The organism is Actinocorallia sp. API 0066, assembly GCF_020991275.1.
Classification (GTDB): Bacteria; Actinomycetota; Actinomycetes; order Streptosporangiales; family Streptosporangiaceae; genus Actinocorallia.
Genome location: NZ_JAJLQY010000001.1, coordinates 625,332 through 854,188 on the forward strand (window position 1 = coordinate 625,332; position 228,857 = coordinate 854,188).

The 228,857-nt window shown below is 70.9% G+C and carries 212 protein-coding genes, 3 tRNA genes, 3 pseudogenes and 1 riboswitch (2 of these 219 cut by a window edge); of the genes and pseudogenes, 120 read left to right on the forward strand and 98 right to left on the reverse strand.

Features of this window, described 5'->3' with window-relative positions:
• The 6 genes from LO762_RS02890 to LO762_RS02915 form a co-directional block, all read right to left on the reverse strand.
• Positions 1 to 748: the 5' portion of an HD-GYP domain-containing protein gene (locus tag LO762_RS02890; protein WP_230612096.1), read on the reverse strand. The gene continues 557 nt to the left of window position 1, outside the view; only the first 748 of its 1,305 coding nucleotides appear in the window; the start codon lies at positions 746 to 748; the stop codon falls past the left edge of the window.
• Complete coding sequence (locus LO762_RS02895) at positions 742 to 2,073, reverse strand: HD-GYP domain-containing protein (protein ID WP_230612097.1); 1,332 nt, start codon at positions 2,071 to 2,073, stop codon at positions 742 to 744. The genes LO762_RS02890 and LO762_RS02895 overlap by 7 nt, the downstream gene beginning before the upstream one ends.
• 41 nt (positions 2,074 to 2,114) lie before the next feature.
• Positions 2,115 to 2,267 carry a hypothetical protein gene (locus tag LO762_RS02900; protein WP_230612098.1) on the reverse strand — a complete coding sequence of 51 codons (153 nt, stop codon included), beginning with the start codon at positions 2,265 to 2,267 and terminating at the stop codon, positions 2,115 to 2,117.
• Positions 2,268 to 2,374: 107 nt separating this feature from the next.
• Positions 2,375 to 3,289 (reverse strand): NAD-dependent epimerase/dehydratase family protein, encoded by a 915-nt coding sequence (locus LO762_RS02905; RefSeq protein WP_230612099.1) that lies wholly within the window; start codon positions 3,287 to 3,289, stop codon positions 2,375 to 2,377.
• 56 nt (positions 3,290 to 3,345) lie between these two features.
• Positions 3,346 to 3,624, reverse strand: coding sequence for a mycothiol system anti-sigma-R factor (gene rsrA, locus LO762_RS02910; protein WP_230612100.1), 279 nt, complete (start codon positions 3,622 to 3,624; stop codon positions 3,346 to 3,348).
• A complete protein-coding gene (locus LO762_RS02915) occupies positions 3,621 to 4,238 on the reverse strand; it encodes a sigma-70 family RNA polymerase sigma factor (protein WP_230612101.1) in 618 nt (205 codons plus the stop codon). Before LO762_RS02915 ends, rsrA begins: the two co-directional genes overlap by 4 nt.
• 274 nt (positions 4,239 to 4,512) lie before the next feature.
• Here LO762_RS02915 and LO762_RS02920 point away from each other — a divergent pair, with 274 nt between their 5' ends.
• The 5 genes from LO762_RS02920 (at position 4,513) to bioB (ending at position 7,671) form a co-directional block, all read left to right on the forward strand.
• The gene (locus LO762_RS02920) at positions 4,513 to 5,262 is read left to right on the forward strand and encodes a class I SAM-dependent methyltransferase (protein WP_230612102.1); all 750 of its coding nucleotides are present in this window, start codon (positions 4,513 to 4,515) and stop codon (positions 5,260 to 5,262) included.
• Between the two features lie 177 nt (positions 5,263 to 5,439).
• Positions 5,440 to 5,652, forward strand: coding sequence for a biotin/lipoyl-binding carrier protein (locus LO762_RS02925; RefSeq protein ID WP_230612103.1), 213 nt, complete (start codon positions 5,440 to 5,442; stop codon positions 5,650 to 5,652).
• Between the two features lie 19 nt (positions 5,653 to 5,671).
• Positions 5,672 to 5,851 carry a hypothetical protein gene (locus tag LO762_RS02930; RefSeq protein ID WP_230612104.1) on the forward strand — a complete coding sequence of 60 codons (180 nt, stop codon included), beginning with the start codon at positions 5,672 to 5,674 and terminating at the stop codon, positions 5,849 to 5,851.
• A gap of 100 nt (positions 5,852 to 5,951) precedes the next feature.
• Positions 5,952 to 6,683 (forward strand): dethiobiotin synthase, encoded by a 732-nt coding sequence (gene bioD, locus LO762_RS02935; RefSeq protein WP_230612105.1) that lies wholly within the window; start codon positions 5,952 to 5,954, stop codon positions 6,681 to 6,683.
• Positions 6,676 to 7,671, forward strand: a complete 996-nt coding sequence (bioB, locus tag LO762_RS02940) for a biotin synthase BioB (protein ID WP_230612106.1) — start codon at positions 6,676 to 6,678, stop codon at positions 7,669 to 7,671. The genes bioD and bioB overlap by 8 nt, the downstream gene beginning before the upstream one ends.
• Before the next feature lie 107 nt (positions 7,672 to 7,778).
• Here bioB and LO762_RS02945 read toward each other — a convergent pair whose 3' ends face one another.
• The gene (locus LO762_RS02945; protein WP_230612107.1) at positions 7,779 to 8,588 is read right to left on the reverse strand and encodes a protein kinase; all 810 of its coding nucleotides are present in this window, start codon (positions 8,586 to 8,588) and stop codon (positions 7,779 to 7,781) included.
• A gap of 13 nt (positions 8,589 to 8,601) precedes the next feature.
• Complete coding sequence (locus tag LO762_RS02950) at positions 8,602 to 9,498, reverse strand: radical SAM/SPASM domain-containing protein (RefSeq protein WP_230612108.1); 897 nt, start codon at positions 9,496 to 9,498, stop codon at positions 8,602 to 8,604.
• Positions 9,499 to 9,733: 235 nt separating this feature from the next.
• Here LO762_RS02950 and LO762_RS02955 point away from each other — a divergent pair, with 235 nt between their 5' ends.
• From LO762_RS02955 to LO762_RS02965, 3 genes and pseudogenes are all read left to right on the forward strand, one after another.
• Positions 9,734 to 10,105, forward strand: a complete 372-nt coding sequence (locus LO762_RS02955; RefSeq protein WP_230612109.1) for a hypothetical protein — start codon at positions 9,734 to 9,736, stop codon at positions 10,103 to 10,105.
• Between the two features lie 72 nt (positions 10,106 to 10,177).
• Positions 10,178 to 10,622: pseudogene (locus tag LO762_RS02960) on the forward strand (DUF6879 family protein).
• Positions 10,600 to 11,298 carry a DUF5753 domain-containing protein gene (locus tag LO762_RS02965; protein WP_230612111.1) on the forward strand — a complete coding sequence of 233 codons (699 nt, stop codon included), beginning with the start codon at positions 10,600 to 10,602 and terminating at the stop codon, positions 11,296 to 11,298. Before LO762_RS02960 ends, LO762_RS02965 begins: the two are co-directional and overlap by 23 nt.
• A 128-nt stretch (positions 11,299 to 11,426) precedes the next feature.
• On the opposite strand, the gene LO762_RS02970 is transcribed toward LO762_RS02965, so the two are convergent.
• The gene (locus LO762_RS02970) at positions 11,427 to 11,546 is read right to left on the reverse strand and encodes a DUF397 domain-containing protein (RefSeq protein WP_230612112.1); all 120 of its coding nucleotides are present in this window, start codon (positions 11,544 to 11,546) and stop codon (positions 11,427 to 11,429) included.
• 152 nt (positions 11,547 to 11,698) lie between these two features.
• Here LO762_RS02970 and hemC point away from each other — a divergent pair, with 152 nt between their 5' ends.
• Entirely contained in the window at positions 11,699 to 12,685 is a 987-nt protein-coding gene (gene hemC / locus LO762_RS02975) for a hydroxymethylbilane synthase (protein ID WP_230612113.1), read from the forward strand.
• On the opposite strand, the gene LO762_RS02980 is transcribed toward hemC, so the two are convergent.
• Positions 12,682 to 13,419 carry a GntR family transcriptional regulator gene (locus LO762_RS02980; protein ID WP_230612826.1) on the reverse strand — a complete coding sequence of 246 codons (738 nt, stop codon included), beginning with the start codon at positions 13,417 to 13,419 and terminating at the stop codon, positions 12,682 to 12,684. The genes hemC and LO762_RS02980 overlap by 4 nt on opposite strands.
• 108 nt (positions 13,420 to 13,527) lie before the next feature.
• Positions 13,528 to 14,703 carry an 8-amino-7-oxononanoate synthase gene (locus LO762_RS02985; RefSeq protein WP_374201523.1) on the reverse strand — a complete coding sequence of 392 codons (1,176 nt, stop codon included), beginning with the start codon at positions 14,701 to 14,703 and terminating at the stop codon, positions 13,528 to 13,530.
• A gap of 33 nt (positions 14,704 to 14,736) precedes the next feature.
• Here LO762_RS02985 and LO762_RS02990 point away from each other — a divergent pair, with 33 nt between their 5' ends.
• The gene (locus LO762_RS02990) at positions 14,737 to 16,275 is read left to right on the forward strand and encodes a PAS domain-containing sensor histidine kinase (RefSeq protein ID WP_230612115.1); all 1,539 of its coding nucleotides are present in this window, start codon (positions 14,737 to 14,739) and stop codon (positions 16,273 to 16,275) included.
• A 6-nt stretch (positions 16,276 to 16,281) separates the two neighbouring features.
• Here LO762_RS02990 and LO762_RS02995 read toward each other — a convergent pair whose 3' ends face one another.
• The 3 genes from LO762_RS02995 to LO762_RS03005 all read right to left on the reverse strand — a co-directional run bounded on the left by LO762_RS02995 (position 16,282) and on the right by LO762_RS03005 (position 18,411).
• Positions 16,282 to 16,677, reverse strand: a complete 396-nt coding sequence (locus tag LO762_RS02995) for a DUF5640 domain-containing protein (protein WP_230612116.1) — start codon at positions 16,675 to 16,677, stop codon at positions 16,282 to 16,284.
• Between the two features lie 204 nt (positions 16,678 to 16,881).
• On the reverse strand, positions 16,882 to 17,145 hold the full coding sequence (locus tag LO762_RS03000) for a WhiB family transcriptional regulator (protein ID WP_230612117.1): 264 nt from the start codon (positions 17,143 to 17,145) through the stop codon (positions 16,882 to 16,884).
• Positions 17,146 to 17,478: 333 nt separating this feature from the next.
• Entirely contained in the window at positions 17,479 to 18,411 is a 933-nt protein-coding gene (locus LO762_RS03005; RefSeq protein WP_230612828.1) for a diacylglycerol kinase family protein, read from the reverse strand.
• 41 nt (positions 18,412 to 18,452) lie between these two features.
• On the opposite strand from LO762_RS03005, the gene LO762_RS03010 reads away from it, so the two are divergent.
• A complete protein-coding gene (locus LO762_RS03010; protein ID WP_230612118.1) occupies positions 18,453 to 18,869 on the forward strand; it encodes a hypothetical protein in 417 nt (138 codons plus the stop codon).
• A 33-nt stretch (positions 18,870 to 18,902) separates the two neighbouring features.
• Here the strand turns inward: LO762_RS03010 and LO762_RS03015 are convergent, their stop codons facing one another.
• The 4 genes from LO762_RS03015 to sodN form a co-directional block, all read right to left on the reverse strand.
• Positions 18,903 to 19,622, reverse strand: coding sequence for an RNA polymerase sigma factor SigF (locus LO762_RS03015; protein WP_230612830.1), 720 nt, complete (start codon positions 19,620 to 19,622; stop codon positions 18,903 to 18,905).
• Positions 19,623 to 19,747: 125 nt separating this feature from the next.
• The gene (locus LO762_RS03020) at positions 19,748 to 20,176 is read right to left on the reverse strand and encodes an anti-sigma factor (protein ID WP_230612119.1); all 429 of its coding nucleotides are present in this window, start codon (positions 20,174 to 20,176) and stop codon (positions 19,748 to 19,750) included.
• A gap of 72 nt (positions 20,177 to 20,248) precedes the next feature.
• Complete coding sequence (locus LO762_RS03025; protein ID WP_230612120.1) at positions 20,249 to 20,728, reverse strand: GNAT family N-acetyltransferase; 480 nt, start codon at positions 20,726 to 20,728, stop codon at positions 20,249 to 20,251.
• A 132-nt stretch (positions 20,729 to 20,860) separates the two neighbouring features.
• Positions 20,861 to 21,256 (reverse strand): superoxide dismutase, Ni, encoded by a 396-nt coding sequence (gene sodN / locus LO762_RS03030; protein ID WP_230612121.1) that lies wholly within the window; start codon positions 21,254 to 21,256, stop codon positions 20,861 to 20,863.
• Positions 21,257 to 21,349: 93 nt separating this feature from the next.
• On the opposite strand from sodN, the gene LO762_RS03035 reads away from it, so the two are divergent.
• Entirely contained in the window at positions 21,350 to 21,664 is a 315-nt protein-coding gene (locus LO762_RS03035; RefSeq protein ID WP_230612122.1) for a S24 family peptidase, read from the forward strand.
• Here the strand turns inward: LO762_RS03035 and LO762_RS03040 are convergent.
• Both LO762_RS03040 and LO762_RS03045 read right to left on the reverse strand, forming a co-directional pair.
• Positions 21,622 to 22,128 (reverse strand): ABATE domain-containing protein, encoded by a 507-nt coding sequence (locus LO762_RS03040; protein WP_230612123.1) that lies wholly within the window; start codon positions 22,126 to 22,128, stop codon positions 21,622 to 21,624. The two genes, LO762_RS03035 and LO762_RS03040, sit on opposite strands and share 43 nt — an antisense overlap.
• Before the next feature lie 115 nt (positions 22,129 to 22,243).
• Complete coding sequence (locus tag LO762_RS03045; protein ID WP_230612124.1) at positions 22,244 to 23,212, reverse strand: zinc-binding dehydrogenase; 969 nt, start codon at positions 23,210 to 23,212, stop codon at positions 22,244 to 22,246.
• A 230-nt stretch (positions 23,213 to 23,442) separates the two neighbouring features.
• Between LO762_RS03045 and LO762_RS03050 the strand changes: the two genes are divergently transcribed.
• The 5 genes from LO762_RS03050 to LO762_RS03070 all read left to right on the forward strand — a co-directional run bounded on the left by LO762_RS03050 (position 23,443) and on the right by LO762_RS03070 (position 28,208).
• Positions 23,443 to 24,354, forward strand: coding sequence for an ABC transporter ATP-binding protein (locus LO762_RS03050; RefSeq protein WP_230612125.1), 912 nt, complete (start codon positions 23,443 to 23,445; stop codon positions 24,352 to 24,354).
• Positions 24,351 to 26,000, forward strand: coding sequence for an ABC transporter permease (locus LO762_RS03055; RefSeq protein ID WP_230612126.1), 1,650 nt, complete (start codon positions 24,351 to 24,353; stop codon positions 25,998 to 26,000). The genes LO762_RS03050 and LO762_RS03055 overlap by 4 nt, the downstream gene beginning before the upstream one ends.
• A 276-nt stretch (positions 26,001 to 26,276) precedes the next feature.
• The gene (locus LO762_RS03060) at positions 26,277 to 27,176 is read left to right on the forward strand and encodes an RNA polymerase sigma-70 factor (protein WP_230612127.1); all 900 of its coding nucleotides are present in this window, start codon (positions 26,277 to 26,279) and stop codon (positions 27,174 to 27,176) included.
• 284 nt (positions 27,177 to 27,460) lie between these two features.
• On the forward strand, positions 27,461 to 27,985 hold the full coding sequence (locus tag LO762_RS03065; RefSeq protein WP_230612128.1) for a hypothetical protein: 525 nt from the start codon (positions 27,461 to 27,463) through the stop codon (positions 27,983 to 27,985).
• Between the two features lie 37 nt (positions 27,986 to 28,022).
• The gene (locus LO762_RS03070) at positions 28,023 to 28,208 is read left to right on the forward strand and encodes a helix-turn-helix domain-containing protein (RefSeq protein ID WP_230612129.1); all 186 of its coding nucleotides are present in this window, start codon (positions 28,023 to 28,025) and stop codon (positions 28,206 to 28,208) included.
• Positions 28,209 to 28,235: 27 nt separating this feature from the next.
• On the opposite strand, the gene LO762_RS03075 is transcribed toward LO762_RS03070, so the two are convergent.
• The 14 genes from LO762_RS03075 to LO762_RS03140 form a co-directional block, all read right to left on the reverse strand.
• The gene (locus LO762_RS03075; RefSeq protein ID WP_230612130.1) at positions 28,236 to 29,039 is read right to left on the reverse strand and encodes a DUF3050 domain-containing protein; all 804 of its coding nucleotides are present in this window, start codon (positions 29,037 to 29,039) and stop codon (positions 28,236 to 28,238) included.
• 58 nt (positions 29,040 to 29,097) lie between these two features.
• Positions 29,098 to 29,997 (reverse strand): aromatic prenyltransferase, encoded by a 900-nt coding sequence (locus LO762_RS03080; protein WP_230612131.1) that lies wholly within the window; start codon positions 29,995 to 29,997, stop codon positions 29,098 to 29,100.
• A gap of 45 nt (positions 29,998 to 30,042) precedes the next feature.
• On the reverse strand, positions 30,043 to 30,462 hold the full coding sequence (locus LO762_RS03085) for a hypothetical protein (protein ID WP_230612132.1): 420 nt from the start codon (positions 30,460 to 30,462) through the stop codon (positions 30,043 to 30,045).
• A gap of 3 nt (positions 30,463 to 30,465) precedes the next feature.
• Entirely contained in the window at positions 30,466 to 32,043 is a 1,578-nt protein-coding gene (locus LO762_RS03090) for a DUF6851 domain-containing protein (protein ID WP_230612133.1), read from the reverse strand.
• Positions 32,044 to 32,088: 45 nt separating this feature from the next.
• Positions 32,089 to 32,991 carry an aromatic prenyltransferase gene (locus tag LO762_RS03095; protein ID WP_230612134.1) on the reverse strand — a complete coding sequence of 301 codons (903 nt, stop codon included), beginning with the start codon at positions 32,989 to 32,991 and terminating at the stop codon, positions 32,089 to 32,091.
• A 45-nt stretch (positions 32,992 to 33,036) separates the two neighbouring features.
• Positions 33,037 to 33,684: an undecaprenyl diphosphate synthase family protein gene (locus LO762_RS03100; RefSeq protein WP_230612832.1), complete on the reverse strand. Its 648-nt coding sequence runs from the start codon at positions 33,682 to 33,684 to the stop codon at positions 33,037 to 33,039.
• A 26-nt stretch (positions 33,685 to 33,710) separates the two neighbouring features.
• Positions 33,711 to 34,814, reverse strand: a complete 1,104-nt coding sequence (locus LO762_RS03105; protein WP_308103221.1) for a type III polyketide synthase — start codon at positions 34,812 to 34,814, stop codon at positions 33,711 to 33,713.
• Positions 34,815 to 34,866: 52 nt separating this feature from the next.
• Entirely contained in the window at positions 34,867 to 35,937 is a 1,071-nt protein-coding gene (locus LO762_RS03110; protein WP_230612135.1) for a methyltransferase, read from the reverse strand.
• Entirely contained in the window at positions 35,934 to 37,532 is a 1,599-nt protein-coding gene (locus tag LO762_RS03115; RefSeq protein WP_230612136.1) for an AMP-binding protein, read from the reverse strand. Before LO762_RS03115 ends, LO762_RS03110 begins: the two co-directional genes overlap by 4 nt.
• 92 nt (positions 37,533 to 37,624) lie before the next feature.
• On the reverse strand, positions 37,625 to 38,743 hold the full coding sequence (locus LO762_RS03120; RefSeq protein WP_230612137.1) for a DegT/DnrJ/EryC1/StrS aminotransferase family protein: 1,119 nt from the start codon (positions 38,741 to 38,743) through the stop codon (positions 37,625 to 37,627).
• A gap of 14 nt (positions 38,744 to 38,757) precedes the next feature.
• Positions 38,758 to 39,309, reverse strand: a complete 552-nt coding sequence (locus LO762_RS03125) for a cupin domain-containing protein (protein WP_230612138.1) — start codon at positions 39,307 to 39,309, stop codon at positions 38,758 to 38,760.
• Between the two features lie 445 nt (positions 39,310 to 39,754).
• Positions 39,755 to 40,933: an NADP-dependent malic enzyme gene (locus tag LO762_RS03130; protein WP_230612139.1), complete on the reverse strand. Its 1,179-nt coding sequence runs from the start codon at positions 40,931 to 40,933 to the stop codon at positions 39,755 to 39,757.
• 339 nt (positions 40,934 to 41,272) lie between these two features.
• The gene (locus tag LO762_RS03135) at positions 41,273 to 41,461 is read right to left on the reverse strand and encodes a DUF6104 family protein (protein WP_230612140.1); all 189 of its coding nucleotides are present in this window, start codon (positions 41,459 to 41,461) and stop codon (positions 41,273 to 41,275) included.
• A 79-nt stretch (positions 41,462 to 41,540) separates the two neighbouring features.
• A complete protein-coding gene (locus LO762_RS03140) occupies positions 41,541 to 45,200 on the reverse strand; it encodes a multifunctional oxoglutarate decarboxylase/oxoglutarate dehydrogenase thiamine pyrophosphate-binding subunit/dihydrolipoyllysine-residue succinyltransferase subunit (protein WP_230612141.1) in 3,660 nt (1,219 codons plus the stop codon).
• Between the two features lie 257 nt (positions 45,201 to 45,457).
• Between LO762_RS03140 and LO762_RS03145 the strand changes: the two genes are divergently transcribed.
• Complete coding sequence (locus LO762_RS03145) at positions 45,458 to 46,357, forward strand: SDR family oxidoreductase (RefSeq protein ID WP_230612142.1); 900 nt, start codon at positions 45,458 to 45,460, stop codon at positions 46,355 to 46,357.
• 1 nt (position 46,358) lies between these two features.
• Positions 46,359 to 47,153 carry an enoyl-CoA hydratase/isomerase family protein gene (locus LO762_RS03150; RefSeq protein ID WP_230612143.1) on the forward strand — a complete coding sequence of 265 codons (795 nt, stop codon included), beginning with the start codon at positions 46,359 to 46,361 and terminating at the stop codon, positions 47,151 to 47,153.
• 61 nt (positions 47,154 to 47,214) lie between these two features.
• Here LO762_RS03150 and LO762_RS03155 read toward each other — a convergent pair whose 3' ends face one another.
• Positions 47,215 to 47,406: a ferredoxin gene (locus LO762_RS03155; RefSeq protein WP_230612145.1), complete on the reverse strand. Its 192-nt coding sequence runs from the start codon at positions 47,404 to 47,406 to the stop codon at positions 47,215 to 47,217.
• Positions 47,407 to 47,714: 308 nt separating this feature from the next.
• On the opposite strand from LO762_RS03155, the gene LO762_RS03160 reads away from it, so the two are divergent.
• Complete coding sequence (locus LO762_RS03160; RefSeq protein WP_230612147.1) at positions 47,715 to 48,380, forward strand: class I SAM-dependent methyltransferase; 666 nt, start codon at positions 47,715 to 47,717, stop codon at positions 48,378 to 48,380.
• Positions 48,381 to 48,533: 153 nt separating this feature from the next.
• Positions 48,534 to 49,709, forward strand: coding sequence for a Fic family protein (locus LO762_RS03165; protein WP_230612150.1), 1,176 nt, complete (start codon positions 48,534 to 48,536; stop codon positions 49,707 to 49,709).
• 39 nt (positions 49,710 to 49,748) lie between these two features.
• On the opposite strand, the gene LO762_RS03170 is transcribed toward LO762_RS03165, so the two are convergent.
• The 8 genes from LO762_RS03170 to LO762_RS03205 all read right to left on the reverse strand — a co-directional run bounded on the left by LO762_RS03170 (position 49,749) and on the right by LO762_RS03205 (position 58,772).
• Positions 49,749 to 50,834: a prenyltransferase gene (locus tag LO762_RS03170; protein ID WP_230612153.1), complete on the reverse strand. Its 1,086-nt coding sequence runs from the start codon at positions 50,832 to 50,834 to the stop codon at positions 49,749 to 49,751.
• Positions 50,824 to 51,546 (reverse strand): class I SAM-dependent methyltransferase, encoded by a 723-nt coding sequence (locus LO762_RS03175; RefSeq protein ID WP_255684777.1) that lies wholly within the window; start codon positions 51,544 to 51,546, stop codon positions 50,824 to 50,826. The genes LO762_RS03170 and LO762_RS03175 overlap by 11 nt, the downstream gene beginning before the upstream one ends.
• Positions 51,547 to 51,593: 47 nt before the next feature.
• The gene (locus LO762_RS03180) at positions 51,594 to 52,892 is read right to left on the reverse strand and encodes a glycosyltransferase family 4 protein (RefSeq protein WP_230612159.1); all 1,299 of its coding nucleotides are present in this window, start codon (positions 52,890 to 52,892) and stop codon (positions 51,594 to 51,596) included.
• A gap of 138 nt (positions 52,893 to 53,030) precedes the next feature.
• Positions 53,031 to 54,269, reverse strand: coding sequence for a cytochrome P450 (locus tag LO762_RS03185; RefSeq protein WP_230612162.1), 1,239 nt, complete (start codon positions 54,267 to 54,269; stop codon positions 53,031 to 53,033).
• A gap of 31 nt (positions 54,270 to 54,300) precedes the next feature.
• Positions 54,301 to 55,191: an SDR family NAD(P)-dependent oxidoreductase gene (locus LO762_RS03190; RefSeq protein ID WP_230612165.1), complete on the reverse strand. Its 891-nt coding sequence runs from the start codon at positions 55,189 to 55,191 to the stop codon at positions 54,301 to 54,303.
• Between the two features lie 135 nt (positions 55,192 to 55,326).
• Positions 55,327 to 56,307: an MBL fold metallo-hydrolase gene (locus LO762_RS03195; protein ID WP_230612168.1), complete on the reverse strand. Its 981-nt coding sequence runs from the start codon at positions 56,305 to 56,307 to the stop codon at positions 55,327 to 55,329.
• Positions 56,308 to 56,403: 96 nt separating this feature from the next.
• Positions 56,404 to 57,558, reverse strand: coding sequence for a steroid 3-ketoacyl-CoA thiolase (locus LO762_RS03200; RefSeq protein WP_230612170.1), 1,155 nt, complete (start codon positions 57,556 to 57,558; stop codon positions 56,404 to 56,406).
• 44 nt (positions 57,559 to 57,602) lie between these two features.
• Positions 57,603 to 58,772, reverse strand: a complete 1,170-nt coding sequence (locus LO762_RS03205) for a cytochrome P450 (protein WP_230612173.1) — start codon at positions 58,770 to 58,772, stop codon at positions 57,603 to 57,605.
• Between the two features lie 164 nt (positions 58,773 to 58,936).
• Between LO762_RS03205 and LO762_RS03210 the strand changes: the two genes are divergently transcribed.
• Genes LO762_RS03210 through LO762_RS03230 form a run of 5 tightly spaced genes read left to right on the forward strand, consistent with a single transcriptional unit; the run spans position 58,937 to position 64,319 of the window.
• Positions 58,937 to 59,917 carry a 3-oxoacyl-ACP synthase III family protein gene (locus tag LO762_RS03210; protein WP_230612176.1) on the forward strand — a complete coding sequence of 327 codons (981 nt, stop codon included), beginning with the start codon at positions 58,937 to 58,939 and terminating at the stop codon, positions 59,915 to 59,917.
• A 10-nt stretch (positions 59,918 to 59,927) separates the two neighbouring features.
• Entirely contained in the window at positions 59,928 to 60,662 is a 735-nt protein-coding gene (locus tag LO762_RS03215) for a glycosyltransferase family 2 protein (RefSeq protein ID WP_230612179.1), read from the forward strand.
• Positions 60,659 to 61,882: a cytochrome P450 gene (locus LO762_RS03220; protein ID WP_230612182.1), complete on the forward strand. Its 1,224-nt coding sequence runs from the start codon at positions 60,659 to 60,661 to the stop codon at positions 61,880 to 61,882. The genes LO762_RS03215 and LO762_RS03220 overlap by 4 nt, the downstream gene beginning before the upstream one ends.
• Positions 61,879 to 63,387, forward strand: a complete 1,509-nt coding sequence (locus LO762_RS03225) for a class I adenylate-forming enzyme family protein (RefSeq protein ID WP_230612185.1) — start codon at positions 61,879 to 61,881, stop codon at positions 63,385 to 63,387. The genes LO762_RS03220 and LO762_RS03225 overlap by 4 nt, the downstream gene beginning before the upstream one ends.
• Positions 63,387 to 64,319 (forward strand): NAD(P)-dependent oxidoreductase, encoded by a 933-nt coding sequence (locus tag LO762_RS03230; protein WP_230612191.1) that lies wholly within the window; start codon positions 63,387 to 63,389, stop codon positions 64,317 to 64,319. Before LO762_RS03225 ends, LO762_RS03230 begins: the two co-directional genes overlap by 1 nt.
• 42 nt (positions 64,320 to 64,361) lie before the next feature.
• Here the strand turns inward: LO762_RS03230 and LO762_RS03235 are convergent, their stop codons facing one another.
• Positions 64,362 to 64,661: a DUF397 domain-containing protein gene (locus tag LO762_RS03235; RefSeq protein WP_230612194.1), complete on the reverse strand. Its 300-nt coding sequence runs from the start codon at positions 64,659 to 64,661 to the stop codon at positions 64,362 to 64,364.
• Between the two features lie 61 nt (positions 64,662 to 64,722).
• On the reverse strand, positions 64,723 to 65,307 hold the full coding sequence (locus LO762_RS03240) for a TetR family transcriptional regulator (protein ID WP_230612197.1): 585 nt from the start codon (positions 65,305 to 65,307) through the stop codon (positions 64,723 to 64,725).
• 158 nt (positions 65,308 to 65,465) lie between these two features.
• Here LO762_RS03240 and LO762_RS03245 point away from each other — a divergent pair, with 158 nt between their 5' ends.
• From LO762_RS03245 to LO762_RS03280, 7 genes and pseudogenes are all read left to right on the forward strand, one after another.
• Positions 65,466 to 67,043, forward strand: a complete 1,578-nt coding sequence (locus LO762_RS03245; RefSeq protein WP_230612201.1) for an AMP-binding protein — start codon at positions 65,466 to 65,468, stop codon at positions 67,041 to 67,043.
• Positions 67,044 to 68,057 (forward strand): annotated as a pseudogene (locus tag LO762_RS03250) (acyl-CoA dehydrogenase family protein); the annotation flags it as partial.
• A 72-nt stretch (positions 68,058 to 68,129) separates the two neighbouring features.
• Complete coding sequence (locus tag LO762_RS03255; protein WP_374201530.1) at positions 68,130 to 69,272, forward strand: acyl-CoA dehydrogenase family protein; 1,143 nt, start codon at positions 68,130 to 68,132, stop codon at positions 69,270 to 69,272.
• A gap of 9 nt (positions 69,273 to 69,281) precedes the next feature.
• Complete coding sequence (locus LO762_RS33030; RefSeq protein WP_308103230.1) at positions 69,282 to 70,535, forward strand: OB-fold domain-containing protein; 1,254 nt, start codon at positions 69,282 to 69,284, stop codon at positions 70,533 to 70,535.
• Complete coding sequence (locus LO762_RS03270; protein ID WP_230612203.1) at positions 70,532 to 71,710, forward strand: lipid-transfer protein; 1,179 nt, start codon at positions 70,532 to 70,534, stop codon at positions 71,708 to 71,710. The genes LO762_RS33030 and LO762_RS03270 overlap by 4 nt, the downstream gene beginning before the upstream one ends.
• Before the next feature lie 108 nt (positions 71,711 to 71,818).
• A complete protein-coding gene (locus LO762_RS03275; RefSeq protein WP_230612204.1) occupies positions 71,819 to 72,148 on the forward strand; it encodes a PadR family transcriptional regulator in 330 nt (109 codons plus the stop codon).
• Positions 72,145 to 73,131 carry a hypothetical protein gene (locus LO762_RS03280; RefSeq protein WP_230612207.1) on the forward strand — a complete coding sequence of 329 codons (987 nt, stop codon included), beginning with the start codon at positions 72,145 to 72,147 and terminating at the stop codon, positions 73,129 to 73,131. Before LO762_RS03275 ends, LO762_RS03280 begins: the two co-directional genes overlap by 4 nt.
• Before the next feature lie 19 nt (positions 73,132 to 73,150).
• On the opposite strand, the gene LO762_RS03285 is transcribed toward LO762_RS03280, so the two are convergent.
• Positions 73,151 to 75,922, reverse strand: a complete 2,772-nt coding sequence (locus LO762_RS03285; RefSeq protein WP_230612211.1) for a BTAD domain-containing putative transcriptional regulator — start codon at positions 75,920 to 75,922, stop codon at positions 73,151 to 73,153.
• A gap of 108 nt (positions 75,923 to 76,030) precedes the next feature.
• Here LO762_RS03285 and LO762_RS03290 point away from each other — a divergent pair, with 108 nt between their 5' ends.
• From LO762_RS03290 to LO762_RS03390, 21 genes and pseudogenes are all read left to right on the forward strand, one after another.
• Positions 76,031 to 76,483 carry a PaaI family thioesterase gene (locus tag LO762_RS03290; RefSeq protein WP_230612214.1) on the forward strand — a complete coding sequence of 151 codons (453 nt, stop codon included), beginning with the start codon at positions 76,031 to 76,033 and terminating at the stop codon, positions 76,481 to 76,483.
• A 16-nt stretch (positions 76,484 to 76,499) separates the two neighbouring features.
• The gene (locus tag LO762_RS03295) at positions 76,500 to 77,441 is read left to right on the forward strand and encodes a crotonase/enoyl-CoA hydratase family protein (protein ID WP_230612217.1); all 942 of its coding nucleotides are present in this window, start codon (positions 76,500 to 76,502) and stop codon (positions 77,439 to 77,441) included.
• Positions 77,442 to 77,488: 47 nt separating this feature from the next.
• Positions 77,489 to 77,731 (forward strand): acyl carrier protein, encoded by a 243-nt coding sequence (locus LO762_RS03300; RefSeq protein WP_230612220.1) that lies wholly within the window; start codon positions 77,489 to 77,491, stop codon positions 77,729 to 77,731.
• Between the two features lie 33 nt (positions 77,732 to 77,764).
• A complete protein-coding gene (locus LO762_RS03305) occupies positions 77,765 to 78,754 on the forward strand; it encodes a fatty acid desaturase (RefSeq protein WP_230612223.1) in 990 nt (329 codons plus the stop codon).
• Positions 78,755 to 78,760: 6 nt separating this feature from the next.
• Positions 78,761 to 80,389: an AMP-binding protein gene (locus tag LO762_RS03310; protein ID WP_230612226.1), complete on the forward strand. Its 1,629-nt coding sequence runs from the start codon at positions 78,761 to 78,763 to the stop codon at positions 80,387 to 80,389.
• On the forward strand, positions 80,389 to 81,396 hold the full coding sequence (locus LO762_RS03315) for an SDR family oxidoreductase (RefSeq protein WP_230612229.1): 1,008 nt from the start codon (positions 80,389 to 80,391) through the stop codon (positions 81,394 to 81,396). Before LO762_RS03310 ends, LO762_RS03315 begins: the two co-directional genes overlap by 1 nt.
• Positions 81,397 to 81,403: 7 nt before the next feature.
• On the forward strand, positions 81,404 to 82,318 hold the full coding sequence (locus LO762_RS03320; protein ID WP_230612232.1) for an SDR family NAD(P)-dependent oxidoreductase: 915 nt from the start codon (positions 81,404 to 81,406) through the stop codon (positions 82,316 to 82,318).
• Positions 82,315 to 83,193 carry a cyclopropane-fatty-acyl-phospholipid synthase family protein gene (locus LO762_RS03325; RefSeq protein WP_230612235.1) on the forward strand — a complete coding sequence of 293 codons (879 nt, stop codon included), beginning with the start codon at positions 82,315 to 82,317 and terminating at the stop codon, positions 83,191 to 83,193. The genes LO762_RS03320 and LO762_RS03325 overlap by 4 nt, the downstream gene beginning before the upstream one ends.
• Positions 83,194 to 83,208: 15 nt before the next feature.
• Positions 83,209 to 84,552 carry an FAD-binding oxidoreductase gene (locus tag LO762_RS03330; protein ID WP_230612238.1) on the forward strand — a complete coding sequence of 448 codons (1,344 nt, stop codon included), beginning with the start codon at positions 83,209 to 83,211 and terminating at the stop codon, positions 84,550 to 84,552.
• Between the two features lie 36 nt (positions 84,553 to 84,588).
• Positions 84,589 to 85,635 carry a zinc-binding dehydrogenase gene (locus LO762_RS03335; RefSeq protein WP_230612241.1) on the forward strand — a complete coding sequence of 349 codons (1,047 nt, stop codon included), beginning with the start codon at positions 84,589 to 84,591 and terminating at the stop codon, positions 85,633 to 85,635.
• A complete protein-coding gene (locus LO762_RS03340) occupies positions 85,632 to 86,513 on the forward strand; it encodes an amidohydrolase family protein (RefSeq protein ID WP_308103237.1) in 882 nt (293 codons plus the stop codon). The genes LO762_RS03335 and LO762_RS03340 overlap by 4 nt, the downstream gene beginning before the upstream one ends.
• Positions 86,514 to 86,518: 5 nt before the next feature.
• Positions 86,519 to 87,232 (forward strand): 4'-phosphopantetheinyl transferase superfamily protein, encoded by a 714-nt coding sequence (locus LO762_RS33330; RefSeq protein ID WP_230612251.1) that lies wholly within the window; start codon positions 86,519 to 86,521, stop codon positions 87,230 to 87,232.
• Positions 87,233 to 87,428: 196 nt separating this feature from the next.
• Positions 87,429 to 88,565, forward strand: coding sequence for an ergothioneine biosynthesis glutamate--cysteine ligase EgtA (egtA, locus tag LO762_RS03350; protein ID WP_230612253.1), 1,137 nt, complete (start codon positions 87,429 to 87,431; stop codon positions 88,563 to 88,565).
• Entirely contained in the window at positions 88,553 to 89,812 is a 1,260-nt protein-coding gene (egtB, locus tag LO762_RS03355; protein WP_230612256.1) for an ergothioneine biosynthesis protein EgtB, read from the forward strand. The genes egtA and egtB overlap by 13 nt, the downstream gene beginning before the upstream one ends.
• Positions 89,813 to 89,814: 2 nt before the next feature.
• Positions 89,815 to 90,561: an ergothioneine biosynthesis protein EgtC gene (gene egtC / locus LO762_RS03360; RefSeq protein WP_374201524.1), complete on the forward strand. Its 747-nt coding sequence runs from the start codon at positions 89,815 to 89,817 to the stop codon at positions 90,559 to 90,561.
• A 9-nt stretch (positions 90,562 to 90,570) separates the two neighbouring features.
• Entirely contained in the window at positions 90,571 to 91,539 is a 969-nt protein-coding gene (egtD, locus tag LO762_RS03365) for an L-histidine N(alpha)-methyltransferase (RefSeq protein ID WP_230612260.1), read from the forward strand.
• 100 nt (positions 91,540 to 91,639) lie between these two features.
• Positions 91,640 to 92,761, forward strand: a complete 1,122-nt coding sequence (locus LO762_RS03370; protein WP_230612263.1) for a LacI family DNA-binding transcriptional regulator — start codon at positions 91,640 to 91,642, stop codon at positions 92,759 to 92,761.
• Positions 92,758 to 93,504: pseudogene (locus tag LO762_RS03375) on the forward strand (ABC transporter ATP-binding protein); the annotation flags it as partial. The gene LO762_RS03370 and the pseudogene LO762_RS03375, both read left to right, overlap by 4 nt.
• Positions 93,505 to 93,586: 82 nt before the next feature.
• Positions 93,587 to 94,237, forward strand: a complete 651-nt coding sequence (locus LO762_RS03380; protein WP_230612265.1) for an ABC transporter permease — start codon at positions 93,587 to 93,589, stop codon at positions 94,235 to 94,237.
• Positions 94,234 to 94,899, forward strand: coding sequence for an ABC transporter permease (locus tag LO762_RS03385; RefSeq protein WP_230612267.1), 666 nt, complete (start codon positions 94,234 to 94,236; stop codon positions 94,897 to 94,899). The genes LO762_RS03380 and LO762_RS03385 overlap by 4 nt, the downstream gene beginning before the upstream one ends.
• Positions 94,896 to 95,798, forward strand: coding sequence for an ABC transporter substrate-binding protein (locus tag LO762_RS03390; protein WP_230612269.1), 903 nt, complete (start codon positions 94,896 to 94,898; stop codon positions 95,796 to 95,798). The genes LO762_RS03385 and LO762_RS03390 overlap by 4 nt, the downstream gene beginning before the upstream one ends.
• Positions 95,799 to 96,115: 317 nt before the next feature.
• Here LO762_RS03390 and LO762_RS03395 read toward each other — a convergent pair whose 3' ends face one another.
• Both LO762_RS03395 and LO762_RS03400 read right to left on the reverse strand, forming a co-directional pair.
• Positions 96,116 to 96,922 (reverse strand): hypothetical protein, encoded by an 807-nt coding sequence (locus LO762_RS03395; RefSeq protein WP_230612271.1) that lies wholly within the window; start codon positions 96,920 to 96,922, stop codon positions 96,116 to 96,118.
• Positions 96,923 to 96,956: 34 nt separating this feature from the next.
• Positions 96,957 to 97,523, reverse strand: coding sequence for an RNA polymerase sigma factor (locus LO762_RS03400; RefSeq protein WP_230612273.1), 567 nt, complete (start codon positions 97,521 to 97,523; stop codon positions 96,957 to 96,959).
• A 131-nt stretch (positions 97,524 to 97,654) separates the two neighbouring features.
• Between LO762_RS03400 and hutH the strand changes: the two genes are divergently transcribed.
• The 4 genes from hutH to LO762_RS03420 are packed head-to-tail and all read left to right on the forward strand — an operon-like array spanning position 97,655 to position 103,546.
• Positions 97,655 to 99,214, forward strand: a complete 1,560-nt coding sequence (hutH, locus tag LO762_RS03405) for a histidine ammonia-lyase (RefSeq protein ID WP_230612275.1) — start codon at positions 97,655 to 97,657, stop codon at positions 99,212 to 99,214.
• An 8-nt stretch (positions 99,215 to 99,222) separates the two neighbouring features.
• Positions 99,223 to 101,004, forward strand: a complete 1,782-nt coding sequence (gene hutU / locus LO762_RS03410) for a urocanate hydratase (RefSeq protein ID WP_230612277.1) — start codon at positions 99,223 to 99,225, stop codon at positions 101,002 to 101,004.
• Positions 101,004 to 102,209 carry an allantoate amidohydrolase gene (locus LO762_RS03415; protein WP_230612279.1) on the forward strand — a complete coding sequence of 402 codons (1,206 nt, stop codon included), beginning with the start codon at positions 101,004 to 101,006 and terminating at the stop codon, positions 102,207 to 102,209. Before hutU ends, LO762_RS03415 begins: the two co-directional genes overlap by 1 nt.
• Entirely contained in the window at positions 102,209 to 103,546 is a 1,338-nt protein-coding gene (locus LO762_RS03420; RefSeq protein WP_230612281.1) for a formimidoylglutamate deiminase, read from the forward strand. The genes LO762_RS03415 and LO762_RS03420 overlap by 1 nt, the downstream gene beginning before the upstream one ends.
• Before the next feature lie 106 nt (positions 103,547 to 103,652).
• Here LO762_RS03420 and LO762_RS33335 read toward each other — a convergent pair whose 3' ends face one another.
• The 4 genes from LO762_RS33335 to LO762_RS03435 all read right to left on the reverse strand — a co-directional run bounded on the left by LO762_RS33335 (position 103,653) and on the right by LO762_RS03435 (position 107,010).
• Positions 103,653 to 103,850 carry a pentapeptide repeat-containing protein gene (locus LO762_RS33335; protein ID WP_308103328.1) on the reverse strand — a complete coding sequence of 66 codons (198 nt, stop codon included), beginning with the start codon at positions 103,848 to 103,850 and terminating at the stop codon, positions 103,653 to 103,655.
• A gap of 80 nt (positions 103,851 to 103,930) precedes the next feature.
• Entirely contained in the window at positions 103,931 to 105,172 is a 1,242-nt protein-coding gene (locus tag LO762_RS03425; RefSeq protein ID WP_230612283.1) for a cytochrome P450, read from the reverse strand.
• The gene (locus LO762_RS03430; protein WP_230612285.1) at positions 105,169 to 106,458 is read right to left on the reverse strand and encodes a xylan 1,4-beta-xylosidase; all 1,290 of its coding nucleotides are present in this window, start codon (positions 106,456 to 106,458) and stop codon (positions 105,169 to 105,171) included. The genes LO762_RS03425 and LO762_RS03430 overlap by 4 nt, the downstream gene beginning before the upstream one ends.
• 309 nt (positions 106,459 to 106,767) lie before the next feature.
• Entirely contained in the window at positions 106,768 to 107,010 is a 243-nt protein-coding gene (locus LO762_RS03435; RefSeq protein ID WP_230612287.1) for a hypothetical protein, read from the reverse strand.
• 131 nt (positions 107,011 to 107,141) lie between these two features.
• On the opposite strand from LO762_RS03435, the gene LO762_RS03440 reads away from it, so the two are divergent.
• Positions 107,142 to 107,897 (forward strand): GntR family transcriptional regulator, encoded by a 756-nt coding sequence (locus LO762_RS03440; protein WP_230612289.1) that lies wholly within the window; start codon positions 107,142 to 107,144, stop codon positions 107,895 to 107,897.
• On the opposite strand, the gene LO762_RS03445 is transcribed toward LO762_RS03440, so the two are convergent.
• Positions 107,898 to 108,281, reverse strand: a complete 384-nt coding sequence (locus LO762_RS03445; RefSeq protein WP_230612292.1) for an NYN domain-containing protein — start codon at positions 108,279 to 108,281, stop codon at positions 107,898 to 107,900.
• A gap of 107 nt (positions 108,282 to 108,388) precedes the next feature.
• Between LO762_RS03445 and LO762_RS03450 the strand changes: the two genes are divergently transcribed.
• The 3 genes from LO762_RS03450 to LO762_RS03460 are packed head-to-tail and all read left to right on the forward strand — an operon-like array spanning position 108,389 to position 112,092.
• Entirely contained in the window at positions 108,389 to 109,867 is a 1,479-nt protein-coding gene (locus LO762_RS03450; RefSeq protein ID WP_230612301.1) for a serine/threonine-protein kinase, read from the forward strand.
• A 42-nt stretch (positions 109,868 to 109,909) separates the two neighbouring features.
• The gene (locus tag LO762_RS03455; protein ID WP_230612303.1) at positions 109,910 to 111,619 is read left to right on the forward strand and encodes a S49 family peptidase; all 1,710 of its coding nucleotides are present in this window, start codon (positions 109,910 to 109,912) and stop codon (positions 111,617 to 111,619) included.
• Positions 111,616 to 112,092: a flavin reductase family protein gene (locus tag LO762_RS03460; protein WP_230612305.1), complete on the forward strand. Its 477-nt coding sequence runs from the start codon at positions 111,616 to 111,618 to the stop codon at positions 112,090 to 112,092. Before LO762_RS03455 ends, LO762_RS03460 begins: the two co-directional genes overlap by 4 nt.
• Here LO762_RS03460 and LO762_RS03465 read toward each other — a convergent pair.
• The 16 genes from LO762_RS03465 to LO762_RS03540 all read right to left on the reverse strand — a co-directional run bounded on the left by LO762_RS03465 (position 112,083) and on the right by LO762_RS03540 (position 130,152).
• On the reverse strand, positions 112,083 to 112,877 hold the full coding sequence (locus LO762_RS03465; RefSeq protein WP_230612306.1) for a methyltransferase domain-containing protein: 795 nt from the start codon (positions 112,875 to 112,877) through the stop codon (positions 112,083 to 112,085). The two genes, LO762_RS03460 and LO762_RS03465, sit on opposite strands and share 10 nt — an antisense overlap.
• Positions 112,878 to 113,156: 279 nt before the next feature.
• Positions 113,157 to 114,017 carry a methyltransferase domain-containing protein gene (locus LO762_RS03470; protein WP_308103244.1) on the reverse strand — a complete coding sequence of 287 codons (861 nt, stop codon included), beginning with the start codon at positions 114,015 to 114,017 and terminating at the stop codon, positions 113,157 to 113,159.
• Between the two features lie 244 nt (positions 114,018 to 114,261).
• Positions 114,262 to 115,416, reverse strand: coding sequence for an imidazolonepropionase (gene hutI, locus LO762_RS03475; protein ID WP_230612308.1), 1,155 nt, complete (start codon positions 115,414 to 115,416; stop codon positions 114,262 to 114,264).
• A 42-nt stretch (positions 115,417 to 115,458) separates the two neighbouring features.
• A complete protein-coding gene (locus LO762_RS03480; protein WP_230612309.1) occupies positions 115,459 to 115,905 on the reverse strand; it encodes an SRPBCC domain-containing protein in 447 nt (148 codons plus the stop codon).
• A complete protein-coding gene (locus LO762_RS03485; RefSeq protein ID WP_230612310.1) occupies positions 115,902 to 116,279 on the reverse strand; it encodes a helix-turn-helix transcriptional regulator in 378 nt (125 codons plus the stop codon). The genes LO762_RS03480 and LO762_RS03485 overlap by 4 nt, the downstream gene beginning before the upstream one ends.
• Positions 116,280 to 116,450: 171 nt before the next feature.
• On the reverse strand, positions 116,451 to 117,104 hold the full coding sequence (locus LO762_RS03490; protein WP_230612311.1) for a hypothetical protein: 654 nt from the start codon (positions 117,102 to 117,104) through the stop codon (positions 116,451 to 116,453).
• A gap of 75 nt (positions 117,105 to 117,179) precedes the next feature.
• Complete coding sequence (locus LO762_RS03495) at positions 117,180 to 117,482, reverse strand: hypothetical protein (protein ID WP_230612312.1); 303 nt, start codon at positions 117,480 to 117,482, stop codon at positions 117,180 to 117,182.
• Positions 117,479 to 118,405 (reverse strand): glycosyltransferase family A protein, encoded by a 927-nt coding sequence (locus LO762_RS03500; protein WP_230612313.1) that lies wholly within the window; start codon positions 118,403 to 118,405, stop codon positions 117,479 to 117,481. The genes LO762_RS03495 and LO762_RS03500 overlap by 4 nt, the downstream gene beginning before the upstream one ends.
• Positions 118,402 to 120,615, reverse strand: coding sequence for a hypothetical protein (locus LO762_RS03505; protein WP_230612314.1), 2,214 nt, complete (start codon positions 120,613 to 120,615; stop codon positions 118,402 to 118,404). Before LO762_RS03505 ends, LO762_RS03500 begins: the two co-directional genes overlap by 4 nt.
• Entirely contained in the window at positions 120,612 to 122,042 is a 1,431-nt protein-coding gene (locus LO762_RS03510) for a lipopolysaccharide biosynthesis protein (RefSeq protein ID WP_230612315.1), read from the reverse strand. The genes LO762_RS03505 and LO762_RS03510 overlap by 4 nt, the downstream gene beginning before the upstream one ends.
• On the reverse strand, positions 122,035 to 122,832 hold the full coding sequence (locus LO762_RS03515) for a polysaccharide deacetylase family protein (RefSeq protein ID WP_230612316.1): 798 nt from the start codon (positions 122,830 to 122,832) through the stop codon (positions 122,035 to 122,037). The genes LO762_RS03510 and LO762_RS03515 overlap by 8 nt, the downstream gene beginning before the upstream one ends.
• Positions 122,832 to 123,896: a glycosyltransferase family 2 protein gene (locus LO762_RS03520; RefSeq protein ID WP_230612318.1), complete on the reverse strand. Its 1,065-nt coding sequence runs from the start codon at positions 123,894 to 123,896 to the stop codon at positions 122,832 to 122,834. Before LO762_RS03520 ends, LO762_RS03515 begins: the two co-directional genes overlap by 1 nt.
• Entirely contained in the window at positions 123,893 to 124,963 is a 1,071-nt protein-coding gene (locus LO762_RS03525; protein ID WP_230612320.1) for a GNAT family N-acetyltransferase, read from the reverse strand. The genes LO762_RS03520 and LO762_RS03525 overlap by 4 nt, the downstream gene beginning before the upstream one ends.
• Positions 124,960 to 125,685 (reverse strand): glycosyltransferase family 2 protein, encoded by a 726-nt coding sequence (locus tag LO762_RS03530; RefSeq protein WP_230612322.1) that lies wholly within the window; start codon positions 125,683 to 125,685, stop codon positions 124,960 to 124,962. The genes LO762_RS03525 and LO762_RS03530 overlap by 4 nt, the downstream gene beginning before the upstream one ends.
• Before the next feature lie 484 nt (positions 125,686 to 126,169).
• Positions 126,170 to 126,937 carry a hypothetical protein gene (locus tag LO762_RS03535; protein WP_230612324.1) on the reverse strand — a complete coding sequence of 256 codons (768 nt, stop codon included), beginning with the start codon at positions 126,935 to 126,937 and terminating at the stop codon, positions 126,170 to 126,172.
• Positions 126,937 to 130,152 carry a DEAD/DEAH box helicase gene (locus LO762_RS03540; RefSeq protein WP_230612326.1) on the reverse strand — a complete coding sequence of 1,072 codons (3,216 nt, stop codon included), beginning with the start codon at positions 130,150 to 130,152 and terminating at the stop codon, positions 126,937 to 126,939. The genes LO762_RS03535 and LO762_RS03540 overlap by 1 nt, the downstream gene beginning before the upstream one ends.
• A 114-nt stretch (positions 130,153 to 130,266) precedes the next feature.
• Here LO762_RS03540 and LO762_RS03545 point away from each other — a divergent pair, with 114 nt between their 5' ends.
• From LO762_RS03545 to LO762_RS03565, 5 genes are all read left to right on the forward strand, one after another.
• Complete coding sequence (locus LO762_RS03545; protein WP_230612331.1) at positions 130,267 to 131,007, forward strand: SDR family oxidoreductase; 741 nt, start codon at positions 130,267 to 130,269, stop codon at positions 131,005 to 131,007.
• Positions 131,008 to 131,197: 190 nt separating this feature from the next.
• Positions 131,198 to 132,133 (forward strand): acyl-ACP desaturase, encoded by a 936-nt coding sequence (locus tag LO762_RS03550; RefSeq protein ID WP_230612333.1) that lies wholly within the window; start codon positions 131,198 to 131,200, stop codon positions 132,131 to 132,133.
• Positions 132,134 to 132,260: 127 nt separating this feature from the next.
• On the forward strand, positions 132,261 to 134,219 hold the full coding sequence (locus LO762_RS03555; RefSeq protein WP_230612338.1) for a serine/threonine-protein kinase: 1,959 nt from the start codon (positions 132,261 to 132,263) through the stop codon (positions 134,217 to 134,219).
• Positions 134,220 to 134,439: 220 nt separating this feature from the next.
• Entirely contained in the window at positions 134,440 to 135,219 is a 780-nt protein-coding gene (locus LO762_RS03560) for an electron transfer flavoprotein subunit beta/FixA family protein (RefSeq protein WP_230612340.1), read from the forward strand.
• Between the two features lie 14 nt (positions 135,220 to 135,233).
• Positions 135,234 to 136,181 (forward strand): electron transfer flavoprotein subunit alpha/FixB family protein, encoded by a 948-nt coding sequence (locus LO762_RS03565; RefSeq protein ID WP_230612342.1) that lies wholly within the window; start codon positions 135,234 to 135,236, stop codon positions 136,179 to 136,181.
• A gap of 74 nt (positions 136,182 to 136,255) precedes the next feature.
• Here the strand turns inward: LO762_RS03565 and LO762_RS03570 are convergent, their stop codons facing one another.
• Entirely contained in the window at positions 136,256 to 137,440 is a 1,185-nt protein-coding gene (locus LO762_RS03570; RefSeq protein WP_230612344.1) for an MFS transporter, read from the reverse strand.
• A gap of 117 nt (positions 137,441 to 137,557) precedes the next feature.
• Positions 137,558 to 138,079, reverse strand: coding sequence for a TetR/AcrR family transcriptional regulator (locus LO762_RS03575; RefSeq protein ID WP_230612346.1), 522 nt, complete (start codon positions 138,077 to 138,079; stop codon positions 137,558 to 137,560).
• Positions 138,080 to 138,172: 93 nt separating this feature from the next.
• Here LO762_RS03575 and LO762_RS03580 point away from each other — a divergent pair, with 93 nt between their 5' ends.
• Entirely contained in the window at positions 138,173 to 139,315 is a 1,143-nt protein-coding gene (locus tag LO762_RS03580) for a cysteine desulfurase family protein (protein WP_230612348.1), read from the forward strand.
• A 7-nt stretch (positions 139,316 to 139,322) separates the two neighbouring features.
• On the opposite strand, the gene LO762_RS03585 is transcribed toward LO762_RS03580, so the two are convergent.
• Complete coding sequence (locus LO762_RS03585; RefSeq protein WP_230612350.1) at positions 139,323 to 140,336, reverse strand: DUF695 domain-containing protein; 1,014 nt, start codon at positions 140,334 to 140,336, stop codon at positions 139,323 to 139,325.
• Between the two features lie 89 nt (positions 140,337 to 140,425).
• Here LO762_RS03585 and mnmA point away from each other — a divergent pair, with 89 nt between their 5' ends.
• Positions 140,426 to 141,505, forward strand: coding sequence for a tRNA 2-thiouridine(34) synthase MnmA (gene mnmA, locus LO762_RS03590; RefSeq protein WP_230612352.1), 1,080 nt, complete (start codon positions 140,426 to 140,428; stop codon positions 141,503 to 141,505).
• A gap of 428 nt (positions 141,506 to 141,933) precedes the next feature.
• On the opposite strand, the gene LO762_RS03595 is transcribed toward mnmA, so the two are convergent.
• Both LO762_RS03595 and LO762_RS03600 read right to left on the reverse strand, forming a co-directional pair.
• On the reverse strand, positions 141,934 to 142,335 hold the full coding sequence (locus tag LO762_RS03595) for a SemiSWEET family sugar transporter (RefSeq protein WP_230612354.1): 402 nt from the start codon (positions 142,333 to 142,335) through the stop codon (positions 141,934 to 141,936).
• 115 nt (positions 142,336 to 142,450) lie between these two features.
• Complete coding sequence (locus tag LO762_RS03600; protein ID WP_230612356.1) at positions 142,451 to 143,059, reverse strand: hypothetical protein; 609 nt, start codon at positions 143,057 to 143,059, stop codon at positions 142,451 to 142,453.
• 30 nt (positions 143,060 to 143,089) lie between these two features.
• On the opposite strand from LO762_RS03600, the gene LO762_RS03605 reads away from it, so the two are divergent.
• From LO762_RS03605 to LO762_RS03665, 13 genes are all read left to right on the forward strand, one after another.
• Entirely contained in the window at positions 143,090 to 144,106 is a 1,017-nt protein-coding gene (locus tag LO762_RS03605) for a methionine synthase (protein WP_374201525.1), read from the forward strand.
• A gap of 80 nt (positions 144,107 to 144,186) precedes the next feature.
• The gene (gene ligA / locus LO762_RS03610) at positions 144,187 to 146,355 is read left to right on the forward strand and encodes an NAD-dependent DNA ligase LigA (RefSeq protein ID WP_230612360.1); all 2,169 of its coding nucleotides are present in this window, start codon (positions 144,187 to 144,189) and stop codon (positions 146,353 to 146,355) included.
• Between the two features lie 179 nt (positions 146,356 to 146,534).
• Positions 146,535 to 148,604, forward strand: coding sequence for a bifunctional diguanylate cyclase/phosphodiesterase (locus LO762_RS03615; RefSeq protein ID WP_230612362.1), 2,070 nt, complete (start codon positions 146,535 to 146,537; stop codon positions 148,602 to 148,604).
• A 132-nt stretch (positions 148,605 to 148,736) separates the two neighbouring features.
• The gene (gene gatC, locus LO762_RS03620; protein WP_230612364.1) at positions 148,737 to 149,030 is read left to right on the forward strand and encodes an Asp-tRNA(Asn)/Glu-tRNA(Gln) amidotransferase subunit GatC; all 294 of its coding nucleotides are present in this window, start codon (positions 148,737 to 148,739) and stop codon (positions 149,028 to 149,030) included.
• Entirely contained in the window at positions 149,030 to 150,514 is a 1,485-nt protein-coding gene (gene gatA, locus LO762_RS03625) for an Asp-tRNA(Asn)/Glu-tRNA(Gln) amidotransferase subunit GatA (RefSeq protein WP_230612366.1), read from the forward strand. The genes gatC and gatA overlap by 1 nt, the downstream gene beginning before the upstream one ends.
• A 28-nt stretch (positions 150,515 to 150,542) precedes the next feature.
• The gene (locus tag LO762_RS03630; protein WP_230612368.1) at positions 150,543 to 151,805 is read left to right on the forward strand and encodes an AAA family ATPase; all 1,263 of its coding nucleotides are present in this window, start codon (positions 150,543 to 150,545) and stop codon (positions 151,803 to 151,805) included.
• Positions 151,802 to 152,389 carry a DUF4276 family protein gene (locus tag LO762_RS03635; RefSeq protein ID WP_230612370.1) on the forward strand — a complete coding sequence of 196 codons (588 nt, stop codon included), beginning with the start codon at positions 151,802 to 151,804 and terminating at the stop codon, positions 152,387 to 152,389. Before LO762_RS03630 ends, LO762_RS03635 begins: the two co-directional genes overlap by 4 nt.
• Positions 152,380 to 153,882, forward strand: coding sequence for an Asp-tRNA(Asn)/Glu-tRNA(Gln) amidotransferase subunit GatB (gene gatB / locus LO762_RS03640; RefSeq protein ID WP_230612839.1), 1,503 nt, complete (start codon positions 152,380 to 152,382; stop codon positions 153,880 to 153,882). The genes LO762_RS03635 and gatB overlap by 10 nt, the downstream gene beginning before the upstream one ends.
• Before the next feature lie 317 nt (positions 153,883 to 154,199).
• A complete protein-coding gene (locus tag LO762_RS03645; RefSeq protein ID WP_230612372.1) occupies positions 154,200 to 156,872 on the forward strand; it encodes a bifunctional diguanylate cyclase/phosphodiesterase in 2,673 nt (890 codons plus the stop codon).
• 231 nt (positions 156,873 to 157,103) lie between these two features.
• Positions 157,104 to 158,846 carry an acetolactate synthase large subunit gene (locus LO762_RS03650; RefSeq protein ID WP_230612374.1) on the forward strand — a complete coding sequence of 581 codons (1,743 nt, stop codon included), beginning with the start codon at positions 157,104 to 157,106 and terminating at the stop codon, positions 158,844 to 158,846.
• On the forward strand, positions 158,846 to 159,373 hold the full coding sequence (gene ilvN / locus LO762_RS03655) for an acetolactate synthase small subunit (protein ID WP_230612378.1): 528 nt from the start codon (positions 158,846 to 158,848) through the stop codon (positions 159,371 to 159,373). Before LO762_RS03650 ends, ilvN begins: the two co-directional genes overlap by 1 nt.
• A 35-nt stretch (positions 159,374 to 159,408) precedes the next feature.
• A complete protein-coding gene (ilvC, locus tag LO762_RS03660) occupies positions 159,409 to 160,392 on the forward strand; it encodes a ketol-acid reductoisomerase (protein WP_230612841.1) in 984 nt (327 codons plus the stop codon).
• A 108-nt stretch (positions 160,393 to 160,500) separates the two neighbouring features.
• Complete coding sequence (locus LO762_RS03665) at positions 160,501 to 161,448, forward strand: NADP-dependent oxidoreductase (protein WP_230612380.1); 948 nt, start codon at positions 160,501 to 160,503, stop codon at positions 161,446 to 161,448.
• A gap of 97 nt (positions 161,449 to 161,545) precedes the next feature.
• Here LO762_RS03665 and LO762_RS03670 read toward each other — a convergent pair whose 3' ends face one another.
• The 3 genes from LO762_RS03670 to LO762_RS03680 form a co-directional block, all read right to left on the reverse strand.
• Entirely contained in the window at positions 161,546 to 163,495 is a 1,950-nt protein-coding gene (locus tag LO762_RS03670; protein WP_230612382.1) for an FtsX-like permease family protein, read from the reverse strand.
• A gap of 112 nt (positions 163,496 to 163,607) precedes the next feature.
• Complete coding sequence (locus LO762_RS03675; RefSeq protein WP_230612384.1) at positions 163,608 to 164,315, reverse strand: ABC transporter ATP-binding protein; 708 nt, start codon at positions 164,313 to 164,315, stop codon at positions 163,608 to 163,610.
• A 33-nt stretch (positions 164,316 to 164,348) separates the two neighbouring features.
• Entirely contained in the window at positions 164,349 to 164,846 is a 498-nt protein-coding gene (locus tag LO762_RS03680; protein WP_230612386.1) for a PadR family transcriptional regulator, read from the reverse strand.
• Between the two features lie 207 nt (positions 164,847 to 165,053).
• On the opposite strand from LO762_RS03680, the gene LO762_RS03685 reads away from it, so the two are divergent.
• From LO762_RS03685 to LO762_RS03695, 4 genes are all read left to right on the forward strand, one after another.
• The gene (locus LO762_RS03685) at positions 165,054 to 165,803 is read left to right on the forward strand and encodes a hypothetical protein (RefSeq protein ID WP_230612388.1); all 750 of its coding nucleotides are present in this window, start codon (positions 165,054 to 165,056) and stop codon (positions 165,801 to 165,803) included.
• A 90-nt stretch (positions 165,804 to 165,893) separates the two neighbouring features.
• The gene (gene serA / locus LO762_RS03690) at positions 165,894 to 167,483 is read left to right on the forward strand and encodes a phosphoglycerate dehydrogenase (RefSeq protein ID WP_230612389.1); all 1,590 of its coding nucleotides are present in this window, start codon (positions 165,894 to 165,896) and stop codon (positions 167,481 to 167,483) included.
• Between the two features lie 301 nt (positions 167,484 to 167,784).
• Positions 167,785 to 167,871 carry a (2Fe-2S)-binding protein gene (locus LO762_RS33840; RefSeq protein ID WP_374201531.1) on the forward strand — a complete coding sequence of 29 codons (87 nt, stop codon included), beginning with the start codon at positions 167,785 to 167,787 and terminating at the stop codon, positions 167,869 to 167,871.
• A 177-nt stretch (positions 167,872 to 168,048) separates the two neighbouring features.
• A complete protein-coding gene (locus LO762_RS03695; protein WP_230612390.1) occupies positions 168,049 to 170,064 on the forward strand; it encodes a LuxR C-terminal-related transcriptional regulator in 2,016 nt (671 codons plus the stop codon).
• Between the two features lie 63 nt (positions 170,065 to 170,127).
• Here the strand turns inward: LO762_RS03695 and LO762_RS03700 are convergent, their stop codons facing one another.
• Together LO762_RS03700 and LO762_RS03705 are read right to left on the reverse strand one after the other, a co-directional pair.
• Complete coding sequence (locus LO762_RS03700; protein ID WP_230612391.1) at positions 170,128 to 170,895, reverse strand: CbtA family protein; 768 nt, start codon at positions 170,893 to 170,895, stop codon at positions 170,128 to 170,130.
• Positions 170,895 to 171,089: a CbtB domain-containing protein gene (locus LO762_RS03705; RefSeq protein ID WP_230612393.1), complete on the reverse strand. Its 195-nt coding sequence runs from the start codon at positions 171,087 to 171,089 to the stop codon at positions 170,895 to 170,897. Before LO762_RS03705 ends, LO762_RS03700 begins: the two co-directional genes overlap by 1 nt.
• 6 nt (positions 171,090 to 171,095) lie before the next feature.
• Positions 171,096 to 171,238, reverse strand: a riboswitch (adenosylcobalamin (AdoCbl) riboswitch).
• A gap of 138 nt (positions 171,239 to 171,376) precedes the next feature.
• On the opposite strand from LO762_RS03705, the gene LO762_RS03710 reads away from it, so the two are divergent.
• From LO762_RS03710 to LO762_RS03725, 4 genes are all read left to right on the forward strand, one after another.
• Complete coding sequence (locus LO762_RS03710) at positions 171,377 to 172,426, forward strand: 3-isopropylmalate dehydrogenase (RefSeq protein WP_230612395.1); 1,050 nt, start codon at positions 171,377 to 171,379, stop codon at positions 172,424 to 172,426.
• Between the two features lie 166 nt (positions 172,427 to 172,592).
• Positions 172,593 to 173,684, forward strand: coding sequence for a branched-chain amino acid aminotransferase (locus LO762_RS03715; RefSeq protein WP_230612397.1), 1,092 nt, complete (start codon positions 172,593 to 172,595; stop codon positions 173,682 to 173,684).
• A gap of 234 nt (positions 173,685 to 173,918) precedes the next feature.
• Entirely contained in the window at positions 173,919 to 175,493 is a 1,575-nt protein-coding gene (gene cimA, locus LO762_RS03720) for a citramalate synthase (RefSeq protein ID WP_230612399.1), read from the forward strand.
• Between the two features lie 18 nt (positions 175,494 to 175,511).
• Complete coding sequence (locus LO762_RS03725; protein ID WP_255684539.1) at positions 175,512 to 175,790, forward strand: GNAT family N-acetyltransferase; 279 nt, start codon at positions 175,512 to 175,514, stop codon at positions 175,788 to 175,790.
• Between the two features lie 3 nt (positions 175,791 to 175,793).
• On the opposite strand, the gene LO762_RS03730 is transcribed toward LO762_RS03725, so the two are convergent.
• Positions 175,794 to 176,150 carry an antibiotic biosynthesis monooxygenase gene (locus tag LO762_RS03730; RefSeq protein ID WP_230612401.1) on the reverse strand — a complete coding sequence of 119 codons (357 nt, stop codon included), beginning with the start codon at positions 176,148 to 176,150 and terminating at the stop codon, positions 175,794 to 175,796.
• A gap of 268 nt (positions 176,151 to 176,418) precedes the next feature.
• Here LO762_RS03730 and LO762_RS33340 point away from each other — a divergent pair, with 268 nt between their 5' ends.
• The 3 genes from LO762_RS33340 (at position 176,419) to LO762_RS03745 (ending at position 178,456) form a co-directional block, all read left to right on the forward strand.
• Complete coding sequence (locus tag LO762_RS33340) at positions 176,419 to 177,480, forward strand: cellulose binding domain-containing protein (RefSeq protein ID WP_230612403.1); 1,062 nt, start codon at positions 176,419 to 176,421, stop codon at positions 177,478 to 177,480.
• A gap of 26 nt (positions 177,481 to 177,506) precedes the next feature.
• Positions 177,507 to 178,274, forward strand: a complete 768-nt coding sequence (locus tag LO762_RS03740; protein WP_230612405.1) for a fumarylacetoacetate hydrolase family protein — start codon at positions 177,507 to 177,509, stop codon at positions 178,272 to 178,274.
• A 110-nt stretch (positions 178,275 to 178,384) separates the two neighbouring features.
• Positions 178,385 to 178,456: transfer RNA gene (locus tag LO762_RS03745), tRNA-Gln, on the forward strand.
• A 159-nt stretch (positions 178,457 to 178,615) separates the two neighbouring features.
• On the opposite strand, the gene LO762_RS33345 is transcribed toward LO762_RS03745, so the two are convergent.
• Entirely contained in the window at positions 178,616 to 179,530 is a 915-nt protein-coding gene (locus LO762_RS33345; protein ID WP_230612407.1) for a restriction endonuclease, read from the reverse strand.
• A gap of 36 nt (positions 179,531 to 179,566) precedes the next feature.
• Between LO762_RS33345 and LO762_RS03755 the strand changes: the two genes are divergently transcribed.
• The 7 genes from LO762_RS03755 (at position 179,567) to LO762_RS03780 (ending at position 185,706) form a co-directional block, all read left to right on the forward strand.
• Positions 179,567 to 180,193, forward strand: coding sequence for a hypothetical protein (locus LO762_RS03755; protein WP_230612409.1), 627 nt, complete (start codon positions 179,567 to 179,569; stop codon positions 180,191 to 180,193).
• Positions 180,194 to 180,710: 517 nt separating this feature from the next.
• Positions 180,711 to 181,229 carry a TIR domain-containing protein gene (locus LO762_RS03760; protein ID WP_230612411.1) on the forward strand — a complete coding sequence of 173 codons (519 nt, stop codon included), beginning with the start codon at positions 180,711 to 180,713 and terminating at the stop codon, positions 181,227 to 181,229.
• Positions 181,230 to 181,231: 2 nt separating this feature from the next.
• Positions 181,232 to 182,104 carry a macro domain-containing protein gene (locus LO762_RS03765; RefSeq protein ID WP_230612413.1) on the forward strand — a complete coding sequence of 291 codons (873 nt, stop codon included), beginning with the start codon at positions 181,232 to 181,234 and terminating at the stop codon, positions 182,102 to 182,104.
• Positions 182,105 to 182,294: 190 nt separating this feature from the next.
• A complete protein-coding gene (locus tag LO762_RS03770; protein WP_230612415.1) occupies positions 182,295 to 183,077 on the forward strand; it encodes a DUF1883 domain-containing protein in 783 nt (260 codons plus the stop codon).
• 744 nt (positions 183,078 to 183,821) lie between these two features.
• Positions 183,822 to 184,229 carry a MobC family plasmid mobilization relaxosome protein gene (locus LO762_RS03775; RefSeq protein ID WP_374201526.1) on the forward strand — a complete coding sequence of 136 codons (408 nt, stop codon included), beginning with the start codon at positions 183,822 to 183,824 and terminating at the stop codon, positions 184,227 to 184,229.
• Positions 184,230 to 184,438: 209 nt separating this feature from the next.
• Positions 184,439 to 185,449: a relaxase/mobilization nuclease domain-containing protein gene (locus tag LO762_RS33845; RefSeq protein WP_374201527.1), complete on the forward strand. Its 1,011-nt coding sequence runs from the start codon at positions 184,439 to 184,441 to the stop codon at positions 185,447 to 185,449.
• A 5-nt stretch (positions 185,450 to 185,454) separates the two neighbouring features.
• Positions 185,455 to 185,706, forward strand: a complete 252-nt coding sequence (locus LO762_RS03780; protein ID WP_230612419.1) for a hypothetical protein — start codon at positions 185,455 to 185,457, stop codon at positions 185,704 to 185,706.
• 342 nt (positions 185,707 to 186,048) lie between these two features.
• Here LO762_RS03780 and LO762_RS03785 read toward each other — a convergent pair whose 3' ends face one another.
• From LO762_RS03785 to fxlM, 9 genes are all read right to left on the reverse strand, one after another.
• Positions 186,049 to 186,573, reverse strand: a complete 525-nt coding sequence (locus LO762_RS03785) for an ATP-binding protein (protein ID WP_230612421.1) — start codon at positions 186,571 to 186,573, stop codon at positions 186,049 to 186,051.
• A 108-nt stretch (positions 186,574 to 186,681) separates the two neighbouring features.
• Entirely contained in the window at positions 186,682 to 187,038 is a 357-nt protein-coding gene (locus LO762_RS03790) for a hypothetical protein (protein WP_230612423.1), read from the reverse strand.
• 390 nt (positions 187,039 to 187,428) lie between these two features.
• Entirely contained in the window at positions 187,429 to 187,635 is a 207-nt protein-coding gene (locus tag LO762_RS03795; RefSeq protein WP_230612424.1) for a DUF397 domain-containing protein, read from the reverse strand.
• 11 nt (positions 187,636 to 187,646) lie between these two features.
• Entirely contained in the window at positions 187,647 to 188,519 is an 873-nt protein-coding gene (locus LO762_RS03800; protein ID WP_230612426.1) for a helix-turn-helix transcriptional regulator, read from the reverse strand.
• 353 nt (positions 188,520 to 188,872) lie between these two features.
• Complete coding sequence (locus LO762_RS03805; RefSeq protein WP_230612428.1) at positions 188,873 to 189,718, reverse strand: lanthionine synthetase LanC family protein; 846 nt, start codon at positions 189,716 to 189,718, stop codon at positions 188,873 to 188,875.
• Positions 189,610 to 190,134: a hypothetical protein gene (locus LO762_RS03810; protein ID WP_230612430.1), complete on the reverse strand. Its 525-nt coding sequence runs from the start codon at positions 190,132 to 190,134 to the stop codon at positions 189,610 to 189,612. The genes LO762_RS03805 and LO762_RS03810 overlap by 109 nt, the downstream gene beginning before the upstream one ends.
• 1 nt (position 190,135) lies before the next feature.
• The gene (locus LO762_RS03815) at positions 190,136 to 193,078 is read right to left on the reverse strand and encodes a lantibiotic dehydratase (protein WP_255684541.1); all 2,943 of its coding nucleotides are present in this window, start codon (positions 193,076 to 193,078) and stop codon (positions 190,136 to 190,138) included.
• Between the two features lie 200 nt (positions 193,079 to 193,278).
• Positions 193,279 to 193,416: a hypothetical protein gene (locus LO762_RS03820; protein ID WP_230612434.1), complete on the reverse strand. Its 138-nt coding sequence runs from the start codon at positions 193,414 to 193,416 to the stop codon at positions 193,279 to 193,281.
• A 67-nt stretch (positions 193,417 to 193,483) separates the two neighbouring features.
• On the reverse strand, positions 193,484 to 194,737 hold the full coding sequence (gene fxlM, locus LO762_RS03825; RefSeq protein WP_230612436.1) for a methyltransferase, FxLD system: 1,254 nt from the start codon (positions 194,735 to 194,737) through the stop codon (positions 193,484 to 193,486).
• 260 nt (positions 194,738 to 194,997) lie between these two features.
• On the opposite strand from fxlM, the gene LO762_RS03830 reads away from it, so the two are divergent.
• The 4 genes from LO762_RS03830 to LO762_RS03845 all read left to right on the forward strand — a co-directional run bounded on the left by LO762_RS03830 (position 194,998) and on the right by LO762_RS03845 (position 197,619).
• Positions 194,998 to 196,233, forward strand: a complete 1,236-nt coding sequence (locus tag LO762_RS03830; protein WP_230612438.1) for a YfjI family protein — start codon at positions 194,998 to 195,000, stop codon at positions 196,231 to 196,233.
• A gap of 337 nt (positions 196,234 to 196,570) precedes the next feature.
• Positions 196,571 to 196,801, forward strand: a complete 231-nt coding sequence (locus LO762_RS03835; protein ID WP_230612440.1) for an AlpA family transcriptional regulator — start codon at positions 196,571 to 196,573, stop codon at positions 196,799 to 196,801.
• Positions 196,801 to 197,052, forward strand: coding sequence for a hypothetical protein (locus LO762_RS03840; RefSeq protein WP_230612442.1), 252 nt, complete (start codon positions 196,801 to 196,803; stop codon positions 197,050 to 197,052). The genes LO762_RS03835 and LO762_RS03840 overlap by 1 nt, the downstream gene beginning before the upstream one ends.
• Before the next feature lie 75 nt (positions 197,053 to 197,127).
• Positions 197,128 to 197,619: a hypothetical protein gene (locus tag LO762_RS03845; RefSeq protein ID WP_230612443.1), complete on the forward strand. Its 492-nt coding sequence runs from the start codon at positions 197,128 to 197,130 to the stop codon at positions 197,617 to 197,619.
• Positions 197,620 to 198,344: 725 nt separating this feature from the next.
• Here the strand turns inward: LO762_RS03845 and LO762_RS03850 are convergent.
• Both LO762_RS03850 and LO762_RS03855 read right to left on the reverse strand, forming a co-directional pair.
• A complete protein-coding gene (locus tag LO762_RS03850) occupies positions 198,345 to 199,343 on the reverse strand; it encodes a hypothetical protein (protein WP_230612445.1) in 999 nt (332 codons plus the stop codon).
• Entirely contained in the window at positions 199,340 to 202,834 is a 3,495-nt protein-coding gene (locus LO762_RS03855) for a hypothetical protein (RefSeq protein ID WP_230612447.1), read from the reverse strand. The genes LO762_RS03850 and LO762_RS03855 overlap by 4 nt, the downstream gene beginning before the upstream one ends.
• A gap of 546 nt (positions 202,835 to 203,380) precedes the next feature.
• Here LO762_RS03855 and LO762_RS03860 point away from each other — a divergent pair.
• From LO762_RS03860 to LO762_RS03875, 4 genes are all read left to right on the forward strand, one after another.
• Entirely contained in the window at positions 203,381 to 203,947 is a 567-nt protein-coding gene (locus LO762_RS03860; RefSeq protein WP_230612449.1) for a hypothetical protein, read from the forward strand.
• A gap of 417 nt (positions 203,948 to 204,364) precedes the next feature.
• A tRNA-Glu gene (locus LO762_RS03865) sits at positions 204,365 to 204,437 on the forward strand.
• Between the two features lie 39 nt (positions 204,438 to 204,476).
• Positions 204,477 to 204,549: transfer RNA gene (locus LO762_RS03870), tRNA-Glu, on the forward strand.
• Between the two features lie 76 nt (positions 204,550 to 204,625).
• A complete protein-coding gene (locus tag LO762_RS03875; protein WP_308103267.1) occupies positions 204,626 to 206,884 on the forward strand; it encodes an AAA family ATPase in 2,259 nt (752 codons plus the stop codon).
• A 25-nt stretch (positions 206,885 to 206,909) separates the two neighbouring features.
• Here LO762_RS03875 and LO762_RS03880 read toward each other — a convergent pair whose 3' ends face one another.
• Positions 206,910 to 208,496 (reverse strand): serine/threonine-protein kinase, encoded by a 1,587-nt coding sequence (locus LO762_RS03880; protein ID WP_230612453.1) that lies wholly within the window; start codon positions 208,494 to 208,496, stop codon positions 206,910 to 206,912.
• Positions 208,497 to 208,542: 46 nt separating this feature from the next.
• Positions 208,543 to 208,914, reverse strand: a complete 372-nt coding sequence (locus tag LO762_RS03885; protein WP_230612455.1) for an ATP-binding protein — start codon at positions 208,912 to 208,914, stop codon at positions 208,543 to 208,545.
• Between the two features lie 284 nt (positions 208,915 to 209,198).
• Here LO762_RS03885 and LO762_RS03890 point away from each other — a divergent pair, with 284 nt between their 5' ends.
• Both LO762_RS03890 and LO762_RS03895 read left to right on the forward strand, forming a co-directional pair.
• Positions 209,199 to 209,882, forward strand: a complete 684-nt coding sequence (locus tag LO762_RS03890; protein WP_230612457.1) for a hypothetical protein — start codon at positions 209,199 to 209,201, stop codon at positions 209,880 to 209,882.
• 99 nt (positions 209,883 to 209,981) lie between these two features.
• Positions 209,982 to 210,590 (forward strand): DNA-binding response regulator, encoded by a 609-nt coding sequence (locus LO762_RS03895; protein ID WP_230612459.1) that lies wholly within the window; start codon positions 209,982 to 209,984, stop codon positions 210,588 to 210,590.
• Here LO762_RS03895 and LO762_RS03900 read toward each other — a convergent pair.
• A complete protein-coding gene (locus LO762_RS03900) occupies positions 210,510 to 212,246 on the reverse strand; it encodes a histidine kinase (protein ID WP_230612461.1) in 1,737 nt (578 codons plus the stop codon). The genes LO762_RS03895 and LO762_RS03900 overlap by 81 nt on opposite strands.
• Before the next feature lie 101 nt (positions 212,247 to 212,347).
• Between LO762_RS03900 and LO762_RS03905 the strand changes: the two genes are divergently transcribed.
• Entirely contained in the window at positions 212,348 to 214,285 is a 1,938-nt protein-coding gene (locus LO762_RS03905; RefSeq protein ID WP_230612463.1) for a serine hydrolase, read from the forward strand.
• 131 nt (positions 214,286 to 214,416) lie between these two features.
• On the opposite strand, the gene LO762_RS03910 is transcribed toward LO762_RS03905, so the two are convergent.
• Positions 214,417 to 217,644, reverse strand: coding sequence for a hypothetical protein (locus LO762_RS03910; protein ID WP_230612465.1), 3,228 nt, complete (start codon positions 217,642 to 217,644; stop codon positions 214,417 to 214,419).
• A 198-nt stretch (positions 217,645 to 217,842) separates the two neighbouring features.
• Positions 217,843 to 218,487, reverse strand: coding sequence for a pyridoxamine 5'-phosphate oxidase family protein (locus tag LO762_RS03915; protein ID WP_230612467.1), 645 nt, complete (start codon positions 218,485 to 218,487; stop codon positions 217,843 to 217,845).
• Positions 218,488 to 218,614: 127 nt separating this feature from the next.
• Between LO762_RS03915 and LO762_RS03920 the strand changes: the two genes are divergently transcribed.
• The 6 genes from LO762_RS03920 to LO762_RS03945 all read left to right on the forward strand — a co-directional run bounded on the left by LO762_RS03920 (position 218,615) and on the right by LO762_RS03945 (position 225,597).
• Positions 218,615 to 220,024, forward strand: coding sequence for a PLP-dependent aminotransferase family protein (locus tag LO762_RS03920; protein ID WP_230612476.1), 1,410 nt, complete (start codon positions 218,615 to 218,617; stop codon positions 220,022 to 220,024).
• Between the two features lie 135 nt (positions 220,025 to 220,159).
• On the forward strand, positions 220,160 to 220,597 hold the full coding sequence (locus LO762_RS03925; RefSeq protein ID WP_230612478.1) for a helix-turn-helix domain-containing protein: 438 nt from the start codon (positions 220,160 to 220,162) through the stop codon (positions 220,595 to 220,597).
• 48 nt (positions 220,598 to 220,645) lie between these two features.
• Complete coding sequence (locus LO762_RS03930; RefSeq protein WP_230612480.1) at positions 220,646 to 221,071, forward strand: VOC family protein; 426 nt, start codon at positions 220,646 to 220,648, stop codon at positions 221,069 to 221,071.
• 291 nt (positions 221,072 to 221,362) lie between these two features.
• A complete protein-coding gene (locus tag LO762_RS03935; RefSeq protein WP_230612482.1) occupies positions 221,363 to 222,967 on the forward strand; it encodes an AMP-binding protein in 1,605 nt (534 codons plus the stop codon).
• A 61-nt stretch (positions 222,968 to 223,028) separates the two neighbouring features.
• A complete protein-coding gene (locus LO762_RS03940; RefSeq protein ID WP_230612484.1) occupies positions 223,029 to 224,762 on the forward strand; it encodes a long-chain fatty acid--CoA ligase in 1,734 nt (577 codons plus the stop codon).
• A gap of 61 nt (positions 224,763 to 224,823) precedes the next feature.
• Positions 224,824 to 225,597 carry a class I SAM-dependent methyltransferase gene (locus tag LO762_RS03945; RefSeq protein WP_230612486.1) on the forward strand — a complete coding sequence of 258 codons (774 nt, stop codon included), beginning with the start codon at positions 224,824 to 224,826 and terminating at the stop codon, positions 225,595 to 225,597.
• 79 nt (positions 225,598 to 225,676) lie between these two features.
• Here the strand turns inward: LO762_RS03945 and LO762_RS03950 are convergent, their stop codons facing one another.
• The gene (locus tag LO762_RS03950) at positions 225,677 to 226,393 is read right to left on the reverse strand and encodes an IclR family transcriptional regulator (RefSeq protein WP_230612488.1); all 717 of its coding nucleotides are present in this window, start codon (positions 226,391 to 226,393) and stop codon (positions 225,677 to 225,679) included.
• An 89-nt stretch (positions 226,394 to 226,482) separates the two neighbouring features.
• On the opposite strand from LO762_RS03950, the gene leuC reads away from it, so the two are divergent.
• The 3 genes from leuC to LO762_RS03965 form a co-directional block, all read left to right on the forward strand.
• Positions 226,483 to 227,880, forward strand: a complete 1,398-nt coding sequence (gene leuC / locus LO762_RS03955) for a 3-isopropylmalate dehydratase large subunit (RefSeq protein ID WP_230612494.1) — start codon at positions 226,483 to 226,485, stop codon at positions 227,878 to 227,880.
• 26 nt (positions 227,881 to 227,906) lie between these two features.
• Positions 227,907 to 228,494 carry a 3-isopropylmalate dehydratase small subunit gene (gene leuD / locus LO762_RS03960; protein ID WP_230612496.1) on the forward strand — a complete coding sequence of 196 codons (588 nt, stop codon included), beginning with the start codon at positions 227,907 to 227,909 and terminating at the stop codon, positions 228,492 to 228,494.
• 223 nt (positions 228,495 to 228,717) lie between these two features.
• Positions 228,718 to 228,857, forward strand: the beginning of a protein-coding gene (locus LO762_RS03965; protein WP_230612498.1) for a hypothetical protein. Its footprint extends 178 nt past the window's final position; the window shows 140 of its 318 coding nt (coding positions 1–140); the start codon lies at positions 228,718 to 228,720; the stop codon falls past the right edge of the window.

Below are 228,857 nucleotides of genomic sequence, written 5' to 3' on the forward strand. Positions count from 1 at the left end.
AGCGGCGGAACGCGAACTGGGTGGTGAGGATCGGCGCGGTGAACAGCAGCAGCGCGGCGAGGTCCATCACCGAGGTGGCGACGGCGATGAGCATGCCGGTCGCCGACGACGCCGCGCACAGCAGCGCGCTCGCCCGGAACTCGTCGACGAACGCGATGCCGAACCGGGCCCGCACCGCCTCGGAGCGGATGAGCGCGGCGACGGTCATGTCGGCGAGCGCGGCCGCGAGCGAGATCGCCGTCATCAGGCCGAGCGCCGTCAGCCACTGCGGCTGGGTGAGCGGCTCGCCGGTGAACAGCACGTCGGTGAGCGGCCGGAACAGGATCGCGACGACGGCCGCCGCGACGAGCCGCCGCGCCATCGCGTCCAGCCGGGGCGACCGCCCGACGGCGACGTGCGGCAGCGTCCCGGCGACCATCCCGCACGCCGTCACCGCGATGACCTGCAACGGCGAATAGGAGACGGGGTCGCCTCCGACGCTCAGCAGCATGCCGTACCCGAGCGCCCCCGCCCGGCTGATGGGCGCCGCCTCCCGCCCGCCCGGCATGTTCATCCGGAACAGCTCGCCGAGCGCGATGAGCACGCCGAAGACGATCGCGGGCTGCGGGTCGTCCACGCCGCCGTTGGCCGCCAGCCACGCGAGCGCCGCGACGACGAGCGCCGCCGCCGCGCCCATGAGGACGAGCTGTGCCGTGTCGAGCTGCTGCCAGGCGGGCCGTTCCCGGGCCGCCTGGAGGCGCGTCACCATGCGCCCTCCCCGGAGACCCGGATCGGCGCGGCCGGGTCGTCGTGGTCCTGCCGCGAGGTCTGCGCCTTCGCGGGCGGCTCCGCCGTGTCGGGCGCGGGCCAACTGTCCTTGTCCAACGCGCGCAGGAACGCGTCCACCATCTGCGGGTCGAAGTCCTCGCCGCTGCATCTGCGCAGCTCCGCGACGCCCTCGGCGACCGACCGGGCGGGCCGGTAGGAGCGCGTGGACGTCATCGCGTCGAACGCGTCGGCGACGCCGATGATGCGGGCGAACTCGGGGATCTCGTCCCCGGCCAGGCCCTGCGGGTAGCCGCGCCCGTTGAGCTTCTCGTGGTGGTACATGATTCCGGTGAGCGCCTCGTCCAGGAACCCGATCTCGCGGATGATCTCCAGCCCGCGCATCGGGTGGAGCTGGATCGCCGCGAACTCCTCCTCGGTGAGCGGCCCCTCCTTCTGCAGCACCTTGGTGGGGACGCCGAGCTTGCCGACGTCGTGCAGCATCCCGGCGAACCTGATGGCTTCCACCCGCGCCCGGCTCATCCCGATCTCCTCGGCGATCATCACCGAGCCGCGCGACACCCGTTCGCTGTGCCCACGCGTGTAGTAGTCCTTGGTCTCGACGGCCTGGCAGAGCGTCGCGAGGGTCGCCTCGTGCGCGCGCTGCTGCGCGAGGGTCTGCGCGAACGCCCACCGCGCGACGAGCAGCGGCAGCATGACGAGCACCGGCGCGAACGCCCCGATCGCCTCGAACGTGCCCGCGATGAGCAGCCCGAACGAGCCGTACCCGAGCAGGCCGGGCGTGAGCTGGATCGTCTCGTCGCGCAGCTCGCACGGCGAGGCGGCCTTGCTGAGCAGCAGGATGCCGCCGACGAGCGCGAGGTTGCACATGACGTAGACGAGCAGCGCCACCGCGAACGGCAGGATCTGCCTGTCCACCCGGCTGACGTCCAGGGCCTCCGGCCGCAGCACGTCGTACACGAACCCGGCGACGAACCCGCACAGCGCGAACTGGGCGCCGTTGTACACCCGCTTGACCAGCGCGACCCGCTGCCACGTGAACAGCGCGCAGGCCCCGACGAGCCCCGCGCCGACCGGGCCGAGCAGCACCACCGACGCGAGCGACGCGGAGAAGCTGAGGGAGACCCGTGCCCGCTCCAGGCTGAGCAGGGCGGGCACGGAGTCGCAGGCCAGAAAGAGGACCGCCATCGCCGCCAGCGGCGCCCAGTCGACGTCCGCGTAGGACGCGGTGGCCACGAGGGTCGCGGCGAGCGCGACGACTCCGCCCACGTACGTCCAGGCAGCGAGGGGAAGACCTGCGACCGGCATTGCCGCCTCCGGTTGACGAGGTGACCGACGCCGCCGGGGTGTCAGACCCAGGAAACGCCCGCGGGATCGGTCAGCAGCACCATCGCGGCCGCCGCGCAGGGCGCGGCGACCATCACGTACCTGAGCATGGCGATGACTCCCCCCGAAGTGAGTCCGGGGAGGTTCCCCCGGACTCCGTCCTTGCTCCCGGCCACTGGCCAATGACAAGACTAGCCAACGTGATGATCGTCCTACAGGAACAAAGGAAATCGAGAGCAAAGCGTGAACTGTGCGTCACACTGTGTTCGCGGTGCGCGAGGGGTCAGCGGGACCGCGCCCACTCGACGGTGGCGGCCAGGCCGTCCGCCAGCGGCGTCGTGGGACGCCAGCCGAGCCCGGCCAGGGCCGGAGCAGGGTCGAGGGCCATCGCGGGCAGGTCGCCCAGTCTGAAGGGCGCGGAGCCGGGTGCGTCGGCGGCGCCCGCGGCGGCCGCGACGAGCCCGTGCAGTTCTCGGTCCGACGTCTGAACACCTGTGCCGATGTTGAACCGCCCGCCCGACCCCTCCGACAGCGCCCTGACGTACGCGTCCACGACGTCGTGGACGTACACGTAGTCGCGGGTGTTGCTGCCGTCCCCGAAGACGATGGTGGGCTCGCCCTTCAGGAGGGCGGCCGTGAAGATGGAGATGACGCCCGCCTCGCCTTCGGGCGTCTGGCGCGGCCCGTACACGTTGGCCAGGGCGAGCGTTGTGAAGTCCAGCCCGTGCAGCTCGTAGTACGCCTGCACGTATGTCTCGCCCGTCGCCTTGGAGACGGCGTAGGGGGAGCGGGGCCGCAGCGGCGCGTCCGCGCCCACGGGAAGCGCGTCGGGCACCCCGTAGACGGCGCAACTGGAGGTGAAGACGGTCTTGCGGGCCCCGGCGGCGCGCGCCGCCTCCAGCACGTTGATGGTGCCGAGCACGTTGCTCCTGGCGTCCAGCAGCGGGTCGGAGACGCTCACCCGGACGCTCACCTGGGCGGCGAGGTGGCAGACGACCTCGGGCTCGGTCTTGGCGGCCAGCGCCGCCAGCGCCGGATCGGCCACGTCGAGCGCGTGCAGCTCGACACCGTCGGCGAGGTTGCCGCGGCTGCCGGAGGCGAGGTTGTCGACGGCGACGACCTCGTGCCCGTCGGACAGGAGGCGGTCGACCAGATGGGACCCGATGAAGCCGGCGGCGCCGGTGACGAGGATGCGCACGCGCCCACCCTACCCAGGGCCGGGACGCCCCCGGCGAATCCCCACGGCGCGCGTGTTCAGCTGGGCGCCAGGTCCTCGTCGCCCGCGAGGACGCTCTCGATCCGCCCCAGGACCTTGGCCTTCAGGTCGGTCGGCACCGGGTCCTGGCCGCAGCACCTGCCGACGAGCTTCTTGACGGCCTCCTCAAGGCCGTACTCCCGCAGGCACGGCCCGCACTCGTCAAGGTGCTCGGCGACCTCGGCGCAGTTCGTGTCGGCGAGCTCGCCGTCGATGTAGGTGTAGACCCTGGCGAGCACCTCGTTGCACGGCGTGGCGTGCTCGTTGCCGCAGCTCATTTCGAACCCTCCCGCGTGAGGCCGCGCTCCGCCGCGTAGTCCTCCAGCATCGAACGCAGCTGCCTCCTGCCGCGGTGGAGCCTGGACATCACGGTGCCGATCGGCGTGTTCATGATGTCGGCGATCTCCTTGTAGGAGAAGCCCTCCACGTCGGCGAGATAGACGGCGATGCGGAAGTCCTCGGGGAGGTCCTGCAGGGCCTGCTTGACGTCGGAGTCGGGCAGGTGCTCCAGCGCCTCGGCCTCGGCGGACTTCAGCCCCGAGGACGTGTGCGACTCCGCGCGCGCGAGCTGCCAGTCCTCGATCTCCTCGGTTCCGGAGTTCTTCGGTTCCCGCTGCTTCTTGCGGTAGGAGTTGATGAAGGTGTTGGTGAGGATCCGGTACAGCCACGCCTTGAGGTTCGTGCCCTCCTTGAACTGGTGGAAGGAGGCGAACGCCTTCGCGAACGTCTCCTGCACGAGGTCCTCGGCGTCGGCGGGGTTGCGGGTCATCCGCAGCGCCGCCGGATACAGCTGGTCCAGGAACGGGAGCACATCGCGCTGGAACCGCTCACTGCGCTGCGCTCCGGTCTCCGCGGTGCCCGGTACGGTACCCACCCCCTGTGCAGGGATCATCGTCGAATGATCCAGACCTTGCTCCGGCCTGTACGACAATAGCGGTCCGCCCTTACCGAACGTGTCGGCAGCCCCGGTGAGTACCGGCATCCCCTTCGCCTCCTCCGGTGTCCGTGCTGTGGGCAACAGCGCGACGTGGTCCGGCATTCCCCGGAATTCCGGACGGACGAACCGGGACCAAAGCCCTCGGTTCGTTCACGGATCTCTCACGGAGGGTTACGTCTGGCCCGTGACGGGGGAAGATGTACCGGCACGCTGCTTAAGGAGTCCCGCTTTGCTGCCGCTGCCGGGCAGGCCCCACGCTCTGCGCACGCCCGCCGAAGACCCCCACACCGGTTACTGGAAGTTCTACCGGGCCGTGGCGCACGCCCAGCTCGCCCGCTGGCTGCCGCGCCGCTCCTCGGTGATCCTCGACGTCTCCGGCGGGCAGAGCCGGTCGGCCGAACAGGCCGCCGCCGCCGGACACCACGTCCTGGAGGTGGTCTCCCGCCCCCTGGGGCTCGCCGCCCACCCACGGGTGGTCGCCGATCCGTTCACGCTCGACTTCCTCGTCGACGGCGGCATGGACGCGGTGATCGCCGAGGACGGGGTGCTCTCGCGCAGCCTGGCCACCGAGCAGACCGTCCACGAGATCGCCAGGGTGCTGCGTCCGGGCGGCCGGGTCCTGCTGTGCGTGGACTCGCTGACGCTGGGCCTGGCCGTCCTCGCCGAACAGAACCTGTGGCCGCACCTGTCGGACGTGCCGCGCGCCGAGGTCGTCCTGGTGCCCTGGCCGGACGGCACGATCACCCGCTGCTTCTGGTCCGACCAGCTCCGCGAGTTCCTCGCCGACGCGGGCCTGGAGGTCGAGTGGATCAGGCCCCGCACGGTCGTGTCCCCCTCCACCGCCGAACACGTCCTCACCAAGGACCCGGACGCCCTGTCCCGCCTCGTCCGCACCGAACTCCAGACCCCCTACGACACCCGCGTCGAGGACGAGTCCGTAGGCATCCACCTCCTGGCCAGCGCCATCAAGACGTGGTGATCTCCGGGCCGGGCCGGGCGCTCGCGAGCCACCGCCTTGAGGGTGATCCCACCGGGCGTGACGCGCTCGGACGGGCCGCCGGGCGTTCGATCGTGATGTTCGCGCGTTGTTGTCGTGTGGCCGCGTTCGGTAGTCGGTAGGTTCGGGGGGTCAATCGGCGGGCGAAGGGGGTTTCCGGTGGCCGAGGTTCGGGCGGAACTGGTGTCCAACGTGTGGAAGGTGCTGGTCGGGGTGGGGGACACGGTGGCGGAGGGGGACCCGCTGGTGATCCTCGAGTCGATGAAGATGGAGATCCCGGTGCTGGCCGAGGCGGCCGGGACGGTCGCCAGCCTGGGCGTCACCGAAGGAGAGGTCATCCAGGAAGGGCACCTCATCGCCGTCATCGAGTAGTGGGCTAGATTTCCCGGGTATGGAAGCGTTCTGTGCGCACTGCGGTGAGGCCGCCGGAGATCACGCGGCATGCGCGGCTGCCCTGGTCATGGAGCCGCCCAGGTACTGCGCGCGCTGCCGCCGCCGGATGGTCGTCCAGGTGACGCCGGCGGGCTGGCGGGCCCGCTGCGCCGAACACGGCGAACTCACCTCCGCCTGACCCGGCGACGGGCGCAAAAGCGCGCGACAAATAAGCACGCCGGTTTTCTGTTGAATCCGCGAAGCGGCCGCGTCGGGGCGCGGGGCTAGGGTCGGGTCCTGTGAGTGTGCTCGTCGTCACCGGTACCGACACCGAGGTCGGAAAGACAGTTGTCACGGCCGCCCTCGCCGCGCTGGCCGCGGCGCGGGGCGCGAAGGTCGCCGTCGTGAAGCCCGCCCAGACGGGGGTGGGGCCCGACGATCCCGGCGACCTCGCCGTCGTCGGCCGGCTCGCGGGGATCACCGACCTGCACGAGGGCCGCCGGTTCCCCGACCCGCTGTCGCCCGCGGCGGCGGCGCGGCTGCGCGGGCTGCCGCCGCTGCAACTGCCGCAGTGCGTGCCGCTGATCAGGGAGCTCGCCGCGAGCCGCGACCTGGTGCTGGTGGAGGGCGCGGGCGGCCTCCTCGTCAGGTTCGACGAGGAGGGCAACACGATCGCGGACCTCGCGCGCTGGCTCGGCGCGCCCGTCGTCGTCACCGTGCGGCCGGATCTCGGCACCCTGAACCACACGGCTCTGACGCTGGAGGCGCTGGCCCACCGCGGCGTCCAGCTCGCCGGGATCGTCCTCGGGTCCTGGCCTGACGAGCCGGACCTCGCGATGCGCGCCAACCTGCGCGACCTGGAGACGCTGGCGGCCCGGCCGCTCGCGGGGGCGCTCCCCGCGGGGGCGGGGCGGATGGACGCCCCCGAGTTCCTTCTCGCCGCCCGGACGGGGCTCTCCCCGGTCTTCGGCGGGATCTTCGACGCTGGTACCTTCCGAGTCAACCACCAGAAAGGCGCTTACCGTGACTGACATCCTCACGACCGCCAGGCAGCAGGTGCTGGAAGAGGGCAGGGGCCTGGACGCCGCGCAGGCGCTGGAGTGCCTTTCCCTCCCGGATGAGCGGCTCGAGGAGCTGCTGGGGCTGGCGCACGAGGTGCGGATGCGGCACTGCGGGCCGGAGGTCGAGGTCGAGGGCATCGTCTCGGTGAAGACCGGCGGCTGCCCCGAGGACTGCCACTTCTGCTCCCAGTCCGGCCAGTTCGCCTCGCCGGTGCGGGCCGCGTGGCTGGACATCCCGTCGCTGGTGGAGGCGGCCCGGGAGACGGCCAAGACGGGCGCGACGGAGTTCTGCATCGTGGCCGCGGTACGCGGCCCGGACAAGCGGCTGATGTCGCAGGTGAAGGCCGGCATCGAGGCGATCAACGCGGCCGTCGACATCCAGATCGCCTGCTCCCTCGGCATGCTCACCCAGGAGCAGGTGGACGACCTGTCGTCGTGGGGTGTGCACCGCTACAACCACAACCTGGAGACGGCCCGCTCCCACTTCCCCAAGGTCGTCACCACCCACACCTGGGAAGAGCGCTGGGACACCCTCCAGATGGTCCGCGGCGCCGGCATGGAGGTCTGCTGCGGCGGCCTCATCGGCATGGGCGAGACCCTGGAACAACGCGCCGAGTTCGCCGCCCAACTGGCCGAACTGGACCCCCACGAAGTCCCCCTCAACTTCCTGAACCCCCGCCCCGGCACCCCCTTCGAAAGCTTCCCCCTGGTCGAAGGCACCGAGGCCCTCAAGACCATCGCCACCTTCCGCCTGGTCCTCCCCCGAACCATCCTCCGCTACGCCGGCGGCCGCGAACTCACCCTCGGCGACCTGGGCACCAAGGACGGCCTCCTAGGCGGCATCAACGCCATGATCGTAGGCAACTACTTGACAACCCTAGGCCGAGAAGCCACCCGAGACCTAGACCTCCTCACCGAACTCCAAATGCCCATAAAAGCCCTAAGCAAGACCCTCTAACACCCATTCCAAAACCGGTCTCGGCCCCCGAGCCGCCCACCGCTAGACCCGGGCGAACCGCCCGCAGTACCCCGGCGCATCGAGCGCCGGGGCTTTCTTCTTTCTTCCTACTTTCCTGACGGCCGAACACCTCGGTGCTCGGCCCACGTTTCGGTCGCGCTGAGCATGGCCTTGATCCAGGTCTCCTGCGGGTGGCGTTGGGCGATCTTGGTTTGCATACGGAGGGTCGCGGCGACAAAGACGTCGACGGCGCGCGGGTCGGCGTCCTTCCACGCCTTGCAGGTCGCGGCGAGTTCTTCGGCTTCGGCCGGGGTGTGTGTGCCGCTGACGAGTTGGAGGACGAGCAGGGCGGGGTCGATGAACGCGGCGCCGACGGTGGGCCAGGACCAGTCCACGACCCAGGTGTGGTCCGGTGCGATGAGGACGTTGTGGGCGTTGATGTCGGTGTGGAGAAGCGTGTCGCCGTGAAGGAGGGCGCGGTCGGCGTCGTTGTCGAGGAACCGGTTCCAGCGTGTCTCCTGCCAGCCATGCGCGACGTCCGGGCAGGGGAGGTCGCTGATCCGGTTGAGGACGGCGGCGACGTCGGTGAGATCCGCTGAGCCGGATGCGAGGTCGGCTGCCCGGATGTCATCCAGGACGTCGAACCCCAGGACAAGCCAGTCGCCTTCCTCGGCTTCCCATCGGACGGCGGGGGAGAACTCCCGCACGTAAGGGTTGACCGCTGCCTCACGCAGCAGGGAATCGCGGTGCCCTCCCTCGCCGCGCACCCCCTTGATGAAGAACCTTCCCTCGCTCCCCTCCACGACGCCGGTGACGTCGGAGGAGTACCCGCGAACAACAGGCGGACGAAAGGAACGCGACTCTCCTACATACGGGGCGATCGCCGAAGCCAGGCCGGACGGCATGTCGAGGTTCATGTGGTCCTTGGATCTAGTTCCTCGGTGGACAGATGCTGGGCGGGTAGCCCGGACGGCACTCGCGGAACGGCTCGGGGTCGTAGCCGTCGTCGTCATCGTCATCGTCATCGTCGGGCGGGCCGCCGCCGGAGACCGCGGCCCGGATGGCGGCGCGGGCGGCTGCCATCTTCTCGCCGCGCACTACTTCGGCGAGCCCGTCGGCGCGGGCGTCTCCGACGTTCATCCAGCTGGCGAAGACGCACGGCGTGACGGTGCCGTCGGGCGAGACCGCAGCCCTGCCCGTGCCGCACCCTGCGCAGAGCCCGGACGGGTCGTAGGAGCCGCCGTGCCCACCCCGTCCGTAGGGCCGTACGTGATCGACGTCGATCCTGGCCACCCCCAGGGCCTCCAGCTCAGCTCGCGCCTGCTCGATGCGCTGTCCGTCGAGGACCTTGACGATACCGACGCGCAGCGGGATGCCGAGGTCGATCGCCTTGATGATGTTGGCGCGGGTACGCGCGTGGGTCGGTCGTCGGGTGATCCGGGCATGCTCGTCGGCGTCGTCTGAGTAGTACGACGTGGCGATCTTGACGTCCGGGAGCCGGAACAGCTCCCACCACTGCTCGGGGACATGGACGAGGTTGGTGTAGATCTCGGTGGGAAGCCCGACCCGGACGGCGTGGGTGACGAGTTCGGCGGCGTCCGGGTGAAGGGTCGGTTCTCCGCCGAAGAACTGCACCATGCCGACGCCGAGTTCGGCGGCCTCGTCCAGGGCGCGCTTCCAGTCGTCGCGGGTCATGGTGCCGTGCGCCCTGTCGGGGCCGGAGTCGTTGAGGCAGTGGACACAGGCGAGTTGGCATGTGCGGGTGAGGTCCAGCCACAGCATCCTGAGTTTGCCGGAGGTGGACGGCCGGGTGTCGCTGAGGGTCACTCGGTTCTGCCTTCCGTGATACGGGGCTCTTGGCGGAGCTTCGCTGACAGATCTGCCGCAGGTCCACGAAGTTTCAGGTATTTGCGCGCTCATGAGCAGCATGAACTTCGCCGGCGCATCTCTTCAGCGGATGGAGGATCGTGCAACCTTGTGAAACTCTCTTGACCGGTCGTGCCCGGCAATCCGAGTCTCGTAGTGCCCAACAACATGCAACTCTTCGGACGGGAGTGTCACGATGCGCCTACTGTTCCTGGGCAAGGACTCCACGCCGGGTGAATCGCCCACCCTCTACCGGACCGACGCTGACAGCTACATCGTTCAGGGCTGGATCGTCTCGGACCCGGATGTGCTCGCCCTACTGACCCTGACCGACGACGAGACCGTGGTGGAGGTGACGCCGAAGCTCATGGACTTCCTCACCGAGGACGGACGTGGGCCGGTGCGGCACCTCGTCCCGCCTATCGTCCACGTCCTGGAGAACAGCAACTACATCGTCCGGGGAACGCGGGTGACCGATCCTGAGACGCTGGCCCAGATGAACATCCCCGACCATGAGACCTGTGTGCTCATCCCGGTCTCGACCATGCTCCTGCTGACCGGAGGCTGAATGGATCTCCTCTCGTTCGACGAACTCCACGCGCTGTTTCCGGCCTATCGCCGGGAAGCTCTGCACCTGGAGATGCGCGACAGTTATGGCACCGAAACCGAACTTCCGCATCTCGCCCGTTGGGCGGCGGGGGAACCGGACGATCTGGCCTGGCTCGATCCGTGGTGCGCCATGGTCCGGGAAGGCCGCGCGGCGGGCAAGACGCTGCGCCGGGCACGGGTCGTCTCCGAACCTCTGTCGACCTATCAACGATGGGCATTCGACGTCGCCCAGCCGATGGCCGACGCCGGAGAGGACATCCGGTGGATTCCGCGGCGGCGGGTGTCCACAGCCCTGTTCCCGGGAAACGACTTCTGGCTCTTCGACGACGAGTTGGTCGTCTTCCTCGTCTTCGCGGGCGAGGGACTGGTGCGGGCGCCAGGCCACCCGAGACCCCGACACCATCCGGAAATGCCGGGAACTCTTCGAAGCGGTCTGGGACTTCGGCGTCCCCCATGACGACTACCAGCCCGGCTAGATCCGGTGTCCGATCCGGTTCGAGCAGCCAGGGAGGCGTCGCCTCGCTGCGCGCGATCGAGACCATGTACCGGGAATGGCGCCGAGACCTGCAGACGGGCCTTCGCCGCCTCCAGGAATCGACGGTTCCGCTCTATGAGCGAACCCGCGTCTTCCGGGTCTACGACCACACGATCTTCCCCGGCCTCTTCCACACCGCCGACTACGCCGCGGCCCTGCTCAGGTTCTGGGTTCCGTTCCTCGGCATCCCCGACGACGTGGACGCGGCCGTCGCGGCGCGCGTGGAACGACAGCGCTTCCTCCACAGCGGAGACCACCGCTTCCTGTTCCTGCTCGCCGAACAGGTTCTCCGGACGAAGGTCGGGACGCCCGCCACGATGCTCGGCCAGCTCGATCATCTCCTGGCGGTCATGTCCCTGCCCCGCGTCTCCGTCGGCCTCATCCCCGTGGGCGCGAACCGCACCGCCTGGAGCCAAGTGCCTTTCTGGATCTACGACGACCGCCTGGTGAAGGTCGAATTGGTCTCAGCGGGTCTCGACATCACCCAACCCCGCGAAATCGCGCTCTATCTCACGATGTTCGAACACTTGAGGACTTCCGCGGTCTACGGACCCGAAGCTCGCGCACTCGTCACGACCGCGATGCAGGAGTTCGCGCAACAACCTGAAACTCCATAGACGCTGAGTCCCGGCCCTCTCTACCGTCAGTGACGTGCCCCGCCGATGCTTCCCGCCGGCGAGGTGCGAGCGTCTTCGTGACGCGGGCAGCCAAGGTCCCAGAGGGCTGGGACCTTGTTTCTTTCGTCCTACTGGTCGTTCGCCTTGATGGAGCGGATGAACGAGCGGAATCGCGGAGTGGTCACCGCCAGGTGGCCTAGGTCGACATGCTTGGAGTCGCGCAGCCCGACGGCCGTGATCGTGCTCATGGGTACCGGCGACGTCACCGACCTCGGTGAGTTCCTGGGGGCCGCGCCCGCGAAAGTGGGCGGGACTGAGTGTCACCCGTAGATAGCCTCGTGTCGAGTGGTGCATTGAAGATCATGTCCGTTTTCCCGGCGAGAGAATCAGGTCGCGAACCATGACGGAGATCGTCCCCGCGCGTCGACGTGGTGAGCTGGAAGGCTTTTCCTGGGAGACAGGGGAGGGCCGTCTGAAGCTCGGGACCCGCACGTCCCCGCTGGCCATGGCGCAGGCGCGGATGGTCGCCGGTATGGTGTCGCGGCTCGCCCGGGTCGATGTGGAGATCGTCGGGATCATGACGACCGGCGACAAGCACCAGGGCGACCTCTCCGAGTTGGGCGGCAAGGGCGCCTACCTGCGGGAGATCGACCGGGCCCTGCTCACCCGCGGCGTTGACTTCGCCGTCCACTGCCTCAAGGACGTCCCCGGCGACGTTCCCCTCCCGGACGGGTTGATCTTCCCCGCCTACCTGGAGCGTGACGACACCGGCGACGTCATGCTCTTCCCCATGGGCTCCGGCCACGAGTCCATGGCCGACCTGCCCTACGGCGCGCGCGTCGGCACTTCCGCCGTCCGCCGCCGAGCCCAGCTCGGCCGCATCCGCCCCGACCTGCGGGTGGAGTACCTGCGCGGAAACGTCAACTCACGCCTGGGCCGCCTGGACGCCGGGAACGAGTTCGACGCCATCGTCCTGGCCCGCGCCAGCCTCGATCGCCTCGACCTGGCACGCCCCCACGAAGTCCTCGACATGATCCCCGCCGTCGGCGCGGGCGTCCTGGCGGTTCAGTGCCGCGAGAGCGACAGGCACATCGCCGAACTCCTGCGGCTGCTCGACCACGAGCCGACCCGCACCTGCGTCCGGGCTGAGCGCACGATGCTCCACGGCCTCCAGGGCCACTGCAACTCACCCATCGCCGGGCGCGCCAGGTTCGAACGCGACGGACAGCTCTCCCTCGAAGGCATGGTCTTCACTCGGGACGGTAGCCAGTTCGTCCGCTCTCATGACTGGGCCGCCCCCCGCGAAGCGGCGGCCCTGGGGGCCTACATCGCCGGAGATCTCCTCCGCAAAGGCGGCCGAGACCTGATCGACGGCATCCCCCACTAGTTTTCGGGGCGGCGGAGGCGGGTGACGAATTTGTAGCGGTCGCCTCGGTAGAAGGATTGGGCCCATTCGACGGGCTCGCCGGTGGTGTCGAAGGACTGGCGGGAGATGAGCATCAGGGGGAGGCCGACGTCTACGCCCAGGATCTGGGCGTCGTAGGGGGTGGCTAGGACGGTCTCGATGGTTTCTTCGGCTTCGGCCAGGTGGACGTCGTAGGCGGCGGCGAGGGTCTCGTAGAGGGAGAGGTTGCGGGAGAGTTCCTTGCGCAGGCCGGGGAAGCGGCGGGCGGGCAGGTGGGTGTAGTCGATCGACATGGGGTCGCCGTCGGCGAGGCGGAGGCGGTGGATGCGCAGGACGCGGCCGCCGGGGCGGATGCCGAGCAGGTTGGCGAGGCGCTCGTCGGCGGTCAGGTAGGCGACGTCGAGCATGCGGGTCTCGGGGAGCAGGCCGTGGTGGCGCATGTCCTCGGTGTAGCCGACGAGCTGGAGCTGGTGCGGGACCTTCGGCTTGGCGACGAACGTGCCCTTGCCCTGGATCCGCTGGAGCCTGCCCTCGACCACGAGCTCCGCGAGCGCCTGCCGGACCGTCGTGCGGGACGTGCTGTACCGCTCGGCGAGGGTGCGTTCGGGCGGCAGCGGGCTGCCCGGCGGCAGCGACGTGATCAGCTCGACCAGCAGCTCCTTCAGCCGGTAGTACTTCGGCACGCGGGGGGAGCTCGCGAGCGGGCTGCCCGGCATCTGCGGCCTGCCGGGCGGGTTCGCGAGCCCGTAGTCGCCCAAAGCGTGTTCGGCTGCCAACGAAGCTCCTTGTTCACCGCCGGTTTGGCTCGATGTTACGCGAGCAGGTTACGGGGCCACAGCGCGGGCGACCTCCCCCAGCGCTCGCTCAAGACCTGTGAGTTCCGCCTCGTCCAGACTCGCCCGCGCCGTGATTCTGAGGCAGGCGCGGCCCTGCGGCACCGACGGTGGCCGGAAACAGCCAACCCGGAAACCGCTTTCCCGACAGATCTCCGCACCCCGCAGGGCCTTCCTGGGGTCGCCGAGCACCACCGGGACGACGGCCGCGTCGGGTGTTGTGGTCTCCATGCCGAGCCCTTCGGCGATCTTGGAGACGCGCCGGGCGATGGCCCTGGCCCGGCCGGGCAGCTCCGGTGAGGTCTCGATCACGTCGAGGGCGGCGAGGGCCGATCCGAGGGCGGCGGGGTTGAGTCCCGTGTCGAAGATCATGCTGCGCGCGGTGTCGATCAGCGTCTCGCGGACCTCGGGCGCGCCCAGCACGGCGCCGCCCTGGGACGCGAGCGACTTGGACAGGGTGAGGGTGAGGACGACGTCGGGTTCGCCCGCGATCCCGGCGGCCCACGCCGCGCCCCTGCCGTGCTCCCCGACGACGCCGAGCGCGTGCGCCTCGTCGACGACCAGCAGCGCCCCGTGCTCCCGGACGACCCGGTGCAGCTCCGCCAGGGGCGCCACGTCGCCGTCCACGGAGAACACGGCGTCCGTGACGACGACGGCGACCTCCTCGTCCCGTTCGGCGAGCACTGCCTCGACGGCGGCGACGTCACGGTGCGGGACGATCTTGACGCGGGCCCGCGAGAGCCGGCACGCGTCCACGATCGACGCGTGGTTCACCTGGTCGGACACCACGAGCGCGCCCGGCCCGGACAGCGCGGTGACGGCCCCCAGATTGGCCAGGTACCCGGACGAGAACGTCAGTCCGGACGCCGTCCCGCAGAACGCGGCGAGGCGGCGGTCGAGCTCGTCGTGCAGCCGGGTGGTGCCGGTGACGAGCCGGGAGCCCGTCGAGCCGGTCCCGTACTCGTGCAGCGCGCGCACGGCGCCGTCGATGAGGCGGGGGTCGCGGGACAGCCCGAGGTAGTCGTTGGAGGCGAGGTCGACGAGGCCGTCGAAGTCGCCGGTGCGGGGCCGCAGCAGGCGGCGCAGCCCGGCGGTCTCACGCCGCTCGGTGGCCTCGGACAGGCGGCGGATGGGGTCATGGCGGGTGCGGTCGCTCACCTGGCCCATCCTCCCAGGTGGCCGGGCTGGAATGATGGGCAGGTGCCTACCTTGCCCGACCTCGTCCGCAGGCAGACCGATCTGGATCAGCGCGACCTCGAATGGCTGCACGCGCTGGTGTCGGACTGGCAGCTCCTCGCCGACCTGTCCTTCGCCGACCTGGTGCTGTGGGTGCCGCAGCGCCGGGAGGAGGGCGAGGCCGAGGCCGAGTGGCCGCCGCGCACCGTCGACGGCTGGATCTGCGTGGCCCAGATGCGTCCGACGACGGGCCCGACCGCCTATCCCGACGACCTCGTCGGCCGCGCGGTGCGGACGGGCAAGCGCGGCCTCATCGACGTGGCGTGGCGGGAGCGGCGCATAGTGCGTGAGGGCGATCCGGAGTGGGGGAGCGGCATCCCCGTCCGGGAGGAGTCGATTCCGATCCTCGCCAGGTACGGCTCCAGCACGACCAAGATGCTCGGGGTGGTCCAGCGTTCCACAAACCTGAGTTCGGCGCGGACCCCGTCAAGGCTGGAGCTCACCTATCTGCAGAGCGCCAGCGATCTCGCCCAGATGATCTCCGAGGGGCGGTTCCCGGTGCCGGGCGCGGAGGCCAACCTCATCCGCTCCCCGCGCGTCGGTGACGGCCTGCTGCGGGTGGACCGTGCGGGCCGCGTCGTCTACGCGAGCCCCAACGCGCTGTCGGCGTACCGCAGGCTGGGCCTGGCCACGGACCTCGTCGGCGTCCACCTGGGCGAGACGACGGCGGTGCTGGCCGAGACGAACGCGCCGATCGACGAGTCGTTCATCGGCATGCTCAGCGGCAAGAACCACCGTGAGGTCGAGGTGGAGGCGCACGGCGCGTTCGTGCAGCTGCGGATGATCCCACTGATCGTCTCGGGCGAGCAGATCGGCTCGATCGCGCTGATCCGGGACGTCACCGAGCTGCGCTGGCGCGACCGCGAGCTGATGACGAAGGACGCCACCATCCGGGAGATCCACCACCGGGTGAAGAACAACCTGCAGACCGTCGCGGCGCTGCTGCGGCTCCAGGCGCGGCGGCTGCGCATCCCGGAGGGGCGGGCGGCGCTGGAGGAGGCGGTGCGCCGGGTCGGCTCGATCGCGATCGTGCACGAGACGCTGTCGCACACCCCGGACGAGCTGATCGACTTCGACGAGATCGCCGACCGCGTCATCGCGATGTCGGGCGAGGTGATGGCGTTGGAGACGCGGGTCCATCCCAAGCGGGCGGGCAGCTTTGGGGTGCTGCCCGCGGCGATCGCCAGCCCGATCGCGATGATCCTGACCGAGCTGCTGCAGAACGCGCTCCAGCACGGGCTCGCGGTGCGCGGCGGCACCCTTGAGGTGCTGGTCTCGCGGACGGAGGAGCGGCTGCACGTCGAGGTGCGCGACGACGGGGTGGGGCTGCCCCCGGACTTCGACCCGGAGAGCGCCGACAGCCTCGGCATCCAGATCGTCAGGGCGCTGACCGAGGGGGAGTTGGGCGGCAGCCTGGCGTTCGGCAACCGGGAGACGGGCGGCGCCAGCGTGGTGCTGGACCTGCCGCTGCTCGGGCCGCGCGCGCCGCAGCGCACGGGGTGAGGCGGGTCAGGTCTCGCTCGGCGGCCGGACGAAGACCTCCTGCTGCCCGTCGGGACGGATCAGGGTGAGGGTGGAGTCGGCGACCGACCACGCGTACTCGGGGACGCCGGGCGCGCAGGCGGGCTGGGTGGAGCTGATGATCTCCAGCTTCGTGCCCGAGATGGTGAAGCCGCCCTCGGCCCGGCAGCCGGGCACGGAGAACGTCCAGGAGCCGTGCGCGTCGAACTGCCAGGTGCCCTCGCCCTCGGCCACCTGCCAGGGGCCGACGAGTTCGGGCGGCACCGCAGTCGCGCGCGTCTTGGGCGCCGGGTCCTCGCCGCCGCAGGCCGTCAGCAGCAGCGCGGCGGCGCCCGCGACGAGAGCCGCGCGCGTCCACCGGCCGCCGATCACCGTCCGTGTCATGCCGCAGAACCTACACGGACGGAACGCCGCACGCCGCACCGACCGGGATCTCTCCGGACGTCACGGGCGGAACGCTCGGCGCGGACGGCATGGCTCAGGAACTCCGCGCGGTGTGTCCCAGGGTCCCGGACGATGCAGGCCCGCCTGACATACCGCTCGAACTTCCCGCGCACGGCGCGCGTCAGAACCGTCGGACAGAAACCGTCAGACGGTGACGGTGTTGGCGCGGGCCCGAGCACGGGCGGCGCGGCGCTTGAGGGCGCGACGCTCGTCCTCGCTCAGCCCGCCCCAGACGCCGGCGTCCTGGCCGGAGTCCAACGCCCAACGCAGACACGCCTCGTTGACGTTGCACTTGCGGCAGACCTGCTTGGCCTCTTCGATCTGGAGCAGGGCCGGGCCGGTGTTGCCGATGGGGAAGAACAGCTCGGGGTCCACGTCACGGCAGGCTGCGCGGTGGCGCCAGTCCATGCGTCCACTCCTTCTCGCCACTGAAACCCATGTGAATGGTTTCACGATGTCGGTCGCCCCGAGCCGGGGTGCGGCTTCGGGGAGGCGCGCCGCAGCATCCCAACGGTTGGGCCCCTCGCGGCGCACTTTGAGCGTGGCAGGGCGGCAATGGAGCGCGCAAGTACTTGGAGAAAGGTTTCGTCAGGTATGGCTGTTGGTTGTGTCACACCGTTGGAACATGGATGACACATTCCCTGGGCCCGTGCTTGTCCATAGACGAAACCCCAGCTCAGTGCAATGAGAGTTAGGTCTCAGCGCCTTTGTGGCACGGCTCTCCGGGGTCGCGGAAGCGTCTCAGATGACCACTCGTAGCGCCGCTGGCACACTGCGGAACTCCATGTGCTCCCGTTCTCCCACATATTCGCCGTCCACCTGCATTGCGATCGGCCGGAACGCGGTCAGGGAGAGTTTCTCCGCGCTGTGCAATTCCACGATGTGCCGGCCGCGCGGTCCGGCCGCCGCCGGCACGAACATCTGCGCCAGCGCGGCCAGCACCGGGACGGCCCGGAGCGTCCGGATCGCGAAGAGGTCGAGCCCCGCGCCCAGGCTGGCGCGCGGGCTCGGCAGGATCGGCCGCGGGCCCAGATAGGTGTACGGCGACGTGTTGGAGACGAACGCGAGGAAGAGGCCGCGCGCCACCCTGCCGTTCGCGCGGGCCTCCAACGCGGGCCGGGAACGGTTCGTCGCGGTGAAGAACTGGCGCAGCGCGCACCTGACATAAAGCGCGTTCGACGCCTTCCCCGAACCCTTGCTGCGCGCCTCCTCGACCGCCTTGACGACCTCCGCGTCCAGCCCGACACCCACGGTGAACGTGTAGTACCGCTCCTCCTGGGCCGTCGTGACGTGCCCGAGGCCGATGGTCCTGGTGTGGCCCGTCCGCAGCGCGCCCAGCACCGCGGCGAGCGACCGCATCGGGTCGTTCGGCAGGCCCAGGGCACGCCCGAACACGTTGGCGTTGCCGCCCGGCAGGATCGCCAGCGCGGGCCGCGTCTCGGCCGTCCCCGGCACCGCCATCAGCCCGTTGACGGCCTCGTTGACGGTGCCGTCGCCGCCGAGCGCGATGAGCACGTCGTAACCCTCGCGCGCGGCCCGCTCGGCCAGCTCGATCGCGTGGCCGCGGTGCCCGGTCTCGGCGAGGTCCACCTCGATGTGGCCGCCGAAGGCCCGGATCAACAGGTCGCGGACCTGCCGTGTGGTGGACGATGCCTTCGGATTGGCGATCAACATGGCGCGCACCGCGCCAGCGTATCCGGGGGTACCCTGACGGCGTGTCACCTCGTCCCCGCGCGCTGGCCGTCGCCGCCGCCCTCCAGTCCCTGACCGGTCTCGCCGCCCTGGGCTTCGGGCTGTCCATCGCCGTCGAGACGGTCCTCGGGCACTGGCAGAACCTCGCGACGGCGATCTCGGTGTCGGCGTTCACCGCGGGCGGCGGGCTGGTGATCCTGTACGTCGCGCGCGGCCTGTGGACGGCCCAGCAGTGGAGCCGCTCACCCGCGGTGCTCACCCAGCTCTTCGCGATCCCGGTGTCGGTCTCACTGATCCAGAGCGACCAGCTCTGGTGGGGGTACCCGCTGGTCGCGGTCGCGGCCGTCGCCCTGCTGGCGCTGCTGAGCAAGCCCGTCCTTGAGGCGCTGTACGCCGAGTCCGGCGAAGCGGACGAAGAGGGCGAGAAGAAGGCCGTCTAGGCGGCGCCCAGACGGCCTCGCGGAGCCGGTCGTTCAGTCCTCGGCGGTGAGGCCCTCGCGGAGCTGGGCGAGGGTACGGGCCAGCAGCCGGGACACGTGCATCTGGCTGATTCCCAGCTCGGTGGCGATCTGGGACTGGGTCATGTTGCCGAAGAAGCGCAGCAGGAGGATCTTCTTCTCGCGCGGCGGCAGTTTCTCCAGCAGCGGCTTCAGGGACTCCCGGTACTCCACGCCCTCCAGCGACTCGTCGATCATGCCGAGGCTGTCGGCGACGGCGGGGGCGTCCTCGTCCCCGGAGTCGGGGGCGTCCAGCGAGACCGTCGAGTAGGCGTTGGCGGACTCCAGGCCCTCCAGCACCTCCTCCTCGGTCATCTGGAGGTGGGCGGCGAGTTCCGCGACGGTGGGCGCGCGGCCCTCCTTCTGGGCCAGCTCGCTGATCGCCTTGGTGAGGCTCAGCTTGAGCTCCTGGAGCCGCCGCGGCACCCGCACGGCCCAGCCCTTGTCACGGAAGTGGCGCTTGATCTCGCCGACGATCGTCGGGGTGGCGTACGTGGAGAACTCCACGCCCCGCTCCAGGTCGAACCGGTCGATCGACTTGATCAGACCGATCGTGGCGACCTGGACCAGGTCGTCGAGCCACTCGCCGCGGTTGCGGAACCGGCGCGCCAGGTACTCCACGAGCGGCAGGTGCATCTCGACCAGCTGGTCTCTGATGCGCTGCCGCTCGGGGTCGTCCTCGGGCAGCGCCCGCATCGTGTGGAACAGCTCCTTGGCCCGGGTGCGGTCGGGGACCGCGCTGGACCGTGGAGGCTCCGGCACAACGACCTCGTCGGTCACCGTCTCCTCCTGCTCTTCCTCGGAAGTGCGCTCGGCCGGCGTCACGGAGCTCCACCCGCGCCGCGCCGCTTCTGCAGCGTGACGGTCACCCGGTCGTCGGGGCCGGTGGTGGCGTCCACCTCGCCGGCCAGCGACGACAGCACGGTCCAGGCGAAGGTGTCGCGGCTCGGGGTGCGGCCGTCGACCGTCAGCACCGAGACCGCGATCCGCATGGCGTCGCCGGTCAGTTCGAACTCGCACGTCAGGTCGGTGCCCGGTACGGCCTGGGCGAGCAGCATCGCGCACGCCTCGTCGACGGCGATGCGCAGGTCCTCGATCTCGTCGATGGTGAAGTCGAGCCGTACCGCGAGCCCGGCCGTAGCGGTGCGGAGCACCGACAGATAGGCACTCGCGGCAGGCAGCTTCACCGTGACCACGTCACGCAGGGTGAGCTTCGTGCCTGCCGTCATGGCAGCGGTTTCCTCAGTCACGTATCTCCCTCTTCGGGGTTGCTCCGCTCCCTTGAAACTACCGTGTGCCGGCCCGTCGGGCGTGGTGCCACGCTACCGCGCGACGGCGTGGAGTGCCTCCCCCGCGAGACGGTAACCCGTCCACTCGCTCATCGCCTTGGCGCCGAGGGACTCGTAGAAGCGGATGGACGGGGTGTTCCAGTCCAGGCAGGCCCACTCGTAGCGGGCGTAGCCGCGCGCCACGGCGACGCGGGCCAGCTCGGCCAGGAGCGCCCTGCCGTAGCCGCCGCCGCGGGCCTCAGGGGCGACGTAGAGGTCTTCGAGGTAGATGCCGTGCTTGCCGGTCCAGGTGGAGAAGTTGAGGAACCAGAGGGCGAAGCCGACCGGGGTGCCCGAGGCGTCCTGCGCGAGGTGCGCGAAGACCTTGGGTTCGGCGCCGAAGAGGGCGGCGCGCAGGTCCTCCTCGGTGGCCTCGACCTTGTCCAGTTCCTTCTCGTACTCCGCGAGGTCGCGGATGAACCCCAGGATGACGGGGACGTCCGCGGGCGTCGCGGCCCTGACCTTCGTGCTCATACCGCCAGACTAACGGCGTCCCGTCGTCCGGCGGCCGACGGCGGCGTGACACGACGACGCCCGGAAGCCGCGGCCGGTGCGGGCCGGGCGTCCGGGCGTCGTCGGTGGCCGCCAGGGGCCGGGGGCCGAGGGTCAGCCCTTCTTGGTCTCCCAGAAGATGGCGTCGATCTCCGCGATCTTGGCGAGGAGTTCGTCCGCGACCTTCACGTCGAGGCTGCCCTTGGTCCCGCCGGCGCCGGCCAGCTTGGTCGCCTCGTTGAACAGCGTGTTCAGCTGCGGGTACTTCTCGAAGTGCGGCGGCTTGAAGTAGTCCGTCCACAGCACCCACAGGTGGTGCTTGACGAGGTCGGACCGCTCCTCCTTGATGGCGATGGCGCGGACCTTGAACTGGTCGTCGTCGCTGGCGTGGTACTTCTCGATGGTCGCCTTGACGGACTCGGCCTCGATCCGGGCCTGCGCGGGGTCGTAGACGCCGCACGGCAGGTCGCAGTGCGCCGAGACGACGGTGGTGGGTCGGAGAACGCTCACGGGTCGTGATTCCCTTCGTGAGTCGATGCGGATCGGATCTTGCCGTTCAGACATTACTCCCGCGCGGGTGCGGCGTGATCGAGGAGGTTGGGGATGGGCTGGAAGCCCGTACGGGTCGAGGGGCGCTCGATGCTGCCCGCGCTCGCGCCCGGTGACCTGCTGGCCGTCCGGACGGGCGCCGTGGTCCGTCCCGGCGACGTGGTGGTGGCCCGGCACGCGGGGGCGCTCATCGTGAAACGTGCCACGTTCCGGCAGGACGGCGGATGGTGGCTGGAGAGCGACAACCAGAAGGCGCCGGGACGGCGCGACAGCTGGGATTTCGGCGCGGTCCCGGACACCGAGATCGTCGGCCGTGTGCTGTTCCGCTATTGGCCGCCGCTGCGTTTGCGGCAGGCCGGGGAGCAGTAGCGCCGCCTTTTCCCCGACCCGTCCGCGAGAAAGACGTTGTCGCAGTCGTCGGCGGCGCAGACGCCGAGCGCGCGGAATCCGCGGGCGCCGACCACGAGGCTGAGTCCCATCGCCGCGCCCGCCGCGTAACGGTCGGGCACCGAGCCGTCCTCGGAGAGGTGCAGGTGCCACTCCTGCCCGTCGTGGTTGGACAGCGCCGGGTGGATCGGGTGCCGGAGCAGGAGCTGGTTCACGCCGTCGGCGGCGCGGTCGACGGCGCCCGCGGCGGCCGCCTCGAAGACGCTGCGCAGGTCGTGCCGTAGCTGGCGCATGGCCTCCAGGTCGCGGGAGGTGACCCGGCCCATGAGGTGCGGGCGGATCAGCAGCAGGGAGCGGAGCGTGTCGAGATCGCGCAGCGCGTCCACCGCGGGTTCCCGCGTGTTGACGAGTTCGACCGCCAGGTCCGCGTAGGAGACGAGGTCCACGAGAGCACCTCACGCTGTTCCATAATGCCCGCTCCGGCCCCCGGAGTTCAGTATCGCACGAAAAGGCGAGGGCAGGATGGAATTCTCAACTCGGGGGCGGAGAATGGCGCGCGATTCACATGGTGAAAACAATCTTGCCGAAGTGCGCGCCGGAGGCCATCGCCGCGAACCCGTCCCTGGCCTGGGTCAACGGCAGCACCCTGTCGATCCGTGGCCGCACGCCCGAGGTGTCCAGGAGGCTCGCGAGCCGGGCCAACTGGTCGCGGGTGCCCATCGTGGAGCCGACGACCTGGAGCTGGAGGAAGAACACCCTGGTCAGCTCGGCCGGGGGCGCGTCGCCCGAGGTGGCGCCGGAGATCACGATCCGGCCGCCCGGCCGCAGCGACCTGACCGAGTGGCCCCAGGTCGCCGCGCCGACCGTCTCCAGCACCGCGTCCACCTTGCCGGGCAGCCGCGCGCCCGCCTCAAAAACCGCGTCCGCGCCCAGCTCCAGCGCCTGCTTGCGCTTGGCGTCGCTGCGGCTCGTCGCCCACACCCGGTAGCCGGTGGCCGCGCCCAGCGCGATCGCCGCCGTCGCGACGCCGCCGCCCGCGCCCTGCACCAGCACCGTGCCGCCCGGCTGCACCCCGGACTTCTCGAACAGCATCCGGTAGGCCGTCAGCCACGCCGTCGGCAGGCAGGCCGCCTCCTCGAACGACAGGGACGCGGGCTTCGGCACCAGGTTGCGCCGAGGCACCACCACCTTCTCCGCGAATGTGCCGTCGTGCACCTCCGACAGCAGTGAACGACGCGGATCAAGGGTCTCGTCACCCCCGCCCCGCGCCGGGTCGCCGATCACCGCGTGCACGATGACCTCGTTGCCGTCCTCGTCGATCCCGGCGGCGTCGCAGCCGAGCACGAGCGGCAGTTGTTCCGGGCGCACCCCGACGCCCCTCAGCGTCCACAGGTCGTGGTGGTTGAGGGCGGCCGCCCGGACGGTGACGGTCGTCCAGCCCTCGGGGGCGACGGGGTCGGGGCGCTCGCCCGTCTCCAGTCCGGTCAGCGGATTCTCCGCGTCGATACGCGCGGCGGTCACAGCGAACATGGCCCGCACCCTAACCGGACGGGTCGCGGCGGCCGTCGCGCGGGGTCGGACGACCGGGCCGGGGAATGTGATCCGCGCCACTGCCGGTCATGGAGCACCGTGCTGTCTCGTCCTTTTTGCGTGACAGCTAGGGACGGAGACCTCATGAACCCCATCGGCGGAGGGCCTGGCGCGATCCGTCGCGGGCCCCGGCGGAACACGACGGCGTGCGCGCGGGAAGAGGTGCGCGCGTGACCGCCGCGATCGCCACCTCCGGACTGGTGAAGTCCTTCGGCCGGATCCGCGCGCTGAACCGGCTCGACCTCACCGTGGAGTCCGGCGAGGTCCACGGGTTCCTCGGCCCGAACGGCGCGGGGAAATCCACCACTGTCCGGGTGTTGCTCGGGTTGCTGCGGGCCGACTCCGGCGGGGTGGAGGTGCTCGGCGGCGACCCGTGGCGCGACGCGGTCGCCCTGCACCGCCGGATGGCGTACGTGCCGGGGGACGTCGAGCTGTGGCCGAACCTCACCGGAGGGGAGACGATCGATCTCCTCGGACGGCTGAGGGGCGGCCTCGACCCGGTGGCCAGGGCGGAGCTGATCGAGAGGTTCGATCTCGATCCCACCAGGAAGGGCCGCACCTACTCCAAGGGGAACCGGCAGAAGGTGGCGATCGTGGCGGCGCTCGCCTCCGACGCGGAGCTGCTGCTGCTCGACGAGCCGACCTCCGGGCTCGACCCGCTGATGGAGGCGGTGTTCCAGGACGTCATCAAGAAGATGAAGGCGGAGGGACGCACGGTGCTGCTCTCCAGCCACATCCTGGCGCAGGTGGAGCAGCTCGCCGACAGGGTCAGCATCATCCGGCGGGGCGAGATCGCGCAGACCGGGACGCTCGCGGAGATGCGGCACCTGACCCGCACGACCATCGAGGCCGACCTCGACCGCCCGGCCGTGGGCCTGGACCAGGTGCCCGGCGTCCACGACCTGGTGGCCGAGGGCGGCCGGGTACGGTTCGCCGTCGACGGCGGCCACCTGGACGCGGCGGTGCGGGCGCTGACCGGGTTCGGGCTGCGCGGCCTGACCAGCCACCCGCCCACGCTGGAGGAGCTCATGCTGCGCCACTACGGCGACGAGCTCGCCGAGGCGGGCGGGGGGAACCGGTGACCGCGACCACCGTCCGGGAGCCGAGCCGGGCGCACACAGGCCGTCCGCCCGGCCACGTGCTGGCCGGGACCGGCACGCTGATCCGGCTCATCCTGCGGCGCGAGCGGATCAAACTGCCGTCCTGGCTCCTGGGCGTCACCCTGCTGCTCGCCTACTTCGACACCGTGGTGTCGGAGAGCACGAAGACGCCCGAGCAGCTCCAGGACGTCAAGCGGTTCACCGAGGGCACGATCGGTGCCGTCTTCGGCCCCGGCTACGGCCGGGACGCCATCACCACGGAGCGGTACGTCGTCGGCGTCTACGGGCTGTTCTTCTTTGTGCTGGCGGCGCTGATGACCCTGCTGCTGGTCTCCCGGCACACCCGGCTCGACGAGCAGCACGGCAGGGTCGAGCTGCTGCGCGCCACCGTGGTGGGCAGGTACGCGCAGCTCACCGCGGTGCTGGCGGTGGCCGTCGGCGCGAACGCCCTGCTGGCGCTGCTGCTCGGCGGCGTCCTGGCCGGGAAGGGCTACGACGCGGGCCAGGGGCTGCTGTTCGGCGCCGGTGTGGCCGCGGTGGGGCTGGTCTTCGCCGGGATCACCGCGTTCACCGTCCAGGTCACCCAGTACTCACGGGCCGCGACCGGGATCGCGGGCGCGCTGCTGGGGGCGGCCTGGGTCGTCCGGGCGGTGGGCGACATGATCCAGGACCACGGCAGCCCGCTGTCCTGGTTCTCGCCGCTGGCCTGGTCGAACCAGACACGGCCCTACGTCGACGGGCGATGGTGGCCGCTGCTGCTCTCGCTCGGCCTCGCCACGGCGGCCACGGCGGCCGGTTACGCGCTGTCGGCCCGCCGCGACGTCGGCGCGGGCCTGGTCGCCGCCCGCACCGGCGCGGCAACGGCGGCACCGTGGCTCGCCTCCCCGCTCGCCGCCGCGTTCCGGCTCCAGCGGTCCGCCCTGTTCTGGTGGACGGCGGCGCTCTCGGTCTTCGGCTTCGTCTTCGGCGGGGCCGCCGACCAGATCGCCGACGCGGACGGCATCAGCGCGGACCGCCTCGACATGTTCGGCGGCTCGGCGGACACCCTGGTCAGCGGTTATCTCGGGGTGATCACGCTGTTCACCGCGGTCTTCGCGGGCGTCATGGCGGTCCTGGGCCTGCAGGCGGTGCGCGCGGAGGAGGCGAGGGGACGTGCCGAACCGGTGCTGGCGACGGCGACCAGCCGCACGGCGTGGCTGGGCGGCTACGTGGCGGTGCTCTCGCTCGGCGTCGTCGGGCTGCTGCTGGCCGCCGGGTTCACGACCGGGCTCGGCGCCGCCCTGTCGGTGGGCGACGCCGCCCTCCTCTGGGACGTGACCGTGGCGCACCTGGCGCACGCGCCCGGGGTCCTGGTGCTGCTCGGCGTCGCGGTACTGCTGTTCGGGCTGCTTCCCCGGGCCATCGGCGCGACCTGGGCACTGATCGGCTACAGCCTGTTCGCCGGTGTTTTCGGGACACTGCTGGACCTGCCACAGGGCGTGCGCGACCTGCTGCCCATGGAACACACCGGCCGCCCCCCACTGGACGACGTCCCCTGGCCGGCACTGGCGATCCTCCTGGTGATCGCCGCCGCGCTGACGGCCGCCGGGATAGCCGGCTTCCGCCGCCGCGACCTGGAGACAAGGTGAACCACCGGTCGCGGGCCGCGCCCGCGACCGGCCCCCCGCGAAAAGGAACACCGGAGCAGGGGAGGAGGCGGCTGGCCGAATCGCGCCACCCGGCGGATTTTATGGCCGGCATTTAGGCTGACTGCATCTGGGTTTTGCTACCGTACGTGCCAAGGGAAGAAAGGCGGTTTTGCCGCCCTTTCCAGACGCCACGGCGACGGCGTCTCCATGGCACATTGAGGCTTGCGCTCGGTGAAAAGGCGTAGGTGCTTCACTGAGGAATGGGACCGACGCGGTATGTCCATCTCGAACCTGTACAGTGACCTGCGCCCACGGGCGTTCGTGATCGCCTACCAGATGCTCGGCAGCGTGAGCGAGGCCGAGGACGCCGTGCAGGAGGCGTTCCTGCGGATCCACCAGACCCTGCAGCGGGACGAACAGATCGAGTCGCCGCAGGCGTACCTCACCACCGTGGTCACCCGGATCGCCGTCGACCACCTGCGTTCGGCGCGGGCGCGGCGGGAGCACTATGTCGGTGAATGGCTGCCGGAGCCGTTGGCCACCGGGTCGCTGCCGGCCGAGCAGGCGGAGATGGCCGACTCGCTCTCCCTCGCCTTCCTGGTTCTGCTGGAGAGCCTGACCCCGCGGCAGCGCGCCGCGTTCCTGCTCCGTGAGGTCTTCGAGTACCCCTACGCGGAGGTCGCCAGGATCGTCGGCACGGACGTGGACAGCGCCCGCCACCTGGTCGCCCGCGCCCGGAACCAGGTGCGGCAGCGCCGGTCGCGCTACCACGCGTCCCGGCGGCGCCGGGACGAGCTCGCGCGGCGCTTCTTCGCCGCCGCCGAGCACGGCGACCTGCCCGCGCTGGAGAAACTGCTCGCGGACGAGGTGACGCTGTACGTCGACGGCGGCGGCAAGGCGCCCGCGCTGATGCGTCCGGTCAGCGGGCTGCTGCGGGTGGCCAGGTCCCTGGTGGGCGCGACGTCCGCGCTGGCCGCCCGGGGGATGCGGGTGGTCACCACCGACGTGAACGGGCAGCCGGGCGCCGTGACGGTCGACGCGGACGGCAGGCTGATCGGGGTCCTCGGGCTCGACGTGGCAGGGGACCGGATCCGCGCCATCCACTTCGTCGCCAACCCTGACAAGCTCCGCCACCTGGAACGTGCCGGTAGGGGTTTCCACGCGCCGTCCCCGTGATTCCACCGATTCCCCGGGACGGCTCGCAGATTGGTTTATCGGGTCTTCCGGAGATGTGCCGGGGCTATTGACGCGCCTGCCTATTTTGAGGATTATTGGTGGAGCACGGCGCTTTCTCCTTGTGGAAATCCAGAACCGGGGACGTCACCTCGGGGGAGTTTATGGCAGAAGTACTGTTGTGCACCGCGGAATCGTGTCGGCTGAGTTTTGACGGAGAATCGAGGGGCGGACCCCGCCGGGTCGGCCAAGGCTGGTTCGTGTGCACCGCGTGTCTGGATCTGTTGGTGGGCGGGCTGGCGAACCTGCCCGCCCTGTACGACGACTGCGTGCGCCGCGAGGAAACTGGAACGCTACAAGTCCGCCGCCGCGGCTCCCGGAAGAACAGATCCATCGATCCGATGAGCCCGGCCGCCGTCGACACCCGTGCCGCCATTCGCGTCGTCCTCGAACACTGGGCGGGCCTCGTCGCCAGTGAGCGCCGCGTCCAGCCTCCCGACCGGGACATCCGGGTGCTCACCGGCTTCCTCCGGCGGCACGCCGAATGGCTGGCCGCCCACCCGGCCGCGGCGGAGGCGGTGGACGAGATCAGGGATCTTGTGCTCTCGGCCCGGCGCGCCGCGTACCCGAAGGGCGGTGCGCGAAGCCGTGTCGGCTCCTGTCCGAACTGCAGCGGTGAACTCGTCGCCCTGATCCGCGCCGGGGACGACGCGCTGCCGTCCGAGATCGTGTGCACCAGCGTGCCCGAACACGCGTGGCCGGCCGCGCGCTGGGCCACGCTCGCCCGTGAGATGAGAAGAGGAACCCGGTGAAAGGCACGGATCCAGGCCGTAGAAAAGGAAGAACCAGATGAGCGCCGAGACCCAGAAGACGGGCCTGACCGCCGATGACGTCGCCGCGATCTGGCGGATTCCCAAAGGCACCATCTACCGGTACGCGCACGAGTCGAAATGGCGCCGCTACACCCACGACCGTCGGGTGTACTACCACCCCGACGACGTCATGGCCACGCTCGACCCCCCTGGACGGGGCTGACGGCCCCGGCGGGGCCGCCAGCCGCGTTCAGGAACGCGGGTGCGGGCAGTCGAGCCGCGCCTGGAGGATGCCGTTCCAGAACGTCGTACGCGCCCGCAGCGCCGCGTTGACGGTGCTCTCGCAGTCCGCCCACTTGCCGCCGTCGTCGCCGCACAGGTCGACCAGCATCTGCATGGCCATCGGGGTGTGCTCCTCGGCGTCCACCTGGATGTGCCGCCGCAGGTAGTCGACGAAGGTGGAGAGCCTGCCGAACTCGGCGTTCAGGGCCGCGACCTGGTCGAACATGTCCGGGATCAGGTCCTCGCGGCCGAAGGCGAACGCCGCCGCCTGGCAGTGCACCGGCGCGTTCTCGATGAGCTGCCACGTCGAGCGCACGAACTCCGCCGCCGGACGCGGCACGCCCGCCTCGGCAAGGGACGGGAGGACGGGGGCGCCCGCCCGCAGCAGGTCGATGAAGGAGTCGATCCGCGACGTGTCCGCGTTCGCCTGCCGCATGCCGGCCACGTAGAGCTCGAAGTGGCTGATGAAGCCCGTGCCGAGTTCGTCGCTCTCCTCGACCAGGACGATGTCGTTGATCAGGCGCCGGCTCCCGGTCGGACCGTCCGGGACCCACGGCACCCGGACGCAGGTCAGGCGCCGTTGCAGGCTCTTCAGCAGGGACATGAAGTCCCACACGGCGAACACGTGGTGTTCCATGAAGGTCACCACCGCGTCCACGGTGTTGAGCTCCCGGTAGATCGGATGGCCGACGACGTGCAGCCGGGCCGGTTCGGTGGCTTCCTTGAGCTTGGTGATGGCGGGAGCCTCGTCGCCCCATTCGTACCGTGACATGTGCTGCCCCATAGGTCGGTGCCGGGTCTCTTGCGCCGCGGTGGTGGTGCTCCGCTGGTCAGTCGCTTTCTGACACGCTCGTGTGCATGTGCTTCGTCAGGCGTGGCCGCCACTGGTAGTAGGACTGGATCTTGTAGTACTCGCCGTCCGCGGGCGACGTGGCCACATAGACGGCCTTGGGGTCGTCCACGCCGTAGGGGATCGTCCTCAGGAAATGCTCGATCTTCGGGTCGGCCGCGTCGAACAGCGACAGCGGGTCCTTGCTGATCGCGGAGTAGCAGAACCGCTGGATCCGCGACGACTCCCAGTTCAGCGTGGCGTAGAAGCCGAACGACCGCCGCGCGAAGTTCATCATCAGCTCGCTCGGCGCGGGCATCCCCATCTCCCGGAGCATCGTGCGGACCTTCTCCGGGGCGAGGCACGCGTCCACCTCGCCGAAGTACACGTTCATCGTCCGGTGCCCGTAGTCCATCCCGACCAGCGTCACGTTGTCGGCGAGGCCGTGGCGGGCGAAGAAGTCGAGGTTGTCGGCGAGGGCGCGCGGCATCGAGGGCACGTCGGCGAGTTCCGACAGTTTCTGCATGCTGTCGCCGGGAAAGCACGACCATGCCTTCTGGAAGCCGCCGACGACACCGAAGTCGATGCCGTAACCCTCGATCGGGAAACGTGCCTCGATGTCGGCGAGCAGGGCGTCGACGGGATGGCCCGTCGCCTCGACCAGGCCCTTCGACCGGGCGAGGGCATGGGGGTCGACGGGCGGGAGCATCATCAGGTGGCAGTTGAGCTCACCCGCGTGCCTTACGTCCGTCGCCACCCGGAAGAGGATGGCGGCCCGCGGAAGAGCCTCCTCGAACGCGGTGACCAGCGGCCAGACCCTGTCGCGCGCGCACGGCACGTCCAGCAGTCCGGTCGCTTTCTCGATGGCCGAGTAGAACTCTTCCGCGGCCTTCCTGGACATCTGACACCTCCACTTGTCGGGAAAACGGCGGTTGTGCGTCGTGGCTTACGCGTCCAGGTAGCGCTGGATGGTGGGGGCGAAGGTCGCGACGAGCTCGTCGGGCGACGCCGACGCCATCGGCTCCATCCGCATCACGTAGCGCAGCATGATCACGCCCACGACCTGCGTCACCACCGCGTTGAGGTCGAGCCGCGGCACGTCGACCACCGCGCCGAGGCGGTCGACCAGCAGGGCGGAGAAGTGGTCGCGGAGCAGCGCCGCGCCCTCCTCGCTGGTGGTGGCGGCACGGATCTTCCCCAGCAGCCGCGGTCGCAGCTCGGGGTTCTCCCAGGCGGTCAGGGACATGCGGAAGAGGCGCTCACCCAGCCGGTCGCGGGGACCGGCGAGCGCCTCCTCGAAGACCTTGTTCGCGTACGAGGCGAGGTCCGGTGGACCCGCGTCCTCGATGTCGGCTCCGCTGGACACGCGTCAGGCCCTGACCTCGCCCTTGATGTACTTCATGGCGAAGTCGTAGGCCCGGTCGCCGAACGGGGTGCCGTACTCGATCGACCTCGCGACCGTCGTCCCGAAGTGGACCCCCGCCCACACCCGGCTGGTGGCGCAGTCCTTCACGAACCCGGTCCAGGTGGGGTAGTAGAGCTCAAGGTCACGGGCGGGGACGAGGCCGGGCTCGGTCAGGGACGAGCCCTTGGGGATCGGGCGCCGCCATTCGAGCTTGTCGTCGCCGAGGAAGCGCCGCGCCGCCTGCGCCTCGGCGGCGCACAGCGTGGTGGACCCGGACGGGTACTCGGGGTGGTCCCCGACGGGGATGAAGCTGGTCCACTCGTTTCCGGGCATGTCGTGGACGGTGCCCTTGCCGACCCCGCCCCAGGAGCTCACCTTGCGGTCGCCGTACACCTTCCGGATCACGGTGAACGGGCGGGGCGCGTCCCACCTGCGCTTCTGGTGCCAGCAGGCGATGAGGTCGTCGAGCTGCGCGATCGCGCTCATGAAGTGGAGCTGGACCCATTTGTCCAGGTCAAGGTTGTGGGACAGCGCCGCCGCCTTCGTCGCCTGCCCGATGCCCAGGAACTTGTTGTCGAAGAACTCGGTCTTCACCTTCTGCAGGTCGGTGAGCGCGGCCGAGGCGGCGAGGATCTCGTCAGCCGACTTCTTGTACTTGGCGCGGTCGGTGTAGTCGGTGTGGTCCGGCCTGGCGATCTTGAAGGGGGACGGGTCCTTGTAGGTGTAGGGCTTGACCCTGCCGAAGTGCGGGGTGACGAACCGCTGGATGATGAAGATGCCCTTGTCGCCGGGGCCGCCGCCGACCCGCCGCCGGTGCGGGCCCATCGCCGGCTGCCAGCGGCCGGGCTCGGGCAGGTCGTACGCGGTGTTCCTCGGCTCGTACCCGGTGTAGTCCTCGAACTGCCTGCCGTGGTACTTGGGGCCCTCGTTGCCGAGGAAGTTCATGCCGTCGTTCTGCCGGGCCCTGACGACCGACTTCCCGGCGACGTTGCCGATGCCGACCGGGGTCGCCAGGTTCTCCGAGACGTCCTCGGGGTCGAGCCCGATGATCGTCATCACCGCCTTCACGGCGGCCAGCCGCTCCGGGTACACGGCCTTGATCACCTGGAGCGTGGCGTAGATGGCGGCGATGTTCCGGTTCCGGTTGGTCGCCGACTCGGCTCGGGGACGGCGCGGGATCCGGGAGTGGACGCCGACGGCGGTCCGGTGGTACGGGGCGAGCGCGTCGAACCACGCGGTGCACATGATGTGCTGGATCCAGATGATGAGGGAGGCGTCCATCGGGCCGAAGATCTGTTCGCCGCCGAAGGACTGGTCACCGGCCCTGTCGATCAGGTCGCTGTGGAAGTTGTCGTTGTCGAAGTCGAACTCCAGCCCCGGCGGGGGCGGTGCGGCCGGTCCGGGGGAGGGGGCCGCGGCGGCGGGCTCGGCGTGGCCCAGGGCGGCCAGCGCGGTGGCGGACGCGCCGCCGAGTCCGCCGAGCAGCAGCGATCTGCGGCGCATGGAGAGGTCGGAGTCGGCGGAGGAGCCGGCTGACGTCATGGGGTGCTTCCTTACTCTTGGGGGATGAGTGGGCGCCGGTCCGTGCTACCGGCCGTTCAGGAAGAGCTTCTGCTGGAGCACCGAGAGCTGGTAGTAGGAGCAGACCTCCAGGAACTCCCGCTCGGCGGTCCATTTGACGGCGAAGAGGTTGACCCGCTCGCCGGTGTACGTGCGCGGAGCGCTCGTCGCGAAACGTTCGATGTGCGGTTCCAGCCGTGTCGGCAGCGCTGAGACGCGCAGGCCGCGGCGGGGCGGCGGGGCGAGGGCGACGCGGGTGATCCGCGGCGAGTCCCAGCCCAGGGTGATGTTGGCCCGCAGGGACCGGTGCGCGAACTCCAGCAGCCGCTCGTCCGGTTCGGCGAGTCCGATCTCGTGGAGCAGGGCGCGGACGGTCGCCACGCTCGGATGGCCGTCCGCGCCGAACTGGAAGTACAGGCTGACCGCCTCGTCCCGGTAGTTGATCCCGACCATCGCGACGTGCTCGAGTCCGTGCCGGGCGAACAGGTCCGCGTTCTCGGTCACGGACTTCGGCATGGACGGGAGGGCGGCGATGTCCGAGAGGCTCCGCAGGTCGTGGGGGAAGTGCGCGTAGAGCTTGCGGAAGCCGCCGCGCACGCCGCAGTCGACGAAGTGCTCGGCGACCTCGCAGCGCGCCCGAACCTCGGCGAGCAGCGTGTGGGCGGGATGGTCCGCCGCGGTGACAAAACCCCGCGACAGGGCGTGGCCGTACGGATCGCCGATCTCCGACGGCACGGCGAAGGCGAAGTTGAGTTCCTTCACGTCGTCCTCGCCGACATGGACGCTGAAGGCGATGCCGCTGTCCGCGAAGGTGCGCCGGTAGGTTTCCAGGATCGGCCACACCCGTCGCCGGTGAAAGGGGACGCCGAGTATTCCGGCCGTCTCCGCGAGATCCGAGCAGAGCTTCTCGGCGGTCGTTTCTTCGGACACTGTGCTCCTGGCGTTCGAGGCGGGACGCGCCGAAACGGGCCCCGCTCAGGCGGTCGGGTAGAGGCCGAAGCGCCGTTCCCGGCCCTGGAGGTCGCTGAGCGCGACGTCGAAGTCGGCTCGCGTCATGTCGGGCATCAGGACGTCGCAGAAGAAGATCTCCGCGAACGGCGACATCAGCGGGAAGAAGGACGAGACGCGGGCGTGTCCGCCCGGCCGGATCATGTAGTCGACGGGCTCCCGGATGTAGGCGTTCTCGGCGAGCAGTTCCTCGGTCATCACCGGGACCTTGCCGTTGAACCTGTTGAAGATGTCGATCACCTCGCGGGTCAGGGACATCCCCAGCACGAAGTGAAGGGTGAAGCCGGCGTCCTTCGCCGACTTGTCGCGCAGCGTCCGGAGCTCGGTCACCCAGCGTTCGGGAACGACGGCGAGCGTCCCGGAGAACTCGAAGTTGAGCCGGTGGTGGCATCGGCGCACCACCTCGGTGAACGAGTCCATCGCGACGGCCACCGCGCGCGGCGACCTGTTGTAGTTCGCGATGGAGGAACAGGCGACGTAAAGCGTCGAGAAGCCCTCGTCCCGGGTCCAGTCCGCGAACTCCAGGATCTTGTCCGTCATGGCCGCGTAGCTTTCCTCAAGCGAGACGCCCTGCTTCTGCGACCAGCGGCGCATTCCGTCCGGCAGCAGCATCATGGTGGGCACAACGATCTCCTTTGCTCTCACCGAAGGCGGGGTGCCACCGCGTGGAGCCGGGCGCCGTCCGGGGAGGCCGCCGGGTCGACGGTCCAGCGGCCGAGCGCCATCTCCGCGGTGATGCCGGGGCCGAAACCGGCGATCACGCCGGTGGCGCCCGGTTCCGGGGGGTCCTCGTCGAAGAGCCGGCGCATCGCGTCGAGGACGACGGCGCTGGCGATGTTGCCGTATTCGGTCAGGGTCGCCCAGCTGTGCCGGAACATCTCGCGGTCGACGTCGAGGAACTTCGCGAGGTCGTCCAGGATCCGGGGGCCGCCGGCGTGCACGATGTAGAAGCCGAGCCCGCGGACGTCCCAGCCGAAGTCGGCGGCGAGCCCGCGCAGCACGGGGGCCAGCGGCTCCATCGTCCCGGGCACCCTGCGGTCCAGTTGGAAGTGGAAGCCGGTCGCGCGCACCGCGTAGGAGATCCACTCCTCGGTGCCGGGGATGAGATACGAGGCGTTGCGCTGCAGCGCCACCCCGGTGCCGCCCTCGCCGCGGACCACCGCCGCCGCGACCGCGTCGCCGAACAGCCCGTCGGACAGCAGCGCGCCGATCGAGTCGTCGTCGGGCTGGTAGCACAGCGAGCACAGTTCGCACGAGACGATCAGGACGTTGCTGCGCGGGTGGGCCAGGCAGAACTCCTGGGCCCGGTTGATCGCCGCGCCGCCGGCCGCGCACCCCAGTTGGGCGATGGGTATCTGGCGGGTGTCAAAACGGAACCCCATGGTGTTGATCAGCCATGCGGTGAGCGACGGCATGAGGAATCCGGTGCACGAGACGTAGATGATGGCGTCGATGTCCTCGGCCGTCACCGCCGCGTTGGCGAGGGCCTGTTCGATGACCTCGGGGCACCGTCTTTTGGACTCGATCTCGTAGACGCGGTTGCGTTCCTCGAATCCCGGGTGCCGGAGCGCCTGGTCGAGCGGCTGCACGATGTGCCGCTTCCGCACACCCGTGTTGCGGATCAGCCGCAGCGCCAGCGAGAGCTGCGGCTTTCCCGCGTGGATCTGTTCCGCGAAGTCGAGGGTCTCCTCCATGGTGACGACGTACTCCGGCACCATGACCGAGGGCTTGCACAGCGTTGGCACGTCCGGAATCTGCTTTCTTCAGAGCCTGCACGTCAGGTGTCTCTTCGGTGCGTCATGCCGACTTCGTCGCGCACAGCACGGCCGGCACCGGAATGACGTCCGGCGGGAGGTCGGCCGCGTCCCTGGTCACCGCCCGGGTCACCGTGAAGCCGCACTCCTCGAGCCAGCTCACGTAGGTCGACAGTTTCTGTGGACCGCCCTCGCCCATCGTGCAGCCGAGGAAGAACGCGGGAAAGAAGTCCACGTTGTAGTTGTCGGCGTCCTGGACGTTCTCCGGATACACCGGCACCAGAACGCAGACCTGGCCGCCCGGCTCCAGCGACCTGCCGACCTCCGCCAGGATCCGGACCACGTTGCGCTTGTCGAACATGTCGAGGAAGTGCTTGATCAGAACGGTGTCGAAACCCGTCGGGACGCCGTCGAAGACGTCGCCCCCGATGAACGAGCACTGCTGCTCCAGGCCGTGGTCCTTGAAGTTGCGCAGGCACTCGTCCTGTTTCTCCGGGAGGTCGAAGGTCGTCACCCGGAGGCCGGGGACGGGCTTCAGCCGGTGCGCGTCGATCGCCCCGAGCCCGGTGTTGCCCGCGAGGTCGAGCACGTTCGCGCCCGGCGGCAGGTCGATGTTCGCGAAGAACCAGGGGTCGATGTTGGCGGTGACGGCGTCCATCAGCGTGGCCCAGGAGTCACGCAGGTCAGGGTGGTCCGCGACCGCGCCGTAAAGGGTCCCTTCGGCCCCGTAGAGCTCCTTCAGGCCGACGAGTGTTCCGGTCCGCGCGCTCTCGGTGAGATGGAACAGCTGTCTGAGCGCGACGACCTTGATCATGTTCAGGTAGGTCAGCGCGCGTCTCAGGTCGCGCTCGGCGACGTGCGCGAGCGCGTCGAGCGTGTAGGTGCGAGAACCTTCGTCGTAGGCGACGAAGGTCTCCTTGACGAGCAGGAACAGCAGTTGTTCCACCGCGTCGGGCCTGACCCCGACCCTGGCGCCGAGGTCGGCGGCCGTCATGCCGGGCCGCTCGCGGAGCGCGTCGATGACGCCGAGCTCAAAACAGGACAGCAGCGTCATGAACCGGGTGGGCCCCACCATGTACTCGCGGAACCGCGCGAGCACCGCCTCGGGCGTCATCGGACCTGTCCCTCCCGGTCCGCCATCCGCTCGTTGATCCGCCGGGACAGCGCGATCCGCTGCACCTTCAACGTCGCGGTCCGCGGCAGCTCCGCGCGCGGGATCTGGATCGGGTCGGCGAGCTGGGGGAAACCGGCGGCCGCCGCGCGCCACCTGACCCGGTCCAGCGGCCTGTCGTCGGTGGTGCACAGCACGGGGATCGCCTCGGCGCGCGGCCCCTGCACCACGACGAGCTCACACAGCTCGTCCAGCTCGCCCAGCAGCAGGTCCTCGACCTCCAGCGAGCTGCGCACTCCGGGGATCATGTCGACCTCGCGGTCGAGCATGTGCAGGCAGCCGGCTCGGGTGCGGTAGCCGACGTCCCCGGTCCGCCACCAGTCGCCGAACCGGTTGGCGTCGTACCGTTCCGGCTCACCGAAGTAGGTCTTCGCCAGGCCGCGCCAGGCGACCTCGATGAAGCCGGGGTTCGTCTCCGACACCGGGCGCCCGTCCCTGCTGACCAGGCGGACCTTCGCGCAGCCGAACGGCATCGGCCACCCGACGCAGCGCCCGTTCACCTTGTGGGCGGAGCCGCGGAGGTAGGCGCGGCCGACCGCCGGGCCTACCTCGCTCTGCCCGTAGATCTGGAAGAACAGCGCGCCGCGCCGGGAGGACGACCGGAGCAGACGGCTCATGGTCCTCGGGTGGATCGCGTCGAACGTGCTGCTGAAGTACTTCACCGACGCGAAGGGACGGCGCGGGTCGTCGGCGAGTCCCTCCCACTCCATCAGCGAGTTGGGCAGCGCCTCGACGAAGTCGGGCCGGTGCGCGAGGAACGACTCGGCGACCCGGTCGGGCGCCGACTCGTTCAGGAGCAGCACCGGCATCTCCTTCAGGAGCGCCAGCGCCATCGCCGCGACCATGCGGGAGTGCACGAAGGAGATGTGGATCGCGACCGTCTGCCTGGCGCGCATCAGGGAGAGCAGCCGCCACTGCGGTCTGAGGCGCAGCCCCTGGGTGCGGGGGGTGTGGACGACGAGCTTGGGGATCCCGGTGGTGCCGGACGTGTGCGTGATCACCGCCGGCGCGTCGATCGGCCGGACCACCGGCCGTACCCGCGGCGCCCCGGCGAGCTCACCGAGCGACCGGGCGCCCGGCCGGTCTCCGGCCACGATGAGCACCCGTTCGGCGAGCTCAGCGAGCGGCAACTCGGCCAGCGCGTCGAGTTTGGGCGCGTCGGTGAGCAGGCTCGGCCTGCCCACCCGCCGCATCAGGGCGCCGACCGTCACGGCGTCGAGGCCGGGCGACAGCAGCACCGGGACCGCGCCGACCCGGGAGGTCGCGGCGGCGAGCACCCAGCCGTCGGCGTTGGCGCTCTTGTGGATCACGACGTACTCGTCGGGGCGGACCCCTGCCGCCCACAGGCGCGCGGCGAGGTCGTCCACGTGGTCGGCGAGCTGGGACACGGTGAGACGCCGACCCGCCTCCGGGAGGACGTCCAGGTCGTGGTCGAGGTCGATCGGTGTCGCGGGATTGACGGCGGCGGCCATCTCCGGCAGGAGGCCGATGTGGAGACCGCGTTTCTGTATCGATCGGTAGGCGGTGGAACCCTTCATCGGGACTGACTCCCTAGCGTTGGGCGGCTGGCTGTGGGTGAGACCGCGTGTTGACGGCGCGACGGGCTTGACGCCGGGCGGATCAGGGCGGATCAGGACGGGCGCGCGTGCGCGCGCAGCGCGGTCCGCAGGCCGTCGGCGACCCGTTCGACCTGCTGTTCGGTGAGTTCGGCGTGCATGGGGATGGCGAGGCCGCGCGCGAAGAGGTCCGCCGACACGGGGCAGGTCAGCGCCGTCTCGTAGGCGGGCTGGAGGTGGCTCGCCCACGTGCCGTGCCCGCACCCGATGCCGCCGGCGCGCAGGTCGGCGGCGACGCCCGCCCTGTCCACGCCCGGAGCGAGCATGACCAGGTAGGACTGCCAGGCGTGGGTACGGTCCAGCGGCACGTGCGGCAGGGTGAGGAGCTCTTCGTCCTTCAGGAGTTCGGAGTAGCGCGCCGCCACCGCGCGCCGACGGTCGAGCAACTCCTCGATCCGGCTCAGCTGCACCTGGAGGATTGCCGCCGCTATGTCGGAAAGCTTGTAGTTGTAGCCGGTCTCGTGGAAGACCGGGATGGGGAGGCCGACCACCCGCGCCTGGTCGACGATGCTGCCCAGACCGAAGGACGACCGCAGCCGCACGTCGGCGGCCAGCGCCCGGTCACCGGTGAGCAGGGCACCGCCCTCGCCGCTGGTGATGCCCTTGCGGCCGTGGAAGGACAGGCAGGCGACCGGTGCCAGCGCGCCGGCGGGCCGTCCCCGGTAGGTCGCGCCCACCGCGCACGCGGCGTCCTCGATGAGGAACAGGCCGTGGCGCTCCGCGATCGCGTTCAGCTCCGTGTAGTCGGCGGGAAGCCCGACGGTGTCGACCGCGATCACGCCGACCGTGCGCGGTCCGACGAGGTCCGCCACCGCCCGCGGGTCGACGGTGCCGGTGTCGGCCCGCGCGTCGGCGAAGACCGGGACCGCGCCGACGTACCGGACCGCGTGGGCCGGAGCCGGGAAGGTGTAGTCGGCGACGATCACCTCGTCGCCCGGCTCGACGCCGAGCGCCAGCAGGGCGAGGTGCAGCGCGGCGGCGCAACTGCTCAGCGCGACCGCCTCGCCGACCTCGAAGTGCTCGGCGAGTTCCCGTTCCAGGGCCTTGCCGCGCGGCCCCTGGCCGGCCGGCCACTCCGAGGCGAACACCTCCGCCACGGCCGCCAGTTCCCGTTCGCCCAAGCTGGCGTGCACCAGCGGAATCGTGTTCATCCTCGGCCGGGCCTCACGTTCTGCGGTGGGACGGGCGGTCCGTAGCGGAGTGGCGTGATCTGGTGGACGTCGTACCGTTCGCGGAGCTCCCGCACCGCGCCGGAGTCCACCGACCGGTCGGCCGAGAAGATCTCGACGATCTCCTCGAAGTACCGTTCGTGATCGGGCGCCGGATGGCTCTGGAACAGCATGCGGGCCGGTGCGTCGCCGGCGTTCCGGAACGCGTGCGGGCATCCCTCCGGAACGAACATGCAGCTTCCGGGGCCCGCGCGGACGGGGCGGTCGCCCTGTGCCGACTCCCAGTCCTGCCAGCCCTCGTCGGTGCGGACGGCGGGCGGGAACGCGAACAGTTCGAGTTCTCCTTCGAGCACGTAGAAGAACTCCTGCGAGCGTTGGTGTGTGTGCGCTCCCACGTCGAACCCGGGCGGGACCACGACCTCGAAGGACGACGCGACGGCCCCGTCCTTCCCCGTGACCTTGAAGGTGATCTCCTGGGCCTTCGTCACCAGCCTCCGCCCCTGACCGGGCGGCACGATGAGGCCACTCATGCGACTCACTCCTTTGGCGGCGCCACGCCGACGGCCTGTGCGGACCACCGGCGTGCACGAGACAGGCCCGGGCAGCCGGGATCCCGGCGCGGGGCGGTGAGCGCGTGCGCCTTACGGAGGGCCGAGCCCATCCTGCGCCGCAGAAACAAGAAGCCCGGAATCAACCGCCACATCAGGGGCGAGATCCGGGCAGACAAGCATACTTATAGGTTCTTCAGGCTCCGATTGTCAACCCTCACCCCTCACGCCTCCCCGCCCTCGGGCCGGGGGGGGGGGGGAGGAGGGAGCCTCGTGGCCATGCTCGGCCGTGGCCGCACCCGTGGCCGCTTCTGACGGCGGCGGCGACGGAGCCCGGCCCCCTGCGCCGTTTTAGGCGGGGGAGGGGTCGGGCCCGGCGGGGGGTCGGTCCGGGGCGACGGACCTGCCTCGGGCCGGGCCCGGGTCTTTAGATGCGGTTGACGCCTTCGGCGCGGGCCTGGGCGGCGACCGCGGCGATGACGGCGGGGGCGACGCGGTCGTCGAAGGGGCTGGGGATGATGAAGTCCTCGGTGAGTTCGGCGTCGGTGACGACGCCCGCGAGGGCCTCGGCGGCGGCGACCTTCATGCCCTCGGTGATCGAGTGCGCCCGGACGTCGAACGCGCCCTTGAAGATGCCGGGGAAGGCCAGCACGTTGTTGATCTGGTTCGGGAAGTCGCTGCGGCCGGTGGCGACGACGCGGGCGTGCGCGCGGGCCACGTCGGGGTGGACCTCGGGGGTCGGGTTCGACAGCGCGAACACGATCGCGTCCTCGGCCATGGTGGCGACGGCCGACTCCGAGACCGTCGAGCCGGACAGGCCGATGAAGAAGTCCGCGCCGCGCAGCGCCTCCTCGGTCGAGCCCTTCAGGCCCGCCTTGTTGGTGTCGGCGGCCAGCGCCTGCTTCACCGAGTTGAGGCCGTCACGGCCCTCGTAGATGAGGCCCTTGCTGTCGGACACCGCGATGTCGCCGACGCCCGCGTTGAGCAGGATGCGGCAGACCGCGACGCCGGAGGCGCCCGCGCCCGCGATGACGCCGCGCATCTCCGAGAGCGGCTTGCCGATGAGGCGCGAGGCGTTCTTCAGCGCGGCCAGCGAGACGATCGCGGTGCCGTGCTGGTCGTCGTGGAAGACCGGGATGTCGAGGGCGGCGCGCAGCCTGTCCTCGATCTCGAAGCAGCGCGGCGCGCTGATGTCCTCGAGGTTGATGCCGCCGAACGACGGGGCGAGGCGGATGACCGTCTCGACGATCTCGTCGACGTCGGTGGTGGCCAGCGCGATCGGGACCGAGTCGACCCCCGCGAACTCCTTGAACAGCAGGGACTTGCCCTCCATGACGGGCATGGAGGCGGCGGGCCCGATGTCGCCGAGGCCGAGGACGGCGGTGCCGTCGGTGACCACCGCGACCACCTTGGAGGTCCAGGTGTACTCGTAAGCCAGTTCCGGGTGGTCGGCGATGGCGGTGCAGACGCGCGCGACGCCGGGCGTGTAGGCGAGCGAGAGGTCGTCCTTGTCGCGGACCGGGATCGTGGAGCGGACCTCGAGCTTGCCGCCCACGTGGAGCGCGAAAGCCGGATCGTCGGAGTAATCGGGAAGGTCAGTAGCCACAGCGACCCCACTGAAGAAGAAGTTTCGGATTTCGGGCAGACGCCATAGGAGAACACCCAACCTTCTGGTGGGGGGGTGTCTGGGATGGTCGCCTCTCGATGAGGGAAAACACGGGGGTCACCCGTCCAGCGATTGTGACATACCCGCGCCGGAGGGGAAACCGTGGGTCCCCCGGGGAACGTTAGGTGGGAGATAGGTCACTCTTGTCCGTTTCGTCTGGATCGCTGGTGCCCGATGGCGCCCTACGGCATTATTTAGCCTCGAAGCAAAAGGCGCAATATTTCTCCTGAGATTGTCTTGCCTCTTGGCCGGAACTTGTGCATCGGTGTGGCGCGGGTCTCAGTCCAGGTCGTCGTCATCGTCGTCGTCCAGCCGGGCCAGCCACGTCGCCAGCCGCTCCACCGGCGTCTCGAACTCCGGGTTCAGGTCCACGAACTCCACAAGCCGCTCGGCCACCCACGCCAGCGAGACCTCCTCCTCGCCGCGCCGGGCGACGAGCTCCTCGATCCCGCGATCCGTGAAATACACGCACAGCCTCCTGCTCGCGTTGTGCCGTCTCAGGTACACCGAAGGCCCCGGTGCGGACACCGGGGCCTTCTGAAGGGCTCTAAGCGCCGGGGAAGAGGCGCTGGAGGATGGCCTCCTGCTCGGCCAGGTGGGTCTTGGCGGACCCGACGGCCGGAGACGAGGAGGCGGGCCGCGACACCAGGTTCAGCTTGGTGTCGAGGTAGGCGGGCAGCACCAGCGCGAAACTGGGCCAGGCGCCCATGTTCTTCGGCTCGTCCTGCACGTACGTGATCTCCACGCCCGCCGGGTACTTGGCGATCTCCGCCCTGATCTCGTCGATCGGGATCGGGTACAGCCGCTCGATCCGCACGACGGCGGTGTCGTTGGCGCCCGCCTTGTCACGCCGGGCCGCGACGTCGTAGTAGATCTTGCCCGTGGTGAGCAGCACCCGCCTGACGCCCGCCGGATCCACCTTGTGGTCGGGGATGACCGGCTGGAACGCGCCCGAGGTGAACTCCTCCGCCGCCGAGGTGGCGGACTTGGAGCGCAACAGCGACTTGGGCGTGAACACCACCAGCGGCTTGCGGCGGTTGGACAGGGTCTGCCAGCGCAGCATGTGGAAGTAGTTCGCCGGAGTCGTCGGGTAGACGACCGTCATGTTGTCCTGGGCGCACAGCTGCAGGTACCGCTCGATGCGGGCCGAGCTGTGGTCCGGGCCCTGGCCCTCGTAGCCGTGCGGCAGCAGCAGCGTCACCGACGAGTGCTGGCCCCACTTCTGCTCGCCCGAGGAGATGAACTCGTCGACGATCGACTGGGCGCCGTTGGCGAAGTCGCCGAACTGGGCCTCCCACATCACCAGCGCGTCGGGGCGCTGGAGCGAGTAGCCGTACTCGAAGCCCATCGCGGCGAACTCGCTCAGCAGCGAGTCGTGCACGTAGAACTTGTTGGTGCCCTGGAAGAACTGCGACAGCGGGGTGTGGTCCTCGCCGGTCTTGCGGTCCACCAGCACCGCGTGCCGCTGGCCGAAGGTGCCGCGCCGGGAGTCCTGGCCGACGAGGCGCACCGGGTGGCCGTCGATGAGCAGCGACCCGAAGGCCAGCAGCTCGCCGGTGGCCCAGTCGATCGCGTTGTCGTCCACGCTCTTGACGCGCCGGTCGAGCACCGGCTGGAGGCGTGGATGCACCGAGAAGCCCTGCGGCAGCGACGCCTGCGTCTCGATGATCCGCTTGACCGTCTCCTGGCTGATCGCCGACCCGGCCGCCGCGTGGTCGATCGGGATGCGGTCCTCGTCCGGCGGGCGCACCACCGCCCCGGGCGGGGTCGGGTGGTTGACCGCCTCGCGCACCTCGGTGAACGCCCGCTCAAGCTGCTGCTGGTAGTCCTGGAGGGCCTGCTCGGCCTCCTCGACGGTGATGTCGCCGCGCCCGATCAGGGCCTCGGTGTACAGCTTGCGGACCGAGCGCTTGGCGTCGATCAGGTCGTACATCAGCGGCTGGGTGAACGAGGGGTTGTCCGCCTCGTTGTGGCCCCGGCGCCGGTAGCAGACCATGTCGATGACGACGTCCTTCTTGAACGCCTGCCGGTACTCGAACGCCAGCCGCGCGACCCTGGCGCACGCCTCGGGATCGTCGCCGTTGACGTGGAAGATGGGCGCCTGGATCATCCGGGCGACGTCGGTGGAGTACACCGACGAGCGCGAGTACTCCGGCGCGGTGGTGAAGCCCACCTGGTTGTTGACCACGATGTGGACCGTGCCGCCGGTGCGGTAACCGCGCAGCTGCGACAGGTTCAGCGTCTCGGCCACCACACCCTGCCCGGCGAACGCCGCGTCGCCGTGGATGAGGATCGGGAGCACCGAGAAGCCGGACTCGCCGATGTCCATGACGTCCTGCTTGGCCCGGACGACGCCCTCAAGGACCGGGTTGACGGCCTCCAGGTGCGACGGGTTGGCCACCAGCGAGGTGTGGATCCTGTGGCCGTTCCACGCCTGGAACTCGCCCTCGGCGCCCAGGTGGTACTTGACGTCGCCGGAACCCTGCGCCGACCGCGGGTCCAGGTTGCCCTCGAACTCGCCGAAGATCTGCGAGTAGGACTTGCCGACGATGTTCGCGAGCACGTTGAGCCGGCCGCGGTGCGCCATGCCGACGACCGCCTCGTCCAGGTTCGCGGTGGCCGCCGCGGTGATCACCGAGTCGAGCAGCGGGATCAGGGACTCGCCGCCCTCCAGCGAGAACCGCTTCTGGCCGACGAACTTGGTCTGCAGGAACGTCTCGAACGCCTCCGCGGAGTTGAGCCGCCGCAGGATGTGCAGCTGCTCGTCCCGCGAGGGCTCCTCGAACGCCGGGTGCTCGACGTGCTCCTGGATCCAGGCCCGCTCCTCGGGGTCCTGGATGTGCATGTACTCGATGCCGACGGTGCGGCAGTACGACGCGCGCAGCACACCCAGGATCTCGCGCAGCCGCATGGTCGGCTTGCCGCCGAACCCGCCGGTGGCGAACTCCCGCTCCAGGTCCCACAGGGTGAGGCCGTGCTGGAGGATGTCGAGGTCCGGGTGACGGCGCTGCTTGTACTCCAGCGGGTCGGTGTCGGCCATCAGGTGGCCGCGCACGCGGTAGGCGTGGATCAGCTCGTGCACGCGGGCGATCTTGGCGATGTCGTTCTCGTGCGTCGCCGAGATGTCCTGGACCCAGCGGACCGGCTCGTACGGGATGCGCAGCGACTCGAAGATCTCGTCGTAGAAGCCCTGCTCGCCGAGCAGCAGCGCGTGCACGGTCCGCAGGAAGTCGCCCGACTGGGCGCCCTGGATGATGCGGTGGTCGTACGTCGAGGTGAGCGTCATGATCTTGGAGATCGCCATCCGGGCGAGCGTCTCCTCCGACGCCCCGGCGTACTGCGCCGGGTACTCCATCGCGCCGGCGCCGATGATCGCGCCCTGGCCCGGCATCAGGCGCGGCACCGAGTGCACGGTGCCGATGGTGCCGGGGTTGGTCAGGCTGATCGTCGCGCCCAGGTGGTCCTCAAGGGTGAGCTTGTTGGCGCGCGCCTTGCGCACCAGCTCCTCGTAGGCCGCCCAGAACTGGCGGAAGTCGAGCGTCTCGGCCGACTTGATCGACGGCACGACGAGCTGACGCTGGCCGTCCGCCTTCTTCAGGTCGATCGCCAGGCCGAAGTTGACGTGCTCGGGCCGCACCATGGTGGGCTTGCCGTCCACCTCGGTGTAGTAGGCGTTCATCTCCGGCATCGCCTTGAGCGCCTGCACGATGGCGTAGCCCAAGAGGTGGGTGAAGGAGACCTTGCCGCCACGACCCCGCTTCAGGTGATTGTTGATCACGATGCGGTTGTCGATGAGCAGCTTGGCCGGGATGGCGCGGACGCTCGTCGCCGTCGGCACCGCGAGGCTGTTCTCCATGTTGGCCACCGTCTTGGCGGCCACTCCACGCAGTTTCACCTCCTCGGCACCCGCGGCCACCGGCACCGCGGGCGCCTTGGGCGCGGCCTTGGCCGGGGCGGGGGCGGGCGCCTTCGGGGGCGCCGCGGCGGGCGCCTCGGGCGCCGCGCTGGTCGTCGGGGCCGCCGCGGACGCGGCGCCGTTCACAGGCTGAGTGGGCTTGGCGCCCGGCTGGTAGTCCGCGAAAAAGCTCCACCAGGCACGGTCGACCGTCTCGGGGTCTTCCAGGTACTTCTGGTAAAGCTCATCGACCAGCCACTCGTTGGCGCCGAAATCGCTCAGATCGGCAGGGGTGTGCGACTCGCTCGACACGGCGGAGATCGCCCTCTTCCGCAGCTCGCAGGTGGGTTCTAAACGTCCATAAGGCTACTCGCCCTGACGAGCGCGCGCTGCCGTGACCTCCGCCGTACCGTTCGGCCACCCCTGTCCGTGGGCGGCGGAAGGGTGCTGGTGCACACTAGAGCCCGATTCGGTTCGGTGCTACCAATGGGTACCGGCGGTGGTGGACGCCTTGGTCCACGGGTCGGTCGCACCGTCCGCCGCAACGTCAACGTCAGGGAGTGCGAACAATGTCTGAACTGCGGTACGACGGCAAGGTCGCGATCATCACCGGCGCCGGGCACGGCCTGGGCCGCCAGCACGCGCTGGAACTCGCCGCGCGCGGCGCCAAGGTCGTCGTGAACGACCTCGGCGGCGACCTGCACGGCGACGGCGCGTCGGTGGGCCCGGCTCAGGAGGTCGTCGCCGAGATCGTGAAGAACGGCGGCGAGGCCGTCGCCAACGGCGGCAACGTCGCCACCGAGGAGGGCGCCGCCTCCATCGTCCAGGCCGCCCTGGACGCGTTCGGCAGGATCGACATCGTCATCAACAACGCGGGCATCCTGCGCGACAAGTCCTTCAAGAACATCAGCACCGCCGAGTGGGACGCCGTCATCGCCGTCCACCTGCGCGGCGCGTTCCTCGTGACGAAGGCGGCGTGGCCGCACCTGCGCGAGGCGGGCGCGGGCCGGGTCGTCAACACCTCGTCCCCGGCGGGCCTGTTCGGCAACTTCGGCCAGGCCAACTACTCGACGGCGAAGATGGGCCTGGTCGGCTTCACCAAGACCCTCGCGGCCGAGGGCGCCAAGGCGGGCATCAAGGTCAACGCGATCGCGCCGGTGGCCTACACCCGGATGACGGCCGACCTCTTCCCCGCCGAGTTCGCCGACAAGCTGGGCGTCGAGCAGGTCACCCCGCTGGTGGCCTACCTCGCGCACGAGTCCGTGCCGGACAGCGGCCAGACCTACACCGTCGGCGGCGGCCGGATCGCGAAGATCTTCGTCGCGGAGGGCCCCGGCTTCACCAAGAAGGACGGCCTGAGCGTCGAGGACGTCGCGGCGAACTGGGAGCAGATCTCCGCGCAGGACCCGATCCAGGTGTTCGCCAACATCGGCGAGCAGACGCTGGCCACCTTCCAGGCGCTCTCCTAGCGTGGTCGCCTTCACCCGCCGGGACGGGGTGGCGACGATCACCCTGTCCCGGCCCGAACGGCTGAACGCGATCACCCCGGAGAACGTCGAGGAGCTCATCGCCATCCTGGGCGGGCTCAAGACGGACCGGGAGACGCGCGTGGTCATCCTGACCGGCGAGGGCCGTGGGTTCTGCGCCGGGATGGACATCCAGGGCGGAGGCGGCGAACGGGACACGTCCGAGGTGTCCGAGGGGAAGATCCAGCGGCTGTACCGGGGCATGGCCCGGGCCGGGGAGGTCGTCCTCGGGCTTCGGGAGATCCCTCAGCCCGTCGTGGCGGCGCTGCGCGGGCCCGTCGTGGGGATGGCGTTCTCCTTGGCGCTCGCGTGCGACCTGCGGGTGGCGGCGCCCAGCACGCGGTTCACCGCGCCGTTCCTGAACCTCGGGTTCTCGGCGGGCGACCTCGGGCTCACCTGGCTGCTGCCCCGGCTGATCGGCACCGCGCGGGCCGGGGAGATCTTCTACCGGGCCCAGAAGGTGGACGCGGAGCGCGCGCTCGACCTGGGGCTCGTCACGGAGATCGCCGAGGACGACGTCGCGGGAGCCGAGGCGCTGGCGCGGGAACTGCTCGACCGTTCCCCGTTCGGCCTGCGGCACACCAAGGAACTGCTCAACCTCAGCCTCGACGCGCCGGGGCTGCGCACCCATCTGGCGGTCGAGAACCGCACCCAGACGCTCGCGTTCCTCACCGAGGACCTGGCCGAGGGGATCACCGCCACGATGGAGAAGCGGCCGCCGCGCTTCCGCGACCGCTGACCGCACACGAAGGGCCCCTGGGACGTCTCGCCTCCGGGGGCCCTTCGCGGTCTCCTTGCTCCTACTCGCTGAGGGTGAGCGCCGCCTTGGGGCAGGAGCGGACGGCGTGGCGCACCTTGGCCTCCTGGGCGGGCGGGACGTCCTCGACGAGGACCGTGAGGTTGTCCTCGTCGTCGAGGTCGAAGACGTCGGGGGCGAGCCCGACGCAGACCCCGTTGGCCTCGCACACGAGATAGTCGACGGTGACCTTCATGTCCTGTTCCTCCTCAGCCGAAGCGCGCGGGCGGCCCACGGAAATCGCCCGGCCCCACTCTCCGAATCTCGTTCGGTTTTGTCAACGGGGTGCGCGCCGCCCGACAAAAGTAGAACACGTTCTAATAGACTGCGGCAACCGGCCTCCGGGCCCGGTCGGCGCGGCGCACTGTGGCCGAGCACACACGGCGGTCCTCTGGGCTGGCGGACGCGCATGCGGAAGGGTTTTGCATCCGTCCGGAAACCGGTGCGGCCCGCCCGCGCCACCCACCCCGCTCACCTGTGACCTGTGACGAAGGCAAGAACACGATGACGCAGACCCTGCCGGAGATGCCCGAAGACCTCCTGCGCGCCGCACTGAACGCCAAGGGCTTCATGCCGCCGGACGAGGGCGTCGCCCTCTACGAGACGGCTCTCCAGTACGGCCGCCTGGGCCCCCTCCTGGAGGTGGGCACCTACTGCGGCAAGTCCGCGATCTACTTCGGCGCCGCCGCCCGCGCCGCCGGAACCGTCCTGGTGACGGTCGACCACCACCACGGCAGCGAGGAGAACCAGGCGGGCTGGGAGCACCACGACCCGTCCCTCGTGGACCCGTCCACGGGCCGCATGGACACCCTCCCCGTCTTCCGCAGGACGATCGACCGAGCGGGCCTGGAAGACGTCGTCATCGCCGTCGTGGGCACCTCCAAGACCGTCTCCGCCCTCTGGTCCACCCCCCTGGCCCTCCTCTTCATCGACGGCGGCCACAGCGAACACTTCGCCCAGTCCGACTACGAGAACTGGTCCGCCAAACTCATGGTCGGCGGCTGCCTCGCCATCCACGACGTCTTTCCCAACCCCACCGAAGGCGGCCAAGCCCCCTACCACGTCTACCAACGAGCCCTGAATTCCGGCGCCTTCAAAGAAGTCCGAACCCAAGGCTCCCTCCGCCTCCTGGAACGCACCTCCCCCACCAACCCCCTCACCCCGTCCTGACCCCACCAACCTGCTTGACGCCCCGCCGAAAGCCCCGCGGAGCCGGCCGCGACTATAGATTCGCGGCACGGATATATAGCGGATGGCCTGTTCTGGGGCCTCGACTTTAAATTACAGCAGCGAAATTCAAGTCCCCTGGCCTAGCCTGACCCCATGGACCTGGAGGCGTTGGGCCGCTCACCCGTCGGACGGCTCGTGGACATCGCCGGAACCGATCATCGAACCGGGCGGTCGTTCGCGCACAAGGCGTTCCTCCCCGACCCGCTGCCGGACGAGGTCTCCCTGCGGTCGGGAACGGTGCTCGCGGTGATGGAGGCGTCGAGGGCGGTGGCCGAGCTTGACCGGATCGCGTCCGAGCTGCCCAATCCGCTTCTTGTGGTGCGGCCCGCGATCCGGCGTGAGGCGGTGAGCACCTCCGCCCTCGAAGGGACATACGCGGCGTTCACCGAGGTGCTGGAGGCGGAGTTCCTGGAGGAGGGCCAGCTGACGTCGTCGGTGGCCGAGGTGTTCAACTACGTGCGGGCCGCCGAGTACGCGTTCGCCTGGGCGGGTTCCGGCCGACCGTTGACCGTCGGGCTGCTCGGCGACCTGCAGGGAATGCTCGTCCACGGGACGCGGGGCGGGAAGTCGGACGCCGGACGGGTGCGCACCATCCAGGTGCTCATCGGGGGCGGAACGGGCGGGATAGAGCAGGCGAGGTTCGTCCCGCCTCCGCCGGGGGGCCAGCTTGAGGCCGGGCTCGCTGAGTGGGTCGGCTGGGTGGGCAGGGACAACCCGATCCCGTCCGTCGTCAAGATGGCGCTCGGCCACTACCAGTTCGAGACCCTGCACCCCTTCGCCGACGGCAACGGGCGGCTGGGCCGCCTCCTGTGCGTGCTCCAGCTCGCCTGGCGGGAGGAGCTCCGGGTCCCGGTGCTCAACCTCTCCCCGTGGCTGGAAGAACGGCGGCGGGAGTACCAGGACCATTTGCTGCGGTGCAGCCAGACCGGGGACTTCGATCCCTGGGTCGCCTTTTTCAGCCGGGCGGTGACCAGGCAGGCGGTGCAGGCCGTGGAGCGGATCGAGGCGCTCCTGGCGACAAGGGATCTGATGCTCACCGAGCTGAAGGAACAGAAGGTCAGGGGCGTGGCCATGGAGATCGCGGAGGAGCTCATCGGTTATCCGGTGATCACGGTGACGGCGGCGGCGGAGCGGTACGGCGTCACGTACGCGGCGGCGAACAACGCCGTGCGCCGCCTCGTCGACGCGGGTGTGCTGCGGGAGCTGACGGGGCGGAGATACGGGCGTGCGTTCGCGGCGCCTCGGATTCTGGCGCTTCTGGAGTCCTGACCGGGGCGGGCGGGGTGGGCCGCCCGCCCGGGGGTGGGGTCAGGTGTGGGCGGGGAGGGGGCAGTTGCAGGTGGGGGGTGCCGGGGTGGGGGAGGGGGCCAGGGGGCGGCCGGCGACTTCTTTGAAGATTCGGGAGGCGGGGGTTTTGTTGGTGAGGGAGTCGTTGGCTAGGAGGACGGCGGCGGCGGTGTAGGTGGAGCGGTCGCCGGGGAAGTGGCGTTGGTGTTCGAACTGCCAGCCGGTCCAGTAGGAGCCGTCGTGGTGGCGGAGGAACTGGATGTCTCGGAAGACGTCGTAGGCGCGGGGGTCGCCTATGGCGTCCAGGGCCAGGACGAGTTCGCAGGTCTCGGCGCCCGTCACCCAGGGCTGGTCGGAGACACAGCGGCAGCCCAGGCCGTCGGCCATGTAGGTGGACCAGCCGGAGGCGATGAGCTCGTCGGCGGCCGGGCCCCGGACGGCGCCGCCCAACACCGGGTAGTACCAGTCCATCGACCAGCGCGACTTGTCGGCGAACGCCTCAGGGTGGTGCGCGATGACGTGGCCGAGCCGGTCGGCGGCCAACTCCCAGTCGGGGCGCGGCTCGGCCATCCGGTCCGCCAACGCCACCGCGCAGCGCAGCGCCTGGTAGATGGACGAGCAGCCGGTCAGGAGCGAGTCCTCGCCGACCGAGCCGTCCTCCCAACGGATCCACTTGATGTCGCCGAGCGGCGTCTGGAGGTCCACCACGAAGTCGACGGCGGCCCGGACCACCGGCCACAGGGACGCGACGTACTCCTCGTCGCCCGTCACGAGGAGTTCGTGCCACATGCCTACGGCGATGTAAGCGGCGTGGTTGGACTCGCCGCCCGTGTCGGTGACCTTCTCGTCCTCCCACTTGGCGGGCCACGAGCCGTCCGGGCGCTGCTCGTCACGCAGCCACCCGTACGCGCGCCTGGCCTCCGCGCCGAAGCCGGACGCCGAAAGCGCCATCGCCGCCTCGACGTGGTTCCAGGCGTCGACCTTCCCGGCCGGGTAGCCGTCGAAGGACGCGTACCAGGGGATCGCGCCGGAGGGGTACTGCTGCCGGATGATCGAAAGGGCCGTCGCCTCCACCTGTGCGGAGGTGAGTGTGACGTCAGCCGGCATAGGACGGCTTGGTGAGGTAGACGACGACGCTCTTGCCTATCACCGGGTTGAGGAGCTTCTCGGCGAGGCGGGTGGCCAGCGGCTGCTTCATGATGTCCCAGACGAGGATCTGGTGGTACGCCTTGACCGCCGGGTTGCTGTCGTTCTCCAGCCCGGCCGCGCACTTGAGCCACCAGTAGGCCGAGTGCAGCCCGTGCGCGTGGTGGTGCCCGTCGATGCGGAAGCCGATGGACTTGAGCTTGGCTTCCAGCTCCGCCCGCGTGTAGATCCTTACGTGCCCGCCGGGCGCGGTGTGGTAGTCCTCCGACAGGGCCCAGCAGATCCGCTCGGGCAGCCACGACGGCACCGTCACCGCGACCTGCCCGCCGGGCTTGAGGACGCGGAACAGCTCGCGCATCGCCTTCATGTCGTCGGGGATGTGTTCCATCACCTCGGCGGCGATGATCTTGTCGAAGGTGGCGTCCTCGAACGGCAGGTCGAGCGCGTCGCCCTCGACGGTCTCGGCGGACGCGCCCTCGGGGGCCTCGCCTTCGAGCTCCATCGCGCCGAACATGGTCTGGACGCCCTTGAGCTCCTCGGCGTCCATGTCGAACGCGGTGACGGCGGCGCCTCGGCGGTACAGCGCAAAAGCGTGCCGTCCGCCGCCGCAGCCCATGTCGAGGACGCGTTCCCCCAGGGCGATGGGGAACCGCTGGAAGTCAACGGTAAGCAGTGGGGGCTCCTTCCACCCGGCGGATCAGCCGATCCGCGCGTCGGGGGTCAGCGTGCGGATGCGATCGCTGCCCGGTAGTGCTCGACGGTCGCCTGGGCGACCGCGGACCAGGTGTAACGCTCCTGGACGCGCCGGTATCCGGCGTCGCCGACGCGGGCACGCTCCGCGGGGGAGTCGTGCAGGCGCCGGATGGCCGCGGCGAGCTCCTCGGCGTCGCCGGGCTGGACGAGCACCGCGGCGTCGCCGACGACCTCGGGCAGCGCGCCCGCCGCGCTGGCCACGAGGGGCGTCCCGGACGCCATGTGCTCCACGGCGGGCAGGGAGAACCCCTCGTAGCGGGACGGCACGACGGCGATCTCGGCGGACGCGAGCAGGTCGCCGAGTTCCTCGTCGGAGATCCCCGAGACGAACCGGACGCGGTCGCCCAGGGCGAGTTCCTTGACGAGCCGCTCGGTGGGCCCGTCCTTGCGCGGCTTGCTCACGACGATGAGGTTCACGTCGCGCTCGGTGGCGAGCTTGGCGACGGCCCGCAGCAGCACGTCCACGCCCTTGAGCGGGGAGTCGGCGCTGGCCATGGCGACGATCCGGCCGGGGACGCGCTCGTCGCGGGGCCCGCGCGGGTGGAAGATCGACGTGTCGACGCCGAGCGGCAGCACGTGGATGTCGGCCGGGTCGGTCTTGAAGTCGTGGGCGATGTCCCGCTTGGAGGAGCTGGAGACGGTGAGGACGCGGCCGATTCTGGCCGACACGAACGCCTGCATCTTCACAAAGCCGTACCAGCGGCGCTTGCCGAAGGACTGCTTGAGGCCCTCGCGCCCGCCGACGCGCCGGGCGGCGTCGAGTTCGATCTTGCGGTCCTGGCTGATCGGGTGGTGGATGCTCGTCACCATCGGCAGGATCTTGGGGATGCCGAGGTTGCCCAGGCCGAGCACCTGGTTGTCGTGGACGACGTCGAAGTCGGGGCGGCGCTTCTTCAGCGCGCGCAGGACGCGCAGGCTGAAGGTGAGCGGCTCGGGGAAGCCGCCGGTGCGCATGTGGGCGAACTCCAGGACGTCGATCCAGTCGCGGAACTCGCGGAGTGACGGGGTCCGGAAGGGGTCGTCGTCGTTGTACAGATCCAGGCTCGGCACCTTGGTGAGGGTGATCGAGTCACGGTCAAGGACGGGGTAGGGCTGCCCGGAGAAGATCTCCACGGTGTGGCCGAGGTCGACGAGTTCGCGGCTCAGATGCCGCAGATAGACGCCCTGTCCTCCACAGTGGGGCTTGCTCCGGTAGGAAAGCAGTGCAATCCGCAGCGGCCTCTCAGCGCTCACGCCCACCTCTTCATCGTCGCGCCCGTTGGTCATAGCGCCCGGTCAGTCCCATGTTGGACGGGATGTCTGACTCTAGCCCGCTCATGTTACCGGTGGGTTCCTTGGTCTTCTATGGGCGCAAGCGGGCCACCTTGGGGTGACCCGCCGTGAATGATGGTATTCGCCCGAAGTTCAGGTCCGGCGCGGGGTCGGGGTGAACCTGACCGGGATCTCCTTGAACCCGTTGACGAAGTTCGACCGCATCCGGCGCACCGGCCCGGCCGCCTCGATGTCGGGCAGCCGCTCGGCCAGCGCGCCGAACAGCACGGTCAGGTTCATCCGGGCCAGGTGGGTGCCCAGGCAGAAGTGCGGGCCGCCGCCGCCGAACCCGATGTGCGGGTTCAGCGGACGGCCGATGTCGAACCGGAACGGGTCCTCGAAGTGCTCCTCGTCACGGTTGCCCGACGGGTAGAACATGACGACCTTGTCCCCCGCCCTGATCGTCTTGCCGCGCAGCTCGACGTCCTGCGTCGCGGTCCGCCGGAACAGGTTGAGCGGGCTGGTCCAGCGCACGATCTCGTCGGCGGCGGTGCGGATCAGCGACGGGTCCGCCTTGAGCCGCGCCCACTGGTCGGGGTGCTCGAAGAACGCGAGGATGCCGCCCGCCGTCGCGGTGCGGGTCGTCTCGTTCCCGGCGATCGTGAGCATGAGGATGAACAGGTTGAACTCGTCGTCGGTGAGGAGGTTGCCCTCGTCGTCCGGCTGGAGCAGCTTGGTGGCGATGTCGTCGCGCGGCTCGGCCTTGCGCTGCTCGGCGATGCCCTGCGCGTACATGTAGATCTCGGCGGCCGCCGCCTGCGCCTGCTCGGGGCTCGACTGGAGTTCCGGGTCGTCGTAGCCGACCAGCTCGTTGGACTTGTCGAACAGCCAGTCGGCGTCCTCCAGCGGCGCGCCCATCAGCTCGCAGATCGTCTGGAGCGGCAGCGGCGCGGCGATCTCCCTGACGAACTCCGCCTCGCCCTTCTCGCACACGTCGTCGATGAGCCGGTGGGTGATCTCCACGATGTGCTCGCGCAGCCGGTTGATCATGCGCGGGGTGAAGCCGCGGTTCACGTAGGCGCGCTGCCTGGTGTGCTGCGGCGGGTCCAGAAAAAGCATCATGTTCTGCTGGAGCGCCAGGTCCTCGTCGGCCATCTCCTGGAACATCGACGTGCGGATGTTCGCCGAGAACAGTTCGGGGTGCCGGGACACAAAGACGATGTCGTCGAGCTTGGTGATCGCCCAGAACCCGGGGACGCCCTCGTGCGGGTCCGGGTGCCAGTGCACCGGGTCGTTGTGGCGCAGCCACGTCCACTGCTCGTGCGGGGTGCCGTTCTGCTCGTACTGGTCGAGCGCGATGACGTCGATCTCGGGGATCTCGGGTGCGGACATGCTCGGCTCCTCAGGGCGGGTGGGAAGGGCGTCAGCCGAAGTTCAGGGCGGCGGCGGCGGAGAACCCGCCGGGCGGGACGCGCAGGGCCCCGGCGAGGCCCTCGGGCGTCCAGGGGCCGTCCGGCGCGGTGACGACCTGGGCGACGGTCGGCGGCGCCATCACCGCGACCCTGCCGCCGTACACGATGAGGACCTGGCCGTTGACGCCGTCGGCGGCGGGCGAGGCGAGGTAGGCGACGAGCGGCGAGACGTGCTCGGGCGCGAGCGGGTCGGGGCCGTCCTGCGGGGCGGCGCCGAACACGCCGGCCGTCATGTCGGTCCGCGCGCGCGGGCAGATCGCGTTGGCCCGCACCCCGATCCGGCCGACGGCCTGGGCGGTGGAGACGGTCAGCGCGGCGATCCCGGCCTTGGCCGCGGCGTAGTTCGGCTGGCCGGGCGAGCCGAGCAGGAACGCCTCGGACGCGGTGTTCACGATCCGCCCGTAGACGGGGCCGCCTTCGGCCTTGGCCACACTCCGCCAGTGCGCGACGGCGTGTCGGGAGGTGACGAAGTGGCCTTTGAGGTGCACCCTGACGACGGCGTCGAACTCCTCCTCGGTCATGTTGAACAGCATCCGGTCGCGGGTGAACCCGGCGTTGTTCACCAGGACGTCGAGCGAGCCGTAGGCCGCCAGCGCGGTCTTGACCAGGCCCTCGCCGGTGTTCCAGTCGGCCACGTCGCCCGCGTGGACGACGGCTTCGCCTCCGGCCGCCCTGATCTCGTCGGCGACCGCGTCGAGCGCGTCGCCGGGCAGGTCGTTGAGGACGAGCCGGGCGCCTTCGGCCGCCAGGGCCAGCGCTTCGGCACGGCCGAGGCCGCGCGCCGCTCCGGTGACGATCGCGGTCCGCCCGTCGAGACGGGTGCCGCCTGACGTGTCGCTCATGCACGCTCCGGGGAGAGAATGATCTAACGCTTGCTTGGTCGTTCTCAGTCAACGGCTGAGACTCCGGTCTCGTCAAGAGTCTCACCTGGGTGAGGTGTGTCGCATCTCACCCGGCGTCACCCCCGCCACTTCCCGTTACGACAGGGGCTTAAGCCCACGCGCATAGCGGAGCGGCCCCGGCCCCGGTGCAAGCCTGGCCTCGCCGCGGTGCTCCAGAACGCGTAGGTGGGCGGCCGTCTCGCCTGTCGCGAGGTGACGGCTGATGGGCGGCATGGTCGCCCACGGGTAACTCCATTGGCACCGCTGGGTGAGGGTCCAGAGGGTCTGGGGTTCGGGGGTGAGCAGGCCGAGGATCTCGGTCAGCCGCTCCTCGTGGTGCTCGATGATCTCCTTGGCCCGGCGTGGGATGCCGGTGAAGGAGTACTGATGGGCCGGGAACGCGTCCTCGATGCCCAGGTCGGCCGTCATGGCGAGGGAGCGTAGGTAGTCGCCCAAGGGGTCGACGTCGGGCAGGTCGTAGGGGTAGAGGCCGACGTGCGGGGTGATCTCCGGGAGCACGTGGTCGCCGGTGAAGAGCACGTCGCGGTCCTCCAGGTGGAGGCAGATGTGGCCGGGGGAGTGGCCGGGCGTCCACACCGTGCGGAGCCTGCGCCCCGGCAGGTCGACGAGGTCGCCGTCCTCCAGTTCCCGGTCGGGCACGGCGGGCGGGTCGGGGCGGTGGGTGTCGCTGAACTCGGCGCCCTCCGCCTCGGCCGCGCCCGCCCGGACGAGCCAGTCGCCCAGCCGCTCGTCGGCGCGCTCGCGCATCAGCCTGACCAGTGCCGCGTCGGCGCTGTGCATCGCGATCCACGCGCCCGAACGCTCCCGGATCCGGCCCGCGAGGCCCGCGTGGTCGGGGTGCATGTGCGTGACGACGACGCCGCGGACGTCCTCGATGCCCACCCCGCGGGCGCTGAGGCCGTCCTTGAGGGCCCGCCAGGACTCGGGGTGCTCCCAGCCCGCGTCGATGAGGACGGGCCCTCCGGGGCTCTCCAGGACGTACACGAGGGTCCGGCCGAGGGGGTTGCCGGGGATCGGGACGGGAACGCTCCAGACACCGCCGCCGTGATCGGGCATGCTCTCTCCTCCAGAAGGCCGCCGGGGACCGTGTGGTCCCCGGCGGGGTGACCGCCGCGCGTCGCCGCCCGGCGGGTGAACCGGGCGCTTGCTTCGTCAGACGCGCTCGATGATCGTCGCGGTGGAGAGGGCGCCGCCGCAACACATGGTGACGAGCGCGGTGGACCGGTCGCGGCGCTCCAGCTCGTGCAGCGCGGTGGTGATGAGGCGGGCGCCGGTCGCGCCGACGGGGTGGCCGAGGGCGATCGCGCCGCCGTTGACGTTCACCTTCTCCATGTCGGGCTCGTGCGCCGAGGCCCAGGAGAGGACGACCGCCGCGAACGCCTCGTTGATCTCGACGAGGTCCAGGTCGCCCATGGACATCCCGGCGGTCTCCAGCGCCTTCGCGGTGGACTGGATCGGGCCGTCCAGGTGGTAGTACGGCTCGGCGCCCACGAGGGCCTGCGCCCGGAACACGGCACGCGGGCGCAGCCCGAGCGCGCGCGCTTTCTCCTCCGACATGACGAGCACGGCAGCGGCCCCGTCGGAGATCTGCGAGCTGCTTCCGGCGGTGTGCCTCTTCAGGACGGGACGGAGCTGGGCGAGCCCCTCAAGGGTCGTCTCCCGGAGGCCCTGGTCACGCGAGACGGTGATGCGCGCACCTGTCGCGTTGCCCTCCTTGTCCACCTGGGGGACGTCGTGGAGCTGCACGATCTCGCGGTCGAACCTGCCGTCGGCCCACGCCTTGGCGGCGAGCTGCTGGGAGCGCAGGCCGAACGCGTCGAGGTCCTCGCGGGTGATGCCGCGCCGGTCGGCGATGCGCTCGGCCGCCTCGAACTGGTTGGGCAGGTCCACGTCCCAGTCCGGCGGGCGCGGGTTGGCGGGCAGCACGTTGGAGCCCAGCGGCGAGCGGCTCATCACCTCGACGCCGCAGCCGATCGCCACGTCCACAACGCCCGCCTCGACCAGCGCCGCCGCGAGGTGGACGCCCTGCTGCGCGCTGCCGCACTGCGCGTCCACCGTGGTGACGCCCGTCTGCCAGGGCAGGCCCGCGTACAGCCACGCCTGGCGTCCGACGTGGCCGCCCTGCTCGCCCGCCTGGGTGACGCAGCCCGCGAAGACCTGGCCGACCTCGGCCGGGTCGATCCCGGCGCGCTCCACGAGTGCCTTCAGGGTCCGGCCGAGGAGCTCCTGCGCCTTGACGCCGGCGAGCCACCCGCCGCGTTTGCCCTGTGCCGTGCGCACCGCCTCGACGATGACCGCTCGTCCCATGCCCGCTCCTCCCGAATGAAGTTCGGGCCTAACTGTAACGTGTTCTAGTTTGCCCCGTCGAGCCTCACCTTGAGCGAGTGGTAGGTCGGCACGAGCACCTTGCGCGCCGCCTGACGCGAGACGACGGCGTAGGGGAGCCCTTCGGCCGTGAGGGACTCCAGCATCCGCGTCACCTGAAGACGGGCCACGGAAGCGCCCAGACACAGGTGGCGGCCCGCGCCGAACCACAGTTGGCGGGTCTCGGGCACGTAGTCGCGGGTGACGTCGAAGGCCCCCACCCCGTTGTTGGCCCGATGGGTGAGCACGACCACCCGGTCGCCCTGCTTGATCCGCCTGCCTTCGACCGTCACGTCGCGGGCCACGTGCCGGCCGATGACGGGCGCGGGCGTCGCCACCCGCAGGCCCTCGCGCACCGCGTTCTCCATCAGCGCGGGGTCGGCGAGCAGGGCGCGCTGCTGTCCCGTGTCGTGCAGGAGCGCGACCGTGCGGGTGGTGCCGGAGACGCCCGTCTCGGTGCCCGCGACGGCCAGCAGCGTCGCCAGGCCGCGGGTGAGGTCGAGGCCCAGGCCCAGCGCGCGGCAGCGGCCCAGGATCGTGTCGTCGGGCGCCGTCGTGTACGCCTCGGGCACGGCCCTGGTCAGTTCGGCCGCGATCCGCTCGGCGGTGCGCACCTTCGCCTCGGGCAGGTCGGTGGACGCCGCGGTGCCGAGCGCGAGGCCCGCGAGCCGCTCGCCGAGTGAGAACAGGTTCTCGTAAGGCGCGTCGTTGGGGCCGAGGCGCAGGCCGAGGAGGTCGGCGACCAGGCGTCCGGCGAGCACCCGTGCCCGCGCGGCGACATCGACGGTCTCGCCTTCGCGCAGCCTCGCGGCGACGTCCCTGTAGGAGTCGCCTTGCGTGCGCTCCACGAGCGCGGAGGCGGCGTCGCCGGTGAACAGGTCGCGGGCGGCGGTGCGGACGCGGGTGTGCCCCGCGCCGTCGAAGAGCGCCGCCATCTCGGGGCCGAAGAGCTGCCCCCACAGGTGGCCGACGCCGCCCTCGCCCGCCATGGTGAAGCTCGCGCCGTCCCGCAGCACCGCGCGGGCCAGCACCGGGTCGGTCACCAGCCAGCCGAGCCGGGGGGCGCGGGTGAGCGGCCCCGCCAGGCGGGCGCCCCTCAGCAGCGTGTAGAGCCAGGGATTCCCGCGCCGCAGCAGCCGTGCCTCGTGCCGGTCCATCGGTGTCTCTCCCGCTCGCTCAGGGCCGTCCGGCGCCCGTTCGGCACCGTGATCACGTGCGATGATGCCGCGAACAGAGCCGGATGAAGTAAGTACAAACCCCCAAATCACTTTGAGTACGACGGCGCGTGAGCTATGCCGCACGAGGGGACAGGCTGGACAGCATGAGAGCACGGATCGCGGGCGTCGCCGCCTATCTGCCGGAACACACGGTGTCCAGCGCCGAGGTGGAGGCGCGGGTCGGGCCCTACCGCCCCCACCCGACGATCGTCGAGCGGATGACGGGCATCCGCGCCCGCCACGTGATGCGCGCCGACCAGCAGGCGTCCGACCTCGCCGTGGAGGCCGCCGCCAAACTCCTCGCCGACTCGGGGGAGCGGCCCGACCTCCTCGTCTTCGGATCCGCCTCCCAGGACCTCATCGAGCCCGCGACGGCCCACATCGTCGCGGCCAAGCTCGGCCTCACCTGCCCGGTGTTCGACGTCAAGAACGCCTGCAACAGCTTCCTCAACGGCATGCAGGTCGCCGACGCCCTCATCCGCACCGGCGCCTACCGCCGGGTGCTCGTCTGCACGGGAGAGAGCCCCTCGCGGGCGGTCCGGTGGGAGGTGCGCGACCGCGCGCAGTTCGTGGACGCCTTCGCGGGCTACACGCTCTCCGACGGGGGCGCCGCGATGCTCCTGGAGGCCGCGCCCACAGGGCTGTTCGCGTTCGACTTCGCGGCCGTCTCGGCGTCCTGGCAGGTCGGCACCCTCCCGGCCGGGGGGTCGATGCACCCGCGCGACCCGGATTACACCTACTTCTCCGGCGACGGACGCAAGCTGAAGGACGCCTTCCTCGGTCGCGGCCCCGACCTCTGGCTCGACGCGCTCGATAGGCACGGCCTCACCTGGGACGACTTCAAGGTGGTCCTCGTGCACCAGGTGACCGTCCCCTACCTGGAGACGCTCAGGGCGATCCTCGGGATCCCCGCCGACCGGCTCGTCGTCACGCTGCCCGAGCACGGGAACGTCGCGTCCGCCACGATGCCGCTCCAGCTCGCGCAGGCCGTCGCCGAAGGGCGGCTCACGCCGGGCGACAAGGTCGCCTTCGTGGGGCTCGCGGGCGGGGTAAGCCTGGGCGTCGCCTTCGCCGAGTGGTCTTGAGGGGGCTTCGATGAACCTGTGGGTGGTCGTCCCGGCCTACAACGAGGAGAAGTCCATCGGCGCGACGCTGGCGCGGCTCGCCCAGCAGACCGACCGCGACTTCACCACGCTCGTCGTGGACAACGGCAGCACCGACCGGACCGCCGAGATCGTCCGGGGGTTCCCCGGCGTCCGGCTCATCGCCGAGGCCGAGAAGGGCACCGGCTGCGCCGCCGACAGCGGGTTCCGGCACGCGATCCTCAACGGCGCCACGCACGTCGCCCGCACCGACGCCGACTGCCTGCCCGACGACGCCTGGACGGCGGCCGTCCGCGCCGCCTTCGCGTCCGGCCTGGAGATGGCGAGCGGCCCGCTGCGGCCCCGCACCGACGAGTTCCCGCTCCGGCTCTGGGAACGGCGGCTGCTGCCCGCCGTGGTGTCCCTCGCCGCGACGTTCGGGAGGTTCCGGCCCGGCAACCGCGACCCGGAGTACCTCGGGCCGTACGTGATGATGCCGGGCTGCAACCTGGCCATCACCGCCGCCCTGTACGAGAAGGCGGGCGGCTTCCCCAGGACCCGGATCGAGGACGTCCACGAGGACAGGGCGCTGGTCAACCGGGTCCGCAAGACGACCCGTGCGTACGGGCTGCGCAAGGACATGACCGTGTACGGCTCCGTCAGGCGGCTGCGCGCCTACGGCCTCACCGGGACGCTCGCCTGGTACGCCGACCACAGGTACCGGCCCGAAGTTGTGGACATCCGGTGACCCGCGCCTCGCACTGGGAGCGGCGGCTCTACCTGAGCGCCCACCCCTTCGCCTACCCGCTGCTGCGCGGCCTGGACCGGCTCGGCGCGGCGGTCCGGGTGCCGGGCGTGGGCGTCGTCGTCAACGACCCGGAGACGGCCCGCGCCGTCCTGCTCGACGGCGAGGTCTTCCGCAAGGACGGCCCCGGCTCTCCCGGCGACCTGTGGACGCCGATCCTGGGCCCGTCCGTCCTGCTCAACATGGAGGGCGAGGCACACCGGGCGCTGCGTAGGAAACTCGCCGAGCTGTTCACGCCCGCTTCCACGGCCGCCCTGTGCGCCCGAGTCCTCGCCGAGCCGCTACGGGAGCTGTCCGCGCGGCTGGAGGGCGGCGAACCCGTCGACCTTGTGGACACGATGCGGGTGATGGCCGGAGGCGTCATCTGCGAGGTGATCGGCCTGCCCGACATCGACGAGCGGGCCTGCCGCGCGATGTTCGAGGCGGGCGAGCGGATCGTCTCCATGGTCGGCCTCCGCACCAGGACGCTCGGCCCCGCCCAGGTCGCGGTGGCCCGCGAGGTGCTCGACCCGATCGGCGAGACGGCGGCGCGGGCGTTCCGGGCCGGGGACGAGCGGACCGTCATGGGCCGTATGCGCTCCCTCGGCCTGTCCGAGGGCGAAGCGCGCGGCGCGGCCGGAGCCTTCTTCCTCACCGGCACCGAAACCGTCGCGACGCTCGTGCCACGCCTCGTCGCCCTGCTGCACGACACCGGGCTCCTCGCCCGGGTCGCCGCCGACCGCGCGCTCCTGGACCCGGCGATAGACGAGGCGATGCGCGTCACCACACCCACGCCCGTCATGCTCCGCAGCGTCCACGCCGACGCGAAGGTCGGCCGCGTGAGGGTGCGCCCCGGCGACCGCGTCCTCATCGCCACCCACAACTGCTGCCGCTCCCTGGGCCCGTTCGCGCTGGAGCCGTCCCCGGCCAAGGCCGCGCTGCGCCGCCTCTGGTTCGGCGCGGGCCCGCACTTCTGCCTCGGCTACCCCCTCGCGCACGCCGAGATCCACGCCGTCATGACCACACTCCTCGACCACGCCCCTCTGACGATCACCTCACGCACCCCCGCCAAGAACGTCCTCATCCCGACGTACGCCTCCCTCACCCTCCACCGCGCCCCCGACGCTGTGCCGGGAACCGAAGCCGAACCTGCGGGAGAGACAACGCGAGGGGGTGCGGCGTGAGCCTGGTGCGGGAGGTGCTCGAACGGGCCGCCGAGCGGCCTGACGACGTCGCGCTGATCTCCGGCGAAGGGGAGCGGCTCACCTACGGGGAGCTGCGGCGACGCGTCCTGGCGGTGCGCGACGGGTTCCGCGACGAGGGACTCGAAGACGGGGACGGCGTGCTGTTCTCGGTGCGGCCCTCGCCCGAGGCGCTCGTGCTGGCGCTGGGCGTGGTCGCGGCGGGCGGGGTCGTGGTGTTCGCCGACCCCGGCGCTGGCCCCGAGATGTTCGAGGCCCGGCTCGGGCTCGCCCAGCCCCGCTGGTCGGCCGCCGAGTCGCTGCTGTACGCGGCGAGCCGCATCGGCCCCGTACGGGCCTACGCGCGCCGCCGGGGCCTCCTGCTGCCCCGGCTGGCCGGACTGCCCCTCAGGCACGTCTACAGCGGCCGCTGGCTGCCCGGCGTGCCGCGCGGCGCCCGCCCGCTGGACGCCTGGGCGCGGCGCGAGCCGTCCGCCGCGCCCCTCCGGGAGCCGGGGCCCGCCGACCCGGCCGTGGTGATCTTCACCTCCGGCACGACGGCCGCGCCCCGCGCCGTGGTGCACACCGAGCGGTCCCTGGCGGCCGGGCTCGGCCTGTTCCGGGCGCGGGTGCCGCTGCGGCCCGGCGACGTCGTGCACACCGACCAGCTCATGCTGGGCCTGCCGACGCTCGTCGCCGGGGCCTGCTGGTCGCTGCCGCCGCTCGGCTGCCCGCCCGCGCGGTTCCGCGCCGACCTGGCGGCCCGCCGCGCCACGCACACGTTCTGCGTCCCCGTCCACCTCGCCGAGATCCTCGACGCGGCCCCGGACGGCCTGCCCGAGACGCTCAGGTACGTCCTCCTGGGCGCCGCGCCCGCTCCCGCCGGGATCCTCCGACGGGCCGTGGCTGCCGCTCCGAAGGCGGAGGTCCTGTCCGTGTACGCGATGACGGAGATCGTCCCCGTCGCGATCGCAGCGGCCGGGGAGAAGATCGCGCACGCGGAGGGCACGGAAGGCGGCGATCTCCTGGGTGCCCCGCTTCCGGGCGTGGAAGTACGGGTCGCCGAGGACGGCGAGCTGTTCCTGGGCGGGCCGAACCTGTGCCTGGGCTATCTGGGGGAGGAGGGGCACACCGAGCTGGCCACGGGGGATCTGGCCAGGTTGGAGGGGGAAAGGCTGGTTCTGCTGGGAAGGAAGAAGGACATGGTTATTCGGGGGAAGTTCAATCTTTATCCGGGAATGTATGAACCGGCCGTGATGGCCCTGGACGGCGTGCGGGAGGCCGCCTTTGTGGGCGTCGCCGACGCCGAGACCGGCGACGAGGAGGTCGTCCTTGTGGTCACCGGTGACGTCGACACCGACGAGTTGGCGGTCCGCCTGAAGGACGTGCTGGACGCCGGGGCCTGGCCGGACCGGATCGTGCGCGTCGAGGAGTTGCCCTACGGCGGCAGGGGACGCAAACTCGACCGGAATGTCCTGCGAGGGATGGTCGCGCCAGGGGAGGTGTGATGCGGGTTGCCGTGACCGGTGCGTCCGGGTTCGTCGGCGGCGCCGTCTGCCGTGAGCTCGTCGCCCGTGGGGCCAGGGTCCACGCCTACGGCCGCAGGGCCGCGGTCCGGGCCGAACACGTGGCGGACGCCCGCTACCGGTCCTGGGACCTCGCCAGGGGGCCGCTGGACCCGGCCCCCTCGGTGGACGTCGTGGTGCACTGCGCGGGCAGCGTCACCGACTGGGGGCCGATCCCCGGGTTCTTCGAGGTCAACCTCGACGGCACGAGGAACGCCCTGGCCAGCTTCCCGGGTACCCGTTTTGTCCATGTGAGCACGGCGAGCGTCTACGACCCCTACCGGCCGACGGTCATGGCCACCGAGGACGAGGCGCCCGTCCGCCGCTACGTCAACGCCTACGGGGCCTCCAAGGCGGCGGCCGAGCGCGCCGTCCTGAAGTCGGGGGCCGAGAGCGTCATCCTGCGCCCGCACGCCGTCTACGGGCCCGGAGACACCACTTTGCTGCCGCGCGTCGAGGCGTCCGTGCGGGGGCCGTTCCTGTTCGCCGTCGGCACGGGCAGGCAGCGGATCAGCCTGACCAGCGTCGGCAACCTCGTGCGGGCGTGTGTGCTGGCCTGCGAGCGGCCCGGCGTGAGCGGCGTGTTCAACGTGACCGACGCCGAGCCCGTCGTGCTCGACGACGCGCTCGCGGTGATCCTCGCCGAACGCGGCATCGAGGCCGAGCGGATCTACCTGCCCGCCGGGCCCGCGCTGCGGCTGGCCGCCGTGGTCGAGGGCCTGCACCTGCTGGCCGGGGCGCGCCGCCCGCCGCGGCTGACCCGGTACGCGCTCGGGCACCTGGCCGTCGAGCGCACCCTGGACCTCACCGCGGCGCGCACCCGCCTGGGCTACCGCCCGGAGCCGACGTCCTTCGCGGGCGCCTACTCCTGGTGAGAGCAGGGCCGACGCCCCAGGGGAGCGCGGCCCCGCGAGGGTTCACGGCTGCCCGGACGGGCCGGGCTCGGCGTCCTGGGGCAGGTCCTCGGGCAGGTCCTCAAGGAGGTCGTCGAACTCGCCGTCCTTGACGCCGAGTACGAACGCCTCCCACTCGCCCTCGGTGAAGTACAGGCGCGGCCCGTCAGGCTCTGCCGCGTTGCTCATGACGATGGCCTGGGTGCCCGGCAGGAAGATCTTGTTGTCCTTGCGGATCTCGTCCGGCACCTCCTCGGAGGGGATGAACTCGATCACGACGCTGTCCTCGCCGTCGCCGTAGCGTTCGATGCGGTGCTCGCTCATGCTCACAGCGTAGTGTCCGGCCGCCGTGCCGAACGCCGGAAATCCACAAGCCGTCCGGCGGTCAGAACCCGGCGAGGAGCCGTTCGGCGGTGACCTCAAGGCGGACGTGCGTCTCCTCCGGGGTGGCGTGCCCGCGCAGGATCTCGATCATCTCCATCACCCACACGCTGTTCAGCGCGCCGACCAGGGTGCGCTGCTCGTCGGTGGCCTCGCCCTCGGAGGCGACCCGCAGCAGCATGCCCGTCATCCGGGACCCGAAGTTGGTCTTGACGTCCGACAGCAGCAGCGACCGGATGAGCGCGTCGGCCAACTCGGGCTCCCGCAGCAGGCCGCGGGTGGCCCGCATGAGCAGCTCGACGGCCCTGGACGCGGGCGTGGACGAGCCGGGAGGGCGCCGCTCCATGCTGCCTTCGAGGAGGTCCATCTCCTCACTGACGACGGCCACCACGAGGTCCATCTTGGACGGGAAGTAGCGGTAGAGCGTGCCGAGGGCGACTCCGGCCCGCTCGGCGACCGTGCGCATCTGCATCGCCTCGACCCCGCCGCGCGAGGCCAGCGCGGCGGCCGCCTGCACGATGCGCTTGCGGCGCTGGTGCTGGCTGCGCGCGCGGGTCGGGGTCGGCGCCTGAGCCGGATCGGTAGTCACAGCCGCCCATTCTAGGCCCACGGGCGAGAACCTGTTATCTCCCGCGCCGCCCGGATGCCGCCCGCTCCACCTACGTTCCCCAGGGGCGTTCCTCCGGTATGGACAGAAACTAGAATCTGTTCTAGTTTGCTCGTGATCCGGCGATGGAAGGGGGCAGTTTGAGCACCGTCACCGCCCTGCTGGCCGCCAGGAGCGCCGACGACGCACCGGGCCTCACCTTCGAGGGCCGTACCTGGACCTGGCATGAGCTGGTCGGAGAGTGCGCCGCCCGCGCGCACTGGCTGCGCGGTCTGCGCGCGGCCGAACCGGGACGTCCCGCGCACCTCGGCGTGCTGCTCGACAACGTTCCCGAGATGCTGTTCCTGTTGGGCGGCGCCGCGCTGTCGGGAACGGTCCTGGTCGCGCTCAACACGACGCGCACCCCCGACCGGCTCGCCGCCGACGCGCGGCGCGCGGACTGTGACCTGATTCTCACCGAGCCCGCGCACCTGGCCGCCGCGCGGGAGGCGGGTGAAGGCGCCGGGCTGGACGTCATCGACTACGAGGACCCCGCCTACGCCGCCCTGCTCTCCCCGCACAAGGGCGAGCCCTTCCCCGACGTCGCGGCTGAGCCGGGGACGCTCCTCATGCTCATCTTCACCTCCGGGACGTCCGGCGACCCCAGGGCGGTCCGGATCACCCACCGCAAGATCGCGGTACCCGGCGAGAACCTCGCGGGCCGCCTGGTGAACCGCGCTGACGTCGTCTACAGCCCGATGCCGCTCTTCCACAGCGGCGCGATCATGGCGGCGGTCGCGCCCGCCCTCGCCGCCGGGGCGCACCTGGTGCTGCGCCGCCGCTTCTCCGCCTCAGGGCTGCTGCCCGACCTGCGCGCGCACGGCGCCACCTACATGCACTACGTGGGCAAGGCACTGTCCTACGCGCTCATCGCGACGCCCGAGAAGGTGGACAACCCGCTACGGATCGCCTTCGGCAACGAGGCCGCGCCCGCCGAGCAGGCCGCCTTCGGCGAGAAGTACGGCTGCCTCGTCATCGACGCCTACGGCTCCACCGAGACGGCCATCTCCTTCAGCCCCGACCCCTTCGGGCCGCCGGGCGCGCTCGGGAAGCTCACCGAGGGCGTCGCCATCCTGGACCCCGCGACGGGCGAGCCGTGCCCTCCCGGCGTGACGGGCGAACTCGTCGCCACCTCCGACAACGGCCTCTTCGACGGCTACTACCGCGACGCCGCCCCCGACCGCACCCGCGAAGGCATGTTCTGGAGCGGCGACCACGCCTACGCCGACGAGAACGGCTACGTCTTCTTTGTGGGCCGCTCCCTGGACCGGCTCAGGGTGGACGGCGAGAACTTCGGCGCGGCCGAGGTGGAACGGGCGCTCGGCGCGGACCTGCCCGGCCCGTTCGCCGTCTACGGCGTGCCCGACACGGCGGCGGGCGACCAGGTGATGCTCGCCGTCACCGGCGCGTTCGACCCCGAGGCGTTCGGCGCCCTCGCCGGACGGCTGAACCCCAAGTGGATGCCCCGGTTCGTCCGGGTCTGCCGGGAGTTCCCGCTGACCGCCTCCAACAAGATCCTCAAGCGGACGCTCGCCGCGCGGGCGTGGCTGACCGACGACCCGGTCTGGTACCGGCCCGGCCGCGCCCCCGCCTACCGCCCGCTCACCCCCGACGACGTCACGGCCCTGCACGCGGACCTGGTCCGCACCGGCCGAACCCACCTCCTGGAAGGGCGCTGAATGAACTTCGATCTCGACGACGACGCCAAGCAGCTCGGGTCGCTCGCGGCCGAGCTGCTGGCGAAGGAGGCGACCCCGGAGAAGCTCGAATCCTTCGAGCGCTCGGGCGAGCCGTATGACGCGGGCCTGTGGGCGGCGCTCGCACAGGCGGGCATCGCAGGGGTGACCGTGCCGGAGTCGGCGGGTGGGCTCGGGCTGGGCGCGGTGGAGTACACCGTGGCGCTGCGCGAGCTGGGCCGGGCCGTCGCGCCCGTGCCCGCCTACGCGGTGCTCACGGCGGCGGCGGTGCTCGCGGCGCACGGGGACGCCGAGCAGGTCGCGGCGCTCGGGCCGGTCGCCGAGGGGGCCGAGGTGGTGACGTTCGCGCACCGGTCCTTCGGCGGGATCACCGTGGACGGGGACGGTTCGCTGACGGGTGTGGCGACGTTTGTGCCTTATGCGGGGCAGGCTTCCCGGGTCGTCGTGGGTGTCGGTGACGAGGCTTACCTTGTCCGTCCATCGGAAGCCACCCTGACGTTGCAGCCCTCCGCCACATCCGAGCGGCTCTACCGTCTTGTGCTGGACCGGACACCTGCCGTCAAGCTCGGGTCCGGGGCGGGGGTGACGCTGCGGCGGTACGCGACGCTCGGGGCCGTCGCGCTGGCCTCCGGCGTCATCGACGGCGCGCTGAAGCTGACGACCGAGTACGTGAAGACGCGCGAGCAGTTCGACCGCAAGCTCGCCGAGTTCCAGGCCGTCACCATGCAGATCGGCGACGTGTACATCGCGCGGACCGCCCTGGACGTCGCGGTGTGGGCGGCGGCGTGGCGGCTCGCGCACGCCCGGCCGGACACCGACGAGGTGCTCGCCATCGCGGCGCTCAACGCCGTCGAGCCCGTCCTGCAGGCCCTGTACACCTGCCAGCACCTGCACGGCGGCATCGGCCTCGACGTCACCTACCCGCTGCACCGCTACTTCGCCGAGGGCAAGCACCGGGCGCACCTGCTGGGCGACGCCGAGGCGCAGCTCGACGCGGTCGGTGCGGCGCTGCGCGGCCCGGCCCCGGAGTTCGGCGCGACGCCCGCCGGGGACGGCCTCCTCGTCGAGCTGACGGACGAGCAGCGGGCGCTGCGCGACGAGCTGCGCGGCTACTTCACCACCTGCCTCACCGAGGACGACAAGGCGCGGATCGCCGCTGACCCGTTCGGCGACGCCTACATGGAGCACTGCCGCAAGCTCGGCCGCGACGGCATGCTCGGCGTCGCGTTCCCGGTCGAGTTCGGCGGTCGCGGCTACGGCCCGCTGGAGCAGCAGATCTTCGCCAACGAGATCGCCCGCGCCGAGGTGCCCTACCCGATCATCACGCTGAACTCGGTGGCGCCGACGATCATCGAGTACGGCACCGACGAGCAGAAGGCGTTCTTCCTGCCGAAGATCCTCGCCGGAGAGTGCCACTTCGCCATCGGCTACTCCGAGCCGGGCGCGGGCACCGACCTGGCCTCGCTGCGCACGACGGCGGTCCTGGACGGCGACCACTACGTCGTCAACGGCCAGAAGATCTTCACCTCGGGCGGCCACTACTCCGACTACATCTGGCTCGCCGCAAGGACGTCCTCGGAGGGCGCCAAGCACAAGGGCATCACGATGCTCATCGTGGACTGCAAGGACCCCGGCTACTCCTGGACGCCCATCGTCACCATGGACGGCAGGCACCACACCAACGCGTCCTACTACCAGGACGTCCACGTGCCGGTGAAGGACGTCATCGGCGAGGTGAACAAGGGCTGGAACCTCATCGTCAACCAGCTCAACCACGAGCGGGTCACCCTGGGCCCGGCCGGGAACATCGGCCACCACTTCGACAGGTTCGCCGCGTGGGCGCGCCGCACGGGGGCGATCGAGGAGCCGTCGGTCGCGCGCGCGCTCGGCCGGGTCTACGCCTACCTGCGGGTGAACGAGTTCCTCAACTGGCAGGTCGCGGCGAACGCGGCGCTGGGCTGGCTGGGCGCCGCCGACGCGTCCGCCACCAAGATCTACGGCTCGGAGCGGATGCAGGAGGTCGGCCGGATCATCGGCGAGACCCTGGCCCGGTTCGGCGACCCCGGCGACCCGGAGACCGCGCGCTTCATGGACATCCTGGACCACGCGGTCAAGGGCGCGATCGTGCTCACCTTCGGCGGCGGCGTCAACGAGATCCAGCGCGAGCTCATCGCGATGCTGGGCCTCGGCCTGCCCCGGGCGCCCCGGTAGGCGGCGGCCGTGCACGAGGAACTCACCGCGCTCGCCGCGCGCCTCGCCGCGCTCGGCGAGCAGCCCGCGCCGGAGCCGCCGGACGCCGTCAACGAGGCGATGATCCGGAACTGGCGGCAGGCGATGGGCGACACCCGCGACTGGGGGGACGCCGCGCCGCCCGCGATGGCCCAGGTCTGGTCGATGCCCGGCCTGGTGCCGAGCAAGGGCGCGTCCGCCGCCGACGACGTGCTGCGCGTGCTCAACGGCGACGGGTTCACCGGCGTCGTCGCGACCAACTGCGAGCACGTCTACGACAGGCCCGTCCGGTTGGGGGAGAGGCTGCGCGCGACAGCGCGGTTCGGCTCCGTCGTCGGGCCGAAGAGGACGGCTATGGGGCTCGGCTACTTCGTCACCTGGTACCAGTCGTGGTACGTCGGTGAAGAGCGGGTCGCCGAGATGCTGTTCAGGGTGCTGAAGTTCCAGCCGGTCAAACGACGGCCCAAGGGCAAGCCCCCGCTCCCGGCGGTCGGCCTGGACACCGAGTTCTTCTGGGACGGCGCCCGCTCCGGCGAGCTGCGGATCCAGAGGTGCGGCGAGTGCGGCGAACTGCGCCACCCGCCCGGCCCGATGTGCCCCGCCTGCAACTCCACCAAGCGGGACCACCTCGTGGCCCGTGGACGCGGGACGGTCTACAGCTACGTCGTCCACCACCACCCCCCGGTGCCAGGCAGGACACCGCCCTACGTCGTCGCCCTCGTGGAGCTGGAGGAGGGGCCCAGGATCATCGGGAACGTGCTGGGGGTCGACCCCTCCGAGGTTTCCGTGGGGATGGCCGTCGAACTCGACTTCGAGCGGATCGACGACGAGGTGACGCTGCCGCAGTGGCGTCCGGCCGGGCGTCCCGCGCCCGCTCCGGCGCCGCCGCCCGAGCGGGTCTCGGACTGGCCCGCTCTGGAGCTCCCGCTCACGCCGACCTTCATCATCTCGACGGCCCTCGCCACCCGGGACTTCACGCCCGTCCACCACGACGTGGCGCTCGCGCGCGCGCAGGGCTCCGCCGACATCTTCCTCAACATCCTCACCACCATGGGCCTCGTCCAGAGGTACGTCCTCGAACACAACCCGGAGGCCGACCTGGCAGGGATGAGGGTGCGCCTGGGCGCGCCCGCCTACGCCGGAGACACGCTCGTGCTGACCGGCACGAGGGAAGGAGACACGGTGACCGTCCGGGGGACCGTCGCGCTCGGCGACCACGTGAACGCGACGGTGGCGTTGCGATGACCGAACGCACCCTCTCCGGCAGGGCGGCCGTCGCGGGCATCGGCGCCACCGAGTTCTCCAAGGAGTCGGGCCGCTCCGAGCTCCAGCTCGCCGCCGAGGCGTGCCTGGCCGCCATCCGCGACGCGGGCCTCACCCCGTCCGACGTGGACGGCCTGGTGACGTTCTCCGCCGACGTCAACACCGAGATCGCCGTCGCCCGCGAGACCGGGATGGGCGAGCTGCGGTTCTTCTCCCGGGTCGAGTACGGCGGCGGCGCCGCCTGCGGCACCGTCGCGCACGCCGCGATGGCCGTCGCGACGGGCCAGGCCGAGGCCGTCGTCTGCTACCGGGCGTTCAACGAGCGCTCGGGGCACCGGTTCGGCCAGGCCAACGCCTCGACGCGCGGCGCGACCGCCCAGGGCCTGGAGTTCTCCTGGCACCTGCCCTACGGCCTCGCCACACCTGCCGCCTGGGTCGCCATGAGCGCGCGCAGGTACATGCACGCGTACGGCGCGACAAGCGAGGACTTCGGACGGGTCGCGGTCGCGATGCGCAGGCACGCCGCCACCAACCCGGCGGCCTGGTTCTACGAGCGGCCGATCAGCCTCGCCGAGCACCAGGAGTCCCGCTGGATCGTCGACCCGCTGCACCTCCTGGACTGCTGCCAGGAGTCCGACGGCGGCGTCGCGCTGCTCGTCACCACGGCCGAGCGCGCGCGCGACCTGCCGCACCGGCCGGCCGTCATCAGCGCCGCCGCGCAGGGCACCGGCCGCGAGCAGTACATGATGTTCGGCTACTACGGCGACGACGACCTCACCACGCTGCCCGCGATGGGCGTCGTCGCCGACCGGCTGTGGCGGGACTCCGGGCTGGGCCCGCAGGACGTCCAGACGGCCATCCTGTACGACCACTTCACTCCGTTCGTCCTCTACCAGCTGGAGGAGCTCGGGTTCTGCGGGCGCGGCGAGGCGCGGCACTTCCTCGCCGACGGCGGCATCGAGATCGACGGGCGGTTGCCGGTGAACCCGCACGGCGGCCAGCTCGGCGAGGCGTACATCCACGGCATGAACGGGATCGCCGAGGCGGTCCGACAGATCCGCGGCACCGCCGCCAACCAGGTCCCGGACGTCACGAACGTCCTGGTCACCGCCGGAACGGGCGTCCCCACGAGCGGACTGGTCCTTAGCGGAAGCTGAGCCCCGCCCCCGGCACCGGCCGAGCCCGCACCCCTTGACGGGTGCGGGCTTCTCTCTTGCGCGGTACTTCGCAATGCGCAATAGTGTGCGGTGCAGAAGGAGGAGGAAGTGGACACGACGCAGTTGCTCAAGGGGGTGCTGGACGTGGCGGTGCTCGCCGTGCTCGACGAGCGCGACAGTTACGGCTACGAGGTCGTCCGGCGGCTCAGGGAGGCCGGCCTGGAGGACGTCGGGGACGCCTCCGTGTACGGCACGCTCCGCCGCCTGTTCAAGGCGGGCGCCCTCACCTCGTACGTGGTGCCCTCCGAGGAGGGCCCCCACCGCAAGTACTACGGCCTCAACGCCACGGGCCGCACCACCCTCGACGGGTCGCGCGCCACCTGGCGGCGGTTCGCCAGGACGATGGACGGCCTCCTCGACCACACGGAGAAGAGATGAGCACGGTCACCGACTACGCGGCCGCCGTCCGCGCGGCCCTCGCCGACGTCCCCCCGGCCGATCGCGCCGAACTCCTGGAGGACCTGGAAGAGCACCTCGCCGAGGTCGCCGCCGAGCACGACGGCCCGCTTGCCGAGCGCCTGGGCACGCCCGAGTCCTACGCCGCCGAGCTGCGCGCCGCCTACAGCCAGACGGCGCCGGTCAAGCCGCGCCGTGGCCTGCGCGCCCGGATCGCCGACGCCGACCGCCGCGTCCGCGAGACGGCGGAGCGGCTCGTCCCCGCCAACCCGGCCGCCCGCGACGTCCTGCACGACCTGCGCCCGGTGTGGTGGGTCGCCCGAGGCGTCTTCGCCGCCCTGCTCGTCGAGGCGTTCCTGGGCGGCCACCTGGGCTACCCGCGCGGCGTCCGCGCCCTCTTCCTGCTGCTGGTGTGCGTCAGCGTCTCGTTCTGGCTGGGCCGCCGCGCCCGTGGCGGCGCCCCCCGACACGTCGCCGCCGTGCTCGGCCTGGCCGCCCTCACCCTCGTCGCCGTCTTCGGCTTCCTGGGCCTGGCCGTCACCTCCCAGGAGCGCGCGATGCCCGGCGTCTACCACGTGGACGACGGCTCGCCCCTGTCCGGGACGGTCAACATCTACCCGTACTCCCGGGACGGCAAGCCCCTCAAGGACGTCCTCCTCTACGACCAGAACGGCACGCCCATCGTCCTCGACCCCGACCGCGTCGCCTGGTCCTACACCGACCTCACCCCCGCCCCCGCCCTCCCCAACGCCTACCCCAAGGCCCTCTGCGAATACCGCGACACCTGGGACCTCGAACCCGTCGAAGGCACCCTCGTTCCCGCCTGCCCGCCCGATGCCGCACCCCCCGACGTCGTGCCCGCCGCCCCCGCCCCGACCGACGCCGCCCCCAGCCCCGAGACCCCGGCCGACACCCCCTCACCGACCAGCACCCCCACCCCGCCGACTCCCACCCCGAGCCCCTGACCGCGTCCCGCCGCCCGCCTCAGGCGCCCTCGGCCGGTTCGGCGGGCGGGTCGGGGAAGCCGGTGACGACGAAGTCGGGGAGGAAGTCCTGGACGCGGACGGGGTCGTGGGCGATCGTCTCGGCCTCCCGTTCGTTGAGGAGGGCGAGGGAGACCAGCAGGTCAAGGGCCCGTGCGTACCGGGGGACGGCCTCGCCGTCGCCGAGGTCGGCGTGGATCTGGCCGAGCCCCCACTCCGCGCGCGCCTGGAGGTAGGAGTCCTCGCTTTCCCTGAGGAGGTCGAGGGCGCCGCGCATCAGGGGCAGCGCCAGGTGCGGATCTCCCGAGTGGTGGTGGACAGCGGCGAGGATGCCCTGGGCGGCCCCGAGCATCCGTCGTTCGTCGGCGGCGCACCGGGCGGTCGCGTCGCGGAGCGCGGCGTGCGCCTGCGGCATCCGCCGGGCGCGCAGGTGGTGGGTGGCCAGGTAGAGCAGCGCGATGATCTGGCAGCGGCGGTCGCCCGTCGCGCCGCTGAGGTCGAGGGACTCCTGGAAGCGGCGCAGCGCGAGCCGGTCCTGGCCGTTGGCCGAGTGGGCGCGGGCCAGCTCCACCAGCGTGATCGCCTCGTTCACGCCGTCACCGTGGGCGCGCCAGTGCGCGATGGCCTCCTTGAGATGCCCGATGCCCTGGACGACCTGGCCGAGCGCGACCTCGGCGGTGCCGAGGCAGAGCAGCGCGGTCGCCTGCTCGTCGCGCCGCCGCGCCGCGCGCACCGCCAACCGCCCGAGGACGGCGAGTTCGCGGTACCAGCCGTGCATCTTGAAGGGCAGCGGCAGCGCGGCGGCCAGCCCGACCGCCGCCTCCGGCAGGTCCGCCGCCGCGTGCCGGGCGGCGGCCAGCAGGTTCGCGCGTTCGGCCCGGACCCAGGCGAGGGCGGTGGCCGTGTCCGCCATGCCGTCGCTGTCCCCGCCCGTGGCCGGTGTCGGCGCGCCCGCCGCGCGCGCGACGTTCCGGGCGTCGGCGAGATAGCGGCGCGCCAGCCGTCCGAGGGCGGCGGCCCGCGCCGTCTCGTCCAGGACCTCGGCGGACAGCTCCCTGGCGTAGAGGCGGACGAGGTCGTGGAAGACGTGGCGGCAGCCGGGGGCCGCCGTGAGGAGCTGCGCCTCGGTGAGGACGTCCAGGGACTGCTCGGCGCGGCCCGACTCCCAGCCGGTGAGCGCCGCCGCGACCGCGCCGGTGATGTCGGCGCCGTCCCACAGCCCCAGGTACGCCAGCAGCTCCACCGCGTCCCGCTCGGCCGGGCCGCGTTGGAGGTCCTGGCAGCCGATCGCGATGCTGGTCCGGACGCTCAGGTTCTGGTGGTCGAGTTCGTCGAGGAGGTGCTGGGCGGCGTCGAGCCGGTGGGCGTACCCGGCGAGGGCGCGTTCGGGGTGGGCGGCCAGGCGGCTGCCCACGATGCGCAGCGCCAGGGGCAGGCCGCCGCACAGGGCGGCGAGCCGGTGCGCGGCGTCGGGTTCGGCGGCGACCCGTTCCGGGCCCGCCGTCTGCGCGAGCAGGGCCACCGAGTCGGCGGGCGACAGCACCCCGAGCGGCAGGTGCGTGGCGGCCGGGAGCGTGCGCAGCGGCCGCCTTGACGTCACGACCACGCCGCATCCGGGGCCGCCGGGCAGCAGCGGGGCGACCTGACGGGCGTCGGCCGCGTTGTCGAGCAGGATCAGGATCCGGCGGTCGTGGGTGATCGACCGGAACCGCGCGGCGTCCTCGTCGTCGTCGCCGCGCTGCCGTCCGGGCGCGCCCACCGACCTGAGCATCCGGCCGAGCACCTCGGTGGTGGTGCGCGGTGCCGCGCCCGGTGTGGCGCCGCGCAGGTCGACGTAGAGGCGGCCGTCGGGGAACCGGTCGGCGAGCCGGTGGCAGACGTGCACGGCCAGGACCGACTTCCCGGCGCCGCCGGGGCCGCTGATCGTCACGATCGCCGGGCCGGGGCCGGTGAGCGCGCCGATGAGGCGTTCGCTCTCGGCCCGCCGTCCGATGAGAGGCGTGTCGTGGGGCAGCTCAGCGGCGGCCCGGGGCGCCGGGGAGCCGGGGATCAGCGCCGGGTCCTCGGTGAGGATGCGCTGTTCCATGGTCCTGAGCGCGGGGCCCGGCTCAAGGCCGACCTCCTCGACCAGTAGCCGCCTGGCCTCCTGGTAGGTCTCCAGGGCTTCGGCCTGCCTGCCCGCGAGGTACTGCGCGAACATGAGCTGCTCCCACAGCTTCTCCCGGTAGGGGTGCTCGCGGATCAGCGCGCGCAGTTCGGGCACCAGCGCGGCCGCCGGTTCGGCGGCCGGTTCGGCGCCGGCCGCCGTGAGTTCGGCGCGGACCCGCCGTTCCGTCACCTCGATCCGCTGCTCGTCGAGCTGCAGGGCGGCCGTCCCGACCAGCGGGCTGTCGGTGTGGTTCAGGTACGCGGGGCCGCGCCAGAGCCGCTCGGCCTCGTGCCAGGCGCCCTCGGCGGCCAGTGCCGCGAAGCGCGCGGCGTCCAGCTCGCCGTCCGCGAGCCGCAGCCGGTAGCCGCCCGGCACCCGCTCGATCCGGTCGGGGGAGCCCAGCCACCTGCGCAGCTCGTGGATCCGGACCCGCAGCGCCTGCGCGGCGGTCGGCGGCGGATCCCGCTGCCAGAGCTCCTGGACGAGCCGCTCGTCCGAGACGCCCGTCGCGGCGCCCGCCACCAGGACCACCAGCAACCGCTCGCTGCGCGGCGGCAGGGAAATGGGCTCGTCGTCCCGGACCACCCGCAGGGGTCCAAGAATTCCAATATCGAGCTTCGGCAAGGTCGGCTCCTTGTCTTGGCGAGCTCGAACATGTCCATAACCGGTCCATGACAAGAATGCCAAATCATCGGGCCTAGCCGAAGGAAGATCCGCCGAGAGGAATGACGAATGACCGATGACCGGCCGGTACGGGAGTGGACGCCGCAGAATCCGGCGTTCGAGTCGGTGGTCCGTGACGCGTTCGAGAAGCAGACCGCGATGCACACGATCGGGGCGGAGCTGACCCACCTGGCGCCGGGGGCCGCGCATCTCACCCTCGCGTGCCACGACCAGATCATGTCGCACGTGCCGCCGATCGTGCACGGCGGGACGATCAGCATGATCGCCGACAGCGCGATGGGGTTCGCCGCGCTGTCGCTCGCCCCGGAGGGCGGTACCGGCGTGACCGTCGAGTACAAGATCACCTTCCTGGCGCCGGCGATCGGCGACCACCTCGTCGCGCGCGGCCGGGTGCTCAAGTACGGCAAACAGATGGTGTTCACCGACGTACGGGTCGTGGTCGTCAACGAGGGCCGCGAGAAGACGGCGGCCCTCGCCACCGGGACCTTCATCGCCCTTTGAGAAATGTGAGGATCCCGTGGCTGAATTGCACCTTCAGACCCTTCTCTACGAGACGACGGACCGGATCGCCCGCATCACATTGAACCGTCCAAAACGCGGCAACGGAATCACCCTGGACATGGCGCGTGAGCTGGCCGACGTGGTCGAGCGCGCCAATCTCGACCCGGCGGTGCACGTGATCGCGCTCGCCGGGAACGGCCCTGGATTCTGCGGCGGCTACGACCTCGCGGCCAGCGCCGAGTCGCTGAGCGGCTACGACCCCGACGACGCGACGGGCGCGACGGGCGCGACGGTGCCGCCGGGCAGCCCGCTCGACCCGATGGTGATGGCCGGCAACCACGATCCGTCCCGCCCGTGGGACCCCGTCACCGACTACCAGATGATGACCCGCAACGTGCGCGGGTTCATGAGCCTGTTCCACTCCGAGAAGCCCGTCCTGCTCAAGGCGCACGGCTTCTGTGTCGCGGGCGGCACCGACCTGGCGCTGTGCGCCGACCTGCTCGTTGTCGACGACGATGCCAAGATCGGCTACCCGCCCGCCCGCGTGTGGGGGTCGCCGACCTCCGCGCTGTGGGCGACACGGCTGGGCGTGGCGCGGGCCAAACGCCTGCTGTTCACCGGGGACTGCCTGTCCGGCCGCGAAGCCTACGAGTGGGGCCTGGCCACCGAGAGCGTGCCCAGGGACCAGCTCGACGAACGGTTCGAGACGCTCGTCCAGCGGATCGCCCGTGTCCCGATCAACCAGCTCGTCATGCAGAAGCTGCTCGTCAACCAGGCGCTCTACGCCCAGGGGCTGCACGCCACCCAGGTCCTCGGCACCTTCTTCGACGGCGTCGCGCGGCACACCGCCGAGGGATACGCCTTCCAGCGGCGGGCCGCCGAGCAGGGCTGGCGCGAGGCCGTCCGGCAGCGTGACGAGCCCTTCGGCGACCTCGGGGCCTCCACCTTCAAGGGTTGACCCCGCCGTCCCGACAGACCCAGACCACACGAGAAACGAGGGCCGACATGGTCACGACCGACGAGGTCATCAAGCTCATCGGCAAGAAGATCCGCAACAAGTCCATCGAGTTGACCGCCGCGACCCCGCTGGACTCCCTGGGGCTGTCCAGCCTCCAGATCTCCGACATCGTCTTTGAGATCGAGGACGCCCACGGCTTCGAGTTCAACCCGGTCAAGGCGGCCGGAATCACCACCATCGGCGAGATCGCCGAGCTCGCCAACGAGACCATCGCCGCCGGCGCGCGGTGACCCCTCGACCCTGAGTGAACCGGGAGGTTCATCGTGGATGGGAAAGAGCACAAGCTGTTCATCATCGCGGCCTCGGTCATCCCGCTCCTGGGCGTGGTGGCCGTCATGGTCCTGCTCTGGAACCGGGTCTTCGGCTGGAGCGACCTGGTCGTCCTGGCCGTCATGTACACGATCGCCGGGCTGGGAGTCAGCATCGGCTACCACCGGATGCTCGCGCACCGGGCGTTCCGGACGCACCGCTGGATCTACGACGCGTTCGCCGTGGCCGGGACCATGGCGGCGCAGGGACCGGCCATCATCTGGACCGCCCACCACCGCCGCCACCACCGGGTCGCGGACAAGGACGGCGACCCGCACAGCCCGTACCACGGCGGGACCGGCCGGCTCGCGCTCGTCAGGGGGCTGTGGCACGCGCACCTGGGCTGGCTGATGGACGAGAAGCTGACGTCCGACCCGCTGCGCTACTGCCCCGACCTGGCGCGGGACCGGCATCTGCGCTGGATCAGCAGGCACTTCGTGGCCATCGTGGTGGCGGGCATGCTGCTTCCGGCGGCGCTCGGGTTCGCCCTCACCGGCAGCGCCTTGGGCGCGCTCACCGGCTTCCTGTGGGGCGGCCTCGCCCGGATCTTCATCCTCAACCACATCACCTACGCGATCAACTCGGTCGGCCACGTCTACGGGCGGCGCCGGTTCAGCACCCCGGACGAGTCAAGGAACGTGGCGTGGCTCTCGCTGGCGTCCTTCGGCGAGTCCTGGCACAACAACCACCACGCCTTCCCCCGGTCGGCGAGCCACGGCATGCGCTGGTACGAGCCCGACGTCAGCGCGCTGGTCATCGGGACGCTGCGCCGCGTCGGCCTGGCGTGGGACGTGATCACCATCGACCGGGCCCGGCAGGAGGCCCGCGCCGAGGGGCTGGCCAGGGCCGGCGGCGGACGGCACGCGGCGCACCAGCCCGCCGCGCCCATGGCCGAGCGGATGGTCGACCCGGCCCTGACCCGCACCACCGGCGACGTCGAGTAGGACGTGATGGACTCTCTGTGGGAACCGATCCTGGCCGCGCGCCGGAGCCGGGTGAACGTCTGGACCGGCGACCGGTTCAGCGGCGCCACCTGGGGCGACGTGGTCGCCGACGCGCGCCGGATGTCGGGGGGCCTGCGCAAGCTCGGCGTGGGCCCCGGCGTCCGGGTCGCCACCATCCTCACCAACACGCCGCTCGCCGTGCGGGGTGTGCTGGCCGTCTGGCTGGCGGGCGGCGCGGTCGCCTCGCTGCCCGTCCCGGCGCGCGGCATGAGCATGGACGAGTACCTGCGGCAGATCGTCGCGCTGTGCGAGCGGATCGGCTCACCGGTGCTGCTCAGCGACGCGGCGCTGGCCGGGACGCTGCCCGAGTGGGCGGCGGCGGCGACGTCCGCGACGCCGTGGGAGGCCGTCTCGCTGGACGCCGCCCCCCGCGAGCACCTTCCGGGCCCCGACGACGTCGCGTTCCTCCAGTTCTCCTCGGGCAGCACCAGCCTGCCGAAGGGCTGCGTGCTGACGCCCAGGGCGATCGCCGAGCAGATCACCATGATCCGGGCGATGACCGAAGCCGAACCGGACCGGGAGTCGGTGGTCTCCTGGCTGCCGCTCTCACACGACATGGGCATGTTCGGCTGCCTGGTGTTCCCCTGGTACCACGACATGCCGCTCGCGCTGTCGTCGCCCGAGCGGTTCGCGTTCGGCGCGCGCACCTGGTTCGACGACCTCGCCGCGTTCGGCGCCACCATGACCGCCGGGACCAACACCGCGCTGCACCTGGCCGTCCGGGCGCAGCGAGGCAGACCGCTCAGGGCGCCGTTGGACCTGCGGGTCGCCATCGTCGCCGCCGAACGCGTCGAGCGGGACACGCTGCTGGCGGCGGTCGAGGAGTTCGGGGACGCGGGGCTGACCCTTGAGGCGTTCATGCCCGCCTACGGGATGGCCGAGGCGACCCTGGCCGTCACCGCCACCCCGCCCCGACAGGCGCCGGCGTTCCTGTCCGTCGACAACATCGAGCTGGCCGAGGGCCGGATCACCCCGGTCGACCCCACCGAGCCGACGGCCACCTGGCTGACCGGGTGCGGACGTGCCGTCCCCGGCGTGGAGGTCGCCGAGACCCGGCCGGGGTCGGTGAGCGAGCTGCTGGTCCGCTCACCGAGCCTGGCGCGCGGCTACCACGGCGATCCCGAACGCACCGCGGCCCGGTTCACCCCGGACGGCCTGCGCACCGGCGACCTGGGGTTCCTGCGGGACGGCGAGCTGTACTTCGCCGGGCGGCTCGACGACGTCATCTCGGTCGGCGGCCGCAACGTGAACACGCTCGGCATCGAGGCGGCCATCGACGCGCTCGCGCCGATCCGGCGCGGCTGCTCGGCGATCATCGACGTCGACGACGGCCGCCGGGGCAGGCTGGTCCTGGTCACCGAGCTGCAGGACCACCGGGTCGATCCGGAGGTGGTCGCCGGGCTCGCCGCTGACGTGGCGATGAGCAAGGCGGGGATCGCGCTGGCGGAGTGCGTGTTCCTGCGCCGGGGGTCGCTGCCCAAGACGCCCAGCGGCAAGGTCCAGCGCTACCGGTGCCGTCAGCTCCTGCGGTCCGGGGCGCTGCCCCGGTTCGCGAGCGTGGGGCTGGGGGCGTGATGGGCCGGACGATCCTCGTCACCGGCGCGTCCGGCGTCGTCGGCAGGTCGCTGGTCCCGGAGTTCGCCGGGCACCGCGTCGTCGGCATGACGCACGCCGACCCCGAGCCGCACGCCTGCGAGACGTTCACCGGCGACCTGGCCGCCGACCGGTTCGGGCTCGACCCCGACTCCTACCGGAACCTGGCCCGCGACGTCGACGTCGTCGTGCACAGCGGCGCGCGCACCACCTGGGGCCGTCCCTACGACGAGTACCAGCGGATCAACGTGGACGGCACACGCCGCGTCCTGGAGTTCGCGCAGTTCGCGGGCGCCCCTGTGCACTACGTCAGCACGTGCTTCGTCTATTCGCTGATGCTGCCCGACGCGCCGAGGCTCGCGCCCGGCAACGTGGTGCTGCCCTACATCACCTCCAAGCTCGCCGCCGAGACCCTGCTCCGGGAGAGCGGCCACCCGGTCAGCATCTACCGGCCCACCAACCTGGTGGGCGACTCCACGACCGGGCACAGCAGCCGCCCGCAGATCGTCCAGGCGGTCTCCGAATGGGTGTGCCGGGGCCGCGCGCCGTACTTTCCCGCGCATCCGGGAAACCTCGTCGACGTCGTCCCGCAGGACGTCCTGGCCGTCTCCGTCCGGCGCGCGGTGGAGGCCGACGACCTGGGCTCGGACTACTGGCTCACCTACGGCGCCGAGGCCATGACCGTCGAGGAGACCCTCGCGATCTGCCTGGAGCACGCCGCCCGGAAGGGACGGCCGTTCACCCCGCCGCCGATCGTCGACCCGACCCGGCCGCTGCCCGTCCCCCTGGACGAGGTGCCGCCGATGTCACGGGCGTACGTCAGCGTCCTGCTGGACGTGAGCGAGAACGTGGCGGCCTGCGGCGGCGTCCTGCCCAGCTCGCTGAAGGACCTGGAGTCGCGCCACGGGGTGGCGCGCGTCTCGGACCGCGAGGCGTACCGGAGAAGCCTGTCGTACTGGGCGGGCGACCCCGCGCCGCCCGGGAAGTGAGGATCCGTTGAGCACGTGGAAGCACCCCGACCTGGCCGACCGGGTCGCCGTGGTGACCGGGGCGAGCCGTGGTGTGGGCCGTGGCGTCGCCCTGGCGCTCGCCGAGTGCGGCGCCACCGTGTACGTCACGGGGCGCAGCGCGGGCGGCGCCGCCACCGAGGGCCTGCCCGGCACCGTCGACGGGACGGCCGAGGAGGTCACCGCCCGAGGCGGCCGTGGCGTCGCCGTCCGCTGCGACCAGGCCGACGACGCCGACGTGGCCGACCTGTTCGAGCGGGTCCGGGAGGAGACCGGCGGGCTCGACCTGCTGGTGAACAACGCCTGGTCCGGGTACGAGCGGTCCCACGACGTCCCCTTCGACGCCCCGTTCTGGAAGCAGCCGATGTGGCGGTACGACCTGTTCGCGGGGTCGCTGCGTGGCTGGTACCTGGCGGCCCGGCTGGCGGTGCCGCTGATGCTGGAGCGCGGTAGTGGCCTCATCATCAACATCGGCTACACCGACGGGCCCACCTATCTCGGGCAGGTCGCCTACGACGTCGTCAAGAACGCGACGGACCGGATGTCGTTCGCGATGGCGCACGACCTGCGCAGACCCGGCCTGACCGCGTTGGCCCTGCACCCCGGCTTCGTCGGCACCGAACGCGTCCAGGCGGCCTGGGAGATGCTGGGCGACGGCCCCGCGCGGATCGTGCACAGCCCCGAGTACGTCGGACGTGCTGTCGCGCACCTGCTGGCCGAGCCCGATCTCGCGGCCCGGTCGGGCGCCGCGCTCGCGGTCGGCGACCTCGCCGAGGAGTACGGCTTCGACGACGTCGACGGCCGTCGCCCGCCCGCGTTCCGGCTGGAGGGCCGGATGAGCCTGGCGACCCGCATGGAACGGCTCAACCGGGTCGTCGCGAGCGCGACGGAGGGCACGGCATGAGCGGGCCCACGCGGGATCCGGGATACCGGGGCGCCTCGGCCGTCGCGATCGAGCACCACTACGACCTGGGGAACGACTTCTTCGCGCTGTGGCTGGACGACAGTCTGACCTACACCTGCGCGCTGTGGGAGCCCGGCGACGACCTGGAGTCGGCCCAGCGCCGCAAACTGGAGTACCTGGCCGAGGGCGCCGGGGCCACCGGCGCGGCCCGGGTCCTGGACGTCGGCTGCGGGTGGGGCAGCATGCTGCGCCACCTGGTGGAGCGGGAGGGCGTCGCGCACGCCACCGGGCTGACGCTCAGCCGCGCGCAGGTCGCGGACATGGCCGCCTGGACCGACGCCCGGTACGACGTCCGGGTGGAGAACTGGGCGGACCACCGGCCCGCGCGCCCCTACGACGCGGTCATCTCGATCGGCGCGTTCGAACACTTCGCTCGGCACGGGATGAACCGCGCCGAGCGGCTCGCCGCCTACCGCGCCTTCTTCAGCGCCTGCCGCGACTGGCTCCCGCCGGGCGGACGGCTCGCGCTCCAGACCAACATCGTCGGCAACGCGGGCCCGCTGCCGCGCCGGGAGCTGCGGGAGATGCTGTTCATCATCGAGCGGATCTTCCCCGAGTCGGTGATCCCGCCGCTCAGCGAGGTCGTCGAGGCGGCCGAGAAGCTCTTCGACGTCGTCACCGTCCGCAACGATCCGGGCCACTACGCGCTGACGACCCAGGCGTGGCACGACCGGCTCGCGGCGCGCCGGGCGGAGGCGGAGGCGCTGGTCGGGGAGCGGGCGGTCGCCGACTACCTGCACTACCTGTCCGCGTCGGCCCGCCACTTCCGCGGCCGCTACCTGGGGCTCGCGCGGCTCGTCCTCGAACGGGTCTGACGAAAGGCGACTGTTTTGCGACACGGCATCTACTGGCGGGACACCGAGGCCGTTGTGCCCGGCCCGCCGCTGCGGCAGGACGTGGCCTGCGACGTGGCCGTCATCGGGGCGGGCTACACAGGGTTGTGGACCGCCCACTTCCTCAAACAAGCCGATCCCGGCCTCTCGGTCCACCTCCTGGAGATGGACTACGCGGGCGCGGGCGCCTCCGGCCACAACGACGGGTTCGTCACCCCCACCATCGGGCACAGCCTGCACGGCGTGGTCCGCAGGTGGGGGCCGGAACGGGCCGCCGAAGCCTACGCGGCGGTCGGCCGGTCGATCATGGAGATCGGCAGGTTCTGCGACAAGAACGCGGTGGACGCAGAACTGGAGCGGACCGGCTTCCACATGGTGGCCACCAGCCCGTGGCAGGTCCGGCGGCTGGAGCACGACCGCGCGCTGGCCGCGCTGGTCGGCACCCGGTCGCTGCCCGAGATCGCCCGTGGCGCCGACGCCCGGGACGTCATCGGCTCGCCCGCGATCCTGGCCGCGATGCCGAGCGGCGGCGCGCTGATCAACCCGCACAGGCTCGCGCGCGGCCTGGCCCGGGTGGTGACCGAGCAGGGCGCCGTGATCCACGAACGGACCAGAGCGCACCAGATCTACCAGGACGGCGGCCGCTACCGGATCCGCACCGACCACGCGACGGTCAGCGCCGACAAGGTGCTGGTCGCCACCGACGCCTACCAGCACACGTTCCCGATGTTCCGGCGGGCGTCCCTGCCGATCTGGAGCTACGCGCTGGTGACCGAGCCGCTCACCGACGCGCAGCTCGCCCGCGTGCACTGGCCGCGCCGGGAGGGCTTTGTCGAAAGCCGCAACTTCATCGTCTTCGGCAGGCTCACCGCCGACAACCGGATCCTGTTCGGCGGCGGCCCCGCCCCCTACCGGCCGGGCCGGGACATGGACGAGTCCCGCTGGATCCACGACCGCGACGTCGAACGCTTCCTCCTGGACGCCTTCCACCGCTACTTCCCCGTCTGGACGGACGTGCGGGTCAGCCACTCCTACGGCGGCTGCATCGGGGTGACCCGCGACCTCGTCCCGCACGTCGGGCGGCACCGCACCGGGCTGTACTACGCGCACGGCTACTGCGGGAACGGCATCGCGACGACGCACACCGCGAGCAAGGCGCTGCGCGACCTCATCCTCGACCGGGACACCCCCTACGCCCGGCTGCCGTTCGTCGCCTCGGGCCCGCACCGGGAGGCGGCCTTCCCGGTCGAGCCGGTGACCCGCGTCGGCGCCAAGGCGCTGAGCGCTGTGCTGGCGCTCCAGGACCGGCGTCCCGACCTGCTGAGGAGGACGATCGTATGAGGACGTCGGAGGCGGGAACCTGCGAGGCGGCCGCCGATGCGTGAACTCACCTTCGTCGCGCGCAAGAAGGTCGAGTGGCGCGAGAGCCCGGCTCCCACGCTGACCTCGGACCACGGCGCGCTCGTCGCACCCGTCACGGCGACGACCTGCGACCTGGACTCGGCGCTGCTGGCCGGGCACGGGCTCGCCGAGCCGCCGTTCGCGTTCGGCCACGAGTGCGTCGCCAGAGTGCTCGACGTCGGCGACGCGGTCGCGACGGTGGCGCCGGGCGACCTCGTCGTCGTCCCCTGGCACATCTGCTGCGGCACCTGCGACCGGTGCCTGGCCGGGCAGCAGGCGCACTGCCGGTCGGTGCCGCCGATGGCGATGTACGGGATACCGGTCGGCGGAGACTGGGGCGGGACCTTCTCCGACGTCGTGCACGTGCCGTGGGCCGACGCGATGGCGGTCAGGCTGCCCGCCGGGCTCGACCCCGTCGCGATGGCCTCGGCCAGCGACAACTGGACCCTGGCCTGGCGGCTCACCGTCCCCTACCTTTCGGGACGGCCCGGCACCTCGGTGCTGATCGTCAGCCGGGGCAGCATCGGCCTCTACGCCTGCGACCTGGCCCGCGCGGCGGGCGCCGCCGACGTGCTCTACGTCGACCCCGACCCGGACCGGCGGGCGATCGCGGCGGGCTACGGCGCGCGGACGGCCGAGCGGATGGAGCCGGTACGGCACGGGTTCGGGCTGGCGCTCGAACTCACCGGCAGGGTGGACGACCTGGTCACCGCGCTGCGGTCGTTGCGGCCGGAGGGCCACTGCGAGAGCGCGGCCCCGCACTTCCGGCAGGGCGAACTGCCGCTCCTGGAGCTGTACCTGAACGGGACGACCCTGCGGATGGCCCGCGACAACGTCAGAGCCCACCTGGACGAGGCCCTCGACGCGGCGCTCTCGCCGGACGTCGATCCCGGCCGGGTGGTCTCCGACGTGCTCGACTGGGACGACATCCCGGACGCGATCCTGGAACCGCGCGTCAAACCGGTGTTCGTCCGCGACCCTGACCGGACGGACACCACGTCAGCGGGAAGGGGAACGGCGTGAACGAAGCCGACATCGCACCGGTCGTCGAGTTCTGGCGGCGGCTCGGCGTGCCGGGCCTGGTCGACGTGCACACGCACTTCATGCCCAAGCGGCTGCTCACGCGGGTGTGGGAGTACTTCGACGCGACGGGCCCGCTGGTCGGCCGTGACTGGCCCATCACCTACCGGTTCGAGGAGGAGGAGCGGCTCACTCGGATTCGTGCCTACGGCGTCCGGGCTTTCACGTCGATGCTCTACCCCCACAAGCCGGGCATGGCGGAGGGGCTCAACGCGTGGGCCGCCGACTTCGCCTCCCGCACGCCGGACTGCCTGCGCACCGCCACCTTCTTCCCCGAACGGGAAGCGGGCGACTATGTCACACGGGCGATCGAGGGCGGGGCCCGGCTCTTCAAGTCCCACCTCCAGGTGGGCGCCTACGACCCGCGTGATCCGCTGCTGGATCCGGTGTGGGCGGCGCTGGCCGACAGCGGGACGCCGGTGGTCGTGCACTGCGGGTCGGGGCCCGTGCTGTCGGGCCCGTTCACCGGTCCCGGACCCATGCTGGCGACCCTGGCGAGGTTTCCCCGGCTGCCGCTCGTCGTCGCGCATCTGGGCCTGCCGGAGTACGGCGAGTTCCTGCGGGCGGCCGTCCGGTATCCCGGCGTCCGGCTGGACACCACCATGGCCTTCACCGACTTCATCGAGGAGGAGGCGCCGTTCCCCCGCGCGGAGCTGCCGCTGCTGGCCGACCTCCGGGAGCGGATCCTGTTCGGCAGCGACTTCCCGAACATCCCCTACCCGTACGTCCACGCGCTTGAGGTGCTGGAGAAACTCGACCTCGGCGACGACTGGCTCCGCGCCGTCTGCCACGACAACGGCGCCGCGCTCTTCGGGATCTGACGGCGGTGCCGCTCGGCAGGGGAGAGGTGCGGGTCTGGTGGGCGGTGGCCGACGGCCCCGCGCGCCCGCCCCCGGACCCCGTGGAACGCCGACGCTACGACGCCCTGCGGTCACCGGAGGCCAGACGGACCTTCGCCCTGGGCTGCGCCCTGCTCCGCGCGGTCGCCGCCGAACACCTCGGGTGCGCCCCCGGCGCGGTCCCGCTCGACCGCCGGTGCGCCGGGTGCGGCGGCCCGCACGGCAAACCGCGCGTCGTCGGCGCGCCCTGGCTCGGGCTGTCGCTCTCGCACGACGGCCCGAGGGCGGTGTGCGCGGTGGCGCGGGACCTGGCGCTCGGCGTCGACCTGGAGAGCGGCGACGGCTCCGCGCGGTTGGCGCGCCGGATCCTCTCGGCGGACGAGGCGGCCTCCTACCGGCGCTGCCCGCCCGCCCGCCGACCCGAGGCGATCCGGGCCTACTGGACGCGGAAGGAGGCGGTCCTGAAAGCCACGGGTGACGGCCTGCGGACCCCGATGCGCGCCCTGACGGTGTCGGCCCCGGACCGGGACCCGGAACTCCTCGCCTGGCACGGCAGATCCCCGCTGCCTCCCATCACCCTGCACCGCCTGCACGGTGTGCGGCCCGAGGCGAACGCCCCTTCGGCGGTCCTGGCGGCGCTCGGCCGCCCCCCGTCCTCCCTCGGCGAGTTCGACGCCGCGCCCCTCCTCGGTCACCGCTAGGACATCCGGGGCCCTGGGGAGATTTGTTGTTATTTGGGACTATTGATCCTGGGGGATGGGGATGACGGTGTTTATCCAGGTGGCGTGGGTTGTGTCGGATACGCCGGGATTTCACAGGAAGTTTCTGGATGTCGCGGGATAACTGATGCGGTTCACCTGGGAAGGGCTACAGACCCTATGCCCAAGGGGAGGCGCGGTGTCGGTGACGGTGCAGGACGTACACGGGTACGTCCATGGAGTCTGTTTCAAGAAGGGCCCGCCGGGGACGGTCGGGGCGGAGACCGAGTGGTTCGTCAGCGACCCGGCGCGGCCGCGCGAGCACGTGCCGGTGGCGCGGCTGCGGCGGGCGCTGGCCGAGCCGCTGCCCGGTGGCAGCCGTGTGACGTTCGAGCCGGGCGGCCAGGTGGAGCTCAGCTCACCGCCCGCCGACGGGCCCGAGGCCGCCTGCGCGGTGCTCGGCGCCGATCTCGCCGAGGCGCGGCGGCGGCTCGCGGGCCTCGAACTCGTCGGGCTCGGCGTCGATCCGCACCGGCCGTCGGTGCTCCAGGTCGAGGACGAGCGGTACGCGGCGATGAGCGCCTATTTCGGCGACCTGACGATGATGTGCTCGACCGCCTCGGTCCAGGTCTGCCTGGACATCGGCGCGGACGCCGCGCAGGCGGCCCGGCGGTGGCGCCTCGCGCACCTGCTCGGCCCGGTGCTCGTCGCCGCGTTCGCCAACTCGCCGCTGCGGCACGGCCGCCGCACCGGCCACGTGTCCACCCGGCAGGCGGTGTGGGCGCGGCTGGACCGGTCCCGCACGTCCGCGCCCGTCGGCGCGATCCCCGAGACGGCGTGGGCCGAGTACGCGCTCGACGCCCGCGTCATGGTCATCCGCAGGGACGGCAAGTGGCTGCGCGACCCCGGCTTCACGTTCCGGCAGTGGATCCACGACGGCGACCCCACCGTCGAGGACCTCCGCTACCACCTGACCACGCTGTTCCCGCCCGTCCGGCCGCAGGGCTGGCTGGAGCTGCGGATGATCGACGAGTTGCCCGAGCCGTACTGGCGGGTCCCGGTCGCGGTCGTCACCGCCCTGTTGGACCGTGCCCCCGACGCGGCCGAGCAGGCGGCGGCCCCGGCGGCCGGCCTGTGGGCGCTGGCGGCCCGTGACGGCCTGCGCGACCCCGTCCTGGGCCGCGCTGCGGTCGCCTGCTTCGAGGCCGCCATCGCGCGGCTGGACGGCCCGCTCAGGGCGCTCACCGAGGAGTACGCGGAACGGTACGTCGTGCGCGGGCTGTGTCCCGCCGACGACGTGTTGAAGGAGGCGGGAGAGCACGCATGGACGCGATGAGGGAGCGGATCGCCGCGCGGCTCACGCGGGCGAGGGAGCGCAGCGACCTCCTGACGGCGCTGGAGGACGCCGACCTCACCTCCCAGGTGTCGCCGCTGATGTCGCCGCTGGTGTGGGACCTCGCCCACGTCGGCAACTACGAGGAGCTGTGGCTGCTGCGCGCGGCCGTGGGCGCGGCGCCGCTGCGCCCGGAGATCGACGGCCTGTACGACGCCTTCGAACACCCCCGGTCGACCCGCCCCACGCTGCCCCTCCTGCCGCCCGAGGAGGCGCGGCAGTACATCCGCACGGTCCGCTCGATGGTCCTGGACTCCCTGGACGGCCTCCGCGAGGACCGCCTGTTCCTCTACGACATGGTGATCCAGCACGAGCACCAGCACGACGAGACGATGCTGGCCACCCACCAGTTGCGCAAGGAGCCGTCCGGGCTTCCGGAGCCGGAGGCGGACGTCACCGAGGTCACCCCGTTCGAGCCGGAGAGGTTCGTTCCCGGAGGCCCGTTCACGATGGGCACCGACGACCCCGAGGTGTACGACAACGAGCGTCCCGCCCACGTGGTGGACGTCGCCCCCTTCTTCATCGACACCGTCCCGGTGAGCAACGCCGCGTACATGGCGTTCATCGAGGACGGCGGCTACGAGAACGAGCGCTGGTGGCACCCGCAAGGCTGGGCGTGGAAGCAGGCCAAGCAGGCCAAGGCCCCCGCCTTCTGGTTCCGTGAGGGCGTGTGGCTACGCCGCCGGTTCGGGACGGTCGAGCAGGTGCCGCCGGACCAGGCTGTCCAGCACGTCTGCTGGTACGAGGCCGACGCCTACGCGCGCTGGGCCGGTCGCAGGCTGCCGACCGAGGCCGAGTGGGAGAAGGCGGCCCGCTGGGACGAGACGGCACAGCGCTCCCTGCGCTACCCGTGGGGGGACTCCTACCTCCCCGGCAGGGCCAACCTGGGCCAGCGCAGGCTCCAGCCCGCGAAGGCCGGCGCCTACGCGGACGGCGCCTCCCCGTCGGGGGTGCGCCAACTCGTCGGCGACGTGTGGGAGTGGACGTCCACCGACTTCCACGGATACCCCGGCTTCCAGGTGAAGCCTTACAAGGAGTATTCGGAGGTCTTCTTCGGCCCCGAGTACAAGGTCCTCCGGGGCGGCTCGTGGGCGACGGACCCGGTCGCCGCGCGTGGCACGTTCCGTAACTGGGACTACCCGATCCGGCGCCAGATCTTCGCCGGGTTCCGCTGCGCGAGGAGCCTCTGACCTTGTGCCGACACCTGGGCTATCTGGGCCCGCCGCGCAGCCTGCACTCCCTCGTCTACGGGCCTCCGCACTCGCTGGAGCGGCAGGCGTGGGAGCCGAGGCTGTGCGTGCGCAACAAGCTGAACGCCGACGGGTACGGGGTCGGCTGGTACGCCGGAGACAGGGCGCTGCGCTACCGCCGCGCCCAGCCGATCTGGACGGACGCCTCCTTCGCCGAGATAAGCGAGGTCATCCAGGCGTCCTGCGCGGTGGCGGCCGTGCGCAGCGCCACCCCTGGTTTCCCGGTCGAGGAGTCGGGAGCCCAGCCGTTCCGGTGTGAGCGCTGGCTGTTCAGCCACAACGGGCGGGTCGAGGGGTTCGGCGCGGTCGAGGCCAAGCTCCGCGAGCTGGCCGGGGACCTCTCCCTCGTGCCGGAGGCCCGCGCCCCGCTGGACTCGGCGCTGCTGTTCGCCAGGACGGTCCGGTCGTGGCGCGGCGGCCGGAGCCTCGCCGAGGGCCTCGCCGAGACGGCGCTGACGCTCGCCGCGATCGCACCGGGCGAGTACAACCTCCTCGCCTCCGACGGCACCTCGCTGGCCGCCACCGCCTGGGGGAACTCCCTGTTCACGCGGGAGGCGGGCGGGGCCGTCGTCATCGCGTCCGAGCCGTACGACGGCAGCCCCGCCTGGCAGCCCGTCCCCGACCGCTCGTTGGTCACCGCGACGCCCCAGGGCGACGCCGTGCGCCTCGCCATCCATCCGCTGAGCTGAAGGAGAGCCATGGACGCCCACCCCAAGCCCGAGATCCTGCTCGCGCCCGGCGCGCTCGACGCCGCGCTGCGCGCCGACGTGCGCGCGGGACTCACCGCGACGCCCAAGACCCTGCCGCCGAAGTGGTTCTACGACGAGCGGGGAAGCGCCCTGTTCGACCGGATCACCCGGCTTGAGGAGTACTACCCGACCCGGCGGGAACGCGCCGTCCTCACCGAGCGGGCCGCCGAGGTCGCCGCGCTCACCGGCGCCCGCACCCTGGTGGAGCTGGGCGCGGGCTCGGGCGAGAAGACAAGGCTGCTGCTGGACGCCCTGGACCTGGACACGTACGTGCCGGTGGACGTCAGCGGCGAGTTCCTGGCCGAGGCCGCCGCCAAGATCGCCGCCGACTATCCGGGGCTGCTGGTCCGGCCCGTCGTCGCGGACCTGGAGGAGCACCTGGCCGCGCTGCCGAGCGGCCCGCGCCCGCTCGTGGCGTTCCTGGGCGGCACGATCGGCAACATGACGCCCGCCGAGCGGCACCGGTTCCTCACCGCGGTGCGCGGCCTGCTCGGCCCGGACGGCGCGTTCCTGCTCGGCGCCGACCTCGTGAAGGACACCGGGAGGCTCGTCCGCGCCTACCACGACGCCGAGGGCGTCACCGCCGCGTTCAACCGCAACGTGCTGCGGGTCATCAACGAGCGCCTGGACGCCGACTTCGACCCCGACGCGTTCGCCCACGTCGCGGTGTGGAACGAGGCGGAGGAGTGGATCGAGATGCGCCTGCGCGCCCTGCGCCCGCAGACCGTCCACGTGCGGGCCCTGGACCTCACCGTGGCGTTCGCCGACGGCGAGGAGATGCGCACGGAGATCTCCGCGAAGTTCCGGCCCGCCGGGCTCAAGGAGGAGCTGACCGCCGCTGGCTTCGACGTCTCGGTGCTCTGGACGGACGATGACGGCGACTTCAGTGTGACGATCGCCACCCCCGCCTCCGTGTGAACGGCGCGAACCCCATCCCCGGCGCGGTTACGGCGCCGGGGCCGGGGTGTCCGAAACACAGGACACAAGAACTGTCACAGTGCCGATCTAGGGTGGGTGCATGCCGAATTCGCGGGGCCGCGTCACGATCCGTGAGCTGGCGCGGGCCACGGGCCTGTCGCCGGCCGCCGTGTCGTACGCGCTGCGCGGCCTGCACACCTCCGCCGAGACGCAGCGCCGGGTGCGCCGCGCCGCCGCCGAACTCGGCTACCGGGCGCACCCGATCGCGCGGGCGCTGGCCAGCGGCCGCACCTGCACCGTCGGCGTGCTGTGCGGCTCGCTCGCCGACCACTGGCAGCGCGATCTCGCCGTCCGGATCGGCCGTGAGCTGCTGGAGCACAACCGGTACTCGATCATCGTGGACGCGGCGGGCGATCCCGGCCGCGAGGCGGAGCTGGCCCGGCGGCTGAGCGGCCAGCAGGTGGACGGCCTCATCGTGCAGGCCCTCGATCCGGCGGCCCCGGTCTGGGCGGAGCTGGCCGAGGCGGTGCCCATCGTGCCGATCGGCGACGCGCTCACCGGGAACACCCGAGGCGAGGTCGTCTTCGACAACCGGCGCGGCGTGACGCTCGCGCTGGAGCACCTGCACGGCCTGGGCCACCGCCGGGTCGGCGTGCTCACCTCCACCCTCGCCGACACCCCCGACCGGCCAGCCGACGTGCACGTCAGGGCCGAGGCGGCCCGGCTCGGCCTCACCGTCGAGGTTGCGGTGAGCGGGGCGGGCGAGCACGAGGCGGCGGGCGCCGCCGCCCGGCTGCTCACCAGGTCGCCGCCGCCCACCGCCGTCTTCTGTTTCTCCGACTCCATCGCCTACGGCGTCTACGCGGCGGCGCGGGCGCTCGGCCTGCGCGTCCCGCAGGACGTCTCGATCTGCGGCTACGACGCGCACGCCCTGTCGGAGCTGCTCACGCCGTCGCTCACCACGGTGGACTGGCGGCTGCCCGAGGTCGCCGCCGACGCCGTCTCCCTCATGGTCGCCGCCCTCGACGACGACGCGCCCGAGCCCGTCGTGCCGGGCGCCCGGAAGGGGTGGCGGCGGGCGGCGGGTGACGGCGGGGGTGCCGGGCGAAGGAGCGGTTCCGGCGGCGGAAGCCGGATCGTCCGGGAGCCGGTGCTGGTTCCGCGCGGTTCCACCGCCCCGCCCGGCGGCGCCGCGCGCACGACTGATGAGGTGGAAAGGTGATCTCCTTCAAGGGCGTGACCAAGCGGTACGCCGACGGCACGGTCGCGGTGGACGGCCTCGACCTGGAGCTGGCGACCGGCGAGATCACCGTGTTCGTCGGCCCGTCCGGCTGCGGCAAGACGACAACGCTGCGGATGATCAACCGGATGGTCGAGCCGACCTCCGGTGTCATCGCGATCGACGGCGTGGACGTCACCACCAGGCCGGCGGCCGAGCTGCGGCGCGGCATCGGCTACGTGATCCAGCAGGGCGGCCTGTTCCCGCACCGCACCGTGCTGGACAACGTCGCGACCGTGCCGCTGCTGCTCGGCTGGGACAAGAAGAAGGCACGCGAGCGGGCCCGCGAGCTGCTGCCACGGGTCGGCCTGGACGCCGCGCTGGGCGCCCGCTACCCGCACCAGCTCTCCGGCGGCCAGCAGCAGCGCGTCGGCGTGGCCCGCGCGCTCGCCGCCGACCCGCCCGTGCTGCTCATGGACGAGCCCTTCAGCGCCGTCGACCCGGTGGTCCGCGCCGGGCTCCAGGAGGAGTTCCTCCGGCTCCAGGCCGAGCTGCACAAGACGATCGTGTTCGTCACCCACGACATCGACGAGGCGGTCCGGCTCGGCCACCGGATCGCGGTGTTCGCCAAGGGCGGCCACGTCGCCCAGTACGCGACACCGCGCGAGCTGCTGGCCGCGCCCGAGCCCGGCTTCGTCACCGAGTTCCTCGGCGGCGAACGCGGCCTGCGCAAACTCCGGTTCTTCGCCGAACTGGACGCGACGCCCGAGGCGGCCCGCCCAGGCTCGGGTGAGGCGCCGGGCGCGACGGCGTTGGGGGAGGCGCCCGATGCCTGAGGGCGAACCGCTCGTCCGGTGGGACTGGATCGCCTCGCACATCGAACTGTTCGGCGACCTCACCGTGGAGCACCTGAAGCTGTCGCTGCTCCCGATCCTGTTCGGGCTGCTCATCGCGGTGCCGCTCGGGGTGCTGTGCGCGCGCTGGGGCTGGCTCTACCCTCCGGTCCTCACCATCGCGAACATCCTCTACGCGGTGCCTTCACTCGCGCTGTTCCTGGTGCTGCTCGACTTCACCGGCCTGACGATCTGGACGGTCGTCATCCCGCTCACCCTGTACACACTGTCCGTGCTCGTCCCGAACGTCGTGGACGGGCTGCGCCAGGTGCCCGAGCAGACCCGCCAGGCGGCCGTCGCCATGGGGTACACGCCGCTGCGGCGGCTGGTCGCGGTGGAGCTGCCCATCGCCGTCCCGGTGATCATGGCCGGGGTGCGGGTCGCGACGGTCTCCAACATCAGCCTCGTCAGCGTCGGCGCGCTCATCGGCATCGGCGGGCTCGGCCGCCTGTTCAAGGACGGCTTCGACCTCCAGTTCACCACACCGGTGTTCGCCGGGATCGTGCTCATCATCGCGCTCGCCGTGCTGTTCGACTTCGCGCTCGTGCTGCTCCAGCGCCTCCTCACCCCCTGGACGGCGCGGTGAACGCGGGCTGGGAGTGGATCACCGACCCGGCCAACTGGCACGGGTCCGACGGCATCCCCGTCCGGCTCGCCGAGCACGTCGGGTACACGCTGCTGGTGCTGCTCGTGGCGCTGGCCATCGGGCTGCCGCTCGGCCTGTTCATCGCGCACGCGGGCCAGCGCGCCGCCTTCGCGGTCATCAACACCGCCAACGGCGCCCGCGCCCTGCCGACGCTGGGCCTGCTCGTCCTCATCTTCCTGCTCAGCACCGGCAGCGACGTCGCCGCGCTGATCCCGCTGGTGATCCTGGCGATCCCGCCGATCCTCGTCAACGCCTACGAGGGCATCCGGCAGGTCGAACCCCAGGTCAGGGACGCGGCGCGGGGCATGGGCATGACCGGCCGCCAGGTGCTGTTCCGGGTCGAGCTGCCCATCGCCGTCCCGCTGATCCTGCTGGGCGCGCGCACCGCCGCCGTGCAGGTCGTGGCGACGGCCACCGTCGCCGCCTATATCAACCTCGGCGGCCTCGGCGGCTACATCATGGACGGCATTCTCCTGCGCGAGTACGGCGAAGCCGTGGGCGGCTCCGTCCTCGTCGTCCTCCTGGCCGTCTCCGTCCAGGGACTTTTCACCCTCTTCACCCACCTGGTCACCCCCAGGGGCCTGCGAAAGGAACACGCTTGAGATCCCTGAAGATCATCGCCGGAACCGCTCTGGTCGCGTTGGCGGCCGCCGGTTGCGGCGGCTCGTCGGACAACCCGCTGGACGAGAAGACCACCGCGGCCACCGGAGAGACGGTGACCATCGGGTCCGCCGCGTTCCCGGAGAGCGTGCTGCTCGCGGAGATCTACGCGGGCGCGCTTGAGGCCAAGAACGTCAAGGTCGAGCGGAAGCTGAGCATCGGCGAGCGCGAGGTCTACTACAAGCTGCTGGAGACCGGCGGCATCGAGGTGCTGCCGGAGTACAACGGCGCCCTGCTCGCCTACCTTGACCCGGAGGCGGCGCTCCCGCCCACCACCGAGGAGACCAACAGCCAGATCACGGCCAAGCTGCCCGCCGGCCTGAAGATCCTGGACTCGGCCGCCGCGGAGGACAACGACTCCCTCACCGTCAGCGCCAAGACCGCCGCCGACCACAGCCTGAAGACCATCGCCGACCTCGCCCCGGTCGCCAAGGACTTCACCGTCGGCGGCCCGGCCCCGTTCGAGAAGCGCTTCAAGGACAAGCTGAACGAGGCGTACGGCCTGACGTTCAAGGAGTGGAAGCCGGACCGCTCCGGCGGCGGCAACATCCCGACCTGGCTGAAGAACGGCGACGTCCAGGTCGGCAACGTCTTCACCACCACCCCGGCGATCGTGCTGAACGACCTCGTCGTCCTGGAGGACCCCAAGGGCGTGTTCGGCCGTCAGAACATCACCCCGCTGATCAAGGCCGACGGTGTTCCCCAGGCCGGCCAGGACGCCCTCAACGCCGTCTCGGCGAAGCTCACCACCGAGGGCCTGCTGGACCTGATGAAGAAGGTCGCGACCGACAAGACCGACCCCGCCGTCGTCGCCAAGGAATGGCTCGGCGCCAACCTGTAAGGCGGACCATCGAACACAGCCTGGGGGGCGGCCGCCCCCCAGGCCGTAGGGCCGGTTCAAACACAAAACCGTGTTCGCGGACCCGGGCAAAGTCCGCGAACACGGCTTCGTTCCGCCGATGATCCCTTCGCGCGACCAGGTGGCCGCTCGCACAACGGGATCGCTGCGCCACCCGGACCGGAGGGCGCTCGGAGATCTCCGGCGGTCCCGGACGCCCCGGGCTGACGGGAACGGGGGCAGAACCCGTCGTGGGCGTCCGGAGTCTTCAGTTGTGGTCGGGGGCCCGTGCGGGCCCATGGGTCAGGGGGTCGTGGGGGTCACCGCTGGGGCGGGTTCCACAGGTCGGCGAGATCGGGCAGCACCACGTCCGGCAGGATCGCCTTGTCGTGTTTGCCCGGCCTGCCGTGTCCGTCGTGCTTGTCCTTGCGGTCGTGCCGGTTCTTGCCGTCGCGGTCCCAGCCCTGCGGCCAGCCGTTCTGCCAGTCCCGCCAGTCGCGCTCGGACGGCCAGTCCTTCGGCCAGTCCGTCGGGACGCCGCCCTGCCCGGTCACCAGCGCCTTGCAGAGGGCCAGCGCCTTCTGCCTGCCGCCCGCCGCCTTGATGAGCGGCTCCAGCTGCTTGCGCGACTTGCCGTCGAGCAGCGCCTTGCACAGCTCCAGCGCCGACGGCGAGGCCGCCGGCGCGGGGGTGACGGGCGCGGGCGCCTGCTTGCGGGTGAGCGGAGGCGCGCTCATCGAGGGTGTGGGCTTCTTCGGAGTGCTGACCGGGTTGCGGCCCGGCACCCCGCCACTGGCGATCGCCACCCCGCCCACGGCGCCCACCACCAGAACCGCCCCGGAGACCCTGATCGTCCAGGCCCGGGCCGACCTGCGGCTGAGTACTGCTGGCAGCGGTGATGACCTCACCCCTCGGTGCGCGCCCCGCCGGGGGGCGGAGCTGATCGGACTTCCCTGCGCGAACGCCTCCTGGAAGGCCGCCATGACGTTCTCCTCGCCCGCCAGCTCCTCGGGACGGCCGGGTGAGGCCGCCGCCGCGAGCAGGTCGGTGAGAGGTCCGTCGTGGCCTGCCGAATTCCCGCCGAGCATCTGCTCGGCGGCCCTCCGGCTGATCCGTCTGGCGTTCATCTCACTTCTCTCAGCGTCGGGGTGGACGAAAGTGTCACTGGAGTTCTCCGGCGAGTTTTCGCAGACCTCGGTAGGCCGCGGTGCGCACCGCGCCCGCCCGCTTGCCGAGCACCTGGCCGGCGGTCTTGGCGTCGAGCCCGAGGACGACGCGCAGCAGCACCGCCTCGGCCTGGTCGCGCGGCAGCCGCATGATGAGCCGCAGGGCACGTTCGGTGCCGAGCCCGTCGAGCGCGCTGAGCGCCGTGTCATGATCCCCCGCCACCCCGGTCAGCTCCTCCAGCGGGGTGTCCGCACGCGGCCTCCTCTGCCGCATCCGGACATGGTCGAGGGCGCGGTTGCGGGCGATCGTGGTGGCCCAGCCACGGAAACCGTCGTAGGTGCCGCGGAAGGACGGCAGGTCCCGGACGATGTGGAGCCACGCCTCCGACGCGATGTCCTCGGCGTCCTCGGCCACGAGCGCGCGGAGGTAACGCAGGAGCCTGGGTTGGAGGTCCTGGTAGACGCTTCGGAAAGCCGCCTCGTCGCCCTGCTGGGCCAGCCCGACGAGCACCGAGAGTTCGGCTTCGTCGGCGGGAGTCCGCTGCGCCACCTTCCGATCCACCCGCCTAACTATGGTCGTTCGACGGGGCATAAGTGAACAGGTCAGGACTTTTCCAGTTTCTTTTCGTCGGGCGTGGGCATCCGGCGTCCGGGCGGGTGTGTCGGGCCGGTCCATCCGGGCAGGACTAGGGCATGGGGGCAGCAGGGGCCGGCGACCCGCTCGTCGAGGTGGGCGTGGGTCCGCTCACGGTCGAGCAGGTCGTCGCGGTGGCGCGGCGCGGCACCCTGGTCGGGCTGACCGGGGAGGCGCTCACCGCGATGTCGGCCGCGCGCGCCCGGGTCGAGGAGCTGGCCGCGCTGCCCACTCCCGTCTACGGCGTCTCCACCGGGTTCGGCGCGCTCGCCACCCGGTTCATCGACCCCGCCCAGCGCGTCCGCCTCCAGACGTCGCTGGTCCGCTCGCACGCGGCGACCAGCGGGCCCGAGGTCGAGCGCGAGGTCGTCAGGGCGATGATGCTGCTGCGCCTGGCCACCCTGGCCACCGGACGCACCGGGGTCAGGCCGCGCGTCGCGCTCACCCTCGCCTCGGTGCTCAACGCGGGCATCACCCCGGTCGTGGGAGAGTACGGCTCGCTCGGCTGCTCCGGCGATCTCGCGCCGCTCGCGCACTGCGCGCTCGCCCTCACCGGCGAGGGCGACGTGCGGGACGGCGCGGGCGCCGTCCGTCCGGCCGCCGCCGCGCTCGCCGACGCGGGCATCCACCCGGTGGTCCTCGCCGCGAAAGAGGGCCTCGCGCTCATCAACGGCACCGATGGGATGCTCGGCATGCTCGTCCTCGCCCTCGTGGACTTCCGGCTGCTGCTGCGCACCGCCGACGTCGCCGCCGCGATGAGCGTCGAGGCGCTGCTCGGCACCGACCGCGCCTTCGCCCCCGAGCTCGTCGCGCTGCGCCCGCACCCCGGCCAGGCCGTCTCGGCGGCCAACCTGACGGCGCTGCTGGCGGACTCGGGCATCATGGCGTCGCACCGGGGCCCCGAGTGCACCCGCGTGCAGGACGCCTACTCGCTGCGCTGCGCCCCGCAGGTCGCCGGGGCCGCCCGCGACACGCTCGCGCACGCGGCCGTCATCGCCGAGCGGGAGCTGGCCGCCGCCGTCGACAACCCGGTGGTGACGGCCGACGGAAGGGTCGAGTCGAACGGCAACTTCCACGGCGCGCCGCTGGCCTACGCGCTGGACTTCCTGGCCATCCCCGTCGCCGACGTCGCCTCGATGTCCGAGCGGCGCACCGACCGCATGCTCGACAAAGCGCGCTCGAACGGGCTGCCGCCCTTCCTCGCCGAGGACCCCGGCGTCGATTCAGGGATGATGATCGCCCAGTACACGCAGGCTTCGATCGTCGCCGAGCTGAAACGGCTCGCCGTCCCCGCCTCGGTGGACTCCCTTCCGTCGTCGGCGATGCAGGAGGACCACGTCTCGCTCGGCTGGAACGCGGCGCGCAAGCTGCGCCGCGCCCTCGACGGGCTCGCCCGGGTGCTCGCCGTGGAGATCGTCACCGCGGCCCGCGCCCTCGACCTGCGCGCCCCGCTGCGCGCCGCCCCCGCGACGGCCGCCGTGGTGCGGGCGCTGCGCCACCGGGTGCCGCCGCCCGGCCCCGACCGCTTCCTCGCGCCCGAGCTGGAGGCCGCCTTCAGGCTCGTGCGCCGGGGCACCCTGCTTCAAGCCGCCGAGGCCGTGACGGGGCCGCTGCCGTAGGAGGACGGATGAGCCACTTTCCCGCGCGCGCCGCGCGCGGCACGCTACTCACCGCCAAGGGCTGGCCCCAGGAGGCGGCGCTCCGCATGCTCGACAACAACCTCGACCCCGAGGTCGCCGAGCACCCGGACGAGCTCGTCGTCTACGGCGGCACGGGCAAGGCGGCCCGCAACCGGGAGTGTTACGCGGCGATCCGGCGCGGCCTCACCGAGCTGGACGACGACGAGACGCTCCTCGTCCAGTCCGGCAAGCCCGTCGGGGTGTTCCGGACGCACGAGTGGGCGCCGCGCGTGCTCATCGCCAACTCCAACCTTGTCCCGGAATGGGCGAACTGGGAGGAGTTCCGCCGTCTCGAACACCTCGGGCTGACCATGTACGGCCAGATGACAGCGGGCTCGTGGATCTACATCGGCACCCAGGGCATCCTCCAGGGCACCTACGAGACGTTCGCGGCGGTCGCCCGTAAGCGGTTCGGCGGCTCCCTCGCCGGGACGATCACGCTGACGGCGGGGCTCGGCGGGATGGGCGGGGCGCAGCCTTTGGCCGTCACCATGAACGGCGGCGTGGCGATCTGCGTGGAGTGCGACCCGTCCCGGATCGACCGGAGGGTGGAGGGCGGCTACTGCGACGTCCAGGTCCTCACCGTCGGGGAGGCGCTGGAACTCGCGGTGCAGGCCAGGGACGAGCGGCGCGCGCTCTCGATCGGGGTGCTCGGCAACGCGTGCGAGGTGGTGCCGGAACTGCTGGCGGCGGGCGCGCCCGTGGACGTCGTCACCGACCAGACGTCGGCGCACGACCCGCTCAGGTACCTGCCCGAGGGCGTCCCGTTCGACGCGTGGGCGGAGCTGCGCGAGGCCGACCCCGTCGGGTTCGCGCACCGGGCGCGGGCGTCGATGGCCAGGCACGTCGAGGCGATGGTCGGGTTCCAGGACGCGGGCGCCGAGGTGTTCGACTACGGCAACTCGCTGCGGGCCGAGGCCAGGCTCGGCGGGTACGCGCGGGCGTTCGCCTACCCGGGATTCGTTCCCGCCTATATCCGGCCGCTGTTCTGCGAGGGCAAGGGGCCGTTCCGGTGGGCCGCGCTGTCCGGTTCGTCCGCCGACATCGCGGCGACCGACCGGGCCGTCCTCGACCTCTTCCCCGAGGACGAGGCGCTGGCCCGGTGGATCCGGATGGCCGGGAAACGGGTGCGCTTCCAGGGGCTGCCCGCGCGGATCTGCTGGCTCGGCTACGGCGAACGCGCGGCGGCCGGGTTGCGGTTCAACGAGATGGTCGCGCGCGGCGAGATCACCGCGCCGCTCGCCATCGGCCGCGACCACCTGGACTGCGGCTCGGTCGCCTCGCCCTACCGCGAGACGGAGGCGATGGCCGACGGGTCCGACGCCATAGCCGACTGGCCGCTGCTCAACGCCCTGCTCAACACCGCGTCGGGCGCGTCATGGGTGTCGATCCACGAGGGGGGCGGCGTGGGCATCGGGAAGTCCGTACACGCGGGCCAGGTGTGCGTCGCCGACGGGACGGGCCTCGCCGCCCGCAAACTGGAACGGGTCCTCACCAACGATCCAGGGCTCGGCGTCGCCCGACTCGCCGACGCCGGATACCCGCGAGCCCGCGAGGTGGCCTTGGAACGCGGCGTCACCATCCCGATGAATCCCGACGAAGTCGGGGTCGCGAAGCGGCCGACCTCCGGGCCTATTGAACACGGCCCGGGGGCGGCCGCTCCCGACGAAGTCGGGGTCGCGAAGCGGCCGACCTCCGGGCCTATTGAACACAGCACGGGGGAGGTCTGATGGCCGCGTTCGCCGCGCTGTGGGAGTCGCTGCTGCCGATCGGCCGCGACCCGGTGACGGGCGGCTACCACCGGATCGCGTGGTCGGAACCCGAGCTGCGCTGCCGCGCCTGGTTCACCCACGAGGCCGAACGGCGCGACCTGACCGTCGAGCGCGACGGCAACGGGAACCTGTTCGCGTGGTGGGTGGAGGGGCGCGGCCAGGCCGTCCTCACCGGCAGCCACTTCGACTCGGTGCCCGGCGGCGGCGCCTTCGACGGGCCGCTCGGCATCGTCTCCGCGTTCGCCGCCCTCGACCTGCTGCGCGCCGAGGGCTACCGGCCCGCCCACCCCATCGGGATCGCCGCGTTCGCCGAGGAGGAGGGCTCCCGGTTCGGCATCTCCTGTCTGGGTTCGCGGCTTCTGTCGGGGGAGATCGACCCGGACCGGGCGCGGGTACTGGCCGACGCCGAGGGGGTCACCTTCGCCGAAGCCGTTACGGCCGACCTGGGGCCCGGTGCCCTGGACGCGTTCCGGATCGGGCGTGACGATGCCCTGCTGGGGCGGATCGGATGCTTTGTGGAACTCCACGTAGAGCAGGGGCGTGCCTTGGACGTCCCCGTGGGCGTCGCGGGGGCCATCTGGCCGCACGGGCGGTGGCGGCTCGACTTCGCCGGGCGCGGCGACCACGCCGGATCCACCCGCCTGGAGGACAGGCACGACCCGATGCAGCCGTTCGGGCACGCCGTCATCGCCGCGCGCGAGGCGGCCGAACGGCACGGGGCCCGCGCCACCATCGGCCGGGTCAACACCGTGCCCGGCGGCACGAACGTCATCGCCTCGCACGTCACGGCCTGGCTGGACGCGCGCGGGCCCGGCGACGAGGTGGTCCGGGCGACCGTCGCGGAGATCCGGGAACGGGTGTCCCTCGCGGCGGCCTTCCACGGCGTCGAGTTCGGCCTGACGCCCGAGTCGTACACGCCGCTCGTCGACTTCGACCCCGACTTGCGCAAACGGATGCTCGCCGCGCTCGGCGGCGTGCCCGTCCTGCCGACCGCCGCCGGACACGACGCGGGCATCCTCGCGGCCCGGCTGCCGACCGCGATGCTCTTCGTGCGGAACCCCACCGGCGTCTCGCACGCGCCCGAGGAACACGTCACCGAGGAGGACTGCATGGCCGGGGTCGCCGCCCTCGCCGCCGTCCTGCGCGACCTGGCGGGTGCCTGATGCGCTGGCACGCCGAACTCGCCTGGACCGGAGACGGACTCGCCGAGGACGTCCTCATCGAAGCGCACGGAGGCAGGTTCACCACCATCCGGCCCGGCACCCACCGTCCGTCTGACGCGTTTGTGCTTTCGGGCCTCACCCTGCCCGGCTTCGCCAACACCCACTCGCACGCCTTCCACCGGGCCCTGCGCGGCCGCGTCCAGCAGGGCGAGGGCACCTTCTGGAGCTGGCGCGAACGCATGTACGCCGCCGCCGAACGGCTCACGCCCGAGACGTACTTCGAGGTGGCCCGCGCCGCCTACGGCGAGATGGCGCTCGCCGGGATCACCTGCGTGGGCGAGTTCCACTACGTCCACCACCAGCCGGACGGCACCCCCTACAGCGACCCCAACGCGATGGGAGACGCCCTCGTGGAGGCGGCCATGCAGGCGGGCATCCGTCTGACGCTGCTGGACGCCCTCTACCTGCGCGGCGGCCCCGGCAAGCCGCTACGAGGCGCGCAACGCCGCTTCGGAGACGGCGACGCCGCCATCTGGGCCGCCCGAGTCACCGCCCTACGCACCCGCACCCTCCAGTTGCCGCACGTGAAGGTGGGCGCCGCCGTCCACTCGGTGCGCGCCGTGCCCCGCGACCAGTTGCCCGTCGCCGTCGCGTGGGCCCGCGACCACGAGGCGCCCCTGCACGTCCACCTCTCCGAGCAGCGCGCCGAGAACGACGGCTGCCTGGCCGAACACGGCCTCACCCCCACCCGGGTCCTGGCCGAGGCCGGCGCCCTGGGCCCCCGCACCGTGGCCGTCCACGCCACCCACATCACCGCCGCCGACCTCGACCTCCTGTCGGGCACCGGCACCGGCATCTGCCTCTGCCCGACCACCGAACGCGACCTGGCCGACGGCATAGGCCCGTCCGCCGCCCTCCGCGACGCGGGCTGCGACATCAGCCTGGGCACCGACCAACACGCTCTCATCGACATGTTCGCCGAAGCCCGAGACGTCGAATGGGGCGAACGCCTCAAATCCGGCCACCGAGGCACCTGGACCCCCTACGAACTCCTCACCGCCGCCACCTCCACCGGCCACGAAGCTTTGGGCTGGCCCGACGCCGGCCGCCTGGAACCCGGCGCCAGAGCCGACCTAGTAACCATCTCCCTGGACTCCGTCCGCCTAGCCGGCACCGACCCGTCCACCGCCCCCTCCACCGCCATCTTCGCCGCCTCCCCCTCCGACATCCACCACGTGGTCGTCTCCGGCCGCCACATAGTCCGAGACCACCACCACACCCTCCTCCCCCCCGTCCCCACCCTCCTAACCGAAGCCATCCACAACCTCTGGTCCTAACCCTCCCGCCGCGCTTTCCCGGCCCCGGGACCCAGACACACAAGCCCCGACCCCGTCACGCGACGGGTGGGAACGTCCCCGCCCCCACCCGCCTCCGGCAGCGCCCCTAGGACGCCGCCCTTGCTCCCTGGAAGTTGGCCTCGCTCAGATCGCAGTCCCGGAAGACCACGTCCCTGAGCGTGGCGAAGCGGAACGAGGCGAGGTCCGCGCGGCATCCGGTGAACAGGACGGCGTCCCCAAAATCGACGGACAGATAGACCCCGTCCTCATCGAGGACACGGCCCGGAACGAGCGCGTCCGGAATTCTGGGGGCGACGGGTTCGGCTTGTCGCCCTGTCGAACCGCCATACCGGTGAGCCTACCGTCGTGGCCCGTCGAAGCAGGTCAGAAGGTGTAGGGCTGGTGGGTTACTCCGTTGTCGAAGTTGGAGAGGAGGTAGGTGGGGTCGCCCTTGGTTTGGATGTCGGGGAGGCGGGTGAAGAGTTCTCGGAACATGATCTTGAGTTCCATGCGGGCCAGGTTGGCGCCCAGGCAGAGGTGGGCGCCGGGGCCGCCGAAGCCCACGTGGGGGTTGGGGGAGCGGGTGATGTCGAAAGAGTTCGGGTTGGGGAAGACGTCCGGGTCCCGGTTGGCGGCTTGGTAGAAGAGGACGACCTTGTCGCCGGGGTGGAAGGGGTGGCCACCCAGGGTGTACGGGGACTTCAGGGTGCGGCGGAACTGGATGATGGGGGAGACGTAGCGGACGATCTCCTCGATGGCGGGGCCGATGCGGGAGTCGTAGTCGGCCAGGAGGTACTCGCGCTGGTCGGGGTGTTCGGTGAACAGGCGGATGCCGTGGGAGAGGGCGTTGCGGGTGGTCTCGTTGCCCGCGACCAGGAGGAGGTCGAAGAAGGAGCCCAACTCGCGGATGGTGAGGGCTTCGCCGTCCACGTTGGCGTTGACGAGAGCGGACACCAGGTCGTCCTGGGGGTTGCCTCGGCGCTCGCGGGCCATCTTCGCGACGAGGCGGTGCAGGTCGACGATGGCCTTGAGGTTTCCGGCGAGGAGGCGCAGGGTACGCGGGGAGAAGAGTGAGCCGCGGACCCCCGAGTACTCCGTCATGACGTCGATGCGCTTGAGCACGTAAGGGCGCTGCTCGGGCGGGATGCCCATCATGGCGCAGATGACCTCGATGGGCAGGCGGGCCGCGATCTGCTCGACGAAGTCGCCGGCGCCCTCCCGCTCGACGTCGTCCACGATGCGGGTCGCCGTCGCCTGGACGTCGTCGGCCAGCCCGGCGAGCATCTTCGGGCTGAACGCGCGCGAGACGATCCGGCGCAGCCGCCCGTGCCGCGGGTCGTCCATGTTCACCATCGGACGCCCGAACAGCGCGGCCACCCACGGCGGCGGCTCCGGCGACGTCGCGGCCGGCTCGCTGGAGAACACCTTGGTGTTCCGGCTGGCCTCCACCACGTCCGCGTGCCGGACCAGCGCGTAGAACCCCTTGCCCTCCCGGACGAACGGGATCCGCGGCTCGGCGTAGAACACCGGCGCGCCGAGCTCCCGCAGCCGCGCGAACTCGGCGTGCCGCTCGGCGTGCGGGCGCGCCCAGAACTCCGTGCCGACAAGGTCCGTGCTGGCGTTCATCGGTTGGTCCACCTGATCTCGTAGGGCTTGAGGTCGACGGACTTCCCGTCGACGTCGGCGGTGAGGGGGGACTCGGAGGTGTTGACGATGAGGAGGTCGGTGCCGGACGCGAGGGTGTGCACCCTGGCGTCGGAGACCCTGACGGCGCGCAGCTCGGTGCCGGGCGGGAACAGCCGCACGAAGTTCTGCAGGAGCTGGAGCGGCGGCAGGGCGGCCCCACTGGCGTCCCACAGGCAGCTCGTGCAGTTCGCGTTGCCCTGACCCTGCGGGCTCCAGTACAGCGCGCCCGCCGCGCCGGACTTCGCGAACCTGATCATCGCGTCGGCCTGGACGGCTTGGAGCTTGGGCGCGGGCCAGCCGGAGTCGGCCTGCTCGGTGTACCACTCGGCCCACACGACGGGCAGCTCGGCCTTGCTCCGCAGCCACTCGGTGACGGCCGCGAACTTGGTGTTGTCGCGGATCGGGTCCTCGTGCGCGGTGCGGTCCTCGGGCAGCGACGAGCCGTCCACAACGATGAAGTCGGCGCCCTGCTTGTGCTCGATCCAGTACTGGATCGCGGTGAGCGCGCGCTGGTCGGCGGCGCCCCACGGGCCCTTCAGCTCCTTGGACGCCGCGGAGTGCGCGTCGGCGTAGGAGTTGACGGGGATGTACGGGCCGCCCACCTGGAGGTCGGGGTTCACCTTCTTCAGCGCCGTGTACACCTTGTTGTAGAGCTGGGTGTAGCCCTCGAAGTCCCACCGGTTGGCGTCCTGGTTGAAGAAGCCCTTGAACTCGTTCCAGACGAAGTAGTACTTGACGTCCGGGTAGCGGCGGGCGACCTCGGCGGCCTGGACGGCGAACGCGTCGAAGAACTGCGGCTTGGGGGAGTCCTCGAGGTGGTTCCAGTCGGTGGCTCCCGCCGGGCCGCCCTTCATCCAGTCGGGCGCGCAGCACAGGGTGATCATGGGGACGCCGCCGGTGTCGCGGATGTCACCGACGCGCCTGTCCAGCGACGTCCAGTTGTACTGGCCGGGGGCGGGCTGCGGGTTGTCGGCGCCGAAGCCCATGATGTGCTGGACCTGGAGCATGGGCACCTGGGCGACGGTGGGTTTGGCGGCGGGGGCGGCTTCGAGGCTGGTCTGGGTGTGCGTGAAGCCCCAGTTCGTCCAGTCGCCGGGCGGGCCGGCGCTGATCTGGCCGACGGAGGCGGTGTCGGCGACGGGCCCTGAGCCCTGGTCGCCGCGGGACAGGTAGAGGAAGAGGGAGACGACGAGGGCGCCGGCGAGTGCGGCGCCCAGGGCGATCATCCAGCGGGGTCTCCTGCGGCCGTGGCGGCCGCGCCGGGGCGATGTCGCGGTGCGGAGCTGCGGCGGCGAAGGATGGCCTTGCACGGTGCCTCCAGAGTCGGATTGTGCTTTCCCCGTGTTTGAACGCCGGACCGCCGCCCTGGTTCACCAGGATCTCTCACCGGAATGGCTTACCTGGAAAGTACGGTTCAATTACCCACGGTACCGGGAGTGTTCCCCGATTGCGATCAGCCATACCGGACGGCGCGGACCACGCCGGATCTGGCCGTTTCTCCGGGATTCTCAGGGATTCTCCGTGGTTTCTGGGGTTTATGGGACGGTTCCGGGTTCCTCGCCGTGCCCTTCCTTCTTCCGCTCCGTCTGGTCGGCCAGCAGCGCCCGCAACCCCGGCTCGTCGTCGGACGCGAGCGTCATCGCCAGCCCCGCCTGGAGCTGGGCGTCGGTGAGGTCGCCGGTGCGCGTCGCATACCACCGGCCCGCGTCGCTGCGCCAGACCTGCCACCCCGGATAGGCGGCTTCGATGTGCGCCTTGAGGTCCTCGAAGTCTCCCATCCGGCAGGTCCCTTCCCCGATCAATGTATTCCGTATACAAAAGGTGATACGTGCCCGGAGAACCGTCAACCCGCAGGTAACCGGAACGTTTCCCGCCGGTGAGCCGGGTTGCAGTGGGGAGGTGTCCCACCGTGCCGAGACCGGCATATCTCAAGATCGCCGACGAGCTCCGCCTGGGGATCCGCGCCGGGACCTTTCCGCCGGGCTCCCGGCTGCCCACCCTCGCCCATCTGTCCGAGACGCACGGGGTGTCCCAGATCGTCGTCAGGCAGGCCGTCGCGGTGCTGAGCGCGGAGGGCCTCGTGGAGACGCGGCGGGGCGGCGGCACCGTCGTGCGGGCCCGGCCGACGGTGCGCCGGATCGCGATGGACAGGTACCGGGTGGAGACGGAACCGCAGGTCACGCCCGCCACGTCGTTCACCCACGACCAGGGCATCGGCTGGGCGGACTACCGGCTGGAGCGCCGCTACCGCAGGGTCGCGGCCGACCCGGAACTGGCCGCGCTGTTCGGGCTTCCGGCGGGCACCGCGCTGCTGCGCCGCAGGTTCGTGTTCTTCGCGCGCGGCGAGCCGCAGCAGATCTCGGTGAACTACCTGCCGTGGGAACTCGTCGCCGGAACGCCGGTCGCCGACCCCGCGCGGGAGCCGTGGCCGGGCGGCACGCCCGCGCAGCTGGCCTATCTCGGCCACCCCGCGACCCGGGTCGAGGAGGCGGTCCGCTCGCGCATGCCGTCGCGGGAGGAGGCGGAGACGCTGCGGATGGGCACCGGCGTGCCCGTCATCACCGTGACCCGGCGGATGATCGCGGGCGAGCGGGTTCTTGAGGTGTGCCGGGACATCGTCATCCCGGCCGACCGCGTGGTGTTGGACTACGCCATCGACCTGTGATCAGCCGAGCCGGTCCAGGAGGAAGCGCGGCCCTACGACGTCGGCACCGCGAGCTTGGCAGCGCGCGCGCAGTTCGCGGTCCGCTGTCACCACGACGTAGCGGATGTCCGTATCTGCGGGGCCTACCTCCGCGACGATCGCGTCGTCGCCGGAGCGCGGCGCAGAGACGACCCGCACCCCTTCGATCCCCTCCAGGCTCCGCGCGGCGCCCTCGACCACAAGGACGATTTCGGCGTCGGCCGCCTTTTCGGCGTCAAAGGAGAGGGGGCCGAGTCCGGCGAGGGAGTCGCGGAGCCTGCGGGCCGCGCCGAGGCGGTCCCGCCACCAGCCGTCGGGGCGGGAGCCGATGACGTTGGCGGCGTCGACGATGAGGACGGTGCGCATGCCCGCAGCGTAAGGCCACGGACGCCGACCGTGCGGCGATCACGCCCGGTGACGTGGTTGCGGCACCCGCTGCCGCTTGGTTGGATACCTGCAAACCGGGAGGGACCATGGGCGAAGCACTCAGGCCCGACGATCCACGCGAACTCGGTCGTTTCCCCCTGGTGGAACGGCTGGGCGAGGGCGGGCAGGGCATCGTCTATCTCGGCCGCGATCCCGAGACGTCCGACCTGGTGGCCGTCAAGGTCCTCAAGGCCGCCGACGACGCCGAGGCGCGTGAGCGCCTGGAACGCGAGATGAACGCGGCCATGCAGGTACGGCTCCAGTACTGCATCGCCCGGGTGATCGGATTCGACTTCGAAGGCGCCCGCCCCTACATCGTCACCGAGTACGTCGACGGCCCTTCGCTGTTCGAGCGCGTCGCCGAATCGGGCCCGCTCCGAGGCGGCGACCTGGAACGGCTGCTCATCTTCACCGCGCAGGCCCTCGTCACCATCCACGGCTCGGGCGTCGTGCACCGCGACCTCAAGCCCGCCAACGTCCTGCTCGGCCGGGACGGCCCACGCGTCGTCGACTTCGGCATCGCCCGGCACGTCGACCACCACACGCGCGGGCAGCTCGTAGGCACGCCGTCCTACCTGGCGCCCGAACTGCTGCGCGAGGAACGCGCCTCGCGCGCCTCCGACATCTGGGCGTGGGCCTGCACCATGGTGTTCGCCGCGACCGGCTACCCGCCGTTCGGCCCGTTCGACAACGACGGCGGCGGCGTCGCCGCGATCCTCGGCCGCATCATGCACGCCCAGCCCCGGCTCGGCGCGGGCGTCGAGGAGTTCGAGCCGCTCCTGCGCCGCTGCCTCGACAAGGACCCCACGCGGCGGCCCACCGCCCGGCAGGTACGCGACCAGTTGGAGTCGGCGCTGGAGGCCGACGTGCCGCACGGCGACTCCGCGCCGCTGCCGTTCTCGCCGCTCCCCGTCGGGCCGCCGGGGCCCGGCTTCGCCTGGCGCAACGAGACGGTGGACCGGGGCCTCACACCGCCGCCGCAGCACACCCACCCGTCACACCCGACGTTCCCGCCCACCCCGGTGGGAATCGCCACCCCGCCGCCGTTCGACCGACGTCCCCCCGAGCCGCCGCCGGGATCGCACCGGGTGCGGAACACCGTGGTGGGCGTGCTCGCGGTGGCCGTCGTCGCGGCGGGCGGCTACTTCGGCGTCACCGGCCTCCTGGACGGCGGGGGAGGGAACGGTCCCGGCGGCGGCGCCGCCGTGCCCGCGTCCCTGACGGGCCAGTGGTCGGGGAACCTGATCCTGAAGAAGGACCAGCAGGAGACGTACTACCGGATGACGCTCACGCTGTTCCCCGGCCAGAACACCGGCGACTCCCAGCTCGACAGCGGCAACATCTGCTCCGGCACCGTCACCGTCGTCAACGCGGGCGGCAACAGCGCCGACCTCGACCTCGCGCACGACATCGCCACCTGCCCCGACGGGGCCCTCACCCTCACCACGACGGACGCGGGCGCGCTCGTCGCGTTCACCGGCGCGGGCGGCGTCACCGGGACGGGCGAGCTGACCCGCGCCGACTAGAGGCGGTCACAGACTGTCCGCCGCGGCGCGTAGGGTTCAGTCATGGTGTTCAAAGGACTCGACACGCTCGCGGCACTGGGCCCGGTGAAGGAACTGCGCGACCGCCGCACCGGCCCGCTGGTCCTCGAACTCGATCTGGCCGAGGGGCTCGTCGAGGGCACGCCCCCCGACCCGCTGACGGCGCTGCTGTCGATCCGCCGCACCCACCTGCGGGACGTGCTCGACGGCCTGCGCAAGGCGCGCACGGATCCGCGGGTGAAGGCGCTCGTCGCCAGGATCAACGGGCCCGTCGGGCTCGCCCTGGCGCAGGAGCTGCGCGAGGCCGTCGCGGAGCTGCGCGCGGCGGGCAAGCTGACCGTCGCGTGGACGGAGACGTTCGGCGAGACGGGCGAGGGCACCACCGCCTACTACCTCGCGTCCGCGTTCGAGCGGGTCTGCCTGCTTCCGTCCGGGGACGTCGGGATCACCGGGTTCTCCCTGTCCGAGCCGTTCGTCAAGGACGCGCTGGACAAGGTGGGCGTCACCTTCCAGTTCGGCAAGCGCGCCGAGTACAAGACGGCGCCCAACATGTTCCTGGAGACGGGGTACACGCGGGCGCACGAGGAGGCGTCCGAGCGGCTCGTCGCCTCCGTCGGCGAACAGATCGTCAAGGGCGTCGCCGACGGGCGCGGCCTCGCCGAGGCCGACGTCCGCTCCCTCATCGACCGGGCGCCCCTGCTCGCCTCCGAGGCGCTGGAGGCGGGCCTCGTCGACGAACTGTGCTACCGCGACGAGGTGTACGCGCACGTCAAGGGCGTCGCGGGCAAGGACGCGCGGCTGCAGTACGTCGCCAGGTACGCCCGCTCCGGCCTCACCGAGCGGGTGCCGCGCAAGCCCGCCGACGGGGTGGCGCTCATCCAGGCGCAGGGCATGATCCGGCTCGGCAGGTCCGGCCGGGGCCCGGTGCCGGGCCAGGGCGGCGCCGTCGGCTCCGACACGCTCGCCGCCGCGCTGCGCGCCGCCGTCCGCGACGAGCACACCAAGGCCATCGTGCTGCGGGTCAACAGCCCCGGCGGCTCCTACGTCGCGTCCGACGTGATCTGGCGCGAGGTCCAACTGGCCCGGCGCGCGGGCAAGCACGTGCTCGTCTCGATGGGCAACGTCGCCGCGTCCGGCGGGTACTTCATCGCGATGGGCGCCGACACCATCGTCGCCCAGCCCGGCACGCTCACCGGCTCCATCGGCGTGTACACCGGCAAGCCCGTCGTCAGCGGGCTGCTGGAGCGGCTCGGCGTCGGGTTCGGCAGCACCGCTTTCGGCGCGCACGCCCGCATCCACAGCCCCGTCCGGGACTTCTCCGAGGGCGAGTGGGACCGCATCAACTCCTCACTCGACCGCATCTACGCCGATTTCACCTCCAAGGCGGCGCAGGGCCGTGGCCTGCCGCTGGACCGGATCGACGAGCTGGCGCGCGGCCGCGTCTGGACCGGCGCCGACGCCGCCGAACGCGGCCTCGTCGACGAGCTCGGCGGCCTCGACCACACCCTCGACCTCGCCCGCGTCAAGGCGGGGCTGCCCGCCGACGCGCCCGTCCGGACGTTCCCGCACACGTCGCCGCTCGACAGGTTCCGCCCCCCGGAGTCCAGCGAGGACAGGACGGCGGCCTCCGTCCGGTTCGAGGCGTGGGGCTCCCTGTCCGGGCTCGCCGCCCGGCTCGGCTTCCCCTCGGCGGGCCCGCTGGTCATGCCCGGCTACGGAGACGCCCGCTGGTGATCACGCCGCAGGACTTCACCGCCGCCCTCGCGTCCTTCGCCACGGGCGTCACCGTCGTCACCGTCAAGGAGGGCCGCGACGACATCGGCGCCACCGTCACGTCGTTCGCCTCGGTCTCGCTCGACCCGCCGATGCTGCTGATCGGCGTCGCCGCCGCGTCCTACCTGTGCGAGGTCCTGCACCGCCGCCCCGCCTGGGCCGTCACCGTCCTGGCGGCGGCCCAGCGCGCCCTGGCGGGCCGCTTCGCCGCCGAGGGCCGCCCCTCCGCCCGCCTGCTCCTGACCGGCCACCCCCACCACCGGGGCCGCCGCTCCGAGGCCCTCATCATCGAAGGCGGCCTCACCGCCCTCGAATGCGAGACCCGCCTCCGCATCCCGGCGGGCGACCACGTCCTCTTTGTCGCCGAAATCCTCCACGTCGACTACCTCAACAAAGCCGACCCCCTCATCCGCGCCAACCGCCGCTACCGCTGATCCTCCTCCGGGAGGGTGGGAGTCTGCCCCTCGGACGTCACCCGGACCTCCACCTCCGGCCAGTCCTCGATGTAGTTCACCACGGCAGGGCGCAGCCGCTGCCCTCGCAGTGGCATGAACCCGGCGAAACCGGTGAACCGCCCGACCGCCTCCCCGTCGTGGACGTCGAGGACGAGCAGGCCGAACCGGCGGCCCGCACCGGTGTAGGGGGCGACGATCCGGCCCCCGTCCCTCGTCTGCCGCACCCACGGGTAGGGGATCGTGTGGGCGGCCGCCGTCGCGACGACCCGGTCGAACGGCGCGTGCTCCTCGGCGCCCTGCTCGCCGTCACCGGTCAGCACGACGACTTCCGGGAACCCCGCGTCGTGCAGCGCCTTGCGCGCGCGCTCGGCGATGGTGCCGTCGATCTCGACCGTCACGACCTCGGCGCCGTACGCCGCCAGGCACGCGGCGTTGTACCCGGTCCCCGTCCCGATCTCCAGCACCCGCATCCCGGGGGCCAGCTCCAGCTCCGCGATCATCCGCGCCATCATCGCGGGCTCGCTTGAGGAGGACATGGGTATGAAGCCTTTCCCCGGTGGATACGTCGCCCCGGGAAGGAGCCGTTCCTTCTCGTCGGTCGCGGTGATCACGGCCAGGTCCGCCGCGACGTGCCGCTCCCACTCCTCCGGCTGCTCCGCCCGACGCAGCGGCACCAGCCATCCGTCGTCCCAGACGTAGATGGTTTCCGGCACGAACAGCCGCCGGTCCACCGGCAGCTCCGTCTCCCCGTAGGTGAAGCTCACGGCTGCTCCCCACTCCCCCCGCAAGTCCCGCACGTCATCTCGGCGTAGGCGACGTCCGGGCCGCTCCCGTCGCCCGTAGTCGGGATCGTCCCCTTTCCTCCGCATGCCGCGCACTGGTTCTTCTTCTCGTGCTTCCCCATCCTTGGGCGCCCTTTCCCGCATGCCCCGGCGGCGTTCTCCGTCGGATCCGACGCCATCACCGTAGTTGCGGTGGATCAGTCGAGACAGAGATTCTCGGAAATGGGCAACTATCTGTCCCCTTGTGGTGACACGAAGGGGTCAGTGGGCTCGGTGACCTGCGGTCCAGACGGCGGCGGTCAGCGGGGTGCCGGGCCGGGCCAGCCGCTGTCCCTCGGCGGTGACGCGCACTTCGAGGCCCGGCCAGTCCTCGATGTTGTTCTGTACGGCCGGGTGCAGTCGCTGCCCACGCAGCGGCATGAAGGCCGCGTCGCCCACGACCTGCCCGGCCGCCTCCCCGTCCCGGACGTCGAGCGCGAGCAGGCCGTACTGGCAGCCGTCCCCGGTGTAGGGGACGATGATCCGTCCCCCGTCCTTCGTCTGCCGCACCCACGGGTACGGGACGGTGTGGGCCGCCGCCGTCGCGATGACCCGGTCGAACGGCGCGTGCTCGGCAGCCCCCAGCTCGCCGTCCCCGGTGAGCACGACGACGTCCGGGAACCCCGCGTCACGCAGCGCACACCGGGCCCGTTCGGCGATCCCGCCGTCGATCTCCACCGACACCACCTCGGCCCCATAGGCCGCCAGGCACGCCGCGTTGTATCCCGTCCCCGTCCCGATCTCCAACACCCGCATCCCGGGCTCCAGCTCCAGCGCCTCGATCATTTGCGCCATGATCGAGGGCGCGCTTGACGAGGACAGTGGGACATACCCCATTCCGGGCGGGTATGTCAGGTGGGGATGCAGCGGCTCGTCTCCATCGGTTGCCGTGGTCACGGCCTGGTCCGCTGTGACGAGCCGGTCCCATGCCTCCGGCTGCTCGTCCCGCCGCAACGGTTCGAGCCACCGCTCTCCCGAGACATAGATCGTGTCCGGCACGAACAACCGCCGGTCTACCGGCAGTTCCGTCTCCCCATAAGCGAAAGTCACTGCTGCTCTCCCGTCCCGTTGCAATCCGCACATGTCCGCTCGCTGTAGCTCGTGTCCCCGCTACGCCCGTCGTTCGGATACTTCACCTTCCCAGTGCCTCCGCACGGCCCGCATTGGTCCTTCTTCCCGTGCTTCCCCATCCCGGACGTCCTTTCCCGCTGCCCCGGCGGCGTTCTCCGTCGGATCCGACGCCATCACCGTAGTTGCGGTGGATCAGTCGAGACAGAGATTCTCGGAAATGGGCAACTATCTGTCCCCTTGTGGTGACACGAAGGGGTCAGTGGGCTCGGTGACCTGCGGTCCAGACGGCGGCGGTCAGCGGGGTGCCGGGCCGGTAGGCGAGGTGGAGGTGCGAGGGCGCGTTGAGGATCTGGAGGTCGGCGCGGGCGCCGGGCACCAGGCGGCCCACGTCGGAGCGGCGCAGGGCCCGGGCGCCGCCGAGCGTCGCCGCCTGGACGGCCTCCAGGGGCGTCATGGCCATCTCGCGGACGGCCAGCGCGATGCAGAAGGCCATCGAGGTGGTGTAGCAGGAGCCGGGGTTGCAGTCGGTGGCGAGCGCGACGGTGGCGCCCGCGTCCAGGAGGGTACGGGCGTCCGGGTAGGGCTGGCGGGTGGAGAACTCGACGGCGGGCAGCAGCGTCGCCACCGTGCGGGACGAGGCGAGGGCGTCCACGTCCGTGGCGGTGAGGAACGTGCAGTGGTCGGCCGACCCGGCGTCGCATTCCACCGCGATCTGGACGCCTGGCCCCGGCCCAAGCTGTCCCGCATGGACCCGTGGCCGCAGCCCGGCCGCCACCCCGGCCCGGAGGATCTCCCGCGTCTGGTCGCCGTCGAAGGCGCCGCGCTCGCAGAACACGTCGATCCACTCGGCGTAGGGCGCGCACGCCTCCAGCATCTCCCCGCAGACGAGCGACACGTACGCGTCGGTGCTCATCCCCTCGGGCACCACGTGCGCGCCGAGGAACGTCACCTCGTCGGCCATCTCCCCGGCGATCCGCAAGGACCGCACCTCGTCCCGAACCGTCAGCCCATATCCCGACTTGCACTCGACGGTCGTTGTGCCCTGCCGCGCCATCTCGGCCACCAGCCGCGCCACGTTCGCGCGCAACTCGTCGTCGGTGGCCTCCCGGGTGGCCTCGACCGTCGTCCGGATGCCCCCGGCCGCGTACCGCCGCCCGGCCATCCGCGCCGCGAACTCCTCGGCCCTGTCCCCGGCGAACACCAGGTGGCTGTGCGAGTCGACGAACCCGGGCAGCGCCGCCCGGCCCCCGGCGTCGAAGCGCTCGTCCGCGGCGGGCGCGCGCCGGGAGTCGCCGACCCACGCGATGCGGCCGCCGTCCATGACGACGGCCGCGTCGCGCAGGATCTGCGCCTCCCCGTGCCCGCCCGCGTTGGTGAGGAGCTCCCCGATGCCGGTGATGACCGTGCTCACCGTCCAAGGTTCCCACCCCGGAGGCCGCGCCGCGGCGCGGGGTCAGGCGGCCAGCAGCGCGTCGAGCTTGGTGAACGAGCTCTCCCAGCCGGCTTCGGCGTCCTTGAGGATCTCCTCGTTGTGCGGGCCCTGGACGATCGTGAGACGGGTCCTGCCTTCGCCCGCGTCGGCGAACTCCAGCCGGGTCTCGAAGCGGGTGATGCCCTCGAATCCGGGCAGCCCCTCGACGTCCTCGAAGCCGACGATCAGCTCGTTCTCGACGACCTCGCTGTAGCTGGCGCTGACGGGCGCGACGAACGACGGGTCGTCGTCCTTGACCATGGTGAACCGCTCGTGGCCGCCGACCCGGACGTCGAGTTCGACGGACTCGCGCGGCACGGAGAACCCGACCGGGCCGAACCACTGGACGAGCTGGTCGGGGTCGGTGAAGGCGCGGTAGACGAGCTCGCGGGGGGCGTCGAACTCGCGGGTGATCTTGAGCTGGGTCATGACTGGTCCCTCTTCTCGGGTGTGGTCTGCTCTGCGGGTGTGCCGCCCTGCTCGGCCTGGATGCGGCGGAGGTGGGCGTCGAGACGGTCGAGGTTGACGTCCCAGAAGCGGCGGTAGCGCTCCATCCAGCCCTGCACCTCGCGCAGGGGTTCGGGGTTGAGGCTGCTCGTCCGCCACTGGGCGTTCCTGCTGCGGGTGATGAGGCCCGCCTGTTCCAGCACTTTCAGGTGCCGGGAGATCGCGGGAAGGCTGATCGCGAAGGGCTCGGCGAGTTCCGAGACGGTGGCGTCGCCTTCGGCGAGGCGGGCGAGGATGGCCCGCCGGGTCGGGTCGGCGAGGGCGGCGAAGATCGTGCTGAGCCTGTCGGTGGCCACCGCGCCTCCCCTCGTTGTCGTCGGTATTTAGCCGATCGGTTAATTAACCGATGCGTTAAACATAGGGCGCGGGTCCGCCCCGCGTCAACCCCGGAACGCCAGGAAGGCGTCCTCGACGGTGCGAGGACGCCTTCCTGGCGGAGGCGAGGCCCGGACGGGCCGTCCCGGAAGCTAGCTCTTCTTCTTCTTGACGGGCTTGAGGTTCATCACCAGCGTCTCGGTGAAGGTGTCCCACTTGCGGACGTCCTTGACGACGAGCTTCTTGCCCGGCACACAGGTGAACGTCGCCTTCTTCACCACCGGGGTGTCGAAGTGGCCGATCTTGGCGTGGTCGGCGACCTTCCAGGTGCCCCACGACGCCCGCTCCGGCTTGATGTTCATGCCCGTGCCGGTGGCCGGGCCGCGCGCCTGCTTGTTGCGGCTGGTGATGACGCCCTTCCTGTCACCGGTGATCTTCGCCGGAAGGTACAGGACGCCCTTCAACTGCTCCCAGCCCTCGACCCGCTTGCCGTCGACGTTCACGCCCGCGAACGTCTCCCGCTTGGAGCCGGTGAAGTTGTACACCAGGCCCTTCTTCGGGTCGAGCTTCAGCTTGATCCCGGCCATGCCCTTGTACGTGACGTTCTGCGTATAACCCGTCTGCGCCGACTTACCGGTGATCTTCGCGGTGAGGCCGGTGGTCACCCACTGGCCGGTGTAGCACTTCTTCTTCGGCTTGGGCGCGGCCTGGGCGGGCGTCGCGGCGAGCGCGAGCACCCCGCTCGCGGCCAGCGAGACGGCGAGCGCCGTCCGCGTTGTCTTCCCGAATGCTTGTCCCCTACGCAACGATGCTCCCATTCGTCACGGCGGGTCTCTCCCGCCTCAGCCGTTGGAGTATCGCAGCGCCGCGCCGGGTTCGCCTCACTCGTCAAAAATCCAGTCCTCGTCCTCCTGCTTCGCGGCCCGCGCCACCTCGTGCTCGGGCACCGGCCGCCGCCGCCACCCGACGAGCAGCAGCAGGACGCACACCGCCGCGACGACGGCGAGGCCGCCGCCCGGCGACCAGACCCGCACGACGATCATCGTCTGCGCGACGAGGATGAGCAGGCTCAGCGAGCCGGCGACCCCCGCCGTCGCCCGGCCGAGCGGGTCGAGGCCGCGCAGCACCCAGGCGAAGCAGGCGGCGGGGACCGCGATCATCACGAGTATCAGCAGTGCCGTCACACGCCACGTCCGATCCGGTCGAGGTTCTTCATGATGAAGGCGGCGGGCACCCCCACGGTGACGGCGAGGGCGAGCAGCGCGCGCGGGTCCAGCGGCCGGGCCACCATGGTCCGCCAGATCCACTTGAGCGCGGTGCCGCGGTGCGCGCTGACGGCCTCGGCGAACGCCACCTTCCCGGCCCAGTGCGCGTACCCGCCGCACGGGAACTCGTACTTGGCGAGCATCCACTGCGCCGCCTGGGAGATGAGCGGCGCGTTGTCCAGGACGGAGAAGTAGGAGCCCTCGTGCCAGCGCAGCCCGAGCCCGACGAACGGGATCTGCCGGATCGGGGCGCGTCCGGCGGCGCGGAGCACGAACTCGTAGTCCTCGCCGTAGCTGCCGGGGATCTCCTCGTCGAACAGCAGCCCGGACGAGCGGCGCAGCAGCAGCGCCGACGGGTGCAGGTTCGGGTTGTGCCCGGTCAGCAGGTCCTCGTGGGTGACGCGGGGCCGGGGGATGAACCGCTCGGTGTCCTCGATGCTGCGGCCGAACAGCCGCAGCCCGCAGCACACCACCTCGGTGTGCGGTTCCCGGCCGAGCACGTCGACCTGGGCGGAGATCTTGCCGGGCAGGAACAGGTCGGTGTCGTCGCAGAACCCGACGTACTCGGTGCCCGCCGCGAGCAGCCCGGAGTTCCGGGCCCCGGCCGCACCGGGCGTCCTGGTGTTGACGAGCACCTCGACGGGCCGCAGCGGATCGTCAGACGCCAGGGAGAGGTCCGGCTCCCCCCTGTCGTACACAACGATGGCTTTGACGACCCCGGGGTAGACCTGCTCCTTCACCGAAGCGAGCGTCTCCCTGAGCAGTTCCGGCCGATTCAACGTGGGAATGACAACGCCGACCGAGGGGTGCGTCATCACAGCCTCCGAGGGGGCGGTGGTCATGGGGATCCTTTGAGGGTGAGGAAGCGCTCTACGACGATGGCGACGAAGCCTACGAAGAGGGGGAAGGCGACGACGGTGTAGGGGCGCAGGCGGGTCCACTGGTCGGGGGAGAGGCGGATGCGGCGGAGTTCTCGGGCGGTGAGGACGCCGATCAGCACCGGAAGGTAGATGAGGCCGGCCGGTGTCCAGTTGCTGACGCCGATGATGAGGCCGGTCGGGGTCGGGCGTTTGGCGGGTTCGCCGCGCTGCTCGACGAGCTTGTAGACCGAGGCGTCGGGCCCGGAGTACACCTCGGTGAACTGGCCGGACTCCTTGATCTCCCGGACCAGCCTGCTGTTCCAGTCGGCCGCGAGCCCGAAGTTGAGCACCTGGTAGGTGTCGTTGGTGCGGGAGCTGAACAGGTAGCTGCCGGGGTTCTCCTGCATCTTGGCGACGATCTCGTCGACGCTCGGCCTGCGGCTCGCGGCCTCGGCGGGCGTCGGCGCGACCGGCGGCGTCGCCATGAGTTTTGTCCGGTACGGCTCCTGCGCGAACTCGACGCGCACGTAGGAGAACCGCTCGAAGGACCGGTACCCCCAGGGCCCCTGTGGGGTGGCGCTGGCGGCGTCGCCGTTGGTGACGACCTCGCCCGACACCCAGACCATCGGGACCGGTTTGTCCCCGGCGTCCTCCAGCATCGCGTCGATCGCGCGCAGCTCGCTCGGCCGGACCTGCTCGAACGCCTCGTTGCCGTACCGGACCACCATGAACCCGCCCATGAGGAGCAGCGCGAACGTGCTGGCCATGACCGTCGGGCCCCAGCGCCGCACCCGCTGGCGGCGCGGCCCGGCCCGGACGACGGGCACCGGCTTCGGGTCGGGGTAGAAGGCGTACGCGGCGAGGAACACCGCGCCGGGCAGCATGAACATGTAGGTGCGCAGCGCGATCTCGCCGCCGTAGGACTGGAGGCCGAACGAGCTGATCGGGACGATGAGGAGGATCAGCGCGACCCTGTCGTCGATGCCGCGGATCCGGCGGCGCAGCAGCCCCACCACGGTGAGCGCCATGATGACGAGCACGATGACGATCCGGAGCCGCTGGATCTTGCCGAGGTCGGGGTCGCCGAACCCGATGCGTCCCGACGTGCTCTCCAGGATCGTCGCGATCGGGTTGCCGCCGCCCGCGAACAGGGTGCTTCCGGGGTCGGCCCGCCAGTACCCGTAGGCCATGAACGAGATCCACGCGAGGTAGATGACGCCGCCGATGACGGGCAGGCCGCGCAGCGTGCACCGGCCGACGATGGTGAGCGCCGCGCAGGAGGCGATGAGCAGGTAGGGGGTGAGCTGGTGGGCGGCGGTGCCGACGACGAGCAGCACCACGAGCAGGATGACGAGGGACCGTTTCTCCCACAGCCCGACGTCCCGGACGGGTTCCTCGCCGGGCGTCTTCGGCCCGAACAGGAACGTATAGACACGTCCGGGTTCGTCGCCCTTGCCGCGCTTGCCGCCGAGCCGCGTCCGCAGCACCGACGGACGGAACCACGTAAGCAGGATCGCGAGGAACAACAGATAGATGAGGTACCCGAACGCCTGTGGGGCGACGTAGTCCTGGCCGACCCAGTTCGCGACGGGGAACAGCCAGACCGCGAACCACTTGGCCCGCCAGTTGGCCTTCATCACCCGGACGATCATCGCGAGCGGCAGCAGGTACAGCAGCTGGATGAAGACCGGAGCCCACTTGAACACCGAGTTCAGGTCGTGCACCCCGACCGATTCGGCCAGGAATCCCACGAACGCGAAGAACGCGGGCCAGGAGAACCTGGCGTCCATGTCAGTTCCGACACTGCCGGTACGGGTGATGTACTCGATGAAGCCGGAGTGCTGCCAGACGGTCGGGAACCGCGCGATCGGTTCCATCACCTGGGCGAGCGTGTGCAGCGCCACCACGGTGACGACGATCTGCGCGCCGAGCAGCCACGGGGTGGGGCGGCGCAGCGCGAGGGTCGCGACGAACGTCAGCGTGAGCACGGCCGCGCCGAGCAGCGTCGGCAGCGGCAGCACGCTGATGAGGCCGAGGCCGGTGGCCTCGCGCGGGGTGACGCCGCGCAGCGGCACCCAGAAGAGCACGGCGCCGAGCCCGACGCCGAGGGCCAGCACCACGGCGGGGAGCTTGGCCAGGGGGTCGGCGGGCAGGACTTCGGGCTCGGTCGCCGAGCGGGTCGTCACGCTCACTTGCCACCTTCCGAGGCGGGCGGGACGGGCGGGGCGGCGGGCGTCTCGGGCGAGAGCGCCTGCGCGGGCGGCGCGGGCGGCGGGTCCTGCGCGCGTGCCGCCTTGCGCAGTCGCGGCAGCACCGCGAGCGCCACCGCGCTCTGCACGAGCAGCACCGACCAGCCGACGGCGGCGAGGTGGTCGTCGTGCACGAACATGCCGACGCCGATGACAACGCCGGCGAACCGGACGAGCTGGATGAGCGCGACGAGCCGGGTGCGCGACCTGACCCGCAGCACCCCGACGTACAGCTCGATGAGCGCCTTGGGCAGGGTGGAGAGCGCGAGCAGGACGAGCACGAACCCGGCCTCGGTCTTGAACTCGGCGCCGAACAGGAACGGCAGGCCGAGCACCCACGGCCCGGCGAACGCGACGACCAGCGAGACGGGCACGAGCAGCATGAGCGTGCGGCGCAGCGCGTCACGGCAGGTCGAGGCGAGGTTGTCGGTGGCGTGTGAGCCCTCGACGGTGAGGGACATCGCCATGTTGAGGGCGAGCAGGTCGAGCATCAGCCCGAAGATCCACGCCATCGCGAAGAACCCGTTGGCGGCCTCGCTGACCTTCGCCGCGACGAGCAGCGGGATGAAGTTGATGGCCGAGTGTGAGGCGACCGTGCCGATGAAGTCGCCCTGCAGGTAGCGGCCGATCTCGCGCGGCGTCGGGGTGTGGCGCTTGTCCTTGGTGAGTTCCTCGTGTTCGGGCAGCAGCCGCCGGAACACGAACCAGTCCATCGGCAGCACCAGGAAGATCACGGGGATCATCGTGGCGAGCAGGATGCCGTCGTTCGGCGCGAACGTCCAGGCGAGCCCGGCGAGCATGACGAACTTCACCAGCCCGTACAGGGTGTTCTTCACCGGCACCCATCCGGCGTGCCGGAGCCCGGTCAGGGCGGCGTCCTGCTGGGTGAAGATGTTCCACGCCGCGATGAAGATGATGAACGGGATGGCGTGCGACGGGTCGGCGAGCTGGTCGTAGTTGGGGCTGTCCCACCAGGCGAGGGACAGCACGAACCCGATGCCGAGCAGCACCGCGAGCACCGAGCCGAACAGGTAGGTGGCGAGGATGAGCCGTCCGCTGGAGCGCCCGGCCTGCGGGATGAACCGCATCAGCACGTAGCTGAGCGTCGTCATGCCGCCGATGCACATGACGGCCTGGATGACGGCGGCGTTCCTGCCGAAGTCGTCCTGGCTGTGGAAGTGCCGGGCCGCGATCCAGAAGCCGAGGCCGAGCACGCCGGTGAGGCCGCCGTTCAGCATGAGCGCGTAGGCGTTGCGGAACAGCGGGTTGCCGAGCTCGCCGCGCAGCCACGCCAGGCGCTTGGGCGCTGTCGGCGCCGCCGCGGGCGCCTCGCCCGGGGCGGGGCCGGGCGGGGCCTTGCGGTCAGCCATGGTGCGTCGTCTTCCGGTAGAGGTACCTGGACCGGCGTACGAGCGCGTACCCCTTGGTCAGTGCCTTCTCCCGGAAGAACCCATGCGTCCCTTCGGCGATCCTCCCGAATGTGTCAAGGGAGGTGCCGCGCGCCACCGTCAGCCTGGGGATCGTGTAGCCCGAACGCTCCCGGGCGACGTCGTTGGCGACGACGTAGGCGCTGGAGTACCCCGCGCGCGCGACGGCCCTGCGGACGCGCGCGCTGGAGTAGCCGTAGGGGTAGGCCATCGTGGTGACGGGCCGCTGCAACCTGTCCTCCAGGAGGAGGCGGCTGCGGGTGAGCTCGTCGTGCAGCGCCCCGTCCGGGAGCTGGTCGAGCTGCGGGTGGCTGTGGCTGTGCGCGCCGACCTCGACGCCGTGCTCGACGATCTCCTTGACGTGCGCCCAGGTGAGCATCGCGTCGAGCGGGCGGCCCGCGGCGTCCGGCCCGGCGTCGTCGAGCCAGCCGGTGGTGACGAACACCGTCGCCGGGTAGCCGAAGGACTCCAGCACGGGCAGTGCCTCGGTGTGGAAGTCGGCGTAGCCGTCGTCGAAGGTGATGCAGATCGGCTTGGCGGCGCCCGCGTAGGGGCCGCTGCCGGGTGCGGCCCGCAGCCCGGCCAGCGCCGACAGCGGCACCGGCGTGAACCCGCGCTCGCGCAGCAGCCCGAGCTGCGCGGCGAACATGCCGGGATCGACGGACAGGCCCCTGGTCTCCGGCGGCGGGTCCGCCCGCACGGAGTGGTACATGAGGATCGGGACGCCCGGCATCACGCCCCCCTGCGCACCGCGCGGCGGCCCACCAGGTACCCGGTGGCGGTGAAACCGAGGCCGGCGGTGATGGCGGCGGCCCGGCCGAGCCCGCCGACGTCGCCGCGGGCCGCGTCGCCGACCCCGCGCAGCGCCCCCTTCGGCAGGGTCTTGAACGCGTGCGCCCGCTCGTTGGACAGGCCGTCCTGGCTGCCGACGAGTGACGCGACGAGCGCCTTGGACAGGCCCTCGGCGTAGCAGCGCGACCGGTAGTAGGCGAACCGGGTGCGTTCGGCGGGCACCCGGTGCCAGATGACGGCGTCGGGTTCGAAGAGCTGGATCGTGTCGGGCCGGTGCTGGCCGAGCCGGATGCAGAACTCGGTCTCCTCGCAGCCGAGCGGCCGGTCGATGGCGTGGGTGCGGCCGATGTCGCTGGAGAAGCCGCCCGCGACGTCGAACGCCTCACGCAGGAACGAGGCGTTCCCGCCGAGCACGTTGCGCACCGGACCGGGCAGCATGCCCCGGTACGTCCCGCCTACCGTCCATTCGAACTCTTCCGGGAACCACCGCGGCCTTTGCCCCGTTGTCACGGTGAAGGCTTCTGCGGAGTCGGGGTGAAGATGGGGGTCTCCGGTCTGGATCCGCAGAAGCCTTCCCGACTCCATCTCGGCGCGCAGTTCGGCGGAGGACGGCGCGCCGGGCCACAGCGACAGCGTCCGGCCGCCGACCCCGATGACACGCGGGTCGGCGTACGCCGCCGCGAACGCCGCGAGCCAGCCGGGCGCGGCCACCGCGTCGTCGTCGAGGAACGCCACGACGTCGCCGGTGGCCAGCTCCACCCCGGTGTTCTTGCCGCCCGACAGCCCGCGCGGATGCTTGTTCCGCACCACGTTGACGTCGGGCAGCGCGGCCGCGAGCTTGCCGTGCAGCTCGGGGTTGTGGTCGACGGACAGGATGATCTCGTGCGCGGGATGCCGCTGCGCGCGCACCGACGCGACGGCCGCGAGCACGTCCTCCCACCGTTTGTCGGTGAACGCGCAGATGACGACGGAGATGCGCGGCGGCGCGCTGTGCCCGGTGCTCATGCCGACCGTCCCCGGAGTTTGGCGTAGCCCTTCAGTACCCGGTCGGCGAACCGGTAGAACGCCGGATTGTCCAGCGCCCTGTCGCGCAGCCGGTTCAGCGGCACGTGCCGCACCCAGTGCAGCGCCGCGCCCGCCGAGGGACGGGCCACCCGGCCCTCGGCGATGGGGATCTCACGGCTCTTCAGCCACTCCTTGAACTCCTTGCCGCCGCGGCCCATCCAGATCTCGTCGAGGCCGGATCCGGACGCGCCCTCCGCGAGCCGCAGGTGGCCGATCATGCCGGGCGAGTAGCGCGCGAACTCGGTGTCGTAGGCCGGGAACCACCCGGCCATCGACGCGCCGTCGCGCAGCCCGAAGTGCATCGACACCGGCTTGCCCCCGGCGCGCAGCACGCTCAGCACGCCGAAGCCGGTCTCGTGGAAGTGCCGCATCAGCGCGACGATCCAGGGCCTGGCGAACCTGTCGGTGCGCCCGGTGCGCTGGTACTGGAGCGACTTCCAGCGCATCAGGGTCCGCAGGTCCTCCGGGTCGGTGGAGGCGAACGCGTAGCTCACCTCGCCGACCTCGCGGCCCAGCTTGCGTTCCTTGTACCGGATCGTCTTGTGCGTCTTGGGGGCCAGCGCCCTGGCCTCGGCCTCCCACGCGGGGAAGCCGCCGGCCAGGTCGATGATCGGCTCGACCCGCACCACCTGGTGGTACGGCGCGAACATGCGCTGCCCGGCGATGAGGTGGTCGAAGTCCCAGACGCCCAGGCCGCACTGGCGCAGCAGCTCGGCGGCGGGCAGGTCGAGCGCCGGGTCGGCGACGATGCCCTGCAGGTCGGTCAGCCCGAACCCGACCGGATGCCCGACGCCGCCCCGGTGCCGTTCGAACGGGAAGAACGCCGCGACGCCCGCGCCGTCCTCGACGACGGCCACCCGCACGTCGGCACGGAACCGCGCGACGCCCAGGGTGAACTCGGGCGCGAGGAACGGGTTGTGCAGTGCCGGGTCGGCGCCGCGCAGCTCCCGCCACCGGCGCAGCTCCGGTTCCCCCAGTTCGTCGGGCCGGACGATCCGCGTCCTCATTTCGCCCTCGCCGCCGCCAGACTGCCGACCGGGACGGGCTCGAACGAGGTGTTCAGGTGGGAGTTGTCGAGTTTGCCGGCGAACCGGAGCCGGATCATCGTCTTCAGCACCCGCCAACCATCGCGGAAGGTGTTGAGGTTCGACTCGCCGAATCGCCGATGTGACTCATGACTTGCCACCTCCGCTACCTTCAGACCGGCGCGGACGGCGTTCACGCAGATCTCCGTCTCGATCTCGAAGCCGGTCGACTGAAGTTGGAGCTTCTCCACGACGTTCCGGCGCATCGCGACGTACCCGTAGCACAGGTCCGTCCACTTCTGGCCGTAGAGGAGGTTGGCGAAGCGGGTGAGCCAGAGATTGCCCTTGTCACGCAGCCAGGTGAGGTCGTCGGAGCCGCCGCCGCAGTTGTAGCGGGAGCCCTTGACGAACTCGAAGCCGCGGCACAGGAGCGACAGGAAGCTGTCGAACTCGGCCGGGTCCATGGAGCCGTCGGCGTCCAGCATGATGATGACCTCGCTGGTGGCCGCGGCCATTCCGGTGCGCATCGCGGTGCCCTTCCCCGTCGGGGGCTCCACGATGATGACGGCGTCGGGCCGCAGCAGCCGGGTGATCTCCACGGTGCCGTCCGTCGACTCGCCGTCGACGATGACGACCTCGTCCACCGCGGTCAGCCGCGGCAGTAGCCATCGGAGGTTGTCGGCCTCGTTCAGAGTAGGGATCACGGCCGTGACCGTGGGCCACTGGGTACGCCGCCTGGACAGGTCCAGCCGGTTGCGACGGGCGGTCTGCGACAGCATCGCCGGCCCGAGGGAGTGCTGGGTGTTCATGAGGGTCCCCCGTGCGGAGTGGGTATCTGCTCTGTTTGATGTAGGCCACCCTCATGATGTTCAGATGTACGCGGAAGGCCATCCCTTAGGTGACGCTGGCCATACTACGACCAGCATCTCGTCGCGGATAGTCAGGGGTCGGCTACAACGAGTTGGTAGCCTCCGACGTTATGGAAATGGGCGCTTCGCGGTGGTATGGCCGCCGGTGCGTACCCCCCGGGAAGCGGCATTTTCGGGATATTCCCGGTCCCTTCGATACCCGGTTCCCCAAGGCTTTCGCCGACCTTTCTCCGTCACGGGAGGATCTTGGGTGTTCACCCTTATGGCCGGATTGTGCCAGGTATGCGAACTGCGTCCGAGAATGTCGATAAAGGACTTCTCAACCGTCCGGGAGGGCGCGGTAGAGGGGGGCCAGCGCGTCGGGCAGCGGGCGGCGGCGGACGCGGACGTCCGGCGGGTCCAGGAGGGTCAGCAGGAGATCGGGTGGGGCCGGGGGAGCGGCGGGGCGCTCGCGGAGCGCGGCGAGGCCCTCGGGCGGGGTCCAGAAGTCGTCCGCGCGCAGCGGCGGGCCCGGCGGCGCCGGGGCGGCGTCGGCGGTGCCCGGGCGGCGGCGCAGCGCGGTGCGCAGCGCGTCCGGGGCCCTGCCGTTCCAGGCGGGGATGAGGAACGGGTCGTCGTCGAACGCCTCGGCCAGCATCGCCAGGGCGGCCAGCGCGTGGTCGCACACCGCGCCCCACTCCGGGCAGTCGCACATGACGTGCAGGTCCTCGGCCGTCTCGGGGAACAGCGGGACGCCGCAGTCGGCGAAGACCCTGGCCACCTCGTCGGGGAGGTCGCCGCCCAGGATGCGCGCCCTGACCACGGGACGGCGCGCCAGCTCCCCCTCGATCTCCTCCCAGCCCTCGATCTCGGGCAGGCCGAGCGTCACCCGGTAGGGCTCCTCACGGGCTCCCTGGACGAGGGCCGTCACCTCGTAGGCGCGCACGTCAAGGCGCTTCACGTGGACGCGCCCCCTGACGCCCCTCGCCAGCGCGGCGGTGCCCAGGAAGCCCGCGAGCGCGGTGAGGAACGCGCGCGACCAGCGGGTGTCCTGCGGCGGCGGGTCGGCGCGCGGCGTCAGCCTGCGGACGCGGATCGGGCCGGACATCAGCGGGCCACCGCGTCGGGGGAGAGCGCGAGCAGGTCGCGCAGCTCGGCGACCGACAGGCCGGTCAGCCACTCCTCGCCGGTGCCGACGACGGCCTCCGCGAGCGCCTTCTTGCGTTCGATCATCTCGTCCACCCGCTCCTCCATCGTCCCGGCGCACACGAACTTGCGGACCTGGACGTCACGCGTCTGCCCGATGCGGAACGCGCGGTCGGTCGCCTGGTCCTCGACCGCCGGGTTCCACCAGCGGTCCAGGTGGATGACGTGGTTGGCGGCCGTCAGCGTCAGCCCGGTGCCCGCCGCCTTCAGCGACAGCAGGAACACCGATGGGCCCGACGGACCCTGGAACTCCCGCACCATCGCGTCGCGCTGCTCCCTGGTGGTGCCGCCGTGCAGCCACAGGACGGGCCGCTCCAGCCGGGCCGCGAGATACGGCTGGAGCATCGTGCCGAACTCCGCGTACTGGGTGAAGACGAGCACCTTCTCCCCGGCCTCCAGGATGCGCCCGCACAGCTCCTCCAGGTGCTCCAGCTTGCCCGACCTGCCCTGGAGGCGGGAGCCGTCCTTCAGCAGCAGCGCCGGATGGTCGCAGACCTGCTTGAGCCTTGCCATCGTGGCCAGGACCAGGCCGCGCCGCTTACGCGCGTCGGCTTCCGCGACGCGTTCCAACATGTCCTCGACCGTCGCGCGGTACAGGGACGCCTGCTCGGGGGTGAGCGGGCAGTACACCTTCATCTCCTGCTTCTCCGGCAGATCCGAGATGATCGACTTGTCGGTCTTGAGGCGGCGCAGGATAAAAGGTCGCGTCGCGCGCTGGAGGGCCGCCGCCGCGTGCTCGTCGCCGTCGCCCTCGATCGGCGCCGCGAACCGCTCGCGGAACGCCTCGCGCGGGCCCAGCACACCGGGATTGGCGAACTCCATCACCGACCACAGCTCGCCCAGGTGGTTCTCCACCGGGGTGCCGGTGAGCGCGATCCTGCGCGGCGCCGGGATCGACCGGATCGCCTTCGCCTGCCGCGTCGCGCTGTTCTTGAGCGCCTGCGCCTCGTCGCACACGATCCGCGCCCACGGGACGGCCGCCAGCCGCTCAGCGTCGCGGGTGGCGGTGCCGTAGGTGGTGAGCACAAGGTCGGCGGCCTTCGCGGCGTGGACGAGCGCGTCGTCACGGTGCCTGGCCTGGCCGTGGTGGACGTGCACGCGCAGCTTCGGCGCGAACCGGGCGGCCTCCCGCTGCCAGGTGCCGACCAGCGACATCGGCACCACCGCGAGCGTCGGCGCGCGCTCGCCCGCCTCGACGGCCCGGACGAGATAGGACAGAACGGTGAGCGTCTTGCCCAGGCCCATGTCGTCGGCCAGCAGCGCGCCCAGGCCCAGGTCCTCCATGAAGGCGAGCCACGACAGGCCGCGCTCCTGGTAGGGCCGCAGCGTCGCGGTGATGCCCTCCGGCGTCGGGACCGGGGTGATCCTGCGGTCGGCCTCGCCGGACAGGAGGTCGCCGAGCGCGCCGTGCGCCTCCACCGCGACGAGCGGGAGCGACCGCTCGCCCGCGTGGATGACGGCCCGGACGGCCTGGCCCGCCGTCATCGTGCCCGAGCCGCCGTGCCTGAGGAACTCCAGTGCCGCGTCGAGCTGGTCCGGATCGAGCTCGACCCAGCGGCCGCGTAGCCGGACCAGGGGTGTCTTGAGCCTGGCGAGTTCGGCCAGTTCGTCCTCGTCCAGGGACTCGTCGCCGACCGCGACCTCCCAGCGGAACTCCACGAGGTCGTCCAGCCCGAACCCGGACTTCCCGGCGGCGCCCTGCTGGCCGCCGTCGGCGGGATCGGCCGTGCGCAGCTTCAGGCCGAGCCTCTCGCGCCCCGCCCACGTCGGCAGCAGCACCCCGAACCCGGCGGCGCCGAGCAGCGGCGCGGTCCTGCGCAGGAACCGGAACGCCCCCGCCACGTCGAGTTCGAGCTCCGAGGGCACCGCCGAGTCCAACGCCCGCGCCAGCTCGGGAAACACCCGCAACGCCCGCCCGAGCCCCGCCATGAGGACCTCCTCGGCCCCCTCGACAAACGCGTCACCCTCCCAGACCCGCCCGGCGGGCACCAGAAGGCTCAGATCCCGAGTCCCCTGCACCAGGAACTCCACCCGCCACACCTCCCCGACGGCTTCGCCCTGGTCGAGCCCACGCGCATCGGCGCCGCCGTCCTCCGGCCGCGCGGGCGCGGCGTCAGCGAGTTCCGGCCCGGCGATCCGGGCGGGACCGTGCGCGAGGGCGACGGTCGCGGCGGTGGGGAACTCCGGCCCCGGGAGACGGATGGTGTCGTCTGCGGCATGGGGGAGGTGTGCGGGGTTGGTGGGGTTCTCGGTGGCGTGGGGGTCGATGAGGCGGAAGGTGAGGCGGAGGGGGGAGTCGGCGGGACGGGCGGTGCGGAACCAGGCGTCGAGGTCGGCGCGGAGGGGTGCCGGGTCGTCGCCGGGTTCGCGGGCGACGGCGCCGGACGGGCCGGTGAGCGCGGCGAACCAGCGTTCGGCGAGCGGGATCCGCTCGGGGGTCTTGCCGGTGCGCGGCGGAAGGGCCGGGTGCGGGACGCGGGCGCGCACGGCGGTGTCGGCGAGGCCGTCGAGGGCGGCGGTGAGGACGTCGGCGGCGGGCGTCTCCGGCGCGGCGGCCCGGCACGCGGGCGGTATCGCGGCGGCCAGCGCGGCGAACCTGCCCGCGTCCGGCACCGCCCGCCAGTGCGCCACGAGGTCGCCGTCCTCCTCGCGCAGCGCGGGCAGCACCCGCCCCCGCCGCGCCAACTCCACCGCGTCGCCCGCGACGATCGCCAGGAACCGCAGATCACTCCCCGCCACCAACCCCCGCGCGCCCCCGGCGTCCGCCGCGTCGTCGCCCGGGTCCGCGCGGTCGTGGAGCGCGGGCACGGCGGTGAGGACGTTCATCGCCGCGAACGGTTCGAGGACCAGCGCGGGCACCTGCCACACCTGGAGTTCCGGCGCCTCGGCCGCGACGGCGGCGCCCAGCTCGCCGGACGGCAGCGGCCCCCCGTCCGCGCTGGGCAGCAGCATCGGCAGCGTCACCCGCGCCGCCCCGCGTACCGCCGCCTCCAGCACGGTGCCGCCGAACTCGCGCGTGGCGAACGGATGCGCCCCCGCCGCGCCCGCCCGCTCCCCGTCGTGCTCGGCCCAGAGGCACAGCGCCCCGCCGTGCCACACCGCGTGCCCCACCAGCATGCCGCGAAGCTACCAGCGCCCTCTGACATTCCGACCCGGCCGCAAAGGGTGAAGGGCGTGTTCGGTCGGGGTTGTGCGGGTGGCGTTAAGGTGCGTGGTATGTGGCGGAGTGCGATGGTTACCGGGGCTTCCAGTGGTATCGGGGAGAGTTTTGCGGCGGCGCTGGCTCGGGCCGGAGTGGATCTTGTGTTGGTGGCTCGGCGGGGGGAGCTGCTGGAGGAACAGGCCGGGCGGTTGCGGGGGCTCGGGGTGGGGGTCGAGGTGCTGGTGGCGGATCTGACGGAGGACGACGGGCTCAGGAGGGCGTGTGAGCGGGCTCGGGGGGTGGATCTGCTGGTGAACAACGCGGGGTTCGGGGCCTTCGGCGCGTTCGAGGGGGTCGGCGTCGAGGAGCATCGGCGACAGATCGGGCTGAACGTGACGGCGGTGGTCGAGCTCGCGCACGCGGCGCTCGGGGGCATGGCCGAGCGGGGCCGGGGCGGGATCCTCAATGTCGCGTCCGTCGCGGCCTACGTGCCTTCGCCGGGAAGCGCCGTGTACGGGGCGTCGAAGGCGTTCGTCGTGTCGTTCAGCGAGAGCCTGCACGCGGAGGCGAAGGGCGCGGGCGTCCACGTCACGGCGCTCTGCCCCGGTTTCACCCGGACCACGGAGGGCGAGGCGACCGGCCTGATGTGGCTCGCCAGGGAGAAGGTGGCGGCCGCCGGACTGGCCGCGGTGGCGCGGGGTAAGGCCCGATGTGTGCCCGGCGCGCAGTACCGGGCGCTGCTTCCGGTGCTCGCGCTGACGCCCGCCGCGGCCCTGCGCGCCGCCTCCGCCGCGCTCTGGCGGCGGGCCTTCGCGACGCACGCGGGCTGACCGCCTTTCTTGTGAGCTACCCCCAAACGCCACGCGGATCACTTGTAGCCGCCGCTCATATCGGTTCCGTACGCCCAGCCCTAGCATGGGGTACGTCGTCTTCGGACGTGCCGTCAGGCGCCCTCTCCAGGGGCCTGTGCCCGGGGTCCACCCGCCCTGGCCGATCACACGAGATCCGAAAGGTCCAGGTATGCCGGAAGCTATTGACATTCAGGTGCTGCACGAGCTCGAACCGGTCGTGGAGAAAGAGCTGAACCGGCACTTGTCGATGGCCAAGGAGTGGTTCCCGCACGAGTACGTGCCGTGGAGCAAGGGCCGTGACTTCGCCTTTCTCGGCGGCGAGGACTGGGTGCCCGAGGACTCCAAGGTCAGCGACGCCGCCCGGGAGGCCCTGCTCGTCAACCTCCTGACCGAGGACAACCTGCCCGGCTACCACTCGGCGATCTCCCGGATCATGGGCCGGGAGGGCGCCTGGGGCCAGTGGGTGAACCGCTGGACGGCCGAGGAGAACCGGCACGGCATCGTGATCCGCGACTTCCTCACCGTCACCAGGTCGGTCGATCCGGTGCTGCTGGAGCGGGCCCGGATGCAGCACATGGAGATCGGCTACGAGCCCGACCACGGTGACAAGGTCCTGCACGGTGTGGCTTACGTGTCGTTCCAGGAGCTGGCCACCCGCGTCTCGCACCGCAACACCGGCAGGGCGTCGGAGGACCCGCTCTGCGAGCAGATGATGCAGCGGGTCGCGGCCGACGAGAACCTGCACATGATCTTCTACCGGAACGTGCTCGCGGCGTCGTTCGAGGTCGCGCCCAGCGCGGCGATGCGGGCCGTCGCGGACGTCGTCAAGGGCTTCCAGATGCCCGGCTACACGATCGACGGCTTCCTCCGCAAGTCCGTCGCGATCGCCAACGCGGGGATCTACGACCTGCGCCTGCACCACGACGAGGTGCTCATGCCGGTCCTGCGCAAGTGGGGGGTCTTCGACGTCGAGGGCCTGGACGGCGAGGGCGAGAAGGCGCGCGAGGAGCTGTCCGAGTTCATGAACGCCCTGGACGCGGCCGCCACGAAGTTCGAGGAGCGCCGTGAGGCCCGGCGGGCGAGGATCGCGGCCCGCCAGGGCTGACCGCCGACACGGGTTTCCGACCCGGACGAAACCAACGGCCCCGGCATTTCGTCTCATGGGGAGACGGGGTGCCGGGGCCTCGTCCGTCCCGCCCCGGCCGTGACGTTCGGGGGTAGGGTTGGCCGCGATGAGCCAGCAAGGCCGGAGTGATCGGAGGGGTGCCACGTCCGGGGAGACCATCGGCCCGTACCGCCTCGCCGAGGTGCTCGGTGAGGGCGGCATGGGAGTCGTGCGCCGGGGAACCGACCCGGCGGGGCGCGCGGTCGCGGTGAAGCTGCTGCGCGGCGCGTCGGACGAGACGGCGCTGCGGCGGCTGGCCCGCGAGGTGGACACCATGCGCCGGGTGCGCAGCCCGTACGTCGCGCAGATCGTGGACGCCGACGTCACCCACGAGCCGCCCTACATCGTCACCCAGTACGTGCCGGGCAAGACGCTGGAGCAGACCGTCGAGTCGCAGGGGCCGTTGTCGGGGCACGCCCTGAAGCGGCTGGCGTGGGGCCTGGCCGAGGCGCTCGCGGCGATCCACTCCTCCGGGATCGTGCACCGCGACCTGAAGCCGGGCAACGTGATGTTCGCCGGGAACGGCGACCCGATCCTCATCGACTTCGGCATCGCCCAGCCGGTGGACGCGACCCGGCTGACGTCGGCGGGCATGGTCATCGGCACGCCCGGCTACCTGGCCCCCGAACTCCTGAACGGCGAGGACTTCCGCGCGCCCGCCGACGTGCACGCGCTGGCCGGCACGGTGATCTACGCGTCGACGGGTCGGCCGCCGTTCGGCACCGGCACGTTCGAGCAGATCTTCGCGAAGATCATCCAGGGCACGCCGGACCTGGACGGCGTCCCGCCGGCGCTGCTGCCGCTGCTGCGCGGCGCGATGGCGCAGAACCCGGCCGAGCGCCCCACCGCCAAGAACGTCGCGGCCCTGGTCGAGCGCATCGACCTGGAGATGACGATGTTCGACCAGACGATGCTGGACGACAGGGCGGCGCACGGCCAGCCCGCGCCGTCGGACGCGCGGGACGCGCACCAGCGGCCGCGGACGGGCCCGGCGCATCCGGTGGCGCCGCCTCCGGCCGTCCAGGAGATCCCGCGCCAGCCGTCCGGGAGGCTGCCGCAGCCGAGCGACTTCATGGGGCAGCTGCCCCCGGTGGCGCCGCCTCCGGAGCCGTACCCGCAGCAGGACATGTACGAGACGCGGCGGCTGCCCCCGACCGGGGCGAACCCGTACGACCCTTACCCGACATCGGATGACCGGCCTTACGCGCCGCCGCCTCCGCCGGGCGCCATGTACGGGCCGCCTTCGCCGTCGGCGCAGCAGCCCTACCAGACGCCGCCGCCCTGGGCGGGCCCGCAGGGCAACCCCTACGGCGCCGACCAGCCCTACGCGCCTCCGCCGCCGCACCAGCCGCTTCCGTGGGCGGATCCGCGGCCTCAGGCCCCGGAGACGGCCACGGACCGGACGTCGGCGGACAGGCCGCAGGAGCCGAAGCCGTTCGGCCTGTACCAGGTGCTCGGCTTCCTGCTGCTCACCGGCATACTCGCGCTCGCCTGGGCGGTGCCCGCCACCGCGTTCGTCGTCGCGGTGGGCGCGACGGTGCTGCTGCGCGCGGGCGACAAGGCGGCGCAGGGCACCGAGTCGCGCCGGACGAGGCGCGGCGAGCGGGAGTCCGACCTCGCCTCGACGCTGCTGCGCACGCCCCTGCACCTGCCGGGGACGATCATCAGCACGGCCGTCATCGCGCTGACGAACCTGCTCCTCGGCATGGTCGTCGCCGCGGTGCTCGTCGGGGTGGGCCAGGAGGGCAACCGCGCGGTGACGCTCGGCACGATGCTCGCGGTCTTCCTCCAGTTCTGGGGGATGGGCGGCACCGCCTCGCGGCGCCAGCTCGCCCGGATCTGGGGCGGTGTGCTGCCGCGCCGCGAGCCCGCGCTCATCGCCGTCCTGTGCGTCGGCGCCGCCGTGGCGGTGCTCGCGCTCATGGTCTACGACGGGCAGCCCGATCCCGGTGCTTTCGGCGGTTTCGCGGGCTGGCTCGAGGACGCCCGCGCGACGATCAGGGGCTGGGTCGAGCGGATCGGCTAGCGGCCGGGGGCGCGCGTTGGTGTGATCCCGGCCACGTGAGAGAGTGAGATCCCCAGCCAGGGGCCTCCTCGGTGTCGGGCGGTGTGCTACCGACGAGTAACATCTGGGTACGGTCTGACTGACCCCCGGATCCGCAGAGAGTTCGGGCGTTTGGCAGGCTGTAGCCACCACAGGATTCAGTCAGCCCCAGAGATAAGTGCAGGGAGGTCGGCCAGCGGCCATGAACATCGTCGTATGCGTGAAGCAGGTTCCCGACACGGAGAGCCCGCGTAAGTTGAAGTCCGATGACAACACCCTCGACCGCGCTGCGGCGGACGGCGTCATCAACGAGCTCGATGAGTACGCCATTGAGGAGGCCCTGGCCCTCAAGGAGGCGCACGGGGGCGAGGTCACCGTCCTGACCATCGGTCCGGACAAGGCGACCGAGTCGATCCGCAAGGCTCTGGCGATGGGCGCCGACAAGGCCATCCACCTGGTCGACGACGCCTTCGTCGGCTCGGACGCGCTGCAGACGTCCTACGCGCTGCAGCAGCTCGTCACCCGCGCCGGTGCTGACGTGGTGATCCTGGGTTCGGAGTCCACCGACGCCCGTACCGGCGTCCTGCCGGCGATGCTGTCGGAGCGCCTCGGGTGGCCGCAGCTGACCCTCGCCAACAAGGTCGAGATCGCCGGCACCGCGGTGACCATCCAGCGGCAGACCGACACCGGCTTCGACAAGGTCGAGGCGTCCCTGCCCGCGGTCATCTCCGTCGTGGAGAAGATCAACGAGCCGCGTTACCCGAACTTCAAGGGCATCATGGCGGCCAAGAAGAAGCCGGTCGAGTCCCTCTCGATCGCGGACGCCGGCCTGGACGCCGCGCTGGTGGGCGGCGCCAACGCCTACACCACCGTGGTCGACCACGCCGACGCGCCCGCGCGCGCCAAGGGCGAGATCGTCAGCGACGAGGGTGACGGCGGCGTGAAGATCGCCGACTTCCTCGCCAGCAAGAAGTTCGTGTAAGGGGATACAGGGACATGGCAGAGATTCTGGTCCTCGTCGACCACGCCGACGGCGAGGTCAAGAAGGTCACCTTCGAGCTCCTGACCCTCGCCCGCTCGCTGGGTGAGGCTTCCGCGGTCTGGATCGGTCCTGGCTACGAGGCCGCCGCCGACAAGATCGCCGAGTACGGTCCGGCCAAGGTCTACGTGGCCGATGACGCGGAGCTCACCGGCTACGTCGTCGCCCCGAAGGTCGAGACGCTGCAGCAGCTCGCGGCCAACGGCGCCGCCGCCATCCTCGTCCCGGCCACGGCCGAGGGCAAGGAGATCGCGGGCCGTCTGGCCGTCCGCCTGGACTCCGGCGTCCTCACCGACGTCGTGGGTGTGACCGGCGAGCTCGTCGCCGAGCACTCGATCTTCGGTGGCGCGGTCATCGCGCACGCCAAGGTCGCCAAGGGCACCCCGATCATCGCGGTCCGGCCGAACGCGATCGCGCTGGCGGCCGCGCCCGGCAGCCCGGCCGTCGAGCAGGTCTCGGTGGCCCTGTCGGACGCCGCCAAGGCCGCGAAGATCACCGACCGCGTCGTGCAGGAGAAGGGCGAGCGCCCCGACCTGACCGAGGCGTCGGTCGTCGTCTCCGGCGGCCGTGGTGTCGGCGGCGCCGAGAACTTCAAGATTATTGAGGGGCTCGCCGACACGCTCGGCGCGGCCGTCGGCGCCTCCCGCGCCGCGACCGACGCCGGCTGGTACCCGCACCAGTTCCAGGTCGGCCAGACCGGCAAGACGGTCTCGCCGCAGCTGTACATCGCCGCGGGCATCTCCGGCGCCATCCAGCACCGCGCCGGCATGCAGACGTCCAAGACGATCATCGCGATCAACAAGGACCCCGAGGCCCCGATCTTCGAGCTCGTCGACTACGGCGTCGTGGGCGACCTCTTCCAGGTCGTGCCGCAGCTCACCGAGGAGATCACCAAGCGCAAGTAGCATCACGCGCTGCTTCGCACGCCCCCGGTTCCGTACGGAGCCGGGGGCGTGCGCCGTTGTCAGGGGTGGTCCCTTCAGGCGGCCTGGAGTTCGCGGTCGTCGGCCGGGCGGGTGGGCGCGGCGCTGTCGATAGTGTCGCGTAGCGGGAGCTTGCGGGTGGCCGCGACGATCACGGCGGCCAGGACCAGGACGACGGCCAGGCCGGTGCGCACGGAGGTGCCCTCGGCGATGGCGCCGATGACGACCGGGCCGAGCAGCAGGCCGCCGTAGCCCATCGCGCCTACCTGGGTGACCGCGGCGGCGGCCTGGCCGGGGGCGGCGGTGCCCGCGAGCGAGATCGTCGTGGGGACGATCACACAGACCATGAGGCCGGTGAGGAAGAACCCGGCGAGGGCCAGCGGGACGGTCGGGGCCAGCAGGACCGTCAGCATGCCGACGAAGGTGCCGACGCCCGCGCCGGTGATGAGGAGGCGGCTGCCGAAGCGGGTGCGGAAGCGGTCGCCCGCGAGCCTGCCGACGAGCATCGCCGCCTCGAACGCCGGGTAGGCGAGCGCCGCGACGGCCTGGCTCGCGCCCAGGTCGTCGTGCAGGAGCAGGCCGCTCCAGTCGGCGACGGCGCCCTCGGCCATGAACGCCAGGAAGGCGATCGCGCCGATCAGGTAGACGACGCCGGGCAGCCCGCGGCGCGCCCCGGCCGTCACGGCGACGGGCGGGTCGGGCAGGTAGGTGCCGGCGAGCAGCAGGGCCAGCGGCAGCGCGGCCAGCCCGGTGGTGAGCACCGCCGCGCCGAACGACAGGCCGAGCGCGGCGGTGGCCGCGCCGATGAGCCCGCCGGTCATCGCGCCGACGCACCAGCCCGCGTGCATGAAGTTCAGCACCGGCCGCCGCGCCGCCCGCTCGACGACCGAGCCCTGGGCGTTCATGGACACGTCGGTGACGCCGAAGGCCATACCGAACAAGGCGACCGCGACGAGCAGCGTGCCGAAACTCGGCATCAGCCCCAGCAGCGCGAACGAGGCGGCGGTCAGCGGCGTGGAGATCCGCAGCACGGCCCGGCTGCCGGTGCGCGCGATCAGCCCGCGCAGGCCCTGCATGGCGATGATCGCCGCCAGGCCCCAGGTGAGCAGGACGACGCCGATGGTCCCCGCGCTCAGCCCGAACGTGTCCCGCAGCGCGGGCATCCGGACGACCCAGACGCCCGAGAGCAGCCCGGCGAGGGCGAAGGTCGAGAACGTGCCCCAACGGGCGCGGAACAGCATGACGCACACTCCTGGTGAAGACGCGACGCGGGGAGGCCCGCGTGGGGCGCGCCGAAGCCGGCGCGCGGAAGATCGGGTGAAAGGGGCGAAGAGGTGGTGGGGTTCCGGCCCGTGCCGTCAGAGCAGGTCGAGCATGCGTCGTCGCAGCGCGGTGAACTCCTCGGCGGAGTACCCGCCGGGGTCCTGCGCCGCGACCTCCCACAGCCCCTCGGCGGCCAGCCTGACGACGGCAGCCGTCACCGGGTCGTGTTCGTGCTCGACGGCGGTGTCCCTGCGGTGCCAGCGGCGCATCGCCTCGTGTAGCGGGGCGCGCAGTTCCGGCGTGGTGGCGGCCGCGGTGATCGCGGCCCACCGGCGGGTGGTGCGCTCGCCCGACGGGGCGGCGAGGATCGCGAACGTGGCCTCCACGAACCCGCGCGTGTAGGAGCCCTCGTCGGCGTGCTCGGCGATGAGCTCGTCGAACTCGGCGATCACCCGCGCGATGAGCGCGGTGACCAGGGCGTCCTTGGTCGGGAAGTGGTAAAGCAGGCCGCCCTTGCTGACCCCGGCGCGCTCGGCGACGGCGGTCAGCGTCAACGCCTGGCTGCCGTGCTCCTGGAGCACGGATTCGGCGGCGTCGAGCAGGGCTTCACGTTTCATGACGCGTCCACTGTACCGTCCGGACGGTACAGTGGACAAATCCCAACGGTCGGCGGCGGATAGGATGGGGCGAACACGGAGGAAGGAAGCCCGTTGCCGTATCTGGACCACGCGGCGACCGCGCCGATGCTCCCCGAGGCGATCGCCGCGATGACCGAGCAGCTGGGCCGGGTGGGCAATCCCTCGTCGCTGCACGCGGCCGGGCGCCGGGCCCGCAGGGTGGTCGAGGAGTCCCGCGAGATCATCGCCGAGGCGTTCCAGGCCCGCCCCTCCGAGGTGATCTTCACCAGCGGCGGCACCGAAGCCGACAACCTGGCTGTGAAGGGCCTCTACTGGCAGCGGCGCGATCTGGGCGGCCGCCGCGTCGTCACCAGCGCGATCGAGCACCACGCCGTCCTCGACGCGGTGCACTGGCTCGGCGAGCACGAGGGCGCGGAAGTCGTCTACCTACCCGTCGACGCGCTGGGCCGGGTCCGTCCCGCCGACCTGGAGGCCGCGCTCACCGAGGACACCGCGCTCGTCAGCGTCATGTGGGCCAACAACGAGATCGGCACCGTCCAGCCGATCGCCGAGCTGACCGCGCTGGCCCGCGCGCGCGGCGTGCCGTTCCACTCCGACGCCGTCCAGGCGGCGCCGTTCCTGCCCGTCACGCTCGGCGGCCCGGACGCGGTGACGCTCAGCGCGCACAAGCTCGGCGGCCCGCTCGGCGTCGGCGCCCTCCTGCTGGCCAAGGGCGTCGATCCGACCCCGGTGCTGCACGGCGGCGGCCAGGAACGCGACGTCCGCTCCGGCACCCTGGACACCCCGGCCATCGCCGGGTTCGCCGCCGCCGTCCAGGCGACGGCCGCGCGCCGCGAGGAGGCCACACGCCGGGTCTCCGCCCTGCGCGACCTGCTCATCGACCGGATCCGGGCCGAGGTGCCCGACGCCGTCCTCAACGGCGACCCGGCCGACCGCCTTCCGGGGAACGCGCACTTCTCCTTCCCCGGCTGCGAGGGCGACGCGCTGCTCATGCTGCTCGACGCGCGCGGCGTCTCCTGCTCGACGGGCTCGGCCTGCTCGGCGGGCGTCGCCCAGCCCAGCCACGTGCTCCTCGCGATGGGCGTCGATCCCGAGCTGGCGCGCGGCAGCCTGAGGTTCTCGCTCGGCCACGACTCCACCGAGGACGACGTCAAGGCGCTCGCCGAGGTGATCGGCCCCGTCGTGGAGCGGGCCCGCCGCGCGGGCCTCACCTAGGACGTCGTCAGGGCCGGTACGGCTGGACCGTGCGCCAGGCCGGATCCTGCCGCGAGTCCACCTTCGCCTTGCCCTCCGGCCAGGCCGCCGCGAACTGGTCGAGCTCGGCGAGCACGCCGGACTCGGAGTCGGCGTACAGGTGGAACACGCGCAGGCCGTCGCCCGTCTCCCGCAGGAACAGCACGGCGTCCGTGCGCTCCTCCAGCTGCTTCTCCGCGTCCCGTAGGGCCGACGCCGAAGGCTCGACCGGCAGGCGGTCCGGCCCGGAGTGCGCGTAGGGCAGCGTGACGCTCACGTGCAGGTCGTACAGCGGATGGTCCTGCCGGTGCAGCGGGAACCGCACGGTGATCTGGGCGGGATGTCCTCGCGGGGTGCGGCCTTCGCCCTTCAGCCACGCCCCCTGCCTAAAAGGCTCCGCGATCTGCTCCACGACCGAGGCGAGCAGGTGCGGTGGCAGCGCGTCCATGGGCGCCTCGATGGCGATCGTCACGTCGCCGACCCAGCGGGCCACGTCGTCCTCGCCCAGCGCCCAGACCAGGACCGTCCGGGCGACCTGGAGCTGGGTGTGCTCGTCGACGAACAGGAAGTCCGGGTGGTAGGCGGCGATGTCCACCCGCGCGCGCGCCTGGTCGACCCGCATGCCGAGCCTGACGTAGGACAGGTCGAACTCGTGGTCGCCCAGCGCCAGCTTGGAGCCGAGCGCCTCGGCGTCGGCCTGGCGGGCCGCGTGGAACGCCCACTTCTCCCGGCGCGGCCTGCGCTTGCGCCAGCGCTCGGCGATGCCGCGCAGCTCGTCCACGCCCTGGCCGCTGACCGTGAAGGACGGGGCGCCCGGGTCGATCTCCCACACGAGGTCCGGATGGATCCTGTGGACCAGGAGGGTGATCTCCTCATGCAGTTCCGTAGGCAGGGTCTCGCCCGCCGCCGCGATCCGCTCACGCAGGTCGGGCCACCTGTCCCAGAACTCGCCGATCGCCGCGGCGGCGGGGGAGGTGTCGCGTGAACGCTTGAAGATGCCCATATCGCCGCCCATGCTAAGCCCTCCGCGCGGCGCTCCGCCGCCCGCTCGCCCGCGAAACCGGTGGACGCCGCCGATATCCTGAGAAGACCATGACTCTTCGTGTGCTCGCCGCCATGTCCGGCGGCGTCGACTCAGCCGTCGCCGCGGCCAGGGCCGCCGAGGCCGGTTACGACGTGACGGGCGTCCACATGGCGCTGTCGGCCAACCCCCAGTCCTACCGGACGGGCGCGCGCGGCTGCTGCACCGTGGAGGACTCCCGCGACGCCCGCCGCGCCGCCGACGTCATCGGCATCCCCTTCTACGTCTGGGACCTCGCGGAGCGGTTCCACCGCGACGTCGTCGAGGACTTCGTCGCCGAGTACGCGGCGGGGCGCACGCCCAACCCGTGCCTGCGCTGCAACGAGAAGATCAAGTTCGAGGCGCTGCTGGACAAGGCGCTCGCGCTCGGCTTCGACGCCGTCTGCACCGGCCACTACGCGCGCGTCGCGGACGGTGTGCTGGCGCGCGGCGTGGACGAGGGCAAGGACCAGTCCTACGTGCTCGCCGTGTGCACGCGCGAGCAGCTCAGGCACGCGATCTTCCCGCTGGGCGGCTCCACCAAGGCCGAGATCCGGGCCGAGGCCGCGCGGCGCGATCTGCTCGTCGCGGACAAGCCGGACAGCCACGACATCTGCTTCATCGCCGACGGCGACACCCGCGGGTTCCTGGCGTCCCGGCTGGGCGCGTCGAAGGGCCCGATCGTGGACGAGTCCGGCGTCGTCGTGGGCGAGCACGAGGGCGCGTACGGGTTCACCGTGGGCCAGCGCAAGGGCCTGCGGATCGGCACGCCCGCGCCGGACGGCAAGCCCCGGTACGTGCTGGACATCTCGCCCGTCACCAACACGGTGCGGGTAGGGCCACGTGAGGCGCTCGACGTGACGGAGATCACGGCTGATCGGCTGGTCGGTTTTGCCGGTCCGCCGCCCGCGCGCTGCGCCGTCCAACTGCGCGCGCACGGCGAGGTCTACGAGTGCGTCCCGGAGGTCTCCGGCGGCGTGCTGCGGCTGCGGCTGGCCCGTCCGGCCCGGGGCGTCGCGCCCGGCCAGGCCGCGGTGCTCTACGCGGGCGACACCGTGCTCGGCTCCGCCACGATCACCGCCACCGCCCACCCGGCCGCCACCGCCTCCTGACGGCCTCCGCGGCGTCCCGGCGCCCTTTTGGGCGCCGCCGCGCGCGTCTTCGGCTCAGCGCGGCGCTGACGGCCTCCACGCCTCCTCAACGGCCTCAACGAGGCCGCCACGGGTCCCGCGGCGCTTTCCGGCCGGTGGCGGTGTTGGCGGTCTCCCTGCGACCTGACGGCGTCGATGCGGCCGCCACGGGTTCCGCGCGCCTGCGCGCTGTTTCCGGCCTGTGGCGGTGCTTGACGGTCTTCGCGCTTGCTGGTGCGGCGGCCATGGGTTCGGTGGCGCCTACGCGCGGGTCTGGGCTGACGGTCTCCGTTCTGTCTCTTCAAGGGTTCTGCTTCTGTGTGCTCAGGGGTGTCCGCGCGGGCCGGGGCGGCCCCTGCCGACCCGCGCGGCCGGGCGCGTCCCGGAGGGGGGACGCGCGGGGGGAGGGGTCAGGGGGTCGGGGTGGGCTGGGGGAGGGGTGCGGGGTGGGAGATGGGGGTGGGGTGGGGGATCGGGGTGGGGAGGGGGATCGGGAGGGGTGTGGAGATCTGGGCGGGGAGGGGTGAAGGGGTGGGGAGGGGTGAGGGGGCGGGGAGGGTGGAGGGGTGGGTCTCGCGGGACTTCAGGGCGGCGATGACCGTGATGAAGAGGAGGGTGATGCCGTTCGCCGCGATGAGGGCGGGGTCACCGCTCAGCAGGCCGTAGGCGAGCCAGAGGGCGATGCCCGTGCCGAGCAGGGCGAGGTATGTCCAGGAGATGTCGTCGGTGGAACGGGTGCGCCACGAGCGGAGCAGCTGGGGCAGCCAACATCCGGTCGTCAGCGCTCCGGCGAGCAGTCCGAGGCTCGTCATTTCCTGAAACTCCCATCTTCGGCCTTTTGTCCAGGTTGGGACCGTTCCAGAAGGGTAACCCGCGTCACATTCCCGTGTCCGGCGATAGGCAGGATACGGACATGAGAACTCGCGGTTACGGGGCTATTACGGGGGCCGAGGGCGGCCGCGCCGACGGCGACGGCGACGGCGTTGCGCTGGCACCGAGCTCCAGCGCCGCCTCCAACACGGGCATCAACCGCTCCGCCGCGTCGGCGGGCGGGCCCGACCCGTCGCTCTTCTGCACCACGACCCTGACGATGAACTGCGCCGCGACGGCCGCCGCGACGCCCGTCTCCGGGTCGTAGACGCCGTCCTCGCCCACCCCGATGAGCGTCACCCGCTGCTTCTCCACGTAGCCGTAGACCTCCCAGAAGTCCAGGCCCGTGTTCCGGTCGTAGCGGCCCAGATAGGAGACGACGAGGGAGGCCGCGCCCTGCGAGCCCGCTCCTGCGGCGGCGGTGAAGCGCGCGCCGTACGCGCCGTCGTCGGAGCTGGTGAGGCAGGACGACGGCTTGCGGCCCAGCGCCGTCCGGACCAGGTCCTCCGGCAGGTCGGCGCACACGTCCGGCTTCGGGAGGGGCGGGTGGTCGAGCCGTCCCACGGGGTCGTAGCCTCCGCACGCCGTGGCGAACGCCAGGCACGCGGCCATGACGGCGGTCGGCAGGACCTGCCGCGGAGCCGGGCTGAGCCGGGGGGCGCGCATGGCCCGGCAGAATAGAGCACCGACCGGCGCATGCGGAATGGCGGGGAGAATGGGCGGGTGAGTCTTCCCTGGCCCGACGCGAGCGCCACCGGCGTCGGCTCCTATCCGGGCACCGACGCCGCCGAGGTCGCCAAGATCGCCTTCGGTGAGCTGCCGCTCCCGCACCTGCCCGAACTGCCCGACCGGGGCCCCGGCGCCGACATGATCGGCAGGTCCGCGGGCCTGCTCGTCGAGCTGCCCGTGCACCTCCAGCCGTCCGGCTGGCGGTTCGCCGACCGGCCCGGCGTTGATCTGCGGCGCGCCCAGGACCTCATGAAGTGGGATCTGGACCTGCTGGAGGAGCAGGCGCCCGAGGGGCCGGTGAAGATCCAGGTGTGCGGGCCGTGGACGCTGGCCGCGTCCGTCGAGCTGCCGTCCGGCGCGCGCGCCCTGCGTGACGCGGGGGCGGTGCGCGACCTCATCGACTCGTTGGCCGAGGGCGTCAAGAACCACGTGGCCGAGGTGCGCCGCCGTGTCCCGCGCGCCGAGGTGCTGCTCCAGGTGGACGAGCCGGGGCTGCCCGCGGTGCTGGCGGGCCGGGTGCCTACGGCGAGCGGCTTCCGCACGCTCAGGTCGGTCGCCGCGCCCGTCGCGGAAGAGGGGCTGCGCAGGGTGATCGAGGAGTCCGGCGCGTTCCCGATCGTGCACTGCTGCGCCCGCGACGTCCCCTTCGGCGTCCTGCTGGGCGCCGGGGCCAGGGCGCTGTCGTTCGAGATCGCGGCGGTGCCGCCGCGCGACGACGACGTCCTCGGTGAGGCGATCGAGTCCGGGATCGGGTTCCTCTTCGGCGTTGTGCCCGGGGTGGACGCCCGGCTGCCGGAACCGGCGAGGTCCGTCCAGCCCGTCCGGGACCTGTGGCGGCGGCTCGGGTTCCCGCCCGGCGACATCACCCGGCAGGTCGTGGTGACGCCCGCGTGCGGGATGGCCGGGGCTTCGTCCAGGTATGTCAGGCAGGCGCTCGCGCACTGCCGGAAAGCCGCCGTTTCGCTGGCCGACACCCCCGAGTGACCGGCGCGAACTGTCAGACCCAGACGGGAAGATGGGGGGCGCGGGCAGGGACGGCCCGCGGAGTGAGCGGGAGGACCGAGATGAACGCCGAGCAGCAGCCCTTCGAGCGGCACACGGAGCTGGCGCGCGAGCTGCGCGACGCCAACTACCGGTACTACATCCTCGACCAGCCGGTCCTCAGCGACATCGAGTACGACACGCTGATGCGCGAACTCCAGGAGCTCGAGGAGCGGTTTCCGGAGCTCGTCACCCCGGACTCGCCCACCCAGACGGTCGGCACGCCGATCACCACCGACTTCGCGTCGGTTCGCCACCTGGAGAAGATGCAGAGCCTCGACAACGCGATGAACGACGAGGAGCTCGGCGTCTGGGCCGAGCGCCTTGAGGCGTCGCTGGAGGGCGCGCCCGTCGGCGGCTACCTGTGCGAGCTGAAGATCGACGGCCTGGCCATCGCGCTCACCTACGAGAACGGCCGCCTGGTCCGCGGCGTCACCCGCGGCGACGGCGTCACCGGCGAGGACGTGACGAACAACGTCAGGACCATCGCGTCGATCCCCACCGAGCTGACGGGCCCCGACGTGCCCGAGCTGGTGGAGATCCGCGGCGAGGTCCTCATGCCCGTCGAGGTCTTCAGGAAGCTCAACGAGACGCGCGCGGCGGCGGGCGAGGAGCCGTTCCGCAACCCGCGCAACACCGCGGCCGGGGCGCTCCGCCAGAAGGACCCGCGGATCACCGCGCAGCGCCCGCTGACGATGATCGTGCACGGGTTCGGCGCGTGGCAGGGCGGCCCGGCGGTCCCGGAGAGCCAGAGCGCCGTCTACGAGCTGTTCGCCGCCTGGGGCCTGCCGGTGAGCGACAGGTACAAGGTGCTGCCCGACCTCGCGGCGGTCAAGGAGTACATCGCGTACTACGGCGAGCACAGGCACGAGCCCGTCTACGAGATCGACGGCGTTGTCGTGAAGGTCAACGAGCTGTCGTTGCAGCGGCGGCTGGGGTCCACGAGCCGGGCGCCGCGTTGGGCGATCGCGTTCAAGTACCCGCCCGAGGAGGTCCGCACGAAGCTGCTGGACATCAAGGTCGGCGTGGGGCGTACCGGGCGCGTCACCCCGTGGGGGCTGATGGAGCCGGTGTCGGTGGCGGGCTCGACCGTCGAGCGGGCCACCCTGCACAACAGGTTCGAGGTGGCGCGCAAGGGCGTGCTGATCGGCGACACCGTGGTGCTGCGCAAGGCGGGCGACGTCATCCCCGAGATCGTCGGCCCGGTGGTGGAGCTGCGCGACGGCACCGAGCGCGCGTTCGTCATGCCCGAGCACTGCCCCGAGTGCGGCACCGAGCTGGCCCCCGCCAAGGAGGCCGACAAGGACATCCGCTGCCCCAACTCGCGGTCCTGCCCCGGCCAGCTACGCGAGCGGATCTTCTTTATGGGCAAGCGCACCGTGCTGGACATCGAGGCGCTCGGCTACGTCGCCGCCACCGCGCTCACCCAGCCGCTGGAGCCGGTGGACGCGCCCGTGAAGGACGAGGGCGACCTGTTCCACCTGACGGTCGACAAGCTGCTCCCGATCCGCAGCCTCGTCCTCGACCAGGACTCCGGCACCCCGAAGATCGACCCCAAGACCGGGGAAGACAAGGTCGTCACGTTCTTCGCCAACGTCAAGGACGGCAGCCCGAAGAAGGTCGTCGAGACGCTGTTCACCGAGCTGGAGAAGGCCAGGACCAAGCCGCTGTGGCGGTTCCTCGTCGCGCTGTCGATCCGGCACGTCGGCCCCCGCGCGGCCGAGGACCTCGCCCGCGAGATGCGCTCCCTGGACCGGATCTTCGCCGCCACCGAGGAGGAGCTGACGGCCGTCGACGGCATCGGCCCGACCATCGCCCAGTCGATCATCGAGTGGTGGAAGGTCGACTGGCACCGGGAGATCGTCGCCAAGTGGAAGGCGGCGGGCGTTGTGCTGGAGGACACCACCGCGCTGGACGCGCCGCGCCCCCTTGCGGGCCTGACGATCGTCGTCACCGGGTCGCTGGAGGGGTTCAGCCGGGATTCGGCCAAGGAGGCGATCCAGAACCTCGGGGGGAAGGCTGCCGGTTCGGTGTCGAAGAAGACATCTTTTGTCGTGGTGGGCGAGAACGCCGGTTCCAAGCATGACAAGGCGGTTGAGCTGGGCGTTCCCCTCCTGGACGAGGCGGGGTTCCGGGTGCTGCTGAACGAGGGGCCGGATGCGGCCAAAGCCGTAACCCTGAACCAGGAGTAACCGGATTTCCCCGGGGAAGGCCCCTAAGCTAGGCGAAAAACCGGCACAAATGCCGATTTCGCTATCAATCGGTGAGTAACAGAACGTACCCATCCGGTTTCGTAAAGCTGAGCCAAAGCCTTACTCTCCTCATGAGCACCTGTTTGAACCTCAATCCGGTGTGTCCCTGAGGAAGCTGAATGAAGGACCCGAACAACACGCGGGACACGCGGCCCCGCACCGGCTCGCCGCTGTGGAGCTACCTGTCCGCGGTCACCGTCGCCGGCGCGCTCGTGCTCCTGCTCGCGGTGCCGCAGCTCACCCCTCTTGAGCTGTGGACGGTCTTGGGGGAGCCCCGGTTCTGGCTCCTCGCGGGCTTCGTCGTGTTCGGCGAGCTCAAACCGATCATCACGCCAGGGTCCAACGAGAACAACGGCGCGTCCACGTCCACCACCTTCACCTTCGCCGCCCTGCTGTACGCGGGCCTGCCGCTCGCCCTGCTGCTCCAGGGCGCCGCGCTGGTCATCTGCGGCGTGTTCCGGCGCCGCTCCGCGCACCGCACCGCCTTCAACGTCGCCCAGTACGCGCTCGCGCAGGGCGCCGCCGCCGCGGTGCTGTGGGGCTTCGGCATCACCGCCTCGCCCGTGCACACCTGGGTGCCGCACGGCGCCGACCTCGGCGCCGTCATGCTCGCCGGGATGACGTACTTCGCCGTCAACGACGTGCTCGTCGGCGGGGCCGTCGCCCTGCACGAGCGGGTCGGGCTGCTCCGGGTGCTGCGCTGGGACCTCGCCTACCAGGTGCTCGCCCATCTGGCACTCCTGGGGCTGGCGCCGATCATCGTGGTGGTGGTGGACCGCTCCCCGGCGTTCATTCCACTGATCATCCTCCCGTTCACCGCCGTGTACCTCACCGCCGCCGCGTCCGTCCGGCGCGAACACCAGGCGCTGCACGACGGGCTCACCGGCCTGCCCAACCGCAAGCTGCTCTTCCTGCGCGCCGAAGAGGCGCTGCTGGCCCGCCAACTCAGGGAGGCGCGCGGAGACAGGCTCCAGAAGGTCGGGCTGTTCCTCCTCGACCTGGACCGCTTCAAGGAGGTCAACGACACCCTCGGCCACCCCACCGGCGACCGGCTCCTCCAGATCGTCGCGCACCGGCTCACGCACAGCGTCCGGCCCGGCGACCTCGTGGCCCGGCTCGGCGGCGACGAGTTCGCGGTGCTGCTCCCGTCCGTCCGCGACGTGCCCGCCGCCCGCGAGGTCGCCATCCGGCTGCGCGCCGCGCTCAGCGAACCCGTCCGCCTCGACGGCATGAGCTTCGACCTGGAGGGCAGCGTCGGCATCGCGCTCAGCCCCGACCACGCGCCCGACTTCGAACTGCTGCTCCAGCGCGCCGACGTCGCCATGTACGTCGCCAAGGAGAGCCGCACCGGCGTCGAGATCTACTCGCCCGCCAGCGACCGCAACTCCCCGGCCCGGCTCGGCCTGCTCGGCGACCTGCGCCGCGGCATCGACAGACGCGAACTCGAACTGCACTACCAGCCCAAGGTCAGGCTCTCCGACGACGGGCTGCTCGGCATGGAGGGGCTGCTCCGCTGGCGGCATCCCGAACGCGGCCTGCTCGCCCCCGAGGAGTTCCTCCCGCTCGCCGAACAGACCTACCTGATGAAGGCGATCACCCACTACGTCGTCAGGGAGGCGCTCGCCCAGGCGCACACCTGGTGGGCCGACGGGCTCCCCGTGCAGGTCACCGTCAACGTCTCCGGCCGCGACCTCCTCGACGGGCAGCTCGCCGAGACGATCACCGGCGAGCTGATGGCCAGACGGCTGCCCGCCACGGCGTTCGGCCTGGAGATCACCGAGCGCATCCTCATGAACGAGTCCGCCTACGCCTCCGAGACCGTCAAGGCGCTCGCCGAACTCAACATCCCGCTCAGCCTCGACGACTTCGGCACCGGCTACTCCTCGCTCGTCCGGCTCAAGCGGCTGCCCGTCGGCGAGGTCAAGATCGACGCCTCGTTCGTGCGGCGGCTCACCGAGTCCGGCGAGGACGCGGTGATCGTCCAGTCCATCATCGACCTCGTCCGCACCCTCGGGCTCCGCTCCGTCGCCGAGGGCGTCGAGGACGCCGCCACCACCGCCCGCCTCCGCGAGATGGGCTGCGACAGCGGCCAGGGCTGGCACCTGGGCCGTCCCATGGCGCCGGAAGACGCCACCGCCTGGATGCGCCGCCGGGTGCCGCGCTCACCCGCCTCCGTCGCACCGCGCTGAGCGGGCGGCCACAGGCCGGGGCAGGCGCTCCCGACGAAGTCGGGGTTGAGAAAGCGCCTGGCCCCCGGCCCAATCGAACAGGTCATAGGATGGGGGTGAATCCCCGTCGATCACTTCGGAACGGCTTCTTCTATGTCCATCACCCGTGACGAGGTAGCGCACCTCGCCCGGCTCTCCAGGCTCGCTCTCGGCGACGAGGAGCTCGACCACTTCGCCGTCCAGCTCGACGCGATCGTGTCCGCGGTCGCGCGGGTGCAGGAGGTCGCCGCCGAGGACATCCCGCCGACCACGCACGCCCTGCCGCTGGTCAACGTCTTCCGCGCCGACGAGGTGCGCCCGTCCCTGGGCACCGCCGAGGCGCTGTCGGGCGCCCCGGCCGCCGAGGACGAGCGGTTCCGGGTGCCGCGGATCCTGGAGGAGGACTGATGATCTTCAAGACCGCAGCCGAGCTGGGCGCCCTCATCGCGTCCGGCGAGACGACCTCCGTCGAGGTGACGCGGGCCCACCTGGAGCGGATCGAGCAGGTCGAGGGCAGGGTCAACGCCTTCCTGCACGTCGCCGCCGAGCGCGCCCTGGAGCAGGCCGCCGACGTGGACCGCCGCCGCGCCGAGGGCGAGGAGCTGGGCCCGCTCGCCGGGGTGCCGATCGCGCACAAGGACGTGTTCACCACCAAGGACATGCCGACCACGTGCGCGTCCAAGATCCTCGAAGGCTGGGTGCCGCCCTACGACGCGACCGTGACCGAGCGGCTGCGCGCCGCGGGCCTGGTGATCCTCGGCAAGACCAACATGGACGAGTTCGCGATGGGCTCCTCCACCGAGAACAGCGCCTACCAGGTCACCAGCAACCCGTGGGACCTCACCCGCATCCCGGGCGGCTCCTCGGGCGGCTCGTCAGCCGCCGTCGCCGCCTACGAGGCCCCGCTGGCCACCGGGACGGACACGGGCGGCTCGATCCGGCAGCCCGCCGCCGTCACGGGGATCGTCGGGATGAAGCCGACCTATGGCGGATCCTCCCGGTACGGCCTTGTGGCGTTCGCGTCCTCGCTGGACACTCCCGGGCCGTTCGCCCGGAACGTCCTGGACGCGGCGCTGCTGCACGAGGCGTTCTCCGGATACGACCCGCGCGACTCGACATCCGTCGACGAGGCGGTTCCGCCCGTCGTCGCGGCGGCCCGTCAGGGGGACGTCGCGGGGCTGCGGGTCGGCGTCGTCAAGGAGTTCGCGGGCGAGGGCTACCAGTCGGGCGTGCTGAACCGCTTCAACGAGACCGTGGAGCTGCTGGAGTCGCTCGGCGCGAAGGTCGTCGAGGTGTCCTGCCCGGCGTTCACCTACGCGCTCGCCTCCTACTACCTGATCGCCCCGTCCGAGGCGTCCTCGAACCTCGCGCGCTTCGACGCGATGCGTTACGGCCTGCGTGTCGGCGACGACGGCACCCGCTCGGCCGAAGAGGTCATGGCCCTCACCCGCGCGGCCGGGTTCGGCCCCGAGGTGAAGCGCCGCATCATCCTCGGCACCTACGCCCTGTCGTCCGGCTACTACGACGCCTACTACGGCAAGGCACAGCAGGTCCGCACCCTCATCACCCGCGACTTCGAGGCGGCCTTCACCCAGGTGGACGTCCTCATCTCCCCGACGACGCCCACCACCGCCTTCCCCATCGGCGAACGCGCCGACGACCCGATGGCCATGTACCTGGCAGACCTCTGCACCATCCCGTCCAACATGGCCGGCAACGCCGCCATCTCCGTCCCCTGCGGCCTCGCCGACGAGGACAACCTCCCGGTCGGCCTCCAGATCATGGCCCCGGCCCTAGCGGACGACCGCTGCTACCGGGTCGCCGCCGCCGTCGAAACCGCCCTCGAATCCCGCTGGTCCTCCCCCCTCCTCACCAAGGCCCCAGCCCTCTAGGCACCACCAGAAGGGGCCAGGACGTCACATGATCACCCACATCAAGATCAACGGCTTCAAGTCCTTCCTGGACTTCGAACTCGACGTCCCCCCCTTCCTGGCCTTGATCGGCCCCAACGCCTCCGGCAAAAGCAACCTCTTCGACGCCCTCACCCTCGTAGCCGACGTCCTGGAACACGGTCCGGCCGGAGCACTCACCCGCCAGGAGCGCGGCTCGGCCCTCGACATGTTCCACAGGTTCGACGACGGCACCACGGTCGACCGGGCGACGATCACGGTCACCGCGCTCGTGGGGAGTCTGTTGAGCGGCGGGAGGTACCGAATCGTCGTGCCGATGGTGTGCCAAATCGTCCTAGAGAAGAGCGATGGTCAAGATCCACGCTTCGCGGAGGGTTTCCTCCGGGTCGTTCCGTCAGACGAACTGACCGAGCTGCCAGGGCGAGGCAATTTGGACGTTCGGCACTTCTCCTTTGTCCATTCCTACTCCGACGGCAGGGTTCTGTGGACGAGGGATCCAAAGCGCGAGGTCCCGGTTCCACCGATATCCCTCCTGAGCGAGGGCTCTCAGCCTGACCGCTCGATTCTCGCTTTGATGTTCCGGGACGAATGCCAGTCCTGGCGTCCGCATGTGCTCAACCCCGGCTTGATGCGGCTCCCGGCCCCCGCGCCGGATCGGAGTCCGTTGGCGTCGGACGGCCGGAACCTGGCCGCCGTGCTGTTCCGGCTGGACGACATCGGCGAGCTGTGGCGGCTTGAGGCGGATCTCATCGCGCTGATTCCGGGCCTCAAAGCTGTCAAGCCACTGTTGGACAAGCGGCGGCAGGAGTACGACTTCGACGCGGTCTTCGCGGGGACCGGCGCGGTGCTGCCGCGCGCGCTGTCCGATGGGACCCTGCGGGCGCTGGCGCTGCTGGCGGCGGCGCATGACACGGTTCATCAGGGTGTGCTCGCGGTCGAGGAGATCGAGAACGGTTTCCATCCGGGGCGGGTCGCCGAACTCGTCCGCCGCCTGACAAGAGATCTTCCGGGTGCGGATGGAAGCGGCGAGCCCGACAGCCTGCGGCAGGTGCTGGTCACCTCACACTCACCCGCGTTGGTGTCGGCGTTGTGGGAACGGAACCCGGAGAGTCTGCGCTTCTCCGAGATGGTGACGCGGATCGACGGGTCCAGGAAGCGGAGCTCCCGGGTGACCCGTGTGCTGCCGGTCAGGACGGACGCGGCGACCGGTACGGCCGCCACACCTTGGGACGTGGAAAGGTTCCTGGGCACGGTACGGGCCGGTGACCTGTGAGCCGACCGTTGCGTCCCGGCCTGGTCACCGAAGGCGAGTCCGATCAGGACTTCCTCCTGCCGGTGATCGACCGCTATCTCGCCGCGGAACTCGTCCGGAACCGCGCGGCGGACTTTGATCTTCTGGAGACCGTGCCGTCCCCCCGGGTCAAGAAGCACGGCAAAGAGCTGTTCACCGAGGCCGCCCGAGCACTGGGGCGGCGATGCCATCTCGTCTTCGTCCACGCCGACTTCTCCGAGGCGCACGAGGCGGACGCCCTGCTGCCGGTCCTGGCCTGTGCCGCCGTCGTCCTGGTGCCCAAGCGGGAGACGGAGTCCTGGATGCTCGCCGATCCGGCGGCTTTCCAGCGGCTCCGGGGAGCACGGACCGACCTGCTTCCCCGCGATCCGGCGGCGGTCGAGCGGGAGCCGAAGCCCAAGGCGCTGCTCGCCCGGGTGGTGAAGCCCGCGCGGGTCAGCGATCCGGCGGACTATTTTGGACTCCTCGGCGAGGACATCAGCCTGCAGGTGCTGGGACGGGTACCTGCCTTCGCCCGGTGGGCGGACGACACCAAAGAAGCCCTGAAAGGACTGGGATATCTGTGAGCACGTTGGTTCCGTTTGGTGAGGCGCTGGGTAGGTACTCGCCGGTTTTGGGCATTGAGACGCATATTGAGTTGGGGACGGCGTCGAAGATGTTCTGTGGGTGTTCTACGGGGTTTGGGGGGGAGCCGAACGGTCAGGTTTGTCCGGTGTGTTTGGGGTTGCCGGGGGCGTTGCCGGTGGTGAACGAGAAGGCGATCGAGTTCGCGATCAGGATCGGGCTCGCGCTGAACTGTGAGATCGCCGAGTGGTGTCGGTTCGCGCGGAAGAACTACTTCTATCCGGACATGCCGAAGGACTTCCAGATCTCGCAGTACGACGAGCCGATCTGCTTCGACGGGTACCTGGACGTCGAGGTCGAGGGGGAGACGTACCGGATCGGGATCGAGCGGGCGCACCTGGAGGAGGACACCGGGAAGTCCACCCACGTGGGTGGTGCCACCGGACGGATCCATGGCGCCGACTACTCCCTGGTCGACTACAACCGGTCCGGCATCCCGCTGATCGAGATCGTCACCAAGCCGATCGAGGCCACCGAGGAGAAGGCGCCGCTGGTGGCCCGCGCGTACGCGACCGAGCTGCGTGAGCTCGTCCGGGCGCTGGGGGCCTCGGACGTCCGGATGGAGGAGGGCTCCATGCGGTGCGACGTGAACGTGTCCCTCATGCCGAAGGGCGCCGCCGAGTGGGGCACCCGGACCGAGACGAAGAACGTCAACTCGCTGCGCAGCGTCGAGCGGTCGGTCCGGTTCGAGGTCGAGCGGCAGGCGGGCGTCCTGGACGCGGGCGGCAGGATCGTCCAGGAGACCCGGCACTTCCACGAGGGCGACGGGAGCACGAGCCCCGGCCGGTCGAAGGAGGAGGCGCAGGACTACCGGTACTTCCCCGAGCCGGACCTGGTGCCGGTGGCGCCGTCCAGGGCGTGGGTGGAGGAGATCCGCGCGACCCTGCCGGAGCTGCCCGCCGCCCGCCGCGTCCGGGTGAAGGCGGCCTGGTCGCTGACGGACGAGGAGCTGCGCGACGTGATCAACGCGGGCGCCCTCGACCTCATCGAGGAGACGGTCGCGGCGGGTGCCGCGCCGGGCGCCGCCCGCAAGTGGTGGATGAACGAGCTGTCCCGGACGGCGACGGCGCGGGGTGTCGAGTTGGCGGCGCTGCCGATCACCGCCGCGCAGGTCGCCCGGATCCAGGCGCTGGTGGACGCGGGCGAGCTGAACGACAAGCTCGCCAGGAAGGTCTTTGAGGGGGTGCTCGCGGGCGAGGGCACCCCGGACGAGGTCGTGGCCGGGCGCGGCCTGAAGGTCGTGAGTGACGAGGGCGCGTTGCTCGCCCTGGTCGACCAGGTGATCGCGGAGAACGCGGACGCCGCGCGGAAGGTCCGTGACGGCAAGGTCGCGGCGGCGGGCGCGCTGGTCGGCGCGATCATGAAGGCGAGCCGGGGCCAGGCCGACGCGGGCCGGGCCCGCGAGCTGATCCTGGAGCGGCTCGGCCAGTCCTGAGCGGCGACGCACCGTGACGGCGGTCGCGGCCACCTTCGGCCGCCGTCACCGCGAGGTGATCACGCAGTGTCCCGGTGGCGGCAATCAGCTGTCTTCCTGATCACAAATCGGCAATCCGGGGTACCGCCTGCCCTGCCGCGATTACGCGCCGTGAGATTCTGTCGCCGGATGGGCACTCACCCTCAATCGCTCCGTGACCTACGGAACGTAGATTGATGGGCACGGTGCCGACACGGGTCGGCGCCGGTCCAGGCAGCGCCGCCTGCTCTCTTCCGGGCCGCGGATCGAGCCGCAAGAAACCAGGAGCACGAACGACGATGACGGGCGAGGAAGCGCCGCGCCGACTCCCGGCGCAGGCCCTGCCGCTGACCATCGTCGCCGTGCTCGGCGGCCTGTACGCGATCGGCGCGCTGTTCGGCTGGACGAGTGACTGGTTCGCCGCGGGCGCGGGCGCCGCGGCCTGCGGGAGCCTCTGGTACGCGGCCTGGCAGAAGCCGGGCGACACCGCCTCGTGGCGCTGGTTCGGCGCGGCGGCGGGTCTGTGGGGGGTCGGCGCGGTGGTCCGCGCGATCTCGCAGATCGTGCTGCCCGGCCAGGTGATGACGCTGTCGCTGGCCGATCTGTTCCATGTCGCGGCGATCGTCGCGATGGCCGCGGGTTTTGTGGTGCCGACGAGGTTGCCGCGGTCGCCTCGGCAGTGGCTGAGACATACCGCGGATTCCTATGTGTGCGGTGTCGCCCTGTTCGTCCTGGGCTGGGACACGGTGTTCGGGCGGTTGTTCCGGATGTCGGACGAGTCGCCCGCCCAGTTCCTCAGCGAGCTGCTGTTCCCGCTCCTGGACGTGGTGCTCATCTGCGCGCTGCTCCCGTTCGTGTTGGGCGCGGCCCGCAGGCAGCGCCCCACAACCGTCATCGCTTACGTCGCGCTGCTGACGATCGCCGCGGGTGACGTGGTCAGCACCGTCGTCAGGCTGGAGAGCGGAACCTCGGTGCTGGGCGACGTCCTGCGGTTCGCGGGTCTGCTGCTGCTCGGCGCGGTCCCGTGGATCGGCACCGCGGCCCGGCGCGGCGGCCCGCGCGGCCGGATGGTCGGCCCCGGCATCGCGCCCGCGCTGCTGGCGGGCGCCGCCGCGATGTTCGTCGCCGGGCACACCCTGACGGGCAGCCGCCCGGTCGAGCCGGTCGTCCTGATCGTCGCGGGGACGGCGCTGCTCGTCCTCATCGCCCGGCTGACCGACCTGCTGCGCGAGAACGACAGGCTGAAGTCGGAGATCCGGGCGGGCGAGGAGCACTTCAGGGCGCTGGCCGAGAGCGTCGAGGACCTGGTGCTGATCTGTGACGAGCCGGGCACCGTCCAGTACGTCAACGCGGGCGAGCAGTGGACCACCGCGCACGCGCTGCCGGACCTGCTCGGCAGGCCGCTGACCGAGCTGCTGCACCCCGAGGACGTCGCCGAGGTCGAGGCGGCGTTGGGCCGCTGCGAGCAGGAGGCCGAGCAGCCGCTACGACTGGCGTGCCGCCTGCGCACCGAGGACGGCACCTGGCTCCCGACGGAGTCCACGTTCTCCCGGTACGCCCCGGGACGTGTGCTGATCACCGTCCGCGACCTGTCGGAGGAGGCGGCGCTCAAGCGCCAGGTGGACCACCTGACGTTCCACGACGGGCTGACGGGCCTGCCCAACCGCGCCTACTTCGAGGAGCGGACCCGCCAGGTGCTGACCCGCGGCGGCGCCACCGGCGCGGTGATCTTCGTTGACCTCGACGGGTTCACCGCCGTCAACGACTCGGCGGGGCACGCGGCGGGCGACCAGGTGCTCGCCCAGGCGGCGCGGCGGCTGCGCGCGGCCGTCCCCGCGACGGACACGGTGGCCCGCTGGGGCGGCGACGAGTTCGCCGTCCTCGTGGAGGCCGCCCCCGACGCCCAGTCCGTGGTGGACCTGGCCGAACGGCTCCTGCGCGTCCTGTCCGGCGAGCCCTACCGGGTGGGGGAGCGCGGCATCGCCCTGACGGCCGGGATAGGCGTGGCCTTCGCTGACGACGACCTCGCCTCCACCACCGAGGCGCACAGCCTGGACGAGACGGGCTCGGCCTCCCTGATCCGCAACGGCGACCTGGCGATGACCAGGGCGAAGGAGTTGGGCGGCGGCCGGGTCGAGGTGTTCGCGACCCAGATGCACGCGGCGGTGGTCCGCCGGATGGAGTTGAGCAGCGACCTCCAGCGGGCGCTGGCCGCCGAGGAGTTCGAGGTCGAGTTCCAGCCCGTGGTGGATCTCGCCGACGGCAAGGTCACCGGGGTGGAGGCGCTCGCCCGATGGCGCCGCGACGGCCGTCAGGTGCCTCCTGAGGAGTTCCTGGGCACCGCCGAGGAGTCGGGGCTCATCGTCCAGCTCGGGGCCTGGGTGCTGCGCGAGGCGTGTGCTGAGGTGGCGCGCTGGCGGGCGCAGGGCTGGGAGATCGGCCTGTCGGTGAACTTCACCGCGCGGCAGATCGCCTCCCCGAAGATCGCCGGGACGGTCGCCGCCGCCCTCACCGAGACCGGCCTCCCGCCGCACGCCCTCACCCTTGAGGTGAAGGAGGAGGTCCTCGTGGAGCAGGCGCAGGGCGACGAGCAGCACGCCGCCCGCCTCGCCGCGCTCAGGGATCTCGGCGTCCGCCTGGCGATCGACGACTTCGGCACCGGCTACGCCTCGCTCGCCTTCCTCGGCCAGCTCCCCGTCGACGTCATCAAGATCGACCCGTCGTTCACCGCGGGCCTGGAGGAGGACGAGACCCGAGCCCTCCTCACCCGCACGATCATCCGCCTGGGGTCGGATTTGGGTCTGACCGTAGTCGCCGAAGGCATCGAGAGCGCGCGGCAACAGGAGATCCTCAGAGAGATGGGCTGCCACCGCGGACAGGGCTTCCACGTGGCACGTCCCATGTCGGCGGCCCGGGTGGACGCCGAGATCAGGCCTGGCGTCGTGCCGCTCCCCGGCGTCCAGGCGGGCTGACCTTTATCTCACCTCCTGAGACATCCGCAACATGGATTTGACCTGGAGGTGCCACATCGGCAAAAGTAGTGGTGTGCAAAGCAGCTTCCGCATCCTCGTAGTACTTGGCAGGCGCGCAGCCTGAGCCAAGGTTCTCGGCATGCGCGCTCCCCTCGACCGCCGTAAGGCGCGAGGGGTTTTTTGTTGGCCACACACCTTCTCCACCCTCCCCTCCTTCCGAAGGAAATGCAGATGACCGAGCAGATGACCGGGGCTCAGGCGCTGGTCCGTGCCCTGGAGAACGTCGGCGTCGACACCGTGTTCGGGATTCCGGGCGGGGCGATCCTTCCGGCTTACGACCCGCTCTACGACTCAGCGAAGCTGCGGCACATCCTCGTCCGCCACGAGCAGGGGGCGGGCCACGCGGCCCAGGGCTACGCCCAGGCCACGGGCCGGGTCGGCGTCTGTATGGCGACGTCGGGCCCCGGCGCCACCAACCTGGTGACGCCGATCGCGGACGCCTACATGGACTCGGTCCCCATGGTCGCCGTCACCGGCCAGGTTCCGTCCGCGGCGATCGGCACCGACGCCTTCCAGGAAGCCGACATCTCCGGCATCACCCTGCCGATCACCAAGCACAACTTCCTGGTGACCGACCCGCGTGACATCGCCAGGACGATCACCGAGGCGTTCCACATCGCCTCCACCGGGCGTCCCGGGCCGGTCCTGGTCGACATCGCCAAGGACGCGCTGCAGCACACCTTCGACTTCGTGTGGGGCGAGGAGATGAGGCTGCCGGGCTACCGTCCCGTCACCCGGCCGCACTCCAAGCAGGTCCGCGAGGCGGCCCGCCTCCTCCTGGACGCCAAGCGGCCCGTCCTGTACGTCGGCGGCGGCGTCCTCAAGGCACGCGCGGCCGCCGAGCTGCGGGTCCTGGCCGAGCTGACCGGCGCGCCCGTCATCACCACCCTGATGGCCCTGGGTGCCTTCCCCGACAGCCACCCGCAGCACCTGGGCATGCCCGGCATGCACGGCACCGTCGCGGCCGTCGGCTCGCTCCAGAAGGCCGACCTGATCGTCGCGCTCGGCGCCCGCTTCGACGACCGCGTCACCGGCCGCCTCGACAGCTTCGCGCCCGGCGCGGCCATCGTGCACGCCGACATCGACCCCGCCGAGATCTCCAAGAACCGGCACGCCGACGTCCCGATCGTCGGCGACGCCCGCGAGGTCATCGCCGACCTGATCGTCGCCGTCCAGGCCGAGCAGGCGGCGGGCCGCACCGCCGACTACGCCGCCTGGTGGCAGCAGCTCAACGCGTGGAAGTCCACCTACGCGCTCGGCTACGACACGCCCCCCGACGGCGAACTGGCACCCCAGTACGTCATCGAGCGGCTCGGCAGGCTCGTCGGCCCGGACGCGCTGTACTGCGCGGGCGTCGGCCAGCACCAGATGTGGGCCTCGCAGTTCATCTCCTACGAGAACCCCGGCACGTTCATCAACTCCGGCGGCGCGGGCACCATGGGCTTCGCCGTCCCGGCCGCGATGGGCGCCAAGGTCGGCGCGCCCGACAAGACGGTGTGGGCGATCGACGGCGACGGCTGCTTCCAGATGACCAACCAGGAGCTGGTCACCTGCGCCGTCGAGGGCATCCCGATCAAGGTCGCCCTGATCAACAACGGTAACCTCGGCATGGTCCGGCAGTGGCAGACCCTCTTCTACGACGGCCGCTACTCCAACACCAAGCTGCACTCCAAGCGGATCCCCGACTTCGTGAAGCTCGCCGACGCCTACGGCTGTGAGGGCCTGCGGGTCGAGCGCGCCGAAGAGGTCGACGCGGCCATCGAGAAGGCCATGGCGATCAACGACCGGCCCGTCGTCGTCGACTTCGTCGTGCACGACGACGCGATGGTCTGGCCGATGGTCGCCGCGGGCGCCAGCAACGACGACATCAAGTACGCGCGGGACCTCGCGCCGAACTGGGAGCACGAAGACTGATGAGCCGGCACACACTCTCCGTTCTGGTCGAGAACAAGCCGGGGGTCCTGGTCCGCATAGCGGGCCTGTTCTCCCGCCGCGGCTTCAACATCGACTCCCTGGCCGTCGGGGAGACCGAGCACCCCGAGATCTCCCGGATCACGATCGTCGTGGACGTCCAGGGGCTGCCGCTGGAGCAGGTCACCAAGCAGCTCAACAAGCTCGTCAACGTGCTGAAGATCGTCGAGCTGGACCCGGCCTCGTCGGTGCAGCGCGAACTGATCCTCGTCAAGGTCTCCACCAGCCCCGAGATCCGCTCCCAGGTCCTGGAGATCGTCCAGATGTTCCGGGCGAAGGTCGTCGACGTGGCGCCCGACGCGGTGACCATCGAGGCGACGGGCAACCGTGACAAGCTAGAGGCGCTGCTGAAGTGCCTGGAGCCGTTCGGTATCAAGGAACTGGTGCAGTCGGGCATCATCGCGGTCGGCCGCGGCGCCCGCTCCATCTCCGATCGTTCGCTGCGTGCGCTCGAAACGCGCAGCGCGTAACCCACGAGAAAGGCAACAGCCCCACCATGGCTGAGATGTTCTACGACAACGACGCTGACCTGAGCATCATCCAGGGCAAGAGCGTCGCGGTGATCGGCTACGGCTCCCAGGGTCACGCGCACGCGCTCTCCCTGCGGGACTCCGGCGTCGACGTGCGGGTCGGCCTGCCCGAGGGCTCCAAGTCCCGGGCCAAGGCCGAGGCCGACGGCCTGCGCGTGCTCACCCCGCGCGAGGCAGCCGCCGAGGCGAACGTGATCATGATCCTCGCGCCGGACCACCTGCAGCGCGGCATCTACGAGAACGACATCAAGCCGGAGCTGGCCGAGGGCGACGCCCTGTTCTTCGGCCACGGCCTGAACATCCGCTTCGGCCTGATCGAGCCCCCGGCGGGCGTCGACGTGGCCATGGTCGCGCCGAAGGGTCCGGGCCACCTGGTCCGCCGCCAGTTCGAGGCCGGTCGCGGCGTGCCGGTGATCGTCGCGGTCGAGAAGGACGAGACGGGCGGCGCCTGGCCGCTCGCCCTGTCCTACGCCAAGGGCATCGGCGGCCTGCGCGCCGGCGGTATCAGGACCACCTTCACCGAGGAGGCCGAGACCGACCTGTTCGGTGAGCAGGCCGTGCTGTGCGGCGGCACCGCCGAGCTGGTGAAGACGGGCTTCGAGGTGCTGGTCGAGGCCGGCTACCAGCCCGAGGTCGCCTACTTCGAGTGCCTGCACGAGCTGAAGCTGATCGTCGACCTCATGTACGAGGGCGGCATCCAGAAGATGTACTGGTCGGTGTCGGACACCGCCGAGTTCGGCGGCTACACCCGTGGCCCGCGCGTCATCACCGCCGACACCAAGGCGGAGATGAAGAAGATCCTCGCCGAGATCCAGTCCGGTGAGTTCGTGCGCGAGCTGGTCGCCGAGTTCGAGGCGGGCCAGCCCAACCACCTCAAGTTCCGCGAGGAGCTGGGTTCTCACCCGATCGAGGTGACCGGCGCGAAGCTGCGCCCGATGTTCTCCTGGCTGAACGACTGACGTCGTCCGCCTCCGTCCGCCCGCACGCCCGTTTTCCGGGGTGTGCGGGCGGTCGGCTTTGGGGTAGGTCTCTCCCGGTACGGGATTCGCCTGGAGGGGGAGACAAGGATGCGTGCTGTTGCCGTGCGGGAGTTCGGGGCAGCGCCGGAGCTGATGGAGCTCCCGGCGCCGGAGGCGGGTCCTGGGGAGATCCTGGTGCGGCTGCGCGTCGCGGGCGTCAACCCGTTCGACTGGAAGGCGGCGGACGGGGCGATGCGCGGCTCGGTCGAGCACCGGTTCCCGATGATCATGGGTTCGGACGGCGCGGGCGTGGTCGAGAAGGTCGGCCCCGGCGTCACCAAGTTCCAGGTCGGGCAGGCCGTCTACGGGCAGTTCATGAAGGTCCAGCGCGGCCTGGGCTCGTACGCGGACTACGCGGTGGCTTCGGAGGACGGGCCTGTCGCGACGTTCCCTGAGGGGCTGCCCTACACGTGGGCCGCTGCGCTGCCCACGGCGTCGAGCACCGCCTACAACCTGGTCGAGACGACCAAGATCGAACCGGGCACCGTTGTGCTCATCAACGGCGCGACGGGCGGCGTCGGCCAGTCGGCGGTGCAGCTCGCTGCGAACAAGGGAGCCCACGTCATCGCGACGGCCGAGCCGGGCGAGATCGCCGACTACCTGACCGAGCTGGGCGCCATGGAGACGGTCGACTTCACCCGTAACCGTGTCGTCGAGGACGTCCTGGAGTCCCACCCGGGCGGCATCGACGTCGTCATCGACCTGGTGACGGCGACCCGCGGCGACACGCCCTTGGTGGCCGTCCTACGCCGCGGCGGCATCTACATCAGCACCCTGGGCGCCGCCGACCCCGAGGCCCTCGCCGCCATCGACATCCAGGGCGCCAACCTCATGAACCGCACAACCCCGGAACTCCTGGCCCTCCTCGCCGAACTGGCCGACGGCGGCCGCCTCAAGGTCCGCGTGGAACACGAGGTCCGCCTCGACGACGCCCCCAAGACCCTGGCCCAACTCCGCTCCGGCAAATCCCACGGCAAGACCGTCATCGTCCTCTGACCCGCCCGCGCGGAGCCCGGCGAGGGCGCGCCCCCGAGGAGCGCCCCCGCCGGGCCCTGTGTGGACGCCGCCGGGCCGAGCGGGCTTGGCGGCGTCGTCAGGTGAGGCGGCGGGGCGGGGCCGCCTTGGTGGAGGCGAAGAGCGCGGCCAGCAGGGCAGCCAGGAGGGTGACGGCCAGGCAGACCGAGCCGAGGGTGAGCCAGGGGATCTCGGTGATCGGGCCGTGGGCGAGGGGGCCGTCGCCGCTCTGACCGGCGGTGAGGGGGCGGGCCACGGCGATGCCGGGTGGGAGGCCCGCCAGGAGGCCGAGCGCGCAGCCCAGGAGGGCGACGAACGCGGCCTGGCCCGCCCGGACGAGCCGGACCGTTCGGGGGCGGGCGCCGAGGACGGCGAGGGTCGCGACGTCGGGGCGGGAGTCGGCGGCGGCGAGGCCGGTCGCGGTGAGGGTGCCCGCCAGCACGAGGAACGCGGCGACGAGGCTCAGCGCGAGCACAACACCGGTGTAGCCGTCGGCGTGGTGGCCGCGCTCGGTGGAGACGGTGCCGAAGGGCGCCACGGCGGCCGTCAGCCGTGCGGTCTGCGCGTCGGTGAGGGGGGCGGTGACGAGGAGGGCGCGGGTGTTGACGGGCAGGCCGGTCCGCTCCGCGAGTGCCGGGGGAAGCAGGGTGATGAGCTCCTGGAAGAGCTGCGGGGAGAGGGTGGCCGGGAACTTCGGCGTCTCGCCCGGTGTCGCGGCGACCTCGACGCCGGGGTCGGACGGCTGCTCGTAGTGGAACCGGATGTGTCCGCCTTCGATCATGCCCGGCTGGAAGACGACGGCCTCGCCGCGGGCCAGCGCGGCGTGCACCACGGGGTCGTCCCGGCCCAGGAGCAGCGCCGCGGTCTCCGGGCCGCCGACGTAGTGCCGGGTGCCGAGCACGAGTCCTTCCGGGCCGTAGTAACCGCACCCGCACTCGGGCGTCAGCGCGATCTCGGACTCGTCGAGCCCGGCCAGCCGGTGCAGGGTGACGCCGGGTAGCGCCTGCGCGGCGGCGGCCTCGGCGGCCCCGGCCAGATCCGCGCTGAACCCGCCGACGAGGGTGGCGCCGTGCGCGACGCGCGGGACGTACTCGACGCGGTTCTGCTCCTCGTCGCTGGCCATGCCGATGCCGAGCGCGGTGAACGCGGCGACGGTCGCCATGACGGCGGCGACGGCGGGCGCCGTCCGGGAGCGGTGGCGTCCGGCGTCGCGCACGGCGATCCGCAGGGGCAGCGGGAGCCGTCCGGCGAACCGCGCGCACCCGGCGACGACCGCAGGGGTGAGCAGCACGAACCCGAGGACGACCGGGACGGCGCCGAGCGCGGGCCCGAGCTCGTTCAGCCGCCACAGCGTCACCCACGTGAACCCGAGCCCGGCCAGCACCAGCAGCACGCCCAGGATCGGCGCGCCCCGGCTCACCCGGGGCTGTTCGACGCGTCCGGCGAGCACGGCCGCCGGGTCGGTCAGCCCCGCCTGCCGCGCGGGCAGGTAGGCGGCGGCCAGCGCGCTGAGGATCGCGAGCGCGACGGCGAACACGATCGCGCCCGGGTGGAGCGTCCACGCGGGGATCTCGGTGGGTTCCCAGCGCGCGCGCAGCAGCGTCTCGCGCAGCACCACCGACCCGGCGAGCCCGAGTACGGTGCCCAGCGCCGCCGCGATCAGGCCCAGCGCGAGCCCGGCCGCCAGGACGACGGCGCGCAGGTGTCCCGGCGTGCCGCCCGCCGCCGCGAGCCGCGCCAGCAGCAGCCGCTGCCGCCGCAGCCCGACCGCGAACGCGGGCCCGGCCAGCAGCACGATCTGCAACACGACCATCGCGAGGACCAGCCCGTTCACGGCGTCGGCGACGGCCGTCCGGTACTCGCCGCCGAACGCGAGCGGCCCGTACCCCTCGCTCCCACCCCTCAGATGCGCCAACAACACCAGCGCGCCCACCGGCGACCCGATCATCGCGACAACAAGCAGGCTCCGCCCCTTCGCCGCCAACACGTCACGCAAGGCAAGCCGCAGAACGGCCGTGTGAACACTCACGCCTCCTCCCCAAGGAACACGAGCCGCGTCGAGGTGACGCGGACGGCGGTGTAGGCAGGCGCGTGCCCATGCCCGACGGGTAGGGAAGCCGCCGCGAGGGCGGGGTAGGGGGTCACGCGTCCTCCTTGGTGTGGGCGGGGGCGGAAGGGGTGGGGGATTCGGTGAGGGTGCCGTCTTGGAGGAAGAGGACTCGGTCGGCGTAGGCGGCGTGGCGGGACTCGTGGGTGGCCATGAGGCAGGAGGCGCCGGAGTCGCAGCGGGCGCGGAGGAGCTTCATGATGTCCTCGCCCGTGGTGGAGTCGAGGGCGCCGGCGGGTTCGTCGGCCAACAGCAACGCACGGGAGCCGACCAGGGCGCGGGCGATGGCCACGCGTTGGCGCTGGCCGCCGGAGAGCTCGTCGGGGAAGCGGGAGGCGGCGTCCGCGAGGCCGACGTCGGCCAGGGCGACGGCGGCCTCCGTGCGGGCCTGGGCGGTGCGGACGCCGTCGAGTTCGCGCGGAAGCATGACGTTCTCCAGCGCGCTGAGCGCCGGGATGAGGTTGAGGTCCTGGAAGACGTAGCCGACGGTGCGGCGGCGCAGCGCGGCCAGCGCGGCGCGGTCGCCGGTGAGGAGGCGGTCGGCGACGAGGACCTCGCCGCGCGTCGGCCGGTCGAGGCCGCCCGCGACGTTGAGCAGCGTCGTCTTGCCGGAGCCGGACGCGCCCATCACCGCGACGAACTCACCGGCCTCGACCGTCAGGGACAGGCCGCGTAGGGCGCGCACCAGGGAGGCTCCGCTGCCGAAGTCCCGATGGACGTCGCGGAGGTCGAGCACACTCATGGTCACCTCTGGGGGGGAGTCGGGGGGAGCGGGTCAGCGGAGGCTGCGTTCGCAGTGGTCGAGCCACCGGATCTCGGCCTCCGCCTGGAAGATCTGCGCGTCCAGGACGAGGGCCTGGGCGGGTTCGGCGACGCCGAGTTTGCGCCGGGTCAGGTCGCGCATCGTCGCGAGGGTGGAGGCGCGTTGGGCCTGGACGACGGCGCGCACGTCGACGCCGGATCCGGTGAGGGCGAGCGCGAGTTTGACGGCGAGTTCGTCGCGCGGCCGGTCGGCCCGCCCGACGGGGGAGGCGAACCAGCGGGCGGCCTCGGCCCGTCCGGCGTCGGTGACGGCGTAGACGTGCCTGCCCTCGGCGTCCTCCGCGCCCCGGACGGCGAGGCCGTCGCGTTCGAGGCGGCCGAGCGTCGTGTAGACCTGCCCGATGTTGAGCGGCCAGGCGCCGCCCGTGGCCGTCTCGAACTCGGCGCGCAGTTGGTAGCCGTAGCGGGGCCCCCGGGTCAGGAGCGCGAGCAGGCCGTGACGGATCGACATGGATACTGAGTATGCATACCGGGTATGCATCGCACAAGGGGCAGACCTCTCGGGCCGCCCCGCGCCGCCGTGTCGGAGTCGCGCCGGAAGCCGTTCCGGGCCTACCGTTCAGGGTTGTCCGCAGCGCCGGACCGCCCGCCCCCGCCCAGTCGCCCGCCCGCCGCCGTACCCGTACCCACCGGCCCGCCAAAGGGAAGCCCTGTACCAGTGACGACGACATCCACCCTCAGCATCACCCGAGAGATCCTGCGCGTGTACGACCAGCGCTTCCTTGAGGTCGAGCCGCCCGTGCGCAGGCAGGTCGTCACCGCGACCAAGGGGATGCTCGGCGGGCTGCTGACCGCCGAGGTGCGCCAGGAACTGCCCGAGGGCGCGAGGCTGCGCGCGTTCTGCATCGAGAACGAGCTGTTCGAGGAGCTGGAACGGCTCATCGCCGACGAGCTCGCCGGGCGCAAGGAGGGCGCGGTGGTCGTCGGCGGCCGGGTCTACGCCGTCTACCCGTACCTGCGCGGGGTGCCCCGCCAGGACGCCGACATCACCGACGAGGTGGGCGTCGAGCACGTCCTCAGCGGGCTCGTGTGGGAGCGGAGCGGGCGGCTGCGCGTCTCCGGGCGGGCGGCGATCTCGCGCGTCCAGGCGCGCAACCAGGTCGTCCAGCTGATCCTGCGGGACGGCGACGAGACCGTCATCCACCCCGTCTCGACCGAGGGCGAGGAATTCGAGTACTCGCTCGAACTGCCCGGCACCGGCCTGTGGACCGTCGACGTGGAGGTGACGGTTCTCGGCCTCCGACGCACCGCGCTCTTCGGGACGACCAGGGCAAACGGCTTCAAGCCGCCCAAGCCACGCGAGGGCGTCACGCTCGACCTTTCCGACGGACTCTGGATCGGCGTGGAGTCCACCCCGCTGCCCGAGCCCCGTCGATTCTGGGAGTTCGGGCGGTCCCGTCGGGGCTGACACCCCTTGCCCGCTAGACTCGGTCACAGGCGCGGCACGAGGGCGTGGCGGCCTTTCACCTGCAAAGATCTCACCTCAAGGACTCCCACGTTGAGCAAGCCAGTCGTCCTCGTAGCCGAAGAGCTGTCTCCGGCCGGAATCGCCGTCCTGGAGAACGACTTCGAGGTCCGTTACGTGGACGGTGCCGACCGCGCCGCTCTGCTGCCCGCCGTCGCCGACGTCGACGCGCTGATCATCCGGTCGGCCACCAAGGCCAACGCCGAGGTGTTCGACCACGCCAAGCGCCTGCGGGTCGTCGCCCGCGCCGGCGTCGGGCTGGACAACGTCGACGTCGAAGCCGCCACCAAGGCGGGCGTGATGGTCGTCAACGCGCCCACCTCCAACATCGTCACCGCCGCCGAGCACGCCATCGCGCTGCTGCTCGCCACGGCCCGCAACGTCCCGCAGGGCCACGCCGCCCTCAAGCAGGGCGAGTGGAAGCGCTCCAAGTACACCGGCGTCGAGCTCCAGGGCAAGACCGTCGGCGTGCTCGGCCTCGGCCGCATCGGCGTGCTCGTCGCGCAGCGCCTCGCCGGGTTCGACATGGACGTCATCGCCTACGACCCCTACATCCAGGCCGCGCGCGCCGCGCAGCTCGGCGTCCGGCTCGTCACCCTGGACGAGCTGCTGGAGCAGGCCGACTTCATCTCGGTCCACCTGCCCAAGACCAAGGAGACGCTCGGCCTCATCGGCGACCGCGAGCTGCGCCTGGTCAAGCCCGAGGTCCGGATCGTGAACGCCGCGCGCGGCGGGATCGTGGACGAGGCCGCGCTCGACCTCGCGCTCACCGAGGGCCGCGTCGCGGGCGCCGGCCTCGACGTGTTCTCCACCGAGCCGATGACCGAGAGCCCGCTGTTCAAGCACGACAACATCGTCGTCACCCCGCACCTCGGCGCGTCCACCCACGAGGCGCAGGAGAAGGCGGGCACGCAGGTCGCCAAGTCGGTCAAGCTGGCGCTGTCCGGCGAGTTCGTGCCGGACGCCGTCAACGTCCAGGGCGGCGCCGTCGCCGAGGACATCAAGCCGGGCCTGCCGCTCACCGAGAAGCTCGGCCGGGTCTTCACCGCGCTGGCCGCGGGCGTGCCGGTCCGCCTGGACGTCATCGTGCGCGGCGAGATCACCGCGCACGACGTCAAGGTGCTGGAGCTGGCGGCGCTGAAGGGCGTGTTCTCCGACGTCGTCGAGGAGTCGGTGACCTTCGTCAACGCGCCGCTGGTCGCCTCCGAGCGGGGCGTCGAGGTCTCGCTCGTCACCAGCGAGGAGTCCCCGGCCTGGCGGAACGTCATCACCGTCAAGGGCACCATGGCCGACGGCGAGGTCATCTCGGTGTCCGGCACCCTGTCGGGCCCGCGCCACCTGGAGCGGATCGTCGAGATCAACGGCTTCGACGTGGAGCTGTCGCCCGCGCCGCACATGGCCGTGCTCGGCTACATCGACAAGCCGGGTGTCATCGGCGTCATCGGCAAGCTGCTCGGCGACCGCGGCATCAACATCGCGGGCATGCAGGTCGGCCGGGACGCCAAGGGCGGCAAGGCGCTGACCGTGCTCACCGTCGACTCGGCGATCGAGCAGGACGTGCTGGAGGCCATCGCCGAGGAGATCGGCGCCGGCCTCGTCCGCCGCGTCGAGCTCGGCGAGTAGTCCCGCCGCCCGAACGCAGCTTCACCGCGACGCCCGCACGGCACCCGCCCGTGCGGGCGTTTCGCATGGGCGCGAAGTGACGGACGGTGCCACCCGTGTCCCCTGCCGGATGCGGCCACGGAATGGTCGGGCTGGGATTCTCTCGTGCGCCGCCAAATCGGAGGATAAATAACTCCAAGCGGCATTCCTCGACGAATGCCCACGTGCCGCTCGCCCCGATGTCCGGAAGCGGACGCCCCGCGACGTCCCCGAACCGGGGGTCGGCGATGGGATCCTGGGACCCGCGTGTCCTGCGGACGCCTTGACTTCCTCACGGCGGCGTAACGTCCACCGCCTCTTTCATCGAGTTCCGCCCGGCGTCGAGAAATGCGGTGACTGCCCGCTGTAAAAGACATCAGGTGAACTGCGAACCGTCGGCAGGGGGTGGGCGTCACATGGCACGAGACCACACGGTCGAGGTGCGGCCCGGAGCGCACCGGAGAGTTGAGGGCTTGTCGTGACGCGATGGGGAATCTTCGCCCCCGACGTGGGGACCGCGTGGTCCTTCCGCGGGAGGGACGCCGACATGGCCGCGGTGCGGACCGCGGTGCTCGACCCCGCGGCGCTCGGCGCCGTCGTCGGCGGACCCGGCGGTGTCGGCAAGTCCCGGCTCCTGCACGAGTTCGCCGCCACCGTGGACACTCCCGTGCTGGAGGCCAGGGCAGGGCAGGCGCCCGCCCTGCGGTTCGGCGCTTTCGCGCACCTGCTTCCGATCCGCACGCCCGTCCGCGAGGTCGCGGGCGCCGTCGCCGCCCTGCTGTCACGCGCGGGCGAGGGCGCCTTCACCGTCGTCGCCGACGACGTGCACGACCTGGACGGCGACTCGGCGCTCCTGCTCGCCGAACTCGCCAAGACCGGCCGGATGCGCCTGGTCGCGGCGGGCTCCGCGCTGCCCGCGCCGCTGGACGGGCTCGCGCTCGTCCCGGTCGAGCTGAGGCCGCTGACCGGCCTCGCCGCGCTCGCCGAGGTGGACGATCCGACCGCCGAGTACCTCGCCGAGGCCACCGGCGGCGATCTGCGGCTGCTGCACGAGCTGTTGCGGGCGGGCCGCGCCACCGGCGTCCTGGACGGCGGCCAGTGGAAGGAGGTGCCCGCGCGCTCCGGCGACGGGCCCGCCTCGCTGGAGGAGGCCATCGCCCGCGCCGCGCTGCTCGCCGCGCTCGACTCACCCGAGGAGGCCGAGCAGACGCTCGCCGACGCGCCGCGCCGTCCCGAGGACAAGGCGCGCTCCGTCCTGGCCTGCGCCCGCGCCGCCGTCCTCGCCTACGGCCTGGGCCGCGCCGAGGACGCCGACCGGGTCCTGTCGGTCGCGCTGGAGACCGTCGGCATGCCCGCCGCGCGCCAGCGGCTCCTGGCGCAGCGTGCCGCGTTCGCGGTGCACCGGGCCGAGAGCCGCGCCGCGTTCGACCTCGCCGACGACGCCGCCGAGCTGGCCGACGCCGACCCCGGGATCCGCGCCAGGATCGACACCGTCGAGGCCGTCACCGCCGCGCTCACCGGGCAGGCGACGGCCGCGCTCGACAAGGTGCGGTCCGGGCTGCGGCTCAGCGACGGCTGGCTGGAGCACGCGCCGGAGTCCGGGCCGCTGCTGGAGTTCGCGCGGTCCTGGGTGTGGATCACCGTCGGCGACCTGGACGCGGCGGCCGAGCACGTCGAACCGTCCGACGACCCCGTCGCGCGGGCCGCCACCCGCGCCCGGGTGCTGCGCGGGCGCGGCCAGGTCCACGCCGCGCTGCGTGAGGGCTGGGACGGCGCCCGGCTGCTGGACCGCGGCAAGTCGCTGTTCGCCGGGCCCTGCCTGGGCGAGCTGGCGCACGCCGCGGCGCTCGCGGGTGACCTCGCGACGGCCCGGCACGCGCTCGCCGAGGCCGACCGGCGCGCGCTGCCCACGCTGCGCGCCCTGTGGTTCCCGGTGGCGCTCGCCCGGCCCTGGCTGCTCGTCGCACAGGGCGCCGTCGGCGCCGCCGTGCACGGGTTGCTGGACGCCGCCGCGGCGGCCGAGGCCCTGGAGTTGCGGCCCTACGCGCTGACCGCGCTGCACGACGTGGTGCGGCTGGGTGCTGCGGGCGTCGTGGCGGACCGGCTCGCGCACCTCGCCGAGGACGCCGAGGGCGACCTGGCCGCGCTGTGCGCCAGGCACGCCGAGGCCGCGGCGGCGGGCGACTGGTCGGGGCTCATCGGCGTGTCGCTGGAGTTCGAGGACCTCGGGATGACGCTGCACGCCGCCGAGGCCGCCGCGCAGGCGGCCGAGGTGCACTGGGACAAGCAGCAGGCCGCCGCAGCCGGGACCCGCGCGTGGGTGCTCGTGCAGCGCTCGGACCAGGTGCGCACGCCCGCGCTGCGCACCGCCGCGGTGCCCGACCTCACCCGCATCCAGTACGAGATCGCCGAGCTGATCGCGGCGGGCCGCACCGAGCCGGAGATCGCCGAGCAGATGTCGCTCGCCGCCAGGACCGTCACGGAGCAGACCGTCGAGATCTGCGCGAAGCTCGGCGTCTCCGGGCCGGAGCGCCTCGCCGTGCTGCTCGCCCCGCCCGTCTGACGCGCGAAGACCGGCGGCACCCGTTGAGGCGGACGGGTGCCGCCGGTCTTCGTGTGCGGTGCGTCAGGCGGCGGCGGGGGCCGTCGCGGGGGCGGGAGCGGGAGTGGGAGCGGCGGCGCGCAGGCCGAGCAGGCCGAACAGCACGCCGAGCGACGTCCAGAGGATGACCGCCGAGGCAGCGGCCAGGATCCGGAAGTCCCACAGGAGATCCGGCGGGACGGGCAGCTCGTCGGGGTTGGCGGGCAGCAGGAACAGCACACCGAGGCCGACGACGGGCACCGCGCCCGTCGCCAACTGCCGGATGTGCGGCGCCTTGTCGGCCAGCGCGGCGTTGACGCGCCAGGCGACGAACACCGCGGCGAGCCCGATGACGATCGCGGCGGCCCAGGTGACCGTCCGCTGGGTCAGGCTGCCCTCGTCGCCGACGCCCGGCGGGTTGGCCGGGTAGCGGACGAACGGAAGCAGCCAGAACCCGGTGAAGGCGGCTCCGGCGAGCGTCAGCGCGCGCTGCCAGGGCCGCTCGGAGGCGGTCCGGCTGAAGACGGCCCAGTAGACCGCCGCGAACAGGATGCCGAGCGCGACACCCGCGCCGACCGAGGCGAGGATGAGGCCGAAGTGCTGCTCGGTGCGGGTGAACACCTCCTCGGCGTGCTCGTGCGCGGCGGCACCGGCGGCGGCCTCCTCGGCCGCGGAGCGGATGCCTTCGAGTTCGACGGCACGGTCCATCACGGGCTCGGTGACGAAGAAGGCGAAGCCGCCCGAGATGAGGCCCGCGAGGCCGCCCGCGATGACGCCCCGGCCCAGGAGGCGGGGGAGGAGTTCGGCGGCCATCAGTGGCACGGGGCGCCGAACAGGTGCCGGCCGTCGTGCGCCAACTCGTGCAGGACGGTCTGCGGCGCGAAGAACAGGGCGTAGAGGGTGGCGAACGCCAGGAGGACGGCGACAGCCAGGAAGAGATAGGTACGGAGATTGCTTGCGACCACGGGCTGTGCGCCCGCTGTGGCCGTCGTCTCGGGTGTGCTCAAAGGGGGTCTCCTTTCGGGGTGCCTCGCCCCGAGTACAGGGAGGACGACGGGCCAGTGCCCTGACTTCCCGGTGTCGCCGGGTCACAGTGGCGGGACCGTCCCGGAGTCACACCGGAGTTTCCTGGTCACCGTCGCCTCTTTATGCATTTGTCCACTTGGAGGTTCCTCTCTCGCGGCGGGGTCCGTCAAGTCGCGCCGGGGTGACCCCGCCGAGTGGAAAGGCATGCCATATCCTGAAATGTGAGACGGATGCCCGATGACTGAGACGGATGCACTAGGATGCCGCCATGGCATCCCGCAGCATCCGACTCGCAGTCGTCGCAGGTGACGGCATCGGTCCCGAGGTCGTCGCCGAGGGGCTGAAGGTCCTCGACGTCATCGCCGGCCAGTACGACCTGGCGATCGAGCAGACCGCCTACGACCTGGGCGCCGCCCGGTGGCACCGGACGGGCGAGGTCCTCCCGGATTCCGTCCTGGAGGAGATCCGCGGGCAGGACGCCATCCTCCTCGGCGCGGTCGGCGACCCGAGCGTCCCGTCCGGCGTGCTGGAGCGGGGGCTGCTGCTGAAGCTGCGCTTCGCCCTCGACCACTACGTGAACCTGCGCCCGGTCAAGCTGTTCCCCGGCGTCACCACCCCGCTGGCGGGCGTCACCCCCGAGGACATCGACATGGTCGTCGTCCGGGAGGGCACCGAGGGGCCGTACACCGGCGTCGGCGGCGTGCTGCGCAAGGGCACCCCGCACGAGATCGCCACCCAGGAGAGCGTCAACACCGCCTTCGGCGTCGAGCGGGTCGTGCGTTACGCGTATCAGCAGGCGGCGGCGCGGCCGCGCAAGAAACTGACCCTCGTGCACAAGGACAACGTGCTGACGTTCGCGGGCGAGCTGTACCAGCGCGTCCTCAAGGAGGTCGGCGCGGAGTTCCCCGACGTCGCCACCGACTACGTCCACGTGGACGCCGCGACGATGTTCTTCGTCAACAACCCCGCCCGGTTCGACGTGATCGTCACCGACAACCTGTTCGGCGACATCATCACCGACATCGGCGCCGCGATCGCCGGCGGCATCGGCCTCGCCGCGTCCGGCAACGTCAACCCCGACAAGACCGCGCCGTCGATGTTCGAGCCCGTGCACGGCAGCGCCCCCGACATCGCGGGCCAGAGCAAGGCGGACCCGACCGCCACGATCCTGTCCGTCGCCATGCTGCTCGACCACCTGGGCCTGGCCGAGGCGGCCCGCAAGATCGAGACGGCCGTCGGCGCGGACCTCACCGAGCGCTCCGGCGCCCGGCCCACCCAGCAGGTCGGCGACGACATCGCGAAGCGAGTAGCCGGGTAGGCGGCAGCCTCCCCCGGTTCACCGAACGGGCGTGCCGCTGACGCGGCGCGCCCGTTTTTGCGTGCGCGCCGCGTCTGTCCACAGGTCCAGGTCGCAAGAACGTGAGACACAGCACACAATGGATTACCGGAGTTCTCTCCGGGCACCCGGAAGAGTTGGGACAGACATGATCGAGTTCGCCATCAAGCCCGCCGAGCAGCGCAGGACGGCCGAGGAGCGGGAAGCGGTGCTGGCCGACCCCGGGTTCGGCCAGATCTTCACCGAGCACATGATCACCATCGAGTGGGACACCGAGCGCGGCTGGCACGACGCCCAGCTCCGGCCGTACGGGCCGCTCTCCCTCGACCCCGCCACCAAGGTCTTCCACTACGCCCAGGAGCTCTTTGAGGGCCTCAAGGCGTACCGGCAGCCCGACGGCTCCATCGTCAGCTTCCGGCCCGAGGCCAACGCCGCCCGCTTCAACGTCTCCTGCCGCCGCATGGCCATGCCCGAACTGCCCGAGGAGACGTTCGTCGAGGCGCTGCGCCTGCTCGTCGAGGCCGACCGCGACTGGGTGCCCACCCAGGAAGGGCACAGCCTCTACCTGCGCCCGTTCATCATCGCCACCGAGACGGGCATGGGCGTCAACTACCCGTCGGCGTCCTACCTGTTCTGTGTGATCGCCTCGCCGTCCGCCGCCTACTTCTCCGGCGCGATCAAGCCCGTCTCGGTGTGGCTGTCCCGCGAGTACACCCGGGCGGCCCCCGGCGGCACCGGCTTCGCCAAGTGCGGCGGGAACTACGCCGCCGCGTTCGTCGCCCAGCAGCAGGCCGTCGCGCAGGGCTGCGACCAGGTCGTCTGGCTCGACGCCGCCGAACACCGCTGGGTCGAGGAGATGGGCGGCATGAACCTCTTCTTCGTCTACGGCTCCGGCGCCGACGCGCGGATCATCACCCCGCCCGCCACCGGCACCATCCTGCCCGGCATCACCCGCGACTCCCTGCTCCGGCTCGCGCCCGACCTCGGCGTCAAGGTCTCCGAGGAGCCGATCAGCGTCGAGCGGTGGCGCGACGACGTGGCGTCCGGCGCGCTCACCGAGGTCTTCGCCTGCGGCACCGCCGCGGTGATCACCCCCGTCGGCCGGGTCAAGGGCGAGGACGGCGAGTTCACCATCTCCGAGCAGGGCGGCCCCGTCACCCTCCGCCTCCGCGAGGAACTCGTCGGCATCCAGTACGGCAACCGCCCCGACCCGTACCAGTGGATCAGTAGGCTGGCCTGAAGCCATGCGGGCCGGATGCCCCGGCGTCCGGCCCTGTGAGTTGTGTCTCGGATGGTGAGATCGATGTGACGGGCTCGTAACATGTGTGGCAGACTGCGAGGCGTTATGCGCACCGGCTCGATCATTATCGGACGGCGCGTCGGCTAAAAGGACATCGCCGGCGCGCAGACCTTCCACGTCCCGTGGAGGGTCTTTTTGTTTCGCCGGACCTTGCGAACCTAAGGGCTGCTTCCCATGAGCGACGGATTCCACGTCTACGACACCACCCTGCGGGACGGTTCCCAGCAGGAGGGCCTCAACCTGAGCGTGCAGGACAAGCTGGTGATCGCCCGGCACCTCGACGCGCTCGGCGTGAGCTTCATCGAAGGCGGCTGGCCCGGCGCCAACCCGAAGGACACCGAGTTCTTCCGGCTCGCCCGCACCGAACTCGACCTCAAACACGCCCAGCTCGCCGCGTTCGGCGCGACCCGCAGGGCCGGGCTCAGGGCGGCCGACGACCCGCAGGTCGCCGCGCTGCGCGACTCGCGGGCCCCGGTCGTCACGCTGGTCGCCAAGGCGCACGACAGGCACGTGGAGCTCGCGCTGCGCACCACGCTGCAAGAGAACCTGGCGATGGTCCGCGACACCGTCGCGCACCTGCGGGCCGAGGGGCAGCGCGTGTTCGTCGACGCCGAGCACTTCTTCGACGGCTACAAGGCCAACCGCGCCTACGCCCTCGAAGTCGTCCTCGCCGCGGCCGAGGCGGGCGCCGACGTGGTCGCGCTGTGCGACACCAACGGCGGCATGCTGCCGGACGAGCTCGCAGACGTCGTCAACGACGTGGTCGCCGCGGGCGCCCGTGTCGGCATCCACTGCCACGACGACTCGGGCTGCGCCGTCGCCAACTCGCTGGCCGCGGTGAAGGCGGGCGCGACGCACGTGCAGGGCTGCGCCAACGGGTACGGGGAGCGCTCGGGCAACGCCAACCTCTTCACCGTCGTGGGGAACCTCCAGCTCAAGCGGGGGATGCAACTCGTCAGCGAGGAGCAGCTCGCGGCGATGACGCGGATCGCGCACTCCGTCGCGGAGGTCACGAACGTCACGCTGGGCTCGCAGACCCCCTATGTCGGATATTCCGCATTCGCCCACAAGGCCGGGCTGCACGCGTCGGCCGTCAAGGTGGACCCCGACCTCTACCAGCACATCGACCCCGCGCGCGTCGGCAACGACATGCGGATGCTCGTCTCCTCGATGTCCGGGCGGGCCTCGGTCGAGCTCAAGGGCAAGGAACTCGGCTACGACCTCTCCGGCGAGAAGGCCGCCGAGGTCGTCACCCGGGTCAAGGACCTCGAATCCCAGGGCTACACCTTCGAGGCCGCCGACGCGTCCTTCGAACTGCTGCTGCGCGAGGAGCTCGCGGGCGCCCGGACGTCCTACTTCGACGTCGAGTCCTGGCGCGTCATCGTCGAGCAGCGGCCCGACGGCGCCCAGATCAGCGAGGCCACCGTCAAGGTGCACGCCAAGGGCGAGCGCATCGTCTCCACCGGCGAGGGCAACGGCCCCGTCAACGCGCTCGACACCGCGCTGCGGGTCGCGCTGGAGCGGCTCTACCCCGAACTGGCGACGCTGGAGCTCGTCGACTTCAAGGTCCGCATCCTCGAAGGCTCGCACGGCACCGACGCCGTCACCCGCGTGCTCATCGACTCCTCCGACGGCAAGGCCGAATGGGGCACCGTCGGCGTCGGCGAGAACATCATCGCCGCCTCGTGGCAGGCGCTGGAGCAGGCTGTGACGTACTGCCTGCTTCGCGCGGGTTATGACCCGTCGTAGGGCTGGTACAACTCGATCATGCCGAAGGTAACGGACAACCCGCAGCGCGGACGCTACGAGATCTTCACCGACGACGGGGAGCTCGCCGGCTTCTCCACGTACGCGCTGAAACAGGGCGTGATCACCTTCCTGCACACCGAGGTGGACCCGGCCTTCGAGGGCCAGGGGCTCGGCGGCAAGCTGGTGCGGGGCGAACTCGAGGACGCGCGGGCGCGCGGGTTCAAGGTCGTCCCGCGCTGCCCGTTCGTCAAGGCGTACCTGGCCAAGCACCCCGAGTTCGAGGACATCAGGGCCTGACCTTCAGCCCTCCTTGGGTTCGACCTTCTGGATCACCTCGAAGGCCCACAGTTCGGCTGCCGTCGAGGCCGGACCGCCGTGGCCGTGCCCGTGGCCGTGCCCGGCGGCCTGCGCGTCGGCGGCGGCCTTCGCGTGGCCCTGCACGAACGCCGCGCTCTTCGTCCAGTTCTCGAAGTCCTCCTCGCTGCGCCACCGCGTGTAGACGAGATACTTCTCCGTCCCGTCCGTCGGGCGCAGCAGCTCGAACCCCTCGAACCCCGCCGACCCCTCCACCAGCCCGGCCCGGTGCGCGAACCGCTTCTCCAGCTCGGCTCCGTTTCCCTCCGGCACCGTCAACACGTTGATCTTCACCACCGACACGCCGATCCTCCTCTACCGATCCGCCGCCGACCCCGCGTCGGCGCCACCCCCAACGCTATAACCGCGCACGGCCACGCGACGGCCCGCGTCCCCAACCTGTGGATAACCTCGCGCGTCGGCCGGACATCTGCGGGATGGGCACTTGTGGGGGATTGGCGGCGTTGGACGGGGAGAGCTTCCGGTTCGGGCGGCGTGGGTGGGAGTGGGTCCGAACCGGGGGTGGGGGAGCGGCGTCGGATCGTGCGGGACGCGTGGAGGAGGAGACGTCGTGGGCGGTGGCGACGAACGGGCGACGCGGCGGGATCTGCCGCTGCCGCGCCGGAAGAGGCAGGCCGAGGAACCGCCTGTCACGGTCGTCGAGAGCGCGGCCAAACCCCTGGTGCCGCCGCCCGCGGCGGCCCAGGACACGGCCGAACAGACCATCGTGGACAGGCCGCGCAAGCCGAAGTCCTCCGGCGACCGGTGGGTGGCGGGCCGCGCCCTCACCCCGCAGGAGGACGCCGCACAGGAGGGCGTCCTGTCGGACCAGTCGGAGGCGACGGTCGTCGACAGCGGCGGCGCCGCGCGGGAAGGCAATCCGCCGGATCAGTCCGAGGCGACCGTCGTGGACGGTGGGCTCGCGCTTCCGGGGCTGCCGCCCCGTCCTGAGGACGTCGTCTTCGGGTCGGCGGCGGGGGCGGAGGACGTCACCGGGCCGCAGCCGCCCCTGCCCGTCCTCATGGGCCTGCTCGGACGCGGCGAGGTCGAGGCGTCCGAACGTGACACGGCCGACGTCAGGGTGCACCCGCCGATCTCGCCGGTCCTCGCCGAGGCGCTCTACTCGCCGCCCAGGCCGCGCCGAAAGGTCGGGCTTGTCATCCCCGGCGTGATCGTCACCGGGCTGCTCGTGATCGGCGCCGTCGCGGCCCTCCTGTGGCCGGACGCGCCCCGCGCCCGGCCGTCCGCCCCCGGGGCCACCGGCGCCGCCGCGACGCCCGCACCGGCCCAGGGAGACGCGCAGGGCGTCTCCGGCGTGACGCCCGAAGGAGTCGAGGTCGTCTACGAGACCGTCGAAGTGGCGACGGGCTACTTCGAAGGCACGATCACCCTGACGAACGGCACGGGTGAGACGCTCCCGTCCTGGACGCTGTCGTTCACCTATCCGGGCGCCTACATCCGCAACGTGTGGGGCGGCGAGCTGACCGACCCGGGCAACGAGGTCACCATCGTCAACGACGGGAACACCGCGCCGATCGCGCCCGGCGCCAGCGTCGAGGTGAGGTTCGGGGGCGGCGGCGCCCCGTCCCGTCCGGAGAACTGCACGTTCGGTGGCACACCCTGCGGGTTCTGACCGGGCCGCTATGGAAAACTGCAGGGATGCGCATCGCGAGGTTTGCCGTAGGTGACGAGGTTTCTTTTGGGGTCGTGGAGGGTGCGGAGGTCGCCGCGATCGCCGCGCACCCGCTGCTGGGCGACATCGCCTTCACGGGGGGCCGCTTCCCGCTCGACGACGTGCGGCTGCTCGCGCCGATCATCCCGAACAAGATCATCGCGATCGGCCGCAACTACGCCGAGCACGCCCGCGAGATGGGCGGCGAACCGCCCGTCGAGCCGCTGATCTTCAGCAAGCCGGCCACCTCCGTCATCGGCCCTAACCAGCCGATCCTCTACCCGGAGAAGCTGTCGCAGCGGGTGGACTACGAGGGCGAACTGGCCGTCGTCATCGGCCGGGTCTGCCGTGACGTCGCCGTGGCCCGCGCGCACGAGGTGATCTTCGGTTACACGTGCGCCAACGACGTCACCGCCCGCGACCTGCAGAAGCGCGACGGCCAGTGGACCCGCGCCAAGGGCTTCGACACCTTCTGCCCCCTGGGCCCCTGGATCGCCACCGACATCGACCCCACCGACCTGTCCATCCGCACCCTCGTCAACGGCGAGGTCCGCCAGGACGCCCGCACCTCCGCCATGATCCACGACATCCCCAACCTCATCGCCCACATCACCCAGGTCATGACCCTCCTCCCCGGCGACGTCATCCTCACCGGCACCCCCGCCGGCATCGCCCCCCTGCACATCGGCGACACCGTCACCGTAGAGATCGAGTCCATCGGCTCCCTCCCCAACCAAGTAACCCCCCGCCCCTAACCCAGCCCACCCCGCCACACACCAGCCACCCCCAACCCGTTTTGGCGACTCCCCCCAAGTCCTGTAAGCTTTCGGACGTCGCCAGGCCCCCCACGGGAGGCCCAACGCGATGGGGTATGGTGTAATCGGCAACACGACTGATTCTGGTTCAGTTATTCTAGGTTCGAGTCCTGGTACCCCAGCAAGTTCCTGACCTGCGGCGCGAGTCTCCACGAGACTCGCGCCTTCGTCATTTGGGCGAAGTTTGGGGACATATTGGGGAGGGCCCCAAGGACGAGCGCTGCCGTCGGATGCAGCCGCTGGTGATCTCCCAAGGAATCGAACCACTGCGCATCACTCGATCACGGCCCAGGACGGCCGGTTTGGGTGTTGTTCGACGCACGGACGCGCTGTGGCGGGACCACTCCTGGGATGACGTCGAGTCCCAGGTGTTCCTTGAGGAGATGCTTCAGCTCGGCACCGTTGATGAGGATGATTCGGTTGCGCTGGGCGAACTGCTCGCTTGCCCGTCCGAACCAGGAGGGGGTGACGAGTACGCCTCTGGTGGCGTTGTGGTCCGCCATGACGCCGGTGAGCGCGTGGACGGCATCGAGGCCGACGAGTTTGGACCACCGCTTGGCCTGGATCAGGCAGACTCCGCCGAAGAGCTTGTCGTCGCTGGTCGCGACGGCGTCGACTCCTCCGTCCTTGGACGGGACGGTGGTCCATGTCTCGGCGCCCATGGCGGTGAACAGTTGTTTGATGAGGTGCTCGAATTCGGTTGGGGTCAGCTTCATGAGATTGGGTCGAGAGTCCAGGCCCGCGACGACGTCCACGTCGTCGCTGAACCGGAATCGCTTCAGGTCGAAGGTGATGAACGGCTCGACGGCCTCGATGTCGTGGGGGTTGGGTGAGACGAGGGCGTTGAGCCGCTTGAGGCATGCGGCGGGATCGACCTTGGCGAGGACGAGCTCGCTGAAGTCGGATCGCTCGGCTTCGACGCTCACGAGGTGCGGACGGACCTGCTTGCCGGTGGCGAGGTCCGTAGTGGTGAGCCTTCCGTTGAAGACCACGGCCTCGACGGTCGCCGGCGGCGTCGCCGTGAAGATCTCGTGCAGAGTGCGCAGCGCGACCCGCGCGATGAGCTGGGCGTAGCGCTGCTTGATCTCGGTCTGCGGCCGGGGGGTCGGGTCGATGGAGTCGCGCGTCTTCACGTACTTGTAGCCACGGACAGCGGGGATCACGGTGGTCGGTGGCAGCTCGAAGTCTACGATCACATCGCGGTTCTCCGGGCGATACGCGACCTGGACCACGTGCGGGAACCCGTGCGGGTACTCCGATGCATCGAGAACGCGGATGACGAACCACTCGATGGACTCGGCCTCGCCGGCATCTACTCCAGTCCGACATCGAGTGACCTTCGCGTTTTCCGCCGCAGCCCTCGCCGAGAGCTCCGCATTCTTTCTCTCGTGCTCGGAACGTGCTGCAGCAAGCTCGGCGACTCGCTGGCCCTCTCGCCGCTGATACTCCTGAAGATCTTGCCGGAAGAGTTGCTGAGCTTCCTCCAAAGCTCGCTCGTATCGAGCTTCGCCGCCGAAAAGACGCCCGACTGCACCGGGCGGAAGTGGCGCATACGCCGCGAACTCCGGCCTCTCTTCGGCGATGCGCAACCGAGCGGGAGGTTCGAAGACCGAAAGCTGAGGCTGAGAGGTCAGGTCGTCGAAACCCAGCGGCTGCCCATCGAGAGCAGCGGTCAGAACTCCATCAAGAGCCTCGATCCGGCGCTCGGTGTCAGCGGTCTTGTCCTCCGCCAGCTTCAACTGCGCTTCGACGTGGCGTTCCTTGCGTATCTTCTCGCGTTCGCGTTCTTTGCGGGCTTGCTCGCGAGCGATTCGTTCGTTCTCTCGCCGCTGCGCTGCTTGAAGCCGTTCCCACTCTGATCGCCCACTGCCTGCCCGCGTCACGTGGCCTCCACCACTCATCATCGCCGACGGTCCGCCATCACTGTAAGTCGCTCCGCCGCCCGTGAGAAGTACAGATCGGGAGGAGGTACGCAGGAGCAGCGATCGCGAACGATCTTAGAACCACGTGACCCCCGGTCGTTGACAGTCACCGAAGACCTTGTCGGATGTTGTAGCGGCTTGCAGCCACAGCTAAGGGCAGCCACAGCACAAGTTCGGAACCGTATGTGGAGCCGGGAGTACCCGATAAATCGGTGCCAGGCATTGGGCATCTAAGCGATCTTGTTGGGGCCTCGGGAGGTATGAGGGATCTAGGCGTCAGCCAACATGCGCAGATATTTGGACATAGCTCCCATATTGGGATGGCTGGTGGCAAGATGGGAGCTATGCTCTTAGCAGTCAGAGCTCGGGACTGCTAGCCTCGATCCTAGGTAGTTTCGACCCGTAAAATCACCAGACCGTAAACGATCGGACACCGAGGAAGTAGATTCTACTTATGGCCTATCGAAACAAGACCTATGTAGCCTTCGCTAGTGAAGACATTCACTGTTACCGGATGATGCAGGCTTGGCGGAGTAATCAGCACATAGAATTCAATTTCTTCGATGCACACGATATCAATACTGCACGGGATACTAGTCTTGATGAAACGATTAGGAGAAGGCTTAGGGAGCGTTTGATCAACGCGAAGCAGTCTGTCGTCTTGGTTAGCGATACGACGAAGTCCAAATCTGCTCGGTCATCGACATTCCTCGCCTATGAGATGGAGGTAATCGCTCGCCTAGGAATCCCGGTAGTATTTGCGAATCTGAACGGCTCGCGTGATGTACAGCATGCGAAACTTCCCCAGCAGTTGGCCAAAGTCTACTCGGTAAGTGTCTCGTTTCAACCGAAGATTATCAAGTACGCGCTCGATGGCTATGTCGAAAATTTTGCGAAGGTGTCGAAGGAGGAATATCCCAAGCAAGGTCCACATGTCTATAATGCTAGCGTCTACAAGAGTTTGGGAATTTAGTAGTGAAGCACAGCATGGTGGTCCTGTTTCAAACAAAACGTGGACTGCTACTCCTCGCTCAGAGCAGTCTAGTGGCTTTTGGTATTCTCTCTGGTTTTGCTCAAATAGTCTTGGCCATATGGCCAAATCCTCATCTTTCGAGTAATGAGCGCTGGTTTCTACTTGCTGCACTTCTCGTAGCTTCACTTGTTTTTGGGCTGAGTAGAACTTGGCCCCGAAGCGGTGCAGACCGCAGCTTTGATAGCCCCGACATAACGGTTAGCATTGTTGTTGGTGATCTATTCGATCAGCAAACCCACCTGGTTGTTGGGTTCAATGATGTCTTTGATACCGACACTACTGACAGTGTGATCATCGCTGCGAGCAGCGTGCAAGGTCAATTCCTCCAGAGGATTTATGGTGGAGACAGGGGGAAACTGGATGCTGATATATCAGACTCCCTGGCTGGTGTGCAAATATCAGAAGCTGAAGATCGGGCAAATAAATCTGCTGGGAAGCTGGAGCGCTATCCAATGGGTACCGTCGCGGTTTTGGGTGCCCCGAATCGGCATTACTTCTGCGTTGCCTACACCAAGATGCAGAATAACCTTATCGCACAGTCTGATGTCGATTTGCTCTGGCGAAGCCTTAGTGAAGTATGGGAATCGGTTTATCTCAGAGGGCAGCAGAAAGCAGTTTCAATTCCGATCGTTGGCTCCGAGTTGGCGAGAATCAATTGCCTGGACCGGGAGAGTCTGCTAAGGATGATTCTACTCTCATTCGTGGCTCGTTCGAGACAGGGTATCTTCTGCAAAGAGCTCCGGATCGTTGTCCACCCAAAGGACTTTGATCAATTGAACATGCTTGAAGTTGCGGCCTTTCTTCGCACCTTGTAATTGATTTGAGTTGCGGATCAATTTGATGAAGAATTGCCTCGCTGCTTTGTGGTCGAGTGCACATGGAAACATCCGTCGGATATTACCAGTGCTATGCTGGTGGCGGATATCCATCGGTAAAACTACATCGGAACGAGCCGGTAGTTCGTTCTGTTAAGAAGCCGAATCCTAGAATTGACAGGAGAAGATTTTGGAGCATTTGTACAAAAATCTCGGCAGTTTGAAAAAAGGATCAACGGTGATCGTCACCCTGAGAAACCAAGCCAACGTACAGGTGATGACGACTAGTGAGTACCGGAACTACAAGTCAGGAAAGAGATACAAGTATTTCGGCGGCCGTGTAACCAAGTCTCCCTTTAGGGTTAGCGTTCCAAGCGACGGTAACTGGGTCGTTGCCATTGATCTTGGGGGCTATCGCGGGCGAATTAGCGCTTCTATCGCCGTCCAACCACCACCGAGAGGATTCCTACCTGTGGCACGAGATGTAAAAGATGAACCTGCCCGATCCGTCGCGCTCCGCAATCCAGAGGAGCCTGACGGCGATATTTTGGGAGGGCAGACCTGGGATGTTTTTATCTCCCATGCCTCTGAAGATAAGGCTACTGTTGCGCGCCCGCTTCGTAATGCGCTGATCAGTCATGGAATAAGTGTATGGCTTGACGAGGCACAGCTAAAGATCGGGAACAGCCTCCGGCGTAAAATTGACCAGGGAATCCGATCAAGCCGATATGGCATTGTCATATTGTCTGCGCCATTTTTTTCAAAGGGCTGGACAAACCATGAACTGGACGGACTTGTCACCCGAAATGTATCCGGTGAGCAGTCTCTTCTGCCGATCTGGCATGAGTTGACCGATGCTGATGTGCGGGGGTATAGCCCGTCGCTGGCCGACAAAGTGGCCTTGAGTACTGATAAGTATTCAATCGAAGATATTGCCGAGCAGATCGCTGAGGTGATCAAGGTTGGCGGGTAGTCGTGGGCGGTCGCCCCGCGGATGGCTCCCAGGAACCTGTTCAACCTCGAAGAGGACGCCACCGACTATTTAGTCGATGTGGGCGCGAAGAGTTCCAGGGTCGCTGCTGCGCTAGTCCGGGCACGGGTGCTCATGTTTTGCCGTTCGCGTGTCCGGCTGAGAGGAAGGCGGGCGGGAGTATCGTTCTGTGGTCGTTGGCGAACTCGGATTCGATGTGAGCGACTCCGTGTCTGTGAGGTCCGGACCGAGCTTCTAGTTCTCGATCTTGCTGAGCTCCCTCACGGAATTCGCTCCCGGCTGTTCCCTTCTGAACTGATCGCCGCTGAAGGGCTCAGAGCCCGTTGGAAGCCACTGGCACCCGCTCTCATGCTTCCTGTTCGATGCGAACTATCGGGATCCGACGTGAGTGTTAGTGGAGTGCCCAAGTCAGTACCGCGTGTCCCGTGCCATGAAGCTTGATCCGCTTTCGCGGCGTCTGCGTATGTCCTGCTCGCGATGGCTATACGTTCAGCTTCTGTGGTCCATCAGATGCAACATCAGATGGTTGCCCTGGGGTCAGCAAGATATGTAAACCGATAAGCGGTTTACCTCGTCCTGGTGGACGAGGTATCGCTTCGCGAGAGGTCCTACCGGGGGTGGGCCGCCTCACTGGGACTGCGGGCGGCGTGGTTGGTTGTCACGGTCTGACCCGTTCGGGTCTTCGCCATGGGTAAGTGCAATCCATGTGCGAAGGGCTGCGAACCCATGGTGGGATCGAGCACGAACGGCGGCGGAGGCGGTACCCAAGGGCGTCGGCAGAAGCGGGCTCCTGGGGGTCGGACGCGGGCGTTTCTGGTGCGGGTGACCGACGCAGAGCACCAGGCGTTGGTGGAGCGGGCTGGGCGGGTCGGGCTGAGCGTGCCGCGGCTGATGGTGGAAGCCTCGCTCGCCGATGATGTTCGGACGGTCAGTGAGCGGCGTGGCCTGGTGGTGGAGTTCTCGGGGGCCAAGCAGCTTGCCGCGGCTATCGGGAACAACCTCAACCAGTTGGCCAGGGCGGCCAATGCGACTGGAGTGATCCCGGAAGAGCTGGCGGTGACTCTGGTGGCCACCCGCCGGGTGCTCTCGCGCCTGGAGACGGCGGTCGAGGCGATGGGCGGGCGGGGCCGGTGAATAACTTCATCTCACCTAGGCGGGGCAAGAGCACGATCGGCCTGGTGCGTTACCTGTTCGGGCCTGGTCGGGCGAACGAGCACGCTGGGCAGCGGGTGATCGCTGCGTCGATGGTCCTGGCCATGCCGGATGGGGGCGCGGCTGGACTACCGGGAGGACAGGAAGCAGGTCACCGAACTGGGTCGGCGCTGGACGGGCATCGCGTAGCGATGGGCATTGAGGTGCCGGACGGGCATGTGTGGCACTGCTCGATGTCTCTGCCGCCGGAGGACTCCACGCCCCGGCGGAAGCTCACGGACGGACAGTGGGCCGAGAGCGTCCGGGAAGCCGTCAGGAGGCTGGGCTTCGATGATGGGAAGCAGTCGCCGTATCGGTGGCTGGCGGTGCATCACGGGAAGTCGGTGAACGGGAACGAGCACGTTCACCTGGCGGTGAACCTGGTACGAGAGGACGGGAGTGTCGCGAGTATCTGGAACGATCGGCGCAAGCTCAGCCGGCTGTGCGCGGAGTTCGAGCAGCTGCACGGATTGCGTGTCGTCGAGGGGCGCGGCGGCGCGGGGGCGCCGGGGCTTTCGCGGGCCGAGCTTGAGCGGGCCGAGCGTCATCCGTGGCGGGAGCCTGATCGGGTGCTGTTGGCCAGGATCGTGCGGGCCGCGGCGACTGCCGCTGAAGGCGAAGGCGAGTTCGTCGCGTTCCTACACAGTAGAGGGGTACTGGTTCGGCCGCGGTACGGGCCGGGCGGCAGAGACGAGGTGGTCGGCTACTCGGTGGCGCTGGCTTCCCGGGCGGCCGGGGAGCCAGTGTGGTTCGGGGGCGGGAAGCTCGATCGCGGTTTGACCTTGCCCAGGCTGCGGGAGCACTGGCGGGAAAGACCTGTGGAGCGTGGGCAAGCACTCGCCTACTGGGGGCAATCTGTCGAGCCTCGTGGTTCTGTCCCTGCTGTCCCCGGTGTCCCCGCGACTTACGAAAAGGGGTCTGGGCTGGGGCGGCAAGGATTCTGGAGGAGGTCCGGGTTCAACTCCTGGCTGTCCCCGCCGATGACCATGAGGCGTGGGCGGGGGTCGCGCGCGGAGTGTCGGGGATGCTGTCGATGTGGTCTGTGTCCGTCGAGGGCGCGCAGCCCGGTCCGCTGGCGGGGGTGGCCGATGCGCTCGCCAGAGCTTCCCGCACACGCTACGACGAACGGCCTCCATGTCCTCCCCATTGCGTGCGGGGGTTGAGGAAGGTGGCCAAGGTCGTCTCGACCTCTACCCGCCAGACATACGGTAACTGGGCAGAGATCGAGCTCCTTAGGAAGATCCTCCGCCTGATTCAGGTCATCGAAGACTGCAATCGCTCCCAGAGGCGGGCCATGGCGGCGATCGAGAGCGCCAACGCGTCAGTCGAAAGGCTCCGCTCCTTCACCGAGCAGGCGAGCCTCGGAGCGACCTACTCCAGGCCCACGATGGGACGGGCCGCGGGTTTCGGAATCGGATAGCGAACCAGCCGGCCGCGGCAGCAGCCTGCTCGGAGTAAGGCTCCGTACCGTGACGGTCCGAGTCTTGCCCTGTAATCGCGACACCTTGCCCACCCTGCTCAGAGGGGTGGGCAAGGTGTTTCGTCCCTGGGCTCGGACGGAAGAGCTGGAGGAGATTGCCCGGTACGGTCAACCCGGTTCCATGCGCTGACGCGATGACGATAACCGACCAAATTCTTTGTGTCGGTTATCGTCATCGCGTCTTGGGGCAGGGGCTATCTCCGACAGTGGTGCCGTGGCGGCGCGGCTCTGCACGCTCGGACCGCGTCTTCCGGGTGCGCGGGCACCGCGCCGCCACGGGTCTCAGGCGGTGAGTCCTTGCCGGGGGTCGCGGCCGTGCGAGGGGCGAATCACGCGTTGACTGCCGCTGGCAGAGCCTGGACGGACATTGCGTTGAGTCGCCATGCCGCCCACACGACCTTGCCGATGCCGGTGGCGTACCAGCCGACGTGATCGGCCTCGGCCAGCCTCATCGTCTGCCGTGGCGGAGCGGGGAACGGGCGGCGCGGCGGCGGTGTCGCTGACTTCGACGATCAGGTGGGTGGCGGTTCGTCGCAGACGGACGGCGAACATTGCCGGCGTCTCGTCATGGAGGGCGGCGTAGCCGTTCGGGGCCTGGTCAGGGCCAGTGGCTCGGACTGCGTTGGTCGCGTACTCGGAGACCGCGAGGGTGACCTGATCGACCAGATGGCTCAGGCCCCACTGGGGCAGCTGCGCCTGCACCAGGCGGCGAGACAGGCGCACCGACTGCGGGAGCGCCACGAGTTGCAGTTTGTCGAGATCGAGTGTCTCCCCGGCCAGGTCGGGCCGGAAGTTGTTCGGGGACATGATGATGGCCGTTCCGGACGTGGAGCCTCAGGCGGGCTCTTGTGCCGATGAATCCCGAAAGTGCCCAGCAGCAGAGCGCGGTGGCCGCGGGGCGGAAGCGATGAGCGGTCAGACGCTGAGTTCGAGCTTGGACCGGAGGACTGCCGCGACGGCTTCGGCCCGCTCCCGCAAGTTGGCGCCCGCGATCGCACGGTGCCACGACCACCAGTAGGTGACCGCGCCGTCCTTGGCGGTCGCGGTGATGTCCTCGAACAGCTCCTGCGTCTGGGCGTGGGAGATGCGCAGGGCGATGGTCCTGCCCAGCGGCTGCACGAACGACGTCGTCAAGTCACTGTGGCGGTCCAGTTCGGCCTTGAGCGGCTTGAGCCGCTCGGTCTCGTCCAGCCTCGCGAACAGGGACGCCCGGGCTTCGGCTGGACGGTCGATCTGGGGTCGTCGGTCAAGGCGGGTTCTGCGCTCAAGCATCAGGTGGGTCCTCAAGGCCGGTGGCGGATGGGACATGACACATGTGGGCGAAATGCTGACTTTGCCCCGTACCGGGAAGTTCTTTCATGCATCTCGTATCTCAAACCTGCTCGAAATATGTTCCCGGTTCAGATTGTGCGCAGGAACATCGGAGTGCGGCAAGTGAAACGGAGGCTTCCGACGTGATGACCGCCTCCCGGAAACGGCGAAGGACCAGAGCGCATGCTCTGGTCCTCGGTGTAATTCCTGGTCAGGCGCTAGCTGGGGGTATCTCGGTCAGCTCTGCCGGACCGAACGTTAGGTCCTATCCGGTGGTGCTAGAACCCCGATTAACTGTCTGACCGTTGTCGTCGGTCGTTCACGCGGGTGGCGAGGGCGCTTGCTGTTGGGTCACCCAATCGGGTGGGCGCTGGTCTTGAGGCGCGTTACGAAAAGGCCCCAGGTCGCGGTGGAGAACTCCAGAACGGGACCCTGTTGGTGCTGCTTGGTGTCGCGGACGCCGACCGTGCGCGCCGCGATGCCGGCTTCGACGCACGTCTCGTGGTCTCCGGAGAAGCTCGACTTCCGCCAGCGGGTGAACTGCTTGTCAGTGGTCATGGGAGGGCTTCCTATGAGGAGGGCAGCGCCAGGGCCGCCTGGCGCAGGAACTCTTGGCTGTCTTCGATCGGCAGCGTCGCCGCGCGTAGCGCCTCGTACATTTCGAGGTAGCCGGCCACGTGGTCGGCCTCGGTCAGCACCGTGTCGGTGGTGGGTGATTCGACGCCGACCACGACCGGGTCCTTGGGGTCGGCGTAGTTGTAGATCTGGAAGGAGCAGACCGGCAGGTTGTAGGACTCGACCTCCGCGCCGAGCGGCAGGACCCGGATCTCGATCGAGTTCTCTTCCGCCGCGACCGCCGCCATGTGCTCGAACTGGGCGCGCATGATCGGTGCGGGAGCCGTCCGGCGACGGACCGCGAACTCGTCCAGGATGACCTCGTAGGCGGGACCGCCCTTGCGGCGCATCAGCCGCTGGCGGCCGGCCCGGCCCTTGAGAACGCCCTCGGTCGTCGCGCCGGGAGGCTGCGGCCAGCGCGAGTGCTCCAGTCGGGATCGGGTGAACTCCGGCAACTGGAGCAGGCCGGGAACGAAGCTCTGCTGGTACTGCCGGATCCTGCGGGCACCGGCCTCCAAGTTGGCGAACAACGCCTGACGCTCACCGATCGCCTTGCTGTTCCCCTCCCACCAACCGCGCTCGGCGGCCTCGCGGGCGATGGTCATGATCTCCTCCCAGCGCGGGTCGTCGATCCCGACGCCGAGTGCTTCGAGCATCTGCATGATGTCGTCGAGATCTGGAGGGACGTGCCCCAGTTCGTAGCGGGACATCTGCTGGCGCGTCGGGTCGACCTGCGTGGCCAGCTTCTCCAGGGTCAGGTCTCGCGCCAACCGCAGCGTCTTCAGCTCGTTCCCGAGTCGAAGGCGCCGCACGAACGGACTGATCATTCACCAACTCCAGGTTCTGAGCCGCTGAGCAGGAACCGATCTCGGGAAAGAAGGCTATCCCGGCCTGGCCAGATGCTCGGACAGAACGGAAATTCCCGCCAGGTGTGCAGATGGGACAGGTGAGAATTGGAGCAGAGCATCTCACCCCGGCATGTTCGAGAGAAGGGGCGTTGGACAGTCCGGGAGCGGCTGGAGACTCCCGTCCGACGCTTCCGCGGAGTAGTCCCGCTGAGAGCCACCGCGGGGCTGCCAGCAGGACATGGTCTCCTCACGGCACCTCACGCCTGCGGCACTGTGTTGACCGAGAACCGCGAAGGCCGCGTCCAGGGGCGCAAGCTGGATGTCGCGTTCGGCTAGGACAGCAGGAGAACGGCATCCCATGAGGTGGGAACGGTTGGGGAGGGGATCTTGCCGTGCTCGGCGAGGGCGAGCGCGACACCGGCCGCGCCGGTCAGCAGGCCGGGGTCATTGGTCGAGGATCCGGCGTGCTGGTGCTGGAAGGCGAAGGCATGGCGCGGATCGAAAGCGGCCTGCGTGGCGGCTGCCGCTATGTCATGGGCGGTGCTGCCGCTGGTCGCGGTGCTCTGAAGGACGCCGGAGTAGCCGTGGCAGAGGGTCGAGCCGTGCGTGTCCCATCTGCCGCCGGGGCGGTTGGCCAAAGCGGCCAAGGAGGAGTCGGCGACCGTGAGGAAGCGACGATCCTGGAGCGCTTGGGCGGCGAGGTGGAGGGCGCGGCTGATGCCGGGGGAGCCGTAGCACCAGGCGTCGCGTCGCCCAGGTGCGATTGCGGGCTGTTCGTCGTCGAGTTCGTCGCCGGTGATGTGGGGTGGCCAGGTGTGAAGATCGGGGTTCTGCCAGGTGAGGAGCCATTCAGCGCAGAAGCTGATCGCCGATGTCTGGTTGGGGACGGTCCACCCGGCCGACGCTGCGGCGGACAGGAAGGCGAGGGGTCCGGCGATGCCGTGGGCCATTCCGGTCTCCGCGCGCCCGGAAGTCGCTGGATGCGCGGTGGAGGCGTGACCGTCAGAGGGGAGCCACCAGCCGGGCCGGGTGCTGCCGCCAGGTGTTCCGATCATGGTGGTGAGGACGGTCAGGGCCGCGATGAGTCCTTCTTCGGCGTCGGTGTGGCCACTCGCCAGGGCTGCCAAGAGGATTCGCCCGGTCCCGGACAGGCCGGTGATGGCGTCGTACAAGCCCACGTTGCGGTGACGGCTCCGTCGCGGTGGAGCCGCTCGTGGTAGTCGGTGGCGTGTGCGGTGGCCTGGGCGGATAGCCAGCGGACGGTCTGCCGGACGGCGCGTCGCTGAGGTTCGGGGTCGGGGAGGTAGCGCTCGCCGAGGATCAGGGAGGCGGCCAGGCCGCCGGGGGCGGCGAACACGCCGGGGTGGGGAAGTGAACCGTGTGGGGAATGGGTTGCGGCGGCTGTCCAGTGGGCGTGGGCGGCCGTGGCGAAGACTCGGTCGGTGGCGGCGAGACGCGCGTGCAGCAGCGCCGTGCCGGCGAGGCTCTGGAGACTGGCGCCGGGCCGGGAGGGAACGGCGGTGAGGACTCGTTCGGGGTCGAGGAGCCGTTCGGCGGCGGTGATCGCCTGCTGGGCGCTGATCGACGGGGTCATGTCACCGGGTTGAGGTCGGTGCCGGGCGGAGGTAGAGGAGGTCGGCTGCGAGCGCCCGTACGAGCGGTTCCGCGCCGGTCGCTCCGATGATTCGGTTGACGTGCATGTGGATCAGGGAGGATGCGCAGGATCGGGCGCGCGGTGGGGGCAAGACGTCCCGGTAAGTCGACAGTGCGGTCTCGCGCTGCACCCATTCGGAACGGGTGGCTTCGAGCGCTGGTTCGGCGAGGCCGCCTGAGGCTGCACGCGTTCGGGGGCGAAGGCCGGTCAGATGTCGGCGGGCGGCCCGGTCGACGTGGCGACCCTCCACCGTGGCGGGGTCGCCGTTCGAGAGAGCGCGGGAGATCGCCGCAGCCGACAGGGCCGCGATGACGATGCGGTCGCTGGCGTCCGGGGCCGCTGGGAGTGCTGCCAGGACTAGCCGGGAGCCCGCGGCGAAGACGGCTTCGGCGGCGGCAATGGACTCCGCGCTGCCGCCGTACCGCTCGGTCTCCTGCTCGTATGGCTCGACGGAGAAGCCGCTGGCCAGCCGATCCCCGATGAGGCGTGTGACGAGGTTCGAGAACGCGGGCAGGATCTCGCCGCAGAGGATCGCGGGGTCGCCGTGGAAGCGCACTCGGAGGTGCGGACCGGCTTGGTCGGTGTAGCGCAGCCAGAACCATTGCTGGGTCGGCAGTTCGTCTGCGAGGGCGCTGATACGCGCCAGGACCTCGTCCTGGCAGGTTCCGGGAGTTCGGATCGTCAGAGACAGCCAGTCGCTTCCCGGCAGATGAAGGTCCTCGCCGATCCTGCGGACAGCACCGGGACCACTTGTGTGGGGAGGGGCAGGTGGATGGGCTCTGGCCAGAGGGACCACGAGTTCCAGCAGATGCCGTCCGGACGGTCCGGCCACGACGTCCTGGACGGCGTCGGGGCCGCCAGGCTGCTCGGTGACGGCAGGGACGCCACGGCTGACGTAGCGGCGCAGGAGTTCTAGGTCATCGGGTCGCCGTAGGTCGAGCGGCAGCGCCCGGTCGTGCTCGTGGATCACGATGACGTCGGGGGGAGTAGGGACGGTCTCCTTCCGCCAACGAGCCACGGCGACGTCCCAGCCGACGGTGTCGCGGGTAGCGCCGGTCAGCGAAGGAGGCAGGACCCACCTGGCAGGGGAGAGGATTGTTGAGCGGTGCCGGACACGTGGTTGGAACGGTGTGTCGGCGAGCGGCCCCCAGCTCCACGTCCGCAGCGGGCGGCTGCCGTGGTTGGACAGCAGCCGCAGCAGTTGGGCGGCTGGAGGCAGCAGCCGGGAGGCCAGCCGCGAATACAGCATCGGAATGACCGGCCGTCCCAGATGCTGCGACCACAGCCACAGTCGAGGCCCGTCCGACATGAGCATCAGATCGGCCACGTCCAGGTCGCCGGGACGGGCGGGTACACCGAGGGCGATCCGGTGGGAGGCGAAGCCGGTGGGCGCCGCCAGGGTGGAGCCGTTGGGGGTGCGTGCCCGCACGACCAGCTCCGCAACCAGCGCGTCATCGGCGTGGTCGGGGTAAGCGAGACCGGGCACCAACGTTGAGAATCGGCCCGTGGACGATCCAGCGTCCTGCGTATTGGAGGCGGAGCAGACCGCCAGCCGGATACGTCCGGCCGCCGCGTCCTCCAGAGAGTCCGCGATGACCCTCACCTGGATCTCGGCGGTACGCGGAGGGACGGCGTCGCGGCTGCCCGCCGCGGTGGCCAGAGCCTCCACCGTCGCAGCGCCCAACTCGACTTCGACGCGTCCCGCGCCGGCGGCTTCAGCGATCAGAGTGCCTAGGACCGCGGTCGTCCTCGCGGACATGGCCGACGAGGGCTCGGGCTCCTCGAAACCGATTCCTGCCACGGGGTCGATCGTGTCCAGCAGCGGCACGAACCGGTGTGGGCCGTAGCGTGCCTTGAAGCGCCGGTGGTAGTCCGCGAGCGGATCCGGCCTCGGGTTGATCCGCCACAGCACCTCCGCGGCCTGCGCGGCCTCGGAGGCCAGGCGTCGCGGCAGCGCCAGGTCGCCGTCGACGGCCACATCGACGGAAAGCGTGGAACGGCCCCGCTTATGGGAATCGGTCGAAGGGCTGACGATCTGGTCGGCGAGGTCCCGCGCCTGCGACAGGAACTCCAGCCTTCCCGCTGCCCCCGGCCTGAGACGATCAGCGTCGGCCAGGCATACGCGGATCTTCTCCAGACGCGCCCGCAGGGCGTCGTTCACGGGGAGCCTGGCCAGGAGATGAGTCAGCGGATCATCACCGCCCTGCTCGGGAAGCAGATCGGTCACGAGGAACCCGCACCGCACCAGCTCCAGCACCATGGAGCGGACCGGTTGCTCGGGTGCCACAGGCCAGGCACGGGTCACGGCGGCGAGGAGGTCGCTCCACCGCGCCCCTTGTGCGCATTCCGACATGACGAGGGTGGCTGCGTCCGTCGCACGGACAGAGATCCGCCGGACGCCCAGGACTCCCGGCTCCGCGGGCTGCTCGTGCTCCCACCGATCGCCCCGCCGAACCGCCAGAGCATTGGTGGACAGCGTGAGCAGCGGCAGGACGTCAGGGTCGTCCAGGACGAGCGCCGCTACGTCGGCGAGCCAAGAAGGGTGGGGAACGGTCCGGGCACGGTGCGCGTCTCCGATCGACAGGCTGTCCGAGGCGCTTTCGGTGAACCGGGCGCAGCAGACACCCGCGAACACCCCGTGCGGCGTCGGGCGGCTCCGGGCCCGCAGGGTGTAGCTGCGCACCGTCGAAGCGGCACGGCCGTCCAGCAGCTGCCGGGGGCTGGAGGCGATCGAACCCGCCTGCCGTGAGGCCAGGAACATACCTTCACGAACCAGCGAATCGACATCGCCCGCCTTGCCGACAGATGGCCCGCGCAGAGGCAGCAGCGGGATCCGAGCCAACGCGGCGGCACCGGGGAACGGAACGAAGACACCACGCCCCATACGGAACTCCTCATCACGAGCTCACCCCGATTTGGGCCTCGGGGCCGCCGCCGGGCACACGGCCCGGCGGCGTTTCCCCGAGGTTCAGCAGCGAGACCAGCCGCCGCTGGAGTAGTTCTCCGAGGACATGTCCGACGGCGATACGCCGACTGCCCCGGTCCGGGTGCCGCGGCCGAAACGCTCGACCACGGCGGTATCCGTTAGGAGACGCAGCCCGAGCAGGTCTGCGTGCAGGTGTCGCTGGTGCAGTCCTCGGAGTCCAGGGCCTGGGGCAGTTCGTGCAGGGGCCCGGTCTGAGTGTCCAGCGCGAACAGGTTCACGATCGCATCAGAGTCCATGGCTCGGACGATACGCGTGAACCTGCACTCAGTATCGGGATGCTCGAAAAGCTGACCAGGTTCGGACTCAGGTCTGGTCGGAGATCACGAAGACCGTGCTCTCCCGCTTCTCGGCCGTGATCATCGCGGCGAGATCGCTCGGCGCGGCTGCCGCCGGATGCACCTCGATCCGGAGGGCCGCGCGGTGTGGCTTCGCCTGCTCCCATTCCTGGAGCCGGGAGACCAGCTCGTCCGCCAGTTGCGTGGCCCGGGGTCCGTAGGCGCAGGCGCCCAGCTCGACCGTCTCGGCGCCACCGGATGTCTCAGTGTCGGCTGCCGGACGGCGGATCAAGTAGGCGAAGCTGTCGTGGGTGTACAGGCCCATGCTGCCCCAGGAGTAGAGCGGCTTGATCAGGCCCTCCTCGACGGCGTGAGAGGAGACGAGAATCCGGCAGACCTGCGCGGACGCCCCGGCCAGCCAGTAGTCCAGATGGTCGAACGGCACCCATGGCACGACCACTCCGGACCACGCCTGTGCCGGTGTGGTGTCCACCGCTGCTCCGAGCGCCTGGAGGTCGACGGGCAGGCCGTCGTCGGCGCGGATCCACATGCCCCGCTTCGGCGGGAGCTCGGCGTTGAACTCCCCGATGGCCTCGGGCCCGCGCATCGGCATGAACCCGCGCTCCTCGATGGAGACGCTCCGCCACACCTCGCCGTCCAGCTCCAGCGCCACCGACCGGCTGATCCCCTTGACCCGCAGCGGCACGACCAGCCTTCCGCCCGGTGCCAGCTGTTCCCGCCAGGCCGTCGGGACGTCCCAGGCTCCCGCCGTCACGATGATCCGGTCGTAAGGCGCGCCTTCGGGGTACCCGAGGTGGCCATCGCCCTGGACAACGCGCACGTCCGGGTAGCCGGCCGCCGCGAGGTGCTCCCGTGCCTCCGCGACGATCTCCGCACCGATGTCGACTGCGGTCACCTGCCCCTCCGAGCCAGCCAGCTCCGCCAGGCAGGCGGCGTTGTAGCCGGTGCCCGCGCCGATCTCCAGCACGCGGTGGCCGGGCTGGACGTCCAGTTGCTCCAGCTGTGCCGCGACGACACCCGGTCCCGACGCCGAACTGATCGCGACGCGACGCTCATCCCGGTGGGTGACCACCGAATCCTGCGCGTAGGCGCGCTCCAGAGTCGCATCGGGCACGAAGAGGTGTCGGGGCACCGTCCGCATCGCCGCCTCTACCGAGGCCGAGCGGATTCCGCCCCAGCCCAGGCCGGTCAGCTTCTCCACCATCGCCGTACGCAGCACCTCGGCTTCCGCGGAACCAGCCGCGGTAACAGAAACTCCCATGCGGCCAGCGTATGGTTCGGCGTCCTGGCGGGCAGGCACATTCGCCCCTGACGAAGAAACCGCATCCGGGCTCCGCGGGCGCTCAGCCCTACGATGTGATGCTAAAGACGCAGCTGAGCGGTTGGAGCCCTGACGGTCATGGCGAACATCGGATTTCGGGATATCGCAGGTGACCTGCGTAGGTCCATCGAGCTCGGTGAGATCGGCCAGGGCCTCGCGCTTCCCTCGGAGTCCGATCTCGTGGAGAAGCACGGGACTTCGTGTTCCGTCTGGCAGAGCAGACCCAGACGCCGATCGACCTCGCTGGATGCCTCGCCTTGGCGGTGCTGGCCGTCGCAGCGAGCGGAAAGGTCTGGCTCCAGGCCCCTGGCTGGCGGGAACCGCTCTGCCTCTACGTCGTGATCGCGCTACCGCCTGGCAACCGCAAGTCCGAGGTGTACGCGGTCATGACCGAGCCCATCCGTGCCTACGAGGACGAGCTTCGGGAACTCGCTTCTCCGAGCATCGTCAAGGCGGCCATGGAGCGCAGGATGGCCGACGTCGATGCCGAGAAAGCTGAGCGTGACACTCTCGGGGCGGCGGGAGAAGAACGCCAAGTCCTCAAAGAGGAGGCGATTCAGAAGGCGCTGGACGCGGAAGCCATCCGCGTGCCGGCGGAGCCCCGCCTGTATTCGGGGAACGTCACCGTCGAAGCCCTGTCAGCGATCATGGCGGCGCAGGGTGGCCGTTACGCGGTCCTTTCCCCCGAGGGAGAGCTGTTCGACATCGCCGCAGGGCAGTACTCCGGGGGACGGCGCCCGAACTTCGGAATCCTGAAGCACGGTCATGCGGGGGAGACCGTCCGCGTTGATCGGCTCAGCCGTGAGGGCGAGGACATCCGGAACGCCACGCTCACCTTGGGCATCTGCACGCAGCCGTCGGTCCTGGAGAGCCTCGCCGACACTCCGGAGTTCCGCGGTCAAGGCTTGCTCGGCCGCATCCTCTACTCGATCCCGCAGTCCCTTCTGGGACGCCGAGACCATCGCAACGCGGAGAAGGTTCCGGCGCACATCGTTGCTGAGTACACCAGCAACCTCACGGCGCTGCTTAGGACCCTGCACGAACTGCCGGACCATAGCGACCTCACACTCTCGTCGATGGCGACCAATGCCGCCGAGGATCTGCTCGACGAGCACGAGGCGCGTCTCCACCCGGAAACCGGCGATCTGGCCCACATGGCGGACTGGGCGGCGAAGTCGGTCGGCGCGACGCTGCGCATTGCGGGCCTGCTGCACCTGGCCGAGCATGTCGGGCGGGGCGCGATTCTCCCGTCGTTGAGTGATCCGATCACGGTCGAGTCGATCGCCAACGCCCGGGAGACCGGCGACTACTTCACCCACCACGCCCAGGCTGCGTACGACGCCATGGGCGCCGACCCCACCGTAGGTGACGCCCGCGCCGTCCTCGCCTGGATCAAGACGACTGGCACCGACCGCTTCACCGCACGCGATGTCTAGCGCGGCAACCAGCACCGCTTCAAAAAGGTCACCCGCGCAGAACCGGCCCTCAACCTGCTGGAAGCCCATGGATGGATCCGCCGCCTCCCCGGCGCCCGCGCGGGACGGGGTCGGCCGGCGGCTCCCTCCTTCGAGGTCCACCCCACGGCACTCGGCTCATGACGACGTTCCCCGATTTCTGTCGGCTTTTGTCACCCCGTCATGAGGGTTCGAGGGCCCTGGTGAGGTCGCGAGGCCCGCCCGGATCCCTCCTCCCTCCGCGAGCTTCGGCGCACAGACCAAGCACACCGCCGAGCCCGCACCCCCCGAACCGGCCTCACGAAAGACAGGTACGACGTTGGCGAACCCGACGAAAACGACGCGCAGGCGCAAGACGACCGCCTCGGACACCGAGCGGCTGGACCAGCTCTCCCTCAATGAGGTATGCGAGGTGCTGAGCATCAGCCCGTCCACCTTCTACGACTGGCGCGCCAAGAACCTCGCACCCGCCTGCTTCAAGCTCCCGAACGGACAGCTCCGCTTCTACAGGGCCGAGTTCCTGCGGTGGCTCGACGGGCTGGAGGGCTGATGGAAGGCATCAGCTACGACGTCCGCGTCTACGAGATCGAGACTCGCAAGAACGCCCAAGGCAAGACCACGTCTTACCGGGTCGTCTGGAAGGTGGAACGCCAGCGCTTCCACGAGTCGTTCAAGACCAAGGCCCAGGCCGACAGCTTCCGTTCCGAGCTGAAGACCGCCGCCAACAAGGCCGAACCGTTCGACACCGCCACCGGCCGTCCGGTCTCGTGGGCGAAGACCACGGTCACGATGAGCTGGTAAGACCTGGCCGTCGCCTACTCCGACCGAAAGTGGAAGGACGCGTCGGCCAAGCACCGGGCCGACATCGCCCGGGTCATGATGCTCACCACCATGGCGATGCTCTCCAGCGAGAAGGGCAAGCCCGACGACGCCCTGCTCCGCCGCGCCTTGACCCGGTACGCCTTCAACACCAAGCAGAGGGCCGAAGCTCCCCGCGACGTGATCGCCGCGCTGGAGTGGGCAGCGAAGAACACGGAGAACGTCGACACGCTGGCCGACCTCGACGTCGTCCACACCGTCCTGGACGAGATCACCACCCGCCGCCGGGACAACAAGCGCATGGCCGCGGTGACGACCAAGAAGTACCGGGGCATTCTCCACAACGCCCTTGAGTTCGCCGTGATCAAGAAGGCGCTGGCTGCCAATCCCCTCACCGGCCTGACGTGGATCTCGATCAGGACGTCCACCGAGGTCGACCGGCGCTCGGTCGTCAACCCCGCCCAGGGCCGAGCCTTCCTTGCGGCCGTACGCGAGCATGCACCGAGCGGGCCGAGACTCGTGGCCCTCTACGGCGCGATGCTCTACTGAGGCCTACGGCCCGAGGAAGCCGTCGAGATCACTGAGGACACCCTCCTGCTCCAGCCCCGCATCTGGAACCCCGAGACCGAGCAGCTTGAGGACCCGCCTGAAGAGGAGGACTGGGGCGAACGCTGGGTCGGAACGGTCGCGCCGGAAGTCGCCCCCGACTGGACCGACGACGGCGCGAAGCGCGACAGACGCGAAATGCCCAAGCACCGAGCAGAAGGAGAAACCCGAGGCCCGATCCCGGTTCCACCGGTCCAGAGCAGGCTCTTCCGCGAGCACCTGATCCACCACGGCACCGGCAAGGACGGCCGCCTCTTCCAGGGTGTCCGAGCCGACGTCGTCCCCGGCGACACCATCCAGAGGGTTTTCGGGCGAGCCCGCGCCAAGGTCCTGACCCCGAAGGAACTCGACTCACCCCTGGCCAAGCGCCCCTACGACCTACGGCACACCTACGTCTCGACCCTCCTGAACGCCGGTGTGTCCCCCAAACAGGTCGCTGAGTGGGCCGGCAACAGCGTCGGGGTTCTCTTGAAGACCTACGCCAAGTGCCTGGTCGGCGACGCCCACGCCTCCTGCCACCGCATCGCAGAGGCACTCCGCCGAGAGCTGCCCGGGGGAAACCCTATCCGACGGCCTCTGAACTGCTGTTGGGCAGTTGGGGGGCCATTCTTCTGTTGGCAATAGCCTCATCTCCGGATCGGATTTCTTTGAACTCTGACGCGAAGAATTTAACCCATTATTGGCGCAAGCCCTAAGCTTGAGGAAATATGCGGTGGGCTTTTGGGGGCTAGGTGATTCCAGGCGTCGGAGAGAGCGTCGAGCAGCATCGCGCGGTCAAGGTTTGCCGGATAGAGTTCGAGGATCACCTGGGCGAGTCGCATGGCGGTGGCAACATTCTCTCCGGGGGGAAGGCGGAGTCGCTCCATGGCGTCGCCAGCCGAGATGGGCAGCACTTTGACCGTTTCGCTGAGGAGGACGCGATCTATATGGTGCCCTACCATCTCGGCCACGGGACCCATAGCATTCATGATGGATAGGCTTCGATCGAGCCGCCTCTGGTGCCGCTCCTTGATCGCCCGGAGATCAAGATCGCTGAGGCCAAGGTCGCCAGCCGACAACTGCAGCAGTCCCAGGTAGTCCAGGACGGCACCCGTCCTACTGAGCCTGCCCTTCCATAGGTCGCTGATTTCGTCACAGTTGCTGTGTTGTTCTATTCCGCGAGATATGGCAACGGCTGCCGATAGATGCGTTTTGGCTGACGTTAGCAGGGCGATTCGACAACGTATCCATTGCTCGTCGCTGTCTGGGATGCGTGATTCGCAGGCGACCTTGTACCACCGGTAGCACTCGTCGAGTGTGCGGCGGTCCCTGACATCGGAGGGGTCGAGGTTATGGACTGACCGGGTGCGAAGCCTGCCGAGAATATGGGTGAAATCTTTAGCCTGGCGCTCGTCTTGGCCGAACAGATTGGCCTGACCGAAGAGGAAGTCTAGGCTTGTTCGCCAAGCCTCAGTGAACCAGGAACTGAGCCATGTCGTTGTTGCCACGAACATGTACTCGGGGGTGCCGTCTTGAAAGTCTGGCCGAGGGGCCGTTACCTTGCTGCCGATAGGCAAAGAGGTTAGTGCATCACACAGCTGTTCTAGTTTTTGACCCGCGAGCCCAAGGTCGCGCATTAGAGAGTCGATCTGGTCCCTATAGCTGGCCTCGGTGTCGTAAAGGCTCACGACCTGTCCGCCCTCTCGGCGACCTGAGGCTGTGAAATGATCTTCGGGCCGCGGCGGTCTCCGGGTTCGCGAGCTGGTTCGAGGATGGGGCCACGCAGGTTGAAAGCAAGATGGGCCTCGGGCAAAGCCAGCCCCTTGCGTAGTTCCTCATCGCTGAAGTCCATGCTCTGGAAGGGGACTGTTCGTGACAACTCGCTAACCCAGCACTGACCTTTGCGGTGGTCTTGGTCCATATGTTGGACAGTCGGGCGAAACTTCCGCGGTCGGCCAGAGGTATCGCTTGCGAGGTAGACGTTGACGATCCTGCGTCGTGATGTATGGGATTCACGCTCGGCGTTCCTGAAGGAGTTGAACGCTGCGGAGAACTCGCCGAGATGGAACTGGGCCAGGGCCCGCATGAACTCCACACGCAGCGCCGACAGATCATCACCCGATGAAAGGAGGTTAGCCAGTTCCAGGCATTCCAGCCAGTTCTGTTTCGTCAGTGGGAGAGTGAGTCGCTCTTCCGCCATGAATCGGTAGCCAGTCTTGTCGAGCCAGAATAGGTCGACCAGTAGGCGCAGGCACTTCTTATCCTCGTATGCTGCAGGATGTGTCTGAAGGAATTCTAGTGCCTTGCGGACCCCCATCTGATGGGGTTCGCGGCGGATGAGGCCGCTGACCCGTAGTGCGTACAGATAGGCGGCGAGCGGCTCATCGATGGCTGCCAGTCGTTGAAGTCTCTCCTCAGCAATTTGGGCCTCGTCGGCGAGCGCCGCAATGTCGGCGAAGCGGGAGTTGTACTTGGCCTCCTGTCTGGGGCTGAGGTCGGCTACATCGATCAGGAGCAGCCGTGAGACACATTCTGCGATGAGATCTGCCGAATCAGCCTCGGGAAGGGCTTTCTGCTTTGTGAGCTCGATGGTCACCCAGCACAGGACATCGACCGGGTAGTACTCATCCTGTGCGCCCCGCATCGCCCTGGCAGTGATCTGCACGACCCGGTCCAGCATCTCCATGATGCTCTCGGTCGGGGCTGAGGATGGGAGCGTCCCGTCAGGGCCACTGTGCAATAGTTCGTACAGTTGAGAACCGACGACGCTGGCCTGCTCTACTAGCAGACTGGAATGGATGGCTAGGCCAGTGCGGGCGCCCTGCCGCGCCACGTGTGTGTGTTCGAGGGCATCCTCCACGACTTCAACGGCCCTTAGTAGCACCTCGCTCCGCTGCTGTGAGTTCGCGGACTGCGTACGCTGTGCGAACTTGACCCACTCTCGGTAGAGATTCGTCTCCAGCAGTGCGAGCCGGGGGCTTGGGACACCCACGCGACTGTTTGCGTCAGCGATGGCGTCCGCTAGGAGGAGGTAGTACTCGCTGTACGTTTGGTCTTCATCGCCTCTGGGGCCGATTCGGGCGAGAAGGTCAACGGCGAACTGGACCTCTTCGCCGCCGAAGGTTGTGGAATCCGGACGAACAAAAGACAGCACGTCGGCCAAAGTCTCGAACTCTGCCCGGTTCGTGATGCGTTCCGCCTCGACTAGGACCCTGGCCTCGAGTTCGTTACGAGCTGACAGAGTGTAGTTCCCGTTATGGTCTTCCCCCCACTCGATGAGATCGATCTTGTTGAGGAGGTGGGGAAGGTTCTGCACACCGTCACGCCCAGCGACGCGCAGCGCCAAGTTGAGTGGTATCGGCTGGCCGTGCCGAGAAGCGATGAGAACTGTATGTACCAACTTTTCGTAGGGGCCCCGGTAGAATTCGGCGGCATCGTCCTGGTCAGCTGCTTCGCGTAGAGCCAGCTCCAGCTTGTCGATGAGGCCGGCTGCATGCAACGCGCTGGCCATTGCGGTTGGTGGTCGGTAGTCGGCCTCGTCTCTCGCCGATTGAGTCAAGGTGGTTTCGGCGTGCCTGAGCTCGAGCACCAGACCCTTACTGACGGCACCTCGGCTATCGGGCAGCAGCCGGTAGAGAGCGCTGAGGAAGGTGTTGTCCCGGAGGATGCGCGTTCGGTCTCGGGCTTGAATGAAGATGCCGAGGCCTTCGAGATGCCGCTCGAAGCGGTCGAGCTCGTTTGAGGTCAGCCGTGCCGGCGCGGAGATCTCATTTTTCGGGCGGTCGTCCTTCCTGTTCTTCTTGCCGCTCTCCTTGCGGAAGTAGCATGTTCCGACTAGGACTGTCCGGCGTCCACGCGAGTCGAGGTACCGTTTAAGGCGGGAGTATTCATCCGGGTCGAGCATGCCGTCCCAGACCAACAAGGTTGCTGGTATAGAGGCACCCTCAACCCAAGCGCAGAAAGCGTCGATCACCTCGTAAGATGGTCGGCTCGCTCGTCGCGGGATGTGCATGACTGCGTACTGTTTCTTCCCGGCGACCGCATAGGCCAGGGACGCCAGCGCGACCGTCTTGCCGGTACCGGTCTGCCCAATCAGCAAGAATGGCGGGTCTCCTTGGCTTCGGCCCTCCAGCGCCCGATCGACAAGCGTGCGAAGCGAGTTCTCGTAGTTACGCTGAAAAACAAGGCTGCTGCCGATCGCGGGCCAATACGACGACGGTTCACTGGTGCCGAGAAATTCGCGAAAGATGAGGTACCGACGTTCGTCGGACTGAACAGGTGGGGCAGAGAGGAGGTCGATCTCCATGATCTGCCCGAATGCCGACACTGAGTTCCACAGGGATGTGGGGATATCGTGTAGGTCCAGTCCGCACTGGATCTGGTGACGACCAGAGGAGAAGCGCTGAGGTGCGGTGAGCCTACCCCGAGCCTTGGCCTCCTCGATAAATGTGGCGAGGTCCTCCTCATGCGGAACGAGAACCTTCTCGTCGATCGCTGCGGCAATGAACTCGTCCTCGAGCTCCACCTCGGTGGCAGAGAATAGGTGGGCCTGCGCTCGACCGAGTCCGTGCAGGATTCCGTAAAGATCCTCGGAGTCGAACCAGTCATCCAGGCTCCATGCCTCGATGACTACGACGCCGCGTGGAGTGATGAGTTCGTCGGGTAGCCTCTTGGCCAGCGCACGTGCCTCGGCGCGGCGGGCGCCTAGCTCACGGCGGTTGGTGGGTGGCTGGCTCCCGGGCGGCTGGTCAGCGTCGCCGAACAGCAGCAGCGACTGAACTCTCACAGAGCTGCGCGGCGCGATCGGTCGGAACTCGGAAGAGCCGACAGGCTGGACCTCCCTCCATTCGCTGCGAAGGGCGCGGATGAGGAGGGAGTCAACGGCTGTGGTGAGGACACCGTTCCACGGGAGCTCGGATACGACCTGGAGCCATTCCGGGATCGCCAGACGGGAAGAGGCATCCTTAAGCGCTTGCAGCGCGGCGGGTTTCCGCTCGGACGGGATGCGTTGAAGGAGCCGGTAGACGTCGTCTGCATCGGATGTGATGCTGACTGCCCGTGCGACCGGACCTGCGAGGGGGTCTTTGCCGGTCTCCAGCAAGAGGTGTTTCTGGCCGAGAAGCAGGTACGCGGGGCCCTGCTCGAGTCTGGTGATCAGGTCCTCAGGATCGGCGTTCATCACACACCTTGGAGCTATGAGTGGGGGTGAAGGTCTAAGGTAGCTAACGGCCGCACCTGGAGTGCGTTAATTATCCCAATAGAGACATGTTGGGTGGCAGGTCATTCTTGGTTGGCTCGAGCAGAGGAGCCACCTCGCGTGGCTGTGGGGGCGACGGTGTGTCGGAGAAGCGAGGCCCAAGGCTGATCCGTAGGGGGCCTCACTTCCGCTCCGTCAGCGAGTCTCGGCGGCGTATCGCGGGCGCGCTTCGTAGATGGTGGCCAGAGTTGGGGACGTATTGGGGACAGGCGCCCGTCGTTCTCCGATGCGCCCCGCAGTCAACCGGGCGGTTGGCCAACGGTCTCTGATCCACTTACGAGCAGGTCGGTGGTCGTTTTCCCTCCTGGGAGGGACCTTCCGCCGTGGGCCGATTGTGAGCCATGTTCGGATTCTGGTTCAGTTATTCTAGGTTCGAGTCCTGGTACCCCAGCTCAAACCCTGACCTACGGCGCGTCCCTCCCAGAGGACGCGCCTTCGTCATTCCCGGCCCCCTGCGGGAGCGCATCGGTGGACCGGCGCAAGACCAGGAAGGTCGCGCTCCAGCACCTGTCCTGGGCCGAGGTCGCGCATGAGGCCCGGCTGCTGTGCCACCACGAGGGCGTCGCCAACCCGGTGCATGCCTGGCTGCTCGGCGAACTCCTGCACTACCTCGAACAGGACAACGCCGGATGCGGGGGATTCCAGAACATGGGCGGCTCCTGGGTGCCGGTGCGCAACGCGATCGCGGAGGGCACGTTGCCCTCGGCGGCGCGGGCGCGGGTCTTGACCAGGATCACCTGGCTGCTCCGGCAGCTCACCGACGCGCCCGGCGAACTCCGGGTCGAAGCCCTCGCCGAGGGCAGGACCAGCGGGCCGTGCGAGCTGCTCAAGAACCTCAGGGCTGAGCCCGGCCTCCTCGTCCCCTCGGGCGAAGGCGAGGTCGTCTCGTTCCGGCTGAGCCTGCCGACGAGCCTGGGCACCAAGCGAGGCACCGGGGAGGCCGGTTTCATCCGCGGCATCGACGCCGCCGTCAACCGCTTCCACGCCGAGGTCCTCACCTCCCTGAAGCTCGCGACCTCCCCAACCAGCCCGTGACGGACATGTTCCCGACCGGGGGCGGCCGCGTGAAGCTCCCCGTCGTGTAGGGCGATCTGCTGATGTGGCCTCGTTACGCGTCCGACGGGAGGGGCGAGGTGGTCGGATACTCGGTGGCTTGGGGCCGACCCGCGACGCCGCCGGGCCGGGATGGGCGGATCGGCCGGGAGTCGACCTTGCCCTGGCTGCGGCGGCGCCGGCGGGACGGGCCCGGCCGGCGGAGGCAAGCTGTCGCCGAGTGGCGAGGAGCCGCAGGTCGGAGGGGTGCCCACCGAGGCATCACGAGTAGTAGGGGGTGTCCTCGTGATGGTGGGCGGGTGGGGTTGGGGAAGTGGTTTTGCGTTGGGTCGGGAAGCCGGTATCGTTTGTCTCGCTGGAGGGGTTGCCGGGGTTCATCGGGAACGGCCTTCGGTCTTTGCCTCCGTCGTCTAGTGGCCTAGGACGCCGCCCTCTCAAGGCGGTAGCGGCGGTTCGAATCCGCTCGGAGGTACGCTTCTTTTTGGAAGTGCGTTAACTGCATAGGTGGCCTGCCTCCGTCGTCTAGTGGCCCAGGACGCCGCCCTCTCAAGGCGGTAGCGGCGGTTCGAATCCGCTCGGAGGTACTCGCTTCACAAGCCCCGATCCCTGATGGGATCGGGGCTTCTTCGGCGTTGGGCGACACGTGGGGAGGCCAGGCGGGTGGCGAGCGCGATCCAGGAAGAGCAGGCGAAGATCAGCTGGCTGTACGGGCTGCTCGACGCGGCGCGGCGCAGCGCCGAAGGGTCGGCGCGGGCCGAGGCCGGCGGCGGCGCCGGATTCCAGCAGCGCGCCGACCGCGAAACCGCCGAACACGAACGGCACCGCAGGCTCACCCAGCTCGCCGCGGTGGAACGCGGCCTGTGCTTCGGCCGGACCGACGCCCGCGACGACACCCTCTACATCGGCAGAATGGGCCTTCGTGACGAAGAGGGCGAACCCGTCCTGATCGACTGGCGGGCGCCCGCCGCGCGGCCCTTCTACACCGCGACGTCCTTCGACCCCGGCAGCCTGACCCGGCGCCGCCACATCCACACCCGCGGCCGCACCGTCGTCGACCTCGACGACGAGGTCTTCGACCTGGAGGGCATGCGCCCCGACGACAGGGCGAGGCTCGTCGGGGAAGCGGCGCTGCTGTCCACGCTGCGCAAGGGCCGCACCGGCAGGATGAGCGACGTCGTCGCGACGATCCAGGCCGAGCAGGACGAGGTGGTCCGGGCGGCCTTCCAGGGCGTCCTGGTGGTCCAGGGCGGGCCGGGCACGGGCAAGACCGTCGCCGCGCTCCACCGGGCCGCCTACCTGCTCTACACGCACCGCGACGCGCTGAGCCGGCGCGGCGTCCTCGTGATCGGGCCGAACCCGACGTTCCTGCGGTACATCGAACGGGTCCTGCCGGGGCTCGGCGAGACCGACGTGGGCCTGGCGACGCTCGGCGAGCTGTTCCCCGGCGTCCACGCGACAGCCGTCGACGCGCCTGACACCGCCGTCGTCAAGGGCGACGCCTCCATGGCGGACTTCCTGGCCGCCACGCTCGCCCGCCTACGGCCCGTCCCGGATGAGGACATCACGATCGAGGCGGATGGCATGCCCGTCACGCTCTCCGCGCAGGCCGCCCTACGCGCCCACGAGCATGCGCTCGCCCTACGCGCCCCGCACAACGTGCAGAGGCGGATCTTTGTGCACGAGGTCCTGGCGGCGCTTGCCGAAGACCAGTTGGAACGCCTGGAGAAGAGCGCCGACGAGCCCTTGCTGAAGCTCCTGGAGGAGGGAGCCCTCGGCAAGGAACTCCAGGAGATCCTGGCTGACGACTCCTCTCTGCTGCGTGACGAGCACGACGTCGAACTCGCCAAGGAGACGCTCTGGCAGGACCCCGCCGTGCGCGCGCTCATCGACGGGCTCTGGCCGGAGCTCGCAGCGGAGGAGTTCGTCACCGACGTGTACGCCGACCGGGAGTACCTCGCTGAGAGCGGCCGGGAGGCACTGCACCGTAAGCCGGGATCACCTTGGACGATCGATGACGTTCCCCTTCTGGACGAGGCGGCGGAGCTGTTGGGCCACGACGACAGGGAGGGCCGCGCGCGTGACCGCGAGCAGGAGGCGCGTAGGCAGGAGGAGGTCCGCTACGCGCTCGGCGTCCTCCAGGTGACGGGCGTCGAGGGCGTCACCGCCGCCGACCTCGCCGAACGGCAGCGCGCGGAGCGCGGCCCCGTCACCGCGGCCGACCGGCTCGCCGACCGCGAGTGGGCCTACGGCCACGTCATCGTCGACGAGGCGCAGGAGCTGTCGGCGATGGCCTGGCGGGCCGTCATGCGGCGCGTGCCGACCCGCTCGCTGACGATCGTGGGCGACCTCGCCCAGACGGGCAGCGCGGCCGGAGCGCGCACCTGGGACGCGATGCTCTCCCCGTACGTGCGGGAGCGCTGGCGGGAGCTGCGGCTGCTCGTCAACTACCGGACCCCGGCGGGCATCATGCGGCTCGCCGAGGACGTGTTGGAGGCCGTCGATCCGGGGGCCGAGGCACCCGCGTCGGTGCGTGAGGAGGGCGACCCGCCTGTCGCGGTCGCCTTGGACTCGCCAACCGGTCTGCGCGCGCTGGTGGACGCCGAACGGGCACGGATAGGCGAGGGACGGGTAGCGGTGATCGCGTCGCGGTCGTGGCACGGGCCCGCCTCCGACGCGCTGCCTGACGTGCCCACGGGCGTCACCCCCGAGTCGCTGGACGAGCCCGTGGTCCTGCTCACCGCCACCGAGTCCAAGGGCCTGGAGTTCGACTCCGTGATCGTCGCCGACCCGGCGGGCATCCTCACCGCGTCACCCACCGGTGGGCACGACCTCTACGTCGCCGTCACCCGGGCCACCCGCCGCCTCACCGTCGCCCACAACGGCCCGCTCCCGACCTGCCTGGAACGCCTGCACCACTGAGCGGAGCCTTGGCGCGCGGCCGGGCTCAGTCGGAGACGAAGGAGCCCGAGGCTTCTCCGGCCGTGTAATTGACGATGTCGAGGGTGACGCTGGTGAGGGTGAGCCGCACCCCGTCGGCGCAGATGCCGGAAGGGGTGCCTTCGGTGACGCTGACCCGCACCTCGATCTCGTAGGGCGCGGCCCGCACGAGGTCGGCGACCGCCTCGCAGTCGACGCCGCCGACCTCGGTGCGGAGGTCGCCGACCCGCTCGCCGACGTCGCCCTCGTCGATCTCGAGCCGGATCCGGTCGCCGTTCGTCTGGTCGTTCCGCCAGGTGCCGGAGAAGCGGTCGGGCACCGAGGTCGGTGGGACGGAGACGGGCGCCGCGGCCTGCTCCGTGCCGGGCGTCGTCGGCTTGGCGCCGCCCGCGCCGGAGGGGTCGTCGTCGCGGAGCGCGGAGAAGAGCGCGAACCCGGCGACGAAGGCGAGGGTCGCGGCCGCCGCCCGGACGTGACGCCCGTACCCGCGCCGTCGCGGGGGCGGCACCCGGGTCCCGCCGTCGTCGATCACGGTCGGCGGCGCGTAACGCACGCCCGTCACCGGCTCCGGCCCCGGCGGAGGCACTCGCGCCCCTCCCACCGACGCCCGCGAAAGCACGTCCCCGGAAGACGCGGCATCCGCAGGCACAACGTCTGAGGCCCCTCCGGGTGATGCCGCCTCCGCGGTGGTCTCAGGCACGCCACCCGAGGCCCCGGAGAGCAACGCCTCAGATGACGCCGCGTCAACAGCGGTTCCGGCTATGGCGGGCTCAGGAGGGGGCGGTGAGGCGGTGAGTTTGAGGAGGGCGGCGGCTTCGGCGGCGTTGGGGCGGTCTTCGGGGTTCTTGCTGAGGAGGGCGGTGAGGGCCGGAGCCAGGGGGCCCGCGTTGGTGGGCGGTGTGGGGGTGCCGTGGGCTATGGCGAGGAAGACGGCGCTGGCGGTGGGGGCGGAGAACGGGGGGCGGCCCTCGACGGCGTGGTAGAGGGTCGCGCCCAGCGACCACAGGTCGGACGCCGGGGTGACCGGCGCGGCGGCGACCTGCTCGGGCGACATGAAGTGCGGCGTGCCGAGGACCGAACCCGTCTGGGTGAGCTGCCCCTCGCCCTCGACGGCGGCGATGCCGAAGTCCGTGAGGACGACCCTGCCGTCCTCCAGCAGGATGTTCGCGGGTTTGATGTCCCGGTGCACGACGCCGCCCGCGTGCGCGGCCCCCAGCGCCGCCAGGACGGCCGCGCCGATCTCCGCCGCCCGTTCGGGTGCGAGCGGCCCCTCGGCGGCCACCAGGTCCGCCAGGGAGCGTCCGTGCACGAGCTCCATGACGATCCAGGGGATGCCGTCGGCGTCCGTCACCAGGTCGTGCACGGTGACGATGCCGGGGTGCCGCAGCACCGCGGCGGCGAGGGCCTCCCGCTCGACCCGCGCGACGAGCCGGGCGCGGGCCGCGTCGTCCAGGCCCGGAGGCAGGACGAGCTGCTTCAGGGCGACCTCGCGGCGCAGCCGTTCGTCGGTGGCGCGCCACACCACGCCCATGCCGCCCCTGCCGATGACGTCGGCGAGCCGGTACCGGTCCGCGACGAGCGTGCCCTGGTCCATGCGTTCATCGTGTCACGCTCCGGCCACGACGGAATCATCACTTTCCTCAGTGGGCCAGGGGGATGCGCGCCTCCACGATCTTGCCTACGGGAAGCGGGGTGGTCGTCAGCTCGGCTAGCGCGGTGAGCACGGTGAGGCCGAAGCCGCCTGTCTCGTCTCCCGGACGGGGCTCGGGAGGGTCGGGCAGCGCGTCGCGGACGCCGACGTTCAGCGCGCCGTCGCGCACCGCGAGGGTGAGCCGCACCGGCGGCTTGCCGTGCCGTACCGCGTTGGTGACGAGCTCGGACACGAGCAGGGCGGCGGTGTCGACGAGCGCGGTCAGCCCCCACTCCGTGAGCGTGCTCACGGTGGCGCTGCGCGCGTGGCGGACCGGCGCTGGCACGTCGTCGAGATTCCAGGTACGCGATCGGGCGTACATGCGGGCTCCTTCCCTCGGGCTCCTCCTGACAGACGTCCCAACTCGCCGCCCATGACGCGGTTTCTACGGGCTTTCCCGTGGAGGTACAGGCATGTCCCCTCGAAGTCCCGAGGGGGGTCCCGGATACGTCCCGGTTCGTGGCGGGACGGGGAGGGGACGTCCGTCCTTCGTCCGGGGTCTTCCGGGGACACGAACGTTGCCCCTGGTAGACGGGACTGGCGGGCAGGGATCGTCTCCGGTAGGGCGCCGCGTCGTGGCGCACGAAAGAAACGGGGCGGAAGCCGATGAACATGACCGGAACCTGGGAGAACAGACCCGCGGAAGCGGAGCCGCGCACCGAAGGCGGTGTCCTGTGGGCGTGGGCGGGCGCGGCGGCGGGGGCCGCCGGTGTCGCGGGCATCCAGGCGAGCCTCGCGATCAGCGCCGCCTACGACCCGGACAACCGGGGCGACGTGGTGAAGATCGCCGAGGAGTTCGCCACCACGACGACGCAGCTGACCGTCATGCACGTGACGCTGATGCTGGCGACGGTGCTGCTGCCCGTCTTCGCGGCGGGCCTTTACCGGCGGCTGCGCGCGCGCGTCCCGGCCGACAGCCTCCTCCCGTCGGTGGCGGCGCTCGGCCTTGTCCTGACGTCCGTGGCGACGCTCATGGGCACCGGCCTGGACACCGAGCTCATCTTCGGCGCCGCTGACGACGCGGCGGTCTCGCCGGAGTTCCTCACCTTCGGCTCGCACTGGGTGGGCACGATCCCGTGGCTGTGGGTCGGCTCGGGCCTCACCGGGGTGGCGCTGGCCGCCGCGAGCTTCCGCTACCGTGCCGTCCCCCGCTGGCTCGGCGCCGTCGCCGCCCTGTTCGGCGGCCTCACCCTCCTCACGGGTATCTCGCCCCTGCAGTACATGGCGGGCTTCCCGGGCCCGGTCCTGGTGCTCATCGCAGGGCTCGGCCTCGCCTTCAGCCGCCGCTGACCCGCGTGCGGTCCACCGCCCCGGCCGACGTGTGCCGGGGCGCAGCCTTTCGGTCGTCCGAGCAGGCAGGATGGTGGACGCGAAGGGAAGGGGGCGCGGGTGCTTCGAGTGGTGGTGGCCGAGGACATGGATCTCATCCGGGGGGCGCTGGTGGCGCTGCTCGGGCTTGAGGGCGACCTGGAGGTCGTCGGGGAGGCGCGGTCGGGGCGGGAAGCGGTGGAGGTCGCTGTGACGGCGCGCGCTGACGTCGCCGTGCTGGACGTGCACATGCCGGGGGAGATGGACGGGATAGCGGCTGCGGGTGCGATCGCCGAGCGGGCTCCTGGATGCCGCGTCCTCATGCTGACTTCGGCGGGTCGCCCTGAGACGCTGCGCCGGGCGCTCGCCTCCCGGGCCGACGGGTTCGTGCTCAAGGACATGCCGCCGGAGGAGCTCGCGGCGGCGGTCCGCAGGGTCGCGGCGGGGGAGCGGGTCGTCGATGCGGGGCTCGCGGCGGAGGCACTGGCGCTGGGCGCGAACCCGCTGACCGGCCGCGAGACGGACGTCCTGCGGATGGCCGCGTCCGGGGCGGAGAACGACGAGATCGCGGCGGCGCTGTTCCTGTCGAAGGGGACGGTCCGGAACTACCTAGCGGCCGTCGTGACCAAGCTGGGCGCCCGCAACCGCCTCGACGCCGTCCGCATCGCCACCGAGGCGGGCTGGCTGTAGGACGAGCAGCTCGAAGCCCTCCGGGACGGGCCCGGAGGTCAGGGTGCCGCCTTCGGCCGCGACGCGTTCCGCGGTGTTCGTTGTGCCTTGTCCTGGTCTTGGGTGCCGGCCCGGTTCGTCCTCGGGAAGGTCGTTGACGACGCGCAGCCGGGCCGTCCCGGCGTCCAGGGAGACCTCGACGCGGCAGAACCGGCCGCCGCCGTGCCTGAGCGCGTTCGTGACGGCCTCGCGCAGCACCGTCGCGAACAGGGCGTCCACACTCGCGGGCAGGGCGCGGGGGGCGGCCACGGCGGCGGCGACGCCCGCCGCGGTCAGGATCTCCTTCGCCGAGGCCAGCTCCGCGGCGAGCGACGGCGGGCGCGCGGTGTCGCCGGGGATGGCCGCGAGGTCGGTGAGGGCGCCGCGCGCGATCCTGACGACGTCCGCGAGCTCGGCCTCGGCGCGGCCGGGGGCGCGCCGCGCCAGCTCGCCCTTCACCACGATGGCCGAGAGGCTGTAGCCGAGCATGTCGTGCACGTCGCGGAAGATCCGGCGGCGCTCCCCGGCCAGCGCGACGTCGGCGAGGTCCTGCCTGACGCGTTGCAGCCTGCCGACGAGCTCGGTGTGCAGGGCGAGGCCGTGGAACATGACCGCGATGGCGAGGGCGTTGGCCGTCCAGTAGAGGGTGTCCGGCCAGGGGACGTCGCGGGCCGCCAGGACCGTCGCCGTGGCGACGAGCACGACGGCGACCGCTGGGTAGGCGGCGCGGGGCGGCCACCGCACGAGCAGGGCGCCCGCGCCGAGCCCGACGAGCTGGGGGTGGGGCGTGCCCGGCAGGAACAGCGGGCCGAGCGCGAGGGCGAGCTGGAGCGGCAGCGTGAGCGCCGCGTGCGCGGGAGGGATCCCGGACGGTCTGGGGAGCGAGTGGCGGATCTGGAGGGCGGCGACACCGAACACCCACATAAGCGCGCCAGCGAAAGGCAGCGGATGAAGGCCGGCCTGCCACAGGTACACGGCGGCGACGCAAGAGAAGCCGACGTGCACGACGATGAGGACGGGGATGGCCAGCCTCGGGGCGAGCGCGGGGGCTTCGGGGCGGCCGGGATGCGGGGGAGGGCGCCGCGCGCGCTCGGCCGCCTGCCGCGCGACGGCGACGGCCTCGGCGGCCCGGCCCCGTTCGGCGAGGGCGACGACGGCGGCGAGCGCCGAGCCCAGCACCCCCGCCAGCTCGCGCGAGCTGCGTGCGCGTTCCGCCGCCACCGTCGCCTCCGCGAGCTCGTAGCGGGCCGCGTCCAGCTCCGCGCCAAGGTCGCGCAGCCGGGTGACGGCGAAGACGATCAGCCCTTGGATGAGGGCGTTCATCGCGGCGTTGGCGACGGTGTAGGGGTCGCCCGCGCCCAGCGCGCCCGCCGCCACGACGACGGCGCCCAGCAGCGCCCAGCGCGCCGGTCCGGGCACGACGAGCAGGACCGAGGCGGCCACCAGGCCGGGCGCGCCCGGACCCGCCCAGGGGCTCAGGAGCGCCTGCGCGCCGAGCGTCAGCGGGCCGAACCGCCTTCGCCACGCGGGGACGGCCGTGGCGAGCTGGAGCAGGACGACGGCGATCCACGCGGCGCCCGGCACGGGGTCGAGCGGATCGACCATCACCCCCGCGAGCACCATCAACAGGACGGCCACGGAGAGGAATCCTAGCTATATGTCCGGTTCGTGCGTTCCGCATGCCGGGGTGGTGCGCCGGGCACTGGCCGGGCCGCACCCTGCGCGGACAGGCTTGCCGCATGCCTCCGCACCGCCTCCTGTGCCTGCTTGCCTGCGCGCTCTCCCTTGTCCTGGGGTTCCCGGCCCCGACGTCCGCTCGTGCCGTGCCGGACGGACCGTCCTTCACGGGAGTGGGGGAGTTCGTCGCCGACGTAGTGCATAGGCAGCTTCGTAGGGACGCCATACCGGGGGCCGCCGTGGTGGTGGTCTCCGGCGGGCGGACGGTGCTCGCCGAAGGCTACGGGGTCGCGGACATCAGTACCGGGCGCGCTGTTGACGCCCGTACAGGGTTCTTCACCGGATCACTCGCCAAGGCGTTCACCGCGACGGCGGCGCTCCAGCTCGTCAAGGCCGGAAAGCTGGACCTCGACGCGGACGTCAACCGGTACCTGAAGTCCTTCAGCATCGCCGACGCCTACCCGGGGCGTCCGGTGACGCTAGGGCACCTGCTGACCTACACGGCCGGTTTTGACGAGGACCTTGTGGGGCTCGCGGCGGAGGACCCCAACGACGTCGTCACTCTGGCGGAGAGCCTGGCCGACCGGCAGCCGCCCAGGGTGCGGCCGCCCGGAGAGCACGCGGCGTACGACAACTACGGGGTCGCGCTCGCGGGCCACCTTGTGGAGCTCGCCTCCGGGATGCCGTATGCGCGGTACGTCGAGGAGCACGTCCTCCGGCCGCTCGGGATGCGATCCACCAGCATGGCCGTACCGCACCCCGGGAGGCTCGACGCCGCCCTGGCCGGGGCTTACCGGCCGTCCGGCGGCGGGCAGACGCCCGTGCGCGGCCAGTACGGGCCGTGGGCGCCGTCCGGCACCGGGCCGGTGACCACACCCTCGGACATGGCGCGCTTCCTCGTCGCCCAGCTCGCCGATGACCCCCGGCTGGGCGACGGGGTGCCCGCGCTGCTGCGCGCCCGGCAGCGGACCGAGCACCCCGCGCTGCCCGGCATGGGCCACATCCTGGAGGAACGTCCCCGGAACGGCCGTGCGCTGCTGTACAAGAACGGCGACGTTCCAGGGCACCACTCCGCTTTCGCGCTGCTGCCTGAGAGCGGCACAGGCATCTACGTCGCTTACAACGGTGACGGGACGGCGGGCTCCGCGGCCGCTGACGTGGAATCCCTTATCGACGCTTTTGTTGACCGCTACTTCCCGGCCGAAGGCTCATCGGCTGCTCCGACTCTCAGCGGGAGCCCTGAGGACGTGTCAGCGTATGCGGGCACCTACCGCTCACTCCGGACGAGCCGCAGCAGCCTCATGAAGGCCGCCTCGCTCTTCTCCGCCCCGACCGTCGAGGCGCACGAGGACGGCTCCCTCACCACCACGGGCCTGTCCGCCGACCCCGCGCGCGCCACCCAGCACTGGGACCCCGAGGGCGGGGGCGTCTTCCGCGAACGCGACGGCCAGGACCGTCTCGCCTTCACGCCGGACGGCACCCTCGCCACCACGATGAACCCCGCCGAGACGTGGGAGCGACTCGCCTGGTACGCCGCGCCCTTCCCCCACGTCCTCCTCCTCGGCGTCTCCGCCCTACTCCTCGCCCTCATCGTCTTGCTCACGCCCCTGGCAGCCGTGGCCCGAGCCGTCCGCCGCCGCCCCGTCCCGACCCCGTTCCCGCACATGCCGACCAGTGCCCGCCGTGTCCCGGCATTCCCGGCGATGTCCCGCGCCGCGTCCCTCCTGACGTGGACGGCCGCCGCCCTGTGCACCGCCTTCATCACCGGGATCGCCGTGGTGATGGCCGATCCCAACGCCGTCAACGAACTCCTCGCCCTCGGCGCCCCGCCCCTCACCGCCCTGCCCTGGCTGCCTACCGCCGCCCTCCTCTGCGCCCTCCTGGGCACCGTCCCCACCGCCTTCTCCCTCCGCCGCCGCACCCCCACCATCACCCTCGCCTCGTTCATACCCTTCCTCCTGATTTGCCACCACTACCACCTGGTCGCCCTGCCCTTCTGACTCCCGGAGGGCCGCTGTCTCCGTTGTGGTCCTCAGGGCGGCGCTGGCCGTTTGAGCTCCGAGAGCCGCTCGCCTCGGGGCTTCGACGGGGTGGTCGCTCAGGGCCTTGGCGCTGCCCGGCGTGGGGTGGGTCAGCGGCGGCCGATGGTTCGGGCGGCGGCGGCGGCGATGGTGGTGGCGAGGATCCAGCCTGCCGCGACGAGCACGTAGGAGAACCACTGGTGGGCGCCTTCGGGGTTGAAGGCGTGTTCCTGGCCCAGGTCGACGATCGGTAGGAGGAGGTCGACGGTGTAGGTGACGGGGTTGAAGTGGGGGGCCTCGTCGTCCTTGAGGGGGGCGGGTTCGGAGATCGCGAAGACGAGGGAGCCGATGGCGACGAGTACGGCGAGCCACGCGGCGGAGCGTAGGGGGAGGTAACCGAAGCCGACGGTGGCGTCCTGGAGGCGTCCCCAGAGGCGTCCCGCCCAGGGGGAGAGGTCCGTCTCGCGGCGCTCGCGGGCCAGGAGGACGGTCTGAGCCTCGCGCTCCTGGCCGGTCGTCGTGTAGTAGGCGGCGAGCTGCTCGTAAGGCTGGGGCTGGAAGCCGTCGTCGTCGCGGCGCAGCCAGTCCAGGCGCTGCGCGGCCGGAAGCCGGGGTTCCAGCGCCTCGTAGGTGAGGCCGTTGAGGCCGATGACCTCCGGCCACGACGCGGGATCGTCCTGGAGAACGCCGAGCCTTGCGTGTTCGAGGTCGAGGGAGCCCTTGACGGTGTCCGGGCGCAGCGTGAGCCGACCCGCCTGGAGGCCGCGCGCCTCCAGGAAGTTGCCTCCGGGGTTGTCCAGGTCGGCGTCGCTCAGTTCGAGGACGCGGCCGATCCGCGCCTCCGCCACCCGGACGGCGCCCCGCACCGTGGCCCTGCGCAGGAACACGTCACCGGTGACCTCCGCTATCGACATCCGTAGGGCGACGTCTCCGGGGCAGCTGAAGACGGCGTCGCGCCCGTCCACCATGTCGGCGATCCGCGCGCCGCGCAGCGTGGTCTCCCCTTCCACGCTGGCTCCCCGCAGCCGTACGGACCCCGCGCTCATGCCCTCCGCGACGATCGCCTTGGCGCCGTCGCCCTTGACCTTCGCGCCTTCCAGGTTGATCTCTCCGTTGACCTGCGCGCCGCGTAGGAGGATGCGTCCCTCGACGGTCAGGCCGGGCGCCCAGACGGCGCCCGCCGTGAGCCAGCCCGCGCTGAGCGCGATCCGTTCCGGCGCGCTCAGGTTCGCGTCGGTCAGGTCGATGATGCCGCTGACCGTCGTCGCGCGCACCGACACGATCCCGCGCCCGGTGAACCTGGTCAGCGAGATGTTCACCGCGCTCGCGCCCTCGGCGGTGAACGCGTAGCCCTTCTCGTCGGCGGCGGCGTGGGCGTCCTTGGCGCTGATCTCCCTGGCGATCTGGCTGTTGCGCAGCGAGATCCGGCCGCCCGCGCGCAGCTCGTCGAGCACGACGCGGGCCGCGCTCAGCCCGCCCGCCACCAGCGACACGCCGCCCGCGCCCGCGGCGATCCGGGCGGCCCGCAGGTCGAGGTCGCTGACGATCTGGGCGCCGCGCAGCGAGATCCGCCCGGCGAACCCGGCGTCCCAGCCGATGATGTGCACGGCCTGGAGGCCGTCGGCGGACAGCGAGCGCCCCTCCAGGTCGGCGCCCACCGCGGCGGCCGCCAGGTTGACGTCTCCGTCGATCTGGGCGCCGCGCAGCGAGATCCGGCCGGCGACCGCGGAGGACTCGGCGCTGATGCCGCCCGCGCTCAGCCCGTCGGCCGACAGGCACAGGCCCGTGCCGTCCGGGGAGAGCGAGGAGGACGAAAGGTCGAGTTCCCTGACGATCTGGGCGTCGTCGAACGTGACGAGGCCCTCCGCGCGCAGGCGGCCCGCCCGGACGCCGCCCGCGTGCAGCCCGGCCGCGGTGAGCGTCTCGTCCGCGCCGGGGGCGCACGCCAGGCGGATCGCGCGCAGGTCCACCTCGCCGGTGACGCGGGCGTCGTCGAGGGAGACCAGGCCGGTCGTGCGCGCCCCGCCGAGCGAGAGGTTCGCCGCGTCCATGCCGTCGGCGGCCAGCGCCAGGCCGTCCTCGCCCGCGGTGAGGACGGCTTCGGGGAAGCGCACGTCGCCGGAGAACGTCGCGCCGCGCAGGGTGATCCTGCCCTCCGCGGTGAGGCCCTCGGCGGTCAGCGCGCCCGCGTGCGCCCGGTCGGCGCGCAGCGCGTACCCGTCCGGGCCCGCGACGAGGACGGCCTGGTCGAAGCCGACCTCGCCGATCCGCGCGTTGCGCAGCGACACCCTGCCGTGCGCGTTGAGCCCGTCGAGCTTGACGGTCGCGGCGGCCATGCCGTCGGCGGCGAACGCGACACCGCCCTCGCCCGCGGTGATCCGCGCGGAGGGGAGCACGACGTCGCTGATGAGCTGGGCGTTGACGAGCCTGACCTGGCCTTGCTCCACGACGATCCCGCGCCCTTCGAGGCCCGACATCACGGCGCCCTCCAGGTTCAGCGACGCCCCTTGCAGCCGGGCTTCGTTGAGCGTGAGGTGGCCGCGCAGCGTCGCGCCGATGAAGCGGACCTCGCCTTCGGCGGTGAACCCCTGGTTCATCCAGACGGAGCCGTGGGCGGTGACGCCGCCCGCGCTGAGCGCGACCGCGCCGGGGTTGCGCAGCCGGGCGCCGGACAGCACGAGCGGGCCCTCGATCTGCGCGTTGTCGACCATGAGGGCGCCCCACTGGCCGTCGGCGGTGACGGCCGCCCTGGCGAAGTCGAGCCTGCCGCCGAACCGCGCATGGGTGAGCCGCACGCCTCCCTCGGCGGCGAAGCCGCGGTTGAAGTTGGCGGCGCCGGTGACGCGCAGCCCCTCGGCGTAGAGGGCGACCTTGTCGGGGCCGCCGCCGATCGCCGCGCCGGTGAGGTGGACCTCGCCGTCGATCCTGGCGTGGTCGAGCCTGACCTCGCCGGGGATGATCGAGCCGCGCAGCGACAGCAGCCCCTCCAGGTGGAGCCGCGCCAGGCCGAGCCCCGGCATCTGGCAGCGCACGAACCGGAGCGTCTTGGTCGTCGACTCCATCATCTGCGGGGCCTGCTCGAAGACGCAGTCGGTGACGACGACGGGGCACGTGATCGTGGCGGCCCGCAGTTCGAGCCGGCCGGTGATCCGCGCGCCGCGCAGCCGCACCCCCGGCACCCGGCCGGACCGCGCCTCCGTGGCTCCCAGCAGCAGCGCCGCGAGCACCTGGGCCCGCACCGTGCGATCCCCCGCCTCACGGGACAGGTCCAGCGGCCTCCCCTCCGGATAGCACTCCCAAAGCCGCCGCTCCGCCTCCGTCAGCCCCTCCGGAACCATCCGGCCAATCTCGCAGAATCCTCCCCCAGAGTCCACAACTCCGAAAAAAACCAACACACGCCCCCAACAAGCGCACATCGCGGACGCCACCCCCACGGGCCGGGCCCAGACGGCTTCAGGACCCGAGGCCGCCGCGTCCCCGCTCCCGGCCCCCGAGCGGACGGCGCGCGAGCTCGTGGCGCGTGGTGTCGGAGGGGGTCAGGGAGTGCGGGCGCGGGTGGTGATGTGGGCGGGGGGTTCGGTGGGGGAGGTGAGGCGGGGGTCGGGGATGGGCGGACCAAAGGTGGTGGTGAGGGGGAGGACGCCGGCCCAGAGGGGGAGGGCGTAGTCGGCTTCGTCGTCGACCGGCGGGCCGGTTCGGGTCTTGACGGAGGATTCGGTGAGGGGGAGGGCGACGACCAGGGTGGCGGCCAGTTCCTTGCGGGTGGGGGTGCGGACGACGTCCCACTGGCCGGGGGCCAGGTGCTCGGTGATGGCGCGGAGCGCGGCGAGGTGCTCCTCGGGGTCGGTGACCTTGCGGGGCGCGCCGTAGATCATCGCGGAGCGGTAGTTCATCGAGTGGTGGAAGGCCGAGCGGGCCAGGACGATGCCGTCCAGGTGGGTGACGGTGACGCAGACCTCGCCCCCCGCGCGGAGGGAGAGGGCGCCCGTCGAGCCGTGGAGGTAGAGGGTGTCGTCGATGCGGCCGTAGCCCGTGGGGACGACCATCGGCGCGCCGTCCGGGCGCACGACGCCCAGGTGGCAGATGAGCCCGGCGTCCAGGATCGAGTACAGGTCGGCCCGGTCGGTGCCCGCCCGGTCGCGCGCGCGGCCGAGGCGGGTGCGTTCTGTGGTGGAGAGCATGGCCCTTATCCTTCAGCGAAGTGGACTGCGGGAACATGACCACTTCACCCGGAAAACCGGCGACCACTTTCCGGTACCGCCCCGACGCCGGACCCCGGTCGCCCGGCTCCGAGACGAGGAGGAGCTGATGGCACGAACCCACGCCGACCTGCGCATAGTGCTTGACCGTACGCCGGGTACGCCCCTGCACGTCCAGCTCGCCGGGGCGCTGCGCGCCATGATGCGGGCCGGTGCCCTCCCGGCCGGGGAGCGGCTGCCGTCGAGCCGCGTGTTCGCCGCCGACCTCGGGGTGAGCCGCACCGTCGTCACCGAGGCGTACCAGCAGCTCTATGCCGAGGGCTGGCTGGAGGGCCGCCACGGCTCCGGCACCTACGTCGCCGAGATCGGCCCCCACCCCGCCACGGACGGGCTCGCCACGGGTGCGGGCCTCGGGGCGGGCGGAAAGAAAGAGGGGCCGATCGGGCGGGGGGAGGCTCGGCGGCGGGGGCTGGTGGACCTGCGGCCGGGCGGGTCCTGGGTGGGGGACTACGACGTGGCGGCGTGGAAGCGGGCCTGGCGGGCGGCGGGAGAGCACGGGCCGGGGGACGATCCGGATCCGCGCGGGCTGCCCGTGCTGCGCGCGCTGCTGTGCGAGCACCTGCGCCGGGCGCGCGGGGTGGTGGCCGGGCCGGAGAACGTCGTCGTCACCCGGGGGACGGGCAACGGGCTGGACCTCGTGGCGGCGCTGCTGGCCACCGGACGCAGGGCGGGGGTGGAGGACCCCGGCTACGCGCGGGCCAGGGGTATCTTCGCGGCGCGCGGAGCCGAGACGGTGCCGTGCCCGGTGGACGACGACGGCATCGTCGTCGACGGGCTGCCGGACGACCTCGCCGTGCTGTACACGACGCCCGCGCACCAGTACCCGCTCGGCGGCAGGCTGCCCATCGCGCGCCGGGAGCGGCTGCTGGAGTGGGCGCGCCGCACCGGCGCGTTCATCGTGGAGGACGACTACGACGCCGAGTTTCGGTACGACGTGGCGCCGCTGCCCGCGCTGTACGGCCTCGACCCCGCGCGGGTGATCCTGCTCGGCACGCTCTCCAAGACGCTCAGCCCCGATCCCGGCATCGGCTGGATCGTGGCCGCGCCGGAGACGGCCGACCGGATCGCGGCGCTGCGCGGCGCCCTCGTGGACCGGACGAGCGTGCCCGTCCAGCACGCGATGGCGACGCTGCTGGAGCGCGGCGACCTGGACCGCCATCTGCGCCGGATGCGGCTGGAGTACGCGCGCCGCCGCGCCCTCGTGGTGGAGATCCTCGGCGACCGCGTCACCGGCGACACCGCCGGACTGCACGTGATGGTGCCGGTGGCGCGAGAGCGGCTCGGCCCGCTGGCCGAGGCGGCGTTGGCGCGCGGTGTGCTCGTGGACGACACCCGCCGCCACACCCTGGGCGAGCACGACAACCACGGGCTTGTGCTCGGCTACGCCACCGCCACCGTGCAGGACCTGCGGCGCGGCTGCGCCGTGCTGGCCGCCCTGCTCGCGGACGGGCACGGCTGACCGCGCCGCCGTGCGACGTGCGCCGGCCCGACGGCGGCCGGGCCAGGCCGACGGCGCGGCTGCGCGCCCCGCCTCGGTTCGCCTCGTCTCGGGCGGGGCTGACGGCGGCGTGCGGGACGTGGTGGGATGGCCGGTGTGAACAGGGCCGTGGAGGACTCGAACCGCAGGATGCTGCGGGCGCGGGACGCGATGGACCGCGCCTACGCGCAGCCGCTCGACGTGCCCGCGCTGGCGCGGATCGCGCATGTCTCCGAGGCGCACTTCACCCGCACCTTCCGGGCGACCTTCGGCGAGACGCCGCACCGGTACCTGCAGCGGCGCCGGGTGGAGCGGGCGATGTTCCTGCTGCGCGACACCGACCGGCCGGTGACCGACATCTGCTTCGAGGTGGGCTTCAACAGCCTGGGCACGTTCAGCCGGACGTTCCGCGAGATCGTCGGCAGGTCGCCGCGCGAGTACCGGAGGACGGCGGTGTGGGCGGGCGTGCCGACCTGCTTCACCATGGCCTGGACCAGGCCGAGCCAGGGCCCGCCCGAGGGCCCGCCGGACGGCGCGCGGGAGCCGGGCGACTGAGCAGTTTTGGAGAAGTACGCGCGGGCGCCGCGCCCTAGCGTTGTCCCCATGTTCAACGCCATCACGCAATCGCAGATCTTTGTTCTCGACCAGGACGAGGCCCTGGACTTCTACGTCGGCAAGCTCGGGCTTGAGGTCGCCGTCGACGTGGACCTGGGCTTCATGCGCTGGCTGACCGTGTGCGTTCCGGGGCACCCCGAGCGCCAGATCCTGCTGGAGAAGCCGGGCCCGCCCGCGATGTCGGAGGAGACGGCCGCACAGGTGCGCGACCTGCTGACGAAGGGGGCGATGGGCGGCTGGCTGATCCTCAGCACGGACGACTGCCGCAAGACCTACGAGACGCTGCTCGCCCGCGGCGTGGAGTTCACCGAGGAGCCGACCGAGCGGCCCTACGGGATCGACTGCGGGTTGCGCGACCCGTTCGGCAACCGCGTCCGCCTCGGCCAGTCGAACGCGTTCGGGACGGACGCCTAGCGGACGGGGACGCGCCGCGGCGGCTCGGGACGCCGCGGCGCCCCCGTTCATGATCTGTGTGTTCATGACCTCAGCATTGCCCCGCTGACCTGGACATTCCGGGCCGCCGACCAATCTGTGGATAACTTTTTTCGCGGTGGGACGGGCCGGTAATGGCCGGGCGCGATGCCCGGACAGCGGTGGATTTATGGTGACTCTTACGGTGTTGTCGGCCTAGGGTGACCCGCGGCTTCTGCGTGCGAGGTAAGTGATGATTTACTACGCGGAAGGCTGACGAAGGAGGCTTGGCCCATGCGGCTGGACCTGGCGACCCTGTTCGACGCGATCGCCGCCGCGGTGCCGGAGCGGGAGGCGGTGGTCTGGCGCGACACGCGCCGGACCTTCGGCCAGACCGCCGACCGGGTGCGGCGGCTGGCCCGCGTGCTGGAGGCACACGGCCTGGGCCCGGCGGGCGCGCCGGGCGACCCCTGGACGTCGCACCACGACCACCTCGCGCTCTACCTGTACAACGGCCCCGCCTATCTGGAGGGGATCGTCGGGGCGCACCGCGCGCGGGTGGCGCCGTTCAACGTCAACTACCGGTACGTCGACGACGAGCTGCTCTACCTCTTCGGCGATGCCAAGCCCAAGGCGATCCTCTACCACGCGGCCTTCGCACCCGTGTTGGAGCGCGTCCTGCCGTCCCTCGCGCACCGGCCGCTGCTGCTGCAGGTCCCGGACGACTCCGGCAACGCCCTCCTCCCGGACGCCCTCGACTACGAGGAGGCCCTGGCCGCCGCCCCCGACGGTGCGCCTTCGGCCGTCCCGGAGGCCGACGACCTCCACATCCTCTACACGGGCGGCACGACGGGCATGCCCAAGGGCGTCCTGTGGCGTATCGAGGACCTCATCGAAGGCCCCCTGGGCCTGCTGCGCAGGGACGGCTCCCGCTATGAGTCGGTGGAGGAGATCGTCACGGTCGCGGCGGGCCGGAGCGCCGCCAAGGTACTGGCGCTCCCGCCGATGATGCACGGCTCGGGCACCTGGACGGCCCTGGCCGGCTGGCTGAGCGGCGCGACCGTGCTCGTGCCCGACACCGTCGACAGGTTCGACCCGGTGACCACCCTCGACCTGGTGGAGCGCGAGGGCGCGACCCGCGTCCCGGTCGTCGGCGACGCGTTCGTCAGGCCACTCGTCGCGGAGCTGGAGCGCCGCCCGCGCGACACCTCGAGGATCCGCCACCTCATCAACTCGGGCGCGGCGATCAACCCGGCCACCAAGGCGCGCCTGGCCGAGCTGATGCCGCACACGAAGATCTTCGACGTGGTCGGGTCCTCCGAGAGCGGCCTGCACATCACCCGGTTCGGCGCGGCGGAGACGTCCTTCCAGGCGACCCCCGGCGCCGCCGTGGCCAGCGAGGACCGCACCCGCCTGCTGCCGCCCGGCTCCGCCGAGATGGGATGGCTCGCCAAGGGCGGCTCCATCCCACGCGGCTACCTGGGTGACGCCGCCAAGACCGCCGCCACGTTCGTCGAGATCGAGGGACGGCGCTGGGTGCTGCCCGGCGACAGGGCCGAGCACCTCGCTGACGGCACCTTCGCGATGCACGGGCGCGACTCCCTCACCATCAACACGGGCGGCGAGAAGGTCTTCGTCGAAGAGGTCGAGGCCGTGGTGCGGGCCGTCCCGGGCGTCGCGGAGGCGCTCGTGCTGGGCCGCGCGTCGGAGCGCTGGGGCACCGAGATCGTCGCGGTGGTCCGGCTCACCGCGGAGCTCACCGACGACCAGCTGAAAGCCGCCTGCGCGGACCGCCTCGCGCGGTACAAGATCCCCAAGACGTTCGTGCGGACCGACCGCGAGCTGCGCCTGCCCAACGGGAAGGCCGACTACGGAACCGCGCGGACCCTGCTCAAGTGACGCCCCGGCCACGGCCGGACCCTCCCCGACACGCCCGCCCCCACACCCCCGGAGCGAGTCCATGCCCCATCCGAAGACCCTGGTCGAGGCGTTCCAGCGGACGGCCGCCGAGATCCCTGAAGCCGTCGCCCTGCGCACCCCCGGAGGCGCGCAGTCCTACACATGGGCTGAGTACGCGGAGAAGGTGGAGCGCACAGCGCGCGCGCTGCACCGGCTCGGCCTACGGCGCGGAGACCGCGTCGCGCTGATGCTCACCAACCGTCCCGAGTTCCACATCGTGGACACCGCGGCGCTGCACCTCGGCGCGATCCCCTTCTCGATCTACAACACGAGCGCGCCCGAGCAGATCGCCTATGTGATCGGGCACGCCGGGCCGAAGATCGCCATCGCGGAGCGGCAGTTCATCGCCCGGATCACCGAGGGCGGCGCGGCCTCGCTCGACCATCTGATCGACGTCGCCGACCTCGACGCGCTGGAGCCCGACGCGGAGTTCGACTTCGCCGCCGCCTGGCGGGCCGCCGACCCCGACGCGGTGATCACCCTCATCTACACGTCCGGCACGACCGGCCCGCCCAAGGGCGTCGAGACGACCCACCGCGCGGCCCTGGCCAACGCCGAGGCGCTGGCGCGCGGCGGCTACGAGGTACGGCGCGGCGACCGGGTGACGTCCTATCTGCCGTCCGCCCACGCGGTGGACCGGATGGCCTCGCACTGGATGCAGATGGTCCACGGCACCGTCGTGACGTCCGTGGCGGACCTGACGCAGATCCTGGGCGCGCTCACCGAGGTCCGGCCGACGGTCTGGGCGGCGGTGCCGCGCGTCTGGGAGAAGATGAAGAACGGCATCCAGGCGCTGATCGCCGGGGCCGACGAGGAGAAGCGCAAGGGCGCGGAGTGGGCGTTCGACGTCGGGTTGCGCAAGGTGCGGCTGGAGCAGGCGGGCGAGCCGGTCCCGGCCGAGCTGGCCGGCGAGTACGAACTGGCCGACCAGTTGGTGTTCGCCACGATCCGGCAACTGCTCGGCCTCGACGAGATGCGCTACGCGTTCTCCGGCGCGGCCGCCGCCCCGAGGGAGACGCTGGAGTTCTTCCTCGCGCTCGGCCTGGAGATCGTCGAGGCGTGGGGGATGACGGAGGCGACGTCCGTGGCGATCGCCAACCCGATCGGCGCGAGCCGCGTCGGCACCGTCGGCAAGCCGCTCCCGGGCCTGGAGGTGCGCCTCGCCGAGGACAGCGAGCTGCTGGTGCGCGGCCCCTGGGTGATGAAGGGCTACCGGAACGACCCGGACAAGACGGCCGAGACGATCGACCCCGAAGGCTGGCTGCACACGGGTGACGTCGCGACGATCGACGCGGACGGCTACGTCACCCTGGTGGACCGCAAGAAGGAACTCATCATCAACGCGGCGGGCAAGAACATGTCCCCGTCCAACATCGAGAACACGCTGCGCGCGCAGAGCCCCCTGCTCGGCGGGATCATCGTGGTCGGGGAGGGCCGTCCCTACAACGTCGCCCTCTTCTCGTTGGACCCTGACGCCGCCGCCGCGTTCGCCGCCCAGCACGGCCTGCCTAACGATCCGTCCGTGCTGGCCAAGGAACCCGTCCTCATCAAGGCCGTGCAGGACGGCGTGGACAAGGCGAACGCGCGGCTGTCGCGGGTGGAGCAGATCAAGAAGTTCGCCGTGGTGAGCGGCTTCTGGGAGCCGGGAGGCGACGAGCTGACCCCGACGATGAAGCTGCGCCGTAAGCCGATCCACACCAAGTACGCCGAGGAGATCGAAGCGCTCTACGCCTGACGTTACGGACGGTACGCCGTCCGAGTGGCATGTCCGTCACCCAGGGTGTACGAATCGTGCCATGTCCTTTACGCAGCGTCAGCGGTCGAGTCTCCTGTTCCAGGTCGGGTACGCGATGCGCAATCCGTCGCGTATCCGGCCGTACCTCAGCCGGTACGCCCGCGACCTCGTGCTGCGCGCGGGCGCGCCGGACCACATCTCCTACTACAGGGAGGTGATGCGGGCGGAGGTCGCCGACAAGAGCCCGTTCGACGCGGTGGGCAGCCCGAGCCACGGGCACTGGCTGCGCAACGGGCGGCGCCAGTTCGAGTACCTGCGCGCGCACGGGCTGCGGCCCGACCACACGGTCCTGGAGATCGGGTGCGGGAACCTGCGGGCGGGCTGGCGGCTGATCCGGTACCTGGAGACGGGCCGCTACCACGGGGTGGACATCTCGCCCGACATCCTGCTCGCGGCGGCGGACACGGTCGTCCAGTACGGCCTCCAGGAGAGGCTGCCGCATCTGATGCTGGTCGCCGACCTGACGTTCTCCAGCCTCCCCGACGATCACTTCGACGTGGTCCACGCGCACAGTGTGTTCAATCACACACCGATCGAGGTCATCGACGAGTGCTTCGCCCACGTGGGACGGATCATGAGGCCGTCGGCGTTCTTCGACTTCACCTTCGACCGCACGGAGGGCGCCGACCACCAGGTGCTCCAGGAGGACTTCTACTACCGCACCGACACCCTGACCGCGCTGGCCTCCGCGCACGGCCTGACCGCGAGGTTCATGGACGACTGGGAGCAGTCGCCGTCGCCGCACAGCAAGATCCGGTTGACCCGCCGCTTCTGACCCGATGACGAGCCCCGATCCGGGAGGCGCCACGCACCCCGGGCGCGTCCCCACCGAACCCCGACAAACCCCACGGAACCTAGGACGAGCGCCGCATCGCCTCGGAGATCTTCTCGGCCGCCGCCACGACGGGCCCCGCGTGCACCCGTCCGGGGGAGCGGGTGAGCCGCTCCAGCGGCCCGGACACCGAGATCGCGGCGATCACCCGGCCGCCGTTGCCGCGCACCGGCGCGGAGACCGAGCCGACGCCGGGCTCGCGCTCGCCGATCGACTGGGCCCAGCCGCGCCGCCGGACGGACGCCAGTGTCGCGGCGGTGAACTTGGCGCCGCGCAGCCCCCGGTGCAGCCGGTCGGGCTCCTCCCAGGCCAGCAGGACCTGGGCGGCCGAACCGGCCGTCATGGGCAGGGACGCGCCGACGGGTACCGTGTCGCGCAGGCCGCTGGACCGTTCCGCGGCGGCGACGCAGACGCGCGCGTCGCCCTGCCTGCGGTAGAGCTGGGCGGACTCGCCGGTGAGGTCGCGCAGCTGGGTGAGCACCGGCTGGGCGATGGCCAGGAGCCTGTCCTCGCCCGCCGCGACGGCGAGTTCGGCGAGGCGGGGGCCGAGGATGAACCTGCCCTGCGTGTCGCGGTGGACGATCCTGTGGTGCTCCAGGGCGACGGCGAGACGGTGGGCGGTAGGACGGGCCAACCCGGTCGCGGTGACGAGCTGGGCCAGGGAAGCGGGACCGGCTTCGAGGGCGTTGAGCACGAGAACTGCTTTGTCCAGTACGCCGACTCCGCTAGAGTTGTCCATACCTCGATATTGCCGTCTCGATAGGTGAGACGCAACTCGGTGGGGCATGACGAGGATCTCAATCGATCTCAATGGAGAGAGGTGCAGCGATGGGCCGCACACTGGCCGAGAAGGTTTACGACGCGCATGTCGTGCGTCGAGTCGAGGGCGAGCCCGACCTCCTCTACATCGACCTGCACCTGGTCCACGAGGTGACGTCCCCGCAGGCGTTCGACGGCCTGCGCATGACGGGCCGCAAGGTGCGCCGCCCGGACCTGACGATCGCCACCGAGGACCACAACGTCCCCACCCTGAACATCGACCAGCCGATCGCCGACCCCGTCTCCCGCACCCAGGTCGAGACGCTCCGCAAGAACGCCTCGGAGTTCGGCGTCCGGCTGCACCCGATGGGCGACCGGGGCCAGGGCATCGTGCACGTGATCGGCCCGCAGCTGGGCCTGACCCAGCCCGGCATGACCGTGGTCTGCGGCGACTCCCACACCTCCACGCACGGCGCGTTCGGCGCGCTCGCCCACGGCATCGGCACCTCCGAGGTGGAGCACGTGCTGGCCACCCAGACGCTGCCGCAGATCAAGCCGAAGATGATGGCCGTGACCGTCGACGGGCGGCTGCCCGCCGGCGTCACCGCCAAGGACCTGATCCTGGCGATCATCGCCGAGATCGGCACCGGCGGCGGCCAGGGCCACATCATCGAGTACCGGGGCGAGGCCATCCGCGGCCTGTCGATGGAAGGCCGCATGACGGTCTGCAACATGTCCATCGAGGCGGGCGCCCGCGCCGGGCTGATCGCCCCCGACGAGACGACCTTCGCCTACCTGAAGGGCCGTGACCACGCGCCCCAGGGCGCGGAGTGGGACAAGGCCGTCGAGTACTGGAAGACCCTGAAGACCGACGACGACGCGGTGTTCGACAAGGAGGTCGTCATCGACGCCTCCACGCTGGCCCCGTTCGTCACCTGGGGCACCAACCCCGGCCAGGGCGCGCCGCTCAGCGCCGTCGTCCCCACGCCGGAGGACTTCACCGACCCGGCCGAGCGGCAGGCCGCCGAGCGCGCCCTGGAGTACATGGGCCTGGAGGCGGGCACCCCGCTGCGCGAGGTCAAGGTCGACACCGTCTTCGTCGGCTCCTGCACCAACGGCCGCATCGAGGACCTGAGGGCCGTCGCGGAGGTCCTGAAGGGCCGCAAGGTCGCCGACGGGCTGCGCGCGCTGATCGTGCCCGGCTCGGTCAAGGTCAAGATCCAGGCCGAGGAGGAGGGCCTGCACGAGGTCTTCACCGCGGCCGGGGCCGAGTGGCGTGAGGCCGGGTGCTCGATGTGCCTGGCGATGAACCCGGACAAGCTGGTCGCGGGCGAGCGCAGCGCCTCCACCTCGAACCGCAACTTCGAGGGCAGGCAGGGCAAGGGCGGCCGCACCCACCTGGTGTCGCCCGCCGTCGCCGCCGCGACCGCCGTCAAGGGCCGCCTGGCCGCCCCCGCCGACCTCTAATCGCACGGCCGCGAAGGAGAACCACGATGGAGAAGTTCACCGTCCACACGGGCCGCGCGGTGCCGCTGCGGCGCAGCAACGTCGACACCGACCAGATCATCCCGGCCGTCTGGCTGAAGATGGTCTCGCGGACCGGCTTCGACGAGGGCCTGTTCTCGGTCTGGCGCGAGGACCCGTCCTTCGTCCTGAACGACCCCGCCTACGCGGGCGCCTCGATCCTCGTCGCGGGCCCCGACTTCGGCACCGGCTCGTCCCGCGAGCACGCGGTGTGGGCGCTGCAGCAGTACGGCTTCCGGGTCGTCATCGCGCCGCGCTTCGGCGACATCTTCCGGAACAACTCCACCAAGATGGGCCTGCTGCCGGTCATCCTGGACGAGAAGATCGTCGAGGAGCTGCAGGCCGCCGCCGAGCAGGACCCGACGACCGAGATCACCGTCGACCTGGAGGCGCGCGAGGTGCGCTGCGGCGAACTCGTCGCCTCGTTCGACCTGGACGACTACACGCGTTGGCGCCTCATGGAGGGCCTGGACGACATCGGCCTGACCCTCCGCCATGCCGACGACATCACGTCCTTCGAGGCGTCCCGTCCGGCCTGGCTGCCCGTCACCCAGTAGGCCAGCGGACCCCGGCCCAGGCGCTCCCGACGAAGTCGGCTCGTAAAGCGCCTGGGCCCCATGAACACGGCCCGCACCAAGGCCGAGAGATAGGCGGTCGCATCACCACGTCGTGGCCGCCGTACGTCCGAGCGCGCGCCCTCCGAACACACAGGTTCGGGGGGCGCGCGCCCGTCTCCGGGGCGCGGGACGGGCGCGGGACGGGGGCTGCGACAATAAGCCCATGGGCGCTGAGGATGACCGGTCTGGACCGGCCTGGGACGATCCGGTGCTGATGCTGCTCGCGGCCCGGCTGCGCACGGCCCACCAGCGGATCGCCCCGCTGCCGCGCGACACCAGGCAGCGGCTGCACCGCCAGCTGCT

Coding starts and splice junctions, on each gene's coding strand:
- LO762_RS02895 (WP_230612097.1), bottom strand. CDS start 2,073: ATGCCGGTCGCAGGTCTTCCCCTCGCTGCCTGGACGTACGTGGGCGGA.
- rsrA (WP_230612100.1), bottom strand. CDS start 3,624: ATGAGCTGCGGCAACGAGCACGCCACGCCGTGCAACGAGGTGCTCGCC.
- LO762_RS02915 (WP_230612101.1), bottom strand. CDS start 4,238: ATGATCCCTGCACAGGGGGTGGGTACCGTACCGGGCACCGCGGAGACC.
- LO762_RS02930 (WP_230612104.1), top strand. CDS start 5,672: ATGGAAGCGTTCTGTGCGCACTGCGGTGAGGCCGCCGGAGATCACGCG.
- LO762_RS02945 (WP_230612107.1), bottom strand. CDS start 8,588: ATGAACCTCGACATGCCGTCCGGCCTGGCTTCGGCGATCGCCCCGTAT.
- LO762_RS02955 (WP_230612109.1), top strand. CDS start 9,734: ATGCGCCTACTGTTCCTGGGCAAGGACTCCACGCCGGGTGAATCGCCC.
- LO762_RS02965 (WP_230612111.1), top strand. CDS start 10,600: ATGACGACTACCAGCCCGGCTAGATCCGGTGTCCGATCCGGTTCGAGC.
- LO762_RS02970 (WP_230612112.1), bottom strand. CDS start 11,546: ATGAGCACGATCACGGCCGTCGGGCTGCGCGACTCCAAGCATGTCGAC.
- hemC (WP_230612113.1), top strand. CDS start 11,699: ATGACGGAGATCGTCCCCGCGCGTCGACGTGGTGAGCTGGAAGGCTTT.
- LO762_RS02980 (WP_230612826.1), bottom strand. CDS start 13,419: ATGCCGGGCAGCCCGCTCGCGAGCTCCCCCCGCGTGCCGAAGTACTAC.
- LO762_RS02985 (WP_374201523.1), bottom strand. CDS start 14,703: ATGGGCCAGGTGAGCGACCGCACCCGCCATGACCCCATCCGCCGCCTG.
- LO762_RS02995 (WP_230612116.1), bottom strand. CDS start 16,677: ATGACACGGACGGTGATCGGCGGCCGGTGGACGCGCGCGGCTCTCGTC.
- LO762_RS03000 (WP_230612117.1), bottom strand. CDS start 17,145: ATGGACTGGCGCCACCGCGCAGCCTGCCGTGACGTGGACCCCGAGCTG.
- LO762_RS03005 (WP_230612828.1), bottom strand. CDS start 18,411: ATGTTGATCGCCAATCCGAAGGCATCGTCCACCACACGGCAGGTCCGC.
- LO762_RS03015 (WP_230612830.1), bottom strand. CDS start 19,622: ATGCGGGCGCTGCCCGAGGACGACCCCGAGCGGCAGCGCATCAGAGAC.
- LO762_RS03025 (WP_230612120.1), bottom strand. CDS start 20,728: ATGAGCACGAAGGTCAGGGCCGCGACGCCCGCGGACGTCCCCGTCATC.
- LO762_RS03035 (WP_230612122.1), top strand. CDS start 21,350: ATGGGCTGGAAGCCCGTACGGGTCGAGGGGCGCTCGATGCTGCCCGCG.
- LO762_RS03045 (WP_230612124.1), bottom strand. CDS start 23,212: ATGTTCGCTGTGACCGCCGCGCGTATCGACGCGGAGAATCCGCTGACC.
- LO762_RS03060 (WP_230612127.1), top strand. CDS start 26,277: ATGTCCATCTCGAACCTGTACAGTGACCTGCGCCCACGGGCGTTCGTG.
- LO762_RS03070 (WP_230612129.1), top strand. CDS start 28,023: ATGAGCGCCGAGACCCAGAAGACGGGCCTGACCGCCGATGACGTCGCC.
- LO762_RS03075 (WP_230612130.1), bottom strand. CDS start 29,039: ATGTCACGGTACGAATGGGGCGACGAGGCTCCCGCCATCACCAAGCTC.
- LO762_RS03080 (WP_230612131.1), bottom strand. CDS start 29,997: ATGTCCAGGAAGGCCGCGGAAGAGTTCTACTCGGCCATCGAGAAAGCG.
- LO762_RS03090 (WP_230612133.1), bottom strand. CDS start 32,043: ATGACGTCAGCCGGCTCCTCCGCCGACTCCGACCTCTCCATGCGCCGC.
- LO762_RS03100 (WP_230612832.1), bottom strand. CDS start 33,684: ATGATGCTGCTGCCGGACGGAATGCGCCGCTGGTCGCAGAAGCAGGGC.
- LO762_RS03110 (WP_230612135.1), bottom strand. CDS start 35,937: ATGACGCCCGAGGCGGTGCTCGCGCGGTTCCGCGAGTACATGGTGGGG.
- LO762_RS03115 (WP_230612136.1), bottom strand. CDS start 37,532: ATGAAGGGTTCCACCGCCTACCGATCGATACAGAAACGCGGTCTCCAC.
- LO762_RS03125 (WP_230612138.1), bottom strand. CDS start 39,309: ATGAGTGGCCTCATCGTGCCGCCCGGTCAGGGGCGGAGGCTGGTGACG.
- LO762_RS03145 (WP_230612142.1), top strand. CDS start 45,458: ATGTCTGAACTGCGGTACGACGGCAAGGTCGCGATCATCACCGGCGCC.
- LO762_RS03155 (WP_230612145.1), bottom strand. CDS start 47,406: ATGAAGGTCACCGTCGACTATCTCGTGTGCGAGGCCAACGGGGTCTGC.
- LO762_RS03160 (WP_230612147.1), top strand. CDS start 47,715: ATGACGCAGACCCTGCCGGAGATGCCCGAAGACCTCCTGCGCGCCGCA.
- LO762_RS03165 (WP_230612150.1), top strand. CDS start 48,534: ATGGACCTGGAGGCGTTGGGCCGCTCACCCGTCGGACGGCTCGTGGAC.
- LO762_RS03170 (WP_230612153.1), bottom strand. CDS start 50,834: ATGCCGGCTGACGTCACACTCACCTCCGCACAGGTGGAGGCGACGGCC.
- LO762_RS03180 (WP_230612159.1), bottom strand. CDS start 52,892: ATGACCAACGGGCGCGACGATGAAGAGGTGGGCGTGAGCGCTGAGAGG.
- LO762_RS03185 (WP_230612162.1), bottom strand. CDS start 54,269: ATGTCCGCACCCGAGATCCCCGAGATCGACGTCATCGCGCTCGACCAG.
- LO762_RS03190 (WP_230612165.1), bottom strand. CDS start 55,191: ATGAGCGACACGTCAGGCGGCACCCGTCTCGACGGGCGGACCGCGATC.
- LO762_RS03195 (WP_230612168.1), bottom strand. CDS start 56,307: ATGCCCGATCACGGCGGCGGTGTCTGGAGCGTTCCCGTCCCGATCCCC.
- LO762_RS03200 (WP_230612170.1), bottom strand. CDS start 57,558: ATGGGACGAGCGGTCATCGTCGAGGCGGTGCGCACGGCACAGGGCAAA.
- LO762_RS03205 (WP_230612173.1), bottom strand. CDS start 58,772: ATGGACCGGCACGAGGCACGGCTGCTGCGGCGCGGGAATCCCTGGCTC.
- LO762_RS03210 (WP_230612176.1), top strand. CDS start 58,937: ATGAGAGCACGGATCGCGGGCGTCGCCGCCTATCTGCCGGAACACACG.
- LO762_RS03215 (WP_230612179.1), top strand. CDS start 59,928: ATGAACCTGTGGGTGGTCGTCCCGGCCTACAACGAGGAGAAGTCCATC.
- LO762_RS03230 (WP_230612191.1), top strand. CDS start 63,387: ATGCGGGTTGCCGTGACCGGTGCGTCCGGGTTCGTCGGCGGCGCCGTC.
- LO762_RS03235 (WP_230612194.1), bottom strand. CDS start 64,661: ATGAGCGAGCACCGCATCGAACGCTACGGCGACGGCGAGGACAGCGTC.
- LO762_RS03270 (WP_230612203.1), top strand. CDS start 70,532: ATGACCGAACGCACCCTCTCCGGCAGGGCGGCCGTCGCGGGCATCGGC.
- LO762_RS03280 (WP_230612207.1), top strand. CDS start 72,145: ATGAGCACGGTCACCGACTACGCGGCCGCCGTCCGCGCGGCCCTCGCC.
- LO762_RS03290 (WP_230612214.1), top strand. CDS start 76,031: ATGACCGATGACCGGCCGGTACGGGAGTGGACGCCGCAGAATCCGGCG.
- LO762_RS03300 (WP_230612220.1), top strand. CDS start 77,489: ATGGTCACGACCGACGAGGTCATCAAGCTCATCGGCAAGAAGATCCGC.
- LO762_RS03310 (WP_230612226.1), top strand. CDS start 78,761: ATGGACTCTCTGTGGGAACCGATCCTGGCCGCGCGCCGGAGCCGGGTG.
- LO762_RS03315 (WP_230612229.1), top strand. CDS start 80,389: ATGGGCCGGACGATCCTCGTCACCGGCGCGTCCGGCGTCGTCGGCAGG.
- LO762_RS03325 (WP_230612235.1), top strand. CDS start 82,315: ATGAGCGGGCCCACGCGGGATCCGGGATACCGGGGCGCCTCGGCCGTC.
- LO762_RS03335 (WP_230612241.1), top strand. CDS start 84,589: ATGCGTGAACTCACCTTCGTCGCGCGCAAGAAGGTCGAGTGGCGCGAG.
- egtB (WP_230612256.1), top strand. CDS start 88,553: ATGGACGCGATGAGGGAGCGGATCGCCGCGCGGCTCACGCGGGCGAGG.
- egtD (WP_230612260.1), top strand. CDS start 90,571: ATGGACGCCCACCCCAAGCCCGAGATCCTGCTCGCGCCCGGCGCGCTC.
- LO762_RS03370 (WP_230612263.1), top strand. CDS start 91,640: ATGCCGAATTCGCGGGGCCGCGTCACGATCCGTGAGCTGGCGCGGGCC.
- LO762_RS03380 (WP_230612265.1), top strand. CDS start 93,587: ATGCCTGAGGGCGAACCGCTCGTCCGGTGGGACTGGATCGCCTCGCAC.
- LO762_RS03395 (WP_230612271.1), bottom strand. CDS start 96,922: ATGAACGCCAGACGGATCAGCCGGAGGGCCGCCGAGCAGATGCTCGGC.
- hutH (WP_230612275.1), top strand. CDS start 97,655: ATGGGGGCAGCAGGGGCCGGCGACCCGCTCGTCGAGGTGGGCGTGGGT.
- hutU (WP_230612277.1), top strand. CDS start 99,223: ATGAGCCACTTTCCCGCGCGCGCCGCGCGCGGCACGCTACTCACCGCC.
- LO762_RS03415 (WP_230612279.1), top strand. CDS start 101,004: ATGGCCGCGTTCGCCGCGCTGTGGGAGTCGCTGCTGCCGATCGGCCGC.
- LO762_RS03420 (WP_230612281.1), top strand. CDS start 102,209: ATGCGCTGGCACGCCGAACTCGCCTGGACCGGAGACGGACTCGCCGAG.
- LO762_RS03425 (WP_230612283.1), bottom strand. CDS start 105,172: ATGAACGCCAGCACGGACCTTGTCGGCACGGAGTTCTGGGCGCGCCCG.
- LO762_RS03430 (WP_230612285.1), bottom strand. CDS start 106,458: ATGATCGCCCTGGGCGCCGCACTCGCCGGCGCCCTCGTCGTCTCCCTC.
- LO762_RS03435 (WP_230612287.1), bottom strand. CDS start 107,010: ATGGGAGACTTCGAGGACCTCAAGGCGCACATCGAAGCCGCCTATCCG.
- LO762_RS03445 (WP_230612292.1), bottom strand. CDS start 108,281: ATGCGCACCGTCCTCATCGTCGACGCCGCCAACGTCATCGGCTCCCGC.
- LO762_RS03450 (WP_230612301.1), top strand. CDS start 108,389: ATGGGCGAAGCACTCAGGCCCGACGATCCACGCGAACTCGGTCGTTTC.
- LO762_RS03455 (WP_230612303.1), top strand. CDS start 109,910: ATGGTGTTCAAAGGACTCGACACGCTCGCGGCACTGGGCCCGGTGAAG.
- LO762_RS03470 (WP_308103244.1), bottom strand. CDS start 114,017: ATGTGCGGATTGCAACGGGACGGGAGAGCAGCAGTGACTTTCGCTTAT.
- LO762_RS03480 (WP_230612309.1), bottom strand. CDS start 115,905: ATGACCCAGCTCAAGATCACCCGCGAGTTCGACGCCCCCCGCGAGCTC.
- LO762_RS03500 (WP_230612313.1), bottom strand. CDS start 118,405: ATGACCACCGCCCCCTCGGAGGCTGTGATGACGCACCCCTCGGTCGGC.
- LO762_RS03510 (WP_230612315.1), bottom strand. CDS start 122,042: ATGGCTGACCGCAAGGCCCCGCCCGGCCCCGCCCCGGGCGAGGCGCCC.
- LO762_RS03515 (WP_230612316.1), bottom strand. CDS start 122,832: ATGCCGGGCGTCCCGATCCTCATGTACCACTCCGTGCGGGCGGACCCG.
- LO762_RS03520 (WP_230612318.1), bottom strand. CDS start 123,896: ATGAGCACCGGGCACAGCGCGCCGCCGCGCATCTCCGTCGTCATCTGC.
- LO762_RS03525 (WP_230612320.1), bottom strand. CDS start 124,963: ATGAGGACGCGGATCGTCCGGCCCGACGAACTGGGGGAACCGGAGCTG.
- LO762_RS03535 (WP_230612324.1), bottom strand. CDS start 126,937: ATGTCCGGCCCGATCCGCGTCCGCAGGCTGACGCCGCGCGCCGACCCG.
- LO762_RS03540 (WP_230612326.1), bottom strand. CDS start 130,152: ATGCTGGTGGGGCACGCGGTGTGGCACGGCGGGGCGCTGTGCCTCTGG.
- LO762_RS03545 (WP_230612331.1), top strand. CDS start 130,267: ATGGTTACCGGGGCTTCCAGTGGTATCGGGGAGAGTTTTGCGGCGGCG.
- LO762_RS03550 (WP_230612333.1), top strand. CDS start 131,198: ATGCCGGAAGCTATTGACATTCAGGTGCTGCACGAGCTCGAACCGGTC.
- LO762_RS03555 (WP_230612338.1), top strand. CDS start 132,261: ATGAGCCAGCAAGGCCGGAGTGATCGGAGGGGTGCCACGTCCGGGGAG.
- LO762_RS03560 (WP_230612340.1), top strand. CDS start 134,440: ATGAACATCGTCGTATGCGTGAAGCAGGTTCCCGACACGGAGAGCCCG.
- LO762_RS03565 (WP_230612342.1), top strand. CDS start 135,234: ATGGCAGAGATTCTGGTCCTCGTCGACCACGCCGACGGCGAGGTCAAG.
- LO762_RS03570 (WP_230612344.1), bottom strand. CDS start 137,440: ATGCTGTTCCGCGCCCGTTGGGGCACGTTCTCGACCTTCGCCCTCGCC.
- LO762_RS03575 (WP_230612346.1), bottom strand. CDS start 138,079: ATGAAACGTGAAGCCCTGCTCGACGCCGCCGAATCCGTGCTCCAGGAG.
- LO762_RS03585 (WP_230612350.1), bottom strand. CDS start 140,336: ATGGGCATCTTCAAGCGTTCACGCGACACCTCCCCCGCCGCCGCGGCG.
- mnmA (WP_230612352.1), top strand. CDS start 140,426: ATGACTCTTCGTGTGCTCGCCGCCATGTCCGGCGGCGTCGACTCAGCC.
- LO762_RS03595 (WP_230612354.1), bottom strand. CDS start 142,335: ATGACGAGCCTCGGACTGCTCGCCGGAGCGCTGACGACCGGATGTTGG.
- LO762_RS03600 (WP_230612356.1), bottom strand. CDS start 143,059: ATGCGCGCCCCCCGGCTCAGCCCGGCTCCGCGGCAGGTCCTGCCGACC.
- LO762_RS03605 (WP_374201525.1), top strand. CDS start 143,090: ATGCGGAATGGCGGGGAGAATGGGCGGGTGAGTCTTCCCTGGCCCGAC.
- ligA (WP_230612360.1), top strand. CDS start 144,187: ATGAACGCCGAGCAGCAGCCCTTCGAGCGGCACACGGAGCTGGCGCGC.
- LO762_RS03615 (WP_230612362.1), top strand. CDS start 146,535: ATGAAGGACCCGAACAACACGCGGGACACGCGGCCCCGCACCGGCTCG.
- gatC (WP_230612364.1), top strand. CDS start 148,737: ATGTCCATCACCCGTGACGAGGTAGCGCACCTCGCCCGGCTCTCCAGG.
- gatA (WP_230612366.1), top strand. CDS start 149,030: ATGATCTTCAAGACCGCAGCCGAGCTGGGCGCCCTCATCGCGTCCGGC.
- LO762_RS03630 (WP_230612368.1), top strand. CDS start 150,543: ATGATCACCCACATCAAGATCAACGGCTTCAAGTCCTTCCTGGACTTC.
- LO762_RS03645 (WP_230612372.1), top strand. CDS start 154,200: ATGACGGGCGAGGAAGCGCCGCGCCGACTCCCGGCGCAGGCCCTGCCG.
- LO762_RS03650 (WP_230612374.1), top strand. CDS start 157,104: ATGACCGAGCAGATGACCGGGGCTCAGGCGCTGGTCCGTGCCCTGGAG.
- ilvN (WP_230612378.1), top strand. CDS start 158,846: ATGAGCCGGCACACACTCTCCGTTCTGGTCGAGAACAAGCCGGGGGTC.
- ilvC (WP_230612841.1), top strand. CDS start 159,409: ATGTTCTACGACAACGACGCTGACCTGAGCATCATCCAGGGCAAGAGC.
- LO762_RS03665 (WP_230612380.1), top strand. CDS start 160,501: ATGCGTGCTGTTGCCGTGCGGGAGTTCGGGGCAGCGCCGGAGCTGATG.
- LO762_RS03675 (WP_230612384.1), bottom strand. CDS start 164,315: ATGAGTGTGCTCGACCTCCGCGACGTCCATCGGGACTTCGGCAGCGGA.
- LO762_RS03680 (WP_230612386.1), bottom strand. CDS start 164,846: ATGTCGATCCGTCACGGCCTGCTCGCGCTCCTGACCCGGGGGCCCCGC.
- LO762_RS03695 (WP_230612390.1), top strand. CDS start 168,049: ATGGCCGCGGTGCGGACCGCGGTGCTCGACCCCGCGGCGCTCGGCGCC.
- LO762_RS03700 (WP_230612391.1), bottom strand. CDS start 170,895: ATGGCCGCCGAACTCCTCCCCCGCCTCCTGGGCCGGGGCGTCATCGCG.
- LO762_RS03710 (WP_230612395.1), top strand. CDS start 171,377: ATGGCATCCCGCAGCATCCGACTCGCAGTCGTCGCAGGTGACGGCATC.
- LO762_RS03715 (WP_230612397.1), top strand. CDS start 172,593: ATGATCGAGTTCGCCATCAAGCCCGCCGAGCAGCGCAGGACGGCCGAG.
- cimA (WP_230612399.1), top strand. CDS start 173,919: ATGAGCGACGGATTCCACGTCTACGACACCACCCTGCGGGACGGTTCC.
- LO762_RS03725 (WP_255684539.1), top strand. CDS start 175,512: ATGCCGAAGGTAACGGACAACCCGCAGCGCGGACGCTACGAGATCTTC.
- LO762_RS03740 (WP_230612405.1), top strand. CDS start 177,507: ATGCGCATCGCGAGGTTTGCCGTAGGTGACGAGGTTTCTTTTGGGGTC.
- LO762_RS03760 (WP_230612411.1), top strand. CDS start 180,711: ATGGCCTATCGAAACAAGACCTATGTAGCCTTCGCTAGTGAAGACATT.
- LO762_RS03775 (WP_374201526.1), top strand. CDS start 183,822: ATGGTGGGATCGAGCACGAACGGCGGCGGAGGCGGTACCCAAGGGCGT.
- LO762_RS33845 (WP_374201527.1), top strand. CDS start 184,439: ATGGGCATTGAGGTGCCGGACGGGCATGTGTGGCACTGCTCGATGTCT.
- LO762_RS03785 (WP_230612421.1), bottom strand. CDS start 186,573: ATGTCCCCGAACAACTTCCGGCCCGACCTGGCCGGGGAGACACTCGAT.
- LO762_RS03790 (WP_230612423.1), bottom strand. CDS start 187,038: ATGCTTGAGCGCAGAACCCGCCTTGACCGACGACCCCAGATCGACCGT.
- LO762_RS03795 (WP_230612424.1), bottom strand. CDS start 187,635: ATGACCACTGACAAGCAGTTCACCCGCTGGCGGAAGTCGAGCTTCTCC.
- LO762_RS03800 (WP_230612426.1), bottom strand. CDS start 188,519: ATGATCAGTCCGTTCGTGCGGCGCCTTCGACTCGGGAACGAGCTGAAG.
- LO762_RS03810 (WP_230612430.1), bottom strand. CDS start 190,134: ATGACCCCGTCGATCAGCGCCCAGCAGGCGATCACCGCCGCCGAACGG.
- LO762_RS03815 (WP_255684541.1), bottom strand. CDS start 193,078: ATGGGGCGTGGTGTCTTCGTTCCGTTCCCCGGTGCCGCCGCGTTGGCT.
- LO762_RS03820 (WP_230612434.1), bottom strand. CDS start 193,416: ATGGACTCTGATGCGATCGTGAACCTGTTCGCGCTGGACACTCAGACC.
- fxlM (WP_230612436.1), bottom strand. CDS start 194,737: ATGGGAGTTTCTGTTACCGCGGCTGGTTCCGCGGAAGCCGAGGTGCTG.
- LO762_RS03840 (WP_230612442.1), top strand. CDS start 196,801: ATGGAAGGCATCAGCTACGACGTCCGCGTCTACGAGATCGAGACTCGC.
- LO762_RS03845 (WP_230612443.1), top strand. CDS start 197,128: ATGATGCTCACCACCATGGCGATGCTCTCCAGCGAGAAGGGCAAGCCC.
- LO762_RS03855 (WP_230612447.1), bottom strand. CDS start 202,834: ATGAACGCCGATCCTGAGGACCTGATCACCAGACTCGAGCAGGGCCCC.
- LO762_RS03880 (WP_230612453.1), bottom strand. CDS start 208,496: ATGGACCAGGGCACGCTCGTCGCGGACCGGTACCGGCTCGCCGACGTC.
- LO762_RS03885 (WP_230612455.1), bottom strand. CDS start 208,914: ATGTACGCCCGATCGCGTACCTGGAATCTCGACGACGTGCCAGCGCCG.
- LO762_RS03890 (WP_230612457.1), top strand. CDS start 209,199: ATGAACATGACCGGAACCTGGGAGAACAGACCCGCGGAAGCGGAGCCG.
- LO762_RS03905 (WP_230612463.1), top strand. CDS start 212,348: ATGCCTCCGCACCGCCTCCTGTGCCTGCTTGCCTGCGCGCTCTCCCTT.
- LO762_RS03910 (WP_230612465.1), bottom strand. CDS start 217,644: ATGGTTCCGGAGGGGCTGACGGAGGCGGAGCGGCGGCTTTGGGAGTGC.
- LO762_RS03915 (WP_230612467.1), bottom strand. CDS start 218,487: ATGCTCTCCACCACAGAACGCACCCGCCTCGGCCGCGCGCGCGACCGG.
- LO762_RS03920 (WP_230612476.1), top strand. CDS start 218,615: ATGGCACGAACCCACGCCGACCTGCGCATAGTGCTTGACCGTACGCCG.
- LO762_RS03930 (WP_230612480.1), top strand. CDS start 220,646: ATGTTCAACGCCATCACGCAATCGCAGATCTTTGTTCTCGACCAGGAC.
- LO762_RS03935 (WP_230612482.1), top strand. CDS start 221,363: ATGCGGCTGGACCTGGCGACCCTGTTCGACGCGATCGCCGCCGCGGTG.
- LO762_RS03940 (WP_230612484.1), top strand. CDS start 223,029: ATGCCCCATCCGAAGACCCTGGTCGAGGCGTTCCAGCGGACGGCCGCC.
- LO762_RS03945 (WP_230612486.1), top strand. CDS start 224,824: ATGTCCTTTACGCAGCGTCAGCGGTCGAGTCTCCTGTTCCAGGTCGGG.
- LO762_RS03950 (WP_230612488.1), bottom strand. CDS start 226,393: ATGGACAACTCTAGCGGAGTCGGCGTACTGGACAAAGCAGTTCTCGTG.
- leuC (WP_230612494.1), top strand. CDS start 226,483: ATGGGCCGCACACTGGCCGAGAAGGTTTACGACGCGCATGTCGTGCGT.
- leuD (WP_230612496.1), top strand. CDS start 227,907: ATGGAGAAGTTCACCGTCCACACGGGCCGCGCGGTGCCGCTGCGGCGC.